The 230,686-nt window shown below is 66.6% G+C and carries 184 protein-coding genes, 3 tRNA genes and 3 pseudogenes (2 of these 190 only partly in view); 104 read left to right on the top strand and 86 right to left on the bottom strand.

What is annotated here, in order from left to right; genetic code table 11:
* Both ACGFZ3_RS03220 and purE read right to left on the bottom strand, forming a co-directional pair.
* Positions 1 to 800: the 5' portion of a 5-(carboxyamino)imidazole ribonucleotide synthase gene (locus ACGFZ3_RS03220; protein WP_392916299.1), read on the bottom strand. 352 nt of this gene lie to the left of the window's left edge; 800 of the gene's 1,152 nt are visible here — the first part of the coding sequence; it begins with the start codon at positions 798 to 800; the stop codon falls past the left edge of the window.
* On the bottom strand, positions 797 to 1,300 hold the full coding sequence (purE, locus tag ACGFZ3_RS03215) for a 5-(carboxyamino)imidazole ribonucleotide mutase (RefSeq protein WP_392916296.1): 504 nt from the start codon (positions 1,298 to 1,300) through the stop codon (positions 797 to 799). Before purE ends, ACGFZ3_RS03220 begins: the two co-directional genes overlap by 4 nt.
* A gap of 60 nt (positions 1,301 to 1,360) precedes the next feature.
* Here purE and ACGFZ3_RS03210 point away from each other — a divergent pair, with 60 nt between their 5' ends.
* From ACGFZ3_RS03210 to ACGFZ3_RS03195, 4 genes are all read left to right on the top strand, one after another.
* Complete coding sequence (locus ACGFZ3_RS03210) at positions 1,361 to 1,630, top strand: Trm112 family protein (protein ID WP_392916294.1); 270 nt, start codon at positions 1,361 to 1,363, stop codon at positions 1,628 to 1,630.
* The gene (gene nadC, locus ACGFZ3_RS03205) at positions 1,627 to 2,487 is read left to right on the top strand and encodes a carboxylating nicotinate-nucleotide diphosphorylase (RefSeq protein WP_392916291.1); all 861 of its coding nucleotides are present in this window, start codon (positions 1,627 to 1,629) and stop codon (positions 2,485 to 2,487) included. The genes ACGFZ3_RS03210 and nadC overlap by 4 nt, the downstream gene beginning before the upstream one ends.
* 68 nt (positions 2,488 to 2,555) lie before the next feature.
* On the top strand, positions 2,556 to 3,638 hold the full coding sequence (locus tag ACGFZ3_RS03200; RefSeq protein WP_392916288.1) for a DUF2272 domain-containing protein: 1,083 nt from the start codon (positions 2,556 to 2,558) through the stop codon (positions 3,636 to 3,638).
* 101 nt (positions 3,639 to 3,739) lie between these two features.
* Positions 3,740 to 4,096, top strand: coding sequence for a DUF3301 domain-containing protein (locus ACGFZ3_RS03195; protein WP_392916285.1), 357 nt, complete (start codon positions 3,740 to 3,742; stop codon positions 4,094 to 4,096).
* 33 nt (positions 4,097 to 4,129) lie between these two features.
* Here the strand turns inward: ACGFZ3_RS03195 and ACGFZ3_RS03190 are convergent, their stop codons facing one another.
* The 6 genes from ACGFZ3_RS03190 to ACGFZ3_RS03165 all read right to left on the bottom strand — a co-directional run bounded on the left by ACGFZ3_RS03190 (position 4,130) and on the right by ACGFZ3_RS03165 (position 9,263).
* Positions 4,130 to 4,570 (bottom strand): ClpXP protease specificity-enhancing factor, encoded by a 441-nt coding sequence (locus tag ACGFZ3_RS03190; protein WP_392916282.1) that lies wholly within the window; start codon positions 4,568 to 4,570, stop codon positions 4,130 to 4,132.
* Between the two features lie 100 nt (positions 4,571 to 4,670).
* The gene (locus tag ACGFZ3_RS03185) at positions 4,671 to 5,306 is read right to left on the bottom strand and encodes a glutathione S-transferase N-terminal domain-containing protein (protein ID WP_068850679.1); all 636 of its coding nucleotides are present in this window, start codon (positions 5,304 to 5,306) and stop codon (positions 4,671 to 4,673) included.
* 157 nt (positions 5,307 to 5,463) lie between these two features.
* Positions 5,464 to 6,210 carry a cytochrome c1 gene (locus ACGFZ3_RS03180; protein ID WP_392916278.1) on the bottom strand — a complete coding sequence of 249 codons (747 nt, stop codon included), beginning with the start codon at positions 6,208 to 6,210 and terminating at the stop codon, positions 5,464 to 5,466.
* Positions 6,203 to 7,462 (bottom strand): cytochrome bc complex cytochrome b subunit, encoded by a 1,260-nt coding sequence (locus tag ACGFZ3_RS03175; protein ID WP_392916275.1) that lies wholly within the window; start codon positions 7,460 to 7,462, stop codon positions 6,203 to 6,205. Before ACGFZ3_RS03175 ends, ACGFZ3_RS03180 begins: the two co-directional genes overlap by 8 nt.
* Before the next feature lie 2 nt (positions 7,463 to 7,464).
* Positions 7,465 to 8,085 (bottom strand): ubiquinol-cytochrome c reductase iron-sulfur subunit, encoded by a 621-nt coding sequence (petA, locus tag ACGFZ3_RS03170; RefSeq protein ID WP_392916272.1) that lies wholly within the window; start codon positions 8,083 to 8,085, stop codon positions 7,465 to 7,467.
* Positions 8,086 to 8,306: 221 nt separating this feature from the next.
* Complete coding sequence (locus ACGFZ3_RS03165; RefSeq protein WP_392916269.1) at positions 8,307 to 9,263, bottom strand: lytic transglycosylase domain-containing protein; 957 nt, start codon at positions 9,261 to 9,263, stop codon at positions 8,307 to 8,309.
* Between the two features lie 244 nt (positions 9,264 to 9,507).
* Here ACGFZ3_RS03165 and miaB point away from each other — a divergent pair, with 244 nt between their 5' ends.
* The 7 genes from miaB to ACGFZ3_RS03130 all read left to right on the top strand — a co-directional run bounded on the left by miaB (position 9,508) and on the right by ACGFZ3_RS03130 (position 16,841).
* Complete coding sequence (miaB, locus tag ACGFZ3_RS03160; protein ID WP_392916266.1) at positions 9,508 to 10,956, top strand: tRNA (N6-isopentenyl adenosine(37)-C2)-methylthiotransferase MiaB; 1,449 nt, start codon at positions 9,508 to 9,510, stop codon at positions 10,954 to 10,956.
* Between the two features lie 476 nt (positions 10,957 to 11,432).
* Positions 11,433 to 12,416, top strand: a complete 984-nt coding sequence (locus ACGFZ3_RS03155) for a PhoH family protein (RefSeq protein WP_392916263.1) — start codon at positions 11,433 to 11,435, stop codon at positions 12,414 to 12,416.
* 74 nt (positions 12,417 to 12,490) lie between these two features.
* Positions 12,491 to 12,976 (top strand): rRNA maturation RNase YbeY, encoded by a 486-nt coding sequence (ybeY, locus tag ACGFZ3_RS03150; RefSeq protein ID WP_068850652.1) that lies wholly within the window; start codon positions 12,491 to 12,493, stop codon positions 12,974 to 12,976.
* Positions 12,977 to 13,004: 28 nt separating this feature from the next.
* Positions 13,005 to 13,616 (top strand): hypothetical protein, encoded by a 612-nt coding sequence (locus ACGFZ3_RS03145; RefSeq protein ID WP_392916259.1) that lies wholly within the window; start codon positions 13,005 to 13,007, stop codon positions 13,614 to 13,616.
* 64 nt (positions 13,617 to 13,680) lie between these two features.
* On the top strand, positions 13,681 to 14,562 hold the full coding sequence (locus tag ACGFZ3_RS03140; RefSeq protein ID WP_392916257.1) for an HlyC/CorC family transporter: 882 nt from the start codon (positions 13,681 to 13,683) through the stop codon (positions 14,560 to 14,562).
* An 8-nt stretch (positions 14,563 to 14,570) separates the two neighbouring features.
* Positions 14,571 to 15,836, top strand: coding sequence for a DUF4105 domain-containing protein (locus tag ACGFZ3_RS03135; protein WP_392916254.1), 1,266 nt, complete (start codon positions 14,571 to 14,573; stop codon positions 15,834 to 15,836).
* Positions 15,837 to 15,851: 15 nt separating this feature from the next.
* Positions 15,852 to 16,841 (top strand): magnesium and cobalt transport protein CorA, encoded by a 990-nt coding sequence (locus ACGFZ3_RS03130; protein ID WP_392916251.1) that lies wholly within the window; start codon positions 15,852 to 15,854, stop codon positions 16,839 to 16,841.
* 149 nt (positions 16,842 to 16,990) lie between these two features.
* Here ACGFZ3_RS03130 and ACGFZ3_RS03125 read toward each other — a convergent pair whose 3' ends face one another.
* From ACGFZ3_RS03125 to ACGFZ3_RS03110, 4 genes are all read right to left on the bottom strand, one after another.
* A complete protein-coding gene (locus ACGFZ3_RS03125; RefSeq protein WP_392916248.1) occupies positions 16,991 to 18,355 on the bottom strand; it encodes an NAD-dependent succinate-semialdehyde dehydrogenase in 1,365 nt (454 codons plus the stop codon).
* An 85-nt stretch (positions 18,356 to 18,440) separates the two neighbouring features.
* Positions 18,441 to 19,283, bottom strand: coding sequence for an ABC transporter permease subunit (locus ACGFZ3_RS03120; RefSeq protein WP_392916246.1), 843 nt, complete (start codon positions 19,281 to 19,283; stop codon positions 18,441 to 18,443).
* On the bottom strand, positions 19,280 to 20,191 hold the full coding sequence (locus ACGFZ3_RS03115) for an ABC transporter permease subunit (protein WP_392916244.1): 912 nt from the start codon (positions 20,189 to 20,191) through the stop codon (positions 19,280 to 19,282). The genes ACGFZ3_RS03120 and ACGFZ3_RS03115 overlap by 4 nt, the downstream gene beginning before the upstream one ends.
* Positions 20,188 to 21,321 (bottom strand): ABC transporter ATP-binding protein, encoded by a 1,134-nt coding sequence (locus ACGFZ3_RS03110; RefSeq protein ID WP_392917568.1) that lies wholly within the window; start codon positions 21,319 to 21,321, stop codon positions 20,188 to 20,190. Before ACGFZ3_RS03110 ends, ACGFZ3_RS03115 begins: the two co-directional genes overlap by 4 nt.
* Positions 21,322 to 21,891: 570 nt before the next feature.
* On the opposite strand from ACGFZ3_RS03110, the gene ACGFZ3_RS03105 reads away from it, so the two are divergent.
* From ACGFZ3_RS03105 to ACGFZ3_RS03095, 3 genes are all read left to right on the top strand, one after another.
* Positions 21,892 to 22,932, top strand: coding sequence for a M35 family metallo-endopeptidase (locus ACGFZ3_RS03105; RefSeq protein ID WP_392916242.1), 1,041 nt, complete (start codon positions 21,892 to 21,894; stop codon positions 22,930 to 22,932).
* Positions 22,933 to 23,312: 380 nt separating this feature from the next.
* The gene (locus ACGFZ3_RS03100) at positions 23,313 to 24,692 is read left to right on the top strand and encodes a flavin-containing monooxygenase (protein WP_392916241.1); all 1,380 of its coding nucleotides are present in this window, start codon (positions 23,313 to 23,315) and stop codon (positions 24,690 to 24,692) included.
* A gap of 17 nt (positions 24,693 to 24,709) precedes the next feature.
* Entirely contained in the window at positions 24,710 to 25,189 is a 480-nt protein-coding gene (locus ACGFZ3_RS03095) for a hypothetical protein (protein WP_392916239.1), read from the top strand.
* A gap of 57 nt (positions 25,190 to 25,246) precedes the next feature.
* Here ACGFZ3_RS03095 and ACGFZ3_RS03090 read toward each other — a convergent pair whose 3' ends face one another.
* Positions 25,247 to 26,350: a polyamine ABC transporter substrate-binding protein gene (locus ACGFZ3_RS03090; protein WP_392916237.1), complete on the bottom strand. Its 1,104-nt coding sequence runs from the start codon at positions 26,348 to 26,350 to the stop codon at positions 25,247 to 25,249.
* Positions 26,351 to 26,444: 94 nt separating this feature from the next.
* Complete coding sequence (locus ACGFZ3_RS03085) at positions 26,445 to 27,896, bottom strand: glutamine synthetase family protein (RefSeq protein ID WP_392916234.1); 1,452 nt, start codon at positions 27,894 to 27,896, stop codon at positions 26,445 to 26,447.
* 145 nt (positions 27,897 to 28,041) lie between these two features.
* On the opposite strand from ACGFZ3_RS03085, the gene ACGFZ3_RS03080 reads away from it, so the two are divergent.
* Together ACGFZ3_RS03080 and ACGFZ3_RS03075 are read left to right on the top strand one after the other, a co-directional pair.
* Complete coding sequence (locus tag ACGFZ3_RS03080) at positions 28,042 to 29,343, top strand: NAD(P)/FAD-dependent oxidoreductase (protein WP_392916231.1); 1,302 nt, start codon at positions 28,042 to 28,044, stop codon at positions 29,341 to 29,343.
* Between the two features lie 349 nt (positions 29,344 to 29,692).
* Positions 29,693 to 31,228, top strand: a complete 1,536-nt coding sequence (locus tag ACGFZ3_RS03075) for an MASE1 domain-containing protein (RefSeq protein ID WP_392916228.1) — start codon at positions 29,693 to 29,695, stop codon at positions 31,226 to 31,228.
* Between the two features lies 1 nt (position 31,229).
* Here the strand turns inward: ACGFZ3_RS03075 and ACGFZ3_RS03070 are convergent, their stop codons facing one another.
* Complete coding sequence (locus ACGFZ3_RS03070; RefSeq protein WP_392916225.1) at positions 31,230 to 31,664, bottom strand: hypothetical protein; 435 nt, start codon at positions 31,662 to 31,664, stop codon at positions 31,230 to 31,232.
* A gap of 523 nt (positions 31,665 to 32,187) precedes the next feature.
* On the opposite strand from ACGFZ3_RS03070, the gene ACGFZ3_RS03065 reads away from it, so the two are divergent.
* From ACGFZ3_RS03065 to ACGFZ3_RS03055, 3 genes are all read left to right on the top strand, one after another.
* Positions 32,188 to 33,060: a hypothetical protein gene (locus ACGFZ3_RS03065; protein WP_392916222.1), complete on the top strand. Its 873-nt coding sequence runs from the start codon at positions 32,188 to 32,190 to the stop codon at positions 33,058 to 33,060.
* Between the two features lie 192 nt (positions 33,061 to 33,252).
* The gene (locus tag ACGFZ3_RS03060) at positions 33,253 to 34,593 is read left to right on the top strand and encodes a diguanylate cyclase (protein ID WP_392916218.1); all 1,341 of its coding nucleotides are present in this window, start codon (positions 33,253 to 33,255) and stop codon (positions 34,591 to 34,593) included.
* Between the two features lie 69 nt (positions 34,594 to 34,662).
* On the top strand, positions 34,663 to 35,124 hold the full coding sequence (locus ACGFZ3_RS03055; protein ID WP_068850625.1) for a bacteriohemerythrin: 462 nt from the start codon (positions 34,663 to 34,665) through the stop codon (positions 35,122 to 35,124).
* On the opposite strand, the gene ACGFZ3_RS03050 is transcribed toward ACGFZ3_RS03055, so the two are convergent.
* On the bottom strand, positions 35,105 to 36,400 hold the full coding sequence (locus tag ACGFZ3_RS03050) for an MFS transporter (protein ID WP_392916214.1): 1,296 nt from the start codon (positions 36,398 to 36,400) through the stop codon (positions 35,105 to 35,107). The two genes, ACGFZ3_RS03055 and ACGFZ3_RS03050, sit on opposite strands and share 20 nt — an antisense overlap.
* A 207-nt stretch (positions 36,401 to 36,607) precedes the next feature.
* Between ACGFZ3_RS03050 and ACGFZ3_RS03045 the strand changes: the two genes are divergently transcribed.
* The 4 genes from ACGFZ3_RS03045 (at position 36,608) to ACGFZ3_RS03030 (ending at position 40,958) form a co-directional block, all read left to right on the top strand.
* Positions 36,608 to 37,960: an aspartate aminotransferase family protein gene (locus tag ACGFZ3_RS03045; RefSeq protein ID WP_392916210.1), complete on the top strand. Its 1,353-nt coding sequence runs from the start codon at positions 36,608 to 36,610 to the stop codon at positions 37,958 to 37,960.
* 52 nt (positions 37,961 to 38,012) lie between these two features.
* A complete protein-coding gene (locus tag ACGFZ3_RS03040; protein ID WP_392916207.1) occupies positions 38,013 to 38,891 on the top strand; it encodes a plasmid replication/partition related protein in 879 nt (292 codons plus the stop codon).
* 131 nt (positions 38,892 to 39,022) lie between these two features.
* Positions 39,023 to 40,315: a DUF445 domain-containing protein gene (locus tag ACGFZ3_RS03035; RefSeq protein WP_392916204.1), complete on the top strand. Its 1,293-nt coding sequence runs from the start codon at positions 39,023 to 39,025 to the stop codon at positions 40,313 to 40,315.
* Between the two features lie 244 nt (positions 40,316 to 40,559).
* Positions 40,560 to 40,958, top strand: a complete 399-nt coding sequence (locus ACGFZ3_RS03030) for a DUF4124 domain-containing protein (RefSeq protein ID WP_392916202.1) — start codon at positions 40,560 to 40,562, stop codon at positions 40,956 to 40,958.
* 24 nt (positions 40,959 to 40,982) lie between these two features.
* On the opposite strand, the gene ACGFZ3_RS03025 is transcribed toward ACGFZ3_RS03030, so the two are convergent.
* Positions 40,983 to 42,212, bottom strand: a complete 1,230-nt coding sequence (locus ACGFZ3_RS03025; protein ID WP_392916199.1) for an aminotransferase class V-fold PLP-dependent enzyme — start codon at positions 42,210 to 42,212, stop codon at positions 40,983 to 40,985.
* Positions 42,213 to 42,456: 244 nt separating this feature from the next.
* Between ACGFZ3_RS03025 and ACGFZ3_RS03020 the strand changes: the two genes are divergently transcribed.
* The 3 genes from ACGFZ3_RS03020 to ACGFZ3_RS03010 are packed head-to-tail and all read left to right on the top strand — an operon-like array spanning position 42,457 to position 44,737.
* A complete protein-coding gene (locus tag ACGFZ3_RS03020) occupies positions 42,457 to 42,780 on the top strand; it encodes a DUF3649 domain-containing protein (protein ID WP_392916196.1) in 324 nt (107 codons plus the stop codon).
* Complete coding sequence (locus ACGFZ3_RS03015; RefSeq protein WP_392916193.1) at positions 42,777 to 44,411, top strand: PepSY-associated TM helix domain-containing protein; 1,635 nt, start codon at positions 42,777 to 42,779, stop codon at positions 44,409 to 44,411. Before ACGFZ3_RS03020 ends, ACGFZ3_RS03015 begins: the two co-directional genes overlap by 4 nt.
* On the top strand, positions 44,408 to 44,737 hold the full coding sequence (locus tag ACGFZ3_RS03010) for a DUF3325 domain-containing protein (protein WP_392916190.1): 330 nt from the start codon (positions 44,408 to 44,410) through the stop codon (positions 44,735 to 44,737). Before ACGFZ3_RS03015 ends, ACGFZ3_RS03010 begins: the two co-directional genes overlap by 4 nt.
* Positions 44,738 to 44,795: 58 nt before the next feature.
* Here ACGFZ3_RS03010 and rlmKL read toward each other — a convergent pair whose 3' ends face one another.
* Together rlmKL and ACGFZ3_RS03000 are read right to left on the bottom strand one after the other, a co-directional pair.
* Positions 44,796 to 46,940 carry a bifunctional 23S rRNA (guanine(2069)-N(7))-methyltransferase RlmK/23S rRNA (guanine(2445)-N(2))-methyltransferase RlmL gene (rlmKL, locus tag ACGFZ3_RS03005; protein ID WP_392916187.1) on the bottom strand — a complete coding sequence of 715 codons (2,145 nt, stop codon included), beginning with the start codon at positions 46,938 to 46,940 and terminating at the stop codon, positions 44,796 to 44,798.
* Positions 46,941 to 47,117: 177 nt separating this feature from the next.
* The gene (locus tag ACGFZ3_RS03000; RefSeq protein WP_392916184.1) at positions 47,118 to 47,645 is read right to left on the bottom strand and encodes a hypothetical protein; all 528 of its coding nucleotides are present in this window, start codon (positions 47,643 to 47,645) and stop codon (positions 47,118 to 47,120) included.
* Positions 47,646 to 47,702: 57 nt separating this feature from the next.
* Between ACGFZ3_RS03000 and ACGFZ3_RS02995 the strand changes: the two genes are divergently transcribed.
* Complete coding sequence (locus tag ACGFZ3_RS02995) at positions 47,703 to 48,272, top strand: N-acetylmuramoyl-L-alanine amidase (protein ID WP_392916181.1); 570 nt, start codon at positions 47,703 to 47,705, stop codon at positions 48,270 to 48,272.
* 40 nt (positions 48,273 to 48,312) lie between these two features.
* Here ACGFZ3_RS02995 and ACGFZ3_RS02990 read toward each other — a convergent pair whose 3' ends face one another.
* From ACGFZ3_RS02990 to ACGFZ3_RS02980, 3 genes are all read right to left on the bottom strand, one after another.
* Complete coding sequence (locus ACGFZ3_RS02990) at positions 48,313 to 49,221, bottom strand: sulfurtransferase (RefSeq protein WP_392916178.1); 909 nt, start codon at positions 49,219 to 49,221, stop codon at positions 48,313 to 48,315.
* Positions 49,218 to 50,000 (bottom strand): CoA pyrophosphatase, encoded by a 783-nt coding sequence (locus ACGFZ3_RS02985; protein ID WP_392916176.1) that lies wholly within the window; start codon positions 49,998 to 50,000, stop codon positions 49,218 to 49,220. The genes ACGFZ3_RS02990 and ACGFZ3_RS02985 overlap by 4 nt, the downstream gene beginning before the upstream one ends.
* A 110-nt stretch (positions 50,001 to 50,110) precedes the next feature.
* Positions 50,111 to 50,812 (bottom strand): FKBP-type peptidyl-prolyl cis-trans isomerase N-terminal domain-containing protein, encoded by a 702-nt coding sequence (locus tag ACGFZ3_RS02980; RefSeq protein ID WP_392916173.1) that lies wholly within the window; start codon positions 50,810 to 50,812, stop codon positions 50,111 to 50,113.
* A 170-nt stretch (positions 50,813 to 50,982) separates the two neighbouring features.
* On the opposite strand from ACGFZ3_RS02980, the gene ACGFZ3_RS02975 reads away from it, so the two are divergent.
* The 17 genes from ACGFZ3_RS02975 (at position 50,983) to rnt (ending at position 65,105) form a co-directional block, all read left to right on the top strand.
* Positions 50,983 to 51,765 (top strand): enoyl-CoA hydratase/isomerase family protein, encoded by a 783-nt coding sequence (locus ACGFZ3_RS02975; protein ID WP_392916170.1) that lies wholly within the window; start codon positions 50,983 to 50,985, stop codon positions 51,763 to 51,765.
* Positions 51,766 to 51,768: 3 nt separating this feature from the next.
* Positions 51,769 to 52,131, top strand: a complete 363-nt coding sequence (locus ACGFZ3_RS02970) for a hypothetical protein (RefSeq protein ID WP_392916167.1) — start codon at positions 51,769 to 51,771, stop codon at positions 52,129 to 52,131.
* On the top strand, positions 52,131 to 52,805 hold the full coding sequence (nth, locus tag ACGFZ3_RS02965) for an endonuclease III (protein WP_392916164.1): 675 nt from the start codon (positions 52,131 to 52,133) through the stop codon (positions 52,803 to 52,805). The genes ACGFZ3_RS02970 and nth overlap by 1 nt, the downstream gene beginning before the upstream one ends.
* Positions 52,806 to 52,986: 181 nt before the next feature.
* A complete protein-coding gene (locus ACGFZ3_RS02960; protein ID WP_392916162.1) occupies positions 52,987 to 54,198 on the top strand; it encodes an OprO/OprP family phosphate-selective porin in 1,212 nt (403 codons plus the stop codon).
* Between the two features lie 236 nt (positions 54,199 to 54,434).
* Positions 54,435 to 55,454: a phosphate ABC transporter substrate-binding protein PstS gene (gene pstS, locus ACGFZ3_RS02955; RefSeq protein ID WP_392916159.1), complete on the top strand. Its 1,020-nt coding sequence runs from the start codon at positions 54,435 to 54,437 to the stop codon at positions 55,452 to 55,454.
* A gap of 312 nt (positions 55,455 to 55,766) precedes the next feature.
* The gene (gene pstS, locus ACGFZ3_RS02950) at positions 55,767 to 56,858 is read left to right on the top strand and encodes a phosphate ABC transporter substrate-binding protein PstS (protein ID WP_392916156.1); all 1,092 of its coding nucleotides are present in this window, start codon (positions 55,767 to 55,769) and stop codon (positions 56,856 to 56,858) included.
* Between the two features lie 61 nt (positions 56,859 to 56,919).
* Entirely contained in the window at positions 56,920 to 57,888 is a 969-nt protein-coding gene (pstC, locus tag ACGFZ3_RS02945) for a phosphate ABC transporter permease subunit PstC (RefSeq protein ID WP_068850586.1), read from the top strand.
* Positions 57,888 to 58,763, top strand: coding sequence for a phosphate ABC transporter permease PstA (gene pstA, locus ACGFZ3_RS02940; protein WP_392916152.1), 876 nt, complete (start codon positions 57,888 to 57,890; stop codon positions 58,761 to 58,763). The genes pstC and pstA overlap by 1 nt, the downstream gene beginning before the upstream one ends.
* 19 nt (positions 58,764 to 58,782) lie before the next feature.
* Positions 58,783 to 59,613: a phosphate ABC transporter ATP-binding protein PstB gene (pstB, locus tag ACGFZ3_RS02935; protein ID WP_068854606.1), complete on the top strand. Its 831-nt coding sequence runs from the start codon at positions 58,783 to 58,785 to the stop codon at positions 59,611 to 59,613.
* A gap of 141 nt (positions 59,614 to 59,754) precedes the next feature.
* The gene (phoU, locus tag ACGFZ3_RS02930; protein ID WP_392917565.1) at positions 59,755 to 60,459 is read left to right on the top strand and encodes a phosphate signaling complex protein PhoU; all 705 of its coding nucleotides are present in this window, start codon (positions 59,755 to 59,757) and stop codon (positions 60,457 to 60,459) included.
* A 129-nt stretch (positions 60,460 to 60,588) separates the two neighbouring features.
* Positions 60,589 to 60,930: an RcnB family protein gene (locus ACGFZ3_RS02925; protein ID WP_392916149.1), complete on the top strand. Its 342-nt coding sequence runs from the start codon at positions 60,589 to 60,591 to the stop codon at positions 60,928 to 60,930.
* A 223-nt stretch (positions 60,931 to 61,153) separates the two neighbouring features.
* Positions 61,154 to 61,663, top strand: coding sequence for an RNA polymerase sigma factor (locus ACGFZ3_RS02920; RefSeq protein ID WP_392916146.1), 510 nt, complete (start codon positions 61,154 to 61,156; stop codon positions 61,661 to 61,663).
* An 81-nt stretch (positions 61,664 to 61,744) separates the two neighbouring features.
* Positions 61,745 to 62,095 carry a hypothetical protein gene (locus ACGFZ3_RS02915; protein WP_392916143.1) on the top strand — a complete coding sequence of 117 codons (351 nt, stop codon included), beginning with the start codon at positions 61,745 to 61,747 and terminating at the stop codon, positions 62,093 to 62,095.
* On the top strand, positions 62,082 to 62,945 hold the full coding sequence (locus ACGFZ3_RS02910) for a DUF692 domain-containing protein (RefSeq protein ID WP_392916141.1): 864 nt from the start codon (positions 62,082 to 62,084) through the stop codon (positions 62,943 to 62,945). Before ACGFZ3_RS02915 ends, ACGFZ3_RS02910 begins: the two co-directional genes overlap by 14 nt.
* The gene (locus tag ACGFZ3_RS02905) at positions 62,942 to 63,697 is read left to right on the top strand and encodes a DUF2063 domain-containing protein (RefSeq protein ID WP_392916138.1); all 756 of its coding nucleotides are present in this window, start codon (positions 62,942 to 62,944) and stop codon (positions 63,695 to 63,697) included. The genes ACGFZ3_RS02910 and ACGFZ3_RS02905 overlap by 4 nt, the downstream gene beginning before the upstream one ends.
* A 76-nt stretch (positions 63,698 to 63,773) precedes the next feature.
* Positions 63,774 to 64,433, top strand: coding sequence for a DoxX family protein (locus tag ACGFZ3_RS02900; protein WP_392916135.1), 660 nt, complete (start codon positions 63,774 to 63,776; stop codon positions 64,431 to 64,433).
* An 84-nt stretch (positions 64,434 to 64,517) separates the two neighbouring features.
* Complete coding sequence (rnt, locus tag ACGFZ3_RS02895) at positions 64,518 to 65,105, top strand: ribonuclease T (RefSeq protein WP_392917562.1); 588 nt, start codon at positions 64,518 to 64,520, stop codon at positions 65,103 to 65,105.
* Here the strand turns inward: rnt and ACGFZ3_RS02890 are convergent, their stop codons facing one another.
* From ACGFZ3_RS02890 to ACGFZ3_RS02880, 3 genes are all read right to left on the bottom strand, one after another.
* Positions 65,106 to 68,132, bottom strand: coding sequence for a two-component regulator propeller domain-containing protein (locus ACGFZ3_RS02890; protein ID WP_392916133.1), 3,027 nt, complete (start codon positions 68,130 to 68,132; stop codon positions 65,106 to 65,108).
* A 151-nt stretch (positions 68,133 to 68,283) separates the two neighbouring features.
* Positions 68,284 to 69,696 (bottom strand): ATP-binding protein, encoded by a 1,413-nt coding sequence (locus ACGFZ3_RS02885; RefSeq protein ID WP_392916131.1) that lies wholly within the window; start codon positions 69,694 to 69,696, stop codon positions 68,284 to 68,286.
* Positions 69,693 to 70,403, bottom strand: a complete 711-nt coding sequence (locus ACGFZ3_RS02880; RefSeq protein ID WP_214901591.1) for a response regulator — start codon at positions 70,401 to 70,403, stop codon at positions 69,693 to 69,695. Before ACGFZ3_RS02880 ends, ACGFZ3_RS02885 begins: the two co-directional genes overlap by 4 nt.
* Positions 70,404 to 70,609: 206 nt before the next feature.
* Between ACGFZ3_RS02880 and ACGFZ3_RS02875 the strand changes: the two genes are divergently transcribed.
* The 3 genes from ACGFZ3_RS02875 to ACGFZ3_RS02865 are packed head-to-tail and all read left to right on the top strand — an operon-like array spanning position 70,610 to position 75,221.
* On the top strand, positions 70,610 to 71,860 hold the full coding sequence (locus tag ACGFZ3_RS02875; protein ID WP_392916128.1) for an efflux RND transporter periplasmic adaptor subunit: 1,251 nt from the start codon (positions 70,610 to 70,612) through the stop codon (positions 71,858 to 71,860).
* Positions 71,857 to 73,827 (top strand): MacB family efflux pump subunit, encoded by a 1,971-nt coding sequence (locus ACGFZ3_RS02870; RefSeq protein WP_392916125.1) that lies wholly within the window; start codon positions 71,857 to 71,859, stop codon positions 73,825 to 73,827. Before ACGFZ3_RS02875 ends, ACGFZ3_RS02870 begins: the two co-directional genes overlap by 4 nt.
* A complete protein-coding gene (locus ACGFZ3_RS02865) occupies positions 73,824 to 75,221 on the top strand; it encodes a TolC family protein (protein ID WP_392916122.1) in 1,398 nt (465 codons plus the stop codon). The genes ACGFZ3_RS02870 and ACGFZ3_RS02865 overlap by 4 nt, the downstream gene beginning before the upstream one ends.
* Before the next feature lie 98 nt (positions 75,222 to 75,319).
* On the opposite strand, the gene rlmB is transcribed toward ACGFZ3_RS02865, so the two are convergent.
* The 3 genes from rlmB to rnr all read right to left on the bottom strand — a co-directional run bounded on the left by rlmB (position 75,320) and on the right by rnr (position 79,180).
* Positions 75,320 to 76,063: a 23S rRNA (guanosine(2251)-2'-O)-methyltransferase RlmB gene (gene rlmB / locus ACGFZ3_RS02860; RefSeq protein ID WP_392916119.1), complete on the bottom strand. Its 744-nt coding sequence runs from the start codon at positions 76,061 to 76,063 to the stop codon at positions 75,320 to 75,322.
* An 85-nt stretch (positions 76,064 to 76,148) separates the two neighbouring features.
* The gene (locus tag ACGFZ3_RS02855) at positions 76,149 to 76,619 is read right to left on the bottom strand and encodes a GFA family protein (RefSeq protein ID WP_392916116.1); all 471 of its coding nucleotides are present in this window, start codon (positions 76,617 to 76,619) and stop codon (positions 76,149 to 76,151) included.
* A 98-nt stretch (positions 76,620 to 76,717) separates the two neighbouring features.
* The gene (gene rnr / locus ACGFZ3_RS02850) at positions 76,718 to 79,180 is read right to left on the bottom strand and encodes a ribonuclease R (RefSeq protein WP_392916113.1); all 2,463 of its coding nucleotides are present in this window, start codon (positions 79,178 to 79,180) and stop codon (positions 76,718 to 76,720) included.
* Positions 79,181 to 79,308: 128 nt separating this feature from the next.
* On the opposite strand from rnr, the gene ACGFZ3_RS02845 reads away from it, so the two are divergent.
* Positions 79,309 to 79,395: transfer RNA gene (locus tag ACGFZ3_RS02845), tRNA-Leu, on the top strand.
* A 44-nt stretch (positions 79,396 to 79,439) separates the two neighbouring features.
* On the opposite strand, the gene ACGFZ3_RS02840 is transcribed toward ACGFZ3_RS02845, so the two are convergent.
* The gene (locus ACGFZ3_RS02840; RefSeq protein ID WP_392916110.1) at positions 79,440 to 80,123 is read right to left on the bottom strand and encodes a glutathione S-transferase family protein; all 684 of its coding nucleotides are present in this window, start codon (positions 80,121 to 80,123) and stop codon (positions 79,440 to 79,442) included.
* 99 nt (positions 80,124 to 80,222) lie between these two features.
* Between ACGFZ3_RS02840 and ACGFZ3_RS02835 the strand changes: the two genes are divergently transcribed.
* Together ACGFZ3_RS02835 and ACGFZ3_RS02830 are read left to right on the top strand one after the other, a co-directional pair.
* Positions 80,223 to 80,309 (top strand) — tRNA-Leu (locus ACGFZ3_RS02835).
* A gap of 131 nt (positions 80,310 to 80,440) precedes the next feature.
* A tRNA-Leu gene (locus ACGFZ3_RS02830) sits at positions 80,441 to 80,527 on the top strand.
* 650 nt (positions 80,528 to 81,177) lie between these two features.
* On the opposite strand, the gene ACGFZ3_RS02825 is transcribed toward ACGFZ3_RS02830, so the two are convergent.
* Genes ACGFZ3_RS02825 through ACGFZ3_RS02810 form a run of 4 tightly spaced genes read right to left on the bottom strand, consistent with a single transcriptional unit; the run spans position 81,178 to position 85,897 of the window.
* Positions 81,178 to 82,764 (bottom strand): DHA2 family efflux MFS transporter permease subunit, encoded by a 1,587-nt coding sequence (locus ACGFZ3_RS02825; protein WP_392916107.1) that lies wholly within the window; start codon positions 82,762 to 82,764, stop codon positions 81,178 to 81,180.
* A 7-nt stretch (positions 82,765 to 82,771) separates the two neighbouring features.
* Positions 82,772 to 83,953 carry a multidrug efflux MFS transporter periplasmic adaptor subunit EmrA gene (gene emrA / locus ACGFZ3_RS02820; RefSeq protein ID WP_392916104.1) on the bottom strand — a complete coding sequence of 394 codons (1,182 nt, stop codon included), beginning with the start codon at positions 83,951 to 83,953 and terminating at the stop codon, positions 82,772 to 82,774.
* Between the two features lie 10 nt (positions 83,954 to 83,963).
* Positions 83,964 to 85,457 (bottom strand): efflux transporter outer membrane subunit, encoded by a 1,494-nt coding sequence (locus ACGFZ3_RS02815; protein ID WP_392916102.1) that lies wholly within the window; start codon positions 85,455 to 85,457, stop codon positions 83,964 to 83,966.
* Positions 85,454 to 85,897, bottom strand: a complete 444-nt coding sequence (locus ACGFZ3_RS02810) for a MarR family winged helix-turn-helix transcriptional regulator (protein ID WP_392917558.1) — start codon at positions 85,895 to 85,897, stop codon at positions 85,454 to 85,456. The genes ACGFZ3_RS02815 and ACGFZ3_RS02810 overlap by 4 nt, the downstream gene beginning before the upstream one ends.
* Before the next feature lie 205 nt (positions 85,898 to 86,102).
* On the opposite strand from ACGFZ3_RS02810, the gene parC reads away from it, so the two are divergent.
* Positions 86,103 to 88,346, top strand: a complete 2,244-nt coding sequence (gene parC, locus ACGFZ3_RS02805; RefSeq protein WP_392916099.1) for a DNA topoisomerase IV subunit A — start codon at positions 86,103 to 86,105, stop codon at positions 88,344 to 88,346.
* A gap of 179 nt (positions 88,347 to 88,525) precedes the next feature.
* Here parC and bfr read toward each other — a convergent pair whose 3' ends face one another.
* A complete protein-coding gene (gene bfr, locus ACGFZ3_RS02800; RefSeq protein ID WP_093533183.1) occupies positions 88,526 to 89,014 on the bottom strand; it encodes a bacterioferritin in 489 nt (162 codons plus the stop codon).
* Positions 89,015 to 89,141: 127 nt separating this feature from the next.
* On the opposite strand from bfr, the gene ACGFZ3_RS02795 reads away from it, so the two are divergent.
* Positions 89,142 to 91,508: a penicillin acylase family protein gene (locus ACGFZ3_RS02795; RefSeq protein WP_392916094.1), complete on the top strand. Its 2,367-nt coding sequence runs from the start codon at positions 89,142 to 89,144 to the stop codon at positions 91,506 to 91,508.
* 44 nt (positions 91,509 to 91,552) lie between these two features.
* Here ACGFZ3_RS02795 and ACGFZ3_RS02790 read toward each other — a convergent pair whose 3' ends face one another.
* Entirely contained in the window at positions 91,553 to 92,947 is a 1,395-nt protein-coding gene (locus ACGFZ3_RS02790) for a cation:proton antiporter (RefSeq protein ID WP_392916091.1), read from the bottom strand.
* Between the two features lie 100 nt (positions 92,948 to 93,047).
* On the bottom strand, positions 93,048 to 94,739 hold the full coding sequence (gene asnB, locus ACGFZ3_RS02785) for an asparagine synthase B (RefSeq protein WP_392916088.1): 1,692 nt from the start codon (positions 94,737 to 94,739) through the stop codon (positions 93,048 to 93,050).
* A 329-nt stretch (positions 94,740 to 95,068) separates the two neighbouring features.
* On the opposite strand from asnB, the gene ACGFZ3_RS02780 reads away from it, so the two are divergent.
* A complete protein-coding gene (locus ACGFZ3_RS02780; RefSeq protein WP_392916085.1) occupies positions 95,069 to 95,941 on the top strand; it encodes a tetratricopeptide repeat protein in 873 nt (290 codons plus the stop codon).
* A 72-nt stretch (positions 95,942 to 96,013) separates the two neighbouring features.
* The gene (locus tag ACGFZ3_RS02775) at positions 96,014 to 96,697 is read left to right on the top strand and encodes a pentapeptide repeat-containing protein (RefSeq protein WP_392916082.1); all 684 of its coding nucleotides are present in this window, start codon (positions 96,014 to 96,016) and stop codon (positions 96,695 to 96,697) included.
* 122 nt (positions 96,698 to 96,819) lie between these two features.
* On the opposite strand, the gene dapE is transcribed toward ACGFZ3_RS02775, so the two are convergent.
* The 7 genes from dapE to map all read right to left on the bottom strand — a co-directional run bounded on the left by dapE (position 96,820) and on the right by map (position 106,548).
* Positions 96,820 to 97,947 carry a succinyl-diaminopimelate desuccinylase gene (dapE, locus tag ACGFZ3_RS02770; protein ID WP_392916078.1) on the bottom strand — a complete coding sequence of 376 codons (1,128 nt, stop codon included), beginning with the start codon at positions 97,945 to 97,947 and terminating at the stop codon, positions 96,820 to 96,822.
* On the bottom strand, positions 97,944 to 98,306 hold the full coding sequence (locus tag ACGFZ3_RS02765) for an arsenate reductase (RefSeq protein ID WP_392916076.1): 363 nt from the start codon (positions 98,304 to 98,306) through the stop codon (positions 97,944 to 97,946). Before ACGFZ3_RS02765 ends, dapE begins: the two co-directional genes overlap by 4 nt.
* Before the next feature lie 83 nt (positions 98,307 to 98,389).
* The gene (locus tag ACGFZ3_RS02760; RefSeq protein ID WP_392916073.1) at positions 98,390 to 100,081 is read right to left on the bottom strand and encodes a hypothetical protein; all 1,692 of its coding nucleotides are present in this window, start codon (positions 100,079 to 100,081) and stop codon (positions 98,390 to 98,392) included.
* Positions 100,082 to 100,236: 155 nt separating this feature from the next.
* Positions 100,237 to 101,877 (bottom strand): hypothetical protein, encoded by a 1,641-nt coding sequence (locus tag ACGFZ3_RS02755; protein WP_392916071.1) that lies wholly within the window; start codon positions 101,875 to 101,877, stop codon positions 100,237 to 100,239.
* Positions 101,878 to 102,080: 203 nt separating this feature from the next.
* Positions 102,081 to 103,133: a 2,3,4,5-tetrahydropyridine-2,6-dicarboxylate N-succinyltransferase gene (dapD, locus tag ACGFZ3_RS02750; RefSeq protein ID WP_392916067.1), complete on the bottom strand. Its 1,053-nt coding sequence runs from the start codon at positions 103,131 to 103,133 to the stop codon at positions 102,081 to 102,083.
* Positions 103,133 to 105,772 carry a [protein-PII] uridylyltransferase gene (locus tag ACGFZ3_RS02745; protein ID WP_392916064.1) on the bottom strand — a complete coding sequence of 880 codons (2,640 nt, stop codon included), beginning with the start codon at positions 105,770 to 105,772 and terminating at the stop codon, positions 103,133 to 103,135. The genes dapD and ACGFZ3_RS02745 overlap by 1 nt, the downstream gene beginning before the upstream one ends.
* A 2-nt stretch (positions 105,773 to 105,774) precedes the next feature.
* On the bottom strand, positions 105,775 to 106,548 hold the full coding sequence (gene map, locus ACGFZ3_RS02740) for a type I methionyl aminopeptidase (RefSeq protein WP_392916061.1): 774 nt from the start codon (positions 106,546 to 106,548) through the stop codon (positions 105,775 to 105,777).
* A 257-nt stretch (positions 106,549 to 106,805) separates the two neighbouring features.
* On the opposite strand from map, the gene ACGFZ3_RS02735 reads away from it, so the two are divergent.
* The 8 genes from ACGFZ3_RS02735 to tsf all read left to right on the top strand — a co-directional run bounded on the left by ACGFZ3_RS02735 (position 106,806) and on the right by tsf (position 114,577).
* Entirely contained in the window at positions 106,806 to 107,339 is a 534-nt protein-coding gene (locus tag ACGFZ3_RS02735) for a spore coat U domain-containing protein (RefSeq protein ID WP_392916058.1), read from the top strand.
* Between the two features lie 7 nt (positions 107,340 to 107,346).
* Positions 107,347 to 108,102: a molecular chaperone gene (locus tag ACGFZ3_RS02730; protein ID WP_392916056.1), complete on the top strand. Its 756-nt coding sequence runs from the start codon at positions 107,347 to 107,349 to the stop codon at positions 108,100 to 108,102.
* 46 nt (positions 108,103 to 108,148) lie between these two features.
* Positions 108,149 to 110,482: a fimbria/pilus outer membrane usher protein gene (locus ACGFZ3_RS02725; RefSeq protein ID WP_392917555.1), complete on the top strand. Its 2,334-nt coding sequence runs from the start codon at positions 108,149 to 108,151 to the stop codon at positions 110,480 to 110,482.
* On the top strand, positions 110,479 to 111,519 hold the full coding sequence (locus ACGFZ3_RS02720; protein WP_392916053.1) for a spore coat protein U domain-containing protein: 1,041 nt from the start codon (positions 110,479 to 110,481) through the stop codon (positions 111,517 to 111,519). Before ACGFZ3_RS02725 ends, ACGFZ3_RS02720 begins: the two co-directional genes overlap by 4 nt.
* Positions 111,520 to 111,584: 65 nt before the next feature.
* Positions 111,585 to 111,854, top strand: a complete 270-nt coding sequence (locus ACGFZ3_RS02715) for a hypothetical protein (RefSeq protein WP_392916050.1) — start codon at positions 111,585 to 111,587, stop codon at positions 111,852 to 111,854.
* Entirely contained in the window at positions 111,833 to 112,549 is a 717-nt protein-coding gene (locus ACGFZ3_RS02710) for a molecular chaperone (RefSeq protein ID WP_392916048.1), read from the top strand. Before ACGFZ3_RS02715 ends, ACGFZ3_RS02710 begins: the two co-directional genes overlap by 22 nt.
* 213 nt (positions 112,550 to 112,762) lie before the next feature.
* Positions 112,763 to 113,569: a 30S ribosomal protein S2 gene (gene rpsB / locus ACGFZ3_RS02705; RefSeq protein ID WP_392916045.1), complete on the top strand. Its 807-nt coding sequence runs from the start codon at positions 112,763 to 112,765 to the stop codon at positions 113,567 to 113,569.
* A 126-nt stretch (positions 113,570 to 113,695) separates the two neighbouring features.
* Positions 113,696 to 114,577 carry a translation elongation factor Ts gene (gene tsf / locus ACGFZ3_RS02700; protein ID WP_392916042.1) on the top strand — a complete coding sequence of 294 codons (882 nt, stop codon included), beginning with the start codon at positions 113,696 to 113,698 and terminating at the stop codon, positions 114,575 to 114,577.
* Positions 114,578 to 115,037: 460 nt separating this feature from the next.
* Here tsf and ACGFZ3_RS02695 read toward each other — a convergent pair whose 3' ends face one another.
* Positions 115,038 to 115,733, bottom strand: coding sequence for an AIM24 family protein (locus ACGFZ3_RS02695; protein ID WP_392916039.1), 696 nt, complete (start codon positions 115,731 to 115,733; stop codon positions 115,038 to 115,040).
* 274 nt (positions 115,734 to 116,007) lie between these two features.
* Between ACGFZ3_RS02695 and ACGFZ3_RS02690 the strand changes: the two genes are divergently transcribed.
* From ACGFZ3_RS02690 to ACGFZ3_RS02620, 15 genes and pseudogenes are all read left to right on the top strand, one after another.
* Complete coding sequence (locus ACGFZ3_RS02690) at positions 116,008 to 117,507, top strand: GGDEF domain-containing protein (protein WP_392916036.1); 1,500 nt, start codon at positions 116,008 to 116,010, stop codon at positions 117,505 to 117,507.
* Between the two features lie 124 nt (positions 117,508 to 117,631).
* On the top strand, positions 117,632 to 118,360 hold the full coding sequence (pyrH, locus tag ACGFZ3_RS02685; RefSeq protein WP_392916033.1) for a UMP kinase: 729 nt from the start codon (positions 117,632 to 117,634) through the stop codon (positions 118,358 to 118,360).
* 47 nt (positions 118,361 to 118,407) lie between these two features.
* Positions 118,408 to 118,962, top strand: a complete 555-nt coding sequence (frr, locus tag ACGFZ3_RS02680; protein WP_392916030.1) for a ribosome recycling factor — start codon at positions 118,408 to 118,410, stop codon at positions 118,960 to 118,962.
* Positions 118,963 to 118,967: 5 nt separating this feature from the next.
* On the top strand, positions 118,968 to 119,738 hold the full coding sequence (gene uppS, locus ACGFZ3_RS02675; RefSeq protein WP_392916027.1) for a polyprenyl diphosphate synthase: 771 nt from the start codon (positions 118,968 to 118,970) through the stop codon (positions 119,736 to 119,738).
* On the top strand, positions 119,735 to 120,559 hold the full coding sequence (locus ACGFZ3_RS02670) for a phosphatidate cytidylyltransferase (RefSeq protein ID WP_392916024.1): 825 nt from the start codon (positions 119,735 to 119,737) through the stop codon (positions 120,557 to 120,559). Before uppS ends, ACGFZ3_RS02670 begins: the two co-directional genes overlap by 4 nt.
* Before the next feature lie 2 nt (positions 120,560 to 120,561).
* Positions 120,562 to 121,752, top strand: a complete 1,191-nt coding sequence (gene dxr, locus ACGFZ3_RS02665) for a 1-deoxy-D-xylulose-5-phosphate reductoisomerase (RefSeq protein ID WP_392916022.1) — start codon at positions 120,562 to 120,564, stop codon at positions 121,750 to 121,752.
* A gap of 34 nt (positions 121,753 to 121,786) precedes the next feature.
* The gene (rseP, locus tag ACGFZ3_RS02660) at positions 121,787 to 123,145 is read left to right on the top strand and encodes an RIP metalloprotease RseP (RefSeq protein ID WP_392916019.1); all 1,359 of its coding nucleotides are present in this window, start codon (positions 121,787 to 121,789) and stop codon (positions 123,143 to 123,145) included.
* 73 nt (positions 123,146 to 123,218) lie between these two features.
* Entirely contained in the window at positions 123,219 to 125,642 is a 2,424-nt protein-coding gene (gene bamA / locus ACGFZ3_RS02655) for an outer membrane protein assembly factor BamA (protein WP_392916016.1), read from the top strand.
* Positions 125,643 to 126,241: 599 nt separating this feature from the next.
* The gene (lpxD, locus tag ACGFZ3_RS02650) at positions 126,242 to 127,264 is read left to right on the top strand and encodes a UDP-3-O-(3-hydroxymyristoyl)glucosamine N-acyltransferase (protein WP_392916013.1); all 1,023 of its coding nucleotides are present in this window, start codon (positions 126,242 to 126,244) and stop codon (positions 127,262 to 127,264) included.
* Positions 127,261 to 127,716 (top strand): 3-hydroxyacyl-ACP dehydratase FabZ, encoded by a 456-nt coding sequence (fabZ, locus tag ACGFZ3_RS02645; RefSeq protein WP_068850460.1) that lies wholly within the window; start codon positions 127,261 to 127,263, stop codon positions 127,714 to 127,716. Before lpxD ends, fabZ begins: the two co-directional genes overlap by 4 nt.
* Positions 127,713 to 128,498, top strand: a complete 786-nt coding sequence (gene lpxA / locus ACGFZ3_RS02640; RefSeq protein WP_392916009.1) for an acyl-ACP--UDP-N-acetylglucosamine O-acyltransferase — start codon at positions 127,713 to 127,715, stop codon at positions 128,496 to 128,498. Before fabZ ends, lpxA begins: the two co-directional genes overlap by 4 nt.
* Positions 128,499 to 128,512: 14 nt before the next feature.
* A pseudogene (lpxB, locus tag ACGFZ3_RS02635) lies at positions 128,513 to 129,688 on the top strand (lipid-A-disaccharide synthase); the annotation flags it as partial.
* Positions 129,685 to 130,335, top strand: a complete 651-nt coding sequence (locus tag ACGFZ3_RS02630; RefSeq protein WP_392916006.1) for a ribonuclease HII — start codon at positions 129,685 to 129,687, stop codon at positions 130,333 to 130,335. The pseudogene lpxB and the gene ACGFZ3_RS02630, both read left to right, overlap by 4 nt.
* Before the next feature lie 420 nt (positions 130,336 to 130,755).
* A complete protein-coding gene (gene dnaE / locus ACGFZ3_RS02625; RefSeq protein WP_392916003.1) occupies positions 130,756 to 134,337 on the top strand; it encodes a DNA polymerase III subunit alpha in 3,582 nt (1,193 codons plus the stop codon).
* Positions 134,338 to 134,416: 79 nt separating this feature from the next.
* On the top strand, positions 134,417 to 135,376 hold the full coding sequence (locus ACGFZ3_RS02620; RefSeq protein WP_392916000.1) for an acetyl-CoA carboxylase carboxyltransferase subunit alpha: 960 nt from the start codon (positions 134,417 to 134,419) through the stop codon (positions 135,374 to 135,376).
* 73 nt (positions 135,377 to 135,449) lie between these two features.
* Here ACGFZ3_RS02620 and ACGFZ3_RS02615 read toward each other — a convergent pair whose 3' ends face one another.
* Entirely contained in the window at positions 135,450 to 135,905 is a 456-nt protein-coding gene (locus ACGFZ3_RS02615) for a CopD family protein (RefSeq protein WP_282246776.1), read from the bottom strand.
* A gap of 128 nt (positions 135,906 to 136,033) precedes the next feature.
* On the opposite strand from ACGFZ3_RS02615, the gene ACGFZ3_RS02610 reads away from it, so the two are divergent.
* On the top strand, positions 136,034 to 136,630 hold the full coding sequence (locus ACGFZ3_RS02610) for a class I SAM-dependent methyltransferase (RefSeq protein ID WP_068850442.1): 597 nt from the start codon (positions 136,034 to 136,036) through the stop codon (positions 136,628 to 136,630).
* A 97-nt stretch (positions 136,631 to 136,727) separates the two neighbouring features.
* Positions 136,728 to 138,041: a polyhydroxyalkanoate depolymerase gene (locus ACGFZ3_RS02605; RefSeq protein ID WP_392915995.1), complete on the top strand. Its 1,314-nt coding sequence runs from the start codon at positions 136,728 to 136,730 to the stop codon at positions 138,039 to 138,041.
* 129 nt (positions 138,042 to 138,170) lie between these two features.
* Here the strand turns inward: ACGFZ3_RS02605 and ACGFZ3_RS02600 are convergent.
* The 3 genes and pseudogenes from ACGFZ3_RS02600 to ACGFZ3_RS02590 all read right to left on the bottom strand — a co-directional run.
* Positions 138,171 to 138,806 (bottom strand): annotated as a pseudogene (locus tag ACGFZ3_RS02600) (sensor domain-containing protein); the annotation flags it as partial.
* Positions 138,807 to 138,977: 171 nt separating this feature from the next.
* Positions 138,978 to 139,178: pseudogene (locus ACGFZ3_RS02595) on the bottom strand (HAAS signaling domain-containing protein); the annotation flags it as partial.
* Between the two features lie 11 nt (positions 139,179 to 139,189).
* Positions 139,190 to 139,555: a PadR family transcriptional regulator gene (locus ACGFZ3_RS02590; protein ID WP_392915993.1), complete on the bottom strand. Its 366-nt coding sequence runs from the start codon at positions 139,553 to 139,555 to the stop codon at positions 139,190 to 139,192.
* 148 nt (positions 139,556 to 139,703) lie between these two features.
* On the opposite strand from ACGFZ3_RS02590, the gene ACGFZ3_RS02585 reads away from it, so the two are divergent.
* Positions 139,704 to 140,603 carry a peptidylprolyl isomerase gene (locus tag ACGFZ3_RS02585; protein WP_392915990.1) on the top strand — a complete coding sequence of 300 codons (900 nt, stop codon included), beginning with the start codon at positions 139,704 to 139,706 and terminating at the stop codon, positions 140,601 to 140,603.
* A 31-nt stretch (positions 140,604 to 140,634) separates the two neighbouring features.
* Here ACGFZ3_RS02585 and ACGFZ3_RS02580 read toward each other — a convergent pair whose 3' ends face one another.
* Positions 140,635 to 141,501, bottom strand: coding sequence for a DMT family transporter (locus tag ACGFZ3_RS02580; protein ID WP_392917552.1), 867 nt, complete (start codon positions 141,499 to 141,501; stop codon positions 140,635 to 140,637).
* Positions 141,502 to 141,673: 172 nt separating this feature from the next.
* On the opposite strand from ACGFZ3_RS02580, the gene ACGFZ3_RS02575 reads away from it, so the two are divergent.
* A complete protein-coding gene (locus ACGFZ3_RS02575; RefSeq protein ID WP_392915988.1) occupies positions 141,674 to 142,663 on the top strand; it encodes a LysR substrate-binding domain-containing protein in 990 nt (329 codons plus the stop codon).
* Between the two features lie 88 nt (positions 142,664 to 142,751).
* Entirely contained in the window at positions 142,752 to 143,045 is a 294-nt protein-coding gene (locus tag ACGFZ3_RS02570; protein ID WP_392915985.1) for a hypothetical protein, read from the top strand.
* Positions 143,046 to 143,085: 40 nt separating this feature from the next.
* Here ACGFZ3_RS02570 and ACGFZ3_RS02565 read toward each other — a convergent pair whose 3' ends face one another.
* Together ACGFZ3_RS02565 and ACGFZ3_RS02560 are read right to left on the bottom strand one after the other, a co-directional pair.
* Positions 143,086 to 143,850 carry a DUF4349 domain-containing protein gene (locus ACGFZ3_RS02565; protein WP_392917549.1) on the bottom strand — a complete coding sequence of 255 codons (765 nt, stop codon included), beginning with the start codon at positions 143,848 to 143,850 and terminating at the stop codon, positions 143,086 to 143,088.
* 38 nt (positions 143,851 to 143,888) lie between these two features.
* Positions 143,889 to 144,245 carry a GFA family protein gene (locus ACGFZ3_RS02560; RefSeq protein ID WP_392915982.1) on the bottom strand — a complete coding sequence of 119 codons (357 nt, stop codon included), beginning with the start codon at positions 144,243 to 144,245 and terminating at the stop codon, positions 143,889 to 143,891.
* Positions 144,246 to 144,348: 103 nt separating this feature from the next.
* Here ACGFZ3_RS02560 and ACGFZ3_RS02555 point away from each other — a divergent pair, with 103 nt between their 5' ends.
* Entirely contained in the window at positions 144,349 to 146,157 is a 1,809-nt protein-coding gene (locus ACGFZ3_RS02555) for a DUF885 domain-containing protein (protein ID WP_392915980.1), read from the top strand.
* A gap of 524 nt (positions 146,158 to 146,681) precedes the next feature.
* Here ACGFZ3_RS02555 and smrA read toward each other — a convergent pair.
* Together smrA and ACGFZ3_RS02545 are read right to left on the bottom strand one after the other, a co-directional pair.
* Entirely contained in the window at positions 146,682 to 148,517 is a 1,836-nt protein-coding gene (gene smrA, locus ACGFZ3_RS02550) for a multidrug efflux ABC transporter SmrA (RefSeq protein WP_392915977.1), read from the bottom strand.
* Between the two features lie 69 nt (positions 148,518 to 148,586).
* Positions 148,587 to 150,164 (bottom strand): serine hydrolase, encoded by a 1,578-nt coding sequence (locus tag ACGFZ3_RS02545; RefSeq protein WP_392915974.1) that lies wholly within the window; start codon positions 150,162 to 150,164, stop codon positions 148,587 to 148,589.
* A gap of 134 nt (positions 150,165 to 150,298) precedes the next feature.
* Between ACGFZ3_RS02545 and ACGFZ3_RS02540 the strand changes: the two genes are divergently transcribed.
* Genes ACGFZ3_RS02540 through ACGFZ3_RS02530 form a run of 3 tightly spaced genes read left to right on the top strand, consistent with a single transcriptional unit; the run spans position 150,299 to position 152,545 of the window.
* Positions 150,299 to 150,733, top strand: coding sequence for a VOC family protein (locus ACGFZ3_RS02540; protein WP_392915971.1), 435 nt, complete (start codon positions 150,299 to 150,301; stop codon positions 150,731 to 150,733).
* A complete protein-coding gene (locus ACGFZ3_RS02535; protein ID WP_392915968.1) occupies positions 150,688 to 151,548 on the top strand; it encodes a DUF72 domain-containing protein in 861 nt (286 codons plus the stop codon). Before ACGFZ3_RS02540 ends, ACGFZ3_RS02535 begins: the two co-directional genes overlap by 46 nt.
* Before the next feature lie 49 nt (positions 151,549 to 151,597).
* Positions 151,598 to 152,545, top strand: coding sequence for a DMT family transporter (locus ACGFZ3_RS02530; protein WP_392915965.1), 948 nt, complete (start codon positions 151,598 to 151,600; stop codon positions 152,543 to 152,545).
* Positions 152,546 to 152,557: 12 nt separating this feature from the next.
* Here the strand turns inward: ACGFZ3_RS02530 and ACGFZ3_RS02525 are convergent, their stop codons facing one another.
* The 6 genes from ACGFZ3_RS02525 to ACGFZ3_RS02500 form a co-directional block, all read right to left on the bottom strand.
* A complete protein-coding gene (locus ACGFZ3_RS02525) occupies positions 152,558 to 153,721 on the bottom strand; it encodes an AAA family ATPase (RefSeq protein ID WP_392915962.1) in 1,164 nt (387 codons plus the stop codon).
* Positions 153,722 to 153,875: 154 nt separating this feature from the next.
* Entirely contained in the window at positions 153,876 to 154,946 is a 1,071-nt protein-coding gene (locus ACGFZ3_RS02520; protein ID WP_392915958.1) for a diguanylate cyclase, read from the bottom strand.
* 67 nt (positions 154,947 to 155,013) lie between these two features.
* Positions 155,014 to 155,736 carry a pseudouridine synthase gene (locus tag ACGFZ3_RS02515; protein ID WP_392915955.1) on the bottom strand — a complete coding sequence of 241 codons (723 nt, stop codon included), beginning with the start codon at positions 155,734 to 155,736 and terminating at the stop codon, positions 155,014 to 155,016.
* A gap of 37 nt (positions 155,737 to 155,773) precedes the next feature.
* Complete coding sequence (locus ACGFZ3_RS02510; protein WP_392915952.1) at positions 155,774 to 157,426, bottom strand: diguanylate cyclase; 1,653 nt, start codon at positions 157,424 to 157,426, stop codon at positions 155,774 to 155,776.
* 121 nt (positions 157,427 to 157,547) lie between these two features.
* Positions 157,548 to 159,965, bottom strand: a complete 2,418-nt coding sequence (locus ACGFZ3_RS02505; protein WP_392915949.1) for a putative bifunctional diguanylate cyclase/phosphodiesterase — start codon at positions 159,963 to 159,965, stop codon at positions 157,548 to 157,550.
* 168 nt (positions 159,966 to 160,133) lie between these two features.
* The gene (locus ACGFZ3_RS02500; RefSeq protein WP_392915946.1) at positions 160,134 to 162,080 is read right to left on the bottom strand and encodes a DEAD/DEAH box helicase; all 1,947 of its coding nucleotides are present in this window, start codon (positions 162,078 to 162,080) and stop codon (positions 160,134 to 160,136) included.
* Positions 162,081 to 162,348: 268 nt separating this feature from the next.
* Between ACGFZ3_RS02500 and ACGFZ3_RS02495 the strand changes: the two genes are divergently transcribed.
* The gene (locus ACGFZ3_RS02495) at positions 162,349 to 162,579 is read left to right on the top strand and encodes an RNA-binding S4 domain-containing protein (protein ID WP_068850383.1); all 231 of its coding nucleotides are present in this window, start codon (positions 162,349 to 162,351) and stop codon (positions 162,577 to 162,579) included.
* Between the two features lie 95 nt (positions 162,580 to 162,674).
* Here the strand turns inward: ACGFZ3_RS02495 and ubiM are convergent, their stop codons facing one another.
* The 4 genes from ubiM to ACGFZ3_RS02475 all read right to left on the bottom strand — a co-directional run bounded on the left by ubiM (position 162,675) and on the right by ACGFZ3_RS02475 (position 166,104).
* The gene (ubiM, locus tag ACGFZ3_RS02490; protein ID WP_392915941.1) at positions 162,675 to 163,865 is read right to left on the bottom strand and encodes a 5-demethoxyubiquinol-8 5-hydroxylase UbiM; all 1,191 of its coding nucleotides are present in this window, start codon (positions 163,863 to 163,865) and stop codon (positions 162,675 to 162,677) included.
* Between the two features lie 87 nt (positions 163,866 to 163,952).
* Positions 163,953 to 164,354 carry an MAPEG family protein gene (locus tag ACGFZ3_RS02485; RefSeq protein ID WP_392915938.1) on the bottom strand — a complete coding sequence of 134 codons (402 nt, stop codon included), beginning with the start codon at positions 164,352 to 164,354 and terminating at the stop codon, positions 163,953 to 163,955.
* 18 nt (positions 164,355 to 164,372) lie between these two features.
* The gene (locus ACGFZ3_RS02480; RefSeq protein WP_392917546.1) at positions 164,373 to 164,903 is read right to left on the bottom strand and encodes a DUF4019 domain-containing protein; all 531 of its coding nucleotides are present in this window, start codon (positions 164,901 to 164,903) and stop codon (positions 164,373 to 164,375) included.
* A 61-nt stretch (positions 164,904 to 164,964) separates the two neighbouring features.
* Positions 164,965 to 166,104, bottom strand: a complete 1,140-nt coding sequence (locus ACGFZ3_RS02475) for a hypothetical protein (RefSeq protein WP_392917543.1) — start codon at positions 166,102 to 166,104, stop codon at positions 164,965 to 164,967.
* A gap of 172 nt (positions 166,105 to 166,276) precedes the next feature.
* Here ACGFZ3_RS02475 and ACGFZ3_RS02470 point away from each other — a divergent pair, with 172 nt between their 5' ends.
* The 3 genes from ACGFZ3_RS02470 to ACGFZ3_RS02460 are packed head-to-tail and all read left to right on the top strand — an operon-like array spanning position 166,277 to position 169,539.
* Complete coding sequence (locus ACGFZ3_RS02470; RefSeq protein WP_392915934.1) at positions 166,277 to 167,734, top strand: AlkA N-terminal domain-containing protein; 1,458 nt, start codon at positions 166,277 to 166,279, stop codon at positions 167,732 to 167,734.
* A 4-nt stretch (positions 167,735 to 167,738) separates the two neighbouring features.
* Positions 167,739 to 168,230 (top strand): methylated-DNA--[protein]-cysteine S-methyltransferase, encoded by a 492-nt coding sequence (locus ACGFZ3_RS02465; RefSeq protein ID WP_392915931.1) that lies wholly within the window; start codon positions 167,739 to 167,741, stop codon positions 168,228 to 168,230.
* A gap of 52 nt (positions 168,231 to 168,282) precedes the next feature.
* The gene (locus tag ACGFZ3_RS02460; RefSeq protein WP_392915928.1) at positions 168,283 to 169,539 is read left to right on the top strand and encodes an ectonucleotide pyrophosphatase/phosphodiesterase; all 1,257 of its coding nucleotides are present in this window, start codon (positions 168,283 to 168,285) and stop codon (positions 169,537 to 169,539) included.
* A gap of 86 nt (positions 169,540 to 169,625) precedes the next feature.
* On the opposite strand, the gene ACGFZ3_RS02455 is transcribed toward ACGFZ3_RS02460, so the two are convergent.
* Positions 169,626 to 169,808: a 30S ribosomal protein THX gene (locus tag ACGFZ3_RS02455; RefSeq protein ID WP_068850363.1), complete on the bottom strand. Its 183-nt coding sequence runs from the start codon at positions 169,806 to 169,808 to the stop codon at positions 169,626 to 169,628.
* A gap of 108 nt (positions 169,809 to 169,916) precedes the next feature.
* Positions 169,917 to 170,330 (bottom strand): MerC domain-containing protein, encoded by a 414-nt coding sequence (locus ACGFZ3_RS02450; protein ID WP_392915925.1) that lies wholly within the window; start codon positions 170,328 to 170,330, stop codon positions 169,917 to 169,919.
* A 163-nt stretch (positions 170,331 to 170,493) separates the two neighbouring features.
* Between ACGFZ3_RS02450 and ACGFZ3_RS02445 the strand changes: the two genes are divergently transcribed.
* From ACGFZ3_RS02445 to ACGFZ3_RS02430, 4 genes are all read left to right on the top strand, one after another.
* On the top strand, positions 170,494 to 172,686 hold the full coding sequence (locus ACGFZ3_RS02445) for a TonB-dependent receptor (RefSeq protein WP_392915922.1): 2,193 nt from the start codon (positions 170,494 to 170,496) through the stop codon (positions 172,684 to 172,686).
* Positions 172,687 to 172,855: 169 nt separating this feature from the next.
* Positions 172,856 to 173,422: a TetR/AcrR family transcriptional regulator gene (locus ACGFZ3_RS02440; RefSeq protein WP_392915919.1), complete on the top strand. Its 567-nt coding sequence runs from the start codon at positions 172,856 to 172,858 to the stop codon at positions 173,420 to 173,422.
* Complete coding sequence (locus ACGFZ3_RS02435) at positions 173,419 to 175,104, top strand: MFS transporter (RefSeq protein ID WP_392917540.1); 1,686 nt, start codon at positions 173,419 to 173,421, stop codon at positions 175,102 to 175,104. Before ACGFZ3_RS02440 ends, ACGFZ3_RS02435 begins: the two co-directional genes overlap by 4 nt.
* A gap of 8 nt (positions 175,105 to 175,112) precedes the next feature.
* Complete coding sequence (locus ACGFZ3_RS02430) at positions 175,113 to 176,282, top strand: HlyD family secretion protein (RefSeq protein ID WP_392915916.1); 1,170 nt, start codon at positions 175,113 to 175,115, stop codon at positions 176,280 to 176,282.
* 178 nt (positions 176,283 to 176,460) lie between these two features.
* Here the strand turns inward: ACGFZ3_RS02430 and ACGFZ3_RS02425 are convergent, their stop codons facing one another.
* The 4 genes from ACGFZ3_RS02425 to ACGFZ3_RS02410 form a co-directional block, all read right to left on the bottom strand.
* A complete protein-coding gene (locus ACGFZ3_RS02425) occupies positions 176,461 to 176,946 on the bottom strand; it encodes a Fur family transcriptional regulator (RefSeq protein WP_145478193.1) in 486 nt (161 codons plus the stop codon).
* Between the two features lie 14 nt (positions 176,947 to 176,960).
* A complete protein-coding gene (gene gltX, locus ACGFZ3_RS02420; protein WP_392915912.1) occupies positions 176,961 to 178,364 on the bottom strand; it encodes a glutamate--tRNA ligase in 1,404 nt (467 codons plus the stop codon).
* 96 nt (positions 178,365 to 178,460) lie between these two features.
* Complete coding sequence (locus tag ACGFZ3_RS02415; protein ID WP_392915910.1) at positions 178,461 to 185,639, bottom strand: RHS repeat-associated core domain-containing protein; 7,179 nt, start codon at positions 185,637 to 185,639, stop codon at positions 178,461 to 178,463.
* Between the two features lie 114 nt (positions 185,640 to 185,753).
* Positions 185,754 to 186,068, bottom strand: a complete 315-nt coding sequence (locus ACGFZ3_RS02410) for a hypothetical protein (protein WP_392915907.1) — start codon at positions 186,066 to 186,068, stop codon at positions 185,754 to 185,756.
* A gap of 95 nt (positions 186,069 to 186,163) precedes the next feature.
* On the opposite strand from ACGFZ3_RS02410, the gene ACGFZ3_RS02405 reads away from it, so the two are divergent.
* The gene (locus tag ACGFZ3_RS02405; RefSeq protein WP_392915904.1) at positions 186,164 to 187,168 is read left to right on the top strand and encodes a hypothetical protein; all 1,005 of its coding nucleotides are present in this window, start codon (positions 186,164 to 186,166) and stop codon (positions 187,166 to 187,168) included.
* Here ACGFZ3_RS02405 and ACGFZ3_RS02400 read toward each other — a convergent pair.
* The 5 genes from ACGFZ3_RS02400 to creB all read right to left on the bottom strand — a co-directional run bounded on the left by ACGFZ3_RS02400 (position 187,165) and on the right by creB (position 202,027).
* Complete coding sequence (locus tag ACGFZ3_RS02400) at positions 187,165 to 192,579, bottom strand: dermonecrotic toxin domain-containing protein (RefSeq protein WP_392915901.1); 5,415 nt, start codon at positions 192,577 to 192,579, stop codon at positions 187,165 to 187,167. The two genes, ACGFZ3_RS02405 and ACGFZ3_RS02400, sit on opposite strands and share 4 nt — an antisense overlap.
* Before the next feature lie 263 nt (positions 192,580 to 192,842).
* Positions 192,843 to 197,603, bottom strand: a complete 4,761-nt coding sequence (locus tag ACGFZ3_RS02395) for a dermonecrotic toxin domain-containing protein (RefSeq protein WP_392915899.1) — start codon at positions 197,601 to 197,603, stop codon at positions 192,843 to 192,845.
* Positions 197,604 to 198,515: 912 nt separating this feature from the next.
* On the bottom strand, positions 198,516 to 199,835 hold the full coding sequence (gene creD / locus ACGFZ3_RS02390) for a cell envelope integrity protein CreD (RefSeq protein ID WP_392915896.1): 1,320 nt from the start codon (positions 199,833 to 199,835) through the stop codon (positions 198,516 to 198,518).
* Positions 199,836 to 199,896: 61 nt separating this feature from the next.
* Positions 199,897 to 201,333, bottom strand: coding sequence for a two-component system sensor histidine kinase CreC (creC, locus tag ACGFZ3_RS02385; RefSeq protein ID WP_392915894.1), 1,437 nt, complete (start codon positions 201,331 to 201,333; stop codon positions 199,897 to 199,899).
* Position 201,334: 1 nt separating this feature from the next.
* The gene (creB, locus tag ACGFZ3_RS02380) at positions 201,335 to 202,027 is read right to left on the bottom strand and encodes a two-component system response regulator CreB (RefSeq protein WP_392915891.1); all 693 of its coding nucleotides are present in this window, start codon (positions 202,025 to 202,027) and stop codon (positions 201,335 to 201,337) included.
* 45 nt (positions 202,028 to 202,072) lie between these two features.
* On the opposite strand from creB, the gene ACGFZ3_RS02375 reads away from it, so the two are divergent.
* Both ACGFZ3_RS02375 and ACGFZ3_RS02370 read left to right on the top strand, forming a co-directional pair.
* The gene (locus ACGFZ3_RS02375) at positions 202,073 to 202,930 is read left to right on the top strand and encodes a 23S rRNA (adenine(2030)-N(6))-methyltransferase RlmJ (protein WP_392915888.1); all 858 of its coding nucleotides are present in this window, start codon (positions 202,073 to 202,075) and stop codon (positions 202,928 to 202,930) included.
* 94 nt (positions 202,931 to 203,024) lie between these two features.
* A complete protein-coding gene (locus ACGFZ3_RS02370) occupies positions 203,025 to 203,570 on the top strand; it encodes a GNAT family N-acetyltransferase (protein ID WP_392915885.1) in 546 nt (181 codons plus the stop codon).
* A 29-nt stretch (positions 203,571 to 203,599) separates the two neighbouring features.
* On the opposite strand, the gene ACGFZ3_RS02365 is transcribed toward ACGFZ3_RS02370, so the two are convergent.
* Together ACGFZ3_RS02365 and ACGFZ3_RS02360 are read right to left on the bottom strand one after the other, a co-directional pair.
* Positions 203,600 to 204,196 carry a YidB family protein gene (locus tag ACGFZ3_RS02365; protein WP_392915882.1) on the bottom strand — a complete coding sequence of 199 codons (597 nt, stop codon included), beginning with the start codon at positions 204,194 to 204,196 and terminating at the stop codon, positions 203,600 to 203,602.
* Positions 204,197 to 204,387: 191 nt separating this feature from the next.
* Positions 204,388 to 204,903, bottom strand: coding sequence for a DJ-1/PfpI family protein (locus ACGFZ3_RS02360; RefSeq protein ID WP_392915879.1), 516 nt, complete (start codon positions 204,901 to 204,903; stop codon positions 204,388 to 204,390).
* Between the two features lie 397 nt (positions 204,904 to 205,300).
* Here ACGFZ3_RS02360 and mfd point away from each other — a divergent pair, with 397 nt between their 5' ends.
* The gene (gene mfd / locus ACGFZ3_RS02355) at positions 205,301 to 208,768 is read left to right on the top strand and encodes a transcription-repair coupling factor (protein WP_392915877.1); all 3,468 of its coding nucleotides are present in this window, start codon (positions 205,301 to 205,303) and stop codon (positions 208,766 to 208,768) included.
* A gap of 48 nt (positions 208,769 to 208,816) precedes the next feature.
* Here the strand turns inward: mfd and ACGFZ3_RS02350 are convergent, their stop codons facing one another.
* The 3 genes from ACGFZ3_RS02350 to ACGFZ3_RS02340 all read right to left on the bottom strand — a co-directional run bounded on the left by ACGFZ3_RS02350 (position 208,817) and on the right by ACGFZ3_RS02340 (position 213,207).
* The gene (locus tag ACGFZ3_RS02350; protein ID WP_392915874.1) at positions 208,817 to 210,913 is read right to left on the bottom strand and encodes a M13 family metallopeptidase; all 2,097 of its coding nucleotides are present in this window, start codon (positions 210,911 to 210,913) and stop codon (positions 208,817 to 208,819) included.
* A 455-nt stretch (positions 210,914 to 211,368) separates the two neighbouring features.
* Positions 211,369 to 212,118, bottom strand: a complete 750-nt coding sequence (gene gpmA, locus ACGFZ3_RS02345; protein ID WP_392915871.1) for a 2,3-diphosphoglycerate-dependent phosphoglycerate mutase — start codon at positions 212,116 to 212,118, stop codon at positions 211,369 to 211,371.
* A gap of 57 nt (positions 212,119 to 212,175) precedes the next feature.
* The gene (locus tag ACGFZ3_RS02340) at positions 212,176 to 213,207 is read right to left on the bottom strand and encodes a cation diffusion facilitator family transporter (RefSeq protein ID WP_392915869.1); all 1,032 of its coding nucleotides are present in this window, start codon (positions 213,205 to 213,207) and stop codon (positions 212,176 to 212,178) included.
* Between the two features lie 179 nt (positions 213,208 to 213,386).
* Between ACGFZ3_RS02340 and ACGFZ3_RS02335 the strand changes: the two genes are divergently transcribed.
* From ACGFZ3_RS02335 to ACGFZ3_RS02315, 5 genes are all read left to right on the top strand, one after another.
* The gene (locus tag ACGFZ3_RS02335; protein ID WP_392915866.1) at positions 213,387 to 213,737 is read left to right on the top strand and encodes a hypothetical protein; all 351 of its coding nucleotides are present in this window, start codon (positions 213,387 to 213,389) and stop codon (positions 213,735 to 213,737) included.
* Positions 213,734 to 215,311, top strand: coding sequence for a PepSY-associated TM helix domain-containing protein (locus ACGFZ3_RS02330; RefSeq protein WP_392915863.1), 1,578 nt, complete (start codon positions 213,734 to 213,736; stop codon positions 215,309 to 215,311). Before ACGFZ3_RS02335 ends, ACGFZ3_RS02330 begins: the two co-directional genes overlap by 4 nt.
* Positions 215,308 to 215,625 (top strand): DUF3325 domain-containing protein, encoded by a 318-nt coding sequence (locus ACGFZ3_RS02325; RefSeq protein WP_392915859.1) that lies wholly within the window; start codon positions 215,308 to 215,310, stop codon positions 215,623 to 215,625. Before ACGFZ3_RS02330 ends, ACGFZ3_RS02325 begins: the two co-directional genes overlap by 4 nt.
* 25 nt (positions 215,626 to 215,650) lie before the next feature.
* Positions 215,651 to 217,888 carry a TonB-dependent siderophore receptor gene (locus ACGFZ3_RS02320; protein ID WP_392915857.1) on the top strand — a complete coding sequence of 746 codons (2,238 nt, stop codon included), beginning with the start codon at positions 215,651 to 215,653 and terminating at the stop codon, positions 217,886 to 217,888.
* A gap of 140 nt (positions 217,889 to 218,028) precedes the next feature.
* Entirely contained in the window at positions 218,029 to 219,156 is a 1,128-nt protein-coding gene (locus ACGFZ3_RS02315; protein WP_392915855.1) for a metallophosphoesterase, read from the top strand.
* A 46-nt stretch (positions 219,157 to 219,202) separates the two neighbouring features.
* On the opposite strand, the gene ACGFZ3_RS02310 is transcribed toward ACGFZ3_RS02315, so the two are convergent.
* Together ACGFZ3_RS02310 and ACGFZ3_RS02305 are read right to left on the bottom strand one after the other, a co-directional pair.
* Positions 219,203 to 220,318, bottom strand: a complete 1,116-nt coding sequence (locus ACGFZ3_RS02310) for a fatty acid desaturase family protein (protein ID WP_392915853.1) — start codon at positions 220,316 to 220,318, stop codon at positions 219,203 to 219,205.
* A gap of 2 nt (positions 220,319 to 220,320) precedes the next feature.
* Positions 220,321 to 221,394 (bottom strand): ferredoxin reductase, encoded by a 1,074-nt coding sequence (locus ACGFZ3_RS02305; protein WP_392915851.1) that lies wholly within the window; start codon positions 221,392 to 221,394, stop codon positions 220,321 to 220,323.
* 93 nt (positions 221,395 to 221,487) lie between these two features.
* Between ACGFZ3_RS02305 and fabR the strand changes: the two genes are divergently transcribed.
* Positions 221,488 to 222,153 (top strand): HTH-type transcriptional repressor FabR, encoded by a 666-nt coding sequence (fabR, locus tag ACGFZ3_RS02300; protein ID WP_392915849.1) that lies wholly within the window; start codon positions 221,488 to 221,490, stop codon positions 222,151 to 222,153.
* A 3-nt stretch (positions 222,154 to 222,156) separates the two neighbouring features.
* On the opposite strand, the gene ACGFZ3_RS02295 is transcribed toward fabR, so the two are convergent.
* From ACGFZ3_RS02295 to ACGFZ3_RS02275, 5 genes are all read right to left on the bottom strand, one after another.
* The gene (locus ACGFZ3_RS02295; protein ID WP_392915847.1) at positions 222,157 to 225,810 is read right to left on the bottom strand and encodes a metallophosphoesterase family protein; all 3,654 of its coding nucleotides are present in this window, start codon (positions 225,808 to 225,810) and stop codon (positions 222,157 to 222,159) included.
* A gap of 173 nt (positions 225,811 to 225,983) precedes the next feature.
* The gene (locus tag ACGFZ3_RS02290; protein ID WP_392915844.1) at positions 225,984 to 226,346 is read right to left on the bottom strand and encodes a glycine zipper 2TM domain-containing protein; all 363 of its coding nucleotides are present in this window, start codon (positions 226,344 to 226,346) and stop codon (positions 225,984 to 225,986) included.
* A 128-nt stretch (positions 226,347 to 226,474) separates the two neighbouring features.
* Positions 226,475 to 227,449: a DUF1684 domain-containing protein gene (locus ACGFZ3_RS02285; RefSeq protein WP_392915841.1), complete on the bottom strand. Its 975-nt coding sequence runs from the start codon at positions 227,447 to 227,449 to the stop codon at positions 226,475 to 226,477.
* A gap of 5 nt (positions 227,450 to 227,454) precedes the next feature.
* Positions 227,455 to 230,442 (bottom strand): TonB-dependent receptor domain-containing protein, encoded by a 2,988-nt coding sequence (locus ACGFZ3_RS02280; protein ID WP_392915839.1) that lies wholly within the window; start codon positions 230,440 to 230,442, stop codon positions 227,455 to 227,457.
* Positions 230,423 to 230,686: the end of an OsmC family protein gene (locus tag ACGFZ3_RS02275; protein ID WP_392915837.1), read on the bottom strand. 927 nt of this gene lie beyond the right edge of the window; only the last 264 of its 1,191 coding nucleotides appear in the window; its start codon lies off the right edge, out of view — the gene reads right to left on this strand; the stop codon is at positions 230,423 to 230,425. The genes ACGFZ3_RS02280 and ACGFZ3_RS02275 overlap by 20 nt, the downstream gene beginning before the upstream one ends.

The following is a 230,686-nucleotide window of genomic DNA, read 5'->3' as shown; positions in this document are numbered from 1 at the left end:
GCCATTTCGTTGGCCAGCAGCCCGTCCCCCTGGCAGAACAGCTCCAACGCGAACACCCCCACGTAATCCAGCCGTTCGGCCAGCGTCTGTGCATAGCCGATGGCCGCCTCGTGCTGTGCAGGCGTCAGCTGCGCCGGGGCCAGGCTGGCCGACAGCACGCCGTCCACGTGCCAGTTGCCGGTGACCGGCCAGGCGCGGAATTCGCCATCCTGGCCGCGCACGGCGACCACGCTGACTTCGCGCTCGAAGGCGACGAAGCCCTCCAGAATCAGGCCGGTGCGCTCCACCTGCCCACCCAGCGCGTCCCATGCGACGTCGATGTCGGCCGCGCTGCGCAGGCGGAACTGGCCCTTGCCGTCGTATCCGAAGCGACGGGTCTTGAGGATGCACGGCAGGCCGAACTCAGCCACCCGGGCGGCCAGGTCGTCGCGGCATCCGATGTCGGCGAACGCCGGCAACGGAATGCCGAGCTCACGGAACAGGGTCTTTTCACTCAGGCGGTCCTGCGCCACGGCCAGTGCATCAGGGTTGGGATACACCGGCACCCGTTCGGCCAGGAACTGCGCACTGCGTGCGGGGACGTTCTCGAAATCGAAGGTCACCACGTCCACCCGTTCGGCGAACGCAGCCAATGCAGCCTCGTCCTCGAACGCGGCCACCTGCAGCGGCGCCAGCTGCCCACCACAGGCATCAGCGGCCGGGTCGAACAGTTCGAAGCGCAGCCCCATCGGCGCGCCGGCGAGGACCATCATGCGGGCCAGCTGGCCGCCCCCCAGAATGCCAACGGTCACGGTAGTCATTGACGCGGATCGTCGTGGGCCATGACGTCTTCGGTCTGGCGGGAGCGGAAGCCTTCCAGCGCCTGGCCAATGGCCGGCTGGTCGGACGCCAGCATGGCGGCGGCGAACAATGCGGCGTTGGAGGCCCCGGCATTGCCGATGGCAAAGGTGGCCACCGGGATGCCGGCCGGCATCTGCACGATCGACAGCAGCGAATCCATGCCGTTCAGCGCCTTGGACTGCACCGGCACGCCCAGCACCGGCACCGCGGTCTTGGCCGCGATCATGCCCGGCAGGTGGGCGGCACCGCCGGCGCCGGCAATGATCGCGCGCAGGCCACGCGGGCCGGCCTGTTCGGCGTAGGTGAACAGCACATCGGGCGTACGGTGCGCCGACACGACTTTCACTTCGTAGGGAACACCGAGCGCATCGAGCTTCTGCGCCGCGTGCTGCATGGTCTCCCAGTCGGAGCGGGAACCCATGACGATGCCGACGAGCGGCGCGGATTGGTTGGGGGTCATTGGCCGTCACCTGCCTTAAAGACGTATTCTAGCCGTCTTCCACGCAAGACGAAGAACCCCATGGATCGCAAAGTCATCGACCTCCTGTGCGCACCCCGCACCGGCCAGCGCCTGTCCCTGCTGGACTCCAAGGGCCTGGACGCGCTCAACCGGGCCATTGGCGCCGGCACGGTGACCAACCTGGACGGCAGTACGTTGAGGCAGCCCCTGCGCGAAGCGCTGCTGACCCACGACCGCAGGCAGATTTTCCAGGTCAACGACGGTATTCCGGTGCTGCTGCCGGAAGAAGCCATCGATACCGCCCAGATCGCCGATTTCCCGGAAAAATGACCCGCGCCGTCGTGACGCCCCCCGACGCCAGCCAGGTGCAGGCCGATGTAGCCCGTGCCTTGGCTGAAGACATCGGCACGGGAGATGTGACTGCCGCCCTGCTCCCGGATGGCCCCGACAGCGCCTACCTGCTGTGCAAGCAGGACGCGGTGATCGCCGGCCGGCCGTGGTTCGATGCCACCCATCGGGCCCTGGACCCGCAGGTGCGGATCGAGTGGCGCGTGGCCGAGGGCGATGCGGTGAGCGCTGGTACCGTGCTGGCGATCCTGCACGGGCGCAACCGCAGCCTGGTCAGCGCCGAACGCACCTCGCTCAATTTCCTGCAGACGCTGTCGGGCACCGCCACCACGACCGCGCGCTACGTGGGTGCCGTGGCCGGTACCGGCGCGCGCATCCTGGACACCCGCAAGACCCTGCCGGGCCTGCGCGCGGCGCAGAAGTACGCGGTGCGCTGCGGCGGCGGCGACAATCATCGCCAGGGCCTGTACGACACGGTGATGCTCAAGGAAAACCACATCCGCGCCGCCGGCTCGCTGACCACAGCGGTGCACGCCGCGCGGGCGCAGTGGCCGCAGCTGCCGCTGGTGGTGGAAGTGGAAGATCTGCAGCAGCTGCGCGAAGCGCTGGCCGTGGGCTGCGACCGCATCCTGATCGACGATTTCGATGCGGCCACGCGGCGCGAGGCCGTCCGCATCGCCGCCGGTCGCATTCCGCTGGAAGTCTCCGGCAGCGTGGACCTAGCCGGTCTGCGCGCGATCGCCGAGGACGGAGTGGACTGCATCTCGATCGGAGGGCTCACCAAGCATGTGCAGGCCATTGACCTGTCGTTGAAACTGGGCGACCCGCCGCAGCGGTAGGGCCGGGCTTCACGAGAACGGCAGGCGTCTTCTGCGACGCTTCTGCTGCCCCCACCCGGAGAGCGCATATGCGCCCGCTGCTGCTGCTTGCCTGCCTGTCGCCACTCACGCTCCTGTTCGCGCCGGGCACCGCCGCCGCCGCAGAAGTCTGCGACATCCCGCCTCGCTACGGCTTGAGTCCGCTGGCGATGGGCATCGTCCGCACCGCCTGCAATGAGCACCGCCTGTGGTACCGCCCCTTCATAGACAGTGAAGGCCGCGCCGCCAATCTTGGTGTCAGCGAGGCCGAGCGCGAGTACCTGGCCGACGACGGCATGCCCGCGTGGCAGCGCGTGGTCGCCTATTGGCGCGACAGCGGCACCCTGGGACCGATGGGCAGCCAGCCTGGCGCAACCAGCTGCATGGAACCGTTCGGCATGCGTTACACCGACAGCGACTGCCGCGCGTTCCTGATCGACAACCCATGGTCGGCCGCCTTCATTTCCTGGGTGATGAGCCGCGCCGGGGTACCCGGCTTCACCCGCTCGCCGCGCCACATCGATTACATCCGCGCCGCCTACCAGAACACCGGGCCGTACCGGATGACCGACCCCGCGCAGGAAAAACCCGCCCCCGGCGATCTCCTGTGCTACCTGCGCGGCCGAACCGAATCACTGAGTTATGCCGGTCTGGTACAGCAGCTCAGGGGCGGCACGGTGGCGAACTGGAAATCCCACTGCGAAGTGGTGATCGCGGCCAACATGGGCGGCGACCATACCCTGTACCTGATCGGCGGCAACGTGATGAACACGGTGGCGATGCGCAAGCTGCCGCTGGATCGAAGCGGACGCATCCAGCTGCCGCCGGCTCCATCCAGCGATCCCTATGACATGGGCTGTACCCCGGGACGCGAAGACGAGTGCAACTTCAACCGCCAGGACTGGGCGGCCCTGCTCAAGCTGGTGGCAAGCGCACCCATGCATGCGCCATTGCCGGCACCGGCACCGGCACCCCCCCTGCCATCGGCACCGGTCCAGCCTGGCGTCCCCGCGCCGGCTCAGAAGCAGACACCTACTTTCCCGCGGGTTGTTCCGCCCAGGCCCCAGCCGCAGTCGCCCCTTCCGACCTCGCAGCCATCGGCACCGCAGCAGGACGCGCCGCCGCGCACGTAGCGGTGTCGCGACGCCCGCCGGTGCAGTGCACGATCGGCTTGATCCGTGGCCGGTTCGTCGCCATCTTGGAGGTTCCTGACCACGATTCCCGCGAGCCGCCGATGCCCAGCCTGATCCTGTTGATGATTGCCGGCGCGTTCGTCTACGCCTTCTGGAATTCATCGCGTGCCGCCGCTGAGCGCGCCATTGAACTGGGCCGCAACGCCTGCCGGGCCGCCGACGTGCAGTGGCTGGACCAGGCCGTGCATGCCAGTGGCATCCGCGTCTGCCGCAAGGACAACGGCTGGCTGGGCTGGGAACGGACCTACCGCTTTGAGTACTCGTATGACGGCATAGACCGCCACACCGGCCGCATGGTGCTGCGCGGTGACGAACTGATCGCCTTCGTTGGCCCCTCGGCGGCGCGCATCAGCGAAATCCGGCGCAGCGTGGATACCACTGGCGCCGAGGACGCGTAAAAGCGAAATCGCCGCCCTGGGGGCGGCGATTTCCTATTTCACCACGCGCAGCTGCGGGCGACCGCTCGGCTTGGGCGGGGTGTCGTCCGGGGTCGGCGTGTCATCGGGCGGCAGGGTATCGTCCGGGTTCGGCTCGTGCCCGGGGATGTCGTCCGGCAGCGCCATGCCCTGCCCGGTTTCGCGGGCGTAGACGGCCAGCACCGCGGAGATCGGCACCTGGACCGGGTAACTGGTGCCCGAGAACCGGGCCGAGAAGCTTACGTTGTCATTGTCGATGTGCAGCCGCACCACCGCGCGTTCGGCGATGTTGAGAACCACACGGCCGTCCTTCACCGCGCTCTGCGGCACCTGCACGCCGGGCATGCCGGCGTCGACCAGAATGTGCGGGGTCAGGTCGTTGTCGTTGATCCATTCCACCAGCGCCCGCAACAGGTAGGGGCGATGGCTGGTCATGCGGAAAGTGTCTTCAGTCATTGTGGGGCGCCGCGGAAATGTGACAAGTGTACGCGCCCACCCGTGCAGCGGTCAGCAGGCACGTCGCCCCACGTAAAGCGCCGATGCAGCCAACCGCCAATCAGACCGGCAGGTCGCGCAGCTTCTTTTCCTGGTCGGTCAGGCTGCGGATGAAGCCCGGGTGGCGGAAAATGCGGTTGCCGTAGTCCTCGATGGACTTGCCATCCTTCGGCAGCGGCACGTCCAGCGACTGCAGGCGCCAGATGATCGGCGCCATGGCGCAATCGGCCAGACTCATTTCCGGATTGAGGAAGAACTTGCTGGCCTTGAACAACGGCACCGCGCTGGTCAGCAGTTCCTTCAACCGCTTGCGCCCCGCCTCGGCCTGTGTCTTGTTGCCCAGCTGGATCGCCTGAACCTGCGGTACCCAGTCATGTTCGATGCGCAGCATCGCCAGCCGGATCCGTGCACGCGAGAGCGGATCCACCGGCATCAGCGGCGGGTGCGGGTAGCGTTCATCGAGATATTCGCTGACCACCGAAGCCGCGTACAGCACCAGTTCGCGCTCCACCAGGGTGGGCACCGAGTGATACGGGTTGAGGTCGATCAGATCCTCGGGCGGGTTCTGCGGGTCGACCGGGACGAAGTCATAGGTAACGCCCTTGGCAGCCAGCACCAGGCGCACCCGATGGCACAGCACGTCGTCATTCGAAGAAAACAGGGTCAGGGTGTTCCGCATGCGTACGCTCGCCGCCATCAAAGGCTCTCCAGCGATCGGTATCCGCCGGTCGCATCGGCGCTGCCAGCCCATTGCCGACAGTCGTCACAGTACCCGAGTGTGCAACTGCCCATCACAAAAGCCAATAGGCCGATCGACTTCAGACATTCGATCGGCGTTGGCTATATGCATAGGCTCAATGCACGTCCTTCCAGTACTCCTTCTTCAGCAGATAGGCCAGGAAGGTCAGCAGCGCCAGGAACAGGATCACCCACACGCCGAGCTTCTGCCGCTTCAACGCCGCCGGTTCGCCCGCGTATTCAAGGAAATTGGTGATGTCCCGCACGGCCTGGTCATACTGCCCAGGATCGAGATTGCCGGGCTGCACCACCTTGAGCCCGGTCACCGGCGCATCGGCACCCGGCGCTTCCGGTTTGCCGTGCACGGCGTGCTGCAGGCCCTGCATCTCCCACAGGGGATTGGGCATGGACGCGTTGGGGAACAGCGCGTTGTTCCAGCCGAGCGGGCGGCTGGGGTCCAGGTAGAACGACTTGAGATAGGTGTAGACCCAGTCACTGCCGCGCACCCGCGAGATAAGGCTCAGGTCCGGCGGCATCTTGCCAAACCACTTTTCGGCATCCGCCTTGGGCAGCGTCACCGGCACCGCTTCGCCGATCGGCACGCCGGCAAAGTTGAGGTTGTTCATGACCTCTTCTTCGCTCAGCCCCAGGTCCTGCGCCATCCGTGAATAGCGCAGGTATTTGAGCGCGTGGCAACCCGAGCAGTAGTTCATGTAGAGCTGGGCACCACGCTGCAGCGACGCACGGTCGCCCAGGTCGTTACCCGCCTGCAGGGTCTTGCCGCCTTCGGCGGCGCCCGCCAGGGTGCTCGCCAGCAGCAGGGCGGCCGCGCAGGCCAGCCGGACAATCCAGTGGTCAGTCATGCGTGGTCACCCGGTCCGGTACCGGCAAGGTCCTGTCCAGCTTGGTCCATAGCGGCATGGTGATGAAGAAGGCGAAGTACAGGAAGGTCAGCACGCGGCCGACGTAGGTTTCATGCGCATCGGTACCCGGCCCGGACCCGATCACGCCCAACCAGATGAAGCACACCGCGAACACACCCAGCAGGGCGCGCGACAGCCAACCGCGATAGCGGTAGGACTTGACCCGCGCCCTGTCCAGCCACGGCACGAGGAACAGGATGGCGATGGCCGAGAACATCACGATCACGCCTCCCAGCTTGTTGGGGACCACGCGCAACATGGCGTAGTACGGCGTGTAGTACCAGACCGGTTTGATGTGCTCGGGCGTGACCAGGCGGTTGGCCTCGGTGAAGTTGTCGTGCTCCAGGAACAGGCCGCCAAAACCCGGTGCGAAGAAGATGATGAAGGCCGCGATGATCAGCAGGAAACCGGCCCCCACCCCATCCTTGAGCGTGTAGTACGGGTGGAACGGAATGCCATCGGTGGGCGCGGTGGCCGACCAGCGGTTGCCCTTGGGCCCCTTCTTGATTTCCACGCCATCAGGGTTGTTCGAACCCACTTCGTGCAGGGCCCCCAGGTGCAGTACCACGAGCAACAGCAGCACCAGCGGCAGCGCAATCACGTGCAGGGCGAAGAACCGGTTGAGGGTGGCATCGCTGGGCAGGTAATCGCCCATGATCCACTCGGTCAGTCCATTGCCGATCACCGGAATGGCGCCGAACAGCGAGATGATCACCTTCGCGCCCCAGAACGACATCTGACCCCACGGCAGCACATAGCCCATGAACGCTTCGGCCATCAGAACCAGGTAGATCAGCATGCCCAGGATCCACACCAGTTCACGCGGCTTCTGGTAACTGCCGTACATCAGGCCGCGGAACATGTGCAGGTACACCACGATGAAGAACAGCGAGGCCCCGGTAGAGTGCATGTAGCGGATCAGCCAGCCCCACTCCACATCACGCATGATGTACTCGACGGAGTTGAAGGCTTCCAGCGCACTGGTCTTGTAGTGCATCGTGAGGAAGATGCCGGTCACGATCTGGTTGACCAGGATCAGCAGTGCCAGCGAACCGAAGTAGTACCAGAGGTTGAAGTTCTTCGGCGCGTAGTACTCGCTGACATGCTTGCGGTACACCGGCATAAGCCCCGGCGCGCGCGCGTTGACCCAGTCGGCGACGCCGGTGGCGGTACGGGAAAGAATGTTGGCCATGATCAGGCTGCCCCCTGCGGATCAACGCCGATGATGATGGTGCTGTCGTCCTGGTAATGGTGCGGCGGCACCAGCAGGTTGATCGGCGCCGGAACGCCATCGAAGACGCGACCGGACATGTCGAAGCGGGATTTGTGGCACGGGCAGAAGTAGCCGCCCTTCCATTCCGGATCGAACGGCTCGGGGCGGATTTCGGCCACCATCTCCGGCGAACAGCCCAGATGGGTGCACAGCCCGACCAGCACCGATACCTCGGCCTTGATCGAACGGAATTCGGGGTTCTGCTTGAGCACGTAGTCCGGCTGCTGGTCCTTGTTCTCGGACGCCGGATCCCTCAGTCGACCATCGAGCCCATGCAGGGCGTCGAGGATGGCCTTGGAACGCTTGACGATCCAGATCGGCTGCCCACGCCACTCCATGACCAGTCGCTGGCCTTCCTGCAGGGCGCTGATGTCGGCAGATACCGGTGCACCGGCCAGTTTGGCGCGGGCGCTGGGATTCCATGACTTGATGAACGGAACTGCGGCGAAACCGACGCCGACTGCTCCCACCACTGCGGTGGTTGCTGAAAGAAATCGTCGACGTCCAGTGTTGACTGGATCGTTTACCCCATCGTTGGCCATCCGGCACTCCGATATTGATTAGGTAGCTTGAGGCTGCCAGCAGACCGGTGGGGGCCAGTCCACAATGAATCGTGATCGACTATAGCGGAACCTGACTCGGCGACACAATGGCACCGACACCACGCGCGCCGGCCAACGGTCGGCGCTGCCACGACATCGTCGACACCGGTAGCGCCGGCCGTTGGCCAGCCTGCGCAATGGGGTCGAACGCGATGCAGGGATTACTGCGTCGACGCGGTGGCGCCGCGGTAGCGATCGGCCAGCAGGGCCACGCGCTTCACGTAGTACTGGGTCTCGCTGTACGGCGGCACGCCACCATGACGATCCACCGCACCCTCGCCTGCGTTGTAGCCGGCAGCGGCCAGGGTGAGGTTGCCGTTGAAACGCTTGAGCAGCCACGACAGATACTGCACGCCGCCGCGGATGTTCTGCGCCGCATCATATGAATCAGTGACGCCGAAGCGGCGCGCGGTAGGCGGCATCAGCTGCATCAGGCCCTGTGCGCCGGCGCGACTGAGCGCGGTCGGGTTGTAGGCCGATTCGGCGTGGATGATGGCGCGGACGACCGCTTCTTCCACCCCGAACTCGCGCGCGGCCGCCGCGATCTCCGTCTGGAACGCGGTGGTGTTGAGGCGGATCGAACCGAAGTTCACGCCCGGATTGGCGCCGCAGGCGTAGCAGCGCTCGATGAAGCTGTAGTGGATGGTGCGGACCGGGCCCAGGCTGGCCACCTGCGCGGGCCGGCGGCTGGTGTAATGGCGCACGCCATCCTTCATATAGGAGTAGACCTGCCCGTTGACCACGCGCTGGGCCTTGCCGGAGCGTGCAGACGGTGCAGGGGCGGCGGTGAGTACAGTGGCGGCCTGGGCCGGCGCTGCGGCCGGGACCAGCGCCGTACCGGACGTTGCCCCGTCCTGGACGGACACAGGCGACGGCGCGGCCGTCGCCACGACCGCAGGGGCTGGTGCGGGGGCCGGAGCCGGCGGAACGTAGCGGCGCGGGGCGCTGCGGTCCGGACGGTAGCTGCTGACCACGCTGCACGGGGTGCCGGCAACGCGCTTGCTGACATAGCTGGGAATGCCGTCTGCGCCAACACACTTGTACAGGGTGCCCGCACTGGCCGGCACAGCGGTCAGCGCAGCCAAGGCCAGCGCAGCGATCCCCAAGATCCCCTTCATGGGGCGGAGTGTCTCCGTTTCGCGCGCCGTTGCCAACCCTTTGACGCGGAGATAACCAGCGCATCAGGGACTGCGTCACGGATTCACGCCGCCGAGGGGGCAGCCGCCCGGGCGCAGGGCTGCGTCCATCCTGGCCCGGACAGCGCCACGTCCGGCGTGGCTGGTGGCCGGCCCGGGGTACAATGGCAGGCTACCCGGCAGCCCTACCGGCTGCCTGCCCGCCCACCCGACTGGAATAAGCGCCATGACCGGGACGCCAGCTTCGACCCTGCCGACCGTGGTCGGCACCGCCGTGCCTGCCCTCGATTCACCCCGCCCCGACCTGCTGCCCCTGCCCGGTTCCCGGCCGCAGGTGAACGGCCCCGTGCGCGGCAAGCTGTACATCAAGACCCACGGTTGCCAGATGAACGAGTACGACTCGACCAAGATGGCCGACGTGCTTGCTGCCGAAGAGGGGCTGGAGCTGACCGACGATCCGGCCGAAGCCGACGTGCTGCTGATGAACACCTGCTCGATCCGCGAGAAGGCGCAGGAAAAAGTATTCAGCCAGCTGGGCTACTGGAAGGCACTGAAAAACAACGGCCGTGGCGTGATCATCGGGGTAGGCGGCTGCGTGGCATCGCAGGAAGGCGAAGCAATCATCAAGCGCGCCCCGCACGTGGACCTGGTGTTCGGCCCGCAGACCCTGCACCGCCTGCCGGAGCTGATCCGCCAGCGACGCGAATCGGGCAAGTCTCAGGTAGACATCAGCTTCCCCGAGATCGAGAAGTTCGACCGCCTGCCGGAGCCGCGAGCCGAAGGCGGTTCGGCGTTCGTGTCGATCATGGAAGGCTGCTCCAAGTACTGCTCGTTCTGCGTGGTGCCCTATACCCGTGGCACCGAGGTCAGCCGCCCGTTCGAAGACGTGGTGGTGGAGGTGGCGCAGCTGGCCGCACAGGGCGTGCGCGAGATCAACCTGCTGGGCCAGAACGTGAACGCATACCGCGGGCCGTATGGCGAAGGCGAAATCGCCGACCTGGGCCTGCTGATCCGCACCATCGCCGAGATCGACGGGGTGGACCGGATCCGCTTCACCACCTCGCATCCGCTGGAGTTCAGCGATTCGCTGGTGGACGCCTACCGCGACGTGCCGCAGTTGGCCAACTTCCTGCACCTGCCGGTGCAGGCCGGCAGCGACCGCGTGCTGTCGGCGATGAAGCGCGGCTACACCGCGCTCGAATTCAAGGCCAAGATCCGCAAGCTGCGTGCGGTTCGCCCGGACATCTCAATCAGCTCGGACTTCATTGTCGGCTTCCCCGGAGAAACCGACGCGGATTTCGAGAAGACCATGAAGTTGATCGAGGACGTCGGTTTCGACCACAGCTTCTCCTTCATCTATTCGCGGCGGCCAGGCACGCCCGCTGCCGACCTGGAAGACACCATCAGCGACGCGGAGAAGCACGCGCGGCTGTCGCGCCTGCAGGCCCGGATCAACGAGCAGGCGGCCGCGATTTCCCATGCCATGGTGGGCACGGTGCAGACGGTGCTGGTGGAAGGTCCGTCGCGCCGCGACCCGAACGAGCTGACCGGCAAGACCGAGAACATGCGGTCGGTGAACTTCCCGGGGCAGGCGCGATTGGTCGGCCAGCTGGTGGATGTGGAGATCACCGAGGCGTACAGCAATTCACTGCGTGGGCGGTTGGTCATCGCGTGAGGCCACGTACCGGCCGACGGTCGGTACCTCCCGGGCAGGTGCCGACCGCTGGTCGGCATCCGCGCTGATCCAGGCGCTTGCGGAACCGATGAAGGCCCGCAGCCAGCACCTTCGTCCACCGCTCCCGCCAGCGCGCGCCAAGCAGCACGATGCCGCGCACACGCACTGGTCATGAAATGATCACCCCTCCGCAGCCATTGCGCCGCAGGGGGTAACGCCGCTTATCCACACCTTTCCCGCGCAACCGCCCACAAGCGGTGTGGAAAACCCCGAGGTAGATGTCGCTTTTTTGACCACGCAGGCGACAGCATTGCGGCAGTAGGGCCGTCAGCAACTATCCACAGGTTGCTGCACTGCTGCTGCACAGCCGCTGTGGAGAACCCCGCTGCTGTGGCGAGGCCCCCGCGCCCGCGCTACCCTGTCCTTCCTATTCCCAACTTGCGGCACGGTCCTGGCGACCGCAGCCGACCGACGCAATGACCGCACTGGCACACCGCGACTTCACCCTGGCCCCGGAAGACAATGAACGCCTGGCCAACCTGGCCGGCCCCTTCGACGAGCACCTGCGCCAGATCGAACTCAAGCTCGGCGTGGAAATCGCCAACCGCGGCCACGTCTTCCGGGTGACCGGCCCGAAGGCCGTGGCCGAGGAAGCACAGGCGCTTATCGAGGCGCTGTACCTGGAGGCGGCCGAGACGCCCTTCGACAGCCACGCCATCCACCTGCGCCTGAACCAGGCCAACGTGGAGCACATGGTAGAGCGCAGCTACGAAGCGCAGGAAGTCACCATCAAGGTCAAGCGCGGCACCGTGCGCGGCCGTGGCGCCAACCAGGCGCGCTACCTGCACCAGATCACCACCCACGACATCAACTTCGGCATCGGCCCCGCCGGTACCGGCAAGACGTTCCTGGCCGTAGCCAGCGCGGTGGATGCCTTGAACGAATCCCGCGTCCAGCGCCTGATCCTGGTGCGCCCGGCGGTGGAAGCCGGCGAGAAGCTCGGCTTCCTGCCGGGTGACCTCAGCCAGAAGGTCGATCCCTACCTGCGCCCCCTGTATGACGCGCTGTATGAAATGCTGGGCGTGGAAAAGGTGATCAAGCTGCTGGAAAAGAACGTCATCGAGATCGCGCCGCTGGCCTACATGCGCGGGCGCACCCTCAACGATGCGTACGTGATCCTGGACGAAGCGCAGAACACCACCGTCGAACAGATGAAGATGTTCCTGACCCGGCTGGGCTTCGGCTCCACCGCCGTGGTCACCGGCGACCTCACCCAGACCGACCTGCCCAAGCACGTGAAGTCCGGCCTGCGCGACGCCATCGAAGTGCTGCGCGACGTGGACGGAGTGAGCTTCACCTTCTTCGAGGCCCGCGATGTGGTGCGCCACCCGCTGGTGGCGCGCATCGTCAGCGCTTACGACCGCCGCGACCTGCAGCAGGTCAAGCCGGGTGCCGAATGAGCGCGGCCGTCGCGGTGCGGCGCTACACGCGCGATACTGTCGTTTCCTGATTGACCAGACGTTCCGGAACTGCCATGACCAAAGGCCCCATTCGACTCGATGTCGCCGTCAGCTACGCGCTGCCCCGTGCCGGGTTGCCCTCGGCGGTGAGTTTCCGCAAATGGGTGGCCGCCGCGCTCAACGGCCGCATCCGCGAGGCCGACCTGGCCATCCGCGTGGTCGATGCGAAGGAAGGCCAGTCGCTGAACCGGCACTACCGCGGCAAGGACTACGCCACCAACGTACTCAGCTTCCCCGCCGAGCTGCCGGAGGGCCTGCCAAAGGGGGTCAAGTTCCCCCTGCTGGGCGACCTGGTGATCTGCGCGCCGGTGGTGGCCGCCGAAGCGATGGAACAGGCCAAGGCGCTCAATGCACACTACGCGCACCTGACCGTGCACGGGGTGCTGCACCTGCTGGGCTGGGACCACGAGGACGACAAGGAAGCCGAGGCCATGGAACAGCTGGAGCGCGAGATCCTGGCCGACCTCGGCATCGCCGACCCCTACGCCGGCGAGCGCTGAGCCGCCGCCCCTGACGGACGTTTCCTGCATGACCTTCGCGCGCCCCGCCTGCCTGTGCCTGCTGGCCCTGTTCTCCACCCCGGCCCTGGCCGCCGCCCCGGCCGCCGCGCCGCTGGACCTGGCCGCGCTGATCGAGTGCCGCCAGCGCGTGGCTGACTATGACGCGGTCGCCCCGGTCGTGGCCGACCCGCTCAAGGCGGTGGCCAACGGCATGCAGCCGCTGCCGCAGAACAACCCGTTCATGAGTGAGTACCGCCTGGCTGCGCCGTTGACGGTGTTCGGCGTGCGCACCGAATACGTGGCGGTGTCCGGGGCCAGCATCATGGCGATCCTCGACGTGGCCGATCCCCGCCCGATGGCCAGAACCCTGGCGCTGGAAGACGGGGTGGACAACCCGGACAAGTTCATGGCCGGCCGTGAAGTGGTCAGCCAGGACGTGACCGATCCGCGCACCGGCGAGCCGATGATCGAATCGATCATCCTGAGCCTGTCCACGGTCAAGACCCACCCGGGCAAGACCTTGGCCGGCTGCACCTACAGCCTGGACCTGCCCGCCGAGGAGGAGGCCCCGGCCGACACCCCGGCGCCGCCGGCCGGCGCCCTGCCCCCGTCCGCGAAAACCCCGGCGGACGGGCACTGACAGCGGCCCGCATCCTGCTAGACTGGCACCAACGCCCGGCTCGCCGGGTGCCTTTTTTGCAGAGATGTCTGAAGACGACAGTAGTGGCTCCGTTCCGGAGCAAAATGAGAAGAAGCGCAGCTGGCTTGAACGCCTGACCTCTGCCTTCTCCGGCGAACCCCACACCCGCGACGAGCTGGTGGCGGTACTGCACTCCGCGCACGAAGACGGCCTGATCGCCGCCGACACGCTGCGCATGATGGAGGGCGCGATCTCGGTGGCCGAGCTCACCGTGGGCGACGTGATGATCTCGCGTTCGCAGATGGTCTCGCTGCCGGTGGAAGCTCCCTTCCTTGAACTGATGAAGCAGGTCGTGGAATCCGGCCATTCGCGCTTCCCGGTGCACGGTGACAACAAGGACGACATCCTGGGCGTGTTGCTGGCCAAGGACCTGCTGCGCGGCGTGGTCGCCGACAACGGGCCGGCCAACGTCCGCGAGCTGCTGCGCCCGGCGGTGCTGATCCCCGAAGCCAAGAAGCTCAACGTGCTGCTCAAGGAGTTCCGGCTGTCACGCAACCACATGGCGATCGTGGTGGACGAGTACGGTGGCGTTGCCGGGCTGGTCACCATCGAAGACGTGCTGGAGCAGATCGTCGGCGAGATCGACGACGAGCACGACGAGGCTGAAGACCATACCGCGCAGATCGCGATCCAGGCCGACGGACAGTACGTGGTCGACGCGCTGACCCCGATCGAGGATTTCAACGAGCGTTTCGGCGCCACGTTCCCCGACGACGACTACGACACCATCGGTGGCCTGGTCACCGAGGCGATCGGGCACCTGCCCGAAACCGGCGACGAGCTGACCCTGGACCGCTTCGTGTTCCGGGTGGCGCGCGCCGATGCCCGCCGCGTGCAGGCGTTCCACGTGACCGTGCTGCCGCCCGACGCCATCATCGAGGATTGACCCACGCCATGCGGCCCCTGCTGACGCGGTGGCCGTTGTGCCGCCTGTTGTTCCTCCTGTTCCTGGCCAGTGTGCCCAGCCTGCCGCAGGCCGCGCTGGCACAGGCAGCGGCTGAACCCGCGACGGCCCGCGCCGTCGCGTCGCCCGCAGAAGCACCCCCGCCCCGCATCGGCATCGTGACCATGCAGCCGGGCAGCATCTTCTTCGAGCGCTTCGGCCACGATGCGATCGTGGTCGCGGACCCGGTGACCGGCGAGGCCACCTCGTACAACTTCGGCTATTTCGACCCCAGCGAACCCGACTTCGTCGGCCGTTTCCTGCGCGGCGAAATGATGTATTACCTGGTGGCGCTGCCACTGGACCAGGACCTCACCTATTACCGTGACAGTGGCCGCGGCGCCAACCTGCAGTGGCTGGACCTGGACCCGGCACAGGCCCGCGCCCTGGCCGCCTCGCTGGCCGAGCGCGCCAAGCCGGAAAACGCGCGCTACCGCTACGATTACTACACCGCCAACTGCGCCACCATGGTCCGCGATGCAATCGATGGTGCCTTGGGCGGCGGGCTGCACTCTCAGCTGTCCGGGCGCTCGCGCGGCAATACCTACCGCAGCGAATCCGTGCGTCTGGCTTCGCCAGCCCCCTGGATGTGGCTGGGCTTCGACATCGGGCTGGGCCCGTATGCCGACAAGCCGTTGTCACGGTGGCAGGAAGCCTTCGTGCCGATGCGCCTGGCCGATGCCCTGCGCGAAGTGCGCAACAGCGACGGTCGCCCACTGGTGAAGGCCGAGCAGGAACTGCTGCCGCACCGGATCGCGCCGGAGCCTGCTGAATTCGCGCGCCGCTGGTGGCCATGGCTGCTGTGCGGGCTGGTGCTGGCGGCCGGCGTGCTGGCCCTGCAGCGCCGCCGGCGCCTGCTGGCTGGGTTGGCACTGCCGCTGTGGGTGTTCTGCGGTATCGCCGGCATCCTGCTGGCTTACCTGTGGGGTTTCAGCGCGCACCACGCCGCCTGGGCCAATCGCAACCTGCTGCAGCTTTCGCCGCTGTGCCTGCTGCTGGTGCCGGGCGCGGTGACCCTTGTGCGCGGGCGCGCACCCGGGGCGTGGTTCCGCTGGATGCTGTGGGCGGTTGCCATGCTGTCGCTGCTGGGCCTGGTGCTGCACTGGCTGACCCTGCAGGCGCAGGTGAACCTGCAGTGGATCGTGCTGCTGCTGCCACTGCACGCGGCGCTGGCGTGGGTGCTGGGCCGTCGTGACCTGCCTGTCACAGGCCGCTGAAGCAGGATGTCGTCCATGGAAACCACCGCCAATCCAACCTGCGTCATCAACTGCGTGCACTATGACGACCAGGGCAAGCGGCACGACATCGCGCTGGATGCGATCAGCGACGTGATCGCCAGCAACAACGGGTTCGTCTGGGTGGGGCTGTACGACCCTGCCGATTCGGTCCTGTTGAAACTGCAGGAAGAGTTCTGCCTGCACGACCTGGCCATCGACGATGCGCGAAACGCACACCAGCGGCCCAAGGTGGAAGCGTACGGCAACAGCCTGTTCGTGGTGGTCACCACGGCACAGCGGGTGCACGACCGGATCGAGTATGGGGAAACCCATGCGTTCCTCGGCCCGCGTTTCCTGGTCACGGTGCGCCACGGTGCCTCGCTTTCCTACGCGCCGGTGCGCGCGAGGGTGGAACGCGAGCCGCAACTGCTGACCATGGGTGCGTCCTACTGCCTGTATGGCGTACTGGACTTCGTGGTCGACAACTACCTGCCGATCACCACCGACTTCCGCGACACCCTGGATTCGCTGGAGAAGGACATCTTCGCCGACAGCTACCAGCGCAGCACCGTGGTGCGCCTGTACGAGCTCAAGCGCGAACTCAACAAGATGCGGATGGCGGTGGCGCCGCTGCAGGACGTGCTGGCGCAGCTGCGCCGGTACCCCGGCGAACTGATTCCCGATGAAGTGAAGCTGTACATCCGTGACGTGCACGACCACGCAGTGCGCATCAGCGATGTGATCGACACCCTGCGCGAGATGCTGGGTACCGCGCTGAGCGTGAACCTGTCGCTGGTCACCCTGGCCCAGGGCGAGACAGTCAAGCGCCTGGGTGCCTGGGCGGCCCTGCTGGCCGCCCCCACGCTGATCACCAGCTGGTACGGCATGAACTTCACCCACATGCCCGAACTGGACAAACCGTGGGCCTACCCCGCGATGATCATCGGGGTCGGCGCAATCTGCGTGGGTCTGTATCGCCTGTTCAAGCGGGTACGGTGGCTGTAAGCGCGTATCGACCAACGGTCGATACCTACCGCGGTACGTGACCACCGTCGTGTCCCCGCCGATAGGTGACCACCGTGGTGTCCCCGCCGGTAGGTGACCACGGTGGGTGTCCCCGCCGGTAGGTGACCACCGTTGGTGGTCACGCTGTATCAGGCGACGTAAACCGTCTTGATGTTCATGAACTCGTGGATGCCGTGGTCGGCCAGTTCGCGACCGAACCCCGAGCGCTTGCTGCCACCGAACGGCAACCGAACATCGCTTTTGACGATCGCGTTGACGAACGCCGCGCCGCATTCAAGCCGCTTGGCGATGCCTTCACCACGCACCGGATCGCCGCTCCACACGCTGCCGCCGAGCCCAAACGTGGTGTCGTTGGCCACGCGCAGCGCCTCGGCATCGTCGCGCACGCGCAGGATCGCCGCCACCGGCCCGAACAGTTCCTCGTCGTAGGCCGGCATGCCGGGCACCACGTTGTCCAGAATGGTAGCCGGATAGCCCGCATGGGTACCGGCCAGCGGCTCGCCGCCCAGCAGGACCTTCGCGCCCTTGCCCACGCTAGCCTGCACCTGCTTGTGCAGCTCATCGCGCAGGTCCGCACGGGCCATCGGCGCCAGCGTGGTCTTCTCGTCCTGCGGATCGCCGTACACGCGCGCTCCGGCCGCCGCCACGAACTTCTCCACGAACGCGTCGGCAATCGCGTCGACCACGATGAAGCGCTTGGCTGCGATGCAGGTCTGCCCGCTGTTGTCGAAACGTGACTTCACCGCTGCGGCCACGGTCTTGTCCAGGTCCGCATCGTCCAGCACCACGAACGCATCGCTGCCACCCAGCTCCATCACGCACTTCTTGAGCTGGTCTCCGGCGTTGGCCGCGATCGAGCGCCCTGCCCGCTCGCTGCCGGTCAGGGTGACCGCCTTGACCCGCTTGTCGCGCAGCACCTCGGCCGCCTGGTCGTTGTCGATGTGCAGCACATCGAACACGCCCTCCGGCAACCCGCCGTCGCGGCACACCGCCAGGATCAGGTCGGCGCACTGCGGCACGTTGCTGGCATGCTTGAGCAGGGCCACGTTGCCGGCCATGAACGCCGGCGCCAGGAAGCGGAACACCTGCCAGATCGGGAAGTTCCACGGCATCACCGCGAACACGCAGCCGATCGGTTCATAGCGCACGTAGCTGCGCTGGGCTTCGGTGTCGATCAGCTGGGGCTTGAGGTAATCGGCGGCATGGTCGGCGTAGTACTCACAGGCCTGCGCGCACTTTTCCACCTCGGCCAGCGCCTCGCCCTTGAGCTTGCCCATCTCGTTGGTCATCGCCTGCTGGATGTCGTCCTTGCGTGCGCGCAGCTGGGCGGCGATGGCGCGCAGGATCGCGCCGCGCTCCTGCAGCGAGCGGGCCGACCACAGCGGGAAGGCCGCGGCGGCAGCGGCCAGCCGCTGCTCGATCCCGGCGGCGTCCAGCAGCTCATGGCGGTAAGTCACAAGGCCCGTGGCGGGGTTGACGATTTCGACGGTCATCGCGGTGCTCCGAAAGACAGGCACCCATTCTGCGCCCGGCCCTGTGAGCCGGGTGTTTTCGGGCGTTGCCGGGCAGAGCCCGGCACTACCGGTCTTGGAGCGCCATCTGCACGTCGCGCTGCCGGCGCTTCTCGCTGCGCGCGGTGATGAACCACCCGGCCACCGCCGCGATCGAGACCGCCAGCACCATCAGCGTGGCCAGCGCGTTGATCTCCGGCTTGATGCCCATCCGCACCGAGGCGAATACCTTCATCGGCAGCGTGGTCGAATTCGGCCCGGCCACGAAACTGGCAATCACCACGTCATCCAGCGACAGGGTGAAGGCCAGCAACCAGCCGGCCACCAGCGCCGGGGCGATGATGGGCAGGGTGATCTGGAAGAACACCTTCAGCCGGCTCGCGCCCAGGTCCATCGCCGCCTCTTCCAGCGAACGGTCCAGCTCCTGCAGGCGCGAGGAGACAATCACCGTCACGAAGGACAGCGTGAAGGTGACATGCGCGATCCAGATGCTGCCCACCCCGCGGCTGGGGAAGCCGGGAATGCCGCCCATCGCCACCAGCAGCGTCATCAGTGAGAAGCCCAGGATCACCTCGGGCATCACCAGCGGCGCGGTGATCAACGCGCCGAACACGGTCTTGCCCGGGAAGCGCTTGAAACGGGTCATCACCATCGCCGCCATCGTGCCGAGCACGGTGGCCGCGCTGGCGGTCCAGAACGCCACCTTCAGGCTGATCCACAGCGCATCCAGGATCTGCCGGTTGTTGAACAGCTCGCCGTACCAGCGCGTGGAGAAGCCCGACCACACCGTGGCCAGCTTGGACGCATTGAACGAATAGATCATCAGCAGCAGGATCGGCAGGTACAGGAAGGCAAAGCCCAGGCCCAGGACCGTCCAGCCCAGCCAGCGGCTGCGGCGCACCATGCTCATGTCAGCTTCCCTTCCAGCTCGCGCTGCTGCACCCGGTTGAACAGCAGGATCGGCACCAGCAGCAGGGCCAGCATCACGATCGCCACCGCCGAGGCAGTCGGCCAGTCGCGGTTGTTGAAGAACTCGCCCCACAGCACCCGCCCGATCATCAGCGTGTCCGGCCCGCCCAGCATTTCCGGGATCACGAATTCGCCCACCGCCGGAATCATCACCAGCATGCAGCCGGCGATGATCCCGGTGCGCGACAACGGCAGCGTGATGCGCAGGAACGCCTGCCACGGCTTGGCACCGAGATCGTAGGCCGCTTCAAGCAGGCGGTTGTCGAGCTTCACCAGGTTTGCATACAGCGGCAGCACCATGAACGGCAGGTAGCAGTACACGATGCCGATGTAGGCAGCGGTCGGGGTGTACAGGATCTGCAGCGGTGCATCGATCACCCCGATTTTCAGCAGCAGCTGGTTGAGCAGGCCGTTGCGGTCGAGGATGCCGATCCAGGCGTACACCCGGATCAGGAACGAGGTCCACGACGGCAGCACCACCAGCATCATCGCCACGTTGCGCGCAGCAGGACGCATCCGCGAAATCACATACGCCATCGGGTACCCGATCAGCAGCGTGAACAGCGTGGCGATCACCGCGATCCTGATCGAGCTCAGATAGGCCAGCACGTACTGGCTGTCCTTGACCATGGCCGCGTAGTTGCCCAGGTTGAGCTTGAGCGAGAACGCACCGTCCACGTACTCCAGCAGCCAGGTATACGGCGGCGAGCCGACCTGGGTGCGCGAGAACGAGATCATGAGGATGATCACGAACGGCACCGCGAAGAACAGCAGCAGCCACAGGTAGGGCGCGGCGATCACGCCGCTGCGCGTGCCGGGGAGCCAGCGCTTCCAGCCGGTGGCGTTCATGCGGTGAGCACCACGCCGTCGTTGTCGCGCCAGTGCACCCAGACGCTGTCGCCCCAGGTCAGGCCATCGCTGGCCCAGCGCTGGGAGTTGGCGAAGTTGGACAGCACCTTGGCCCCGCTGGGCAGGCGCACGTGGTACACCGAATGGCTGCCGAAGTAGGCGATCTCCTCGATCACGCCCTGTGCCTTGTTGGTATCCCCGGCCGGCTCGTCCTTGCCGATCATCACCTTCTCCGGGCGCAGCGCGAACGCCACCGGCTGGCCTTCGTAGCCGGTAATGCCGTGGGCCACGTAGATGGGCGCCGGGAACAGCGGCGTGCGCACGGTGACGTACTCGGGCAGGTCCTCGTCGATCACCCCATCGAACAGGTTGACCGAGCCGATGAAGCCGGCCACGAAGCGGTTGGCCGGCTGCTCGTAGATTTCGTCCGGCTTGCCGACCTGCTGGATCCAGCCGGCATCCATGACCGCGATGCGGGTAGCCATGGTCATCGCCTCTTCCTGGTCGTGGGTGACCATCACGCAGGTCACGCCCGAGGTTTCGATGATGTTGACCAGCTCCAGCTGCATCTGCGAGCGCAGCTTCTTGTCCAGCGCGCCCATCGGCTCGTCCAGCAGCAGCAGCTTGGGCCCCTTGGCCAGCGACCGCGCCAGCGCCACGCGCTGCTGCTGGCCGCCCGACAGCTGGTGCGGCTTGCGCTTGGCCAGCTTCTCCAGCTGCACCAGCTCCAGCATCTCGCCGACCCGGCGGCGGATCGCGTCGCGGGCCAGGCCGTCCTGCTTCAGGCCGAAGGCGATGTTCTGCTCCACGCTCATGTGCGGGAAAAGCGCATAGGACTGGAACATCATGTTGATCGGGCGCTGGTAGGGGGGCAGCGCATTGATGCGCTGGCCGTCCAGGTCGATGGTGCCGGCGGTGGGGGTCTCAAAACCACCCAGGCAGCGCAGCAGGGTCGATTTGCCGCTGCCCGAGCCGCCCAGCAGGGCGAAGATCTCACCCTTGCGCACGTCCAGGCTGACGTCGTCGAGCGCGACGAAGCCGTCGAACTCCTTGCGCAGCGCGCGGATGGACAGATAGCCCGGCTCCAGGACCGGGACGACCTCGCCTTCCGGCTTGGCTTCAAATGGCATGGGCAGCGGCTCCAGGAGCGGCATCAGGACGGGGGGACGGCCCATTTTAGCGACCGTTGGCGACAGCAGCGATACCGGATCGTGGCGGTTGGGGCTGGCCGGGAAGAAGCTGAGTCCCCCAAGACACTAATAATAAAGGTGCAGAGGCAGGGTGAACGGGCTTAAAGGTCCCTTCAGCCCTCAGGCCAGGCGGGTCAAGCCGTCGAGGACCAGCCAGTTGGTCCCCGACATACCGTTAGCGTTGAGCGCACGAGACCGATATACCTTCAGGGCAAGGGAATTTGCTAGGCCCGGAAAATCCTCTGCCACGCAGATATGCGTAACACTTCACAGATCCAAGCCCTGACCAATCCAAAACTCTATCCTTCATCACAAAGCAGGCGCTTGCTTTGTTGATGCACGAATCTGGTGTGAAATGCTTCCACCTCACCCTCAATGGTCCCGACATAGATGTCAACAAAAGCCATTTTCGCAACGTTGTGTGCACTCGGATTTGCATGCCAGCCGTCAATTGCCGGAGCGCAAGTAGTAGCGACCGTAGAGCAAGCCAAGTCGGCGAATCCGTCCACCGTGGCACTGCTCGTCACATACGTAAACAAAGGATCTGAACCTGTCGCACTCCGCCTGATCGATGTGCCGCGCACGGGAAAAGACGAGAAACTCAGAAGCAACGCGCTCAATGTAGTGGGAATCGACGGTTCGCGGCCGAGGTACTTGGGCTACCACATGGGGATGACCAGAGAGGCTTTGAGTCGAACTCAGACACTTGCGCCAGGTGAGTTCATGACCAGGACCATCAACCTCCATGCAAACTACGAACTGAAAGCGGGCATGAGCTATGACGTCTCGCCAACGGAGTACCGCCAAAGTTCAGTCCAGCAATCTGAAGAGTGTGCAGCTTCTCGTGATCGACAACACTGCACCCGGGCAGTATTCACGACACCTCCAACCATCAGGATCACGGTCCCCAGTAGCATCAAGCCGCATTTCCCGCCGGAACGAGTTGCCAGTGCCAACACAGAAAAGGCCTGCACGCCAGATCAACTGAACGCGATTACGGGGGCCATGGGACCATCCTCCGATCTCGCCCGGGCCGCAAAGTCTTACCTGGCTTCGCTCTACAGGACGGAGGTTATCGATGGAAACGTTGTAACTCGCTTCAACCAGACCCCCCGATACAGCAGCTGGTTCGGTAGTCATGGTGATCCAGATGCCCCAAATCCTGTGAATAAGAGAATCAGGGACGTCGTCAATGCTGCAGCTGACCGATATGGAATGCTGTCACCCGCCACTTGCAGCTGTTCGGACGAAGACGAAAAGGACGGCACTACCGCTTGGGTTGACCCCAACTCCGCCCACGTCATCAACTACTGCCCTGCGTTCTTCAAACTCCCGGTCGGACCCAACATCCAGACTGGCTCACAGGCGGTCACGATCTACCATGAAGTCACACATTTCGATGACTTTCTGTCCAAGGGAGTCTCTGATCTCGACGGCAAATTCAGCTCTCCCGAAGATGCGCGTTGGGTAGCAGGGAATGAGCGCGACCTGGCGGCGGACAACGCCTACAACTTCGAGTACTTCGCTGACAATTATTCCAGTGAAGAGTGAGGCTTCATTCAAGGCACCCGTAACGGTGCAAGCGCTGCACGTACCCCGACACATCGTCGGGGTAGAATCTCTGCAGGGTTGCCCAACGCAGAGCCCTCGCTCAGCAAGCAACCTGCGCTTTGCACATTGCTGCACACGCCTTGCTTGACAGCCTAAGGCATGGCTCACGGGCTTTCACGGCCGAAAACGCTCCCTACTCTGACGTTCCCGGCTAGCCCAGGCGGGCGCGTGTGCAGATCCTTGATGGCCCGCACAGGTTTGGAAATGCAGATCAGCTGAGTCAAGCATCGGATCACAATCCGTACGATCCTGCGTTGACGATGCAACTCCTTCAAGGCGTTATCTCCAGAATGGCGAACGCGCACCAAAAGGAGATACGCATGTACACCAGTGACCGGCTCAAGCGGACCTCGGAAAGTGAACAGCGCTCCCTCAAGTCACACCTTGATGTCGCAATCATTGGAGCCGGACACTCCGGCCTGTCTCTCAGCGCCTTGCTCGTAGAGGCAGGCGTGAGTCACCAGGTTCTGGAAGCAGAAACCATCGGCTCCAGCTGGACGCGGCGGTGGGACTCATTCCGTCTCAATACGCCCAACTTCCTGACCGCCCTGCCCGGCTATCAGTACGACGGCATGGATCCAACGGGTTTCGCCACCGCGCCCGACGTCATCGAGATGCTGACCGGCTATGCGCGTCGACGGCAGCTGCCCGTCGTCGAGGGATGCGTCGTGCATCGGGTCTTTGCGGCAGGCGATGGCTACCGCGTCATCACCAGCGAAGGGACGCTGGAAGCACGCTGCGTGGTGGTGGCCAGCGGGGAATACCGTCGCCCGCGCTGGCCACGGGCGTTCTTCTCCCCTGCCCCCGAGCTGGAGGTCGTCCACTCCAGCGACTACCGTCGACCCGAGCAGCTCGGCCCCGGTGCAGTGCTTGTAATCGGCGGTGGCCAGTCCGGCGCGCAGATCGCCCAGGACCTGCGCACTGCCGGGCGCGAGGTGTATTGGTCCATGGCCGACCGCTTCTCGCACATCCGCCGGGTGCGCGGCAGGGACTCGATGCACTGGTGGGACATGCAGGGGCTGCTGCACCGGCATGTGAGCGAACGCCCGGACGTGATCGCGGGGCTGCCGGGCGCCCTGCAGAAGGCGCGAACGGCGGAGTTCCCCTTGGTATCGGGTACCGGCGCGCTGGGCATGGGCAGTTCGATCAGCCTGCTGTCGATGCACCGCGACGGCATCGTGCTGCTCGGCAGGCTGAAGCATCTGGAAGGCCACATCGCGCATTTTCGCGACGCGCGCCCGCAGATCCGCGCAGCGGTGGCCGGCACCCGCGCCGAATACAAGCACCTCAACGACATGGCCGATGCGCACTACACGACAGCCACAGAGATCCCCACTGACGACGCGCGCTACCTGCCCGAGGAGGTCTATCTGGACTGGGAGCCGGACGCCTCACCGCGCTGCATCCGGCTGGACGCAGCCGGCATCGGCGCCATCGTGGCGGCCACCGGTTTCGACGCACAGTGGCCATGGCTCGAAGTACCGGGCGTGCTCGATCCGAACGGCTACCCGCTGGGCGCTTACGGCGTCTCCCCGCAGCCGGGCCTGTTCTTCATCGGCATGTACAACCTGCAGCGACCAAGCTCGAACTTCCTGTGCAATGGTGGGCGGGATGCGGAAGCGCTCTTGCCGAGCATTCTCGCGCAGCTACGGTATCCTTCGGCGATGGTCAATTCGTGCATCGAACGGATGGAATCGTGAGGGTCCAAAGGCCATGGATGGTGGCTGCCCTCCTGCTATGTGTTTCTTCTACCGAAGCGAGAGTCGCCGCATCCATCAAGCAACGCTGCGCGCCACCCAGCGACAGCGTTGTGGTGACGGTGCGGTACGTCAACACAGGCGCACAGACAGCCACGATCCGCGAAGCAGACATTCCCAGCGCGATGCCTGACGGAAAACTGTGGAGCGACTATTTCCAGGTGGTCTCGACCTCTGGCAACGCGGCGAGGTACACGGGAAACGTGGTCAACCTGGTGCCGGAGGTACGGAATGAGGCCGTGGCACTGAAGCCAGGCGAGGAGGTTGCTGTCGACGTCAACATCTCCGCCAACTATGCGCTGGATCAGGAAGCCACGTACGACATCCAACTCCGCGGATTTCAACAGTCGTCCGAACACGGCACCCGGACCTTCACGGACTCCCCGTCGACCAGAATCCTCCCGCCTCGCATCTGGGCACGCCGGCGCTGCTCCCAATGAAAAAGGGCCGCCGATTCTGACCGGCGGCCCTTCCATCCATCCTTCAGACCCGTCGCCTCAGCGACCCGTCTTCACCTCGGTCCAGAACCGGGTGTAGAGCTTGTCCACTTCCGGCGGGTTGATCGAGTAGGTGAACATCTTCGCGGCCACGTCGGCCGGCGGGTAGATGGTCGGGTCGTTGCGGATCGCTTCGTCCACCAGCGGCGTGGCCGCGCTCACCGGATTGGCGTAGTGGATGAAGTTGGTGTTGGCCGCGGCGACCTTCGGGTCCAGCAGGTAGTTGATGAAGGCGTAGGCCGCTTCCGGGTGCTTGGCATCCTTGGGAATGGCCAACATGTCGAACCACTGCGGCGCGCCTTCCTTCGGTATCGAATAGGCCACGGTCACGCCGTTGGCCGCTTCGGCCGCGCGGTCGCGGGCCTGGATGATGTCGCCCGACCAGCCCACCACCAGGCAGGTGCCGCCGTTGGCCAGCGAACCCACGTACTGCGAGGAGTGGAAGTTCTGCACGTACGGGCGGATGGTCTTGAGCAGGTCGGCCGCTTTCTGGATCACCGCCGGGTCATGGCTGTGCGGGTCTTCGCCCAGGTAATGCAGCGCGATCGGAATCATGTCGGCCGGGGTATCCAGGATCGTGATCCCGCAATCCTTCATCTTGGCGATGTTTTCCGGCTTGAAGATCAGGTCCCAGCTGTTGGCGATCTCGGTGCTGCCGCCGAAACGCTCCTTGAGCATCTCCACGTTGTAGCCGATGCCGGTGGTGCCGATCATGTACGGCACACCGTACTTGTTGTCCGGATCCTGCTGCGCGATGCGCTTCATCATCTCCGGATCGAGATTGGCCAGGTTCGGGATCCTGCTCTTGTCCAGCGGCAGGAACACGCCTGCCTGGATCTGGCGGCCGAAGAAGTTCAGGGTCGGCACCACCACGTCGTAGCCGCTGCCACCGGCCAGCAGCTTGGTCTCGACCATCTCGTCGCTGTCGAACACGTCGTAGGTCACCTTGCTGCCGGTGGCCTTTTCGAAGTTCGGGATGGTGTCTTCGGCGATGTAATCGCTGTAGTTGTAGACGTTCAGCACCTTGCTGTCTTCCTGCTTGGCGCCGCCACAGGCGCTGAGCAGGGACACGGCGATGCCGAGGGTGAGGATTCGCAGCTTCATTGGACTCTCCGCAGGTCAGGTGCGAGGTGGGGGAACCGGCCGGACCGGTAGAACGGTGCCAGCGTACCGGGCAACTGCTTGTTTTCCCAGCCGCTCACACATTCAGCAGCAGGAATTCGCGTTCCCAGGAGCTGATGACCCGGAAGAAGGTCTCGTATTCCTTGCGTTTGACCGACACATAGGCCCGGCAGAAGCGCTCGCCCAGCATCTCGCGCAGCTCGGGGCAGCGCTCCAGGCCATCCAGCGCCTCGCCCAGTGAGCGCGGCAGATCGTAGCCCAGCTCCTTGGCGCTGCCGCTGATCGGCGCGGTCGGCGAGCCCTGCTCGCGGATGCCCAGCAGGCCGGCGGCCAGGGTGGCGGCCATGGCCAGGTAGGGATTGGCGTCAGAGCCGGCGAACCGGCTTTCCACCCGCATGTTCTCGGGGGTGTCCATCGGTACCCGCAGCCCGCAGGTACGATTGTCAAAGCCCCAGTGCACGTTGCTCGGCGAGACCTCGCCAAATACCAGCCGGCGGTAGGAATTGACGTTCGGCGCAAAGAAGGCCATCGCTGCCGGCACGTACTTCTGCAGACCGGCCAGGTAGTGCCCGAACAGCGGGCTGAACTCTTCGCCGCCGCTGTCGCCGCTGAACACGTTGTGGCCGTCGCTGATCCGCACCAGGCTCTGGTGGATGTGCATGGCGCTGCCCGGCTCGGTTTCCATCGGCTTGGCCAGGAAGGTAGCGTACACCCCGTGGCGCATGGCCGATTCGCGCATGGTGCGCTTGAACAGAAACACCTGGTCGGCCAGGTCCATCGCGTGGGCGTGGGTGAAGTTGACCTCCAGCTGCGCCGCGCCGGATTCGTGGATCAGCGTGTCCACGTCCAGCTTCATCGCGTCGCAGTAGTCGTACATCAGGTCGAGGATCGGATCGAATTCGTTGACCGCATCAATCGAGTACGACTGGCGTGCCGTTTCCGGGCGGCCGGAGCGGCCGGCGGGCGGCAGCAGCGGGAAATCCGGGTCGGTGTTCTTCTGCACCAGGAAGAACTCCAGCTCCGGCGCCACCACCGGTCGCAGGCCCAGTTCGGCATAGGCATCCAGCACCCTGCGCAGCACGTTGCGCGGGGCCAGTTCGTGCGGCTCGCCGTGCTTGGTGTAACAGTCGTGGATGACCTGCGCAGTGGGATCGGTGGCCCACGGCACCATGCGCACGGTGTCCGGGTCCGGGCGCAGGATCATGTCCGAGTCCGACGGCGAGGTCAGCTCGTAGTAATCGTCCGGGAACTCGCCGGTGACTGTGGTGGCGAAAATGCCCTCGGGCAGGCGGGTGCCGTAATCGTGCGAGAACTTGTCGGCGGGGATGATCTTGCCGCGCGCGTTGCCGGTGATGTCCGGCACCAGGCATTCCACCTCGGTGATGCGACGATCCTTGAGCCAGCGCAGCAGCGCGCTCTCTTCGGCGGCCGGCTTTTCGGCGGCCTTGCGCGAGGGCGGCTTCCGCGGGGAAGCGGCCGTCTTTCGCGATGGAGAAGGAGCTTTGCGCGAACGCGTTCGGGTGGTCATGACCGGTCTGCTGTGCTGGAGTAACGACGACAAGCTTCGCCGAAGGGCTGGAACATCGTGTGATAGTGCCACTCTAACTCCGCCGGCGGCCGCCGTCACAGCGGGCGCACCTGCCCTCGACACGGGTTGCTGGCATGCTGTGCGCATGAGCGAGTCCCCGATGAGCCTGGCCGGCCAGGCACACGCACCCAGCTGGTATGCCGAAAGCGTGCCCGACACGGCACTGCGCGCGCCGCTGCGGGGCGACCATGCCACCGACGTCTGCGTACTGGGCGGCGGCTACACCGGCCTGTCGGCCGCACTCTCGCTGGCCGAGCGCGGCTATCGGGTGACCGTGCTTGAAGCGCAGCGGGTCGGCTGGGGCGCCTCCGGGCGCAACGGCGGCCAGGCCATTGTCGGCTACGGCTGCGAGGTGGATACGCTGGAACGCCTGGTCGGCAATGCCGATGCGCGCCGCCTGTTCGACTTCTCGCGCGAGGGCATGGCCCTGCTCCGCAATCGCCTGAGCCACTACGCCATCGACTGCGGCTGGCGCGACGGTCATGCCAGCGTACCGATCAATGCCCGCCAGGAGCGTGCGCTGCGCTCAGGCATGGACACCTTGGTGGAGCGCTACGACTACCCGCTCCAGTGGTGGGACCGGCAGCAGCTGTGCAGCCAGCTCGACAGCCCACGCTATCGCAGCGCAATGTTCGATGCGGCCAGCGGTCATCTGCATCCGCTCGCCTATGCGCAAGGGCTCGCCCGCGCGGCCGAGGGGCTGGGCGTGGTGATCCACGAGGCCAGCCCTGTCCTGGACCTGGTGCGCGGGGACCGCCCGCAGCTGCGCACCGCCAGCGGCACCGTCACCGCCAATCAGGTGGTCATCGCCGGCAACGCGTGGCTGCAGGGCATCGCGCCGGAGCTGGAAAGCCGGATCATGCCGGTGGGCACCTATATTGGCGCAAGCGCCCCCTTGGGGGAGGAACGGGCCCGGGCGCTGATCCGCAACGACATGGCCGTGGCCGACGTGAGCTGGGCGCTGGATTACTTCAAGCTCAGTACCGACCACCGCCTGCTGTTCGGCGGCCGCGCCAGCTATTCGGCGCTGCCGCCGCCGAACCTGCGCGGGGTAATGACCAGACGCATGCACCAGGTGTTTCCGCAGCTGGCCGACGTGGGCATGGAGCAGGTCTGGGGCGGCTACGTGGACATCACCCGCAACCGCGCCCCGCATTGGGGCCGGCTTACCCCTAACGTGTACTTCGCGCAGGGTTTCTCCGGCCATGGCGTCGCGGCGACGGGATTGGCCGGCAAGGTCATCGCTGATGCCATTGCCGGGCAGAACGAGCGGCTGGACGTGTTTGAGCGCATTCCGCATGGGCGCTTCCCGGGGGGGAAGCTGCTGCGCACGCCATTGCTGGTGGCCGCGATGTCCTGGTACAAGCTGCGGGATGTGCTGGGGTGAAGGCTGATCGGTGATCGGAAGCGCCGTATCCGGGTTCGTTCCGGGTGGGAGGCGTCAGGCCCACGAGATCGATGAAGATAGGAATATGTGCGGACTTGGGCGCGCATCGGCGGCGACAGAACGATGTAGGTCGCACCGGAAGTGAGACGCACCTCCGACTATTTCTCAGGATCTGTCGGATATCCCTCCAAGCGCGTGGAGTCCGCCGCAGACCCGCAGATCAAGCAAGCGCGTAGACGCTTCCAGCCATCGATCCAGCGATTGATTCCGATGTGGCCGGCCGATACCGTCTCCGCCCGAAGCGTGCCTGCATGAGCTGGCACTGATCCTGCAGGGACCGGAGGGGAATGTGAAACTGGATTGGTGGAGAGATGGACTTCGACTGGACTTTCGCATTCGGCCCATGGGGATCGCACTATCGGCCTTGTACGCGATTACTTGTCTGGCCGTGCGCGATGTTTCCCTCGATCAGTTTCACCTTCCTGCCGGGATCCGGATCGCGGCGCTACTGTTGGTGCCTCCGCGCCTCTGGATATACCTGGCACTGGGTGAGTATGCATACCTAGCATGGGTGCGGTACCCCTTGGTCGAGGAGTTTGGACTTGCGTGGGCCACCGTCGGGTCGGCGATTCTTATTCCCTTGGTCGCAGTGGCCGTGCGGCTGCATATGCCAAGCATGAAGTCCCAGCAGGTTTACTGGTTGCTATCACTGGCCGCCTGCTCGGCCGTCCTGATAGCAGTGATCAGGCTTTCGACGATGCATCTACTGTGGCCTGAGCCACCGGAGGAACGCTTTCTCGCCAGCATTGGACGGCACGTGCTGGGCGACTACATCGGAATACTGACCGTTGCTCCGTTGGCACTACTCTGGGTAAAGCGCCATGAACAGCCTATGCTGGACCGCACGTTGCTTTGGCCATCCGTCTCATCTGTTTTGGTGCTGGTCGCCTTGGGCGCCGCGCCGACCTACTTCACAATCGGATCCGTGGCAATAAAGACCGCCATCCAGCTCATGATGCTTGCTCCCGTCATCGCACTGACCTGCATGCATGGGTGGCGCGGCGCGGCAATCGGCGTTCCCCTGATCAATCTGGCCGTCCACCTGACAACCCCCAGCACAGGCCTCCCCGGGTCTTTCGACGCCGCTACGTTCAAGACTCAGCAGATCATTGCCGCGACGGGCACTGCACTACTGGCACTCGGCTCACGAATCACGCAGCTGTACTACCACCATGTCCATGGCAGGCTTGATCGATCTGAGGCCATGAGCCTGACCCGCTCGGCTCAGATGGCCAGTGAGATGGATCTGCGTGCCCGCGCCCTGGATATCCGAGGCCTGAGCGATAACCTTGACAGAGCTCTCAGCGACCATGCTGACTGGCTCAGAAATCACGGGCACGACAAGCTGGCCAACAGCTTGCTGAAGACTACTGTCCTGCATTCGAGGAAGTTTCGCGAGCAGGTCACGATTGTTTATCCCACGTCCCTTGAGCATGTCGGCCTCTATCTTGCTCTCCAGATTGGCGGCATCAGTGAAGCCTGGAGCACCACAAATCGACTTCTCGAGCATCGCCTCACCGGGGACCCCTGCCAGCTCAGCGTTGGTTTGCAGCTGGCGGCGTATCGCACCCTGACCGAAGCAGTCGCGCTGTTGCTTCGGAATGAACCAGGGCAGATCCAGATCCGGGCGCGTAGCGGGACGCTTCAGAAACAGAAGGGAATCATGGTGTCGATATCTGTACAGAATTCCAGCCAGACACTCTCGGCCACCACGCTGACCCAGGCCGTGGAACGGCTTGCCGGACGGACAATTGGTTATGGCGGCTCAGTCGAGTGCCGCCACAACAGGATCCGGATGCTGCTGTTGGAGGAGCGTGCCGGTTAGGTCACGGACCTGCGGATTCGACCGACCAGATCGACCGATCACCGTGTCGGTAGACCAGCAGGGTGAAATCGGGGTGTCGGTAGACCGGCAGGCGTTGCGCGCCGGAAGCGATCTCCAGCCGACTGGGTGGCAAAGAGACCTCATGCGAACCTTGACCCGCGGGCAGGGCCCAGAACTGGTCATCCAGATTCCCAACGATGGCGATGACATTTCCCTCGATGTCGTTGATCTGATAGTACGTTATGCCATCGCGCTGGAAGCCGTAGACACGCCAGCTTGGGTCCAAGCTGAGGTTCCTGGCTGAAGGATGCGATTCCCCCAGTCCTTGGGCGGCGAGCTCCGCTCCGGTACCAGAGCCTGGACAGCATTGCGCAGCGGCAAGCATCGGCGCTGACATCAGAAGCGAGAGGGAGATGGCGAGTTTGGCTGATTTCACGGGCACGGCGGGATCTCCAGTTGGAGGGGTGAGAAGGCTCACTCCCATGCTATCCACGCCCCTCAGTCGCACGCTCTGCAACATCTCTGAGTCTGCGGGCACCTATGACGGTTGATCCGGTTAGCTATACAACGGCAGCAGATCCGCTCAGTCTTTGGGGGGAGGCGGAGGGTTCGCCGGGAGCCTGGGTCGAGGACTGCAAACCAACACACCATTTTCGTCGAGCCGTGGTCGCCGCGATTCCGCCAACGGCGGATTGGAACCATTGCGTAGCTTCGTCATTGCCTGCGTGTCACACCAGAATGCCGGATCATCGCTACCCTCCGATGGAAGATGCATCAGGGCACGATACTGAGGAACTAGATCCTAGCGAAACTTCCAATATTCAATCGCACACGTAACTCCTGAATGCCTGCGTGCCAACCGCCGCCATCAGGGTTGCTTGGAGCGATGGAAATCGGGAAGCGGTTCATTCAACCAGCCGGCAGAGTAATGGGCTGCGACCCCTAGAAGGCAATTCAGCATGGGCATTACGATTGTTGGGCGCTTCCCCAGCGCGGCAACCCCTGCTAGACCGCTGCAAGGCCTGCACCGTGGGCGAATCAAGGTTCGGAATGTACAGAACCGCTGGCTGAAGATCGGGGTAAGTCTTCACCCGCACATCAATCCAGTGCGGAGTGACCGCCCTGCGCAGAATGATGCGCGACAAGCATATCAATTGAATGCCCTTCGACACGGGCACGCGCTGATTGGTCTGCTGCGGATCTTTTCGCTTCCCAAGCTCGATGCCAGAACTCGCACCACACTCGGTGAGGCGATCGAGTCCGTTCGACAGTCGGCCATCAGCGGTCAGTTCGGGGATGCCAAACATCATCTTCAGGACGCGAGCCAGGAATGCCCGCCAGACATCCGCGGAGAACTGCGGGCCGTTGGAATGAGACTATCGTCTTCCGTCGAACCGATCAGTCCCTGCAACCATCCAGTGGAACAGATTGGATCGCAGGCAATGGCCGGAACAATCTGCGCAAGGCTGCTGGGGAACGTGCAGCGCCCTGAATTGCAACCATTCGAGCCGGTCCCTGCCCTTCGCAGCACAGCGATCGTGACCGTAGCAGAGGCGCTCACGCGCGAACTGGCGATATGTGAGAGCAAAGATCAGGTGATTGCCGTTCTCTCCGGTTTCGTGGACAGGTTCAGGCTGGGTGAGGTGCCGCTTCCGCCAGGCAGGTTCACTGTGCTTGATGAGGCGCGAAGTGCACTTGTGTACTGCGAGAAATTCGATGTCAGGCAGGCTGGGCAGTCGCTGTCCGCTCCCATGAGTGGGTTTCCGCTTCTAGAAGCCAAGGCTTTGAATGAGGCGGATCATGATGGTTGGCGGGCGGCCTTGATGGCATAACGCCGGGATGTTGCGAGGTTGCCACGCAGGGCGTGGCACTACGGAGTCGGATGCGGGCATTGCGGCGTTGGATCCTGGCAATGGGGTCGCGGATCCGGACATGGCGATCACAGATCCGGAGATTGACCCTAAAGTCCGGCGTGAAGACGCCGATACACCTTCCGACCCTCTCGGATTTCGAGCGTACGTACCATGCCGGCACTGTTTCAGGGCGCCTTTCCCAGCGACCCCGGTGATGACCTCCCCCAGCGGATCCTGCTGGTGGAGAACTCGCGCACGTTCACCAGCATGCTCAAGGAAGCCATCGAGCAGCGCCTGGAGCTGCCGGTGTCGGTGGCGACCTCGCTGGCCGAGGCTGGGCGGCTGCTGGATGAGGAACAGGGCTGGTTCCTGGTGCTGACCGGGTTGGTGCTGGCCGATGGCGACCGCGACAAGGTGGTGGAGTATTTCCTTTCGCGTGGGCTGCGCACCGTAGTGGTCAGCGGGGTATACGACGAAGACCTGCGCAAGCGCGTGCTGCAGCAGCAGATCATCGACTACGTGCTCAAGAACACCCCCGGCAGCATCGATTACCTGGTGTGGTTGGTGCAGCGGCTGGAGCGCAACCGGCGCATCGCCGCGCTGGTGGTTGACGATTCGATGTCCGCGCGCATGTATGCCGCCTCGCTGCTGCGCATGTACGGCCACGATGTCTACGAGGCCGCTGACGGCACCGAAGGCTTGAAGGCGATTGAAGCCCACCCTTCGATCCGGCTGGCGGTGGTCGACCAGGAAATGCCCGGCATGGAGGGCGTGGAATTCACCCGCCGCCTGCGCACCCTGCGCTCACGCGACAAGGTGGCGGTAATCGGCATTTCCGGTAATACCGATCCGTCACTGATTCCGCGCTTCCTCAAGAACGGCGCCAACGACTTCCTGCGCAAGCCTTTCTCGCGTGAAGAGTTCTTCTGCCGCGTCTCGCAGAACGTTGACCAGCTGGAGCTGATCGGCACCCTGCAGGACCTGGCCACCCGCGACTTCCTCACCGGCCTGCCCAACCGCCGCTGCTTCCTGGAGCAGAGCACGCGCCAGCTGCCCAAGCTGCAGTTGGAGGGCGAGCAGGTGGCGGTGGCGATGATCGACATCGACCACTTCAAGCACATCAATGACACCCACGGCCATGAAGCCGGGGACGACGCGCTGCGGGCGGTGGCCGCTGCGGTGGCCGACCACGCGCGCGACCAGGACCTGATCGCCCGTTTCGGCGGCGAAGAGTTCTGTCTGCTGGTGCCGGGGCTGGAAGAAGACGAGGCGATCGGCTATTTCGAGATCCTGCGCCAGCGCATCGCGGCGCTGGAAGTGGATCTTGGCCACACCACCCTGCGCATGACCGTCAGCATCGGCTTGTGCTGCCTGCGTCCGCAGCAGGATTCGCTGCACCGGCTGATTTCCGAAGCCGACCGCCAGCTGTACCTGGCCAAGGCCGGCGGCCGCAACCGCGTATGCAGCACGCGCGAGGCCACCGCCGCCCGGGAACCCGCGCTGGCGCCTTGATCCAGATCAACGCGGAGCCGCCGTGCCCTGCCTAGAGTCGTTCCCAGCGAACATCACAGGGAACGCAGCATGGCACTTCTGGTCTGGCAGGACGACCTGAACATCGGCATCGACGTCATCGACCACCAGCACATGCGGATCGTGGAGATGCTCAACCACCTGCACGTGGCCCAGACCAGCCTGCACAAGGTGGCCGTGGCCGAGGTGATCGACGAACTGGTGGACTACACCATGTCGCACTTCGCGTTCGAAGAAGAGCTGATGGAAGAAGCCGGCTACCCGTTCTGCGCCGCGCACAAGCGCGTGCACGAGATCTTCGGCAAGCGCGTGTCCGAATACCGGCTGCGTTTCCAGGCCGGCGAAGACATCACCGACGAACTGCGCACGATGCTGTCGCGCTGGCTGTTCAACCACATCCGGGGCGATGACAAGGCCTACGCCGAATCGGTCAAACAGCACCTGAACCAGTTTGCCCGCGACCACCAGCAGGGCAGCTGGCTGGGTCGCACGCTCAAGCGGATTTTCCGCTGAGCCGGGTCGGCCGGCCCATGGCCAGCAGCGCCAGGATGGTGATCACCGCGGTCAGGCACAGGTAGTAGCCCACTGCGACCAGACCAAAACGGCCGGCCAGCCAGGTGGCCACGTACGGCGCCGGCGCCGCGCCGAGGATGCCGGCCAGGTTGAACGACAGCGAAGCGCCGGTGTAGCGCACCTGGACCGGGTAGATTTCGGCCAGGAACGTGCCGCACGGGCCATAGGTCAGGCCCATCAGGAACAGGCCAAGCGCGAGGAACCCCACCACCAGCCACGGACTGCCTGCCTGGAACAACGGCGCGAACAACACGCCGAAGCCGAGGATCAGGCCGCTGGCCACGATCATCGTGCGCCGGGTGCCCCAGCGGTCGCCGTACATCGCCGACAGCGGAATACCGGCGGCGAAGAACAGGATGCCCACCATCTGCAGCAGCAGGAACTGCTCGCGGCTGTAGCGCAGCACAGTCGTGCCGTAGCCCAGGGTAAACACCGTCATCAGGTAGAACAGCACGAAGGTGGCGAATGCGCCGAGCGTGCCCAGCACCAGCGTGCGCGGATGATGGCGCAGCACGCTCCACATCGGCAGGCGCACGCGTTCGTTGCGGTCCAGTGCGGCCTGGAACTGCGGGGTCTCATGGATGTTCAGGCGCACCCACAGGCCTACCGCTACCAGCAACGAACTGGCCAGGAACGGCACGCGCCAGCCCCACTGCAGAAAGTCCGCATCGCTCATCGCGCGGCCCAGCAGCAGGAAGATGCCGGCCGAGAGCAGGAACCCGAGTGGCGCGCCCAACTGCGGGAACATGCCGTACCAGGCGCGCTTGCCCGGCGGCGCGTTTTCGGTGGCCAGCAGTACCGCCCCACCCCACTCACCGCCCAGGCCCAGGCCCTGCCCGAACCGGCACAGCGCCAGCAGCGCCGGCGCCACGATGCCGATGCTGGCGTGGGTGGGCAGCAGGCCGATCGCCACGGTCGACACGCCCATGGTCAGCAGCGCGGCCACCAGCGTGGCCTTGCGACCGATCCGGTCGCCGTAATGGCCGAATACCGCCGAGCCGACCGGGCGGGCGATGAACGCCACCGCGAAAGTCGCCAGCGACTGCAGCAGCGCTGCACCCTCGCTGCTGTCGGGGAAGAACAGGTGCGGGAACACCAGCACCGCCGCCGTAGCGTAGATGTAGAAGTCGAAGAATTCGATGGTGGTGCCGATCAGGCTGGCCAGCAGGATACGGCGGGGCGAATTGGCGGCGGTGGCTGCGGCAGGAGTCGACATCGGTCACGTGCGGGAAGATCAGCTGCCCGATTCTGCCACGTGACCGCCGCCGACCGGCGGGATGGTTGCACCGGCAACATTGACTGGCCCCGTGATGCTTGACGACACCCGCGGCAGCCCCGGCCGTTGGCCGGGCCAGGCGGTCCACAGCGAAGCAACGATCCAGGCAGTAGAGTCGATCCCATCCACATCCGCAGATCCAGCACCATGGCCCGAACGGAAACCCCACCGTCCTCCCTCTCCCAACATGCGCCCACCACCCTCGACGCCTGGTGGATGCCGTTCACCGCCAACCGCCAGTTCAAGGCCGCGCCGCGCCTGCTGGTGCGTGCCGAAGGCATGTATTACCACGACGTGGACGACCGCCCGATCCTCGATGGCGCCGCCGGGCTGTGGTGCTGCAACGCCGGGCACGCGCGGCCGCGGATTGTGCAGGCCATCCAGCAGCAGGCGGCTACGCTGGATTTCGCCCCGCCGTTCCAGATGGGCTCGCCGCTGCCATTCGTGCTGGCGCAGCGCCTGGCCGCGCTCGCCCCCGGACCGCTGAACCATGCCTTCTTCACCAACTCCGGTTCCGAGGCGGTGGATACGGCGATGAAGATCGTGCTCGGCTATCACCGGCTGCGGGGCGAAGGCCAGCGCACCCGTTTCATCGGGCGCGAGAAGGCCTACCACGGGGTCGGTTTCGGTGGGCTGTCGATTGGCGGGCTGCCCAACAACCGCAAGGGTTTCGGGCCGCTGCTGGCGGGCACCGACTTCCTTCGCCACACCCTGGACGTGTCACGCAATGCCTTCACTCCCGGGCTGCCCCGCCACGGCGCCGAACTGGCCGAAGACCTGGAACGGCTGATCGCGCTGCACGACGCCTCGACGATCGCTGCGGTGTTCGTCGAGCCCATTGCCGGTTCGGCCGGGGTGATCCTGCCGGCGCCGGGCTACCTGCAGCGCCTGCGCGAGATCTGCGATCAGCACGGCATCCTGCTGGTGTTCGACGAGGTCATCACCGGTTTCGGCCGGGTCGGCAACGCCTTTGCCGCGCAGCGCTTCGGGGTCACCCCGGACCTGCTGACGATGGCCAAGGGGCTGACCAACGGCGCGGTGCCGATGGGCGCGGTGATGGTGTCCGATGCCATCCATGCCGCCTATATGCAGGGCCCGCCGGGGGCCATCGAACTGTTCCACGGCTATACCTATTCCGGCCACCCGCTGGCCTGCGCTGCTGCGCTGGCGGCACTGGACACCTATGCCGCCGAGGGCCTGTTCGAGCGTGCCATCGAACTGGGCGAATACTGGCAGACCCGCCTGCACAGCCTGCGCGGGCTGCCGAACGTGGTGGACATCCGCAATTTCGGGCTGATCGGTGCGGTGGAGCTGGCGCCGCGCAAGGATGCTCCCGGCACCCGGGGCTATGAGGTGTTCGAGCGCTGCTTCCGCGATGGGGAACTTCTGGTGCGCTGTACCGGCGATGTGATCGCGCTGTCGCCGCCGCTGATCATCGACCGGGCGCAGATCGACCGGATCGTGGACGTGCTGGGCGAGATGATCCGCGCCACGGCGTGATGCTGGCGACCGGTACAATGGGCGGTCAACAGCTGCTCGCCGACCGGATTGCATGGATATTGTCGTCAAAGAAGAACTCAAGGCCTACATCGATCCGCTCACCGCCGACGAATACGAGGCACTGGAGCGCAGCATCCTGGCCGAAGGCTGCCGCGACGCGCTGGTACTGTGGAACGATGTACTGGTGGATGGGCACAACCGCTACGGCATCTGCCAGAAGCATGGCCTGCCGTTCCAGACGGTGCAGAACACCCGCTTCCAGTCGATGGATGACGTGCACCTGTGGATGATCGAACAGCATCTGGGCCGGCGCAGCGTCTCCGACTTCCAGCGCGGTGTGCTGGCCCTGCGCAAGCGCGACATCCTGGCCGAGCGCCACCGCGCCGACCAGGCCCAGCTGCAGCGCGAAAGCGACGGCGAGATTGCCGATGCCACGCCCGAGGGTGACGAAGACAGCCCACCGTGGGCGCCGGCGCCGAAGGTGAGCCGCGCCGACATGGCGCGCGAAGCCCGGCTGAGCAGCAGTCAGGTGACGATGATCGAGCGTATCCACAAGCAGGCCGCGCCGGAACTGGTGGAAGCGGTCAAGAGCGGGGTGATCTCGATCAGCGCCGCGGCGGCGGTGGCTGCGCTGCCGGAAGAGGAGCAGCGTGCGGCCGCAGCCGCCGGCAAGGAAGAGCTGAAGCAGGCCGCCAAGCGCGTGCGCGAGGCCAAGCGCAAACCGCGCAAACCAGTGCAGGAGGTTCTGCACAGCGCCGATGGCGAGCTGGAGATCGATCCCAGTCGTGAAGCCGAGATTGCCGAGGCACTGACCTCGCTGGGCGAAGGTCCGGCCGAGCTGCGCCAGCGGGTGATCGCGCTGACCCTCGAAAACGATGCGCTCCGCGCGCAGCTGAGGTCACTTCGCCAACAGGTCGGCGAAGTGGCGTAACCCGTTTTGCCGGCCAACGACCGGCACTACCGTCGAGCGATGAGGGATTTCCATGATAGCGCTGGCCGTTGGCCGGCCCTCCAGAATGCCTGTCGAGGCGGTGTTCGCACCCGTGTCGATACACTTGCCGCATGAACACCCCTCCCTCGATTGACCCCCGCCGCGCCCAGCTGCGCCGCCTCAAAGCCATTGCCCTGGCGATGCTGCTGGCCATGCTGGCCGGTTTCGTCGTCAGCCACCTCAACGGCGAGCGCGGCATCTGGGCGTGGGTGTCCGCCTTCTGCGAAGCGGCTGCGGTGGGCGCGCTGGCCGACTGGTTCGCGGTGGTGGCGCTGTTCCGTCACCCGCTCGGGCTGCCGATCCCGCACACCGCGATCATCCCGCGCAGCAAGGAACGCATCGCCGACAGCCTGGCGGTGTTCGTGCGCGACCAGTTCCTGGAACCGCAGGCACTGCTGGCCCGGCTGCAGGTATTCGACCCCGCCAGCCGGCTCGGTAGCTGGTTGGCCGATCCGGAACGCTCGCGGCTGTTGGCCGACATGGCCCGCGGCTGGGCCCTGCAGGCGCTGGATTTCCTTGACGAAGCTGCCGTGCGCCGCAGCATCCAGTCGTTCGTGGTCGAGCAGTTGCGGCAGTGGAACGCCGCAGCCACCGCCGGTGAGCTGCTCGGCCTGCTCACTGCCGATAACCGCCATCAGCGGGTGCTGGACGAAGGGCTGACCCGGATCAGCCAGTGGATGGACAACGAAGCGGTGCGGCAGCGGGCGTCCGAGTTGATCGTGCGCTACATCCAGCGCGAATGGCCGAAGCTGGCCAGCACGGTCAACTGGGTCAAGCCGATCGATGAAATCGGCGACAGCCTGGCCGAGCGCATGGCGCACGCAGTACTGGCCGAGCTGCAGCAGATCCTGGCCGAGCCGGAACACCCGCTGCGCAAGGACTACGAGGTGTGGCTGGGCGACTACATCCAGCGCCTGCGTCATGACCCGGCCCTGGCCGAAAAGGTCGACCAGCTCAAGCAGCAGGTGATCGACCACCCGGCCGTGCAGGAGTACGTTCAGGGCCTGTGGGCGCGCATCCATGCCAGCCTGCGCGCCGACCTGTCCAGCGAAGACTCGGCGCTGGCCGGACACCTGCGGCGCAGCCTGGCCAAGGTCGGCCAGGCGCTGCAGGACGATCCCTCCCTGCGCGAGGCGCTGAACCAGCATCTGATGGACGGTGCCGAGCGCCTGACCAGCCGCCTGCGCGAGGGCGTGACCAGCCATATCGCCCAGACCGTGAAGGGGTGGGACGAACGGCACCTGGTGGAGCAGCTGGAGCTGAGTGTGGGTCGCGACCTGCAGTTCATCCGGTTCAACGGCACCCTGGTGGGTGGGTTGATCGGGCTGTTGCTGCATGCGTTGACTGTTTGGATGCACTGGTAATGCACGGTCACGACCAACGGTCGTGACCTACCGGAATCCGGCATCGATCAACACCGGATGGGGCATCTATCAATGCCGGATGGGGCATCGACCAACACCCGCCGGCAAGGATCAGTGCAGGTAGGTCACGACCGTTGGTCGTGACGCGCGTGTTGCCCGGTTGACAGATTGCCCGGGTGTTTTTGAGACGTGGTTCGCGTATTCTGCCGCGCATTCAGGGCTGGAGTGGCCCGCCGGGGGAACCATGCGAAGGACGATCGTGACGTTGGCGCTGTGTGCGCTGGCCTGCAATGCCCACGCCGGGCGCGTGTACAAATGTGCCGCTGGCGGCCAGACCATCTACCAGACCGTGCCCTGCCCCCCCGAGCAGGACACCGGCGTGACCCGCCCGATCGTCAAAGACCCCAACCTCACCTGGGAAGAGCGCACGCGCGCCCAGCGCGACCTGCACCAGGCCCGTCGCCGCATGCAGGCCGACGCCGGCCGCGGCCAGCCGCCGGTCCGCGGCACCGTGATCGAGGGTGCGGCCAATCCGGAACAATGCGAAGAACTGCGTTCCCGCCGTGAGATCAGCGAGATGTTCGGACGCCCCGCACCGGCGCGCATCGACGCCGAAATCGCCAAGGCCTGCAGCTCGCGCTGAAGGTCTACCGGCAGGGAGACCCTGCTAACCAGCAACTGCGCGCACGGCGTCGATCAGCGACTGCATCTGCGGGGGGGAGCTGAAGATGCCGGGTGTCACGCGCACGCAGGCGCCGGATGCCAGTCCGTCGCGGGCCACTACGAAGACACCGCACCGTTGCAGCATGCGCTCGGCGGTGGCGGTGTTGGCCTCCAGGCTGAACTGACCGCGCAGGCGGAAGGCGGCGATGGCGCTGGACAGACGCGGATCCGGTGAGGACAGCAGCTGGATCCGGGCGTCGTCGCGCAGCGCGTCCAGCCACTGGTTGCGCAGGCGCAGCAGACGGGCACGTTTGTTCGCCACGCCGATCCGCTGGTGCAGCGACAACGCGGCCGGCAAGGCCATGACGGCTGCGAAGTTGACCGTACCGGTGTGGACGCGGCTGTCGATTTCGCCGGTGTCCGCCTCGCCCATGCAGGGATCCAGGTCCTGGACGCGTCCGCGACGCACGTAGAGCGCGCCCATGCCGACCGGTGCGCCGATCCATTTGTGCAGGTTGATGCCAACGAAATCCGCGCCCAGCGCGTGCAGCGGCGTGTCGACCTGGCCGATGCCATGGGCCGCATCCAGCACCACGTCCGCGCCGGCCGCGCGGGCCAGCGCGCTGATCTCCGCCACCGGCAGCAGCATGCCGTTGCGATGGCCGACCTGGGTGAGCAGCAGCAGGCGGGTGCGCGGGTAGCGCGCCAGCGCCTGGCGATAGGTGTCGACGATGCCGTCATGGTCGAACGGCTCCGGCAGCATGATGCGCTGTACCTCCACCCCCCTGCGTTCGCGCAGCCACTGCACTGCAGCGATCGCGCTTTCGTGGTCGGTGTCCGCATGGAGCACGGTATCGCCCGGAGACAGGGTCCGGTAGCCGGCAATCAGGACCTGCATCGCTTCCGTCGCGCCCCGGGTCAGCGCGATCTCATCGGCACCCACGCCAAGCGCTTCGGCCAGCGTTGCACGCGCGTGTTCCAACAGCAGCGGGAACTCCCGTCGCCCGAACCAGGCGTTCTCACGGTTCACCCGCGCGGTGGCGCGGTGATACGACTGCAACACTGGCCGCGCCATCGCGCCCCAGTAGCCGTTGTCGAGCATGACCACCTCGTCGGTCAGGTCGTACAGCGCCGCTACCCGGGACCACCAGTCCTCATCGGCTGCCAGCATGTCAGGGTCGCGCCCGGCGGGATCGGGCAAGGCGTCGGGAGCGTGCAGGTCTGCGTCGGTCATGCGGCCAGTATTGCAGCCGCCGCGCGAAGAGCGGGTGGCGCGAAACGCCTATCAATCTTGCCGAAGCGAATGATAATGACTATCATTAGCGCAATGGATGCTTCCTCGATGCCGTCCTGCGCGAGGCAACCGATCTCCAGGGATACCCCGCCCTGTGCGGCGGCTTGGCCAAGGATGGCCACCCTCCCCTGTCACCGGCCACGGCCGGTGACCTTCGTTGTTCGATCCGACATTGCAGGTTCCCGTGGACAGCACGCCTGATGCCAGCTGGTACAACCGCTTCGGCGGTTTCTTCGCCCGCCCCTGGCTGGGAGTGCTGTCGCGTTCGTTGGCCGCGATCATCGGCGGCTACGCGCTGGCCGCCACCTGCGCGATGTTCTTCGCCGTGGCCCTGCCGATCGCCCGCGCCCAGGCAGTGCTGACCGGCATGCTGGTGGCGATCGTGCTGTGCGCCTGTGCCGCGCTGTGGGCATTCGCCACCCGCACCGCACTGCGCGCCTGGATCGGCATCGCCGTGCCCACCGCGTTGTTCTGGCTGGGCACCCTCGCACTGGGAGCACGTGCATGAAGAATGGATTCCGCCAGTCCATGGCCTGGCTGCACACCTGGACCGGCCTGCTGGTCGGCTGGCTGCTGCTGCTCATCTTCATGGCCGGCACCGCCAGCTACTACCGCGAGGAAATCAGCCGCTGGATGCGCCCGGAGCTGCCGCGCAGCAGCGTGCCCACCGAGGTTGCCGCCGAGCGCGCGGTAACCTTCCTGCAGCACAAGGCGCCGCAGGCCGAAAGCTGGAACGTGACCCTGCCCGACCCGCGCAACCCGGCGATGCGCATGTTCTGGCGCAACCCCGAATCGATGATGAAACCGCCGGCCGAAGGCGAAAGGCGCCGCCGCGGCGGTGGCCGCTTCGGCGATGCCACGGTGGACCCGGCCAGCGGCGAGGAAGTGGCCGCTCGCGAAACCCGCGGCGGCGATTTCTTCTACCGGCTGCATTTCGACCTGCATTACATTCCGGTGCTGTGGGCGCGCTACCTGGTGGGCTTCTGCGCGATGTTCATGCTGGTGGCGATCATCACCGGCGTGATCACCCACAAGAAGATCTTCAAGGACTTCTTCACCTTCCGAAAGGACAAGGGCCTGCGTTCGTGGCTGGACTTCCACAACGTCAGCGCGGTGATGGCCCTGCCCTACCACGCGATGATTACCTATACCGGGATTGTCACGCTGATGTTCATGTACCTGCCGCAGGGCGTGAGCGTGGCCTATCCCAAGGACGAGGATGCCTTCTTCAGCGAGGCCTTTGCGCGCCTGGCCGATCCGACCGACCCCGCCGAAGGTCGCGCCGCCGCGCTGCCGATCCAGCAGCTGCTCAACAGCGCACGCGCCGAATGGAAGGGCGCGCAGGTCAGTGGCTTCACCGTGTTCCATCCGGGCGCGGCCAATGCGGTGATCGACATCTACCAGCGTGACGGCAAGCGGCTGTCGGTCGACACGCCTTCGCTGCGCTACCACGCGGTCAGCGGCGCGCTGATCCAGACCAGCCCGGTGCCCGGTGGCGCTACCCACGCCCGTGGCGTGATGTACGGCCTGCACCTGGCCCGGTTCGCGGACTGGGGCCTGCGTGCCCTGTTCTTCCTCTCCGGCCTGGTCGGCTGCCTGATGGTGGCCAGCGGCGTGGTGCTGTGGGCGGTCAAGGAGCGCCCCAAACACGCCAAGGCCGGCCGGATCGGCTTCGGCCTGCGCCTGGTGGATGCGCTCAACATCGGCGCCGTGGCCGGCCTGCCGATCGCGTTTGCCGCCTACTTCTGGGGTAACCGCCTGCTGCCACTGCAAATGGCCGAGCGTTCCGACGCGGAAGCCAGCGTGTTCTTCCATGCCTGGGGTGCCGCCCTGCTGGCGGCCTTCCTCTGGCCCAGGCGGTTGATGTGGGCCTGGCAGCTGTACCTGGGCGCTGCTCTGTTCGCGCTGATTCCGCTGATCAATGCGCTCACCACCCGTGCGCATCTGGGCGTCACCCTGCGCACCGGCGACTGGGCACTGGCCGGGTTCGATCTGGTGATGCTCGCCTTCGGCGCAATGCTGGCGTACTGCGGCCTGCGCATGCAGCGTTGGCAGCCGGCGTTGAGTGCGGCAGAGAAGAAGAAGCGCCAGGCGGCTGCCCTTGCCGCCACGGCGGATACCGCCGAGGCCCGCGCATGATGCTGCTGGCGCTCACGTTGAATTTTTCGGCGTTCGCCGCGCTGTCGCTGGCGATGGAAAAGCACCAGCTCGATCTACACGGCAAGGCGCACCCCGGACCAGCGCGCATGCGGCTGTGCCGCGGGTCGGGCTGGGCATTGCTGGTCACCGCGTTTGCCGCGTGCGTGGTCGACCACGGCTGGGCCGCCGGCCCGGTGCTGTGGCTGGGCGCGATGACGGTCAGCGGCCTGCTGATCGCCTTCGGCCTGTACCCCTGGCGGCCGCGCTGGATCGCGCCCCTGGCCTGGGCATTACCCGTGGTGGGGCTGGCTGCGGCTGTGCTGTAACGCCCGCCACGACCAACGGTCGTGGCCTACCGATGTTGCCGGTAGGTCGCACGTTGGATCAGGCGCCGTAGCGCCGGATCTCCCATGCGCGGTGGATGCGCGGATTCCGCTCGAAATCCTCGCCGATGGTATCGGCGGAAATCTCGCGGCACTCGGCGAACTCCTTGACCGCTTCCTCGTCGAGCTTGAAGCGGCGGAAGTTGTTCGAAAAATACAGCACGCCTTCCGGGCTCAACCGCGCCACGGCCGCGCGCAGCAACCGCACGTGCTCGCGCTGCACGTCGAAATCCTCGGCGCGGGCGGAGTTGGAGAAGGTCGGCGGGTCGCAGAAGATCACATCGAAACGATGCCGCTCGGCTTCCAGCCACGCCAGCGCATCGGCCTGGATCAGCTGGTGCTGGCTGCCGCCCTTGCCGTTCAGGGCCAGGTTGTCGGCGCACCACTGCAGGTAGGTGCCGGACAGGTCCACGCTGGTGGTGGAGGCCGCACCAGCCACCGCCGCCTGCACGCTGGCCACGCCGGTGTAGCAGAACAGGTTGAGGAAGCGCTTGCCCTGCGCTTCCCTGGCCATGTGCCAGCGCAGCGGGCGGTGGTCGAGGAACAGGCCGGTGTCCAGGTAATCGAACAGGTTCACCCGCAGCAGTGCATCGTTCTCGCGCACCAGCACGAACTCGCCACGCTGTTCGAAGCGGCCGTACTTGCTGCCGCCCTTGCCGCGCTCGCGCGATTTCAGCGCGACCTGTTCGGCCGGCACCTGGAATACCTCGCGCGCGGCCGATAGCAGCTCGTTGCGGCGGCGGCGCACGTCCACGTCGGGAATGGTGGCCGGCGCGGCGTATTCCTGCACGTGCAGGAAGGTGCGGCCCGCGCCGCCGTCTTCCTCATACACGTCGATGGCGGCGGCGTACTCGGGCAGGTCGGCGTCATACACGCGGTAGCAGGTGACCTGTTCGCGCGCTCTCCATGTCTTGAATTTGCGGATGTTCTTGCGCAGCCGGTTGGCCACCATCTGCGCGCCTTCGCTGAGCTCGCGCGGCTGCCCTGCATGCTCACGCTGCGGCACGGCGATGGGATCGCACACGATCAACGCACACTCGATGGCGCCGTTGAACAGCTGGTATTTCTTGTTCGCGCGCAGGCCGGTGGCAAATGCCAGTTCGGCGCTGCCGCACAGCAGGCTGGCCCGCCACTGCGGTACCGCACGCTTGAGCGCATCGCCCAGGCGGCGATACAGCACCGCATCGGCGGCCAGACGCTCGTCATACGGCGGGTTGCACACCACGCAGCCGGTTTCCTGCGGCGGCACCTGCACGTCTGCCACGTCACGCACACCAAACCAGATCGCTGCGGCGACACCGGCGGTTTCCGCGTTTTCCTTGGCCGCGCGGATCGCATGCGGGTCGATATCGCTGCCGTGGATGACCTGCTTGAGCGCGGCGCGCCCGGCCTGCTCGCGGGTGCGCGCCTCGGCCATCAGGGCGTTCCAGGCATCACGATCAAAGCCCAGCCAGCGGCTCGGCGGAATGCTGCCATGGCGCTGCAGCCCCGGCGCAACGTCGGCGGCCATCAATGCGCCTTCGATCAGCAGGGTGCCGCTGCCGCACATCGGGTCGAGCAGGCCGCCCCCTTCGGCGTGGATCCTGGGCCAGTTGGCGCGCATCAGCACGGCCGCCGCCAGGTTTTCCTTCAGCGGCGCCTCGTTCTGCGCCATGCGCCAGCCGCGCCGGTGCATCGGGCCGCCGCCAAGGTCGATCGAGATCGAGGCACGGCCCTTGCGCAGGGACAGGTTGATGCGCACATCCGGGAATTCGGTATTCACCGACGGCCGCTCCAGGCCCTGCGCGCGCAGGCTGTCGACCACACCATCCTTGACCCGCTGCGCGGCAAAGCGCGCGTGGGTGATTTCGGTCCCCGACACATGCGCGTCCACCGACAGGGTCAGCTCGGGGCTGATGTGCTGCTCCCACGGCATCGACGACACGCCTTGGTACAGCGACCCCTCGTCCGGGCAGTCGAACTCGGCCAGCGGCCACAGCACCCGGCTGGCCAGGCGCGACCACAGCACCACCTTCAGCGCCTGCGGCAGCTCGCCCTCGGCATTGACGCCGGAAATGGTGGCAGTGGCCCTGGGCAGGCCCAGCGCCAGCAGTTCGTCGGCGAGCAGGTACTCCAGGCCCTTGGCGCAGGAAACAAAGAATTTCACGGGATCGGTATCGCAGGTCAGCAGGAAGAGGGGGCCCACGGGCACCGCAGGCGGCCCGGGCGCAGGCGCCGGACCGTCCATTGTACGTGACCCGGCCGGAATCGCCCCGGGACGCCCTGCGGCAGGTGCCAACCGCCTGTCGGCCTCCGGTGGGTACCCACCGTTGGTGGGTACGCGTCAAAGGCCCAGAAGCAGCGCCTCGAACGCCTGCGCCGACGCATCCACGTGGTTGTTCAGGCGGTGCCCGTCAGCCACCAGCAGCAGCCGCGCCGCGCGCGCCTGGGCCCAGGCGATCACATCGGCGGCCGGAATCAGCTCGTCGTGCCAGGCGTGGACCACGCTGGTGGGCACGCGGGCGGCGTCCAGGGCCGGCATCGGCCCCATCCGGGTCGGTGGCACCATCAGGAACAGGCCCTTGACAGGCACCTGCAGCGAGGCGATGGCGGAAATGTAGGCGCCCAGCGAGGACCCGGCCAGCACCACCGGGCCACCTGCGGCAGCGGCGCCGGCACGTTCGACCAGGCGCTGCAGGCGGGCACGGACATCGCCCACGCTGCTGACCTCGCGCAGGGCATCCAGGTCGGTGTAGTCCGGGCGTTCGTGGGTCCATCCCAGCCGCTGGGCCACCTCGGCCAGGGCGGTCACCTTGGTGGCGTCCGGGCCGCTTTCGAAGCCGTGGGAAAGAATGCAGTGGCCGCGGCTCATGCAGCCACCGCGTGGAAATCGATATCAGCGCTCATGCCCGAATGCTAGCATCGGCGCATGCCCGACCGCGCCCCGCCCGACATCGTTGAACAGCCGCTGCCCTACCTGGCGCAGCTGGGTGAGCGGGCGGTGGACGACATCGATCTGGTGGTGATCCACTGCACCGAACTGCCCGATCTGGCCACGGCGCGCCGCTATGGCGAACGCGTGCTGTATGAAAGCGGCACCGGCAACAGCGGGCATTACTACATCGACCGCGACGGCAGCATCGTCCAATACGTCCCGATCGAGCGCGTGGCCCATCACGTCAGCGGCTACAACCCGCGTTCGATCGGCATCGAACTGGTCAACACCGGCCGCTACCCGCACTGGCTGGACTCGCGCCACCAGGCGATGGACGAGCCCTACCCGGACCCACAGATCGCTGCCCTGATAGATCTGCTCCAGCACCTGTGCGCTGTCCTGCCCGCCCTGCACCACATCGCCGGGCACGAAGCGCTGGACACCCGCGAAGAGGTGGCCAGCGATGACCCCGACCGCCGTGTGCCACGCAAACGCGACCCGGGCCCGTTGTTTCCATGGCCGCGGGTGCTGGCAGCGATCCGGTTGACTCCCCTGGCCCTTTGATCGCCGTCCGCGCGGGCCGGCCATTGGCCGGCGCCACCGCTCAGCTGCCCGTAGCCACCGGCCGGCTTGAATCGCTGACCCACCCGCTCCACGAATCGGCATAGATCCGCGCACCGTGCAGCCCGGCCACTTCCATGGCCAGCAGCAGATGGCAGGCGGTGACGCCCGATCCACACATCAGCACCACCTGCTGCGGATCATGGGTTCCGATCAGTGGGCGCAGCGCGGCCTGCAGCTCGGCCGCCGGTCGCAGGCGCCCTTCGGCCACGTTCAACCCGAATGGGCGGTTCACCGCCCCCGGCACATGCCCCGCCACCGGGTCCAGCGGCTCCACCTCACCGCGGAAACGTTCGCCGGCGCGCGCATCCAGCAGCCAGCCCGTCGCGTGCTTCAAGCGTGCGGCAACCTCGTCGGACGACGCCACCTGGGTGGTATCGAAGCGACCCGGGTAGGCCGGCAACGGCGCCACCTCCGGTACCTCCGTGGTCAGCGGTAGACCGGCGGCCTGCCACGCCGCAAGGCCACCGTCAAGCACCGCTACCTGTGCATGCCCGATCAACCGCAGCAGCCACCATGCGCGTGCCGCCGCCATGCTGCCGTCGCCGCCGTCGTAGACCACGACCTGGGTATCCGGACCGATGCCCCACCGCCCCAGCGTGGCAGCAAACGCATCGCTGTCCGGCAACGGGTGGCGGCCGTGGCCGACCACGCTCATGTCGGCCAGATCGCGGTTCACGTCCGCCCGCAGCGCGCCCGGCAGGTGCCCTGCGGCGTAGTCGCGCGCACCGGCCTGCGGATCGGACAGCGAAAAGCGCGCATCCAGCAAGCGCGGCGCCGCACTCGCGATGGCGCGGGCATCCAGCAGGCGGGCATCCCCCTGCGCCAGTGCGCTGGACAGCGTCGCCACATCGACAAGCGTGGTCCAGGCATTCGGCTTCGCAGTACTCATTCCAGTTGCTCCAGGCGGCGACGCAGGTTGTAAAGGATGGCGGCGGTGGCGCCCCAGATGCGCTGGCCAGGCCAGCCGTATTCCAGAACGTGGCGGATGCGGCCGCGGTGATCGATCTCGACCTGGCGCAGGTTGGCCGGGTCCATCAGGTAATCGAACGGCACCTCGAATACTTCGGCCACTTCATCCGGCTGCGGCACCGCCACGAAGCCGGGATCGATCACCGCCACCACCGGCATCACCCGGTAGCCGGTGATGGTCACGAACGGATCCAGGTAGCCCAGCGCCTGTACCTGATCGTGCGCAAGCGCGATTTCCTCATTGCTTTCGCGCACGGCGGCGGCCACCGCATCGCGGTCATCGGGCTCCTGGCGGCCGCCGGGAAACCCCACCTGCCCGCCGTGCTGGCGCAGGGTATCCGTGCGCCGGGTCAGCAGTACCTGCGCGCCGCCGGGGCGCGGAATGATCCCGGCCAGCACCGCCGCTTCCACCGGCGGGCCGGGCGGCAGCAGGTCAGCCAATTCGCTGCGGTTCCAGCCCTCGCCCCCTGGGGGTGCATCGAGCGGGTGCAGCGCGCGCAGCAGCCGCTCGTGGCTGGCCAGCGAGCCACCCAGCGACTGCCGCAGCTGTTCGCGCAGCGGCAGCACCTGCCGCATCACATGATGTTGTTCGTGTCGGGTCATCGTTGACCAGCGGGTGATTTCATCCACACTGCGCAGGCAGCCGCCGCACAGCCCGGCGCGATCAAGCGCGCAGGTTCCGATGCAGGGGCTGGGCATGGCATGAGCGGGGTTTTCCGGGAAGTGCACCGGGCAACAGTAGCGCGAATACAGGCAACAAAAAACGCGCCGATGTTGCCATCGACGCGTTCTGTGGTCTGCAGCCGTTCTTATTTGACGCTGACCAGCTTGATTTCAAACTGCACGGCGACGTTCGGCGGGAACGGGGTACGCGGGTCGGCACCGTAAGCCTGTTCCGGCGGCAGGGTGACTTCCCACTTCGAACCGGCCGGCATCTGCAGCAGCACTTCGCGCATGGCCTTCATTTCGACTTCGCTGACCTTGATCGACGGAATCTGCTGTGCCGGGCGCGCCTCGGTCGGGCGCTGGCCGAACGGGTACGGCCCGGCCACTTCCAGCTGCACGGTGCTGGCCTGGGTCGGCTTGGCGCCCTTGCCGGCTTCGACGATGCGGTACTGCACGCCGCTCGGCAGCGCCTGCACGCCGGCCTTGGCCTTGTTGGTGGCCAGGAACTGGGTGCTCTTGGTCTTGTTTTCGGCGGCAGCCTTTTCGTACTCGGCCTTGGCGGCGGCGGCACGACCCTGCTCACGCTTCTGGAAGGCTTCGACGGCCGGCTTCAGCTGCTCGGCGGTGATCGCCGGCTGCTTCTTGGCGTAGGCATCCTGCAGGCCCTTCACCACCGAATTGATGTCCAGCTGTTCGCCGCGACCGGTGAGCTCAGCCAGGTTGTTGCCGTAGTCGTAACCGAAGTAATAGCTCAGCTTGCCCTTTTCGGACGAAGTGTCCTGGGCGAAGGCATTGCCCGTCAGGGCCAGGGCCGCGACGGCGACCGCGATAGAACGCAACTTCATCAAACGTTTCTCCAGGGGTGGTAACTCAGGACGCATTGGGCCGCCCTGAGGCGACGGGTTAGGATAGCCGCCGCAACGTTGAACCGCCACTAACGACGAAGGCTATGACCTGCCTTTGTTTCCAGAGTTCAATATCACTTTTTTTTAACGTTTATCCAGGAGCCCCCGCCGTGGCCGACGCCCCCCTTACCGTTGCCGACGATGGTGCCATCCGCTGGATCACTGTCAACCGTCCCGACAAGCTCAATGCGCTCAATCGAGAGACCCTGGAGGCCCTGGATTCCGCGTTTCTGGCCGCAGCACAGCAGGAATCGGTCCGCGTGGTGGTGCTGACCGGGGCCGGCCCCAAGGCCTTCGTCGCCGGGGCCGACATCGCCGAAATGAACGGCCTGACGCCGGTTCAGGGACGTGACTTCTCGCTGCTGGGCCAGGCCGTGATGCGCCGCATTGAACGCCTGCCCAAGCCGGTGATCGCCCGGATCAACGGTTTTGCGCTGGGCGGCGGGCTGGAACTGGCCATGGCCTGCCACCTGCGGGTCGCCGCCGACACGGCCAGGGTCGGCCAACCCGAGATCAACCTGGGGCTGATTCCCGGCTTCGGCGGCAGCCAGCGCCTGCTGCGCCTGTGCGGTCGAGCCGCTACGCTGGAGCTGTTGCTGCTGGGTGCGCCGATTACCGCTGCACGGGCGCTGCAGTTGGGTATCGTCAATGAAGTGGTCGCCGCCGATGCACTGGATGCACGCGTCGGCGAACTGGCCACCCAGCTCGCACGTTCGGCACCGCTCGCCCTGCGCGGCATTCTCGATGCCGTGCATGTCGGTGGCGAATGCACGCTGGCCGACGGGTTGGAGTACGAGAGCGCGCAGTTCGGCCTGATGTTCGCCACCGAGGACATGCGCGAAGGGACATCTGCATTCCTTGCACGGCGTCCGCCGGTGTTCCAGAACCGCTGAGCGATGATGCACGACGCCACGCCCCTGCCCGCCCGCCTGTTGCTGCGGGTACTGGATGACGACCTGGATGCTGCGCTGGCGGCGGGACTGATGGGCTACGTGCCCGCCCCGGGCGATGACGCGCTGCTGGCTGGCCATCCCGACCTGCCGGCACGCCTGCTGCACGCACAGCAGCAGCTGCAGCGTGCATGGGCCGCACGCGAGCGTTATCGCCAGCGCACGCAGCGGCTGGCACGCCGCGCGGCCGAACGCGATGCACGCCGTGCGCCCGCCGCACCCACTCCCGATCTGAAGCCGGCCCTGCCGCCTGCGGCTGCCGCGATTCTTGCGCGCGCCAAAGCCAGGGCTGCTGGAAAACCTTCCTGATGACCACCGTTGCAAAGGCCGCACCGCGCAGCGCGCGCATGCCCAAGGCCGACGTCGTGGAAATGTTCACGCGCTTGCGCGAACTCAATCCGCATCCAAAGACCGAACTGGAATACAGCTCACCGTTCGAGCTGCTGGTCGCCGTTGCGCTCTCCGCGCAGGCCACCGACGTGGGGGTCAACAAGGCTACGCGCAAACTGTTCCCGGTCGCCAACACGCCGCAGGCGATCCTGGCGCTGGGCGAGGACGGACTGAAGAAGTACATCGCCACGATCGGGCTGTTCAATGCCAAGGCGAAGAATGTCATCGCCACCTGCCGCCTTCTGATCGACCAGCATGGCGGCGAGGTACCCCGCGACCGCGCCGCGCTGGAAGCCCTGCCCGGGGTCGGTCGAAAGACCGCCAACGTGGTGCTCAACACCGCGTTCGGCGAGCCGGTGATGGCGGTGGACACCCACATCTTCCGGGTCGCCAACCGCACCGGCCTGGCGCCCGGCAAGGACGTGCGCGCGGTCGAGGACCTGCTGGTCAAGGTGATCCCGGCCGAATTCCTGCTCGATGCCCACCACTGGCTGATCCTGCACGGCCGCTATGTGTGCCGGGCACGCAAGCCGGACTGCCCGCAGTGCGTGATCCGCGACCTGTGCCGGTTCAAGCAGAAGACCGCCGCCTGACGGTCGGCGACGACTGCCATCTCAACGCAACCGGGCAGTCATCTGTTTCAGGCAGTTTTGGCAACCCCAGCAACAGCTTGCCTTGGGACCGGGGCTGCTTTGTCCGAAACTGTCATATTTACGCAATCTTCACTTATTAGCATGCGCAGCATCTTCCCACCTGCCTGCAAGGCTCCTTTCCATGAAACTGCATCGCCAACTCCTCACTGCGGCCGTGGCTGCTGCGCTGTTCGTGCCGGCCGCTCACGCTGAAGTGGCCATCGACGTGATCGGCGGCTCGGAGATCACCTTCGAAGGCCTGGTCCAGGCCGACGGCAACTGGTTCGACAACGATGTGACCGATCTCAACGGTGGCGACGCCGCCAACGGCAAGGACAGCGAATTCGAACTGCGTCGCGCCGAGCTGGTGCTGAAGGGCAAGGGCCCGGGCAACGTGGAATGGGTGGTCGGCTACGACGCCAAGGCCGACAAGTTCCTGGACACCAACGTCAAGTACAAGCTGGCCGGCAACGCCAACCACTTCGTGCAGCTGGGCCAGTTCAAGCAGCCCAACAGCCTGGAAGAGCTGTCCAGCACCAAGAACAACGACTTCATCTCCAAGGCTGCGGTCACCAACACCTACGCCGTGGCCCGCCGCCTCGGTGGCGCCTACAGCTTCGGCGACAACAACTGGTCGGTCACCGCCAGCGCCTTCGGCCGTGAACTCACCCGCAACCTGGCCCACGGCAGCGGCTACGGCGCGCGGGGTACCTGGGCGCCGATCAACGACAAGGGCCAGGTCCTGCACTTCGGGCTGAGCTATGTCGACTACGATACCGACGCGGACACCCTGCGCGTGCGTGCCCGTCCGAACGCCGACCTGGCCACCGCGCGCCTGGTCGACAGCGGAAACATGACCGACACCGACCGCGTCAAGACGATCGGCGCCGAAGCGATGTACATCGGCGGCCCGTTCAAGGCACAGGCCGAGTACTACACCAGCGAAGCCAAGCGCATGACGCGCGACAACTACACCAGCGACGGCTTCTACGTAAGCGGTCTGTGGAACATCACCGGCGAGACCTGGGGCTACAAGGGCGGCACCCCGACCACCGGCCTGCCGGACGAGCCGGGCCGTGGCATGTGGCAGCTGGGCGCGCGCTATGACTCGATGAACCTGGATGACGGCAACCTGCGCGCCAACCCGGTCGCCGGTCGTCCGCCGATCGTGGACGGCGTGCTCGGCGGCAAGATGGATATCTGGACCGTGGGCGTGAATTACTACTGGCGCTCCAACACCAAGTTCGCACTGAACTACGTGATGGTGGACAGCAAGAAGTACAGCTCGGCCACGCGCACCTTCGTGAACGATGACCCGAACATCCTGGAAGCGCGCCTGCAGTTCTTCTGGTAAGTCCTGCTGCAATTGTGTGATGGAGGGGCGCAGCTTGGGCTGCGCCCTTTTTTTTTCCGATTTCCATGCGTCAGCGGGCGTTGAACCGTTCACTGCAGTCGTCTTGCGACCGACCCTACCCCGCACGCCGGTGTCATGGTTGCGTCATATGACAGTCGCTGCGCTGTCACGGAACCGTTATGGAATAGGCACCGGGCGGGAAACCCCGCACCACCATCCATCCCAGGAGCCACCCCGTGATCCACGCCTTCAAGTCGCGCGCCGCTGTTGCCGTCCTCGCCGCGTCCTCCGTGTTCGCCGCCAATGCCGCCGATGTGACCGGCGCGGGCGCATCGTTCATCTACCCGGTCATGTCCAAGTGGTCGGCCGACTACAGCACCGCGACCGGCAAGAAGGTCAACTACCAGTCGATCGGTTCCGGTGGTGGCATCGCCCAGATCAAGGCGGCCACGGTGGACTTCGGTTCGTCCGATGCCCCGCTGAAGCCGGAAGAGCTGGCTGCGGCCGGCCTGGCCCAGTTTCCGTCGGTGATCGGCGGCGTGGTGCCGGTGATCAACGTGGCCGGCGTCGCCCCGGGCGCACTGAAACTGGATGGCCCGACCCTGGGCAACATCTTCCTCGGCAAGATCAAGACCTGGAACGATCCGGCGATTGCCGCGCTCAACCCGGGCGTGAAGCTGCCTGACGGCAAGATCACCGTCGTGCACCGCTCGGACGGTTCGGGCACCACCTTCAACTTCGTCAACTACCTGTCCAAGGTCAACCCGGAGTGGAAGTCCAAGGTTGGCGAAGGCACCTCGGTCCAGTGGCCGGTCGGCATTGGTGGCAAGGGCAATGAAGGCGTGGCTGCGTACGTGAAGCAGATCAAGGGCGGCATCGGCTACGTCGAACTGTCCTACGCGCTGCAGAACAAGATGTCCTACGCCGCGATGAAGAACGCGTCTGGCAAGGTCGTGCTGCCGAGCGACACGTCCTTCGCCGCCGCCGCCGCCAGCGCCGACTGGGCCAGCGCCAAGGACTTCTACCTGGTCATGACCAACGCCCCGGGCGCCGACGCATGGCCGATCACCGCGACCAACTTCATCCTGGTCCGCAAGCAGCCCAAGAACGTCAACAGCGCCAAGGCCACCCAGGAGTTCTTCCGCTGGATCTACAAGAGCGGCGATGCCCAGGCCAAGCAGCTGGACTACGTGCCGCTGCCGGACACGCTGGTCAAGCAGATCGAGACCTACTGGTCGCAGAACCTGAAGTACTGATCGACCGCCCCACAAGGCAACGGTGTCGCCAGGTCCTCTCTCCCCCTGGCGGCACCACCGGCGCGGATCGCAAGATCCGCGCTTTTTTTTTGCCGCAAGCGTTGAGGGCCCCGCCGGGGGACATTCGCCGGAAAGGGTATGGCGCCCCGGCGCTCGATTCACCGGCAGCCGCTGTAGATCCCCCCGCCAACCCTTGCCCCACGGGCCTCCGGCGTGCCCCCGGTCACGACGTCATCAAGCTGTAACAAAAACATCATTTCATAGCAGCGTCAGCCGGCAAGACCGGCCCCCTATCCCGCTACGGAGTGACGCATGAAACTGCATACGGCCGGCTTCGCCGCCCTTTCCCTGGCCATCGCGCTGGGCCCGTCCGCCTGCAAGCCGGCCGCCGAAGGCCAGGCTACCGCCCCGGCAGAAGGTGCGCCCGCCGCTGCCCCGGCCGCCGGCGACAAGCTGACCGCCGAGATTTCCGGCGCCGGCGCCTCCTTCATCTTCCCGCTGGTGTCCAAGTGGTCGGCCGACTACAACGCCGCCACCGGCGCCAAGGTCAACTACCAGTCGATCGGTTCGGGCGGCGGTATCGCCCAGATCAAGGCCGGCACGGTCGACTTCGGGTCCTCCGACAAGCCGCTGTCCAGCGAAGAGCTGGCCCAGGCCGGCCTGGGCCAGTTCCCGTCCGCCATCGGCGGCGTGGTCCCGGTGGTGAACATCGACGGCCTGGACGCCGGCAAGCTGCGCCTGAGCGGCCCGCTGCTGGCCGATATCTTCCTGGGCAAGGTCAAGACCTGGAACGACCCGGCCATCGTGGCCGCCAATCCGGGCGTGAAGCTGCCCGACGGCAAGATCACCCTGGTCCACCGTTCGGACGGTTCGGGCACCACGTTCAACTTCTCCAACTACCTCTCCAAGGTCAGCCCGGACTGGAAGAGCAAGGTCGGCGAAGGCACCTCGGTGCAGTGGCCGGACGGCGTGGGTGGCAAGGGCAATGAAGGCGTGGCCTCGTACGTGAAGCAGATCAAGGGGTCGATCGGCTACGTCGAGCTGGCCTACGCGCTGCAGAACGGCATGCCGTACGCCTCGATGCAGAACGCGGCAGGCAACTGGGTGCAGCCGACCGCTGAAACCTTCGCTGCCGCTGCGGCGAGCGCCGACTGGGCCAGCGCCAAGGATTTCAACCTGGTCATCACCAACGCCCCGGGCGACCAGGCGTGGCCGATCACCGCCACCAACTTCATGCTGATGCACAAGCAGCCCAAGGATGCCAAGCGCAGCAAGGACACCCTGGCGTTCTTCAAGTGGGCCTTCGAGAACGGCCAGGCCCAGGCCAATGAACTGCACTACGTGCCGCTGCCTGCGGAACTGGTGAAGCAGATCGAAGGCTACTGGACCGCTGAATTCAAGTGATGCAACCAGGCCCGCGCCCTGCGCGGGCCTGCCCCCTACCTAACGGGCCCCAGCCTTACCCATGAATGCCATCGCCCAGCCTGTTCCCGCACCGTCCACCCGCGACCTGCGTGACGCCCGCAATGACAAACTGTTCCGGTGGGTGCTGATCGCCACCGTCGTCCTGGTCCTGGTCGCCCTGGCCTGCGCCGCGCTCTCGATGCTGTGGGGCGGCCGGCATGCCCTGCAGGAGCAGGGCCTGAGCTTCTTCTACTCCTCCGACTGGAATCCGGTGGAGAACAAGTTCGGCGCGCTGGCGCCGATCTACGGCACCCTGGTCACCGCTTTGATCGCGATGCTGATCGCGGTGCCGGTGAGCTTCGGCATCGCCTTCTTCCTTACTGAAGTGGCGCCGCGCTGGATGCGCGGCCCGGTCGGTACCGCCATTGAACTGCTGGCCGGCATTCCCTCGATCATCTACGGCATGTGGGGCCTGTTCGTGCTGGTCCCGGTGATGACCGAGTACGTCACCCCGACCCTCAATGAAACCCTGGGCGAATGGCCGATCATCGGCCCGCTGTTCCAGGGTCCGCCGCTGGGCATCGGCGTGCTCACCGCCGGCTTCGTGCTGGCCATCATGGTGATTCCGTTCATCTCCTCGGTGATGCGCGAAGTGTTCCTGACCGTGCCGACCCGCCTGAAGGAATCGGCCTACGCGCTGGGCTCCACCAAGTGGGAAGTGAGCTGGGACATCGTGCTGCCCTACACCCGCTCGGCAGTGATCGGCGGCATCTTCCTCGGCCTGGGCCGTGCGCTGGGTGAAACCATGGCCGTGGCCTTCGTGATCGGCAACAGCGTGCGCCTGTCGCCGTCGCTGCTGGAACCGGGTACCACCATCGCCGCGCTGATCGCCAACGACTTCGGCGAGGCGACTGAAACCTACCGCTCGGCGCTGCTGCTGCTCGGCTTCGTGCTGTTCATCGTGACCTTCGTGGTGCTGGCAATCGCCCGCCTGATGCTGATGCGCCTGTCCCGCAAGGAGGGCAACTGATGTCCACCGCCATCGCCAACAACCCGCAGCCGCTGTACCTGCGCCGCCGCATCGTCAACATCGTCGCGCTGCTGCTGTCCTGCCTGACCGCGCTGTTCGGCCTGTTCTTCCTGGGCTGGATCCTGTTCACCCTGGCCTCCAAGGGTCTGGCCGGGATCAACCTCGATCTGTTCACCAAGATGACGCCACCGCCCATGCAGGAAGGTGGCTTGGCCAATGCCTTCTACGGCAGCGCGGTCATGTGCGCACTGGCGATCGCCATCGGCACGCCGCTGGGCGTTCTGGCCGGCACCTGGCTGGCCGAGTACGGTAACTTCCGCAAGGCCGGCACGGTGGTGCGCTTTGTCAACGACATCCTGCTGTCGGCACCGTCGATTGTGCTGGGCCTGTTCGTCTACACCCTGTACGTGATGCAGACCGGCGGCCAGTTCTCGGCCTTCGCCGGCGCGCTGTCGCTGTCCTTCATCGTGCTGCCGGTGGTGGTCCGCACCACCGATGAAATGCTGCGCCTGGTGCCCTCGCAGATGCGCGAAGCGGCCCTCTCGCTGGGCATCCCGCAGTGGAAGGTCACGGTGCAGGTCCTGTACCGCAGCGCCGCCGCAGGCATCGTCACCGGCATCCTGCTGGCCCTGGCCCGCATCTCGGGCGAAACCGCGCCCCTGCTGTTCACCGCCTTCGGCAACCAGTACTGGAACAGCAACGTGTTCCAGCCGATGGCGAGCGTGCCGGTGGTGATGAACCAGTTCGCTGGCAGCCCCTACGAATCCTGGCAGACGCTGGCCTGGGCAGGCGCCCTGGTGCTGACCCTGTTCGTGCTGCTGGTAAGCCTTTCGGCGCGCGGCATCCTGCTGCGCAACCGTATCTCCCATGACTGACCTTTCCACGGACACCGCCATGAACGACCTCACCAATGCCGTGCCGATGCAGCGCATCGCGGTGCCGGCCTCGCATGAATCGCTGGGCAACCCGGCGCCGATCAAGCTGGCCGCCCGTGGCCTGGACTTCTACTACGACAAGTTCCACGCACTGAAGAACATCAGCCTGGAAGTACCGGAAAAGCGCGTCACCGCGCTGATCGGCCCCTCCGGCTGCGGCAAGTCCACCCTGCTGCGCATCTTCAACCGCATCTACGCGCTGTACCCGAAGCTGGAAGCGCGCGGCGAAGTGCTGCTCGATGGTGAGAACATCCTCTCGCCCAAGTACCCGATGAACCGCCTGCGCAGCAAGGTCGGCATGGTGTTCCAGAAGCCGGTGCCGTTCCCGATGACCATCTTCGAGAACGTCGCCTACGGCATCCGCCACCACGAGAAGCTGTCCAAGGCGGACATGAACGACCGCGTCGAACATGCGCTGCGCCAGGGTGCGCTGTGGGACGAAGTGAAGGACAAGCTCGGCCAGAGCGCGCTGGGCCTGTCCGGTGGCCAGCAGCAGCGCCTGTGCATCGCCCGCGCCGTGGCACTGCGCCCGGACGTGCTGCTGCTCGACGAGCCGACCTCGGCGCTGGACCCGATCTCCACCAGCCGCATCGAACAGCTGGTGGAAGAGCTCAAGCACGACTACACCATCGTGATCGTGACCCACAACATGCAGCAGGCCGCGCGCGTGTCCGACTACACCGCCTTCATGTACCTGGGCGACCTGATCGAACACGACCGCACCGAAGTGATCTTCTCGCAGCCGAACAAGCAGCAGACCGAGGACTACATCACCGGGCGGTTTGGGTAAGGCAGCCCGCTTGCGCGGCACTGCCGCGCGGCCTGCCGCACGCCCGGCCACAGATGGCCGAACCGGACTGTCCGAAGCCGCCTCGGTTCCGCCATGGACGGCAACGACGATGCCACCAACCAGACAATCGAGTACATCACAATGAACATTCCGAACGACCACATCGTCAAGAGCTACGACGAAGAACAGCAGCGGCTGGTGGCCGAAATCGTGCGCATGGGCGAAATGTCCGTGGCGCAGCTGGAAGCGGCGCTGGACGTGATCGAACGCCGCGACGACAACGCCGCGCAGCGCATCATCGCCAATGACGAAGCCATCGACAGCCTCGAACAGCAGATCAGCCATGACGTGATGCGCCTGGCGCTGCGCGGCCCGATGGCGCGCGACCTGCGTGAGATTCTGGCCGGCCTGCGCATCCCGGCCGACATTGAACGCATTGGCGACTATGCCGCGAACGTGGCCAAGCGCTCGATCGCACTTAGCAAGGTGCCGCCGCTGCCGCAGATCCAGGGCCTGCGTGCGCTGGGCCGGCTGGCCGCGCAGCAGGTGCGCCGTGCCATCGAGGCCTACCGTGACAACGACGCGGCGGCCGCGCTGGCGCTGCGCGAGGACGATGCCCGGCTGGACGCGCAGTACACCGCGCTGTTCCGCGAGCTGCTGACCTACATGATGGAAGACCCGCGCAACATCACTCCCTGCACCCACCTGCTGTTCATGGCCAAGAACCTGGAGCGCGTGGGCGACCACGCCACCAACATCGCCGAGAACGTGTGGTTCCTGGTGCACGGCGAGCAGGCGCTGCCGCCGCGCGAGAAGCGCGACGAGACCAGCACCGAACGCCTGTAGGCACGCGCCAGCGCTGTTACACGCCGTTACAGGCCGATACTGCGTATCGGCCTTTTTTAATTGCCTATTCAGCAAAAAAATCCGACTCTGGACCTGCGTTCCACCCCACCGTTCCAGAGGGCTCACACCATGAAACGTTTCCTCGCCGCTACGCTGTCGCTGACCCTGCTTGCCGCGACCGGTTCCGCCTTCGCCGCCCCGCCCCACCATGACGACCGCGACAAGCGCGACCGCCATGACCAGCGCGACGAGCGCAACCATGGCCCGTCGCGGGGACACGACCGCCACGATCCGCCCCGCCGTGGCGGCCACCTGGCCAGGGATCAACGTGGCGCCTACGTCAGCGACTACAAGCGCCACGGCCTGCATGCGCCGAAGCGCGGCCAGCAGTGGCGCAAGGTGGACGACCGCTACGTGTTGATCGCGGTCGCCACTGGCCTGATCGCCGACGTGGTGCTCAACGGCCGTTGACTCGGTGGCGACAGGCCAGGCCAAGCGACGCGCCGGGACCTCCCGGCGCGTCTCCGTCTGCGGTCCGGGTCATCGCCGTCCCCGATCGTCGCGAACATCCGGTGATGTCGCGAACGCACCATGGGTTCTGAATCGCCCCTGTCTCGGACCGGCGCCCCGCGCATCCTTGCGGCCCCGGACGCGCTCTCATCCTGTGCCACGTTGAACAGGATCCGCCGACCGCATGCACCGCCTCTGCCCGCACGAACTTGCCGCCGCCCATCGCGGCGACCGCGCCGCGCTGGATCGCGTCCTGCGCCACTCGCGCCAGCACCTGCGCCGCTATGCCGAGTACCACTGCGTCATCAACGATGTCGAGGATGCGGTGCAGGAAAGCCTGATCACCGTTTCACGACGACTGTGCGACCTGCGCCTGGTGGAGTGCTTCACCTCGTGGGCCTTCCGCATCGTCAAGCGCGAATGCAACCGGCTCAAGCGCGCGCGCTGCCAGTGGCGGCACGAAGAGCTGCGCGAGGAGATCCTGCCGCCGGCCCAGCGCGACAACCTGGACCTGCGCCGCGATTGCGCCGCTGCACTGGAATCACTGCCCGCCCACTACCGCGAAGTGATCCTGCTGCGTGACCTGGAAGGCCTGTCGATCGCCGAACTGGCCGCACAGCTGTCCACCACCCCCGAAACCATCAAGGCCCGGCTGCACCGCGCCCGCGTCATGGCGCGCGAATACCTGGCCTGATGTTCCCCGCATGCCGGCAATCCGGCATGCTTCCCCTGCAACACCCCTGCCCACGAACGGGCATTTCAAGGAGCTTTGCGCATGACCCTCTCCACCAAACACGCTTCCCTGCTGGCCTGTGCCGCGCTTGCCGGCGGGCTCGGCCTGGCTGGCACCGCCTCGGCACTGTCGATGACGGACCTGGCCCAGGGCTACGCGCTGGCTGCCCAGGCCGCACCCAAGGCCGGTGCCAAGGCAGCGGAAGGCAAATGCGGTGAAGGCAAGTGCGGCGCCGACAAGGCCGCCGGGCACGCTGCCGACAAGAAGCCCGCCGAGGGCAAGTGTGGCGAAGGCAAGTGCGGCGCCGACAAGACCAAGCCCAAGCCCGCGCCTGCCGCCGGGAAGGCCGCCGAAGGCAAGTGCGGCGAAGGCAAGTGCGGTGCCGGGCACTGATCCGCGCACCCGGGTGAGTCCTGCACGCCCACTGCCGTTGCCTGCAACGGCAGTGGGACTGGGGCTGCGCCGCGCCCTGCTCGATGACCTGGAACAGGCACCGCCGGGTGATTTCGATTTCCTCGAGTGCGCGCCGGAGAACTGGATCGGCCTGGGCGGCGTGATGGGCGAGCGCCTGCGCGGGCTCAGCGCACGCCATCCCCTGACCTGCCATGGGCTGTCGCTGTCGCTGGGCGGCAGCGCGCCGCTGGACGTGGCGTTCATCGACCAGGTCGGGCGCTTCCTGGACGCACACGATGTGCGCCTCTACAGCGAACACCTGAGCTACTGCAGCGACGATGGCCATCTGTACGACCTGCTGCCGCTGCCGTTCACCGACGAGGCCATACGCCACACTGCGGCCCGCATCGCCCGGGTGCAGGACCGGCTGGGCCGGCGCATCGCGGTGGAGAATGTGTCCACCTACCTCACCCCGCATGCGGCGATGAGCGAACTGGCGTTCACCACGGCGGTGCTGCAGGAAGCAGACTGCGACCTGCTGCTGGACATCAACAATGTCTACGTCAATGCCATCAACCATCGCTTCGACCCGGTCGCATACCTCGACGGGCTGCCTGCCGAACGCATCGTCTGCCTGCATGTGGCCGGGCACTACGATGAGGCCGATGACCTGAAGATCGACACCCATGGCAGCGCCGTGGTGGAGCCGGTGTGGGCGCTTTTGGAACATGCCTGTACCCGGTTCGGGCCGCGCCCTGCCCTGCTCGAACGCGATTTCAACCTGCCGCCGTATGCCGAACTGCAGGCGGAGCTGCGGCAGATGCGCCGTATCCTGGATGCGGCGGCATGAGCGACCCGTTGCGTGACCAGCAGTTCGCCCTGACCCGCCATCTGCGCGACCCGGCACATGAACCGTCGCCTCCCGGCCTGGAGCCGCGGCGGCTGCAGATCTACCGCGACCTGCTGTTCAACAACCTGCAGGCGCTGTTGGGCAGCAGTTTCCCGGTCCTGCTGCAGGTGCTGGACGGCGCGGAATGGCAGGCGCTGTGCCGGCGCTACTTCATCGAGCACCGCTGCCTCTCGCCGTTGTTCACCGAGGTCGCTGCCGAGTTCGTGCAGTGGCTGCAGCGGCAGGACACGCTGCCGCGTCCGTTCCTCGCCGAGCTGGCCCATTACGAATGGGTGGAACTGGCGCTGCAATCGCGGGATGCGCTGCCGCTCGAACCGCCGCGCGTGGAGACCGATGTCTGGCACGGCCTGCTGCAGCGTTCCCCGTTGGCATGGCCCTTGGCGTACCAGTGGCCGGTGCAACAGATCGGGATAGCCTTCCAGCCGGTGGCGCCCCCGCCCGAACCGACCTTCCTGCTGGCACGCCGGCTGGCCGATGGCCGCATCGTGTTTTCGCAGCTCAGCCCGTTGGCGTGGCAGCTGCTGATCCAGATGGAGGCCGCCGGGCACCGCAGCGGCGCCGCGCACCTTGCGCAGCTGGCGGACGCGAATGGACTGGAGCCGTCCGGACTGGAACCGGCCGGGCGTGCGCTGCTGGCGCAGTTGCTAGCGACCGGCGTGATCGGTCCTGCCCAGTCCCCGACCCGCGGCTGAACCGCGCCGCCGGCGCCCGCATCGTTGATCGCGTGCCGGCCCTCTTCAAGGGACCTCCACTGACCGGGCTGTCCCCATGCATTTCCCCCGCTGCCTTGCCTCCAGCCTGCGCCCCCGCCTCGATGGACTCGGCGCCTGGCTTGCGCCACTGGGACTGCGCGTGCTGCTGGCCTGGGAGTATCTGGAATCCGGGCTGGAGAAGTGGCGCGGGGTGAACTGGTTCGACGCCGTCCAGTCGCACTTTCCGCTGCCGCTGCGCTGGTTGCCGGCGGAGTTCAATTGGCAGGCGGCGACCTGGATCGAACTCATCGGCGGCATCTGCCTGTTGCTGGGCGTGGCCACCCGGGCCACCGCCGCGCTGCTGATCGGGCTGACAGTAGTGGCAACCGCCGCCGTCCATTGGCCTTCGCAGTGGGACTCGCTCGCCATGCTGGCGCAGGGCTATGCGATCAGCGACCAGGGCCAGGGCAACTTCAAGCTGCCGCTGTTGTTCATCGCCATGCTGCTCCCGCTGCTGCTGCAGGGCGCCGGGCGGCTGAGCGTGGATGGCTGGGTGTTGCGGGAAACGCGCGGCCGCGCCGACGCGCTGGCCTGGGGCGGATTTGCGCTGGCCGCCGCCTGGCCACTGGGGTGGTTGCTGCCGGGTCCGGCACTGGCGTTGGCCACAGTGGGCACCGCCTTGCTTGGTGTGGCGGCCTGGCACGGCCGCCATGGGACGGTCAGGCCGCTCTGCTAAACTCGCTGCATGACTCAAGACCCCACCCTGACCGCCGGCGCGCCGGTGGCCGCCGAAGACATGCCCTCTGCCGCACAGCGCATGATGGCGACCCGCTTCCGTGGCTTCCTGCCGGTGGTGGTGGACGTGGAAACCGGCGGCTTCGACAGCCAGCGCCACGCGCTGCTGGAGATCGCCGCGGTGCCGATCGAGATGGACGACAACGGTCTGCTCTACCCGGGCCAGACCGCCAGCGCCCACGTGGTCCCGGCCGAAGGGCTGGAGATCGACCCGAAGTCGCTGGAGATTACCGGCATCATCCTCGATCACCCGTTCCGCCTGGCAAAGGCGGAGAAGGATGCACTGGACCACATCTTCGCGCCGGTGCGCGCGGCGGTGAAGAAGTACGGCTGCCAGCGCGCGATCCTGGTCGGGCACAATGCGCACTTCGACCTGGGCTTCATCAATGCGGCGGTGAACCGGGTGGGGCACAAGCGGAATCCGTTCCACCCCTTCAGCGTGTTCGACACGGTGACCATGGCCGGCATCGCCTATGGCCAGACCGTGCTGGCGCGCGCGGCGACGGCTGCCGGCCTGGGGTGGGATGCGGAGGAAGCGCACAGCGCGGTCTACGACACCGAGCAGACGGCCAAGCTGTTCTGCAGGATCGCCAACGCCTGGCCGCGCCCCTGATCAACCTATCGCGGTACGGTCGCGGCCTTCGCTCTTGGCGCGGTACAGGGCGCGGTCGGCGCGCTGGTAAAGCAGCATCGGGGTGCGATCACCTGCCTCCAGCTCCACCAGTCCGGCGCTGAAGGTCACCTGCAGGCCCGGCACGCCGGCCCAGTCCGGATGGTCGTGGAACAGCCCGCGCAGGCGCGCGCAGACCTGTGCCGCTTCGGCCAGGCGGGTGTCGTTGAGCAGCAGCGTGAATTCCTCGCCGCCGGTGCGCGCGGGCATGTCCGAATCGCGGCAGGCCGAGGCGATCACCCGCGCCACTTCCCTGAGCACCACATCGCCCACGCTGTGGCTGTGCTGGTCGTTCACTTCCTTGAAGTGGTCGATGTCCAGCACCACGAGGCACAGCGGGTGGCCGCTGCGCTGCGAACGCGCAAAGTCGCGTGCCAATGCTTCGTCGAACGCGCGCCGGTTGGGCAGGCCGGTCAGCGCATCCTCGCGCGCCTGCCGCTCGAACTGCTCGGCCTGTACGGCCAGGCGCGCGGCCAGCTGGGTCTTCTCTTCATTCAACGCCTGCAGGCTGGCCGTCTGCGCCTTGAGGTCGCGGGTAGCGGCATCGACCTTGCGTGCCAGGCGCACGTTGCTGGCCTTGTAACGCTTGATCAGGTAGCGGTACAGCGCCACCAGGCCGGCCAGCAGCAGCAGGCCGCAGATGAACTGCACGCTGCGCCGCTGCCACAGGAACGGTTCGACCGTGAACGACCACACCGCCTCGCTGTCGCCCCAGCTGCCGCCCGGGTGGGCTGCGGACACGTGCAGGGTGTAATCGCCCGGCGGCAGTCCGATGAATTCCACGTTGCGCTGCTGGCCGCGCTCGATCCACCCGCTGTCCAGGCCTTCGAGCCGGGTGCGATAGCGGATGCGTTCGGACATCAGGTAGCTCAGGCCCACGTAGCTGATGCTCAGCCGGCGCCCACCGGGCAGTGTGTTGTGGTTGGCGCCCTGCCAGTGCAACGGTACGCCATCGACCAACACCGTCTCGATCGCCGCCGGCGGCGCCAGGCGTTCGCGAAAGCGCTGCAGGCGCAGCGGATCCACCGTGCTCAGCCCGCCTGCGGTCACCACCCAGAACGTGCCGTCCTGGCGCAGGATCGCCGAGGGACCGGAACTGCCATTGGCCTGCGAATTGGCCATGCCGTCAATTTCATTGTAGTGCTCCACCTCGATCCGGCGCGTGCGCCCGTCTGCCACGTCGTTGAGCATGGCCATGTCAGTGCGCAGCACGCCGCGGTTGCTGCTGATCCAGACATTGCCAACCCGGTCCGGGACCAGCTGGAACACGGTATCGACGGGCATGCCCTGCTCCAGCCCGACCCGTGACAGCGTGCCGTCCTGGTAACGGTACAGGCCGCGGTCGCTGCTGATCCACATCGCATCGTCGATCTGCTGGAAACCGAACACACTGCGGCCGCCGCCCAACGGAGCCAGGTCGATGCGCTGCACATGGTCGCCGCGCATCACGCTGATGCCTTCGATGGTGCCTATCCACAGGTCGCCCTCGGCGTCGTGGGCGAGCGCGGTGATCAGGCCGGTCGGCATGCCCGGCATGGCCGGCACGGTCACTCCAGTGGCGTCCAACCGCGCCACGCCCTTCTGGGTACCGGCCCATACCGCACCCTCGCGGTCCACGCTCATCGCGCGGATGTTCCCGCCCGGCAGGCCGTCATCGGCACCGTAGCTGCGCAGCATGCGACCCTGCCCGTCCAGGCGCAGGATGCCGTCCCCGAACGTACCCACCCACAACCCACCCTCATGGTCCTGGGCCAGGCTGAGCACCGACGGCGTCTTGCCACCGCGGTTGCGCAGCGGCACCGGGTGGAACACACCCTGTGCATCGCGCCGGTCGAGGCCACTGGCGCTGCCCACCCACAACTGTCGGTCGCGGTCTTCCAGCACGGTGCGCACGTAATCGCCGCTGAGCCCGTCACGCTCGGTGAAACTGCTGAACAGCGTTTCGCGCAGTCGGTACAGGCCACCGTTGGCACCGACCCAGATGCTGCCTTCTGCGTCTTCGCGCAGGCTCACCACCCGGCCCCCGGGCAACGAGAGCCCGGCAGGCAGGCGCTCCAATCCGTGCCGTGACAAACGCAGCAGGCCCTGGTTCTCGGTCCCCAGCCACAGGTCCCCGTGGCGGTCCTGCAGCATCGAGGTGATGTGCATACCCGGGGCCAGTCGGTGCTGCAATTGCGGCATGCCATCCACCATCCGGTAGATGCGCTCGCCCGCCACGATCCACAGCACGCCGTCGGGCGCGCGGTATGGCCAGACCAGGCCATGGCCCAGCCCGTAGCTTTCAGGCGCGCGGCGCAGCACGCCATCGGTGCCGCGCACCACCAGGCCGTCCAGGGTGCCGACCCAGACCCGGTCCTGGGCATCCACCACCAGCTTGGTGAAGCTCATCGCCATCGGCACGTCGATGGGCGGCTTCTGGTATTCGAAACGACCCTCGCGGGTCACGCTGCCAATGCCGTTGCCTTCGTACAGCAGCCAGAGCCGGCCGTGGCTGTCCATCTGCATCGCCTGGATCAACACCTGCGGTGCAGGCGGCTGGTGCGCGAACACCTGCCAGCGGCCGTCGGCGCTGCGCCGGGTCACATTGCCGCGTGAGTCGCTGATCCAAAGCCCACCATCGCGGTCGACGAACAGTGCGCCCACCCCGTTGTCGCGCAGGCCCGGGCGGGTGCTGCGGTCGAAGACGGTGAAGTCCAGCCCGTTGTAGCGCACCAGCCCCTCCCAGGTGGCGAACCACAGATGGCCCTCCGGGGTCTGCGCGATGTCGCGGAGCGAGTTGTGCGGCAGGCCGTTACGCGACGTCCACACATCGATGGCATAGTCGCGCAGCGGCGGCGGGCCGTTATGTGCAGCCAGCGTTACCGGGCTCCCGAACAGCAGGCACAGCAACACGAGCGCCAGATACAGGCGCCGTACATTCACTGCTGCTTGTACCGGCCGCCACCGGTTCCCGCCTCCCCCTTGGCTCATCCGTCAGGATCCGCCGGGGACGCTGGAATGGCGCGGCGCGGACAGCGCGGCACCAGGGTGGAAACCAGCCAGATCGGGCGCACTCATGCGGCGAATACGGGCGGGGGTTGCCCATAGTAGGCAAAACCGCGCCCGTTTGCCTCCTGTGCGGTCAGCCGGCGCGGGGGGTCGGCGGGCGCGGCGGTGACGGCCAGTGCACGATGGCCTCCAGCCCGCCCTGCGGGTGGTTGCGCAGATGCAGGGTGGCCCCGTCCTTCTCGGCCAGCGCGCGGGCGATGGTCAGCCCCAGCCCGGCCCCGCCGGTTGCCCGCGAGCGCGAGGTCTCCAGGCGCACGAACGGGTCGAACACGGTTTCCAGCGCGTCCTCGGCCAGGCCCGGGCCACTGTCGCGTACCCGTACGATCACCCCGTCGGGACCCTGCTCTCCCCGTACCTCGGCAGTGCCGCCGTAGCTCAACGCGTTGTCGACCAGGTTGGAGAACAGACGGTGCATGGCCAGCGGGCGCAACATCAGCACCGCGCCGCTGACCTGCTCGAAACGGGCATCGGCGCCGGCCTCGACCGCGTCCTCGACGATGCTTCCCAGCAGCGAATCCAGGTCCAGCGCGGCGCGTGGCTCGGCGCTTTCAGCGCTGCGGGCCAGCTCCAGGCCCTCGCGGATCAGCGCCTGCATTGCGCCCAGGTCGCCGATCAGGCGTTCACGCAGGGCTTCATCCCCTACGTTTTCCAGACGCAGCCGCAGGCGGGTCACCGGGGTCTGCAGGTCATGGGTGATCGCCGCCAGCATCTGGGTGCGCTCTCCCAGGGTGCGCTGCAGGCGTTTCTGCATGGCGTTGAAGGCTTCGGCGGCACGGCGGACTTCCAGCGGTCCGGTCACCGGCAACGGCGCGCGCTGGAGGTCGTCACCCAGCTCGGCAGCGGCCGAGGCCAGCCGCTGCAGCGGCGCACTGGCCATGCGCGCGACCACGTAGGCCAGCACGCCGATGGCCAGCACCAGCAGGGACAGGAACAGGGGGTCGACCGCGAGGACGCCGTTGTGGGCAATCGCTGGCGATTCGAGCGCCAGCGAAAGCACCGTCCCATCGCTGAGCGGCACCTGCACCGCACGGCATTTGGGCGGGATGAAGGCCGGGTCGCGTTCGTGCGGCGGTCGGCGCCGCTGCTGGGGCGGCGGTGGCGGCGGCAACAGTTCCTGCGCCTTGGGCAGGCACGAACGGAACGAAGTGAAATGCACGGTAGCGTGTGCGACCGGACCCTGGCGGTCGTCGAGGATGCCCATCAACGCCGCATCCTCGCGCCCCAGTCGCGCCCCTTCGGGCAGGCTGCGCACCGCCGGCCCGCCTACCGTCAGCAGCCGATCGCGCAGCTCCGGGTCGCCGTCAAGCATGTTGACGAAGCCCTGCAGGCGATCCGCGATGCGGTTGAGGTTCTGCCGCTCGAACTCCTGCTGGCGTTTGGCGCTGGCCAGCATGGTGGCACCGATGGCGGCCACGCTCATGCCCAGCAGCAGGATCACGAACAGGCGACCGACCATCGAGGCGAAGAAGCGGCGCAGGCGCATCATTCCAGTGTGACCGCCGTGGCCAGCACATACCCTTCGTTGCGCACGGTCTTGATCAGGCCGTCACTGCCGCCGTCGTCGGCCAGCTTGTTGCGCAGCCGGCTGACCTGCAGGTCGATCGCGCGGTCCTGCGACTCGTAGCTGCGGCCACTGCTCAGCGATACCAGCTGCTCGCGCGAGAGCACCTTGTTGGCGTGCCCGACGAACACGCGCAGCAGCCGGAACTCGGCGCCGGACAGCACCACCACGCGCCCATCCGGGTCGACCAGGTGACGGTGCTCCAGGTCGAACACCCAGTGCGAGAAACGAGCGCGGCGGATCGCCAGCGGTTCCAGGTTTGCCGGCAGCGCTTCGGTCCGACGCAGCACGTTGCGGATACGCGCGAGCAGCTCGCGCGGTTCGAACGGCTTGCCCAGGTAATCGTCGGCGCCCATTTCCAGGCCCAGCACGCGGTCGATCGGCTCGCTGCGTGCGGTGAGCATGATCACCGGCGTGCTTGAGCGCGCACGCAGGTCCCGGCACAGGGTCAGGCCATCCTCGCGCGGCAGGTTGAGGTCGAGCACGATCAGGTCCACGTGCTCGCGTTCCAGCACCTGGCGCATGCCCTGGCCATCGCTGGCCGTGCTGACCTGGTAGCCGGCACGACCGAGCTGTTCGGCCAGCAGCTGGCGGATGTCGTTGTCGTCATCGACGATCAGCAGGCGTTGCATCGTAGTGGTGTTCTCCATGCGGCGATGATCCCCTGTCGGGAGCTGAACCGCATCCTCTGGTTTGCGTACGCATGTTTCAAGGCATGCACACGATACAGAAGGACACGTCGGACCGGGGTGTGGTTACGTGCCGTTACATGCCGTGCGTTGAGCCCCCGAAAGGCGCTCTTCACAATGCTGACAACGCCGCGCGCCGGCCTGTCGAGTTGACGATCACCGTGAAGTCCCGCCTGCCCACCACCCGTCGCGGCCGCGTGCTGCTGTTGATCGCCCTCGCCCTCCTGGTGTGCGGCATTGTCGCATGGAGCCTGCGCAAGCCGGGCGCCCCCACCCTGGCCACCAGCCCGGTCACCCGCGGCGATCTGGAACAGACCGTAGAAGCCACCGGCGTGATCGATGCCTACAAGCTGGTCAGCGTGGGCGCACAGGCTTCGGGCCAGATCAAGTCGCTGAAGGTGCAGCTGGGCGATACCGTCAAGCAGGGCGACCTGATCGCCGAGATCGATGCCACCACCCAGCGCAATGCCGTGCTCAACGCGCAGGCGTCACTGGACCAGGTCACCGCCCAGCGCGCCGTGCAGCAGGCCACCCTGCGCCAGGCCGAACTGGAATTCGCGCGCCAGAACGAGATGCTGGCGGCCGAGGCCACCTCGCGTGCGGAGTTCGACACCGCCGAGGCCGCGCTCAAGACCGCCCGGGCCCAGGTCAAGGCCTATGACGCGCAGATCCAGGGCCGCCAGACCGAACTGGGCACGGCCAACGCCAACCTGGCCTACACCCGCATCACCGCGCCGATGGACGGCACCGTGGTCGCAGTGGTGGCCGAAGAAGGCCGCACGGTGAATGCAAACCAGACCGCGCCGACCATCGTGATGCTGGCGCGGCTGGACCTGGTGACGGTGAACGCCGAGGTCTCCGAAGCGGACGTGGTCAAGATCAAGGCTGGCATGCCGGTGTACTTCACCACGTTGGGTGATCCGGACCGCAAGTACCACGCCACCCTGCGCCAGATCAATCCGGCGCCATCATCGATCGCCAGCGACAGCTCCAGCAGCTCCAGTTCGTCCAGCTCCAGCGCCAGTTCGGCGGTGTATTACAACGCGCTGTTCGATGTGGAAAACCCGGACGGCACATTGCGCATCGACATGACCGCGCAGGTCTCGGTACTGCTCAGGCAGGCCAAGGGCGTGCTGATCATTCCGTCGGTTGCGCTGGGGCCGAAATCGCGCGATGGCCAGTACGTCGTGCGCGTGGCCGATGCCGATGGCATGCCGCAGCCGCGCAAGGTCAAGGTCGGCATCAACACCGGTTCCAGCGTGGAGGTGCTGTCAGGGCTCAAGGAAGGCGAGAAAGTAGTGGTCGGCGAAGGCAGCGCCACCCCGGCCGCGTCCGGCAGCGGCAACCGCGGTGGCGCGCAGTTGCGCATGGGCGGCCCGGGCATGGGGCCGCGTCGATGAAGACCGCTCCCACCGCCGCGCCGCTGCTGCGGCTGCGCGACCTGCGCCGCGAGTTCCCGGCCGGCGATGAAACCATCGCCGTGCTGCGCGATGTCAACCTCGACATCGCCGCTGGCGAAATGGTGGCCATCGTCGGCCAGTCCGGCTCGGGCAAATCGACGCTGATGAACATCCTCGGCTGCCTGGACCGCCCCACCCGCGGCAGCTACCAGGTCGCCGGCCGCGAGACCGGCAGCATGCTGCCCGACGAGCTGGCAGAACTGCGCCGCGAACATTTCGGCTTCATCTTCCAGCGCTACCACCTGCTCGGCGACCTTGATGCGCGTGGCAACGTGGAAGTGCCGTCGGTGTATGCCGGCAGCCCGGCCGCGGTGCGCAGCGCGCGCGCCGAACAGCTGCTGCAGCGGCTGGGACTGGGCGACCGCATGCGGCACAAGCCGGGCCAGCTGTCCGGCGGCCAGCAGCAGCGCGTGTCGATCGCGCGGGCGCTGATGAACGGCGGCGAGGTGATCCTGGCCGACGAGCCGACCGGCGCACTGGACACGAAATCAGGCGAGGAAGTGATGGGCATCCTCGGCGAACTGCACGCCGAAGGCCACACCATCATCATCGTCACCCACGACATGTCGGTAGCCGAACACGCCCAGCGCATCATCGAGATCCGCGACGGCGAGATCATCGCCGACCGCGTCAACGCCAGCGCGCCCAGCTACCGTGCGCAGCGCACGGCGACCGTGGCCGCCAGCAAGGGCCACAGCTGGCGTGCCGCGCGCGACCGCTTTACCGAAGCGTTCCGGATGGCGTTGCTGGCGATGAACGCGCACCGCCTGCGCACCTTCCTGACCATGCTCGGCATCATCATCGGCATCGCCTCGGTGGTGTCGGTGGTGGCATTGGGCAACGGCTCGCAGCAGCAGATCCTGCAGAACATCAGCGCGCTGGGCACCAACACCATCGACGTGTACCCCGGGCGCGGCTTCGGCGACATGCGCTCGGCGCGGGTGCAGACGCTCAAGGCCAGCGATGCCGACGCGCTGTCGAGACAGAGCTACATCGACAGCGTCACCCCCAGCGTGTCCTCCTCGGCCACCGCGCGCTACCGCAACCAGTCGGCTACCGCACAGGTCAGCGGCGTGGGCGAGCAGTTCTTCCGGGTCAAGGGCGTGACCCTGAGCGCTGGCAGTTTCTTCGACGCCGATGCGGTGAAGGGGCTGGCGCAGGTGGCGGTGATCGATGAGAACACCCGCAGCCAGTTTTTCCCCAACGGCGCCGACCCGGTCGGCCAGGTGATCCTGCTGGGCAACGTGCCGGTGCGCGTGATCGGCGTGGCCCAGCGCCAGAGCATGGGCTTTGGCAGCAGTACCAGCCTGTCGATCTGGGTGCCCTACACCACGGTGATGTCGCGGATGCTCGGCCAGAGCCATGTGTCCAGCATCACCGTGCGCGTGGACGACGCCACTCCGATGGATGCGGCGCAGGCCGCCATTTCCAAGCTGCTGGTCATGCGCCATGGCACCGAGGACTTCTTCCTCAGCAACAGCGCCGAGATCCGCGACACCATCGAGCAGACCACCCGCACGATGACCCTGCTGATCAGCGCCATCGCCGCCATCGCGCTGCTGGTCGGCGGGATCGGGGTGATGAACATCATGCTGGTGTCGGTCACCGAGCGCACCCGCGAAATCGGCGTGCGCATGGCGGTGGGCGCGCGGCAGAGCGACATCCGCCAGCAGTTCCTGATCGAAGCGGTGCTCGTGTGCCTGCTCGGCGGCCTGCTGGGCGTGGGCCTGTCGCTGGTGGTGGGCTGGGTGTTCGACACCTTCGCCCCTGATTTCAGGATGCTGTTCTCCACTGCCTCGATCGTGGCCGCGTTCGCGTGCTCCAGTCTGATCGGCGTGGCGTTCGGCTTCCTTCCGGCACGCAATGCGGCCCAACTCGATCCCGTGGAGGCGCTGGCGCGCGAATGAAGACGTCCATCCTGTTATCCAGCACCCTGCTGCTGTCGGCCTGTGTCAGTACCGGCCAGTACCAGGTCGACCCGCCCAGCGTGCCGGCCGTGTACGGCCGTGGCGACGCGCAACGCAACGCGCCTGTAGCGACATCCAACGCATCCTCCCTGCTGCGTACCGACGTGCGCGACGACGCCTGGTGGACCGGCTTCGGCGACCCGCGGCTGGACCGCATCATCGCGCGTGCGCTGCAGGCCAACACCGACCTGGCCTCGGCCGGGCTGGCGGTGCAGCGCGCCCGCCTGCAGGCCGGGCTGAGCGACAACGCGCTGTGGCCGCAGCCGTCGGGCAGCGTCGGCAGCAGCGGCAATCGCCCCATCGACCAGGGCGCCGACTGGAGCCGCAGCAGTTCGGCCGGGGTCTCGCTGCAGTGGGAAATCGACCTCTGGGGCCGCCTGCGCACCCAGCGCGACATCGCGCAGTGGGAAGCCCAGGCCAGCGAGGAAGACCTGCAGAACACCGCGCTGCTGGTGATCGGCGACGTGGCCACACAGTACTGGACCCTGGCCTACCTCAACCAGTCGATCGCGGCCGGCGAAGCGAACCTGGCGCGCCTGCAGCGCACCCTGGAACTGGTGCAGGCCCGCTTCACTGCCGGCGCGGTTTCGCGGCTGGAAGTGCGCCAGGCCACGCAGCAGCTGGAAGCGCAGCGTGCCGCGCAGAGCGCGCTGGAACAACAGCGCGTGGCCAGCCGCAATGCACTGACCGTGCTGCTGGATGGCCAGCCCTGGCCGCAGGCCGACGAACCGCAGGCGCTGGACAGTGCCGGCAGCCCGGCCATCGCCGAGGGCCTTCCGGCGGACCTGCTGGGCCGACGCCCGGACCTGCGCGCCGCCGAGCTGCGCCTGCGCAACAGCCTGAAGAACATCAAGGTGACCGCCACCAGCTACTACCCGGCCGTGAGCCTGACCGGTGGCGTGAGCAGCGGCGCGACCACGCTGTCGGACGTGTTGAAGAACCCGGTGGCCTCGCTGGGTGCGGGGCTGTCGCTTCCGTTCCTCAACATCCGCCAGGCCCAGCTGGATACGCAGATCGCCGGTACCGATTACCAGATCGCGGCCAATACCTTCCGGCGCACGCTGTATACGGCGCTGTCGGAGGTGGACAACGCACTGTCGGCGCGCACCCAGTTCGCCACCCAGGTGGCGGCGTCGCAGGCGTCGTATGACGAAGCGGTGGAGATCGAGCGCATGTACGAAGTGCGCTACCGGGTCGGTGCCACCGACCTGCGCACCTGGCTGGAAGCGCAGCAGACCCGGCGCGACGCCGAGCTGTCGCTGGCATCGGTGAGGCAGAAGCAGCTGGTCAACGATGTGACGTTGTTCAAGGCGCTGGGGGGCAGCGCGGGGTGATTCCGCGCCTGGCATTCAAGGCAACGGGCGGTTGCACCGCCCGCTCGAAGGTCATCCGACCAACGGTCGGCTGCTACCCGCCTGTTTGAAGCCGCCCGTCAGCTGCGCTGACGCACGGCTTCAAACAGGCTGACACCTGCAGCCACCGATACGTTCAGGCTCTCGATGTCGCCCGGCATCGGGATCTTGACCAAGCCGTCGCAGTTTTCGCGGGTCAGGCGGCGCATGCCGTCGGCTTCGCCGCCCAGCACCAGCGCCACGTTGCCCTTCAGGTCGATCGAATACAGCGAGGTGGTGGCTTCGCCGGCCAGGCCGTAGATCCACACCCCCTGCTTCTGCAGGTCCTTCAGGCAGCGCGACAGGTTGGTCACCGCCACCACCGGAATGCGGTCGGCGGCGCCGGCCGAGGTCTTGCGCACGGTGGCATTGACCGTGGCCGACTTGTCCTTGGGAATGATCACCGCAGTGGCGCCGGCAGCCGCGGCACTGCGCAGGCAGGCGCCCAGGTTGTGCGGGTCCTGCACCTCGTCCAGGATCAGCAGCAGGGCCTTGCCCTCGGCCGCCTCGACCAGGCCTTCCAGCTCGTTTTCACCCCAGGTGCGGGCTGCCTGGTAACGGGCGGCCACGCCCTGGTGGCGCACCGAACCGCCCACGCCGTCCAGCGCCTGGGTGTTCACCTTGCGCACGTCGATGCCCTTGCGCCGTGCGTTTTCCTCGATTTCGGTCAGCCGAGGATTCTTCGCGCCCGCCTCGATGAGCACTTCGCGGACGTTCTCGGCATCGTTCTCGATCGAGGAGGCGACGGCGTTGACGCCGACAATCCACTGGCTTTGCTTGCTCATTGCGGGGGCGGGACCGGTACAGGGGGTGGTAATGGTAGAGCATTGCCGGTTCGGCTGCCGTAGCGCCGCGGCCCTGCCCGGCCGCTCAACGGGGCCAGCGGGCGGTGTCGTGGTCCGGGTGCTGATGGGAAACCAGCGTGCGCAGGCGCTCGGCGTCCGGGTCGTCTTCCTGCAGGATCACCTCCAGCGCGCCAAGCTGGTCCACGAACGGCAGCTTGGACTCGGTGCCGTACTGCACGGTCGGCGGCAGCCGTTCAGGCTGGTCGAACGCACCGGCCGCCACGGCCATGCCGTCTTCGCCTTCGTAGGTGAGCGGGGTGCCACAGTCGGCGCAGAAGCCGCGACGGAAGTGATTGGAGGACTGGAACCGGCGCGGCTCGCCACGGGTCCACTGGAAATCGGCCCCGCGTACCGAGACCAGCGGGGCGTAGTACGCCCCAAAGGCCTTCTGGCACATCCGGCAGTGGCAGATGGAACGATCCGGCAGGGCGCCGCGGACGTGGAAGCGGACCGCGCCGCATTGGCAACCGCCGGAGAATTCGGGAACCGGGTTCATCGCTCACTCCTCACGTCCGTACCGACCAACGGTCGGCACCTGCCAAGGCATCGTCCCGCGACGGCAGGTACCGACCGTTGGCCGGTACACCGCGGGCCTCAATATTTCTGTTTCTGCCGCTTCGCCGGCTGGCCGCGTGGCGGCAATGCCGGTTCTTCATCGCCCTTCTCTTCCACCAGCCGGAAGTCGATCTTGCGTTCTTCCATGCTGGCCTTGAGCACCAGGATCCGCACGCGATCACCCAGCCGGTAACTGCTGCCACGGCGTTCGCCGCTGAGCGTCTTGCGGGTTGCATCGAACTGGTAGTAGTCGTGCGGCAGCTGGGTGACATGGACCAGGCCGTTGACCTTGGACTCATCCAGCTCCACGAACAGGCCAAAGCTGGTCACGCCGCTGATCACGCCGTCGAACTGGCCGCCCACGTGCTTTTCCATCCACGCCGCGCGGTAGCGCTCATCGACTTCGCGCTCGGCCTCGTCGGCGCGGCGCTCGCGTTCGGAACACTGCAGCGCCAGCGCGGCCATTTCGCGCTGGGTATAGGTGAACTTCTCCAGCGGCTTGCCGCTCAGCGCATGCTTGATCGCGCGGTGCACCAGCAGGTCCGGATAACGGCGGATCGGCGAGGTGAAGTGCGCATACGCATCCAGCGCCAGGCCGAAGTGGCCCTGGTTGTCCGGCGAGTACACCGCCAGGCTCTGGCTGCGCAGCAGCACCGATTCGATCAGCGCTGAATCGGGGCGCTCGCGCACCTTCTTGAGCAGCTTGGTGTAATCGCCGGGCTGCACCTTGGACCACGGCGGCAGGCTCAGCTTGAATTCCTTGAGGAACTCCAGCAGGTCCTCGAACTTGGCTTCCGGCGGCTTGGCGTGGTCGCGGAATGGCGCCGGTACCTGCTTGTGCAGCAAATAACGTGCGGCCTGCACGTTGGCCGCGATCATGCATTCCTCGATCAGCTTGTGCGCATCGTTACGCACCAGCATGCCGGCTTGGGTCACTTCGCCGGTGTTGTCGAGCACGAAACGCACTTCGGAGGATTCGAACTCGATCGCGCCACGGCGGGTGCGGGCCTTGGCCAGCACCTTGTACAGCTGGTGCAGGCGCTCGACCTGCGGCAGCAGCGCGCCGATGGCGTTGCGCGCGGCCGGGTCGTTCTCGCCCACCGCCTGCCAGACCTGGGTGTAGGTCAGGCGCGCATGCGAGTTCATCACCGCTTCGTAGAAGCGCGAGTGGATCACTTCGCCGTCGCGGTTCACCTGCATGTCGCAGACAAAGCACATGCGGTCGACCTTGGGCATCAGCGAACAGATGCCGTTGGACAGCGTCTCGGGCAGCATCGGCACCACGAAGCCGGGGAAGTACACCGAGGTGGCGCGCTTCTGTGCTTCATCGTCCAGCGGTGTGCCGGGACGCACGTAGTTGGAGACGTCGGCGATGGCCACTACCAGGCGGAAGCCTTCGGCGTTGGGTTCGCAGTAGACCGCGTCGTCGAAGTCCTTGGCGTCTTCGCCGTCGATGGTGACCAGCGGCGTGCTGCGCAGGTCGACGCGGTCGCCGATCATCGCCGGCTCCACCTGCATGGGTACCGAGGCGGCCTCGTCCAGCACTTCCTGCGGGAATTCGAACGGCAGCTCATGGCCGTGGATCGCGGTTTCCACGATCAGCGAGGCGGTGAGCTTGTCGCCCAGCACGGCGATGATGCGGCCGATCGGCGGGCGCCGGGTATCCGGGGCCTGGGTCAGCTCACACACCACCAGCTGCCCATCACGGGCATCGCCGGTCTGGTCGGGCGGAATCTGCACGTTGCGCTGGATGCGCTTGTCGTCGGGCACGACGTAATTGATGCCGAACTCGACGCTGAAGCGGCCGATCAGGCGGGTCATGCCGCGCTCGAGCACCCGCGCGATGCTGCCTTCGCGGCGGCCGCGGCGGTCGATGCCGGTCACGTTGGCCAGCACGCGGTCGCCGTGCATGACCTTGCGCATTTCATACGGCGCCAGGAACAGGTCGTCGCCCCCATCGACCGGGCGCAGGAAGCCGAACCCTTCCGGGTTGGCGATCACCACGCCGGTGATCAGGTTGGTGGCCTGCACCGGGGCGAAGCCGCCGCGGCGGTTCTGCACCAGCTGGCCATCGCGCACCATCGCGCCCAGGCGCTTGCCCAGCGCATCGGCGCGGTCGGGTTCGGTCAGGCCAAGCTGGATGCCGATTTCTTCGGCGGTCTGCGGGCCATCGCAGCGGTCCAGCAGCTGCAGGATGGCTTCGCGGCTGGCGATGGGCTGGGCGTAGCGTTCCGCTTCGCGCGCGGCAAAAGGATCATCCACGCTGCCAACCGGCGCGCTCGGGCGCGGGTTGCGACGGGTGGGAACCGGCGGGCCATCCGGTCGCGGACCGGAGCGCTTGCCGCCACGGGGCGGCGCGGGGCTGTTCATGGACTCGGGCATCCAGGGCGGCAGCTTGCCGGACTTGGCAGCAGCGCGGGACTTGCCCGACGGACCGGCAGCCTGCTTGGGCGCCGGGGACGTGGGGGCTTTGGCGCCCCGGGTCGGTTTCTTTGATTTCATCGACCCCCATGGTACCGCGTGGCGGTGTGCAGAATGGGTCATTGCCGCCGCCCATGCAGGATTGTGAAGAAATTTAACAAAACCGTTGACAAGCCCTGCGGACTTGCCCAGAATTCGTCCGCTGAGTCGCCCAGGTGGCGGAATTGGTAGACGCACTAGCTTCAGGTGCTAGCGGGGGCAACTTCGTGGAGGTTCGAGTCCTCTCCTGGGCACCATGACTCGGAAAATGATCAAACCCGCGAAAGCGGGTTTTTTCGTTTCAGGCCTCCGGCGTGTAGAACCGGGCCGACAGCCCTGTCCGCCCCGGGAAGTACCTGAACCAGGGCCGGGCCGCGTCGACCACTGCGGCGACGGCCCGATGCGCCATCAAGCGTTCGAAGTAGGCGAGCAGGTGAACCTCGTTGCCAGGAATCGGCAGATAGGCCACGGCATAGAACAGCGCGGGCGCCGCCGCACAATCGGCCATGCTGAAGCCCTCGCCGGGCAGCCACGTGCGGCCTTCCAGTTGCCGGTCCATGGCGGCGTAGCTTTCGAGCAGCCGTGACCGGGCGCTCTGCGCTGCATCTTCGCTGCGCCCGCTTTCGGGCTTGAGCCGGTCGGCGGTCAGCGCCTGCATCGGGGTCATCACATAAAAGTCGGAGAACCTGTCCCAGAAGCGCACGGCGAGGGCGCCATCGGCATCGGCAGGAATCAGGCGTGCGCCGGTGGCCAGGTGCTGCTGCAGGTATTCGATGATGATGCTGGTTTCGGCAACGGCCCGGCCGCGGTCGACCAGCACCGGCATCTTCCCGGCCGGGGACACGGCGTTGAGCATCTCCCGGTCTGCCGGATCGCCGAGGTTGACCATGCGTTCGTCCAGGGCCACGCCAAGCACGCGGGCAGCGATCAGCACCTTCTGGCAACAGGACGACAATGGGTGAGCGTGCAGGATCGGCGGTGCCATGGAAACTCCAGACAGTCGGTGTCGGCCGAGTATGCCCATCGGCGCCTCGGCATGCATTGACAGCCTCCGGATGCTTCCGCATAATTCGCCCCCTGAGTCGCCCAGATGGCGGAATTGGTAGACGCACTAGCTTCAGGTGCTAGCGGGGGCAACTTCGTGGAGGTTCGAGTCCTCTTCTGGGCACCACGACTCGGTAAATGATCAAACCCGCGCAAGCGGGTTTTTTCGTTTCCGCGGCACGGATCGATCGCGAGAGATTTTCTTCGACATCCTGTTGACACATTCGCGGTTCTCCCGCAAAATTCTCCTCCTGAGTCGCCCAGGTGGCGGAATTGGTAGACGCACTAGCTTCAGGTGCTAGCGGGGGCAACTTCGTGGAGGTTCGAGTCCTCTCCTGGGCACCATGACTCAGTAAATGATCAAACCCGCGAAAGCGGGTTTTTTCGTTTCTACCGCACGCGATTCCATCGTGCCGGGCTGCGCCCGGCTTCATGCATTTTGGCGAACAGCCGCTGGGCCTGCGCATGGTCTGAGCTGGGCCGGCGGGTGCGGGTTTGCGGGACACGCCGTGAACCCATCCATGGGGGCTCGTAGAAAACATCCATGTTTTCTACGGTCCCACAAACCCGCCCCCGCCGACCCTCGCCGGTGTGTTGGTGGCCATGGAAGATCAAAGGCCGGTGTCGATCATTTTCATGCGTTACCGGCTGCGGTGCCGTTCCGTGCCGTCGTTCGGGAACCGACGCTACCGCCCATCCCATTCGCGTACCCGCCGCGTAGAGCCACGCCTTGCGTGGCTGCTCGTTGCATCCGCACACGACCATCTATCGGGGGCGGCCGGCGGGTAGCCCCCGGAGGGACGCTAGAAAACATGGATGTTTTCTAGCAGCCTACAGGGACGTACTTGCGGCGTGTCCCGGAGCGGGGCTGCCCGACGGCCGCCCCAGCACGGAAGAATTGAAACGCTGCTGTTGGCTGTTGGCTGTTGGCTGTTGGCAGCACAACAAAAAACCCCGCCCTTCAGCGGGGTTTCTCGTTTCAGCCACTCAGAACATCAATGCCCGCCGGCGGACGCCGCGCCGGCACCGGCGCCGAACGGCGGCTTGGCCAGCCACAGGAAGGCGATGATGGCCAGGAAGATCCAGCCCAGCAGGAAGAAGATGTCGTTGAAGCCCATCTGCGATGCCTGGTGGTTGATGATGTTGTTCAACGCCGCTGCGCCATGTTGCAGGTCGCCCTGCCCCATTGCCGCCACCTTCTCCTGCATGCCCGGCGTGTAGCCGGAAATGCTCTCGGTCAGGTGCGCATGGTGCTCCTGCGTGCGGCGCGCCCACAGCCACGTCGTCAGCGATGCTGCGAAGCTGCCGCCCAGCGTGCGCAGGAAGGTGGCCAGGCCCGAACCTGCCGCGATCTCGCGACCGTCCAGGTCCGAGAGCAGGATCTGCAGCACCGGCATGAAGAACAATGCCACGCCGATGCCCATGATCAGCTGCACCCCCGCCACGTGCGCGAAGTCCACCTGCAGGTTGAAGCCCGAACGCAGGAAGCTGGTAAAGGACAGGAACACGAACGCGAATGATGCGATCCAGCGCATGTCGAACCGCGACGCGTACTTGCCCACGAACGGCGTCATGATTACCGGCAGGATGCCGATCGGTGCCGTCGCCAGGCCCGCCCAGATCGCCGTGTAGCCCATGTCACGCTGCAGCCACTGCGGGATCAGCAGCGACACGCTGAAGAACGCCGCGTACGCCACCACCATCGCCAGCGTGCCGGCGCGGAAGTTGCGGTGGCGGAACAGCCGCAGGTCCACGATCGGATCCTTGTCGGTCAGCTCCCAGATCAGGAACACCGCCAGCGCCACCACCGAAATGCAGGCCAGCACCACGATCGTCGGCGAACTGAACCAGTCTTCGTCGTTGCCGAGGTCCAGCACCAGCTGCAGCGCGCCCACGCCGATGATCAGCGTGATGAGGCCCACGTAGTCCATCTTCGGCTTTTCGATCTGCTCCGGTCGCCCCTTCAACTGGTTGCCTACCACCAGCGCAGCGAAGATGCCCAATGGCACGTTGATCAGGAAGATCCATTCCCAGCTGTAGTTGTCGGTGATCCAGCCACCCAGGATCGGGCCGCAGATCGGCGCCACCACCGTGATCATCGCCAGCAGCGCCAGCGCCTGCCCGCGTTTCTCGCGGGGGTAGATCGAGACCAGCAACGACTGCGTGATCGGGTACATCGGACCGGCTACGAACCCCTGCAGCGCACGCGACACCACCAGCATGCCCATGCTCTGCGCCAGGCCGCACAGCAGCGAGGCCATCACGAACGACAGCGTGGCCCAGATGAACAGCTTGGTCTCACCGAATCGGCGGCTCAGCCAACCCGTCAGTGGCAGCGCAATCGCGGTGCTGACGGCGAACGAGGTGATGACCCAGGTCGCCTGCTGCGAACTGGCGCCGAGGTTGCCGGCGATGGTCGGCAGCGAAACGTTGGCGATGGTGGTGTCGAGCACCTGCATGAACGAGGCCATGGCCAGGCCTGCAGTACACAGCGCGACATTGGCCGGCCGGAACGCGCCGGTCGCACCTGGCGCCGACGGCGCGCCCGGATGTCCGGGCGCGGCGGGAGCTTGTGCGGACATGGCTACCTCAGCTTGCCTTGGACTGGCGCGGCAGGTTGCCCTGGATGATCTCGTGGATCATATCGTCGGCACTGTGCAGCTGCTTGGCGTACACATCGGTGTCGAACACCTGGCCCTTGGCCGCGGTGGTCGGCAGCACGGTCCCCTTCTGGTCGCGCAGGCTCACTTCCGCCTTCATCGACAGGCCGATGCGCAGCGGATTGTCGGCCAGCTGCTTGGCATCAATGGCGATGCGCACGGGAACGCGCTGCACGATCTTGATCCAGTTGCCACTGGCATTCTGCGCCGGCAGCAGCGAGAAGGCCGAACCGGTGCCCAGGCCCAGGCTGTCGATGCGGCCCTTGTACTTCACATCGCCGCCGTACAGGTCCGAACGCAGTTCCACTTCCTGGCCCAGGCGCATGTGACGCAGCTGGGTTTCCTTGAAGTTGGCCTCCACCCACATCTGTTCGGTCGGCACCACCGCCATCAGTGCGGTGCCTGGCTGCACGCGCTGGCCCACCTGCACCGAGCGACGGGCCACGTACCCGCTGACCGGCGCGACGATGCCGGCGCGCGCATTGTTGAGGTAGGCCTGGCGCAGCTGCGCGGCAGCGGCTTCCACGTCCGGCTGGGTGGCGATCACGGTGTCGTCGACCAGCGCATTGCTGCGCTCGAAGGTTTCGCGTGAGCCGGCTACGGCCGCTTCGGCGGCGGCCAGTTCATTGCGCGCGTGCGCCAGCTCTTCGTCGGAAATCGCACCCGTGGCGGCCAGGCCCTTGCGGCGCGCGAAGTCTTCGCGGACACGGTTGAGGGTGACCTGGCGGGCGCTCAGTTCGGCCTGCGCACCTTCCACGCTGCGGTACAGGCCGCGCGTCTGGCGCACGGTGCGGGCCAGGTTGGCGCGGGCCTGCTGCAGCGCCACTTCGGTGTCGGCCGGGTCCAGCTGCACCAGCAGCTGGCCGCGCTCGACGCGCATGCCGTCATCGGCGTTGATCGCCACCACGGTACCGGTCACCAGCGGCGTGATCTGGACCTGGTTGCCCTGCACGTAGGCGTCGTCGGTTTCCTCGAACCAGCGGCCGAACATGAAGTACCACAGCGCTGCGGCGGCAAGCAGCAGCACCACGATGACCAACAGGCCACGCAGCAGCTTGCCGCGGCGGGAGGGGGCTGCCGGCGCGGCAGCGGGAGCGGAAGTCTGGCTCATGGAAGGTATCTCAGGAATGCGTGGATTCGGGGGAGGTGGCGAGCGTGGCGGTCTCAGCGGACGGGGTGAAGCCACCGCCCAGCGCCTGGCTCAGCCGAACCGAAACAAGGATCTGGCGCGACTGCAGCGAGGCCAGCTGCTGCTGTGACTGCAGCAGCTGCGCCTCCACGCTGAGCACGTCGAGGTAGCTGCCGATGCCGGCCGTGTAGCGCTGCTGCGCCAGGTCATGGGCGGCGCGCGCGGTGCTCACCGCCCGCGCCTGCGCGGCAGCCTGATCGGCCAGCGAGCGCACCGCGTTGACCTGGTCGGCCACCTCGCGCAGTGCGTTGACCACCGACTGGTTGTAGTCGGCCACGGCCAGGTCGTACTGCGCGTCTGTCTTGTCCAGGTTGGCACGCAGGCGGCCACCGTCGAAAATCGGCAGGCTCAGCGCCGGGCCGATGAAGGCGAAGGTCGAGCCGCTCTTGAGCAGCTGGTCCACCTCGCTGGCGACCACGCCGCCGAGCGCGGTGAGGTTGAGGCTGGGATAGAACTTCGCCTTGGCCGCGTCGATCTCGCGGCCGGCCGCTTCCACCCGCCAGCGCGCGGCCACGATGTCCGGGCGACGGCCCAGCAGTTCGCTGGGCAGGACGCCCGGCAGCTGCAGCGCGAGCGGGTTGAGCGGCTGCGGGCGTTCAATCTGCAGGCCACGGTCCGGGCCCTGCCCGACCAGCGCGGCCAACGCGGTACGGGCCTCGTCGATCTGTTGCTGCGCGGCCTGCAGTTGCTGCTGCGCGGCCGGAATGCGGGCTTCGGCCTGGCGGGTCTGCAGGTCGCTGTCGATGCCCGCCGCGCGACGCTGGCGGGTCAGCGTGAGCGTCTTCTGCGAGCGGTCCAGCTCTTCGCTGGCCACATCGTGCAGCTGCCAGGCATAGCCGAGCTGTGCATAGGCTTCGGCGATGGCGGCCGACAGGTTCAGGCGCGCGGCTTGTGCGTCGACGGCAGCGGCATGGCCGCTGTCCACCGCCGCTTCCCACGCAGCCCGCTTGCCGCCCCACAGGTCCACCCCGTAGCTGACGCTGAGGTAGGCCTGGCCGCTACCGGCATAGCTGCCGCCAAGCTCTTCACCGACCATCGATTCAGGCAGGCGCACGCCGGTGTAGCCGCCGGAGGCGGACACGCTGGGCAGGCGGTCGGCGCGTGCGGTGCCGATCTGGGCACGCGCCTGGCGCAGGCGCGCATCGGCCGCCTCCAGGCCCGGGTTGCGCTGCAGGCCTTCGGCGATCAGCGCGTCCAGCTGCGGGTCGTTCAGCGCCCGCCACCAGTCGGTGGCCGGGAATGCCGACGGGCTCAGGGTGGGGCCGGCCAGGGTGCGCTGGGTCTGCAGGCTGTCGGCGTCGAGCAGCTGGCCGTGCGGTTGCAGGCCACCGGTGCTGGCACAGGCAGCCAGCGCCAGCGCCAGCACGGACAGCAGCACCGGCCGCAGCGGGCGCATCGATGTGGTGCGATCAGGTTTGGAAGTCATGGCGAAATGAGAGAGTCACGGACACGGGTCAACAGGGAAAGCAGCAGGGCGCGCTCGTCGGCGGACAGGTCGCGCATGGCGTCGTCCATCACCGCGTCACCGCGTTGCTTGAGGCGGGCCCACAGCTGGCGGCCCTCCTCGGTCAGTACGATCTGCAGCGCGCGACGGTCCTGCGCATGCGGTTCACGGCGTACGCAGCCCAAGGCCTCCAGCTTGTCCAGCAGGCGCGTGACCGCGCTGGGCACCTGGTCCAGGGCCTGGGCCAGTTCGTTGGCGGTACACGGCGCGCGGAACGACAGCACCTTCAGACCCAGGTAGTGGGTGAAGCCGATGTCGAGGTTTTCCTCGGCCATGGACACGTCCAGCTGGCGCATCAGGCCGTCGCGGACCTGGCGCAGCAGCAGGCCCAGGCTGGGCGGCGTCGTTTCGGGGCAGATCATCATGGGGACGCACTTTACTTCCGGGAAATATATTTCTCAATGGAAATATTCAACATGGAAGGAAATGCAGTATTGCCCCATTCAGGACAGCGGCCCGGAGACCGGATTCCTTCACGTCGCTTGGCATCCCACGCCGCATCCGGATAATCGTCCGCCTGCGAGGGCGACAGCCGTCGCCGTCCCTTGCCACAGGTAACAATCCCGCATGACCGATCTAGCCCGCCCCGCTTTCCACGGCTTTGAACAGCTGCCCCTGCGTGAATACGCTGAACGGGCGTACCTGGACTACTCGATGTACGTGGTGCTCGACCGTGCGCTGCCGTTCATCGGCGACGGCCTCAAGCCCGTGCAGCGCCGCATCATCTATGCGATGAGCGAGCTGGGGCTGAACGCCGCCGCCAAGCCGAAGAAGTCCGCGCGTACCGTCGGCGACGTCATCGGTAAATACCACCCGCACGGCGACAGCGCCTGCTACGAAGCGCTGGTGCTGATGGCCCAGCCGTTCTCGTACCGCTACCCGCTGATCGAAGGCCAGGGCAACTTCGGCTCCACCGACGACCCGAAGTCGTTCGCGGCGATGCGCTACACCGAATCCAAGCTGACCCCGATCGCCGAAGTGCTGCTGGGCGAAATCAACCAGGGCACCACCGACTGGACCCCCAACTTCGATGGCACCCTGGAAGAGCCGACCTGGATGCCGGCGCGCCTGCCGCACCTGCTGCTCAACGGCACCACCGGCATCGCCGTGGGCATGGCCACCGATGTGCCGCCGCACAACCTCAACGAGATCGTCAGTGCGCTGCTGCACCTGCTGGATGATCCCGAGGCCAGCATCGGCGACCTGCTCGAGCACGTGAAGGGGCCGGACTACCCGAGCGCGGCGGAAATCATCACCCCGACCGCCGACCTGCGCACCCTGTACGAAACCGGCAACGGCAGCGTCCGCGCGCGCTCGACGTACTTCAAGGACGGCACCAACATCGTCATCAACGCGCTGCCGTTCCAGGTCTCGCCGTCGAAGGTGATCGAGCAGATCGCCGCGCAGATGCGCGCCAAGAAGCTGCCGTGGCTGGAAGACATCCGCGACGAATCCGACCATGCCAACCCGGTGCGGGTGGTACTGGTGCCGCGTTCCAACCGCGTCGATGCCGAACAGCTGATGGGCCACCTGTTCGCCACCACCGACCTGGAGCGCAGCTACCGGGTCAACCTCAACGTGATCGGGCTGGACGGGCGTCCGCAGGTGAAGAACCTGAAGATGCTGCTCAGCGAATGGCTGCAGTTCCGCGGCACCACCGTGACCCGCCGCCTCACGCATCGCCTGGAAAAGGTCGAACGTCGCCTGCACCTGTTGGAAGGCCTGCTGGTGGCGTTCCTCAACCTGGATGAAGTGATCCACATCATCCGCACCGAGGACGAGCCCAGGCAGGCGCTGATCGCGCGCTTCGCATTGAGCGAGGACCAGGCCGAGTACATCCTGGAAACCAAGCTCAAGCAGCTGGCCCGCCTGGAGGAAATGAAGATCCGCGGGGAGCAGGACGAGCTGGCCAAGGAGCGCGACAAGATCCAGTCGATCCTGGACAGCAAGGCCAAGCTGCGCAAGCTGATCCGCGACGAGCTGGTAGCCGATGCGAAGAAGTTCGGCGATGCGCGTCGCTCCCCCCTGGTGCAGCGTGGCGCCGCCCAGGCAATCGACGAAACCGAGCTGGTGCCGAGCGAGCCGATGACCGTGGTGCTGTCCGAAAAGGGCTGGATCCGCGCGGCCAAGGGCCACGACGTGGACCCGTCCACCCTGTCCTACCGCGACGGCGATGCACTGCTGGGTGCGGTACGGGCGCGCAGCACCCAGCAGGTGGCATTCCTGGACAGCGAAGGCCGCGCCTACTCCACCCTGGTGCACACCCTGCCCTCGGCACGCGGCAATGGCGAGCCGCTCACCGGCCGCTTCTCGCCGGCCCCGGGCAGTGCCTTCATGACCCTGGCCAGCGGCGAGAACGCCACCCGTTTCGTGCTGGCGTCCACGCATGGCTACGGCTTCGTGACCCGCTTCGAGAACCTGACCGGCCGCAACAAGGCCGGCAAGGCAATGCTCAACCTGACCTCCGGTTCGAAGGTGCTGACCCCGGCCGTGGTGGCCAACCCGGACACCAACCGCATCGTGGCGGTGACCAGCTCGGGCAACCTGCTGGCCATCCCGGCCAGCGACCTGCCGGAACTGGACAAGGGCAAGGGCAACAAGATCATCGAAATCCCGAAGGCCAAGCTGGCCACCGAGCGCGTGGTCGCGGTGGTGGCGGTGGGCCCGGGCAACACCCTGCTGGTGCGCAGTGGGCAGCGCACGATGAACCTGTCGTACAAGGACCTGGAGGCCTATCTCGGCAGCCGCGCCAGCCGCGGGCACCTGCTGCCGCGTGGGTGGCAGAAGGTGGAAGGGTTGTCGGTGGAGTGATCGACCACAAAAAAACCGGGGATTTCCCCGGTTTTTTTGTATCCGTCGCTGGCTGGCTTCTGGCTGGCTGGCAGTTGATTCCGCCCGACCAACGGTCGGGCGCTACCGGTAGGTGCCGACCGTTGGTCGGCACGAGGCGCATCACGATAGGTGCCGACCGTTGGTCGGCACACGGCGCATCAATGCGCGGCGGTGCCCTTCGCGTCCATCTTGCTGGTCTGGTACAGGGCCAGGCCGATGCGCTTGATCAGGCCCAGCTGCTGTTCCAGCCACCAGGCGTGGTCTTCTTCGGTGTCCTTGAGCTGAACCAGCAGCATGTCGCGGCTCACGTAATCCTGGTGCTGTTCGCACAGCTTCATGCCGGCGGCCAGGTTGTTGCGCACGCTGTATTCGGTATCCAGGTCCTTCTGCAGCATTTCCTCCACGGTCACGCCCGGCTCGAAGCCGTGCGGGCGCATGTCCGGGTTGCCGCCGAGGAACAGGATCCGGCGCAGCAGGGCGTCGGCATGCTGGGTCTCCTCCTCCATCTCGTGGTTGAGGCGCTCGTAAAGCGCGAACAGACCCTGGTCCTCGTAGCGGCGCGAGTGGATGAAGTACTGGTCGCGCGCGGCAAGTTCGCCGCGCAGCAGTTCCTTCAGGCATTCAATGACGTCGGGATGGCCTTTCATGGGGGAGCTCCTGTGAATCGATGGGGCCATGGTGCCCTATCCCGGATCGCCGTGATCTAATCGGAATCAGTTGCATGCGCAGGCGCAGGCGGGGTCGGCCTGCATGACCTTCTTCGGGGAGCGTGGGATGCGTCGTTGGCTGAAACGGGGTGCGTGGGCGTTCGGGGTGCTGGTCGGGGTCGGGGTCGTCGTGATCGGCGTGGCCTGGCTCCTGTTGCGCGGCAGCCTGCCGGCTCTGGAGGGCGAACATCCCGTGACCGGATTGCAGGCCAAGGTCACCGTCAGCCGCGATGCGCTGGGCGTGGTCACCATCGAGGCCGGCAGCGAAGCCGATGCGATGCGGGCACTGGGTCTGGTGCATGCGCAGGAGCGCTACTTCGAGATGGACCTGATGCGCCGCGCAGCGGCCGGCGAGCTGTCCGAGCTGTTCGGGTCCGCCGCCGTGCCCACCGACCAGCGCATGCGGGTGCATCGCCTGCGTGCGCGCACCGATGCGCACCTTGCGCAGGCGCTGGGCGAGCGCCCGCAGGTGGTGCAGGCCTACGTGGAAGGCGTCAACCGTGGCTTGGGCAGCCTGCGCGTGCGCCCCTGGCCGTACCTGCTGCTGCGCCAGCACCCGACCGCTTGGACCGCCACCGATTCGGTGTTGACCGGGCTGGCCATGTACGCGGACCTGCAGGACCCCGCCAACCAGAACGAGCTGGCCATGCGCCGGATCCGCGAGGTAGCGCCGCCGGCGCTGTATGCGCTGCTGAGCCACGACGGCAGCGAATGGGATGCGCCGTTGTTTGGACAGGCGCGTGGGAATGCGGTGCTGCCACCGTCCGATGCATTTCAATTGCGTAACGACCAACGGTCGTTACCTGCCGCAGATGATCGCACTGCCGAAGGCACCGACCAGGACGTGCATGGCAGCAACAACTTCGCGGTGGCGGGCGCATTGACCGCCGATGGCCGCGCGATCCTCGCCGACGACATGCACCTGGGCCTGCGCGCGCCGAACCTGTGGTTCCGGGTACGGCTGCGCTATCCCGATCCGGCCGCACCCGGCGGCCGCGTGGACGTCAGCGGTTTCTCACTTCCCGGGTTGCCGGCGATCGTGGTCGGCAGCAACGGCCATGTGGCCTGGGGTTTCACCAACAGCTACATCGACAATGCCGACTTCGTGCCCGTACCCGCGGGCGCCGGCGGCGTCCAGGTGCACGAAGAGCGCATCCGCGTGGCTGGTGGGGCCACGGTAACCCTGCGCGTGCGCGAAACCGCATGGGGCCCGATCCTGCACGAGCGCGCCGATGGCAGCGGCGAAGCGCTGCGCTGGACCGCACAGCTGCCGGGCGCCGTCAGCATGGCGTTCGCCGACATGGCGCGGGCCGGTGACCTCGACGATGCGCTGAAGATCGCCGACCGCGCCGGCATTCCCACCCAGAACCTGCTGCTGGCCGATGCCCACGGGCGCATTGCCTGGCGGTTGATCGGCGCGCGCCCGGATCGCGCGGCAGACTGCCCGCCCAACGGCTTCGCCACTGCCGCACCGGCCCGTTGCGCACCGTGGGCGATCCGCAGCGACCAGTCGCCGTCCCTGATGGATCCGTCCACCCAACGGTTGTGGACGGCCAACGGCCGGGTGCTGGATGGCGCCGACCTGGCGGTGGCCGGCAATGCCGGCTACGACCTGGGCGCGCGGGGCCGGCAGATCCGCGACGACCTGAACGCCAGGCAGCGTTTCAACGAGCGCGACCTGCTGGCGATCCAGCTGGACGACCGCGCGGTGTTCCTGGAACGCTGGTGGCCGCTGCTTCGGCGGGTTGTTGAGTACAGCGATGACCCGGCCCTCAAGCGCCTGGAGGCGGCGAGCCGGCAGTGGGAAGGCCATGCTTCGGCCGATGCGGTGAGCTACCGGATCACACGCGGTTTCCGCAGCAAGGTGCAGGACATCGTCACTGCGGCGCTGCTTGCGCCGGCGAAAGAATCCTTGGGCGACAACTACCTGGAGCCGAAGCTGACGCAGATCGAGGGCGTGCTGTGGCCGCTGGTGACCGAGCAGCCCGCGCATCTCCTGCCGGCACCGTACCCGGACTGGAACGCGCTGCTGGCCGATGCGGCGCGGCAGACGGAAGCCGAGCTGGCGGAAACGGGACCGGACCTGGCCGGGCGCACCTGGGGTGAGCGCAACACAGCGGCCATCTGCCATCCGATCAACCGCGCCCTGCCCGCCTTCGCACGGCCGTGGCTGTGCATGCCGGCCGATCCGCTGCCCGGTGACAGCAACCTGCCGCGCGTGCAGGGCCCGTCGTTTGGCGCGTCACAACGCATGGTGGTATCGCCCGGACATGAAGCCGACGGCATCATCCACATGCCGGGCGGCCAGAGCGGCCACCCGCTGTCGCCGTTCTGGGGCGCGGGTCACGAGGATTGGGTGCACGGCCGGCCGACGCCGTTCCTGCCGGGCAAGGCCCGTTACACGCTGGTGCTGGAGCCCCAGCGCGGACGGTAGAGCGGACTATCAGTCCGCGGCCGCTCGCGATCATCGAACCGGGATTACGCGCGAACCTTCCAGCGCTCCATCCAGCCCAGCAACGGGCCGGTCATGGCGGTGGTCACCAGCGCCATGATCACCAGCACCGCGAACAGGCGGTCGCCGAGGAAGCCCAGTTCGTACCCCAGGTTGAGCACGATCAGCTCCATCAAACCGCGCGTGTTCATCAACGCGCCCAGCTTCCAGGCCTCGTGATTGCCCATGCCTGCGCTGCGCGCGGCGCTCCAGGTGCCGAACAGCTTGCCCAGCGTGGCCACCGCGATCACCACCGCGCACAGCAGCAGGTCGCTGCCCTGCAGCGCGTCGGCGCGCATGCGCAGGCCGGTCATGGCGAAGAACAACGGCAGCAGCAGGGTCACCGCGAACGGCTCGACCCGGGCGATCAGCAACCCGCGCAGCTGCGCATTCGACGAGACGGCCACGCCGGCGGCGAATGCGCCGAACAGCGCATGGATGCCCAGCACTTCGGTCACCAGTGCACTGCCCAGCGACAGCAGCAGCATGCCCAGCAGCCAGCGGCCTTCACTGCCGGGTTTGACGACCTGCCGCGAGAACCACGGTTTGACCACGCCCAGCATCAGCGCGATGAACACCACCACGCACAGCAGGCTGAGGCTGGCCGGCACCCAGCCGGTCGCCTGGGCGGCCGCCACGATCAAGGCCAGCAGGCACCATGCGGTGGCATCGCCGAGCGCTGCGCAGGCAATCGCGGTCTGTCCCAGCGGGGTCTGGGTGATGCCACGGTCCGCGAGGATCCGCAGCAGCACCGGGAACGCGGTGATGCTCAGCGAAATACCCACGAACAATGCGAAGGCGGTGAAGCCCACCCCCTTGGGACCGTGTTCGGGATACAGCCAGATCGCCAGCAGCACACCCAGCACGAATGGCACGGCAATGCCGGCGTGGCTGACGGTGAAGGCGAAACGGCGGCGGCCGCGCAGCCCACCCAGGTCGAGCTCGGCGCCGGCCACCAGCAGGAACATCAGCACGCCCAGCTGGCTGAGCATGCCCAGCGGGCCGAGCGAGCTGGCCGGGAACAGGGCGCCGTGCAGGCCCGGCAGCAGGCTGCCGAGCACCAGCGGGCCCATCATCAGGCCGGCGGCCATTTCGCCGATCACCGCCGGCTGGCCCAGACGCTTCAACAGCGCGCCCGCGCCCTTGGCGACCACCAGCAGCACCAGCAGTTGCAGCAGGAACAGCCCCAATGGAGAGGCCAGATGGTGGGCCCAGTCGCTGCCCACCACCGGTTCGACCTTGGCGGCCACGGCCGGCAGCTCGGGGCCGGCGTAACGCGCCAGCGCCAGGCCGATGACCAGCGGAATCCCGGCCCAGGCCAGGTAGTGCCAACCCCACTTCATCCGCGGCACGCTGCCTCCGGTCTGTACATCCATGAACATTCCCCAATGTTGGAAAGGGAATGATAGCGGCAGGGATCGGCCCACGTAGCGCCTGCAGCGTTCATGAGGGCCGACCAACGGTCGGCGCTACCCGCCTTGGCTACGCCAAGGCCTGCTCATGCACACCGGCGACGGCGCGGCCGGAGGGGTCGGCCATGCTGGCGAAACTGGCGTCCCAGGCGATCGCGGCAGGCGATGAACAGGCGATCGACTTGCCGCCGGGCACGGTTTCGGCTGCGGCCTGGGAAGGGAAGTACTGCTCGAACACATGACGGTAGTAGTAGGCCTCCTTGGTCTGCGGCGGGTTGTGCACGAAACGCTTGTCGGCCGCGGCCATCACCCGGTCGCTGATCTGGGCTTCGGCGTGCGCCTTGAGCCCATCGATCCAGCCGTAGCCCACGCCATCGCTGAACTGCTCTTTCTGCCGCCACAGGATCGACTCCGGCAGGTAGCCTTCGAACGCCTCGCGCAGCACCGCCTTTTCGATCCGGCGCGCGCCACCGGCACCCTGCCCGACCATCTTGTGTTTCGCATCGATGCGCATTGCCACGTCGAGGAACTCACGGTCCAGGAACGGTACGCGCGGCTCCACGCCCCAGGCCATCATCGACTTGTTGGCGCGCAGGCAATCGTAGTTGTTCAGCGCATCCAGCTTGCGCACCAGTTCTTCATGGAATTCGCGTGCGTTCGGGGCTTTGTGGAAGTACAGGTAGCCGCCGAAGATCTCGTCGCTGCCCTCGCCGGAGAGCACCATCTTCACTCCCATCGCCTTGATCCGCCGCGCCAGCAGGAACATCGGGGTGGAGGCGCGGATGGTGGTGACGTCGTAGGTTTCGACGTGGCGGATCACGTCGGGCAGTGCATCCAGCCCTTCTTCGAATGTGTACTCGAAACCGTGGTGGACGGTGCCCAGTGCTTCGGCGGCGATGGCGGCAGCGGCCAGGTCGGGCGATCCCTTCAGGCCGATCGCGAATGAATGCAGGCGCGGCCACCAGGCCTCGCTCTGGTCGCCGTCCTCGATGCGATGGCGGGCATAGCGTGCGGCAACGGCGGCGACCAGCGACGAGTCGAGCCCACCGGAAAGCAGCACGCCATAGGGAACGTCGGTCATGAGCTGCCGGTGCACGGCGCGTTCGAACGCTTCCCGCAGCGCGACGCGGTCGGCCTCGACCCCTTCCACTGCGTCGTAGTCGCGCCACGGGCGCTCGTAGTAGCGGGTGAGCGTGTCGGTGGCGCTGTCATACCAGTGGCCGGGCGGGAACTGCGCGGCGTCGGCGCAGGTATCCACCAGCGATTTCAGCTCGGAGGCCACCAGCAGGCGGCCGTCCTTGTCATGGCCCCAGTACAGCGGGACCACTCCGATCGGATCGCGCGCGATCAGCACGCGCTTGCGGGTACGGTCCCACAGCGCGAACGCGAAAATGCCGTTGAGGCGGTTCAGGTACGACGCCGGGGTGTCCTGCTGGTACAGCGCGTTGATCACCTCGCAGTCCGAACCGGTCTGGAAGGCGTACGGCTGGGTCAGTTCGGCCTTGAGTTCGCGGTGGTTGTAGATCTCGCCGTTGACCGCCAGGGCCAGGCTGCCGTCCTCGGACAGCAGCGGCTGCGAGCCGCCGGCCGGGTCGACGATGGCCAGCCGCTCATGGACCAGGATGGCGCCGTCATCGACGTACACGCCGCTCCAGTCCGGGCCGCGATGGCGCTGGCGCTGCGACAGGTCCAGCGCGTGGCGGCGCAGCGCGGTGAGGTCATCGCCGGCCTGCAGGCCGAACATTCCGAAAATCGAACACATGGGAACAGCTCCTGATGATGGGGGAATACACGTAATGCCTGCATTCGACCGGCCAGAAAACAAAAAACCCGCATCGGCCGATGCGGGTTTTCTGGGGTCCGGGCGTATGTAGCTTGTTCTAGCCCTGGTCGCAGTCCCGCATTGGCCGCGCACGATTGTTCGCGCGCAGATTATTGCGGTTGTTGGTGGTGACGGCGGTGGCCAGGAGCGTGGACATGAACCGACCGTACCGCCGTTCTGGCTGCGGTGCAACTGTTGCGGGCGCAACCGATTCAGTCCGCGACATGCTCCGTGCCGGATAATCCACACCTGCCCTCTGGAACTCACGGATGAATCCCCTTCGTTTCTGCCTGTCGCTTTCCGCACTGGCGCTGCTGGCGCTGGCCGGCTGCACCACCGCCCCCAACCGCCCCACCAGCGATACCGAGGTGAAGTGGCTCACCGCCGCCGAGCGCGGCGACATCGAGGGCATGCTGGAACTGGCTGAACTGTATGAACGCTGGAACGACCGCCGGGCGCTGGACTGGTATGAGCGGGCTGCGGCCGCCACGCCCTGGACGTTCCGCAATACCATTGCCGAAGAAGCACTCGGGCGGATCTGGGCCAGCGGTGAGATGTACACCGGCCGTCGCCCTGAAGACACGCCGCCCCCGGTGCTGCGCGCGTCGCCGCGCAAGGCCGAGCGCTGGTACCTCGCGGCAGCCAACCACGGCAGTCCGGGCGCAATGCTGTCGCTTGCCAAGTTCGAACGCGAACGTGGCCACGCGGCCGCAGCGCTGCGCTGGGACCTGCGCGCCACGGTGTACCAGCGGTATTCGACGAGCAGTTCAGGTCTGCCCGCCGCGATTGCACCCCAGGCCGGCGCACTGCACCCGCTGGTGGTCGACATCCAGCGGCGCGCGGCGCGCGGCGATGCGGAGGCCGAGGTGGACCTGGGCGCGCTCTACGAGAGGGGCATGGGCCTGGGCATCGAGCGCGATCCTGCAGTGGCGCTGCAGTGGTACCGCAAGGCAGCCCTGCAGGGCAACGTGTTCGGCCAGTACTTCACCGGCCTGATGCTGGGCCGCGCGCCGCCCGGGGTGCCGCGCGATGAGGAAGCAGCCGCAGGATGGTTTGCCAAGGCCGAGGCGCAGAAGTTCTTCCTTGCCGGCGAATCGTATTGGCGCAAGGGCATCCAACCGGCGTTCTGGACGTACGATTGAACGAGGCTGTACACACCCGCCGCGCACCTTCAAGTCTGCCGATGGGCGCGCGCTTCGCCCAGAATGGGCGCCATGAGTACCGCCACGTTCCGCGATGAAACCCTTTCCCGCGCCCGCATGCAGGCCATCGTCGCCGCGCATCCGCGCGCGGCCGTGTTCGAGGACTGCAGCTTCGACAACGCCGACTTCTCTCGACTGGACATGGACGGCTTCCAGTTCATCCGCTGCTCGGTGGCCGGTACGTCATGGCTGGCCGCCTCGCTGGAGGAAAGCCGATGGGACAAATGCCGGGGTGGCCAGTGCGATTTCAGCTCGGCCCTGCTCGGCGATGCGGTGTTCTCGCACTGCGATCTGAACAACAGTCACTGGCGCCGTGCCACGCTGTCGTCGGTCCGCTTCGAGGATTGCAAGTTGACCGGGGCGCACCTGCAGGAGGTGACCGGCTGGGCGCTGGAGTTCCGCGACTGCCTGCTGGTGAGTGCGGACCTGCGCGGGCTGTCGTTCCGCAAGGCTACCCTGCAGGGCATGGATTTTTCCGACGCCGAGCTGTCCGGCTGCGACTTCCGCGATGCCGTATTCGACGGCGGCAGCCTGCGCAATGCGCACACCCGTCTGACCCGGTTCGAGGGCGCGGATCTGCGGGGCACCGACATCAGCGGGTTGAACGTGATGGATGCCAGGCATTTCAAGAAGGCTGTGATTTCGCAGCGGCAGGCGGCCGCGGCGTTGGCTGCGTTCGGGTTGATCGTGGCCTGAAGCAAAGGACCGACCCACGGTCGGCCCCTAGCGTGGGGAAACGCCAACTGGGGTGGGAACCGACCATTGATCGGTTCACAGGCACGGGTACGAACCGACCGTTGGTCGGTTCTGGCAGTCGGTCAGGCCAACAACCGCTCGATCAGCCGTTGGTAAAGCGCCGGCAATGCTTCGAGATCGGCGACCGCCACATTCTCATCCACCTGGTGGATGCTGGCGTTGACCGGCCCCACTTCGATGCACTGCGCGCCCAACGGCGCGATGAAGCGTGCATCCGAGGTACCGCCGCCGGTGCTCTCTTCCGGCGCGGCGCCCGCACATTCACCCAGCACCTCGCGTGCCACCCGGCGCAGGGTACCTTCCGGGGTGTAGAACGGTTCACCGCTGCGGTGCCACTTCAGCCGGTACTCCAGGCCGTGGCGGTCCAGCAGCGCGGTGATCTCCTGTTCCAGTTTCGGCGCGTTCCAGAGCGGGTTGTAGCGCAGGTTGAACAGCACCTGCAGCTCGCCGGGAATCACGTTGTTGGCGCCGGTGCCGGCGTGGAGGTTGGACACCTGCAGGCTGGTCGGCGGGAAGCTCTCGAAGCCATTGTCCCAGTGCCGCGCGGTCAGCTCGGCCAGCGCCGCAGCGGCCAGATGGATCGGGTTGCGCGCCTTGTGCGGGTACGCCACGTGGCCCTGCACGCCCTGCACGGTCAGCGTGCCCGACAGGCTGCCGCGGCGGCCCACGCGCAGCAGGTCGCCCAGCACGGCGGTGGAGGACGGCTCGCCAGTGATGCACCAGTCGATCGTCTGGCCACGCTCGCGGAAGATGTCCGCGACCCGGCGCACGCCGTCGATGGCATCGCCTTCTTCATCGCTGGTCAGCAGCACCGCCAACGTACCGGGATGGTCCGGATGGGCAGCCACGAACTGTTCGGCCGCGACCACGAATGCCGCCACGCTGCCCTTCATGTCCGCCGCACCGCGCCCATACAGCACGCCGTCGCGGATCTGCGGATCGAAGGGATCGTTGTGCCAGGCCTCGACCGGGCCGCTCGGCACCACGTCGGTATGGCCCAGCAGCACCAGCACTGGCGCGCCCTGCCCGTGCGTGGCCCAGAGGTTGTCGACCTCACCCAGACGCAGATGTTCGCAGGTGAAGCCGGCACGCCCCAGGCGTTCGGCCAGCAGCGCCTGGCAGCCAGCATCGTCCGGGGTGACCGAAGGGCGTGCGATCAGGTTGCAGGTCAAGGCAACGACATCGTTCACGCGCCGACTCCGAACCGCTGCTTGAAGCCGTTGTCCGAAAAACCCTGGGTCATCACGCCGTCGGCGGTGACCACCACGGGGCGCTTGACCAGCTGCGGGTATTCGCGCAGCAGCAGCTTCCATTCGGCATCGGAGGCAGCGGCCTTGCGGTTGTCGGGCAGCTGACGCCAGGTGGTCGACGAACGGTTCACCAGCGCGGGGAAACCGCCAGCCTGCGCGGCCCAGTCGACCAGTGTTTCCGGGCTCGGCTTGTGCTCGCGGTAGTCGACGAAGGTGTAGACCAGCTGGAAGCGGTCGAGCCACTTGGTGGCCTTCTTGCAGGTGTCGCAGTTCTTCAAGCCGTAAAGGGTTGTGGTCATTGCCGACAGATACTCGTGCAGGGGTTCAACGGGGTTGCGTCAACCCCGAGTATAGCCTCGCGCCAGGAGCGCACGCCTGCTGCTCACCCCTCGCATTCATGCTCAATGATCACGTCCAGCAACGAGCGCTGCCACGACGACAAGCCGGAGGCGAACGGGACGTCCGTTCCCAGGAGCGGCCTGCCATCGGCGTCGACCACGAGGGCGAGCTGCGACGACAGGAAACCGCGCAGGCGCTGCAGTTGCCCCGCATACTGCGGCGCGTCGAACGAGTCGGCTTCATACAGCCGCATGCACACGCAGTCCATGTCCAGCAGCATCTGCACGCGCAGGAAACCACTCAATGTAGTCCGACCTGCCTCGATCGAGAGGATCAGCGCATTGGCCGCCGCTATGGCCTCCTTGCGATCGAAGCGGTCGGCCGCCTCCCCCAGCCGGGTCAGGTCGCCGGCTGCCTGGCTGAAACGTGCGAGCTCGGCAGGCGGCTTGGCGGGAGCGATGTCAAGCGACAGGGGGCGGCGCGCCGGCACGGGCGTGGGCGGTGGGAGTGCGCAGGCCGCCGACACTTCCGGCGCGGGCGACATGCCCTGCCGCACCACCGCGGCAAAGTTCCGGCCGTCCTGCGGGTTGTCCGCAATGGGGCCGCGTTCGGCTTCCTGCAGCCCGAAGCGGTCCTTCATCCACTCTGGCTTGTGCTGCAGCCACTTGCCGTAATAAAGGGCGCAGTAGGCCAGGTAATCGCGAAGCTCCTTGACGCCCCGGAACGGGGTGAAGCCCCGGAACGTGCTGTCGCGTTGATCCCAGACACCGCGGGAGAAACGCCGTGCTTCCTCGATGACCGGCTTGATCGCACGGGCCGCATTCTGCTGCAGGCGCTCGGCGTGGGGCAGCCGACCACGGCGTTGGCCCACCAGGTCAAGCTGGCGCAGATACTGCACGCCATAGTTGGCCAGCAGGGTCAGGGTCCGGGTTTCCCAGACCTCCAACAGGTCCGGCTCTGCCGCCAGCAGCTCAGGCACCAGCAGGAGCAGCCTGTCGACCGCCGGCGGCGGCAGCGGCCCGCTACCACGCCGGGCAAGCTCGTGCGTGCAGGCACGCAGTGCACTGACCAGGCCGAACGCCAGCGTGGCGCCCGCGATCGCGTGCACGGGGTGCTGGCGCACAAGCGCCTCGAAGATCGGCACCATGTGGTCGATGATTGTCTGGCTGCACACCTGCTGCAGCGGTGCGTGATTCATCAACTCGCCGAGGTGGAACATGATCACGCTTGCATTTTCCAGCGTGAACGCCTGGCGTGCGGCCACCACCTGGACGCAGGTACGCGTCACCGTCGAGAGCAGGCGTTCGTCCAGGGCGAGTGCGCCGCGCTGGTCGGTCAGCTTGCACAGGATGTTGAGCGCTTTGCCCAGGTAGATGTTGGAGATGCGTCGTTGGGGATTGGTATCGGCATGCGTACCGCTGCCGGCCAACACCTGGCCGAGCGTGTCCAGATCGACGTTGACCGTGGACCGGTCACCGTACTTCACCATCTTCTGGTACAGCGCGGCGATGATGCCGTCCGCTTCGGTCAGGCGCGCGGCGTGCCCGCCCATCGGCGCGTGCGGCACGACGTCGTTCCCCGGGGCGTTGAAGATGTCGGTGGGTGTCGCCGCCGACGGTCGCGCGCCGATCAGGGGCAGCGGTATCGGCGGCAGCCGGCGATGTGTCACCGGCACCGGCATCGTATTGTTGACGTAGTCCACGCGGACGTTCTCTGCCTGAAGAAACCGCAGCATAGCCACATGCCGGCACTCCCGGAATGGCGTGCACTTCAAGCTGTGACAAGGTTTGCGAAGCAGGTCCAATGCGCGGGGCGGAAGCGTCACGGAACATCGGATGATCAGGTAACGGCGGCCTCACACACACCGGGCGCCGCACGTGCATACACTGCCTATCGAGCACCTTCACAACTGTTGAGTATGACCAGCAGGGATCTCTGCCAGGCAGAAAGACCGGGGCTATCCGGCAGGTCGGCCGCCATCAATGGCTTTCCATTGGTACCCACCACCTGCGCCAGCTGCGTGGACAGAAAACCGCGCATGCTGTCCAGCTGCCACGCGTAATGGGATGGCTGGGGGGATGCGGTCGCCAGCTGCCGGCAAACCGCGTCCATGTTCAGCAGCATCTGCACGCGCTGCGCCTGGGTCAACACCGTCCGCCCGCTTTCAATGGATGCCACCAGTGTATTTACCGCTGCGATGACATCCTCGCGGTCAAAGCGATCAGCGTTCTCGCCATACCGCACCAGCGCGCCTGCTATTGCATCAAACCGTGCCAGATCCGGTGCCGGCGGTGGCGGTTCCGCTGCCATGCACACCTCATCGGCAATGTCAGCGTCAGGTGGCGCCGGGGCGTTGATCACCCCTGCTTGCGTGGTCGCGACATCAACGCCCAGACGCGCGACCTCGGCAAAAGCGCGTTCGTCCCGGAGGTTGTCGGGAAATGGACCTCGGGGTGGCTCGGCCAGTTCAAAGCTCGCCCGGATACGTTCCGGTTGCCCCGCCAGCCAACGGCAGTAGTAACGCGCGGCATAGGCAAGCTGGTCGCGAAGCTCCTTGCCCTGCGCCAGGCTGCGATATGCGCCGTCGTATTGCCATACCGCGCGATGCGGCAATCTGGCTTCCTCGATCACCGCCTTGAGCAGGTGGGCGACATTGAGATGCTGCGAGACGATCGTCTCCGTGGACCGACAGCGTCTGCTCATTGCGCCGAGCCGGTTGAGGTACTGCGCGCCGTATTTGGCGACCAGCGCCAATGATCGACTCTCCCAGCCTGCCAGCAGACCCGGACATTCCGCCTTCACCGCACGCAGTGTTGTGAGCAGCGCATCCGGTGCGAATCGCGGCACGGTTGCGCCTACGGGCAGACGCATCTCGACCTCCGATGCCCGCAGTACGCTGGCCAACGCCAATGAGAGGATGGGGCAAGCCACCGCCTGCTGCGGCGCGGCCTTCAGCATCTGGTCGAGGTGCGGAGCCAGGCACCCGCTGATCATTTCGCTGCAGGCCTCTGCAACGGACGCGCGGTTCATCAGCCCGCCCAGGTGGAACATGATCACGCAGAGGTTCTCAAGGGTGAACTCCGTGCGCCCTCTCAGCACTTCCATGCACCAGTTGACCGCTCGGACCAGCACCGCGCTTGCGCACGGCAACGGCTCCTGGCCGCCCACCCGGCACAGCAGGTTCAACGCCTTCCCCAGGTAGATGTTGGTGACGCGCTGCTCGGTTTCCAGCTCCCCCATGCTGGCCGACTCCGCCAACGCTCGACACAGCCGTTCCAGGTCAACATTGAGCGTGGAAAGATCATCGCGCTTGACGATCTTCACATACAGCCCGCCAACAATCGCGTCGGCCTGGGTCTGCTGCACGCTGTTCTCGCCGACCGGAACGACCGGCATGCCGGTCGGGAACCCGGCATTGGCGATGTTCTGCAGGAGCGACGCCAGCCGGTCGACCACCGGCCGTGGCAACGCAGTCCGGGTACGCAGCGCACGGGAATCCGTCGGAACCGTGCGCGCACTGATCTTGTCCATGCCACGCTCTCCTGCCGGGAAACCCCGACGCCCGCAAGAGCTTAGCGACCCAACGCGGGATTGCGTCGGTGCAGCTTCCAAGCTGTGACCGCCTTGGCGAATGCGCGGCTTCGAACGTGCCAGTCACGCCAGTGACGGCAGCACGATTTCCCTGACGGTGGTTGGCGCAGCCGACGGGAGCGGCATGCCGCTCCCGTCGCCGCTCAGTCGGCCAGGCCGCGCAGCAGCTCGTTGACGCTGGTCTTGCTGCGGGTCTTGGCATCGACCTGCTTGACGATCACCGCACAGTACAGCGAGTGCGAACCATCCTTGGACGGCAGCTGGCCGGACACCACCACGCTGTACGGCGGCACCGATCCGTAGCTGATCTCGCCGGTGGCGCGGTTGTACACGCGGGTGCTCTGGCCGAGGAACACGCCCATGCCGATCACGCTGTGGTGGCCGACCACGAAGCCTTCCACGACTTCCGAGCGCGCACCGATGAAGCAGTGGTCTTCGATGATGGTCGGGCTGGCCTGCAGCGGCTCCAGCACGCCGCCGATGCCGGCACCGCCGGACAGGTGGCAGTGCTTGCCGATCTGCGCGCACGACCCCACCGTGGCCCAGGTATCGACCATGGTGCCTTCGCCAACGTAGGCGCCGATGTTGGTGAAGCTCGGCATCAGCACCACGTCCTTGCCGAAGTAGCTGCCGCGGCGCGCGATCGCACCCGGCACCACGCGCACGCCGGCCCGGCGGAACCTGGCTTCATCGAACCCGGCGAAGCGCGATTCCACCTTGTCCCAGAACGGCGCCGGGCGGGCGTCCACCACCGCCATGTCGTTGACGCGGAAGTACAGCAGCACCGCCTTCTTCAGCCATTCATTGACCTTCCAGCCGCCGTGGCCATCGGGCTCGGCCACGCGGAATTCGCCGGTTTCCAGCCCGTCGATGACGCGACCGACCAGCGGCTTGGTCGAGCCTTCGATCTCATGCAGGGTCAACGTGGCGCGGCGTTCGAAGGCACTTTCAATGCCGAACCTGAGTTCTTCCACGCCCGGGGTGGCCGGCTTGCGCAGCGACTTGCGCGCGATGTTCTCGGCGCGCTTGGCCGCCGTGTCGGCCGCGCTGCTGGCCGAAGTCTTCTTGACCGGCGCCTTCTTCACGGCCGGCGCGGCTTTCTTCGCAGCGGTCTTCTTCACGGCCGGGGCAGCGGCAACGGTCTTCTTGGCCGCCGCGGTCTTGGCGGCAGTCTTCTTGGCAGGCTTGGTGGCCATCAGTGGGGGTCTCCGGCGTTTCGATCAGGGTCCAGGCAGCGCAGCATGGCGTCATGCAGCTGCTGACGGGCGGTTTCGGTGAGGGGGCGGTCGTGCTCATCGCTGATCACGAACATGTCTTCGGCGCGCTCGCCGAAGGTGGCAATGCGCGCGTCATGCACACGCAGCCCCTGGTTGCGCAGTACAAAGGCGACATCGGCCAGCAAGCCGGGGCGATCGGGCGCCACCAGGCTGAAGCGGGTGCCGCCGGTATCATTATCGTTGGCATCGCGGAATTCGATGCGCGGGGCGAAGCGGAAATGGCGCAGCTGGCGCGGCACCACCCGCCGGGAGGGACGCAGGCGCGACAGATCGCCGGCCAGCGCCTCGCGCAGCGCCGCTTCCAGGCGCGGCGCATCGCCATCGGCGAAGCTGTCGGCCGGGGTCACCTCGAAGGTATCGAAAATGGTGTCGGCCGGGCCATCCAGCACGCGTGCCCGGTGGATGCCGTAGCCCTTGCGGTCCAGGGTCATCACGATCGCCGCGAACAGGCCATCGCGGTCGGGCGAATGCACGAACACTTCCAGCGCATCGTCGTCGGCGGTGATCCGGCGCACCTTGACCAGGGTCTGGCCCTGCTTGACCGGCACCAGCGCGGCCGCCTGCCAGGCCAACTGTTCGGGGCGCAGGCGGATGAAGCTCTCATCCGGCATCACGGTGAACTGGCGGTCGATGGTGGCGTCGTCGTAGCCGCGCTCACGCACCAGCGCGCGCACGTTCTCACGCGCCTCCAGCACGCGCTCGGCGGCCGGCATCTGGTTTTCCAGGCCATCGCGCAGCGCGCGGCGCGCGGCGAAGTACAGGTCGGCCAGCAGGCGATCCTTCCACGCGTTCCAGAGCTTTGGGCTGGTGCCGGCGATGTCGGCGCAGGTCAGCAGGTAGAGGTAGTCGAGGCGGTCGCGGCTGGCCACCAGCGTGGCGAAGCGGTGGATCACATCCGGGTCGGAGATGTCCTGCTTCTGCGCGGTCACCGACATGCGCAGGTGCTGCTCCACCAGCCAGGCCACCAGCTCGGTATCGGAACTGCTCAGCGCATGCGCCTGGCAGAACTCCCGCGCATCGACCGCGCCGAGTTCGGAATGGTCGCCGCCCCGGCCCTTGGCGATGTCATGGAACAGTCCGGCCAACAGCAGCAGTTCCGGCTTGCGCAGGCGTGGCCACACTTCGTGGGCGATCGAGAAACGCTCGTCGGCGCGACTGCTGGCGAACAGGCCGATGTTCCGCAGCACCATCAGAGTGTGCTGGTCGACGGTGTAGACGTGGAACAGGTCGAACTGCATGCGCCCCGACACCTGTGCGAATGCGGGAATCCACTGCCCCAGCACACCCAGCCGGGCCATGCGCGCCAGCGTATCGACCGCGCGCGGGCTGCGCAGCAGGGTCATGAACTGTTCGCGCGCGGTGGCACTTGCCTCGGTGTACGCCGGCAGCTCGGCCAACGCTTCGGCCAACGCCCGCGCGGTGAGCGAATGCAGGCCACGGACATCGGGGTTGTAGGCCCAACTGGAGAACAGCGCAAATACCTGCTCGATATCGCCCTGCGGCCACTGCGGATCATTGGCGGCAAGGTAGCCGCGGCGCAGCGAGAAGCCCACGCTGACCGGTTCGGGCACCGCCTCGCCATCGAACTGTTCCTCGAAGCGCTGCAGCAGCCGATCGCTGATCCGCCGCACCACGGTGGCGCTGCGATAGAAGCCCTGCATCATTTTTTCGACCGCCAGGCTCTCCACGTCGTCGGCGAAGCCCAGCCGCGCCGCCAGGGTCTTCTGGTAGTCGAAGCGCAGGCGCTCTTCCGGGCGGTTGGCCACCAGGTGCAGGCCGAACCGGAGCTGCGCCAGCGCGCAGCGCTCGCGGCGCAGGGCCGCGGCTTCATCCGGCCCCAGGTGCCCCAGCCCGACCAGGGCTTCCAGTTCGCGCACGCCAAAGGCGCGCAGTGCCATCCAGCCCAGCGTATTGAGGTCACGCAGGCCACCCGGTCCATCCTTGATGTCCGGTTCAAGGTTGTCGGCGGTGTCGCCGAAGCGCTGGTGGCGGGCCAGCAGCTCCTCGCGCTTGGCCAGGAAGAAGTCGCGCGGCGGCCACAGGCCTTCGCTGTTGACGGCCTGCTTCAGGGCCTGCCGTGCCGCGTCGTCCGCCACCAGCGGCCGCGACTCGATCAACGCAGTGAGCACGGTCTGATCGGCGCTGGCCTGCACGCATTCGTGGGCCGAGCGCACCGCGTGGCTCACCGGCAGGCCGCAATCCCACAGCAATGCAAACAACCGGGCCAAGGCCGCCTCATGCCGGCGCTGCGCATCGGGGGCGCCGAGCACCAGCAGGTCGATGTCCGAGCGCGGGAACAGCTCGCCGCGCCCATAGCCACCCACGGCAAACAGCGACAACCCGGCATCAGGCGGCACGCAGCGCTGCCAGGCCAGCCGGATCAGGTGATCGGCCGCGCGGGCGCGCAGCGCCAGCAGCCGCTCGATGTTGTCATTCTGGTCGAAGCGCCGGTACAGGCGCGCATCAGCCTGCTGCAGCGATTGGCGAGCCTCCGCCGCCCACTCGGGGTCGGCGACGGCATTGGCCGGCGCGTCCAGGGTCGGGCTCGCCGGCAACATGCTCAGACCTGCGATTCGCCGGGCGACAGGGTCAGCACATCCACCCCGGTCTCGGTGACCGCGACCATGTGCTCCCATTGTGCCGACAGCTTGCGGTCCTTGGTGACCACAGTCCAGCCATCGGGAAGCACCTTGTTGTAGCGGGTGCCCTCGTTGATCATCGGCTCGATCGTGAAGGTCATGCCCGGCTGCAGCACCAGGCCCTGTCCCGGGCGCCCGTAGTGCACCACCTGCGGTTCGTCATGGTAGACCTTGCCGATGCCGTGCCCGCAGTACTCGCGCACCACGCTGAAGCGTTCGCCTTCGGCGAGCGACTGGATGGCGTGACCGATGTCACCCAGCGTGGCGCCCGGCTTCACCGCGCGGATGCCGGCCCACATCGCCGCATAGGTGGTGTCGACCAGACGCTTGGCCATGGTCGAAGGCGTGCCCACGAAGTACATGCGGCTGGTATCGCCGTGCCAGCCATCCTTGATCACGGTGACATCGATGTTGACGATGTCGCCGTCCTTCAGGACCTTGGCTTCGCTCGGGATGCCGTGGCAGATGACGTTGTTGACCGACGTGCAGACCGTCTTGGGGAAGCCACGGTAGCCGACGTTCGCCGGTGTGGCCTTCTGCACATTGATGATGTGGTCGTGGCAGATGCGGTCCAGCTCTTCGGTCGTCACGCCAGGTTTGACGTACGGGGTGACGATGTCGAGCACTTCGCTGGCCAGGCGGCCGGCGACGCGCATCAGTTCGATTTCCTCAGGGGTTTTCAGATTCACGCTCATGGCGCCCATTATTGCCGATCCGGGGCCATTCTGAACGGGAAGTGCCGGAATGCTGACAGCCCACGTTCGGGTCGAATGCCCTTGACGGCGGGGCATTCGCCCTCCGGTAACGGAAAAAATGTGAAAACCGGCCAGTTTTCCTCACATCGCCCCTACAAGTGCGCTTTTATAAGGGAGTCGCGTTACCCCTGACGCCCTCCCCTGCAGTACGCCGGCATCGATTCGTTGATCCAGGACCCCCGTCCAAGGAGAAGACCATGCGATTCCTTCGCGCCCCGCGTCCCCTGCTGTTCAGCCTCGGGCTGGTGGCCCTGGCCTCGCCCGCCATGGCGGCTGACACCACCACCTTCAACGTCCGCATCATCATCACCAAGGCCTGCACGATCACGGCAGCCGCCGCGACGGATGTCGATTTCGGCTCGGCGCTGTCCACGGCCACCACCCCGTCCAACGCCCAGGGCTCGGTCACCGCGCAGTGCTCGGCGCTGACGCCGTACACCATCGCGTTGAATGCCGGCTCCAACGCCGCGACCGCAAATGACGTCACCACCCGGCGCATGCGCAACACCGATGCGGCGGTGACCACCAACAACTTCGTCGGCTACCAGCTGTATTCCGATGCGGGCCGCTCGAACGTCTGGGGCGCCACCACCGGCACCAACACCGTGGCGGGCACTGGCACCGGCCTGGCGCAGGCCTACCCCATCTATGGCCAGGTGGCCAATCCCAGCGTGAACAACGCCGCCACCGGTACTTACCAGGACACGGTCACCGCCACCATCTCGTACTGAGGCCGCCATGTCAGCATTCGAACGGGGGCGCGCACCGCCCTCCACGGCGGCTGTCTGCGCCTGTGCATTGCTGGCGCTTCTGGGGCTGGGACAGGCACGCGCCGCCAGCCTGCAGGTGGCGCCCACCTCGCTGCAGCTCAGCGCCCGTCAGAACGCCGAAGCGCTGTGGGTCAGCAACAGCGGGTCGGCGCCGGTAAGCGTACAGGCGCGCGTTTTCCGCTGGACCCAGCGCGACGGTCGCGACCAGCTCGACCCCACGTCAGACCTGGTGGTCAGCCCGCCCATGCAGTCGCTAGCGGCCGGGCAGCAACAGTTGATCCGCGTCGTGCGCGCCCAGCCGGAAGCGCCCGACGCACAGCTGTCGTACCGGATCATCGTCGACGAAGTACCCACGCTGGACCCCAGGCGCCAGGGCATGCAGTTCGTGCTGCGCTACTCGCTGCCGGTGTTCATCCAGTCCGCTGGCAGCGCCGTGGGCAAGCCCGAACTGCAGAGCAGCGTGCGTGTCCAGCCCGATGGCAAGGTGATGCTGGAGGTGCACAACCGTGGCGATGGCTATGCGCAGCTGGCCGACCTGGCGGTAGGTCCGCTGGATCGCCCGCAGATCTTCCAGCCGGGCCTGATCGGCTACGTGCTCAGCGGCCAGACCATGCGCTGGCCGCTGGATATTCCCGCGACGCGGCTGGCCGGGGCCACGCTATCGGCGAAGATCAATGGCGGCGCGCAAGCCACGCCTCTGTCCCCGACGCCACCGGCTCGCTGAGGCCTGCGTGCGCGTCGCCCTGGCTGCCGGCGCGGTCTCGTCCGGAATGCCGGGCCCGCCGGCATGGGCGGCCGCACTGCCGGCCGCTGGCGCAGCATCCGGCGCCGCCGATGAGGTGATGCTGCCAGCCCCCACGCCCCTGACCGCACCGCAGACCCTGTACCTGGACGTCACCCTCAACGGCAGTCCCCGCGGCCTGCTGCCGTTCACCGAGCTCGCGGGCCAGCTGCGCGCCGACCCGCCCGTGCTGCGTCAGCTCGGCTTCGCCGCGCCCGACGGCGCGCCGGTCGCACTGGGCCAGCTCAGTGGCCTGGTGATGCGCTACGACGCCTCGCTGCAGACCCTGGCGCTGGAAATCCCGCTGGAACAGCTCAACCTGCCGGTCACCGAACTGGGGGCCACTCCCCAGACCACCCCGACGGCCAACGCCTCGCCCGGTGCCCTGCTCAACTACGACGTCTATGCCAGCCACAACCAGGACGCCGGAAACCTGGCGCTTACCAGCGAATGGCGGGTGTTCGGCATGGGCCGCGGCGTGCTCCGCAGCAGCCAGCTGCTGCGCACCTACCAGGCGGGAGGCAGCGACTGGCGGGGCGAGAGCGTGCGCCTGGACAGCGCCTGGCAGCTGGATTTTCCCGAAACCGCGCTGACCCTGACCGTCGGTGACTTCTTCAGCGGCTTCGTCGACTGGAGCCGCCCGGTGCGGATGGGCGGCATCCAGATCGGCCGCAACTATGGCCTGCAGCCCTACCGCGTGCTCACCCCCACCCCGAGCTTCCTGGGCGAGGCCGTGGTGCCGTCCAACGTCGAGCTGTATGTCGACGGCCTGCGCCAATACAACGGCGAGGTACCGGTGGGGCCGTTCCAGTTGGCCGCGCAGCCGGGCATCAGCGGCACCGGCAATGCGCAGGTGGTGATCACCGATGCCTACGGCCGCATGCAGACCCTGGATTTTGCCTTCTATGGCACGCAGCAGCTGCTGGCTGAAGGACTCTCGGACTGGTCGGCCGGCGTTGGCCGGATGCGTCGCGAATACGGCATCCGCTCGTTCGCCTACGACAGTGCCACCGTTGGCAGCGCCACCTGGCGGCGCGGGGTCAGCAACCGCTTCACCGCTGAGCTGCATGCCGAAGGCGGGGGCGGCGTGGCCAGCGCCGGCGCCGGCGGCTGGTGGCAGCTGGGCCAGGCCGGCGTCGTCAACGCCTCCTACGCGTACAGCCGCCGCGACGGTCTGCAGGGAGGCCAGTGGGCGCTGGGGTACAGCTGGAACAACCGGGTGTTCAACCTCAACGCCGCCACCCGCCGCACGCATGGCGACTTCCAGGACCTGGGCAGCCTGCAGGGGGCGCGGCCACCGGACGTGACCGACCAGGTCACCGCCGGTGCCAGCCTGGGCCGGCTGGGCTCGTTGAGCGCCAGTTACCTGCGCCTGTCCTATCCCGACGGCGACGACCGCCGCTATGCCAGCGTGTTCTGGAACCGCACGTTTTCCGAACGCTGGTCGGCCTACGCCTCGTTCAACCAGAGCCTGGACGACGACGCGGACCGCAGCGTCTACCTGTCCGTTTCGGCCAGCCTGGGCAACAACCGCCAGAGCAACCTGGCCGCGCAGCGCAATGGCGACCGCAACCTGTACACGGTGGATGTATCCCAGCCGGTGCCCGGTGATGGCAGCCAGGGCGGTTACGGCTGGCGGCTGCAGGCCCGGCAGGGCGATGACGGCACCGGCGGGCTGGTCGAAGCCGGCTGGTTGAACCGGGTGGGCCGCTACTCGCTGGGCGCGGCGCGCCAGGGCGATGCCAACTTCGCCTATGCCAACGCCAGCGGCAGCGTGGTCTGGATGGGCGGGCACCTGTTCGCCGCACGCGAGGTGCCCGACGCGTTTGCGGTGGTCTCCACCAACGGCGTGGGCGGCGTACCCGTCCGCCTGGAAAACCGGGTGATCGGGGTGACCGACGACGACGGCATGCTGCTGGTCACCCCGCTGCTGTCCTGGCAGCGCAACCGGATTTCGATCGACACCCTGGAACTGCCGGCCGACATGCGTGCCGACCGCGTGGACACCCTGGTGACGCCGCGGCAGAGCGCCGGGCTGGGGGTGAGCTTCGGGCTGCGCCGCACCCGCGCCATCACCCTGGTCCTGCACGACGCGCAGGATCAGCCCCTGAAGGCCGGCAGCCAGGTGCGCCTGCCGGACCAGCGCAGCGCCACGGTGGGCTACGACGGCGAGGTCTACCTGGAAGATCTGCCGGCCCAGGCATTGCTGCAGGTGGACACCGATGACGGGCGCTGCGAAGTGCGCGTGCCGGTCAGCCCGGCGCCGGGCAGCGCAGCGCTGCGGTTGGGGCCGCTGCGCTGCGTGGCCGGAGCCGGGCCATGAGCATGCGCCTGCTGCTGGGATGGTTGCTGGCGCTGGCCGGGGTAGTGGGCGCCGGCGAGGCCCGCGCCGACACCACCTGCACCACCACCACCCCGGTGACGGCGGCCTTCGGCAACGTCGGCAACGCGGCCACTGCGCCCAGCTTCACCACCACCACGTTCACCATCACCTGCAACACCACCGCGCTGAGCCTGCTGGCAACGGCATCGGTACGCGCCTGCATCGGCATCGGCGTGGGCAGCACCGGCGTGGCCATTTCACCGCTGCGGCGGATGACCAACACCACCGCCGATCCGCTCAGCTTCCAGCTGTTCACCAGCGCCGCCTACAGCACCATCTGGGGGCTGACCCCCGGCACCACGCCCGGACCGCAGGTGGTGGACCTGAACTACCCGGTCCCCGTGCTCACCGGCGGCAGCGGCGCGGTCAGCGTGACCATCTACGGTCGCATCCCAGCCAGCCAGACGCTGGCGGCCGGCAGTTACAGCACCTCGTTCAGCGGTGCCGACGTACGCCTGGAATATGCCTACAACGAGGTCCTGCTGGGCACGGCCAGCGCGCCGGCGGCGTGCACCACGGCCTCCGGTGTCAGCGGCCACAAAACCGCCACCGGCGGCTTCCCGTTCACCGTCACCGCCACCGTGCTGCCGCAGTGCAGTGCCTATGTCACGACCGACATGGACTTCGGCAGCAGTGCCGGCACGATCACCGCCAACATCGACCGCACTTCGACCATCGGCCTGACCTGCCTCAACCGCACCGCCTACACCATCGCGCTGGACAACGGCCTGTACGCCAACGGCAGCGTGCGGCGCATGCGGCACACCACCAACCCGGCCTGGTTCATTCCCTATGCGCTGTACCGCGAAAGCACCCGCACCCAGCGCTGGGGCAGCACCGCCAACGTCGACGTTGTCTCGGGCACGGGAACCGGGAGCGCCCAGACCCTGACCGTTTACGGGCGCGCACCGCCTACGGTCGGTGCGGTGGCTGCAGGCAGCTACAGCGACCAGATCAAGGTGACGATCACCTACTGAATCGGCGTCCCTCAAGACCGCCAGCGCCGGGCCGATATCCCGACCACCCCCCGCTGCCGATCCGGATGAACCGACGCCGCCGCGCCCCTGTCACCACCTGCGTGGCGCTGACCACCCTGCTGTCTGCCGTCCACGCGGCCAATGCGCCACTGCAGGTCCGCCTGCGGATCGTGGAGGCGTGCACACTGGACGCAGACGCTGCGCGTGCCAGGTGCCGCAGCGCACACCGACGCAGCGACGACAGGATCCCGGCCCCGCCCCAGGTGCAGCAGCTGACCCCGGCGGGCGAAGACGACGAACACGCCCGCCGGCCATGGCTCACCCTGACCTTCTGATCCGCGCCTGCCTGCTGCTGGCGCTGCTTGCTCCGGCCGCCGCGCATGCGCTGGACATTTCCCCGCTGCGCGTTGTGCTGCGCCCGGACCAGCAGGACGCCGAACTGTGGCTGCACAACGAGACGGCGCAGGCGTGGTCGGGCCAGGCGCGGTTGTACCGGTGGGAGCAGAGCGCCGACGCCGAACGCCTGACCCCGGCGCAGGACCTGGTGGTGAGCCCGATCCGGCTGGCGCTGGCACCGAACGCCCGGCAACGGGTACGGGTAGTCCGGATCGGACCCGCCCCGAGCGCCGAGCAGGGGTACCGACTGGTACTCCGGGCCGCACCCGAAAGCCCGCCGCTGCAGGTGTCGCTGCCGGTGTTCGTAGCCGGGCCGCAGCCGCGCCCGGCGCCCGCCCTGTCCGCCAACCTCCGCGAGGCCGCAGGCCACGCCATGCTGGCGCTCTACAATGGCGGCACCGGCCACGCGCGGCTGGCGGACCTGAGCTTCATCGGCCCCGACGGACGCGCCACGTTGCTGTTTCCGGAGCTGGCCGGCTATGTCCTGGCCGGCAGCACCCGCCTGTGGGCCTTGCCCGGCCCCGCCGCAGGCTATGCGGGGGGCCGTTTCCGGGCCCGGATCGGCGACGCGGAACCCGGCGACCTCCCGGCCGCCGCCCCGCCAATTGCGCGGGGACGCCTGCCCGGGCTATAATCGACCGGATCTCCCCGCGCCCTGTGCGCAGGAGCCCCGTCAACACCGGACGTCACCGGTGAATCCACACCTGCCGCCCATATCCGTGCCGGGGTGCTCCGCGAGGAGTTCGGACACGGAAGCGACAGGGAAGCCAAACCCCGGAACCCTCCGCCTTGCGGCGGACCGCCCTTTATTACCCTTGGCGGTCGGTTCCTCATCAGGAGTATTGCAATGCCCCAGGTCACCATGCGTCAGATGCTGGAAGCCGGCGTCCACTTCGGCCACCAGACCCGTTACTGGAACCCCAAGATGGGCCAGTACATCTTCGGCGCCCGCGGCAAGATCCACATCATCAACCTGGAAAAGACCGTTCCGCTCTTCAATGACGCGATGAACTTCATTTCCAGCATCGCGCAGAAGCGCGGCACCATCCTGTTCCTGGGCACCAAGCGCAGCGCACGCGAGTCGATCCGCGAGGAAGCCGAGCGTTGCGGCATGCCGTTCATGAACCAGCGTTGGCTGGGCGGCACCCTGACCAACTTCCGTACCGTCAAGCAGTCGGTTGCCCGCCTGAAGGAACTGGAAGCCGGCGAAACCGACGGCAGCTTCGACAAGCTGGTCAAGCATGAAGTGCTGGGCCTGCGTCGTGAGCGCGACAAGCTGGAAGCCTCGCTGGGCGGCATCAAGGACATGAACCGCCTGCCGGACGCCATCTTCGTCATCGACATCGGCCACGAAGACATCGCCATCAAGGAAGCCAAGAAGCTTGGCATCCCGGTGATCGCGGTGGTTGATACCAACTACAACCCGGAGCTGGTCGACTACGCGATCCCGGGCAACGACGACGCCATCCGTGCCGTGCAGCTGTATGCCCGCGCCGCTGCCGACGCCGTGCTGGAAGGCAAGGCCGCTGCGCCGCACGCTGCCACCGTCCGTGAAGAAGAGTTCGCCGAAGCTCCGGCTGGCGAAGAAGCCAAGCCGGCCCGCCGCGCTCCGGCCAAGAAGGCTGCTGCCGACAAGGGCGAAGCCCAGGCCTGATCTAGGCCCGCGGTGGGCGCCTGGCGCCCGCCGCTCCTGTCCGCTGCCGCTGGCGCGATGACAGGATGCTGTCACATGGGCCGGCCACGATGCCGGCCCAACCCCTTTCTTTCGTGAGGAATTCCCGTGGAAATCACTGCTTCCCTGGTCAAGGAACTGCGCGAGCGCACTGGCGCCGGCATGATGGAGTGCAAGAAGGCACTTACCGAAGCCAATGGCGACATCAACGCCGCTGCCGAAGCGCTGCGCAAGTCCGGTGCTGCCAAGGCCGACAAGAAGGCTGACCGCGTGGCCGCCGAAGGCCGCCTGGGCCTGGCCCAGGCCGACGGCAAGGCCGTGCTGGTCGAAGTCAACTCGGAAACCGACTTCGTCGCCAACGACGTGAACTTCAAGAACTTCGTCAACGACGTTGCCGCTGCCGCCCTGGCATCGGGCGCCGCTGACGTGGACGCGCTGAAGAGCGCCCCGCTGGCCAACGGCCAGACCGTCGAAGAATCCCGCGCCACCGCGATCCAGACCCTGGGTGAAAACATCCAGATCCGTCGCATGATCAAGCTGGATACCACCGGCAACATCGGCGCCTACGTGCACACCAATGGCAAGGTTGGCGTCCTGGTCGACCTGCACGGCGGTGACGTCGAGCTGGCCCGCGGCCTGGCGATGCACGTTGCCGCGCTGAAGCCGCCGCACAACAAGGCAGGCGACGTGCCGGCCGACTTCGTGGCGAAGGAAAAGGAAATCGAACTGGCCAAGATGTCCGAAAAGGACAAGTCCAAGCCTGCCGAGATCCTGGAAAAGATCATCAGCGGCAAGATCAACAAGATCGTCAGCGAAGTGACCCTGTACGGCCAGCCGTACGTACTGGACAGCGACAAGACTGTCGAGCAGGTCGTCACCGCCGCCAAGGCGGACGTGGCCGGCTTCCAGCTGCTGATCGTCGGCGAAGGCATCGAGAAGGTCGTCGAAGACTACGCGGCCGAAGTGATGAAGCAGGCCGGTCTGGCCTGATCCATCGCCTCAAGCGATGAAACGAAAAAGCCCGGCGCGAGCCGGGCTTTTTTGTGGGTGTATTGCTGTGTTTCAAAGGTGCTGCGAAGAGCAGCGTTTCAGTGGTTGCGAGCTGGGGAGGCCGTCGGGCAGCCCCGACAGATGGTCGCAGGCGGACGCGAAGAGCAGACACGCACGGCGTGCCCCTACGCGGGGTCGGTAGGGTCGCTTCCCAAACGACCGCCGACAATGCACATCGGCCCGGTAACGCATGACCCAAAAACGAAGAGCGCCGTTGATCTCCGCTGGCCACCGGCCAACCGTCAGGGGGTCGGCGGCGGTGGGTTTGCGGGACTGTCAAAAACATGGATGTTTTTGCCAAGCCTCCACGGACGGATTTACGGCGTGTCCCGCAAACCCACCGCCGCCGGCCCCAGCGCGGCACACGCGGAGACCGAGGCTGTTGCTGTTGCCTTTGCTCTCAGCCCTTCGCCTGGAACGTAACTTCCTCATACGGCTGCACCACCACCCAGCCTTCGCCGGCGAAGCGCAGCTGCAGCGTTTCGCCCGAGCCACGCCCGACCAGCGTGCCCAGAGAAATGTCGGTGACGATCTCGGGCGTCAACGAACCGGACCAGGCCACCGTCGCGTTCGGGTCGGTGAACACCGGGCCGCCCTGCGCCGTCACCGGCAGCGTCAGCGGCTCGTAATGCGAGGTGATCGCCACGATCCCGTGCCCGCTCAGGCGCATGTTGAACAACCCGCCCGAGAGCATGCCCGCCACCTTGCGCATCATCGTGATCTTCGAATCGATCCCCGTCTCGAACGCCAGCACATCGTTGCCGTTGACGAAAATCGACTCGCCCGCCAGCCGCAGCAGCGTCACCTGCTTGCCCGCATCGGCCAGGTAGGCCCGGCCCTGGCCCTCGATCTTCATCAGCTGCAGCCCCTCACCGCTCACCATCTTCTTCAGCAGCGTGCCCAGCCCCTGCTCCAGCAGGCCCTGGCGGGTGAACTTCACCGCCCCCTTGCGTGCAACCATCGAGCCGGCCTTGGCCCAGACCATTCCGTTCACCCGCACCTCCAGCATGTGCAGGCTCTCAAGCTCGAACGCGTCCGCACTGACGTCTTTTTCGTGCGTGCTGGCAAGGAATTCCTGAAGCGACTTTACGGCCATGGGGTCCATCCTTTTCTATTGGAGGCCGAATGGTACCCGCGCCACCCGCCATCGCGCATCACCGAACCCCACGCGCGCCACTCCCCCATCCGTCGGCGAATGTGATACCAAAGAGCTTGCCGCCCCACGCAACACGATCTGCCCGTTGGTTTTGCATCGAAAGGCACCTCGGCCCCCACTTGCCGACCGCACAATTTTCCTCAACGCAAGCACCGACACTCAAATCTGTGACGCACTCCATGTATTCTTGCCACATCACCTCAGTATTCCTGCCATGCCTCCCGAGCTGACAGCCGCCCTGGCGCTCTGCCGCAACCTGCCCTCGCCGCCCGGTATTGCCCTGCGCATCATCGAACTGGCGCAGGACCCGGAAACGGATATCACCACCGCCGCCGACGTCATTGCCATCGACATGGCGCTGAGTGCGCGCATGCTGCGCATTGCCAATTCGCCGCTGTATGCCAGCCGCCGCCGGATCGAGAACCTCGGCCAGGCACTGACCATGCTGGGGCTCAACGCCACCGTCAGCCTCGCCCTGGGTTTCACCGTCACCCAGGAGCTGACCGCCCCCGGGCAGGGCCAGGACGTGCGGGAGCGCGCCTGGCGGCGCAGCATCCTCAGCGCGCTGGCGGCCAGCCTGCTGGGCCAGGCCCGCGGCCTGCGCAAGGCCGAGGAACTGATGCTGGCCGGACTGCTTCAGGATATCGGCGTACTGGTGCTGGCCCAGAGCGAGCCTGATCGCTATCTGCCGCTGCTGCGCCAGGCCCGCGACAACGAGGCCCTCATCGCACTCGAACGCGAGCATCTGGACTGCACCCATGCCGAGGTTGGCGCGTGGATGGCCGAGCAGTGGGACCTGCCCCGCTACCTGGTGGACGCGATCGCCCGCAGCGAATCGCCAGCCGCGGCCGAGGACAATTTCCAGGCCTGCGTCGCCCTGTCGGGCGCGGTCGCCGACATCTGGCTCAGCGCCGACGCGGATGCCGCCCGCGAACACGCCCTGCAGCAGGTCAACGACACCCTGAAGCTGGACAGTGCCCAGTTCGACCAGGTGCTGGCCCGGATCGGCGAGGCCCTGCCCGAGATCAGCGCCCTGTTCGAAACCAGCCTGATCTCCCCGTCGCGCGTGCAGCAGCTGATCGACCATGCGCAGGAGCTGGCGACCCTGCGCAACCTGCGCGAAATGCAGGATGCGGCCCTGGCCCGCCAGCGCGCCGACGAATTCGAGGCGCGCGCCAACCGGTTGGCCGAGCAGGCCCACCGCGACGCCCTCACCGGAGTGCTCAACCGCCGGCAGCTGGAAGCGGTGCTGGAACAGGAGTTCCTGCGCGCCACCCGGCACGGCTGGCCGCTGTCGGTGGCCTTCATCGACCTGGACGATTTCAAGAAGATCAATGACGCCCATGGCCACCTGCTCGGTGACCAGGTGCTTCGCGAGTTCGCCACCAAGCTGCAGGAACACCTGCGCAACAGCGATACCGTGGCCCGCTTCGGCGGCGAGGAATTCATCGCCCTGCTGCCCAACACGACCGAAGGGGTGGCGCTGGACGTGGTGCGCCGGGTGCTGGCCAGCATCGTCAACACCCCCATGGCCGAAGTGGACGACGGCCCGCTGTTCGTCACCTTCTCGGCCGGCGTGGCCACCCAGGGGGGCTATGAGCGGTTCGCCGATGTCCAGGACCTGCTGAAAGCCGCCGACGACGTGCTGTACCGTTCAAAGAACCTGGGGCGCAACCGCGTGATTGCGCGTTCACCCGGGACCGCCACCGCCTGAATGGAGTCAGGGACCGGCAATCCACCGCCGTGGCAGGGCCGCGCCGCACTGCAGCAGATTTTCCACGCCGAGTGCCGCGGCTTCCAGTAGAATTCCCGCGTTTTCCACGCATCCAGAGGCCACCATGTCCAATCTTTCCTATCGCCGCATCCTGCTGAAAGTTTCCGGGGAGGCATTGATGGGGGATGAGGACTACGGCATCGACCCCAAGGTCATCAACCGCCTGGCACGTGAAGTGATCGAAGCGCAGCAGGCCGGGGCCGAAGTGGCGCTGGTCATCGGCGGTGGCAACATCTTCCGCGGCGCCGGCCTGGCAGCCGGGGGCATGGACCGCGTGACCGGCGACCAGATGGGCATGCTGGCCACCGTGATCAACGCGCTGGCAATGCAGGACGCCCTGGAGAAGCTGGGCGCCAAGGCCCGCGTGATGAGCGCGATCAAGATCAACGACGTGTGCGAGGACTACATCCGCCGCCGCGCCATCCGCCACCTTGAAAAGGGCCGCCTGGTGATCTTCGCCGCCGGTGTCGGCAGCCCGTTCTTCACCACCGATTCCGGTGCCGCGCTGCGCGCCATCGAGATCGGCGCGGACCTGCTGCTCAAGGCCACCAAGGTCGACGGCGTGTACGACAAGGACCCCAACAAGCACGGCGATGCGGTCCGTTTCGACTCCCTGACCTACGACGAAGTGATCCGCCGCGGGCTGGAAGTGATGGACACCGCCGCCTTCGCCCTGGCCCGCGACAGCGACCTGCCGCTGCGCGTGTTCGACATGGGCCAGCCGGGTGAACTGCTGAAGATCCTGCACGGCGAGAACATCGGCACCCTGGTCCGGGGCCGCGACAACGCCTGAGAGGGGATATAATCGCCCGATTCCCAGTGACATCCAGGATTCGGGCGATGCTCAACGATATCAAGCAGGACGCGCAGACGCGCATGGCAAAGAGCATTGATGCTCTGAAGCACACCCTTACCACCATCCGTACGGGGCGCGCCTCCACGTCCCTGCTGGACCGGGTCACGGTCAATGCCTATGGCAACGCCAGCACCCCGCTGAACCAGGTGGCCAACGTCACCAACGCCGACGCGCATTCGCTGCTGGTCACGCCCTTCGACAAGAGCATGATCAAAGAGATCGAAAAGGCGCTCTACAACATCGAACTGACGCCCAACACCATCGGCACCGCGATCCGGGTCAACCTGCCGCCGCCCACCGAAGAGCGCCGCAAGGAGCTGGCCAAGCAGGTCCAGAAGGAAGGCGAAGGCGCCAAGATCGCGATCCGCAACGTCCGCCAGGACGCCAACAAGGCCGTCGCCGCCCTGCTCAAGGACAAGGCGATCAGCGAAGACGACAAGAAGCGCGGCGAAGACGACATCCAGAAGCTGACCGACAAGGCCATCAAGGACGTCGACACTGTCGTGGCCGAGAAGGAAAAGGAACTGATGTCGGTCTGAGCGCCATGACCCAGGCCCCGACCAGCAGCTCCACCGCCGCCGTGCCCCGCCACGTTGCCATCATCATGGATGGCAACGGCCGCTGGGCGCAGAAGCGTCGTCGCCCGCGCGTGATCGGCCACCGGGCCGGTGCGCGCGCGGTCAACCGCACCATTGATTTCTGCCTGGAGCGCGGCGTTGCCGCGCTCACGCTGTTTGCCTTCTCCAGTGAAAACTGGGGCCGGCCGAGCGATGAAGTCGACGCGCTGATGAAGCTGTTCCTCAATGCCCTCGATCGCGAGGTGGATGAACTCCACCGTCGTGGCGTACGCGTGCGCTTCATCGGCGAGCGCGAGCGCTTCGGTGCCGGGCTGGTCAGCCGCATGCAGCTGGCCGAGCAGCGCACCGCCGGCAACACCGCCATGACCCTGAGCATCGCCGCCAGCTACGGTGGCCGCCAGGACATCGCGCGCGCCGCACGTGAACTGGCCGCCGAGGTGGCCGCCGGGCGCCTGCTGCCCGAACAGATCGACGAAGCGCTGCTCGGCAGCCGCGTCGCCCTGGCCGACCTGCCGCCCCCGGATCTGTTCATCCGCACGGGCGGCGACACCCGCATCAGCAATTTCCTGCTGTGGCAGCTGGCCTATACCGAACTGTGGTTCACCGAGGTGCTGTGGCCCGAGTTCGACGCCGCCATCCTGCAGCAGGCGCTGGACGCCTACGCTTCCCGTGAACGCCGCTTCGGGCTGACCAGCGCCCAGATCGCCGCCCTGGCCACCGAGACGTCCACCCCATGACCAAAACCCGAGTCATCGCCGCGCTGATCATGGCGCCGGTCGCCATTGCCGCGATTCTGCTGCTGCCCACCCAATGGCTGGCCGCCGCCGCCGCCGGTGTGTTCCTGATCGGGCTGTGGGAATGGCTGAAGCTGGCCGATGTCGACGACACCCTGGCCCGCACCGTGCTGCTGGTGCTCAACCTGCTGCTGATGGTGCTCATCGTGTGGGCCGATGCCGGCACCCTGGTGCTGTACCAGATCGCCGCACTGGTCGGCATCGGCTGGTGGCTGCTCGCTCTGCTGTGGTTGCGCTTCTTCAGCTTCGGCGCCGAGCCGGGCAGCCGCGCCCGTGCGCTCAAGCTGCTGGCCGGCAGCCTGGCCATCGTGCCGGCCTGGGCCTCGCTGGTGCTGATCCATGCCAGCGGCGACAAAGGCCACCTCTGGCTGCTGACCGCGCTGGCCCTGGTCTGGGCCGCCGATTCGGGCGCCTACTTCGCCGGGCGCACCCTCGGCCGTACCAAGCTGGCCCCGCGCATCAGCCCCAACAAGACCTGGGAAGGGCTGGGTGGCGGCATGCTGGCCGGCCTGCTGGTGGCCCTGGTGTTCGGCTGGATCGCCGGGATCGCGCCCGAGCACGTGGTCGGCCTGGTCATCACCACGGTGGTTGCCGTGTTCGCCTCGGTACTGGGCGATCTGTACGAAAGCCTGATCAAGCGCCACGCCGGCGCCAAGGACTCGGGCCACATCATTCCGGGCCACGGCGGCGTGCTGGACCGCATCGACGGCGTGCTGGCCGCGCTGCCGGTATTTGCACTGGGCAAGGAAATCTTCGGATTCTGAGCATGCAGAGCACTCTCGCCCCCCGCCGGGTTGCCGTGTTCGGCGCCACCGGCTCGATCGGCGCATCCGCGCTGGACGTGATCGCGCGCCACCCGGACCGTTACCGCGCCACCGTGCTGGCTGCCGGCACCCAGGTGCAGGCGTTGGTCGCACTGTGCGTGATCCACCGGCCCGCGCATGCGGTGATCGCCAGCGAGGCCCTGTATGCCACGCTGCGCGAAGGCCTGCTCGCCGCCGGCCTGGACACCCAGCCGCATGCAGGTGCCGCCGCGTTGGACCAGCTGGCCGCCAGCGATGCGTGCGACACCCTGGTCGCGGCCATCGTCGGCGCCGCCGGGCTTTCCTCTACCCTGGCCGCCGCCGGAGCCGGCAAGCGGATCCTGCTGGCCAACAAGGAATCGCTGGTTCTGGCCGGCGAGCTGCTGATGCAGCGCGCCAGCGCCGCAGGCGCCGAGATCATCCCGATCGACAGCGAACACAGCGCCATCTTCCAGTGTCTGCGCTCGCGCGATGCCAGCCTGGACCAGGCCGGCGTGCGCCGGATCCTGCTCACCGCGTCCGGCGGCCCGTTCCGCGGACGCACCCGGGCCGAACTGGCCGGGGTCACCCCGGCCCAGGCGGTTGCCCACCCGAAGTGGTCGATGGGCCCGAAGATCTCGGTGGATTCGGCGACGTTGATGAACAAGGGCCTGGAGGTCATCGAGGCCCATCACCTGTTCAACATCCCCGGCGAGCGCATTGAAGTGCTGGTCCACCCGCAGAGCCTGGTGCATTCGCTGGTCGAGTTCGTCGACGGCTCCACCCTCGCCCAGATGGGCCTGCCGGACATGCGCACCACCCTGGCCGTAGGCCTGGGCTGGCCGCATCGCATCGAATCCGGGGTGGGCGGTCTGGACCTGCTGAGCCAGGGTCGGCTGGATTTCGAGGCCCCCGACGTCGATGCCTTCCCCTGCCTGGGCCTGGCCTGGCAGGCGATGGCCGCCGGTGGCACCGCCCCGGCGGTACTCAATGCGGCCAATGAAGTGGCGGTTTCAGCGTTTCTTCAGGGGCGGATCGCTTTCCTAGCCATTCCAGGCCTGGTGGCTAACGCTCTTTCAACACTGCCTTCAGCGTCCGCCGATACACTGGAGGGCCTGCTGGCTGCCGACCAGCACGCCCGCCACATCACCCAAGCCGCCATCGACCACGCCTGAATGCCCCTCCCGCCCCCTTCCCGCGACGTCCACCATGGGTGAATTCATCGGCTCCGTCTGGTGGATGATCGTCAGCCTTGGCCTGCTGGTGACCTTCCATGAGTTCGGTCACTACTGGGTCGCGCGGCGCTGTGGCGTGAAAGTGCTGCGCTTTTCGGTCGGCTTCGGCAAGCCACTGTGGATGCGCCGAAACCGCAACGGCACCGAATTCGCCATCGCCGCCATTCCGCTGGGCGGGTACGTGAAGATGCTGGATGAGCGCGAGGTCGAGGTGCATCCGGCCGAGCGTGGCCTGGCGTTCAACCACAAGAGCGTCTGGCAGCGCATCGCGATCGTGGCCGCCGGCCCGATCGCCAATCTGGTGCTGTGCGTGGCCATGCTGTGGGCCATGTTCGTGCTGGGCAAGCAGGATTACTCGGCCACCATCGGCCGCACCACCGGCATGGCCCAGGTTGCCGGGTTGCAGGCCGGCGACCGCGTGGTAAGCGTGGACGACCGAAGCGTGCTGACTGCTGGCCAGGCGGCAATGGCGCTGACCACGGCCGCGATGGACCGCCACGATGCGACCGTGGAAGTGGTGGATGCGCAGGACCAGCTGCATACCCGCACCCTGCCGCTGTCGCAGCTGCCAGCCGGCTTCGATGAGCGCTGGGTGGCCTCACTGGCCGGCCTCACCTGGCAGTTCCACCTGCAGCCGGCACTGGTCGAGCAGGTGCTGCCCGACTCCGCTGCCCAGGGCGTGCTGCTGCCGGGCGACCTGGTGGTGGCCGTGGACGGCCAGCGCATCGATGCCGCCGACCAGGTTTCTCCGGCCATCCTGGCGCTGGGCCGGCGCGGTGGACCGGGCATGATCGAGGTGCTGCGCAACGGCGACCGGCTGGCGCTGGAAGTCACCCCGCGCCAGGGCAAGGATGGCCGCGGCCAGCCGACCTGGCAGATCGGCGTCGGCTTCCCGCAGGCCAGCGCGCCGGCCTATGACACCACCCTGCAGTACGGCCCGCTGGCAGCCGTTCCGGCTGCGCTGCGTGAAACCGCGCGTGCGGCAGGCGATTCGCTGGGCATGATGCGCCGCATCGTGACCGGCAATGCCTCGCTGCAGAACGTTTCCGGGCCGGTCACGATCGCCCGCGTGGCCAACCAGACCGCCCAGCGCGGGCTGGACTGGTTCCTCTGGTTCCTGGCCGTGCTCTCGCTCAGCCTGTGCATCATCAACCTGCTGCCCATCCCCATCTTGGACGGCGGGCACCTGCTGTATTACCTTATCGAGTTGGTCAAGGGCAGCCCGCTTAGCGAGCGTGCCATGGCGGCGGGCCAATACATCGGCCTGGCCATGCTGGCCGGACTGATGGGACTGGCGTTCTACAACGACATCCTCGGTCTGTTCCCGCGATGAACTTTTACCCTTTTGTCGTCGTCTTATGCGCCGGCATCCCGCAACATCGTATTCGACTCCAACCGGACGTGACATGACGCGACTCCCCAATCGCCGCCTGCTTGCCCTCGCACTCGCCGCCGGTTTCGGCGCGCCCGCCCTGGCCCAGGCAGCCGAGCCCTTCACCGTCAGCGACATCCGTGTCGATGGTCTGCAGCGCATCACCTCCGGTACCGTGTTCACCTATCTGCCGGTGGAACGTGGCGAGACCCTGACCGACAGCAAGGTCGGCGAATCCATCCGCGCCCTGTACAAGACCGGATTCTTCGAGGACGTCCAGCTTGAGCGGCAGGGCGACATCCTGGTGGTCACGGTCAAGGAACGCCCGGCGATCAACAAGCTGACCGTCACCGGCAACAAGGACATCAAGAGCGACCAGCTGCTCAAGGGCCTGAGCGACATCGGCCTGAGCGAAGGTGGCACGTTCGATCGCCTGAGCCTGGACCGCGTGACCCAGGAACTGCGCCGCCAGTACAACGACCGCGGCAAATACAACGTCGAGATCACCCCGACCGTCAGCCCGCTTGACCGCAACCGCGTGGACATCACCATTGCGATCAAGGAAGGCAAGGCCGCCAAGATCCAGCATGTGAACCTGGTCGGCACCGAGAAGTTCGAGTCCAAGGACATCCTGGAAACCTGGGAATCCAAGGAGCACAACTGGGCGTCGTGGTACCGCCGTGATGACCAGTACTCCAAGGAAAAGCTGTCCGGCGACCTGGAAAAGCTCAATGCCTGGTACCTGGACCGCGGCTACGTGGACTTCAGCATCGACTCCACCCAGGTCTCGATCAGCCCCGACAAGCGCGACATGTTCATCACCGCCGGCGTGACCGAAGGTGAGCAGTACAAGATTTCCGAGATCAAGGTCACCGGCGACACCATCCTTCCGCAGGAAGACGTGGAGCGCATGCTGATCCAGAAATCCGGCGATACCTTCTCGCGCGCCCTGCTGGAATTCAGCTCGGATGCCATCACCAATTCGCTGTCCAACATCGGTTACGCGTTCGCCAAGGTGAACCCGATCCCGACCAGCAACCGCGCCGAACGTACCGTGGCGATCAACATGCAGGTCGTGCCGGGTCCGCGCGTGGGCGTTCGCCGCATCGTGTTCAAGGGCAACACCCGCACTTCCGACGAAGTGCTGCGTCGTGAAATGCGCCAGTTCGAAAACAGCTGGTACTCGCAGGCCGCGATCGACCGCTCCAAGATCCGCCTGCAGCGCCTGGGTTACTTCGAATCGGTGGACGTGGAAACGCCGCCGGTCACCGGCAGCAACGACCAGGTCGACGTGGTGTACAACGTCAAGGAAACCACGTCGGGCAGCTTCGTGTTCGGCCTGGGCTATTCGCAGTCCTACGGCATGACCACTTCGGTGCAGCTGTCGCAGAACAACTTCCTGGGCGGCGGCAACCGCGTATCGGTCGAAGCCTCGCGCAGCAGCTACCTGCAGCGTTACGGCTTCTCCTATACCAACCCGTACTTCACCGACGACGGCGTGTCGCTGGGCTACAACCTTTCCTGGCGAGAGCTGGATTACTCCGACTTCAACACCGCGCAGTACAACAGCACCAACGGCGCAGCGCAGGTGGTATTCGGCGTGCCGATCACCGAGAACGACACCGTCTCGCTGATGGTGGGCATCGACAGCAACCAGATCACGACCTACCAGGGCTCGACGCCGCAGTCGATCATCGATTACATCGATGCCATCGGCAGCAAGACGTTCCACTCCTGGCGCACCGAACTGGGCTGGGCCCGCGACACGCGCAACGACTACTTCATGCCCACCCGCGGCATGTACCAGCGCGTGGGCCTGGAAACGACCCTGCCCGGCTCGACGGTCGAGTACTACAAGCTGAACTACCAGGTCTCCAAGTACTGGCCGATCATCCCGTCGCTGGTCATCAACACCCGCGCCGAAATCGGCTACGGCGACAGCTACGGCAACGACGTCACCCGCGACCTGTGCTACACCGCACCGACCACCGCGAACCCGAACCCGACCCAGACGGTGAACTGCAACACGTCCTCGCCCGATTACGTAAAGACCGTCACCGCCTCCGGCCTGCCGTTCTTCGAAAACTTCTACGCCGGTGGTACCAACTCGGTGCGTGGTTTCGAAGACAACACCCTGGGCCCGCGCTCGGAGCCCACGCTGTCGTACAACCGTGGCCAGCCGCTGGGTGGTTCGCTGAAGACCGTCGGCTCGATCGAAGCCTACTTCCCGCGCCTGTTCGACAGCCCGTCGGCCCGCGTCTCGGCGTTCTTCGACGTCGGCAACGTGTACACCGGCGTGGACAACTTCAAGGCCAACGAGCTGCGTGCCTCGGCCGGTGTCGCCCTGCTGTGGCGCGCCCCGGTCGGCCCGATCTCGATCAGCTACGCCTTCCCGCTCAAGAAGGAAGACGGCGACGAAATCGAAAGGCTCCAGTTCACGTTCGGTGGCCAGTTCTAAATCCACCGATCGCACACGAAGACGCCGGGCATGCCCGGCGTTTTTGTTTGTGGCGCATAGGGCAACGGCCAACGGCGAACGGCGAACGGCGAACGGCGAACGGCAGCGTTTCAGCTTTTACGTGCTGGGGAGGCCGACGGGCAGCCCCGCTCCGGGACACGCCGTAAACCCATCCATGGGGGCTTGGCAAAAACATCCATGTTTTTGACAGTCCCTCCGGGGGCTGCCCGCCGGCCTCCCCTGCAAGGTGGGTCGCAGGCGGAAACGAAGAGCAGCCACGCAGGGCGTGGCTCTACGCGGCCACGTGGAAATGATCGACACTGCTCTTGATCACCCTTGGCCACCGACAAAGCTGTCGAAGGCGGGTCGGGGCGGGTTTGCGGGGGTGTCAAAAACATGGATGTTTTTGCCAAGCCTCCAAGGACGGATTCACGGCGTCCCCCGCAAACCCGCACCGTCCCGCCAAACCAGGAGACAACGGGCCACAGGCTGTTCGCCCAAGTGCGTGAAGCCGCCGGGCAGAGCCCGGCGCTACGGGATCGCCTGCCACCCCAACCCCCGAACATGACCGAAGTCACGCCACACGGTAAACTCCCGGCGTGAACACTCCTACCTATACCGCCCAGCAACTCGCCGAGCAGTTTGGCCTGCAGGTCCATGGTGATGGCAGCACCGCCATCCGTGGCGTGGCCACGCTTGCCCATGCCGGCCCCGGCCAGCTGACCTTCCTGGCCAACCCGCGCTACCGTGCCCAGCTGGCCGACAGCCAGGCCGGCATCGTGGTGCTGCGCGCCGAGGATGCCGAAGCCGCACCCGGTACCGCACTGATCGCCAAGGATCCGTACACCACCTTCGCCAAGATTGGCGCGCTGTTCGACATCGCCCCGACCCGTCCCCCCGGCATCCACCCCAGCGCTGTCATCGATCCCCAAGCCCAGGTCGCGGCCAGTGCCCACATCGGCCCGTTCGTCACCATCGGCGCGCGCAGCGTGATCGGCGAAAACTGCATCATCGGCGCCGGCAGCATCATCGGCGAAGACTGCAGCCTGGACAGCGGCTGCGAACTGATCGCCCGCGTCACCCTGGTCACCCGTGTCCGGATCGGCAAGCGCGTGCGCATCCACCCCGGCGCCGTGCTCGGCGCCGATGGCTTCGGCCTGGCGATGGATGCCGGCAGCTGGATCAAGGTGCCGCAACTGGGTGGCGTGCGCATTGGTGACGACTGCGAGATCGGCGCCAATACCTGCGTGGACCGCGGCGCCCTCGAAGATACCGTGCTCGACAACGATGTGCGCCTGGACAACCTGGTCCAGATTGCCCACAACGTCCAGATCGGCGCGCACTCGGCCATCGCCGGCTGCACCGGCATCGCCGGCAGCGCGAAGATCGGACGTTACTGCCTGCTCGGCGGCGCCGTCGGCGTCGTCGGCCACCTCGAGATCTGCGACAAGGTGGTGATCACCGGCAAGTCCGTGGTGCGCAACTCCATTACTGAACCGGGCGAATACTCGTCCGGGACCCCGTTGACCGACAATCGCACGTGGCGCAAGAACGCCGCGCGCTTCAAGCAGCTCGATGCCCTGGCCCGTCGCATCCTGTCTGTGAGCAAGGAGAAGGAATGAGCCACGAACAGAAGCTGCCGGACATCACCCAGATCCAGGCGTTGATCCCGCACCGTTACCCCTTCCTGCTGGTCGACAAGGTTGTCGCCATCGATTACGAAAAGCGCACCATCGTTGCCACCAAGAACGTCAGCATCAACGAACCGTTCTTCCAGGGCCACTTCCCCAGCCAACCGATCATGCCCGGGGTGCTGATCATCGAAGCCATGGCCCAGGCCGGCGGCGTGCTGACCCAGCTCACTCTGGGCCGCGATGCGCAGTCCAAGCTGTTCTACATGGTGAAGGTGGACAAGGCGCGCTTCAGCAAGCAGGTGGTGCCCGGTGACGTGCTGGAAATGCACGTGGAGATCAAGCGCGTGATCCGCAACATGGCGGTGTACGACTGCGTGGCCAAGGTCGACGGCGAGATCGTCGCCTGCGCCGAAGTGCTCTGCGCCGGCACGCGCGAATGAACGGGCCGCTCATCCACCCCACCGCGGTCATCGACCCGTCGGCGAAACTGGCGGCGGATGTACGTGTCGGTGCGTTCTGTCTGATCGGTGCCGAGGTCGAGATCGGCGAAGGTACCGAAGTCGGCCCGCACTGCTCGATCCACGGCCCGACCCGGATCGGCCGCAACAACCGTTTCATCGGCCACGTCGCGGTGGGCGGCGAACCGCAGGACAAGAAGTACGCTGGTGAGCGCACCGAGCTGGTGATCGGCGACGACAACGTGTTCCGCGAATTCGTCACCCTCAACCGGGGCACCGGCGGTGGCGGAGGCGTCACCACCATCGGCAACGGCAACTGGATGCTCGCTTACACCCACGTCGCCCATGATTGCCACGTGGGCAACCACTGCGTGTTCTCCAACAACACCACACTGGCCGGCCACGTGACCGTCGGCGACTACGTGATCATCAGCGGCTTCGCCGGCGCCCATCAGTTCTGCCGGATCGGTGCGCACGCCTTCCTGGGCATGGGCGCACTGACCAACGGCGACGTGCCGCCGTTCACCATGGTCGGCAGCGACTCGCTGGGCCGCCCGCGCGGCATCAACAGCGAAGGCCTCAAGCGCCGCGGCTTCGATGCCGAGCGCATCGCCAGCATCAAGCGTGCCTACCGCACGCTGTACGTGGCCGGCCTGCCGCTGGCCGAGGCCAAGGTGCAGCTGGCCGAACAGGCCGCGCACAGCGCAGACGTCAAGGACATGCTGGACTTCATCGAGCACGCTGAGAGGCCCCTGCTGCGATGACGGCGCCGGGCTCTTCGCGACCGCTGCGGATTGCGCTGGTTGCCGGCGAAGCCTCCGGCGACCTGTTGGGCGCCGGCCTGGTGCGCGAACTGCAGCAGCGGTTCCCGGATGCGGAGTTCGCCGGGATTGGCGGCGACGCGATGCGCAGCGCCGGCTGCCTGACCTGGTTTGATGCCAGCGAGCTGGCAGTAATGGGCCTGACCGAGATCCTGCGCCACCTGCCGCGCCTGCTGAAGCTGCGCAATGAATTCCGCACGCGGGTGCTGGAGTGGCAGCCGGACGTGTTCATCGGCATCGATGCACCCGACTTCAACCTGGGGGTGGAGCGCTGGCTGAAGCTGCGTGGCATTACCACGGTGCACTACGTCAGCCCGTCGGTATGGGCGTGGCGCGAGAAGCGTGCCGAAAAGATCGGCGCCAGCGCCGACCTGGTGCTGTGCCTGTTCCCGATGGAACCCCCCATCTACGCCCGCCATGGTATCGACGCTCGTTTCGTCGGCCACCCGATGGCCGATGACATTCCGCTGCACAGCGACCGCGAAGAGGCCCGCGTGGCCCTGGGCCTGCCGGCCAATGCCAAGGTGCTGGCGGTCCTCCCGGGCAGCCGGCTGGGCGAGATCAGCAGGCTGGGTGGCGCGTTCTTCGAAGCGGCCTGGCAGGTATCCGAACGTATTCCGGGCCTGCACGTGGTGGTGCCGGCGGCCAACCCAGCGTGCCGCGCATTGATCCAGGAACAGCTGTCGCGCTCGGCGCTGCCGGTGGCTTACTCGCACCTGCTGGACGGCCAGGCGCGCCTGGCGATGATCGCGGCCGATGTGGTGGTGCTCGCATCGGGCACGGCCACGCTGGAAACGATGCTGGTGAAGCGGCCGATGGTGGTGGGTTACCGGGTGGCGGAGCTGACCTACCGCATCGTGAAGGCGCTGGGCCTGATCAAGGTGGACCGCTTCGCACTGCCGAACATCCTGGCGGGCAAGGACCTCGCGCCGGAACTGATCCAGCACGACTGCGTGCCGGACAAGCTGGCCGACGCGATCCTGCAGTGGTTCGATCATCCGCAACGCGCCATCGAGATCCAGGACACGTACGAAAAGCTTCACCTGCAGTTGCGCCAGGACGCGTCGGCGCGCGCGGCCGACGCGGTGGCGGAACTGCTGGCACGCAAGCCGCGCGGGAACGCGCCGGCATGAGTCGCCGCCACGCTCCGGCGGCCTCGCTGGCGCTGTTCGACGGGGCGGCGCTGGCCACCGTGGCGCCGCGCTATGTGGCGGGCGTGGACGAAGCCGGTCGCGGGCCGCTGGCCGGCCCAGTGGCGGTAGCGGCGGTGGTGTTCTGCCCGGAGCGCCCGCGCCTGAACGGGCTGGACGATTCCAAGCAGCTCACGGCGATCCGGCGCGACCAGCTGTTCGACAGGATCCAGCAGCGTGCGCTGGCCTTCCATGTGGTGATGGTGGACGTGGCGGAGATCGATTCGCTCAACATCTACCAGGCCACGATGCTGGGCATGCGCCGGGCGGTCGAGGCGGTTGCGCACGTGGCGCAGTTCGCGCGCATCGACGGCAACGTGGTGCCCAAGGGCCTGCCCTGCCCCGCGCAGGCGCTGGTCGGCGGCGACGCGCTCGACCGCGCGATCATGGCGGCCTCGATTCTGGCCAAGGTCAGCCGCGACCGCTACATGCACCAGCTGCACGAGCAGCACCCCGAATACGGTTTCGACCAGCACAAGGGCTATGGCACCCCGGCCCACCTGGCCGCCCTGCGCACCCACGGCCCCTGCCCCCACCACCGCCGCAGCTTCGCGCCCGTGCGCGATTCCTTGGTCGCTGGCGTCGCTTAGCGCCGGGCCCTGCCCGGCCTCATGCATTCAGGCGAACAGCCGGTTAGCGCCTGGTTCTCTGGTTTGGCGGGACGGTGCGGGTTTGCGGGACACGCCGTGAACCCATCCTTGGGGGCTCGTAGAAAACATCCATGTTTTCTACGGTCCCGCAAACCCGCCCCGCCCCACCTTCGACAGGTGGTCGGTAGCCATAGCCAAGGCAAAAGCGCCACCGGCTCGGTTCAGGGCTCGACCCGCTGCTCTCCGATCCGGGCCACGTCAAGCTTGATGGAATAGAGCCCCTTCTTGTTGAAGGGGGCGCGCCAACGGCGCGGGGTTAAGGTGGAATGCTCGGACATCACGGGCCGCAGGCCCTTGATGTCAAGCCTTGTTCCGCTTGCCCCGCGCGGCTACCCTGACCGGGCATTACATTGGCCCGGCATGTCCACTTCCCGTTTCGTACATCTGCACGTCCACACCGAGTTTTCGCTGGCGGATTCGACCATCCGTGTCCCGGCGAAACCGGATCAGGCTGACCCGAAAAAGGCCAAGCAGGCCAACCTGCTCAGCCGTGCCGTCGAACTGAACCTGCCCGCGTTGGCAGTGACCGACCTGAACAATCTGTTCGCGCTGGTCAAGTTCTACAAGGCCGCCGAAACGGTCGGCATCAAGCCGATCGCCGGTGCCGACATCATGATCGCCGAAGAGGGCATGACCCCGTGGCGCATGACCCTGTTGTGCCGCGACCGCGAAGGCTACCTCAGCCTGTCGCGCCTGCTTACCCGCGCCTGGATGGAAGGCCACCGCCCGGAAGGCGGCGTGGCCGTGCACCCCGATTGGCTCAAGGCCGGTTGCCATAACCTGTTTGCCCTGGCTGGCCGCGACAGCCTGGCCGGGCGCCTGGCCGGCGAAGGCCGGCATGACCTGGCCGAGCAGCAGCTCGCCGACTGGCAGCGCGTGTTCGGCGATGGCCTGCACCTGGAACTGACCCGTACCGGTCGCGAGGGCGAAGAAGCGTTCAACCAGTTTGCGCTGGTGGCCGCCGGCCAACGCGGCCTGCCCGTGGTGGCCAGCAATGACGTGCGCTTCCTGCGCCCGGACGATTTCAGCGCCCACGAAGCGCGCGTGTGCATTTCCTCCGGCCGCGTGCTGGACGATCCCAAGCGCCCGCGCGATTACAGCGACCAGCAGTACCTGAAGTCGCCCGAAGAGATGTGCGCGCTGTTTGCCGACATCCCCGATGCGATCGACAACACGCTGGCGCTGGCCGAACGCTGCAATATCGAAATGCGGCTGGGCACCTACTTCCTGCCCAACTACCCGGTGCCGGAAAACGAAACGCTGGACAGCTGGATCTGCAGCGAATCGCGCAAGGGCCTGGACGCGCGCCTGGAAAAGAATCCGCTGGCCGAAGGCAAGACCCGCGAGGATTACTTCGAGCGGCTGGAATTCGAGCTGGCCACCATCATCAAGATGGGCTTCCCCGGCTACTTCCTGATCGTGGCCGACTTCATCCAGTGGGGCAAGAACCAGGGTATTCCGATCGGCCCGGGGCGTGGTTCCGGTGCCGGCTCGCTGGTGGCCTGGGCGCTGCAGATCACCGATCTGGATCCGATTCCGTACAACCTGCTGTTCGAGCGGTTCCTCAACCCCGAACGCGTGTCGATGCCCGACTTCGACATCGATTTCTGCATGGACCGCCGCGACGAAGTCATCGACTACGTCGCGCGCAAGTATGGCCGCGAACGCGTCAGCCAGATCATCACCTACGGCACCATGGCCGCCAAGGCCGTGGTGCGCGACTCCGGGCGCGTGCTCGGTTTCCCGTATGGCCTGGTCGATGGCGTGTCCAAGCTGATTCCCAACATCCTGGGCATTTCGCTCAAGGATGCGATGGGCGAAGGCAAGGATTCGGAAATGGCATCGCCGGAGCTGATCCAGCGGTACCAGAACGAAGACGACGTGCGCGACCTGATCGATCTGGCCCGCCAGCTCGAAGACCTTACCCGCAACGCGGGCAAGCATGCCGGTGGCGTGGTGATCGCGCCCGAGCCGCTGGCCGAATTCTGCCCGCTGTTCGCCGAACATGATGAAGGCGGCCGTGGCCGCAACCCGGTCACCCAGTTCGACAAGAACGACGTCGAAGAAATCGGCCTGGTGAAGTTCGACTTCCTGGGCCTGCGCACGCTGACGATCATCGACTGGGCGGTCAAGGCGATCAACAAGCGCCATGCCCGCGCCGGCATTCCGCCGATCGACATCACCGCGCTGCCGCTTGATGACGCCCCGACCTACAAGGACATCTTCGCCAACGGCAACACCGGCGCGGTGTTCCAGTTCGAATCTTCGGGCATGCGCCGCCTGCTTAAAGACGCACGCCCCGACCGCTTCGAAGACCTGATCGCGCTGGTGTCGCTGTACCGCCCCGGCCCGATGGACCTGATTCCTTCCTTCAACGCGCGCAAGCACGGGCAGGAAGAGATCATTTACCCCGATCCGCGCACCGAAGCGATCCTGAAAGACACCTACGGCATCATGGTGTACCAGGAGCAGGTGATGCAGATGGCGCAGATCGTCGGCGGATACTCGCTTGGCGGCGCCGACCTGCTGCGCCGTGCGATGGGCAAGAAGGTGCCTGCCGAAATGGCCAAGCACCGCGAGATCTTCCGCGAGGGCGCGGCCAAGGGCGGCGTTGATGGCCCCAAGGCCGACGAGATCTTCGATCTGATGGAGAAGTTCGCCGGCTACGGTTTCAACAAATCGCACGCCGCCGCCTACGCGCTGGTCAGCTACCAGACCGCCTGGCTCAAGCGCCATTATCCGGCCGAGTTCATGGCCGCCACGCTGTCCTCGGACATGGACAACACCGACAAGGTGGTGGGCTTCCTTGCCGAAGTCCGCAACCTCGGCCTGACCGTGCTGCCGCCGCGCGTGAACGAATCGGCGTACATGTTCGAAGCCTCCAGCGCCGACACCATCCAGTACGGCCTGGGGGCCATCAAGGGCGTGGGCCAGGGGGCGTGCGAGGCGGTGGTCGAAGAGCGCCTCGCCAACGGCCGCTACGCCTCGCTGCTGGATTTCTGCATGCGCATCGAATCGGGCAAGCTCAACCGGCGCACGCTCGAAGCGATGATCAACTGCGGCGCGCTCGATGGCCTTGGTAAGAATCGCGCCTCGCTGATGCTGCAGCTGCCTGAAGTGCTCAAGGCCACCGACCAGATGTCGCGCGAGAAGGCCTCTGGCCAGAACTCGCTGTTCGGCGCGCCCGACCCCGTCAGCACCGCGCTGCAGCTGGACCTTCCCGAAGCCAAGGAATGGGGGCTGGGCCAGCTGCTGGACGGCGAACGCGAAACGCTGGGGTTCTACCTCAGTGGCCATCCGTTCGACCCGTACGCCGAGGACGTCAAGGAACTGGTCGGCACCGACCTCGGGATGCTGGAGAAACTCATTCCCCCGGCCCGCCCCGGCAAGGACGGCGAGAAGCGCGCCTGGCGCCAGGAAACCCCGGTCATCCTGGCCGGACTGGTGGTCGGCGTGCGCCGCAAGGGCGAGAGCCAGGTGTTCATGCAGCTCGAAGACGGTAAGGGCCGGGTTGAATGCAGCGCATTCAGCGATGGCCTGGCGGAGTTTGGCCACCTGATGACCAAAGACCGCATTCTGGTGGTCAAAGGCGGCCTGCGCGAGGATGAGTTCAATGGCGGCTACGCGCTGCGCATCCGCCAGTGCTGGGACTTCGAGGAAATCTGTGCCAATTACGCCACCCGGCTGTCGTTGCGCCTGGACCTGCGTCAGGGCGACCCGGTGTGGGCGCGGGTAAACGGCCTGCTCGACCGCCACCGTCCCGGCCGCACCCCCTTGCGCCTGGACCTGCTGCTGGGCACCGACCAGGGCCCGGTGGCCGGCATGCTGGACGTGGCCGGCGACACCGCAGTGCGCGTGGACAGCCAGCTGGTGGACGCCCTCCGGGCGGATCCGGCGGTACGCACGCTGAAGGTGCGCTACAGTCCGCCGTGGGCCAATTAGCCCCGGACCAGACGACGGCGTACGGGGCATTTCGACGCATTCGGCTACACTTTCCCTCTTTTCTTCACGACGGCTTCCGATGAATCCGAACTACCTCGACTTCGAGCAACCCATCGCTGATCTGGAGGCAAAGATCCAGGAGCTGCGCAGCGCAAGCGCCGGCCCGGCGGTCAATGTCGAAGCCGAAGTGCGCACCCTGCAGGACAAGCTGCGGCTGCGTACCGCGCAGATCTTCCGCAACCTGACCTCGTGGCAGGTGCTGCAGCTGGCCCGCCATCCTTCGCGCCCGTACACCGCCGACTACATCCGCATCTTCTGCGATGAATTCCAGGAACTGGCCGGCGACCGCGCCTTTGCCGATGACAAGGCCATCATGGGGGGCCTGGCCCGAATCGGCGGCCGTCCGGTGATGCTGATCGGCCACCAGAAGGGCCGCGACACCAAAGAGAAGATCAAGCGCAACTTCGGCATGCCCAAGCCGGAGGGCTACCGCAAGGCGCTGCGCCTGATGAAGATGGCGGAGCGCTTCGGCCTTCCGGTGTTGACCCTGATCGACACCGCTGGCGCCTGGCCGGGCATTGATGCCGAATCGCGCGGCCAGTCCGAAGCGATCGCGCGCAACCTGATGGAGATGGCCGAGCTGAAGGTGCCGGTGATCTGCACGGTGATCGGCGAAGGCGGCTCCGGCGGCGCGCTGGCACTGGGCGTGGGCGACCGCACCGTGATGCTGGAATACAGCGTGTACTCCACCATCAGCCCGGAAGGTTGCGCCTCGATCCTGTGGAAGGACGCCGGCAAGGCCAAGGAAGCGGCAGAGCAGCTCGGTCTCACCGCGCCACGCCTGAAGAGCCTGGGACTGGTCGACAAGGTCGTGCGCGAGCCGACCGGCGGTGCCCACCGCAACCCGAATCAGATGGCCAGGCGTTTGAAGGCCGTGCTGCTCAATGAACTGGACGCGCTTGAGAAGCTGTCCACCGAAGACCTGTTGCAGAAGCGTTACGAGCGCCTGCGCGGGTATGGCGCGTACGAAGTGGCCTGACCGGCGCACCCGTGGGTCACGGCCACCGTGACGCCACACAGGTGGCTCACGACCGTTGGTCGTGAGCCATCCCTCAAAAGGGCTTGGCCAGCACCAGCCACACCACGCCGATGAACAGCACCAGCGGCAACTCATTGAACCAGCGCAGCGCGCGCGATGACGGCAGCACCTTTCCCTTCACCGCGCCCTTCAGCAGCCGCCCGGTCCACGAGTAATACACCAGCAGCAGCACCACCAGACCCAGCTTGGCGTGCAACCAGCCCGCCGCACCCGGTGCGACCATCGTCGGGAAGTCCGGAATCACCCGGTAGCCCAGCCACAGCACCAGCCCCAGGATCAGCGCGAAGCCGAACATCATGTGGCCGAACCTGTACAGGCGCAGGCCCATCAGCTGCAGGCGCTCCACCACCGGCAACTGCCCGGCCGTCTCACTCAGGTTTACCAGTATCCGCGGCAGGTAGAACACCGCCGCCATCCACGCCACCACGAACAGCAGGTGGAAGGTCTTGACCCAGTAGTAGGACTGCATGCGCTTGCTCCGGCGGCTGGCGTGGGGTGTCGTTCATTCTGGCCGATTCAGGGCGGCAGCGCATGCGCGGCGGATTGACGCAGCGGGCTCGGCTACCATGTGCACCCCGTCACCGAGCCCTGTCCCGCATGCAGAAGACCTACGACCAGGCCTACTTCCAGCGCTGGTACCAGCCCGACCAGACCGGCGGCGCGGCGCGCCTGGCGCGCAAGGTCGCGCTGGCGGTGGCCAGTGCGGAGTATTACCTGGAGCGGCCGATCCGCAGCGTGCTGGACATCGGCGCCGGTGAAGGTGCCTGGCGCGCGCCGCTGCTCAAGCTGCGCCCGCGCGTACAGTACATGGGCTTCGACAGCAGCGACTATGCGGTGCAGCGCTACGGCCGCAGCCGCAACCTGCACCCGGCCCGCGTCGGCGATTTCGCCTGGCTGCGCCCGTGCGCGCCGGTGGACCTGCTGGTCTGTTCGGACGTGATGCACTACGTGCCGACCCGCGAGCTGCGCCCGGCCCTGGCTGGCTTTGCCGAGCTGACCGGCGGCGTAGCCTTCCTGGAGGCGTTCACCGCCGAGGATGAGTTCGAGGGTGACCATGAAGGATTCCAGGCCCGCCCGGCGGCCTGGTACCGCCGCCAGCTGACGGCCGAGGGCTTCACCGCGCTCGGGTCCCACTGCTGGCTGTCGCCGGCGCTGGCGGGCCACGCCGCCGCCCTGGAACGCAGCGGCCGCTGATCTCAGGGTCGGTTGCGACGAAATCGCCTATTAAGGCGTTTCTGACCCGGGTGCGGTATGCTGCGCGGCAACATAAGACCATACATATTCGGACGTCATGCTCTATCAGCTGCATGAATTGACCCGCAACCTGCTCGCCCCGTGGGTGCACCAGGCCCAGGCCAACGCCAGGTTCTTCGCCAACCAGGGCCACTGGTGGTCGCAGATGCCCGGTGCCGATCGCCTGTCCGCGGTGAACGAGCTGTTCCATCGCATCGGCAAGGATTACGAGAAGCCCGAATGGGGCATCAACGAAATCGAGGTCGACGGCGAGCGCGTGCCGATCGTGGTGCACGAAGAAGTCAGCAAGCCGTTCTGCAAGCTGCTGCGCTTCAAGCGCCACAGCAACGAGGCCGACCAGCTCAACACCATGCTCAACCAGCCGTTCGTGCTGGTGGTGGCGCCGCTGTCGGGCCACCACGCCACGCTGCTGCGCGACACCGTGCGCACCCTGCTGCGCGACCACCGCGTGTATGTCACCGACTGGGTCGACGCGCGCATGGTGCCCGGCAGCGAAGGCGAGTTCAGCCTGGACGATTACATCGCCTACGTGCAGGAATTCATCCGCCACCTCGGTGCGGAAAAACTGCACGTGGTCAGCGTGTGCCAGCCGACCGTGCCGGTGCTGGCTGCCGTTTCGCTGATGGCCAGCCGGGGTGAAACCACGCCGCGTTCGCTGGTGATGATGGGCGGCCCGATCGATGCGCGCTGCAGCCCGACCGCGGTGAACAACCTGGCTACCCAGAACCCGCTGTCGTGGTTCGAGAACAACGTGATCCACACCGTGCCGCCGGGGTACCCGGGCGCGGGCCGTCGCGTGTACCCGGGCTTCCTGCAGCACGCCGGATTCCTGTCGATGAACCCGAGCCGGCACTTCAGTTCGCACTGGGATTTCTATGCCGACCTGGTCAAGGGCGACATGGAAGATGCCGATGCGCACCGCCGCTTCTACGACGAGTACAACGCGGTGCTGGACATGCCGGCGCGCTACTACCTGGACACCATCCGCGTGGTGTTCCAGGAATTCCTGCTGCCGCGCGGCGAGTGGTACGTGCAGGGTGAACTCGTGGATCCCGGTGCGATCACCGGCACCGCGCTGCTGAGCATCGAAGGCGAGCTGGACGATATCGCCGGCCTGGGCCAGACGGAAGCGGCGCAGGAACTGTGCACCGGCATTCCGGCCGCGCGCCGCGAGCACTTCATCGTCGAGGGCGCCGGCCACTACGGCATCTTCAGCGGCCGCCGCTGGCGCGAAACCGTGTACCCGAAGGTACGCGAGTTCTTCGCCGCCAACGCGCAGGCGGCGGCGAAGCCGAAGAAAGCAGCCAAGGCCGCCAGCAACGTCACCCCCATCCGCAAGAAAGCGGGGTAACCCCGTATCGACCAACGGTCGATACCTGCCGTCGTGACTGAGGCTGCGCACAGCCGGCAGGTGACAACCGTTGTGGCTGACGCCGCGCACAACCGGTAGGTGACGACCGTTGGTCGTCACCTCCGTAACTTACAGGCGCACCAGCAGGTGCTTGGCCATCTGCCCGTGCAGGTGCCCGATGACGCGCGCCAGGTGCATCGTGCAGAACAGGAGCACCACGCCCAGTACGGCCAGCGCAGGGGTCGCCCACAGCGGCAGCACCACCAGCTCGCTTTCGAAGTACAGGCTTGGGGCGCCCAAGGCGAACATCGAAGCAACCGGCGCCCAGATGAAGACCAGCGACACCGTCAGCAGCGTGACCGCGATGGTGAAGTAGATGATGCCCAGCGGCAGCATCAATACGAAGTACAGCATCGTCAGCCAGGTCCGGCCATCAGTGAACATGTCGCCGATCCGTTGCAGCCAGCTGCGGCTGCGGTCGGCGTAACGCGGCCGGCGCGGCATGCGCTCGCCCAACAGCACTTCCACCAGCCGCCCTTCGAGCAACGCCAGGCCACGCACCGAGCCGAAGAACAGCACCGTCAGCGGAATGCCGATGATCAGGATCAGCAGCCCGAGCGAGAGCGACAGGCCAGTGATCACCCACATGAAGAAGAACGTGCCGGTCGCCAGCGACAGCAGCATGTAGAACAGCGCGCCATAGGTGCGCGGTTCCAGTGCCACACCGAAGAAGCGCGCCAGCGCCGAGCGGTGCGGCGGCGGAACACGCTCACCTGGCGTCGCTTCGCTCCCCCCCGCTGCCGCAGTCGTTGCCCCTGCCCCACCCGGTGCCACCTGCGCCAGCACCACCCGGGCGATCGGCCGTACGCTGGCACTCGGGGTGCGCAGCGCGCGGTTCACGGTGATTTCGGTTTCGCGGTAAATCTCGGCCACTTCCTCCGGCGCACCATAACTGCCGGCGACGTCGGCAATCACCTCGGCTTCGCTGCGGCCGGGCTGGGCAGCCAGCTCCGAGCGCAGGTATTCCTCGGCGTCGTACAGCGCGTCCTGCACCATCGCCGGATCGGCGTCGTGCAGCGCCGCGCGCAGCTGCGCCAGGTACTGCCCGATGGTGGTGGGCAGGCCCCCACCCCTCATGCTTTCTTCGTTCATTGCAGTACCCCTTCCAGCACGGAATCAACGGAATCTCGGGTGGCACGCCAGGCCTGGGTCCACTGCTCCAGTACCTCGCGGCCGCGCTCATTGATGCGGTAGTAACGTCGCGGTGGCCCGGCCACCGATGGTTCGATCTGGCTTTCCAGCAGCCCCGCGCCTTCCAGGTTGCGCAGCACCGGGTACAACGCACTCTGCTTGCCGCTCAGCACGCCCTGCCCGACCCGCTCCAGCTCCTTGGCGATCAGGTAGCCGTACAGCGGCTCGCCGGTCCGGGCCAGCACCGCCAGCAGCGCCAGTGAAACCGTGCCGGCGCTGAGCTCCTTCTGGAACTTCTTCAGGTGGGCCTCGTGGTCGCTCATGACGATCTCCAGCTAGCGTGGAGTCAACACTAGTGTGAAGTCAGCTATAGCGAACGTGCCGTTAGTCACGCTGCCCGCAGACAGGGCGGACTGGCGGCTGCGGCCGGGCTTCGCGCAGAATCGGGGCTCGTCCATCCCGGTAACCACCATGTCGCCACGCCGTCCTGCCCTGCTCGCGCTTGCCCTTTCCTGCCTGCTTCCGGGCCTGGCCATGGCGGCCACGCCCTACCGCAGCGCGCAGCAGATCCTGGAGGCATCGCCGGCCAGTGACTGGCGCACGCCGGATCCGGCCAACCTGCTGGTGATGAAGCTCGATGCCGGTGAGGTCCTGATCGAGCTGGCGCCCGCCTTCGCGCCGCAGCACGTGGCCAACATCCAGACCCTGGCCCATGAGCATTTCTGGGATGGCGAAAGCATCTACCGCGCGCAGGACAACTTCGTGGTGCAGTTCGGCGATGCCGATGCCGATGACGCGGCCAAGGCCAAGCCGCTGGGCAGCGCCAAGCGCAGGCTGCCGGCCGAGTTCCAGCGCGACAGCAGGGGTCTGCAGGTGAGCGTGCTGCCCGATCGCGATGGCTGGGCCGACCGCACCGGCTTTGTCGACGGCTTTGCCGTGGGCCAGGATGCGAAGGAGGGCAAGACCTGGCTGGCCCACTGCTACGGCGCGCTGGGCGCGGGCCGCAACAACGAAGAAGACAGCAGCATCGGCGCCGAACTGTATGTGGTCACCGGCCAGTCGCCGCGCCAGCTGGACCGCAACATCACCGTGGTCGGCCGGGTGCTCAAGGGCATGGAGCTGCTCAGCGCGCTGCCGCGCGGACCAGCGCCGATGGGGTTCTATGCGGACCCGGCGCAGCGCACCGCGATCCAGTCGATCCAGCGGGTGAGCGACCTGCCGGAAGCGGAGCGGCCCAAACTGCAGGTGCTGCGTACCGATTCGAAGACGTTCACCGATACGGTCGAAGCGCGGCGCAACCGGGTGGATGGCTTCTACAAGCGCGCCGCAGGACATATCGACCTGTGCAACATTCCCGTGCCGGTCCGGTAAGGGGCGCCGCCTTCTGCCAGGGCCGCGTTACTTACCGTTTCTGGCTGGCGGCGACGCTGCCGAGGATCAGCGCGCCGGCGACTACCATCGCCCAGGTCACCGGCTCGCCCAGGAACAGCCAGGCGAACAGCGCGCCGAACATCGGCACCAGGTAGGTCACGGTAGAGGCGCGCGCCGGGCCGATACGCGCGATGAGGCGGTAGAACATCAGGAACGCAAAGCCGGTGCAGACCACGCCCAGCGCGATCGCGCAGGCCCACGCCACGACGGGAATCGGGGCATCCGGCCAGTGGGTCAGCGCCAGCGGCAGCATCAGCAATGCCGCGCTGCCCAGCGTGGCGCCGGCCGACGCCGCAGGCGGCAGCCCGGTCATGTGGCGCTTGACCAGGTTCACGCCCAGGCCGTACAGCAGCGCGGCCAGCGAACCGGCAATCACCGCCGCGCCAATGCTCAATCCGGACACCTTGGCCGTAGCCAGCACCACCACGCCAGCGAAGCCGACCAGCAGCGCGATCGCGCGGCGCATGCCGATCTTCTCGCCGAAGAACAGGAACGCGATCAGCGCGGCAAACAGCACGGTCATCGCATTGCAGATCGCGCCGATCGCGGCCGGTGCGCGCTGCGCCGCCCAGGCGAACAGCACGAACGGAATGGCGGAGTTGATCAGGCCGATCGGCACCAGCCACAACCAGCGCCGGGGCGGGAACTGCGCGCGTGCCTGCCAGAGGAACGGCAGCAGCACCAGCGCGCCCAGCAGCAACCTTACTTCCACCAGCGCATAGGGGCCGAACGACGGCACCGCCACGCGCATGAACAGGAACGAACAGCCCCAGATCGCGCCCAGCACGGTCAGCTCCAGTGGGGTGCGCCAGTCGCGTTCAATCGCCCCCGCACTCATCGGCGCGCCGCTCACCGGCGGCCCCCGGCACGGCAGGAACAGGCGGCAGCAACGGGGACGGGCAGCAACATGGCGCGGGCTCCAGGGATCAGACACGCAGCATCTACCGGCCGCGCGGCCTCGACAAGCGCGTAGTATCCCTGCAAGCCACAAATATGATTTGGGTCTTGTCATGATTCTGCGCCCTGCCCTCCTGCCCGCGCTCGGCGTGTTCGCGGTTGCCGCGCGCCATCAGAATTTCGCCCATGCCGCCGACGAGCTGCACCTGACCGCCAGCGCGGTCAGCCACCACGTGCGGCGGCTGGAATCGCTGCTGGGGACGGTGCTGTTCCAGCGCCACGCCCGTGGCGTGCGCCTGACCGCCGAGGGCCGCCAGCTGGCCGACGCCGCCGCCGCCGCCCTGAGCGACATCAACGCGGTGGCCGGCAACCTGCACCCGCAGGCCGATGTGGTGCCACTGCGGATCACTACGCTGCGCTCGCTGTCGTACTGCTGGTTGGTGCCGCGGCTGACGCGTTTCACCCGCCTGCATCCGCGCATGCGCATCGAGCTGCAGACCAGCAGCGAACTGGCGCGCTTCGACGAGAACGGTCCGGAACTGGGCATCCGCTACGGACTGGGCCAGTGGCCAGGTCTGGCTGCCCAGCACCTGATGGACGACGAGCTGTGCCCGGTGGCATCCCCGGCCCTGCCGGGGGTGTCGGCGCTGCGCGAGCCGGCGCAGATCGCCACGCTGCCGCTGGTCAGCGACATGTCGCCGCAGGGCTGGCGCGACTGGTTCCGGGCTGCCGGCGTGCGCGGGCTGGACCTGACCGCGCAGCACATCTTCAGCGACAGCACCGATGCCATGCGCGCGGCGGTGTATGGCATCGGGGCGGTGCTGGCGCGCAAGCACATCGCCCAGCCGTACCTGCAGCGCTATGAACTGGTGCGTCTGCCCGGGCCGGCGCTGAAGGCGCGCTATGCGTACTACATCGTGCACGCCGGGCACCGGCCGCTCAGCCCGACGGCGGTCGCGTTCATGGATTGGCTGAAGCGCGAAGCGCAGGACGAACGCACGCCGGTACCGGCGTTGCCGGATGAATTGTTGAACCGGCCTCACGACCGGACGCCTCACGACCGGACGTCTCACGACCGGACGTCTCACGACCAACGGTCGTGAGCTACCGGGGTGGGAGCTGCCGGGACATTCACCCGGTTTTGCCCGGTGGATCGCTACGGTGGAATCCCCTCACCTGCGAGACCTCCCCATGGCCATGTTGCGACTCAGGATCACCGGCAGTGAAGATGCCGCACGCGCCATCAGCGATCTGCTGCTGGGCGTTGAAGGCATCGAGCACGTCGAGGAAACCGACGACCTGATGCCGCATATGGACGACGACGATTCCAGTTCCGCCGGCCTGTCCGACGATATCGGCCCCGGCATCCACGAGCTGGAAGTCGAGGTCGGCAACGAAAGCACCGCGCAGAAAGTGCGCGATGCCGTGCAGGAGCTGGCGCTGGAACTGGATGTGTTCGTCGAATACGAAACCGACGAGGGTTGACGTGACAACCCAGCGGTAGGCATGCGTTGGTGCATGCGCGTTACGGCATGGACGACGCCCGGCGGCGGCGGCGCCACAGCTTCAGCGCAACCCAGCCGACCAGCCACAGCACCAGCGTCACCGGCAGCAGCGCGGCCACGGCGCGGATCACGAAGGCCACGCTGCTGGTGAGCGTGGCACCGAATTCGCTGAACGCCTGGCCGATCTCACTGCGGCTGCGCTGGCCTGCGGGCGTCTGGAAGCGCAGCGTGAGCAGCTGGGTGTCGATCCGGCGCCGCTGGTTGGCGGCGTCCTTGCTGGTCTGCTCCAGCCCTGCTTCGATCTCGGACAGGCGCTGGGTGATGACCAGCAGGTCGGCCACCTTGATGCCCTTGTCATCCTGGTAGGCGAGCAGGCGTTCGTGTTCCTTCTGCAGCCGCGCCCTGGTCAGCGCGGTGTCCGCGACCTGCTGGGCGAGATCTTCGGCCTGGGTGTTGCGCGAAGCGACGTCGCCGCCCTGCCCCGCCAACCCGATCAGCGGTTCCACGCCCTTGGGTGCGATCCGCACCCGGATCGAACCGGACGGATACTCGCCGCCCTGCTGGCCCACCTGCAGCACGGCGCAGTCGCCGAACCGGCTGGACTGGCAGGCCTCGCTGATCTGCTTCACCCGCGGCCCGATCTGCGCGGCATCGAGCTGGATGTCCACCTCATGCTCATACGCCAGCGCCGCGCCTTCCGGCGACGCCACCGCGCCGGCCGCACCGGCGCCGGCCATTTCCGCGTGCTGCTGGCCACTGCATCCGGCAAGCGCCAGCGCCAGCATCCCTGCCATGGCGCCGCTGCGCCACCTCGTCCCTGTCGTCACACGCTGGCTCCATCGTAGAAATTGATCGTCAATCCGCCGAGGTCCAGCCCGGGCAGGCAGCGCACGTTTACCGCCACCATCGCCTGGCCGCTGCGCGGGTCCACGCCCTCGCTGAACGGCGCGATGCCGCACGCACGGCAGTAATGATGCTGCAGATGGTGCTTGTTGAACTGGTAGGTGGCCAGCTGCGCAGGGTCCGTGTTCAGGGTCAGCGCCGCGCGCGGCCCGAACCACAGCAGGCCACCGCGCCGCCGGCACAGCGAACAGTTGCAGTCCACAACCCCTGTGATGGGCGCATCGGCCTGGACCACGAATGCGATCTGCCCGCAATGGCAGCTTCCTTCGTACTGCATGGCACACCTCCCCGCAGGAAAGGGCCATGGTAATCCAATGGCACGGGCGCACGCCCGGCGGCAGCGCCTATGCTCGGCGATTGTCCACAGCACAGGATCGCCGATGCGCCAGCATCTTCTTGCCCTCGCCCTGATCGCCGCCCTTGGCGGCTGCCAGCAGGCCGACGCCCCCACCGCCCCGGCCGGTACCGCGGCAACCGCCCCCGCCGCCGATGCGGCCGTGGACGCGGCCTTCGCCGACCTGTCCAAGCGCGCCCTGGACACCTGGATGCAGTTGTCGCCGATCAGCGCCACCCAGATCGGCGATCACCGCTACGATAGCGAGATCGACGACCTGAGCGCAGCCGGTCAGCAGAAGATGCTGACCGCCTACAAGGGGCTGCTCGGCGAGCTGGACAAGGTTGAAGTGAGCAAGCTCTCGCGCGAAAACCAGGTCGACGCGGCCATCCTGCGCAACCAGCTGCAGTCCGAGATCTGGAACGCCGAAGTGCTGCAGGCGGCCAAGTGGGACCCGCAGATCTACAACAGCACCGCCGGCAGTGCGCTGTACGGGCTGATGGCGCGTGAATTCGCGCCGCTGCCCGAGCGCCTGAAGTCGGCCACCGCACGGATGGAGAAGCTGCCGCAGATCTTCGCCCAGGCCCGCGAAAACCTGGACCCGGCCCGCGTGCCGAAGATCCACGCCGAAACGGTGTCCAAGCAGAACAAGGGCATCCTCAGCATCGTCGATACCTTCATCACTCCGCACATCGGCGAACTGCCGGCCGAGGACGGCAAGCGCCTGCAGGCCGCGATCGACGGCCTGAAGAAGGCGGTGGACGAACAGCAGGCGTGGCTGGACAAGACGCTGGTGCCGAACGCCAAGGGCGATTTCCGCATCGGTGCCGAGCTGTACGACCAGAAGCTGAAGTTCGCCCTGAACTCGTCGTTGTCGCGCGCCGAGATCGGCGAACGTGCCCGCGCCGAACTCAAGCGCGTGCGCCAGGACATGTACGGCATCGCGCAGACGGTGCTGAACGGCAAGCCGGGTGCCCCGGCGCTGCCGGCCAACCCGAGCGACGAGCAGCAGCAGGCCGCGATCGAAGCGGCGCTGGAGCTGGCCTACGCCGACAAGCCGGCGCGCGACAAGGTGGTCGACGATGCCAAGGCGGCGCTGGCGCAGTCCACCGAGTTCGTGCGCACGCATGACCTGATGACCCTGCCCGACGCGCCGGTGGACATCATCCTGATGCCCGAATTCCAGCGCGGCGTGGCCGTGGCCTACTGCGATTCGCCGGGCCCGCTGGACAAGAACCTGAAGACCTTCTACGCGGTGTCGCCGATTCCGGACGACTGGACCGACAAGCAGGTCGATTCGTTCCTGCGCGAATACAACAGCCGCATGATCCACCTGCTGAGCATCCACGAAGGCACGCCGGGCCACTACCTGGAAGGCTGGCATTCGGGCAAGTTCCCGTCCACGCTGCGCGCGGTGCTGCGTTCGGGCCTGTTCGCCGAAGGCTGGGCGGTGTACACCGAGCGCATGATGCAGGAGCAGGGTTACCTGGACAACGATCCGCTGTTCCACCTGGTGCAGCTGAAGTTCTACCTGCGCACGATCTCCAACGCGATCCTGGACCAGGGCGTGCACGTGGACAACTGGACGCGCGAGCAGGCGATGCAGCTGATGACCCACGATGCGTTCCAGCAGGAAAGCGAGGCATCGGGCAAGTGGGTGCGCGCGCAGCTGACCTCGGCGCAGCTGCCGACCTACTTCGTCGGCGCGCAGGAACACTTCGACACGCGCAAGGCGGTCCAGGAAAAGCAGGGCGACAAGTTCAACCTGAAGGCCTACCACGACCAGATGCTGTCCTACGGCGCCCCGCCGGTGCGCTTCGCCCGGCAGCTGATGCTGGACCAGCCGATCGAGTGATGTTGCGTTACTGTTGAAAAGCGGACGGCCCGGTGATTTCCGGGCCGTTTGCGCTTCTGGTGTTACGTGTTGGGGAGGCCGGCGGGTGACCCCTTACGGGACACGCCGTAAATACGTCCTTGTAGGCTTGGCAAGAACATCCATGTTTTTGACAGTCCCTACAGGGGTCACCCGCCGGCCTCCCCTCATGCATCGCGTGGGCGGATCGGAAGGCAGCGACGCAGGGCGTCGCTCTACGCGGTGTTGATTGTTTTCATGCGTTACCGGGCGTTGATATGTTCACGGCAGTCGTTTGGGAACCGACTCTACCTTCGTAGAGCGACGCCATGCGTCGCTGCTCTGTCTCTCCGCGCGCGGCCCTCTTTCGGGGACGGTCGGCGGGCAGCCCCCGTAGGGACTGTCAAAAACATGGATGTTTTTGACAAGCCTCCATGGATGGATTCACGGCGTGTCCCGTAGGGGGCTGCCCGTCGACCGTCCCACACGGAAGAACTGAAACGCTGCCGTTGCCGTTGCCGTTGCCGTTACCCAGCATCCGCCGCCACGAACCCACCCGTCTGGCGCGCCCACAAACGCGCGTACAGGCCGCCTGCTGCGACCAGCTCGGCATGCGTGCCGGTCTCCACGATGCGGCCCTGGTCCATCACCACCAGCCGGTCCATGCGCGCGATGGTGGACAGGCGGTGCGCGATGGCGATCACCGTCTTGCCCGCCATCAGCTCGTCCAGGTTGTCCTGGATCGCCGCTTCCACTTCCGAATCCAGCGCCGACGTGGCCTCGTCCAGCACCAGGATCGGCGCGTCCTTCAGCAGCACCCGCGCGATCGCGATGCGCTGACGCTGACCGCCGGACAGCTTCACCCCGCGCTCGCCCACGTGCGCATCATAACCCTGCCGCCCTTCGCCATCGCGCAGGGTGTCGATGAAGGCCGCCGCGCGCGCCTTGGCCACTGCCGCACGCAGTTGTTCCTCGGTGGCGTCCGGCCGCCCGTACAGCAGGTTGTCGCGGATCGAGCGGTGCAGCAGCGAGGTGTCCTGGGTGACCACGCCGATCTGCCGGCGCAGGCTTTCCTGGGTAACCTCGGCGATGTCCTGGCCGTCAATGCGGATGTGGCCGCTTTCCAGGTCGTACAACCGCAGCAGCACGTTCACCAGCGTGGATTTGCCTGCGCCCGATGGCCCGACCAGGCCGATCTTTTCGCCCGGCTTCACCATCAGGTCCAGCCCGGCAATCACCCCGCCCTGCTTGCCGTAATGGAAGTGGATGTCATCGAACTGGACCCCGCCCTCGCGCACCACCAGCGGCACCGCATCGGCGCGGTCCTGCACGCTCAGCGGCTGCGAAATGGTGGTGATGCCGTCCTGTACCGTGCCGATGTCCTCGAAGATGCCGTTGATCGTCCACATGATCCAGCCGGACATGTTGTGGATGCGGATCACCAGCCCCGTTGCCAGCGTGATCGCACCCACCGTGATGTTGCCGTGGCTCCACAGCCACAGCGCCAACCCGCAGGTACCCGCGATCAGGAAGCCGTTGACGATCGCGATGGTCAGGTCCATGCCAGTGGTGATCCGGGTCTGCCGGCGGTGCTTGACCGCCAGTTCCTCGATCGCCTCGGCGACATAGGCCTGCTCCCGTCCGCCGTGGGCGAACAGCTTGAGCGTGGGAATGTTGGTGTAACCGTCGACGATCCGGCCCATGGCCTTGGAACGCGCCTCGGACGCGATCCACGCACGCTCCTTCGCGCGCGGCACGAAGTACACCATGATCACAACATAGGCTGCCAACCACAGCACCAGCGGGATCATCAGCCGCCAGTCCGCCTGCGCGAACAGGTACAGCGCCGTGCCGGTGTACACCACGATGTACCACAGCGAATCCACCATCTGCACCGCCGACTCGCGCAGCGACGTACCGGTCTGCATGACCCGGTTGGCCATGCTGCCGGCGAAATCGTTCTGGAAGAACGACAGGCTCTGGCGCACCACGTAGTTGTGCATCAGCCAGCGCGAGCGGTTGCTCAGCCCCGGTACGATGGCCTGGTTGACCAGCAGGTTGTGCAGGCCCACCAGCACCGGCCGCGCGACCAGCGTGATGGCCGCCATCCACAACAGCGTATCGGCATGCCGGGCGAAGAAGCCGGCGTCGGGCTGTTCGCTGACCATGTCGACAATGCGGCCGAGGAAATCGAACATGGCCACTTCCACCAGCGCCAGCAGCAGCCCGGCGATCAGCGTGGCCAGCAGCACCGGCCACACCGGACGCAGGTAGTGGATGTAGAACGGCAGCACGCGGCGCGGCGGCATGCGCGCGTCGATCGGCGGAAAGACGGGAATCAGCGACTCGAACCAGCGGAACATTCCATTTCCCGGAAAACAGGCAGGCAGCGATTATCCCACCGCGGCCTGCCGTTTGTTTTCACGCAGTGCTTATTTCGCCTTGTCGGCATCCACCGGGGTCAGCACCAGGTCCTGGAAGTCGAAACTGAAGTCGGTCAGCGACGATACCGCCTGCATGCGTACCTCGCGCACCTTGCCGTCCGGATCCAGGCTGAAGTTCACGAACGCATCGGCGTTGAGCGAACGGTCGTCCCAGCGCACGATGAACGTATCGTGCTGCCAGTGCTCCATGCTGCCCACCAGCTGCGCGGTCCTGCCGAAACGCAGGCGCAGCGTGCTGCCACGCTGCTCGACGAACACCTCGCCATACCACGGGTCGCGATAGGTGCCGGCGTAGCGGGCCAGCGGCAGCGACGGGGTGGATTTCGGATCGCGTGCCGCCTGGTGCGCGGCCCAGCCCTCATCGGCCTTGTCCTGTGCCTTGGCCACCGCAGCGGCATACGCCGCCACCCAGTCGGTGTCCGGCGCCTTGAGGTAAGCGTCCAGCACCTCCATGGTGACCGCGTTGAAGGCCGCGCCCACTTCCTGGTTGGTCAGCACCACGATGCCCAGCTTCTGCTCCGGTACCAAGGTCACCCGCGACACCATGCCCGGCCAGCCGCCGGTGTGCCACACCAGCTTCTGCCCCCGGTAGTCGCTCAGGCTCCAACCCTCGCCGTAGCCGGCGAAATTCGGGCGCGCGGCAGCCAGGGCCGGTACGCTCGGCTCGGGCACCACCTGCGGGGTGATCATCTGCCACATCGCCTGCTGGCTCTTGGCGCTGAACAGCGCAGTGCCATTTTCAAGCCTGCCCTGGGACAGCTGCACGTTCATCCAGCGCGCCATGTCGTGCACGCTGGAATACACTCCGCCGGCACCGGCGTTGTTGGACCAGGTCAGCGGGGCCACCGTGCGCAGGTCGGTGAAATCGAACTTGGCATGCCCGGTGGCGGCCTTGTCGCCCGGCTTCAGGTGGTCGGCATTGAAGCGGGTGCCGGCCATCCCCACCGGGGTGAAGATGTGCTGCTGCAGGAAGTCCGCGTACGACTGCCCGGAAACCTGTTCGATCACCTGCTGCGCCACCGCATAGAGGATGTTGTCGTAGGCGTAACGGTCGCGGAAGCCGGCCTTCAGCGGCACCTTGCCCAGCCGCTGCACCACCTCGGCGTTGCTGTAGGTGGTGGTCGGCCAGAACAGCAGGTCGCCCGCGCCCAGGCTTAGCCCACTGCGGTGCGAGAGCAGGTCGCGGATGCGCATTTCGCCGGTCACGTACGGATCGGACATACGGAACGATGGCAGGTGGTCGATTACCCGGTCGTCCATCTTCAGCCTGCCCTGCTCGGCCAGCAGATTCAGCGAGGTCGCCGTGAACGCCTTGGTGTTGGAAGCGATGGCAAACAGGGTGTCGGCCTCGACCGGTGCCGGCTTGCCCAGCTCGCGTACGCCGTAACCGCGCTCGAAGACGATCTGCCCATCCTTGACCACCGCCACCGCGATGCCGGGAATGTCGAACTGGCTGCGCACGCGTTCCACCGTGGCATCGAGCCGCTGCAGTTCGGCCGGCACCGCTGCCGACGCCAAGGGTGCGCATGCCAGCAGCACAAGGCCTCCGATCCAGGATGTGTTCAATCAGTGTCTCCGGTTGCGTGTTGCAGGGGCGTGGAAGCCACCAACGGGCCGGTTACGCCAGGTTTCGCGCGATGGTAACGCGGCCGGTTGCAGGCTCGCCTGTGCCAGAAGCCGCCCACCCCCGGAGTACCCGCATGACCGCGCCCGCCCAGACCGGTTCCACCGTCATTCCCTGCCTGCGCTACCGCGATGCCCGCGCGGCGATCGCCTGGCTGGAGCGTGCGTTCGGCTTCCACGCGCAGGCGGTCTACGCGGAAGGCGACATCGTGTACCACGCCCAGCTGGTGTACGGGACCGGGATGATCATGATCGGATCGGTCGGCACCGGCGGTGATTGGGAAGCAATGACCGCGCAGCCGGCCGACATCGGCGACCGCGAAACCCAGAGTGCCTGCGTGATCGTCACCGACCCCGACGCCCATTACGCGCAGGCGCTTGCCAATGGCGCGCTGCTGGCCATCGACATCGCCGACCAGGAGTACGGCGGCCGCGGTTATGCGTGCCGCGATCCCGAAGGCCATATATGGTGGTTCGGCAGCTACGATCCCTGGCGCGAGACCGCCCTTTGAAGCCCTCGCCCCCCGGCCCGATCTTCACCGGCATCGGTGGCTGGGTGTTTCCTGCCTGGCGTGGTGGCACCTTTTACCCGGCCGGGCTGCCGCAGCGCGAGGAGCTGGCCCATGCCAGCCGGCAGCTGGGCTGCATCGAGATCAACAGCACGTTCTACCGGGCGCAGAAGCCGGCGGTGTACGCGCAATGGCGCGAACAGACCCCACCCGGGTTCCGCTTTTCGGCCAAGGCGCCGCGCACCGTGACCCAGAGCCACGATCTGGCCGCCGCGGGAGCGCGCGCCGATGGCTTCATCCAGGGCATCAGCGCGCTGGAGGACCGGCTGGGCCCGCTGGTATGGCAGTTCGGCGAAAAACATCCGGCCGGTGCGCAGGAATTTGATCGGTTCCTGGAAGCGTTGCCGCGCAGGGTTGGCGGGCGCGCGTTGCAGCACGCACTGGAGGTGCGCAATGCCGCCGCGTGGACGCCCGAGCTGATCGCGGTAGCGCGCGCACACGGTGCCGCCCTGGTGTTCAGCGGCTCGCCGGACTACCCCAGCTTTGCCGACCCCACCGCCAGCTTCATCTACGCCCGGTTGATGCAGTCGCGCGCCAACCTGCGCGCCGGCTACCCCGAGCGCACGCTGGAACAATGGTGCCTGCGCGCCATGCGTTGGGCACGCGGCGAGGACAACCCCGACCTGCCGCACGTCGCCGCCGAACCTGAGCCAAGCGGCCCCCGTGAGGTGTATGTGCTGTTCATCGGCGCCGCCAAGCACCGAAACCCCGGCGCCGCAGTAGCGCTGCGCAGACAGCTCAAGCAGGTGGGCGCGTAGCGCCACCTGGGCGTGGCCGTGCGCATGCCTGTTGCCCCACAATATGCGGATGCCGATGACCGATACCCGCAGAGCCCTGCTGCAAATCCACTTCTGCGTGCTGCTGTGGGGCGTTACCGCCATCCTCGGCAAGCTCATCAGCCTCCCCGCGCTGCCGCTGGTGTGGTGGCGCATGCTGCTGGTGGTGGCCATGCTGGCCCTGCTGCCGCGCGTCTGGCGCGGGCTGCGCCAGCTCTCGCCCGCCCTGTTCGCCGGCTACTGCGGGGTGGGCGCGCTGGTGGCCCTGCACTGGCTCACCTTCTACGGCGCAGTGAAGCTCGCCAACGCTTCGGTGGCCGCCACCTGCATCGCGCTGGCCCCGGTGTTCACCGCCGTCATTGAACCGTGGGTGGCCAAGCGCCCGTTCCAGCTGCGCGAACTGGCCTTTGGCATCGCCGTGCTGCCCGGCGTCGGCATGGTGGTCGGCGGCGTACCGGATGGCATGCGCCTGGGGGTGCTGGTCGGCGCCATGTCCGCCTTGCTGGTCGCCATCTTCGGCTCGCTCAACAAGCGCCTGGTCAGCCACGCCGACCCGCTCACCGTAACGGCGGTGGAACTGGGCGCCGGCACCGTCACCCTCACCCTGCTCGCGCCCCTGCTGCCGTTCCTGCTGCCCGCACTGGCCAGCCCGCTCTGGGTGGTTCCCAGCCTGCGCGACGGCATGCTGCTGCTGGCCCTTGCCGGGGTGTGCACCCTGCTGCCGTTCGCCTTGGCGCTGGTCGCGCTGCGCCACCTCAGCGCCTATACCGTGCAGCTGGTCACCAACCTCGAACCGGTCTACGCGATCCTGCTGGCCGTGGTGCTGCTCAGTGAACAGCGTGAACTTACCCCGCTGTTCTATGCCGGCGTGGCGATCATCGTCGGCGCGGTGTTCCTGCACCCGCTGTTGAACCGCTGGAAGAAGGTGCAGCATCCGGAAATCCTGGGCACGTCCGAGGCCCGCAACATCGCCGATTGAACCGGGTGCAGGTCAGCGGGTGGGCCAGTACCAGGCAGGCACGTCCAGCACCCCCTGGCCGACCAGCGTGGTACGGCTCATCTGCTTTTCCAACGCGATCGGATTGCACTGCGGGGCTTCGCGCAACGCGGCGATCAACCGGCTGGCATGCGACACCACCCACACCTGGCTGCGTGCGGCCGCGCCGATGATCAACCGCCCCAGGGCCGGCAACAGGTCCGGATGCAGGCTGGTTTCCGGTTCGTTGAGCACCATCAACGGTGGCGGACGCGGCGTATGCAGCGCCGCGATCAACAGCAGATAGCGCAACGTGCCATCGGACAGCTCCGCTGCGCCCAGCGGCCGCAGCAGTCCCGGCTGCTGGAACTTCAGGCTCAGCTGATCCTCGTTAGGCTCGATGAAGACCCGCGCGCCCGGGAACGCATCGTCCAGCGCAGCCGCCAGGGCGTCCGGATCGCCGATTTCCACGATCGTGCGCCACGCCGCCGCCAGGTCATGCCCATCGTGGCTCAAGACCGGCGTCCGCGTGGCCAGGCTCGCCTGCCGCGCCGGCGCATCCCGATCACTGCGGAAATGATCATAGAAGCGCCAGCTGCGCAGCGTCTCGCGCAGGCGCAGCACCTCGGGCATCCGCTGCGGATCGGCCACCTGCGTGAACAGGCTCTCGTGCACCGACAGGTTCGATTCCAGCAGCTCCCAACTGCGCCCACTGCGCCGCCGCACCATCGCCCCGCGCCGCTCCACCAGCACATTGCTGCTGCGCAGGAACGGCCCGGCCCAGATGCTCTCGCACTTGATCTGTGGATCCAGGTTGAACATCGAATGCGGATCGGCCACCGGGTAGCCCAGATCGATCGCATACCCGAAATCGTCCGCCGCAAACCCCAGTCGCAGCGCCACTGACTTCTGGCGCGGCCCGCCCTGCACCGGCACTTCCCCAGACAGCATCCGCCGGTCCAGCGTCTCCGGCCCGGCCCACAGCGCCGACTGGAACCCGCCCTCCCGCGCCAGCGACGGCGTCACCCCACCCCGCGCCGTATCGGCCAGCAACCGCAGCGCGCGGTACAAGCTGGATTTGCCACTGCCGTTGTCACCGGTGACCAGGTTCAGCGATCCCATCGGCACGACCAGATCGTGCAGTGAACGGTAGTTGGAAATGGCGAGGGTCTGCAGCATGGACGGAATCCGCGGAAAAACGGCCGTGCAGGATGGCAGCGATAGGTCGCAGATATTGCGATTGATGACGCAATTGACCCATTCAATCGTCATGCTTTTTGCTGGCACACCCGCCAGCCAAACCGAGGAAGCCCGCAGCCAAAGGCTCTAAAACTCAGGGCGCCAACTCAACCCGATTCCGCCCATTACCCTTTGCCCGGTACAAGGCCGCATCCGCCCGCTCCAAGGTCTGATCAACAGTGTCACCTGAACGATGCGCCGCGACCCCGATACTGACCGTCACCGGAAACCCCAGCGGCAGGTCGGAAACGGCCATCCGCAGGAAATCGCACTGCAACTCCGCCGTGCGCAGGTCCGTATCCGGCATCAGCACCACGAACTCCTCCCCGCCGTAGCGCGCCGCCAGCCCTCGGCCCGCGAACTGCGCCCTGAGCAGCACGCCCAATTCCGCCAGCACCCGGTCGCCTGTCGCGTGCCCGTTGAAATCGTTGATGTGTTTGAAATGGTCGATATCCACCAGCGCCACCGCCGTCTGCCGTGGCTGCCCGTCCGCGTCCAGCACCGACGCATCCAATGCCACCGCCATCGCCCGCCGGTTCGGCAGCCCCGTCAGCACATCGGTCCGACTCTGCTCGGCCAGGTCCGCGTTCTGCGCCAGCAGCACATCGTGGTACTCGCCCAGCAACCGTTCGTAATCGGCGCGCTCCACCATGTGGGACTGGATGTCCAGAGCGAAACGGCGCAGCTCCATCACCACCATCACCTGCCGCGACAACGCCGCCAGCGCCTCGGTCTGCAGCGCATCCAGCCGGTGCGGCTGCGGATCAAAGACGCACAGCGTGCCCAGCGGCAATCCCTCCGTACTCACAAGGGGCGCCCCGGCATAGAAGCGTACCTTGGGGTCGCCGGTCACGATCGGGTTGTCGTGGAAGCGTTCGTCGCGTTGCGCGTCCTCGATCACCATCACCTGTTCCGGCTGCAGGATCGCGTGGCCACACATCGACTCCGAACGCGGCAGCTCCTGCGCCTGCGTTCCCTGGATCGATTTGAACCATTGGCGTTCAGCATCTATCAGCGTAACCGCCGCCATGGAGGCGCCACACACCGCCTTGGCGATCGTCACCAGATCCTCGAAGGACTGTTCCTTCTCCGAATCCAGGATGCGGTATCGATACAGTGCCGCCAGGCGAACGGCTTCGTTGGCGGGCTTCTCGGGTTTGATCATCGAGCGGGTCGAAATCCGGGAGCTGGGTCCAGTGTAGCGAACAAAGGGTTACCCACGGGTGCAGGACCTACCAGTCCTGCTGTTGCGGCAACAGCCCCTTCAACTCCGCATCGGTCAGGTTGCGCCACTGGCCGGGCTTGAGCGCCCCGAGTTTGACGTTGTCGATGCGCACCCGGCGAAGCTGGGTCACGCGATAATCAAACGCCGCCGCCATCAGGCGGATCTGCCGGTTGAGGCCCTGCTGCAGCACGATCCGGAAGCCGAACTTTGCGATCCGTGAGGCCCGGCACGGAAGCGTGGTCTCATTGTGGATGCGCACGCCGCGTGCCATGCCGCGCAGGAACTCGTCGGTCACCGGCTTGTTCACCGCCACCAGGTATTCCTTCTGGTGGTTGTTCTCCGCGCGCAGGATCTGGTTGACGATGTTGCCGTTGCTGGTCATCAGGATCAGGCCTTCCGAATCCTTGTCCAGGCGGCCGACCGGGAAGATGCGCTGCTCGTGGCCCACGAAATCGACGATGTTGCCCTTCACCGCGCTTTCAGTGGTGCAGGTGATGCCCACCGGCTTGTTCAGCGCGATGTACACATGGCGGCGGCCACCGGCCTTCCTGGCCTCGCGCGCGCGCAGCGGCTGGCCGTCGACCAGCACCGCATCGCCCTCGCCGACCACCGCACCGGTGCCGGCCGGGTGGCCGTTGACGGTGACGCGGCGCTCGCCGATCAGGCGGTCGGCTTCACGCCGGGAACAGAAGCCGGTTTCGGCAATGAACTTGTTGAGTCGGGTTGTCATCGCGCCATTATCCGGCAAAACCCCGTGCCGCGCGGGATCAGGCGATCAGCGGATCATCAGCCGGCAACGGCCGCTCCCCGTCGCAGACCTGGTCCCGCCCCGCGCGCTTGGCCCGGTACATCGCGTGGTCGGCGCGGCGCAGCAGCCCGGCCAGGTCATCGCGGCCCGGGCGCAGCACCGCCAGCCCGATGCTGACGGTCACCGCCAGCCCGCCGATGCCCAGCGGCACGGTCACTGCCGGAATCTGCCGGCGCACGCTTTCGAGCCTGGCCAACGCCGCGCCGTGGCCCGCCCCGGGCAACAGCAGCAGGAATTCCTCGCCCCCCATGCGGATCACGTCGTCCTGTGCCCGCACCGCCCCGCGCAGCCCACGCGCCACCGCCACCAGCACCTGGTCGCCAACCTCGTGACCAAACCGGTCGTTGATGTCCTTGAACAGATCGATGTCCAGAAAGCCGATGGCCAACGGCTGCTGTTCCGCGCCGGCTCGTTCCAGGTGGCGGGCCAGAAGGTGCAGGCCATGGCGGCGGTTGGGCAGCCCGGTCAACGCATCGGTGTCGGCCAGCTGGCGCATCTCGTCGCGCTGCTGCCGCAGCCGGCCCAGGCGCAGGTTGAGCGCATAGGCGGCCATCATCAGGAACCAGGTCGCCGACAGCTGCAGCGCCTCGATCCGGTACGCGATCAGCCAATGCGCGTGCAGCGCATCGGCGATGATCAGGATCCACCACGGCACCAGCGCGAACAGGCCTGCCGCGGCATAGCCATCGCGCCGCACCAGCGACCACACGCCTACGCCCAGGCAGACCACGCAGCCGAACACGAATACCGCCTCCAGCAGCGCCGCCATCCACGCCAACCCGGCCATGCCCATCCACGGCACGCACAGACCAGCCAGCACCAGGCCCCACAATACCGCCCGCTGCCCGGTGCCCGAATCCGGCCACAACCGGGCGCCGCCGTTGAGCCGCCACAGGATCGGCAGCAGCAGCGCCAGCGCAAATGCGCTCAGCGCCACCAGCCACCATGAGGCCCGGTCATGCACCGGCAACCAGGGCTCCGGGTAACCGCTCAGCCCTCCCAGCACCGCCTGCCACAGCACGAACACCGCGCAGATCGCCACGTAGTACAGAAAGGTGCGGTCGCGGGCGGTCACGAACCCCATCAGCGCCGACAGCGCCAACGCGATCGCCACCGCGATGCAGGCCGCCCGCACCAGCAGCCGCGCGGTGTCGTTCTGCTGTACCGGGCTGGGCGCGCCCAGACGCACGGTGGGAATCCAGCGCGGCTTGAGCGGCGCGGCCCACGACACCACGATCGGTTCGCGCTCGCCGGCTTTGGGCACCACCACCATGCCGACCCCGGCGCGGAAGCGCGAATCGCGGGTCCGGGCATCGTGCATGCTGCCGCAGATCTGGCGGTCGCCCTGGCTGATGCGCACTTCGCCGGTCAACACCCCGAACACATCCACCGCCTGCGGGGCGCCCGACCAGCCGTCAGCAGGCGCCGGAATCGAAAGGATGTCCTGGTGGTGCGCCAGCACCTCGGGCGAGCAGGGACGTTGCGGAGCCTGCTGGTCGGTAGCGGCGCCCAGCAGCAGCACGTCCCGCCCTACCTGGGCCGCGCCGGCCAGCGCCGTGGCCGACAGCAGCAGGCAAACCAGCCCGGCCAGCCAGGCCCTGGCCCTGCTCATCCTCCGCCTCGCGCTGTCACTGCGTCTCACGCCATCACCCTGTCGCCCTGCACCGCCACGCACACCGCATGGCGTCCCCGTGCCGATTATCGCAAGAAGGGGCGCCGGTGCACGTGAGAGTTCAGGAAAGACGGCCTGACTGCATCTGCGTCTCCCGCCACAACGAGGGCTGGGTGAGCTTTTCCAGCGGCATCGGGCGTTCGATGGCATAACCCTGCAGGCCCTCGACCCCCAGAGCCCGCAGCTGCGCGGCGATCTCTTCGGACTCCACCCATTCGGCGGTCACACTCATGTGCAGCTCGCGGCCGATTTCAGTGATGGCGCGGACCGTCGCCCGGCTGACCGGGTCGATATCCATGTCACGCACGAACACCCCATCGATCTTCAGCATGTCCGCCGGCAGCTGGCGGAGGTAGCCGAACGAAGAGAGCCCCGCTCCGAAGTCGTCCAGCGCCACCCGGCAGCCGCGCGCCTTGACCCCTTCGACAAAGCTGCGCGCCTGCTCCAGGTTGCTGATCGCCGCGGTCTCGGTGATCTCGAAACACAGCTTGCGCGCCAGCCCGCGGTTGCGCTCCAGCAGGTCGCAGACGAAGGCCAGGAAGCTCGGCTCGGCGATCGATTGAGCCGACACGTTCACGTTGCACAGGCCCAGCCGCTGCACATGCGCCGGGCACAGCTGCAGGTGGCGGAACAGCAGCCCCAGCACGTGCCGGTCCAGTGCCATGCCCATGCCATAGCGCTCCAGCGCGGGCATGAAATCGCCCGGCCCCCGCAGCTGGCCATCGGTGCCGCGCATGCGTACCAGCACTTCGTAATGCAGGAACCCCGGATCACCGACCTGTTCAATGCGCTGGGCGTACAGCAGCATGCGGTTCTCGGCGATCGCGCTGGACACATGCGCCAACCGCTCTGCTTCCAGCAGGCGCTCCTGCAGCGCCATCCGGTTCTCATTGAAGCAATGCACGCGGTTGCGCCCGGCCTGCTTGGCCGCGTAGCACGCGCTGTCTGCCGCGCTCATCAACCAGTTCACATCGGCCACATCGGCGGTGATTTCGACCACGCCGATACTGCAGCTGACCCGCGGCAGCCCATCGTCGCGCTGGAACCCGGCCTGGCCCAGGTTGCGTGCGATCCGCTGCAGCACCTGCTTGGCCTCGTCCTGGCGGGCGTCGGACAGCAACATCGCGAACTCGTCGCCGCCCATGCGGCCCACCCAGTCGCCCTCGCGTACCGCGCCCTCCAGGTAATCTGCAAAGCCGCGCAGCAGCTGGTCGCCGGCCGCGTGGCCGAGGCCATCGTTGACCAGCTTGAAATAGTCCAGGTCCAGGTAACACAGGCTGTGGGTACCGCCGCGGGTGCGCACGTCGAGCAGCGCCAGCTCCAGCAGGCGCTCGATCTCGCGCCGGTTGATCAGGCCGGTGAGCGGGTCGTGGCTGGTGTGGTGCTCGACTTCCCGCGCCAGTGCGTGGTTCTGCGATACGTCTTCGATGATCGCGAACACGGACAGGTCACGGCCAGGGCTGCGCACCAGCGTACCGCTCCAGCGTCCCCACAGCAGACCGCCGTCGGCATGCCGGAAGCGCAGTTCGCCCGGGCGCAGCTGGCGCGGCCAGTCGATGTCGCCGGCCTCGTCCAGCACCAGCTCGCCATCGACCAGCAGTTCCGGCAGTTCCATGCCAAGCAGCGCGTCGCGGCGATACCCGAGTATGTCGGCCATGGCCTGGTTGGCCTCGACGATGCCCCCGGCGTGGTCCAGCTTGAGCATGCCCACCGTAGCCTGGTAGAACGCGGCGCGGAAGCGGCTTTCGGTGTCGATCAGGTCATTGCGCACGCGCCGGGACAGCAGCACCGCGACCAGGGTGATGAGCAGCACCGACAGGCCGCCGACAATCAGCGTGGCCATGCGCACGATGGAAGCCGTATTGAGCAGCGCCAGCGAGAACGCGCGGGCCTGCGCCTGCAGGCTGCGGTCCAGCGCCTGCACCTGCACCAGCAATGCCTCGCGGATGGCCGGTTCCACGGTGCCGTTGGCATGCATCGCTTCGGCGGTGTCCATCATCGCCTGCAGCTGGGCCAATCCGTGGTCGGTCTGTTGCCACAGGTGCACCGCATCGCGGAAGTATCCCAGGCGCCCCAGGTAGCGGAATGACAGGATCAGCCGGTTGATGTCGCCCGGCTGGTTGCCGCCCTGCAGGAAGCCGCGCCGTGCCCGCGCGATATCCACATCGTCCTGCTCCAGCGCGCGGCGCGCATCCAGGTCGCCCAGCGGTACCTGCAGCGCCGCACGCGCCTCGACCAGCGCGGCCGGATTGCCCGACGAGATGTAACGCGCCAGGGCGAAAGAGGCCTGCTGCTGGCTGCGCGACCAATGGCTCTGGCCCACGATCCACGCAGTGGACGCGCCCTGCAGCTCCTGGATCAGCGCCGAAAGCGCCACCAGGCCAACGGCCATGCCCGTAAGCAGCACGAACCGCAGGGTCAACCCCCGCGTGACATGCGGTACGGCGGTACTGCCCACCTCCCTGCTGCCTCCCAGCATCGCAGATCCCTCCGGCGCCCATGGGTGCTTGGCATAGTCCCCTGTGATGGCAGGCTAGGTCCAGCGCTGTTGAAACGGCGCGAAGTTTGCCCTCACATCGGCTCGGACGGCTGGAACAACAACGCCAGCCCGAGGGCTGGCGTTGTTGGAGACGGCAATGTGGATCGATCAACCGTTGCGCGGGCCGCGCGGCTTGAAGCCGTCGCGACGCGGCGGGCGATCGTTGCCGCCCGGACCGCGGTGCCCCGCCGGACCGCCCGGCTTTCCGCCGCGGCCAAACTTCGGCTTGAACGGCGGACGGGCCGAACCCGAACCGGCGGTGTCTTCACCCGGCTCGACCTTGCGCATCTGCAGCTGCTGGCCCGACACCCACACCTTCTTCAGGTGACTGAGCAGTTCAGCAGGCATTTCCGCCGGGAGGTCCAGGATCGAGAAGTCGTCACGGATGTCGATGCGGCCGATGAAACGGCTCTCCAGCCCGGCTTCGTTGGCGATCGCGCCGACGATGTTGCCCGGCTTGACCCCGTGCACGTGGCCCACCTCAATGCGGAAGGTTTCCATGCCGGGCTCCGGCTCGCCACGCGGGGCGATCTCACGGCGCGGGGCACGTTCGAACCCCCCGTCGTTGCCGACGAAATCGCCTTCCGGGCGCGGCGGACGCGGGCCGCGGTCGTCTTCGCGGCGCGGGCCACGCTCGAAGCGCGGCTCGAAGCGCGCCGGGCGCTCACCCCGATCGTTGCGGTCATTGCGCGGGTGCGGCGCACGCTCTTCACGGGCACCGCGCACCGGCGGGGTGAGCAGGAACGGCGAGTCGCCCTGCAGCAGCTTGGCCAATGCAGCGGCAATGTCGATCGCCGGCACGTTCTTCTCGCCTTCCAGCTTCTGCAGCAGGTCGCGGTAGAACTCGGTGCCGCCGGCATCGAGCGCGTCGCTGATGCGGCTCATGAACTTGTTGATCCGGGTGTCGTTGACCGCGTCCACGCTCGGCAGCTGCATTTCTTCGATCGGCTGGCGGGTGGCACGCTCGATCGCACGCAGCATGCCCTTTTCGCGCGGGGTGGCGAACAGGATCGCATCACCGGTGCGGCCGGCACGCCCGGTACGGCCGATGCGGTGCACGTAGCTTTCGGTGTCGTACGGGATGTCGTAGTTCAGCACGTGGCTGATGCGCTCCACGTCGAGGCCGCGGGCCGCCACGTCGGTGGCGACCAGGATATCCAGCTTGCCTTCCTTGAGCATGCCGATGGTGCGCTCACGCTGCGCCTGCTGCATGTCACCATTGATGGCCGCGGCGGCCAGGCCACGGGCCTGGAGCTTTTCCGCCAGCTCTTCGGTGGCTGCCTTGGTACGCGAGAAGATGATCATCGCGTCGAACGGTTCCACTTCCAGGATGCGGGTCAGCGCGTCCAGCTTGTGCATGCCGCTCACCCACCAGTACCGCTGGCGGATGTTGGCCGACGTGGTGGTCTTGCTGACGATGGTGACTTCGGCCGGGTTCTTCAGGTAGGTCTGCGCGATGCGGCGGATCTGCGACGGCATGGTGGCCGAGAACAGTGCCACCTGGCGGGTTTCCGGCAGCTTCTTCAGGACCGCTTCGACGTCGTCGATGAAGCCCATGCGCAGCATTTCATCAGCTTCGTCCAGCACCAGGGTCTTCAGCTCGGACAGGTCCAGGGTGCCGCGGTCGAGGTGGTCGATCACGCGGCCCGGGGTGCCGACGATGACGTGCACGCCGCGGCGCAGGGCCTGCAGCTGCTGCCCGTACGGCTGGCCGCCGTAGACCGGCAGCACGCGGAAACCGGGAATGCCCGAGGAGTAGGTCTGGAACGCCTCGGCGACCTGGATGGCCAGTTCGCGGGTCGGCGCCAGCACCAGCACCTGCGGCTTGGTCTGGTTGAAATCCAGGTTGGACAGGACCGGCAGCGCGAAGGCGGCGGTCTTGCCGGTGCCGGTCTGGGCCTGGCCCAGCACGTCGCGGCCTTCCAGCATCGCCGGGATGGTGGCAGCCTGGATCGGCGACGGGGTTTCATAGCCGACGGCGGCAACGGCCTTCATCACAGCGTCGGACAGGCCGAGGTCTGCGAACAGCAGCGGCGTGGGGGATTCTTGGGACATGGGGAACTCCGAAGCCACTACCGTTTTACGTGGCAGTGGCATAAAAAAGGGGATGGTCCGCGCTTTGGGCGCCCTTTCTTATCGCGTGCCCTGGCGCTGCTCGGTCGGAGGAGAATTCACTCGCTCAGGGCGCGATGATACCGCATGGATCCTGAACCACGTGTACAGATTTCAGCCCGGATGCTGCAAGCGCCGCGTGCTGGCGCACAATACGCGCCCACTTTCGGCCGGCCCCGTGCCCGCGCCCCTTCACAGGATACCCCACCCCATGCAGACCCTCGAATTTGAACTGGACAGCGAATACGTGGAACTGAAGCAGCTGCTCAAGCTCGCCGACCTGGTGACCAGCGGCGGCGAGGCCAAGACCGTGATCGGCGACGGCCAGGTCCTCGTTGACGGCGAAGTGGAGCTGCGCAAGGCCTGCAAGATCCGCGGTGGCCAGCAGGTCCAGTTCGGCGACACCGTGATCAACGTCATCGCTGATAGCGACGCCCCCTGATCCCATGTGACGACCAACGGTCGTCACCTACCATGGTGGCTCACGACCAACGGTCGTCACCTACCCGGTGGCTCACGACCAACGGTCGTGATGCCTCACCGTTGGGTGAGGTGCGCGGCGATCACCTGCCGGAACGGCGCCACCCCGTGCGCCAGCCGCAGCCCCGCCCGACGCAGCACGCGCGCCGGCAGGCGGTCATCGGTATAGAGCGTGGCGATCGCATTGGTCGCCTCGTACAGCGGCCGTGAGGCCAGCCGGTGCCCCCGCTCGTAGGCGGCCAGACCGGCCGGAGCGGCGATATCGGTACCCCGCCCGGCCGCCCGGCGCAGGATCGCGGCCAACCGGTCCTGGCTCTGCAGGCCCAGGTTGAAACCGTGCGCGGTGACCGGATGCATGCCCACCGCGGCATCGCCGATCAGCGCGCAGCGCGCGCCCACGAACGCAGTGGCGTACACCCCCACCAGCGGGTACGCGATGGGGCGCGCCACCGGGGTCATCGCGCCCAGCCGGTGTTCGAAACACGCGCCGATGCTGCGCCCGAAGCTTGCTTCGTCCTGTACCCGCAGCGCCTCGATCCCGGGCGGCGGCAGGGTGATCACCGCCGACGCCTGGTCGCCATTGAGCGGCAGCAGCGCCATGGTGCCGCCATAGCCGAACCACTCCCACGCAGTGTGCTGGTGCGGCACCTCGACCTGCATCCGGCAGACCAGCATCGATCTGCCGAAATCGCGCATGCGCGCGCCGATGCCCAGCATGCGCCGGGTGGACGAGAACCGGCTGTCGGCCGCCACCACCAGCCGCGCCTGCAGCCGGCGCCCATCGGCAAGGGTCACTTCGCTGTGGCGCGCACCGGGCACGATGCCGCGCACGCTGCACTGGTCGAGGATCTCCAGGTCGGCCTGGCCCTGCACGCTGTCCCATGCCGCGCGGCGGATCAGGTGATTGGGCACCAGCCAGCCCAGGTCGCCACCGCGCGCGTCGCGCGCAGCGAAGGTCAACGCGAATGGAGAACGCCCATCCATGACCTTGGCGTCGCGCAGCGGCGAAACTTCAGCGGGGTCAAGCCGCTGCCACAGGCCCAGCTGCTCGAGGATGTGGCGCGACGCATGGGTGAGCGCGATTTCGCGCCCGTCGAAGGCGGCCTCGGCCAGCGCCGCGCGCGGCTGCTGCTCCACCATCGCCACGCGCAGGCCACTGCCGGCCAGCGCGCGAGCGAAACACAGCCCCGCCGGCCCGGCGCCCACTACCACCACATCCACTGCCTGCCCGCTGCGATCGTTCGTCATGATCCGTTTCCGTTGCTTGACCACGACCGAGCTTAGCCCTCACCGCCGGCGGCGCTCTTGATCTGGATCAGCCGCGTCGGCGCCGGTTCACGCCAGCCCGTGCAGCAGGCGCCACAGCAACAGCACGATGCCCACCAGCGACACCACCCAGACCAGGCTGCGCAGGTAGGGAATGCCTGCGGCATACAGCGGCACGTAAACCAGCCGCGCCCAGAAATAAAGCTGCACGGCGAGCGCGGTGGTGCTGTCCTGGCGTTGGGTAAGCACCACTGCCAGCACGGCGGCGGCAAAGAACGGGAAGGTTTCCAGGAAATTGGCCTGCGCCCGCTGCAGGCGCGCGGCCAGCGGGCCCGGCGCAGGTGGTACCCCATCGCGGGCCGACGCATTCCAGGCCAGCCCGCGTTCGCGGGTGACCGCGCCAGCGGCGATCATCACCTGCACCAGGCCCAGTACGATGGACCAGCCCAGCATCTGGATTTCGATACCCATGCGATGTTCCTCCTGCGGTCAGGGAGCTGCGGCGCGGACGCTGTAACCGGCCAGGCGCCAGATCCTGTCGTCGTCAAAGCGGAACGACACCAGCTCGCGCACCGGCTGCGCGCTGTTGGCGAACCGGGTGGGGAAGCTGACGTTGATGTACAGGCCCTCGGGCACGGCCGCGCCCGCCTTGTACTTGACCCGCGTGACCACCGGCTGGCCGCGCGAGACCAGCGCGCCCAGGCGCTTGCGGTCGCCGTCGAGCTGCGCCACGAACGCCTGCTCGGTGACCGCCCTGCGGGCCACTTCGGACGCGCCCTTCCAGGCCTCGGCGGCGCGTCCGGCATCAACCAGGGTCGCCACCTTCAGGCCGGCAGCGGCCATTTCCTGATCCTGCTTCTGGACCTGCGCCTGCTGTTGCGGGGTCAAGGCAGGCCGTGCCGGGGCAGCCGGGGAGGCAGGTGCCGGGCGCGCGGGCGCCGGTGCCGGGGTGGCCGGCGGCGGGGTCTGGGCCAAGGCAACGGCGGGGAGCAGAAGCAACAGCAGCAGCGGAACGCGCATCGGGGCACCGTGGGCGGCAGTGGATTTCACGCCAGTCTACGGGAACCCCGTGAGCAGGCCGTCAGTTGCGTTCGGCCGCCTCCGCGGGCGGCTGGTCGGCATCGCTGGCGGTGCGTTCGACCACCGCATCGCGCGGCGTTTCGTTGGTCGGCAACAACGTGGACACATCGATTTCCGACAGCGGACTTTCGTCCGGGCAGGTCGCATCCGGGAAACCGAAGCGCTGCTTGAGCGTCTGCCCGCAGCGGGTAATCACGTCCAGCTCGCTGCCTTCGCGCTTGCACTCCTGGTCGAAGGCAACCAGAAATGCATCCTTGCGCCGCACGAAATCATCGCCGCACTTGCGCATCTGCTTGATCCGCTCCAGATCGTCCTGCACCGCATTGGTGCCATCCAGGCCGAACTGGCGCAGTTCCTCGCTGCTGAGCAGGCGCAGGCTGCGGTTGGGCACGGTCATCATCAGGTCGGCCACGCCGACCGCCACGCCGTTCCGCTGCAGGTAATCCTTGACGTTGTCGTAGACCTCGTGAAGTTCCAGATTGAGCTCGGCACGCGAAGTAGCCTTGGAGCTGATCCGCATCATGCGGTGGATGCCGACCTTGCCCGACACCAGCCGGTTGTCGCCGGCGGCCAGTACAAACACGCAGGCGCTGTGGCAGACCGAGCCTTCACGCACCCAGATGGTCCAGTTGGATTCGCCGATACGATCACCGGCCGCGATCGCCGCTTCCACCTGCCCGCCGCTGGAATCCAGGTCGAGAATGCGCCGCGAGACGTGCTGGGCATCGGCCACCAGCGCGATACGTGTCACCAGTTCGGTGAATCCAGGATTGATCTTGCCGGCGTAGCGCACACGCAGCAGGCCGCGCTCGACGCACGGGGCGATGGCCGCTTCCAGGCTGGCGCGGTCCAGCGCCTGCAGCGGGGCGCCGTCGCCTGCTTCGTCTGCGTACTCGGTGTCGCAGCTCAGCCAGGCCTTGCCGTTGTCCAGCGCCACCGTCGGCCAGTCCTGCTCGCCCTTGCGAGGCGGCGGTGGCGGCGCGGGGGGGGCATCGGCGGCATTGAACGACACCATGTGGTCGCCGTCGGCGGTCTGCGCCCGTACCGCCTTGTCGGCGGCGGTGACGTTGCCGGGGTTCTCCAGCTGGCTGCAGGCCGCCAGCCCCAGGCACAACAGCAACAACCCGCACGACTTGAGCAGCATGGACACCCGGCTTCCAGACAAAGGGCGTGCCGAAAACGGCACATGAAGGCACAGTCTAGTGCGCCCGGCCGGCATCACGGCAACCTGCCCTGAACCGCACCGGGCGTGCCCGGCATTGCTGTCCGAAAACGGCGAGCCGGCCCCCGGCCGGGCGCATAGACTGGGCCCCATGCACACCGCCCTGCCCCTGGATTACGCCGCCTGCGAAAGCGCCCGCCTGGCCCGCGATGCGCGCTTCGACGGCGTGTTCTTCACTGCCGTGCGCAGCACCGGTATCTACTGCCGCCCGGTCTGCCCGGCGCCGGCGCCGAAGCCGGTCAACGTCGATTACTACCCTACGGCGGCCGCTGCCGCCGCGGCAGGCTTCCGACCCTGCCTGCGCTGTCGGCCGGAGCTGGCTCCGGAAGCGCAGGACGCGCTCAGCAATGAAACCCTGCAGCGCGCGCTGGCGCTGATCCACGATGGCTTCCTGCAGGATGCCGCGGTGGGCGATCTGGCTGCCCGGCTCGGCCTGAGCGCGCGCCAGCTGCAGCGGCTGTTCGTGGCACGGCTGGGCGCGGCCCCGGCGCAGATCCACGCCACCCGCCGGCTGCTGCTGGCCAAGCAGCTGCTGACCGAAACCGCGCTGCCGGTCACCGACGTGGCCATGGCCGCCGGCTACAACAGCCTGCGCCGCTTCAACGCCGCGTTCGTGGAGGGCTGCGGCATGCCGCCCTCCGCGATCCGCCGCCAGCGTGGCGTGCTGGCTGACGGTGCACTGACCCTGCGCCTGGGCTACCGGCCACCGCTGGATTTCGCCGCGATGCTGGGCTTCCTGCGCCGCCGCTGCATCCCGGGCATCGAGCAGATCGACGACAGCAGCTACCAGCGCGTGATCGGCCCGGTCGAGCGCCCGTCGGTGATCCGGGTCACCGCTGATCCACGCCGCCCCGAGCTGCTGCTGCAGCTGGGCCAGATTGATCCACGCGCGATCCCCGGCATCGTGCGCCGGGTGCGGCGCATCTTCGACCTGGACGCGGACCTGCGCATCGTGCACGCCACGCTGGCACAGGACCCGCTGCTCGCGCGCGGCATCGCGCAGCGGCCCGGGCTGCGCGTACCCGGCGGTTGGGATGGCTTTGAAGTGGCGGTACGTGCCGTGCTCGGCCAGCAGGTCAGCGTGGCGGCGGCCATCACCCTGGCGCGGCGCGTGGTGGAGCGCTTTGGCACACCACTGGAGGCCATGCCGGAAGGGCTGGACCGTCAGTTCCCCAGCCCGGAACAGTTGGCCGACGCGCCACTGGAAGGGATCGGCCTGCCGCGAACGCGTGCGGCAACCGTGCGTGCAGTGGCCACCGCCGTGGCCGATGGTCGGCTGGACTTCCACGCCGGACAACGCCTGGACACTTTCATCGATCGTTGCGTGGCCCTGCCCGGGATAGGGCCGTGGACCGCGCACTACATCGCGCTGCGCGCCCTGGCGCTGCCCGATGCATTCCCCGCCGGCGACCTGGTGCTGCAGCAGGTACTGGGCGGTGACACCCGCCTGACCGAGCGCGCCACCGAGGCCCGCTCGCAGGCCTGGCGGCCCTGGCGTGCCTACGCCGTGCTGCACCTGTGGCATCTGGCCACGTCCGCTCCGGAGTAACCGCATGAACCTCCTCTACGACACTTTTGACAGCCCCATCGGCGCGCTGACCGTGGCCGGCGACAGCCAGGGCATCCACCACATCCTGTTCGAGAACAACCGTTACGACGCCAAGGGCCGCGCGCAGTGGCAACGTGATCCGCATGCGCTGCGCGACGCGCGCACCCAGCTGCTGCAGTACCTGCGCGGAGAACGCAGCAGGTTCGAGCTGCCCCTGGCACCGCACGGCACGGGGTTCCAGCTGCGGGTGTGGAAGGCGCTGGCCGACATTCCGTTCGGCGAGACCTGGAGCTACGTGCAGCTTGCGCGCCACATTGGTCACCCCACCGCCAGCCGTGCCGTCGGCGCGGCCAATGGGCGCAACCCGTTGCCGATCGTGCTGCCCTGCCACCGCGTGATCGGAAGCAGCGGCGCACTGACCGGCTTCGGTGGCGGCATCGAAACCAAGGCCGCGCTGCTCGAACTCGAATCGCGCACGCAGCCATTGTTCGCCTGACCGTGCCATCGGTTGTCTTCGCCGCGTCACTGCAGCGAACTATCATGGCGGGATGATTTCCGTCCGCCTTTCGCTGGCGCTTGCCGCCGCCCTCGCGCTGAGCAGCTGTGCCAGCGTCCCTTCAACGCCGTCGATCACCGCTGCCGACGCCGCTACCGTGGCAGCCAGTGCACCGAAGCTGCTGCTGGTCTCGATAGATGGCCTGCGCGCGGACATGCTGGACCGTGGCATCACCCCGAACCTGCAGCGCATCGCGCATGACGGCGTGCGCGCACAGTGGATGACGCCGTCCTACCCGTCGCTGACCTTCCCCAATCACTACACGATCGTGACCGGGCTGCGCCCGGACCACCACGGCATCATCCACAACAGCATGCAGGAGGACGCACTGGGTCGTTTTCAGCTCAACCTGCGCGATGCGGTGACCGATGGACGCTGGTGGGGCGGCGAACCGATCTGGGTCGGCGCCGAAAAGGCCGGCATGCGTACGGCCACCTGGTCGTGGCCCGGCAGCGAAGCAGCGATCCAGGGCATCCGCCCCAGCCAGTGGCGGGTGTACGACGACACCGTGTCGCTCGCCGACCGGGTCGACCAGGTACTGGGCTGGCTCGGCCAGACCGATGCCGATGCCCCGCGCCTGGTCACCCTGTACATGGAGCAGGTCGACAAGGCTGGCCACCACAACGGCCCCGATTCGCCCGCGTACGCGGCGGCCATCATCGACGTCGACACCGCCATCGGACGCCTGCTGGACGGCCTGCAGGCACGCGGGCTGGACGCCCGCACCAACCTCATCGTGCTGTCCGACCACGGCATGGCCAGCGTCCCGGATGGCCAGACCATCGCGGTGGAGGACATGATCGATCCGTCCCTCGCCAGGAACGTATCGGAGGGCCAGTCGATCGGTTTCGCACCGCTGCCGGGCAAGCAGCACCAGGCAGAGAAGATCCTGCTCGGCGCCCACGCAACCTACGACTGCTGGACCCGCCAGAACCTGCCCCCGCGCTGGGAATACGGGAGCAACCCGCGCATCCCGCCGATCGTGTGCCAGATGCACGAAGGCTGGAACGCACTGAGCCGCGAGCGGCTGGCCCAGCGCGAGTCCGGCGACCGTGGCTCGCACGGTTACGACAACGCCCTGCCCTCGATGCGCGCGATCTTCATTGCCCGTGGTCCGTCGTTCAAGCAGGGTGCCACCCTGCGCGGCTTCGACAACGTCGATGTCTATCCGTTGATGGCGCGTCTGCTGGGCATTCCGGCCGCCCCGAACGATGGCAATCCCGAGACGCTGGTTCCTGCATTGAAGTGATCGCGCCTGGTGGTGGAGAGCATGAAACTCGAAACCAAAAAAAACGCGGCGCAAGCGCCGCGTTTTTTCGTCAGACCTGGCGAAACTCAGCCGGCCTTGGCAACAGCCTTCTTGGCCACGGCCTTCTTTGCCGGGGCCTTGGCCACGGTCTTCTTGGCGACCGGCGCAGCTGCGCCCACGGCCACCTTGCTCACCGCGTGCGAACGCGAATTGCCGTAGCTGGCGTTGTAGCGCTTGCCCTTGGCGGTCTTGCGGTCACCCTTACCCATGTCGTCAACTCCTTAGTCTGAACTCTGATTACCCCGTGCTGACACGGGTTCGGCGGGCCCGCCCTTGCAGACGCCCCCGCGCACGATCGGAAAGCCTACCACAGCGCCTCAGTGCGCACAGCTCGCATCATGGACGTGCCCGTGGTTCAGGCGCAGGTTGACCAGGTGCGCGACCCCCACCAGCACCCCGCCCAGTGTCATCACCACCGCGTGCGGCACCGCCGAATGATGCAGCGGCCCGTACAGCAGCCCCGCCCACAAGGCGGTCAGGCCCGGCACCAGAAATCCGAGCGCGCGCAGCGCACCGTGGCGGCGGTAGCCCCACACCAGGCTGAACAGACCCAGCAGGGTCACGAAGCTGACCAGCGCCAGTTCCACCTCGTCGCCCAGCCACACCGACAACCCCAATGACGGCGCCGCCGCCAGCAGGACAGGCAGCACGGCGCAGTGCACCGCGCACAACAACGAGCCGGTGGCACCGAAGCGATCCAACAGATGACGCAGGCGGGGGAACAGAGGCATGACTTCCAGCAGGGTCGGCGAAGCGTTATGGAATAATATAACATCAATCCCGACGCGCACCTGCCTCCCCCTCGCTCCACCCGGTTCCACCTGCCCGTTACGACGGGATTCGCGCGCCCCACCATTGATACATTGTAACAATTAGCCGACGGACCCTCTGCCCATGCGCTCTTCCCGCTCCTTCAAACCGCACGCCCTGTCCCTGGCGCTTGCTGCCGCCCTGCTGCCTTCCCTGGCCATCGCCGCCGACGATGCGGCCGAACGTGACCAACACCTGACCGAACTGTCTGCGGTGAAGGTCACCGCCAGCCCGTTGCAGGGTGATGCCGAATCGCTGGCGCGCCCGGTGGACGTGCTCGCCGGCGAGCGCCTGGACGAACAGAAGGCCGGCACCCTCGGCGACACCGTGGCCAAATTGCCCGGCGTGCAGAGCACCTTCTTCGGCCCCGGCGTCGGCCGCCCGATCATCCGCGGCCAGGAAGGCCCGCGCGTGGCGGTACTGTCCAACGGCATGGGCAACATGGATGCCTCCACTGTCAGCGCCGACCACGCCACCAGCATCGAACCGTTCCTGGCCGATCAGATCGAAGTACTCAAGGGCCCGGCCACCCTGCTGTTCGGCAGCGGCGCCATCGGCGGCGCGGTCAACGTGGTGGATGGCCGCATCGCCCGCGACCTGCCCGAGCGCCCGCTCAGTGGGCGCGCCGAAGTGCGCGGCAACTCGGTCAACGACGAGCGCAGCGGCATGTTCCGGCTCGATGGCGTGAACGGCAACTGGGTGCTGCATGTCGATGGCCTGGTCCGCAATGGCGATGACTACCGCATTCCCGGCTACGCGGTGATCGACGGCCTGGAAGACCACAGCGGCCACGACCACGAAGACGGCGACGCCGACGAACCGCGGCGCGGCACCCTGGACAACAGCTCGATCCGCACCCGCGCCGGTGGCGTCGGCGCGACCTGGCTCGGCGAAGGCGGCTACTTCGGCGCCTCGGCCAGCACCTACCGCACCAACTATGGCATTCCGAACGGCGCCCACGTGCATGCCGACGACGACCATGATCATGATCATGACCACGATCATGGCGACGAGGAAGAAGAAGGCGGCGAACACGACGTGCGCATCGACATGGTGCAGAACCGGTTCGAAGCCAAGGGTGGCATCTACAACCCGGTGTCGTTCCTGAAGAACATCAACCTGCGCACCGCCTACACCGACTACGAGCATGTCGAGCTGGAAGCCGGCACGCCGTCCACGCGCTTCACCAACCGCGGCGTCGAAGCCCGCCTGGAAGCCGTGCAGCAGCAGATCGGCGGCTGGGACGGCGCGTTCGGCCTGCAGTTCGGCAACAGCGATTTCGGCGCCAAGGGCGAAGAAGCGTTCGTGCCCGATACCGGCACCCGCAACGTGGGGCTGTTCGTGCTCCAGGAAAAGCAGTTCGGCCCCTTCAAGCTGGAACTGGGTGGCCGCCACGACCAGATCAAGCTGGACCCGACCGGCGACTACCGCGCGCGCACCTTCGATGCCACCAACCTGTCGGCGGCCGGTATCTGGAAGCTCAATGATGCGGTCGACCTGCGCTTTGGCGTGGACGGCTCCGAGCGCGCGCCGACCAATGAAGAGCTGTACGCCGCCGGCGCACACATCGCTACCCGTTCGCTGGAGATCGGCGATGCCAACCTGAAGACCGAGCGCGGCCAGCGCGTCGAGCTGGGCATCCACACCCACAGCGACCGTCTCGATTTCTCCGCGTCGATCTACCAGACGAAGTTCAAGGACTTCATCTACCTGGCCGACACCGGCGTGGTCGAAAGCCTGCCGGTCCGCCTGTGGACCCAGCAGGACGCCACCTTCAAGGGTGCCGAAGCCGAAGCCCTGGTGCACCTGTTCGAAGGCAGCACCGGCGACTGGGACCTGCGCGTGTTCGGCGACTACGTGAAGGCAGAGCTGGATGGCAGCGGCAGCCGCAGCGTCGACATCGCCGTGCCGCACGGCGACCATGACCACAACTACACCGTGGACCTGGCCAACACCGGCTACCTGCCGCGCATTTCTCCGGCCCGGGTCGGCGCCGACCTGCGCTGGTCGCGTGACGGCTGGCGTGCCTCGATCGGCGCGGTGCGTTACAGCAGCCAGAAGGACACCGCGCAGAACGAAGCGCCGAGCGACGGTTACACCCTGGTCGATGCGCACGTCGCCTACCGCTGGGACCGTTCGGACAGCAACAGTTACGAAGTGTTCCTGGACGGCAACAACCTGACCAACCGCGAGGCGCGTGCGCACACCTCGCTGCTGCGGGACTACTCGCCGCTGCCGGGCCGTGGCGTGGCGTTCGGCATCCGCGCGTACTTCTGATCACTGCCGGGGTACATGTTCGACCTTCGGGGGCCGCAAGGCCCCCGTTTTTTTCGCCCTGCCGGACCGGGAAGCGGCGACTTCACGCCTTGTTGACCAACCAGAGCGGCCTCATACCGGCATCGCCCGCCCGGCTTCCACTGCGGACATTCCTGTCCGAAAATAGCGCATGCAAAGTCAACGTGCCGATGCGGCTGCGCGCCGCGCCCTGATCCTGGATGCCGCCGACAGCGTGTTCGGCCAGCACGGCGTCACCGCGCCGCTGGACCTGGTCGTGGAAAAAGCACAGGTCGGACGCGCCACCCTGTACCGCAATTTCCCCGACCGCACTGCGCTGATCGAGGCGTTGCTGGACCGGACCGTGGCGCGCATCGCGCGCCAGGTGGAAACGCTGGGCGACCGCGACGACGCCCTGTTCGAAGTGCTGCAGGGCATGGCCACGCGGATCGTACAGTCGCCGGCGCTGGCCGATTACTGGCGCGCGGTCGACCCGGACGAACCAACGATCAAGGCGGCGCGGCAGACCGTGCACACCCTGCTCAAGGCGCCCATCCAGCGCGCAATCGATGCCGGTTTGTGCCGCCCGGACCTGCAGGCGGCCGATATTTCGCTCATTTCCAGCATGCTGGGCGCGGCGCTGCGCGGCAAGACCCGCGAGGAGCGCGCACGGCTTGCCGGACGCGCGCTCCAACTGCTGCGTGGAGGACTGGGCGGAAAGGTCGACGGAGGCCGCTGATGCCCGAGTACCTCAAGCCCATTCCCGACTGGGAGGAACACGAAAAACCGACCCTGCCCGGCTCCGCGTCGATGCCGTGGCACCCGCCCCACCGGCGCGTGGCCTACGCGCTGGTTGCACTGCTGGTGGGCATCACCGGCGGGCTGGGCAATGCACTGGTGACCGCCAATCTGCCGTTCCTGCAGGGCCAGCTCGGGCTCACCCCGACCCAGGGCAGCTGGCTGGTCGCCGCCTATGCGATGGTCAACGTCACCGCCAACCTGCTGGCCTTCAAATTCCGCCAGCAGTACGGCATCCGCCTGTTCGCCGAGATCGGGTTGGGGTTGTACGCCGTATTGGCGGTGCTGCATCTGTTCGTAGGTAGCTTCGAGACCACGTTGATGATGCGTGCGGCCAGCGGCTTCGCCGGTGCGGCCTGCACCACGCTGGGTACGCTGTACATGCTGCAGTCGCTGCCGCGACGCTACACCGGCAACCTGCTGGTGATCGGCGTGGGCATTTCACAGATGGCCGTGCCGATTGCCTGGCTGGTTTCGCCGGGCCTGATCGACACCGGCCAGTGGCATAACCTGTACCTGTTCGAGGCCGGGCTGGCGCTGTGCGCGTTCGCTGCGGTGGTAATGCTGAAGCTGCCGCCCGGCGCACAGATCAAAGTGTTCGAGCCGATGGATTTCGTCAGCTTCGCCCTGCTTGCCCCCGCCGTGGCCCTGCTGGTGGTGGTGCTGGCCCAGGGCACCCTGCGTTGGTGGCTGGACACGCCCTGGCTGGGCTGGGCGCTGGTCGCGTCGATCACCCTGGGCACGGCGGGGCTGGTGGTCGAGCGCTGCCGGCGCAATCCACTGCTGCAGATCCGCTGGCTGTCCAGCCTGCCAATGCTGCACTTCATCGTCGGCGCGTTCCTGCTGCGCTTCCTTACCACCGAACAGTCCTACGGCGTGGTTGGGCTGATGCGCCAGCTGGGCATGGGCCCGGACCAGATGCGAGCGCTGTTCGCGGTGATCCTGGCCGGGGTGATCACCGGCATCGCGACCAGTTCCCTGACCTTCGGGCCGAAGCGCATCATCGCGCAGCTGTTGATGGCCATCCTGCTGCTGGGCAGCGCCGCGCTGCTCGACCAGAGCCGCACCAGCCAGGACCGGCCGCATGACTTCTTCCTCAGCCAGTTCCTGGCGGCAATGGGGTCGGGCATGTTCATGGGCCCACTGATCATGCTTGGGATCACCCAGGCGCTCAAACAGGGTACCGACCACATGATCACCTTCCTGGTCACGGTGTCCATCACCCAGACCTTGGGCGGGCTGGCCGGTTCGGCGCTCCTGGGCACCTACCAGGTGCACCGCGAGCAGGTATATTCCAGCGCGCTGGTCAGCCAGCTCGATCCGTCCGATGGCGTGGTCGCGCAGCGCCTGAAGCTGCAGCAGCAGCTGTATGCGCCGCTGCTCACCGATGGTGTGCAGCGCAGCGCCCAGGGCACAGGGCAGCTGGCCCAGATCACGCGCCGTGAAGCCAACGTGCGCAGCTTCAATGACGTGTTCTCGTTGAGTGGCCGGGTCGCCTTGGGATTCCTGGGCTGGCTGCTGCTGCTATCGGTGCGTACCGCCGTGCTCAAGCAGTGGCGCAAGCGCCATCCCGGTTCCCCCTCCCCTTCAGCCGCTGCGCCGTCCGCCGCGGCCCAGCGATGAGTGACGCCATGTCCACCCCCCCTCACGATGCGCCCCCTGACGACGTCAATCCCCCGGCCCCGACCGATGCCGCGCCGGTGACGGCACCCGCTGCCCCGGCCGCCGCTGCAACGCCGGGCGGCGCGCCCAAGTACCTCAAGCCCAGTCGGCGCAGCGTGGTCGTGATGATCGTGGTAGCGTTGATCGGCATCGCACTGATCCTGCGCGCGTGGTCGTTGTGGCCGTTCAACAGCAGCTGGGTCAGCACCGACAACGCCTATGTGCGTGGACAGATCACGGTGCTTGCGCCGCAGGTGAGCGGCTATGTCACCGATGTGCTGGTGAAGGATTTCCAGCACGTCAGACAGGGCGAACCGCTGCTGCGCATCGACGACCGCATCTACAGGGAAAAAGTAGCGCAGGCGCAGGCGAACCTGGACAGCGCGGTGGCCGCGCTGGCCAATTCCGATCAGGCGCAGGCGCAGAACCGGGCGCAGATCGGCGCTGCCAAAGCCGCGCTGTCGGCCGGCCAAGCGGAACTGGCGCGTTCACGCAACGAGCTCAAACGCTATGAGGAGCTGGCCGACCAGCAACTGGTGGCGCTGAACGACCGTGACAAGTTCCGCACCAGCGCGCAGGCCGCACAATCATCGGTGCAGCAGTCGCAGGCGCAGATCCGCATCGCAGAAGAGACCCTCACGTCCACCCAGGTGGCACGCAAGGGCCTGGAAGCCGGCGTGGAAACCGCCAAGGCGCAGCTGGAGCTGGCACGCATCGATCTGGCCAACACGGTCATCCATGCCCCGCGCGACGGACAGGTCAGCGAAGCATCGGTGCGGCTGGGGCAATACGTCACCGCCGGTTCGCAGCTGATGTTCCTGGTGCCTGACACGCTGTGGGTGGTAGCCAATTTCAAGGAAGGCCAGACCTGGCGCATGCGCATCGGCCAACCGGCCACGTTCTCGGTGGATGCCTTCGATGGCGAACGCTTGAACGGCCACATCGAACAGATCGCCCCGGCCACGGGCTCGGAGTTCAGCGTGCTGCGCCCGGACAACGCCAGCGGCAATTTCACCAAGGTGGTACAGCGGCTGCCGGTGCGGATCGCGATCGACCCGGATCAGCAGCTGGCGCCGCGGCTGCGCCCCGGCATGTCGGTCGTCGTACGGGTCGATACCGCAGCGGAGCCCAGAAGGTAGGGACGGTTCCCAAACGCCTGCCGGTGACAGTGCAACGTCCGGTAACGCATGACCTGAAACGAAGGCGCTTCTCCCGCAGAGGTCATGCGCCCCACTGCTGATAAGCGGCATCGGCAGTCATTTGGGAGCCGACCCTACCAGCCGCCATGGTCCAACGCCCCGTCGAAAGGCTGCGGCTTTACCCCGCGCAGCGGGCGCACAGACCGTGCACTTCCAGGGTCTGTGCCTGGGGCTGGAAGCCCAGTTCCTTGGCGCGCTTTTCCAGCTGGCTGACGATGTCGCGGTCTTCCAGCTCCACCGCGCTGTGGCAGCTGTTGCAGATCAGGAACGGCACCGAATGCTGCGCGCTGCTGGGGTGATGGCAGGCGACAAAGGCGTTGACCGACTCGAGCTTGTGCACGAAGCCGTTGGCCATCAGGAAATCCAGCGCACGGTACACGGTGGGCGGGGCGTCGGCGCCCACGCCCTTGCCGTTGCGCACCCATTCCAGCAACTCGTATGCCTTGACCGGCTTGCCGGCTTCGGCGATCAGGCGCAGCACGTTGGCGCGGATCGGCGTCAGCCGCAGTCCGCGCTCCGTGCACACGCGCTCCACCACCTTCACGAAGTCAGAGGCATCGTGAACATGATGGTGTGGGGCGGTACAAGCGGTCTTGGCGGACATGCGGTCTCCTGGGCTCAGGCCGTCGGTACTTTAGTGAGTGCGACGTCGATGCGTTTCAAGGCCTCTTCACGCCCGGCCAGGAACACGGTCTGCGAAATGTCCGGGCTCACCTGGGTGCCGGTGATGGCCACGCGCAGCGGCTGCGCCACCTTGCCCATGCCGATCTCCAGCACTGCAGAGACGTCGTGCAGGGCCGCCGCGACGCCGTCCAGCGTCCAGTCACCCAGTGCGGCCAGCAGCTCGCGGGTCTTGCCCAGCGCCAGTTCCGCGCCCGGCTTGAAGTGCTTGGCCACTGCTGCCTCGTCGTAGTCGAGCAGCGGCTGGTACCAGACCACGGCCTTTTCCGCCATTTCCTTCAGGGTCTGCACGCGGTCCCGCAGGGCCACCACCACGTCGGCCGGCGCCGGGCCGGCGTTCAGGTCCAGGCCCAGCTTGTTCAGCTGATAGACCAGGTGGGGGGCAATAACCGCCGGATCCCCGGTCTTGAGGAAGTGCTGGTTGACCCAGCCCAGCTTGGCCATGTCCAGCCGCGAGGCCTTGGAATTGCAGTGGGTCACGTCAAACAGCTCGATCAGCTCCTGGCGGCTGAACAGCTCCTGGTCGCCATGCGACCAGCCCAGCCGGGCCAGGTAGCTCAGCAGCGCGTCGGGCAGGTAGCCGGCGTCCTTGTACTGCATCACGTCGGCCGCACCGGTGCGCTTGGACAGCTTGGCGCCCTGCTCGTCCAGGATCATCGGCATGTGGCCAAACCTCGGCACCGGCGCGCCGATGCCTTCGTACAGGTTGATCTGCCGCGGGGTGTTGTTGATGTGGTCGTCGCCGCGGATCACTTCGGAAATGCGCATGTCCCAGTCATCCACCACCACCGCGAAGTTGTAGGTGGGGAAGCCGTCCGGGCGGAAGATCACCATGTCATCCAGTTCGCTGTTGGCGATCTCAATGCGGCCCTTGATCAGGTCGTCGAACACCACGGTGCCTTCCAGCGGGTTCTTGAAGCGGATCACCCGGTTGGGATCGTCGCGGTACGGCAGGTTCTGCTCGCGCGCGGCGCCGTTGTAGCGCGGCTTTTCCTGGCGCGCCATGGCGGCCTCGCGCATTGCGTCGAGTTCTTCGCGGGTTTCGTAGGCGTAGTAGGCCTTGCCGTCGGCGATCAGCTGCTCGGCCACTTCCTTGTAGCGGGCCACGCGCTGGGTCTGGTAGATCGGGCCTTCGTCATAGTTCAGGCCCAGCCACTCCATTGCCTCCAGGATCGCGTCGATCGCGCCCTGGGTGCTGCGTTCACGGTCGGTATCTTCGATGCGCAGCACGAACTCGCCGCCGCGGTGGCGCGCCTCCAGCCAGCAGTACAGCGCCGTGCGGGCACCGCCGATGTGCAGGTAGCCGGTGGGACTGGGGGCGAAGCGGGTGCGGCAGGTCATGGAAGGCTCGGGGAAACGGGAATCCCGGCAATTTTACCTGTACCGGGGAGCAAATGGGGCTGCCGCCCGCGCCCTGCCACACGGGCTTGCGGACATTCATGTCCACCATGCGTACCAAGCGTTGGGGGCCATATCCTCAAGCCCAAAGCGCAGTGCAATCTTGCGGAGGGGCTCGGATATGTTCGGTTTGATGGTGCCCCGACAGAAGTGTCCCGCAACGCTCCCGTAGTCGTACTTGTTCTGCGTCTGAAGCCAGTCGAAGACCATGCTCAGGGTGACATCATTGGTCACCTCCAGAATATCCACCCCTTTTGCAATGGCGAGATCCCGGTAGAAGGCCGGCATGTCTGCCAGGTTCGCCGCCGGCATGTTTGCTTTCTGCCAGAAATCGGCATCGAGATTGCTGAGATAATAGTCCGGCGAATCGACCTTACCGACCCGCGGCCTCATGGGTCCTGCATCGATCCGATGACCCAGATCATCCCACCATGACCTGATGTACGCTCCTTTCGGCGAATAGAACTCCATCGCTGTATTTTTTGGAAGAGGGAATCGAGTACCGGTTGGGAATCCATGCCCGTTGATGACCAGCCTTCGTGTATGCGCACCGCCGACGTAGAGGTTTCCAATATCACTTCCACTCCCGTGGGCAACGGGGACTATATCGCCCGGGATGCCGTTCGCCTGACGTACGCCCGCCACACGTGCCGCCCCTACTGCTGCACGTGCGCCTCTCAGACCTGCCGCCCCTGCCGCTATGCCGCGCCCAATTCCGCTGAGGTTGTGTGGCTTTATCGAACCAAAGGTGCCATCGAAGCCCACCGCAAACGAAAAGAGCCGTAGCGTAGTTGAAAGGTCTGGATTGCTCGACTCGGTCGCAAGCGCTGCGAACCCCAATCCCGCCGACGCCGATGCGGTTACTCCGCCAAAGAAGGCGCCAGTCAACCCCAGGCTGGCCCCGCCAGTGGCAATACCCAGGCCGATCCCGATCACTGCGAAAAAGATCTCGTTGCCCAGCGGATCGCTGAGGTAGCTGCCGGTGCGGACGGGATCCCGCCCGACCACCACGCGTCCGCTCGGATCCATGTTGTTGACCGGGTCCTGGTAGCAATAGGCATACGAGTTGGCCCCGCCCAGCCCGAACGGGCTTTCGCCATCGGGCGCATGGTAGCGCTGGAGGGTCGGGTCGTAGACGCGGTAGCCGTCACCGGGGTGGTAGATTCCCCCGAGATGTGAATCCAGATACAGCCCATTGAACCCCTTCCAGCTGGTATCGTCCGCATCCACCTTTCGATACCCGTACGGCGTGTACGCAAACGTCCTGACCGTCTTTTTCGCCAGATCGTAGCTCGCCACCAGGCTTCCATGCGCGTCCTTGATCTCAAGCGTATGGCGGGTGGTCTTCGATCCCTTGCCCGGCAGCGTGGTCACCCGCTGCACATGGCAGGCGGCACTTCCGTTCAGCAGCGCAATATGGCGGGACCCGAGATCCGCGTTGCTCCACTTGCGGACCAGTCCATAAGGTTCGCCTCCGCGATAAAGCAGGTCGTCGGTGAATTCCGTGCTGATGCATGACACCAGCTTCTCGTGATAATCGTACGCGTAACTCACCACCGGCTGCGTCGCGTCCTGCTCGACCGCGTGGAGCCTGCCCTTCTTGTTGTAGGACAACGACACGCGCTTGCCGCGGGTACTGACGCTGCCCATGGCAGACAGTCTGCCGTGGTCATCGTGCGTTATCCTCAAAACGCTGATTGCGCCGATCATGTCGTCAATCTCGCCCGTACTGATCTTTCCCGTCTGAGTAGCCGCCCTGAAGGTGTAATCGGTTGCGACAGAGGTATATGCATCTTTCCCATCTCGTACCTTGGTCAGGAACTTGTTCATACCTCCGGAATCATGCTGGAATGTCTGCTCCATCAGCTCATGACCGCCCGGAATCACCGGCCCCACCCCCTTGTTGCAGACGTACTTCTCCAGCCGCCCATGCGAGTCATAACTGAAGCGCTCATCGCGCACCAGGGTTTCGGCGTCCTTCGTCGTGATCGTATCGGCCCTGATCAGCCTCCCCGCGCCGTCCAGGGTTCGCCTCAGGATGAAATCATCGAATCCTGGCACGGCGATGCACCGCTCCGTCTCCCGCCCAAGCGCATCATGACGATAGGCAATCGTGGCGGTCACCGCGGAGAACTTGTCGTAGACAGTCTCCTCCCGCACGCGACCCTGGCCATCCAGCACCGTCGTGGCGTAGACCAGCGGATTGGTGGAACCGACGTAACGACCGAACCGGTCGTACCGGTAGTACGTTCTACCCGCGAATGGATCGGCTACCTCGACCGAACGACCCCGAAGCGAGTAGCGATAGGAACTCTCAACCAGAAGGCCGGCCTTGCCCTGGAACTTCTCGGAAAGATGGAACCGTTCCGCGTCGTAGGCCTGCTCGTGCTTTGCCGGGCGAAGCGGCTCCACCGATGAGGGGGTGCTCTCCACCCCTACATAGGATGTGCGCTGGCCTTCATCATTATACGTGTAGTTGATCGCCCGGCCATTTCGCTCAAACCGGGTCACGCGGGCGTGCTCATCCACCACCTGTGCCCCGACACTGTAATCGTAGCCGTCCCAGATCGTTGCCTTGGTAGCTATCGCCTTCTTGATGTGCGCCGGGTACTGGTTCTTTATGACAATTCCACCGACATCCTGCTTTACCCGGCGCCCATAGTGGTCATACTCATACGTACACGCCGGCAGGTGCTTGCCCTTTGCCTGGCTGAGCTCGTACTTTGCCGTGTAGGAATGCTCGACCTCGTCCAGCAACGTTCCCTTCGCATCCAGGAGGGACATCTTCAGCGGCGCACCGTTGCTGTGATACGTCGTCACTGACCTGGGGCCGGCCACGCCTTCCACCTCGGTCCACTCTGTGCGTGTCCGGGCGATCGGGTCATGCGAAACATGGGTCACCCATCCGCCGCCCTCGCCGCGCACGCTGCATAGCTGGCCCCAGTCGTCGTACGAGGAACGCTGGGCATCCCTGCTGAGCAATCGGCCATTCAGGTGATAATCGCACTCGACAGCGCGGGATATCCGCCCCAGTCCGTCGTATTCCGTGCTCGACAGCGTCCGCCAGCCCAGTGCCGGACTGATCCAGATCTGGGTTCTGGTCGGCCGCCCCAGCAGATCGTAATGAACACGCTGGGCGCCGCCGTTCGTTGCATGCGTTTCGATGCGGGTTCCACCGGGAAGGATTTCATAACGATTCTCAACCTCGCCCAACGCTGCGTTGGCTGCATCACGTTCAACCACCTTCTTCAGGCGTCCGTGCGCGTCGTGCTCGCGCTTGATCACATTCGAGAACCGATCCACCGCCTTGACGGTCTGGCCTGTCGACGTATCCACGGTGTTGGTGGTCGAACCGAGGCCCGAGTGGACGGTTGTCTCCAGCAGCCCGCCGTCCAGGATCTTGTAGGCGTAGCTTGTTTCGTCGCTGGAGTTGTCGACTTTGCTCCCTTTTTCATCCAGGAGCCACGACGTGCTCTTCTTGACCCGTCCGTGACTGGCTGGCACCGCCGGGTCGCCGTAATACTGCAGCTCCTCCACTTCCCCGGCCTTGTAGCTGTCCGCCTTCCTGCCGTCGGCAGACACCGGGTCGATCAGGGTCAGCTTCTTGGTCGGGAGGATCGCGGGGTGGTCTTTGTCGCCCGCTTTGACTGCGATGGTACCGTACCCGAAGAAGCTCCAATGCAGGTCCACCCGCTTGCCGTCTACCTGGGTGTATACCCGCTCGGAGGCGACAAGCCAGGTGAAGAAGTTGGGATCGCCCGGGCAGACCAGGTCCATGGGCAGGTTGTAGGTGGCCTTCGCAGTGGTGGTCCTGGAGGGCAACAGATGAATCTCGTACTCGTAGTCCGTTCCCCAGGTAAAACCGCGATTGGAGAATATGTTCATACCCCAGCCAATCGGGTTGGCGAAGTCAACCGCCCATCCAAAGATCAGCCCCATTACAGATGCCTGGGCATCCACTCGCTGTCTGCTGGATTCAATCCGCTTTTTGGTGGGCTCACCTGAGAAATAGGTCCACTCCTTGGTGATTCCGTTTTCTGTACGCTTGATGATATTCCCGAATGTGTCGAACGTCGATTGCGACGTTTCCGTGCGCGATCTCGATCCCTGCTTGAAGATCGTGTCCGTCTTTACAGTGGAAATCTCCGTCTTCGCATCGGTCTGGTGCGTCACCTTGGTGGTGATTGAACAATCGCCCTGCACCATCGTCCGCTGGACCAGCCTGCCCTGCTTGTCAAAGACGAAGGTATCGGTCGACCTGAATGCCCCCATCTGGCGCTCAATGGTGATCTTGGACCGGGTCTCTTTTGATTGCGGATCGGTTTCAACCGAATATCCGTAGGTGGAGGTTGTGCCTGGCAATTCGCCGGCGGCCCTTCCGTGCGTACGGACTCTTCCACTGCTGTCGTAGGTGAGCGTGTCCTGCGCTCCAGCTGTTGACTCCACTTTCGACAGCCGCTTGTCCTTGTACTCAAACTTCAGCGACGAGGGGCCCAACACATTGCCTCTTGACGCAATGGACTTGAGCCTGCTTGATTCGGCGCGAGTCACTGGCAAATAGAATGTTGACGCGTCGCGCTCTTCGAAATCAAAGTCATAGATAACGCGCCTGGAAAGATTCCCAGGATACAGCGTGATGGTGGCGCTATTGGACGTTAAGTCAGCCTCCAGCAGCGTCTCGTCGTCATCCTTAATGGAGCGAAGCAGCGTCATGATCGGATACATCCGGACAGAGCCTTCCGGGGTGTAGCGTGAAATTGCGTCCAACGCCTCATGCTTGATCCACGAAAGGTTCAGCCCATGCCCCGTCGGCGTCTTGATAGATGTCGGCAGGAACAGTCTTTCCGAACCCAGTTCCTCCGATACACTGCGAACGCCGAGCATCACCTCGACTGTCCCGTCCCTGTGGATGACTTTACAATTGTACTGATCCTGGAAAACGACCTTGAATGTTGAGAAAACTATCGTGTCGAAATGATGCTCCCACTCCCGATTGAAAGTGTGCATCTCCCCGGTAGAGAGAGATATGGTCAGCTCAGCCCCTCCCTTGTTATCGCCCCCCCACCTCATGGACAGGAAAGAAAATTGAAACTCCGCCCGCTGCTTTGATACGTTGAATACAAGATCCAGAGATGGCCCCTGGCCCTTGTTCCCGACCAACGTTCCCAGTTTCACGTTGGCCTGGTAGTTTCCCGTCAGCGGATCAACCTCCACCGCATAGGGAATCGGCTCAGGCGCTGTCGATTCCTTCAGCCAATCATCCAGTTCCACGCTCAGCCCCGAGCCCCTTGGCACCCAGATGATGTTCTTGCCGGTGGACGCATAGAACAGCTCGTGCCCCTGCCTGGCCAGCGTCTCCTTGCTCACCTCTTTGTCGGTATAGGGCCGCCCGGCTTTGAGGTAGACGCTCTTGTCATTGATGTGCCGCGCCAGGTCCTGACGCCACTCAATCGCCTTCAGGCGGTCCTTCCCTACCGTGAAGGAAAGCGTCTCCAGTATCCTCCCCGTCGGGCCACTCACCCGCACCGTCAACACATCGCCCTGCTTGAGATCCTTCGGCGCGGGAATACTTCCCGCTTCAACCCAGTTGTCCTGGTGCAGCCCGGTGGTAAACGCCCGCACGTCCGGATTGAGGGTGTAAATGCGATTGAGATAGCTGCTGGCTTCCAGCTTGAAGCTGCCGTCGGCCTTCAGCACCCCCGCCTTGATGAACTTTGATCTGGAATTGATGCTGGCGGCAAAATCCTTCGTCCACAGGCAATCGCTCTCGCGGCCCTTCGCTGGCGTAAAGGGCAGGCTCTCCAGCACCTCGTCGGTGGCGTCGTCCAGCACGAATGCGGTGATCTTCCTGCCCGGCGCAGCCCGGTCCGAGCGGATCTGGTTGAGGTCGATCCAGGCCACCACCTCGCAGGTCACCTTCAGGTACGAGCCGGCCGGTACCCAGAACCGGTTGGCCTCCGTCGCAGAGGGATAGACAAGCTCGGCCCCCGCCGTTTTCATCTTCTCCCTGTCAACTTCCTGGTCGGTATACAACCGTCCCGCCCTGGCGTACGCACTCCTGGCGTTGATGTGCCTGGCCAGATCCTGCCGCCATTCCGCCACTTTGGTGCGGTCCTTGGCAGCAGTGAACAACAGCGTCTCGTACACCTTGCCGGTGGCGTTGTTGCATACCCGCACGATCACCGCCTCATTGGCTGCCAGATCCTTGCGCGCCGGTATGCTTCCCGCATCGACCCAGTTTTCCTGGTGCAGGCTTGTGGTGAACACGCGGATATCGCTGCGAGCGGCATGCAGCCGATTGGTGTAGCTGCTGGCCTGCGTGTTGAATCCGGCCGTGCTGCTCAGTACCCCGGCCTTGATCAATGCGGACTTGGCGTTGATGACCGAAGCAAAGTCCTTGGTCCACACGCAGTAGCCGGCCCGCTTGCGGTCCGGGGTGAAGGTGATGCGCTCAAGCTCTTCATCGGTTGCTTCGTCAATCACGAAGGCCGTGATCTTCTGGCTGGGCAACGCGCCGCGGTCGGAGCGGATCTGTCCAATATTCCGCCACGACACAATCTCGCACGTCACCTTCAGCTCCGAGCCCTTCGGGATCCACAGCTTGTTGTCCTGCCGGGTGGGATAGAACAGCGCCTGGCCCGCTGTCTTCATCTTTTCCTTGTCGACTTCGCTGTCGGTATACAGGCGACCAGCCTGGATATAGAGGCTCTTGTCGTTGATATGCCTGGCCAGATCCTGACGCCATTCAATGGCCTTGGCGCGGTCCTTGCTGGCGGTGAAGGTCAGCGTTTCATAGACCTTTCCGGTGGCTTCATTGCGCACCTGCACCACCACCGCTTCGCCCTGGCTCAGCTCCCTGGCCAAGGAAATGCTGCCTGCCGCCACCCAGTTGTCCTGGTGCAAGGCCGTGGTGAACACCCGAAGCCCGCCGATGGCAGCATGAATCCTGTTGAGGTAGCTACTGGCTTCTGTCCTGAAGGTGCCGTCATCTGCCAGCACCCCGGCCCGGACCAGCGAAGAACGCGCATTGATGGAGGTGGCGCAGTCCTTCGTCCACAGGCAGTAACCGCACCGCGTTTTCGCCGGCAGGAACGTGATGCGCTCGAGCTCCTCACCAGAGAGCTCATCAACAACGAAGATCCGAATGCGTTGACCGGCCAGTGCCGCGCGGTCCGAGGGGATGCCCGCAACTTCCTTCCATTTGAGGACGCTTGACATAGATTTCTCCACATCCAAAGACGCACGTTCCGCACAGGTTTCGCCTGCGCGTGGCAGTCGGAACCCTGCTGTCCGTATGGCCTTTTTCTGGTTTCCCCGTAATGGGATCAGACCTCACACGGTATAAATTGGACGTGAAGAATGATCCTTGTCCGCCAGCTTTGGAGTGCGCCCAGTGGCGTGGACGGTTCGCGCCGGGCAGACGACCTGCCGCCGCCATTGCTGTCGCAAACGGCACAACATTGCCGCATCCATCGCCGGGCAGAATGGCTCTGCGTCGCATATCTGGATCACATCCAGTGATTGTATGAATCGAAAAACTGCTTGGAACATCACCCCATCAATCAAGGCAGGCATGTGCGTCACGCTTTCCCGGCTTGCCATGCGCCGCAGGCACGGGGAGATGCTTGGCAGGAAAGGCGTGCGCATGCCCGGCCAGCGCCCTGCCGACATGGCAGCTGCACACGTTGCACAGGCGCGGCGGCTTCGGTAGCAATGGCGGTTCACCCCTGCCGGAGTCACCGATGGATGCCCCGCTGCCCCCCATCACCCGCAACTCGCCGACCGGGCGCACCCCATCGGCGGCGCCGGGCACGGAACGGCCGGTAGCGGCCAACACACCCGCCATCCCCGGCCCGGGCGCTGGCGCATGCGCGACCGGCCTGCTGAGCGTGGCCAACCGCCCCTCGCCGTTACCGGTGCCGAACAAGATTCACATGTACTGGCAGGGATCGGCCAGCGCGTTCGCCCGGCATCTGCAGACCGTCACCGCCATTGCAGAATCCAATCCGGCCTGGCAATCGCGGTTGCACATGATGGCCGACACGCCGGCGGATGCCGCAGGCATCCATGCGCTGCTGCGCAACTCCGGCGTGAAAGTGAAAGCGCTGACCGCCGAGGGCTGGTTCCAGGCGTTCCAGCAGACGCCGCGCTACCGGCAGTTCCAGGCCGCATGCACGGGCAGCCGCGCGCATGCAGCCGCCGCTGCGGACGTGATCAAGACCGAACTGCTGGCACGCAAGGGTGGGGTGTGGTCCGACGTGGACAACCTGCCGCTGCTGCCAATGCCCGCCACGCTGGAGGTCGCGCCCGGCGGCGTGTTGACCGCAGGCCCTGCCCGTTTCACCCGCTGGGGCGGGCAGCGCGGGGTGCACTGCTCCACGCTGGCAACGCACGCGCAGAATGCCACCCTGGATGCGATCAACACCGCCAGCTTCGACAAGTTCCGCAAGCTCGAGGGCGTGCTTTTTGCGTCCAACGCCGTCACTGACGACCCGGACCGCCATTTTCAGTTGATCTCCGAAACGGGCGGGTCGGTCCACCTCTCCCAGGAACTCATGCAGCGCGACGCCGGATTCCGCGACGAAGTCGAGCGCCTGCATGCCGACGGCGCGCGCGTGGGCGAACGCCATGCCATTTTCGATGCCTGCTTCAAGCCCCAGGCCACCACTGGCTGCGGTACATTGGATGAAGCCCAGATACTGACCCTGCTCGAACGCCTGAGCCCGCCCGGCCATGTCGTCATCTAGCCATCGCCGCCCGCGGCCGGCAGCGGCTCGAGCAGCCGCTGCCAGCCGCGGGCCTGGGCCTGCGCCTGCAGCCGCGGGGCGTTGACCTGCCGCAGGTGGAACTGGAACCCGGTGCTGCCTGGCGTGGAAAACGCCCCATACAGTTCAGCCAACGTCTGCGGCAACGCCCCGTCGTCGGCCCCAAGCACATGGGCAAATACCCGCGAACTGAAATGCGCGTTCACCAACCGGGCAAAGCAGTCTTCGCTTGCGCAGACTTTCAAGCCGCTGTTGGGGTCAAAGATCATCAACAGCCGTTGGCCGTTTGCGGATGTTCGTGCGGCGCACACCATGCTGTGTTGGCTGCCACTGAGAATGAACTCGGCGTTGTCGGCCACGCCCATCAGAAACCGCGGCAACTGCGAGGTGGCGATCAGCGAGGTCGAGGACATGGTGCCGCGTTCCAGGGCGGCCCCCTGCGCATCGCGCACGGCAGCGAAGATGGCCGCTGACCGGGCGTCCAGCGGTGCAGCGATGGCATGGCGGAGATTGTCGAGTACCACGGCCTCCTCACCACGTGCCAGGGCCACGGCCATGATCCGCGACAAGCCCGTGCACATCCCCGCCGCCGAGCCGCTGGCTTCGCCCAGCAGGCCCTGCGAGGCCGGATAGAATCGTCCTCCGGCCGCGCTGACCTCGCGGGCCACCAGGACTTCCATCATGGCGTACTGCTCGGCGCGCAAGGTGCTTTCCAGCCGTTCGATGATGGCCGACAGGGCGCCCAGCTGGACCGGATCGAGAACGCCCGAAACGAACAGCTCCTTCATCCGCGCCACGCTGCTTCCGTCGTGGATCGACGAAGGCGCCACGACCCGCTGCCAGTGCTCGCGCCCCCATTCAAAGTCCGCTGCGGCGGCATCCCGGGAGGGCGACCGCAGCCGCTCCAGATGCAGGTTCAGGGCGTTGCGGTAGGCCAGGTTCAGCGAGGACCTGCGCACGGGCACCTGGCCCACAACCGCCTCGGGTGCGCCCCCACGCAGCCCCAACGGCGCGTGTGGTTCCCACAGGCCGTCGGCGTTCAACCGCACCGGCAGATGCGCGGCGCTGTCAGGCCGGGGGTCGCGCAGCCGCCAGGTACGCTGCGCGCGATCCACGCTGACCTCGTAGGTGTGCCCTCCCTGCTCGATGTAGTCGCGGCCCGCGTTGTGGACCACTCCATTATCGGCCGCACGGATTCCGCTCAGGCTCACCGGCTGCGAGTAGCGTTCGGCCAGCTGCCGCAGCGGATCGGGGCCCTGCGGCAACACCGGGACCTGCAGTGCCGGGACCAGGCGGGCGCCTTCATGGTCCGCAAGCGCGGCCATCCGCGCAGTGCCCAGCGGCGCGGACAGCGCCAGGCCCAGCACCCCGACGGCCGCTGTGCGGGCGCCCGCCTCACGTGCCTCCTGCGTCTGGCCCGTGACTGCCTCGTGCACGCCCACACCGAGCTGGACGAGCCCGCCGACCGCCACCACGGGCAGCAGCGCCGGAATGAACACGCTGGCCAGGCCCACCGCGTCTTCGAACTGCTCCAGGCGCGGCATCCAGCGTTGCCGGAATGCTTCCCATGGCGAGGTCATCAGCGTCTGCGCGTCGCGCCGCGAACGCTCGCGGAATCGGCGCACCAGCGCGACCGACGCCTCACCCTCGATGGGGCTGGTCAGGCGTCCATCATGGAACATGGCGCGTGCGCCACCGCCCAGCGCCGAATGCACACCATTGGAGACCCAACCGTCCTGGAGATCGGCCAGATCGAATGCCGATTCCAGCCACGCCTGCCCCGTGTTGCTGGCGGCCAGCCGTTGCACCCATCCCATCAGATCCGCATCACTTGAGAATTCATGGAACCGGCCGCCCCGGTGCGGCACGAACAGCAGCACTTCGGGCCCCTGCGCGTCACTGATGTGCAACAGGGTCGAGGCCGTGCCGTGGATGTTCAACCACCCCGCCTGCGTACCATTGCGGGGCGTCGGGGTGTAGGCCGGATCCTGCGACTGCCGGGCATCCATGTCGCCGAACAGGCCCAGTGCCAGCTGCGTGCCGCGCAGCGACAACGAGCCCGCCGCATACAGTTGCCAGCACGAATGCAGGTAGTTCCCGCGCAGGATCGTCCGTACCCGGTCTTCATGCCGCCCCCAGAACGCCTCGAGTCTTGCCAGGTAGGCACTCTGTACATCCAGCCCGCGCACGACCGCCAGCAGCTGCGCCGGCAGCAGGTCGGCCACTTCGTTGCCTTCATCGAAGAAGTCTGCGTTGTCGCTGCGATACAGCCCCAGCCGTTCCATCGGGACATCGTCCAGGCCCTGCCCGCGGGACATGGCACATTCGGCAAATGTGATGGCGGACTGGCGCTGGGCGTGCGTATGGCGCCAGCCGCTGGCCGTCTGGTTGCTGGCGGTGCCCGCGCTGAAGAGCACGACGTAGGCCCCTTCGCTGTCAACGGCGGTGCCGTAGCGCTGCAGGATTTCACCCTCCAGGCACTGCCGCACGAAATGGCCCAGGCTCGGGAAGCTGCCTGCAAGCAGACTGCGCCCGGCAGTAAGCGCATGCAACCAACGCGCACCGTCCATGCCCAGGTTACGCAGCGCTCCCGGGGTGTCGGCCGGAAACCGGGCCAGCCAGTGCGCAGCGCCCCGAGCTGCGATATCTGCCGGCGTCAGGGTAGCCAGCTCTGCCGCAGCGGCCAGTAGCGGGAGCGGCACCGGTGTCCGGGCCGACGTCAGCAGCCGCTCCAGCCCGTTGAAGTGGCGACGCACACGGTCCGGGCTGCGTGGTGCGGGCGGGCGCAGCTGCGCATGGCGCAGATCGAGAGAATGCCTGAACAACGTCCAGCGAAAATCGCCGTCGAGCATGTGCGCGGGCACCACCGGCAGGTGCCCGCGCTGCCATAGCGCATGCTCGTTGACTGCCACCCGCAGCGGGAGTTGCTGGCGCACTTCCGTGGCCAGCCGCTGCAGTGCGACGCGGCGGGACGCGAATGCCTCCACTGCGGGAAAGCGGTTGTCGCTGATGAGCAGCACCTGCGACGTCACCGGCGCCGCCACGTCCGCCGCTGAAACCAGCAGTATCCCGTGCAGCGGCACCATGCGGCCGCTGGCATTGGCCGCCAATGCGTGCACGTCGATCTGCCGCCCCGGCATCGCCAGCGCACGGCCATTGGCGGGCTCGACCATGTCAAACCGCGCCGGGAAATCGACCAGGACCTGTACCAGCGCAAGGGCGTCATCGCTCAGCCGGCCGGCGGCATTCAACAGCGTTGCGGCACCGGAAAGGCGGCGACTCACCGCAGCCAGATAGTGCTGCGAGGCTGTACTGGGTTGACCGTGCCAAGCCGCTTCCACCACGGCGTCGAACCGGCGACGGAACCCGGCCATGTAGTCCCGTCCCGCGACGGTATCGGTGAACTGCGCCAAGGTCAGTTCCCGGCACTCCTGGGCCGGAAAATAGGTATCCGGCGTGCCCCGGTAATACAGCCCCGCGAACTCCGGATCGGGCGGGACGCTCGACAACGCGGCGCTTGCCAGCGTGCGCGAGCTGAGCAGGCCGCTGCGGACACGCTGGCGCAGCGCCTCCTGGCCCACACGGGGATACAGCACGGTGCGGGGAGGCCGCAGCTGGCGCGCTTCCCACGCTTTCCAGGTTTCGCTGACCTGGAAGGTATTCAGCCGGATCTTAGACGGATCGATGGAGTGCCCGGTAACCGACTGCAGATCGGTGGCGACCTGTTCGGCCAGGTAGGCATCGAGATGCGGTAGCGCAGCCCACGCCTGCATCAGGTGCCGCTCGGAGACGGCAATATCCCGCGTAGCCGCACGCAGGCGCGCATGTTGCGCGCTGGCGTTGTCACCCATCGCCTGGACCCAGGTCAGCAGTCGCGAGCGCAGCAGGCCACCCTCCGCGTTTCCGCCACCCGAGAACGGCAGCGCGGCGGGCTCCGGGGCGCGGAGCGCGGCCTCGATCAACACTGCACTGGCATGCTGCAGCTGTTCGTGCCGCCGCTGCCCTGCATGGTCGGCCGGCGGCACCAGCATGGTCTCCGCAGCGCGGCGCATCCGGGGTGGGGCTGGGGTTTCGTCGCTGCCAGCACCCACACCGAGCGTTGCCACCACCGCACCGCCGATCTGGTTCGCCTGAAGCTGGTCGCCGATGGCAGACACCAGCGCCTCCGGGCGCTCCCGTCGTGGACCCTGCACACACTGCCAGATCGCATGCCACAGGGACTCCCCGCCGTCGCGTGCGATGACCCTGTCGAGCAGCCGGGTTGCGTCCTGCACTTCCAGAGGCAGCGGATCGCGGGGGAGCTGGCCCGCCGCCCAGCGCCAGCCCAGGGCCACCAGGCCTGCGCCACCGCCTACCAACCCCGCCGCCAGCGCCAGCAGGCCACGACCGCCGTGCGACGCTGCGCCCGATGTCGCGGCCGCGGTGGCGCCGGGTGGCCGCAGCAGCGGCACCGCGGCGGCGCCGCAAGGGCCGGGAGCGGCCACGCCACGCGCCGCCCGCGGCCCGGTGCCCAGCGTCCGCAGGCCGGGTATCACAGACAATGCGTACAGGAGCGCTTCACCCAGCGCCTGGGCACACCCCGGCAGTCGACCGGGACCAGGTGCGGCACGGTGGGCAACCGCCAACAGCCGTTGAGCCAAGGCATCACCGGGGCCGCCAGAGGTCGCCAACAGCGGTGCGGCCGAAGCGCCTGCCAGCGTCTCCAGTGACGACAGCACCGCCGCCCGCCCGGCGTCCGATATCACTGCGCGGTGTTCGGCATCCACGGCATCGAAGAGCGCGGGCAAGGCCATGCGCGGATCAATGCACGCCGCGTCCCGATCGGCCACGGCGGCCATTTCTGAAACAGCACGCTCCAGCCGATCGACCGCGAGGCCGGGGACCCAGCACGCCACCTGCTCCCGGGCCATCGCGCATCGCGCCGCACCCGACTCGACCTGCAGGCTCCGCGCCACCTCGCGGCAATCGTGCACGCCGCGGCTGCGCTGCTCGTCCAACAGTGCATTCCACTCGCTGACGGACAGGTCATGCGGTCGATACAGTGCATCGCGCATCGCGCGCAACAAGGTATTGGTCATCGCAGCGGCATGGGTCAGGTGTGCGCGCATCGGCATGCAGGCAACTTCCCAGGCCGCGCGCGGCAGAACCAGCAGTCCAGCCAGGCATTGGCGCCACGCAGCGACCTGCGCACGTGGCAAGCCTCGTGGCAACAGGCGCGCCAGGGCATCGTCCACCAGCGGCTGTGCCATGGGCCCGGCCAACGCCGTGCGGTGGAAGGTTGGCGCAAGCGACAGGAAAAAATGCGCATCCAGCGGCCCGCGCCGCAATGCGGCCGCCAGTGCATCCAGTTCCCGCTGCGGCACATCCGACAGCCACAGAGCACATTCCTGCACCGCCGGACACCTGTTCTGGATCCGCTGCAGCGATGGCGCCGCTGCGCTGCGCAGATCGGCGCCGGGTATCGATTGTCGAGGCGCGCGCACGACCGGGTCGGAGGCAGGAAGAATCGGGTTCACCGTGGTCCTGTGGGCAGACGACAGGCGGTACCCTAGACTGATCGCACGTCAATGCAACCCCGCCCCCGTGGTGACTGGCGGACAGGACAGTGCGCGATGCCGATTGCGACCGTGCGGCAATCGTAGGGTGGCGCGCAACCTCACGGAACATGCTCGAAAAGGGATGTCCAGCCTCGGATTGCGGCCTGTGCGTGGAGGCGTCCTGTGTTCACTTGACGGAGGTGGAACTTGACCGTTTCATCAGTGCCCTCGAAACCACCATACAGTTCCGCCAGTGTCTCCTGGACGCGCTGCGTCGCCACCGGGCTGTCGAGCCTGCTGAGATGGCGCGATGTGAGCAGGTGGGTGAGCGTCTGGTCGAAGCGCACTGCGTTGGAATGTGAAAAGAACCCCTTGTTCGGGTCGAAGAAAAAAAGCAGCCGTTCCCCGTTGTCGGCAACACGCACGGCGCAGGCCATGCTGTGGCGTGAACCACTGAGGATGAACTCGGCGCTCCCGGAGGTGGTGGCCAGCAGCCTGGCCAACTCTGTAATGCCGATCAGCGACGGGGCCGACAGCGAGCCGGGCAGCAGGCCCGCCCCCTGTGCATCGCGCAGTACCTCACGCACATTTGCTGCCAACGCACTTGCGGGACGGTGGATGGCACGGCGCAGCTGGTCCAGCAGCTGCGTCTCCTCCCCCTGGGCCAGCGCCACCGCCATGATGCGCGACAGCGCCGTGCACATGCCTGCGCCGCCGTCGGCGAGCAGTACCTGGGAAGCCGGAACGAAGTGGCCGCCGGCCTCCTCGATCGTCTTCTGCAGCGCGGCAGCGGAGCGTATGTGGCGCTCCGAGCGCAGCAGGTTGTCCAGCCTCGCGATCACCACCGACAACGCCCCCTGCTGTACCGGGTCCAGGTCGCCGGACACGAACAGCGCCTTCATCCGCTCCACCGACGCCGCATCGCCCACCGTCTCGGGCAGCACCACCCGCTGCCAGTGGTCCTTTCCCCATTTGAAGTCCAATGCGCCACTGCTCAGCGGGGCTCCCCGCAGCTGGTCTTCGCGGGCGGCCAGGGCGCCCCGGTAGCGTCCTTCGGCCGACCCCGCAGGCCCGGCCCGGTTCGGCGCACCACCGCGCAGCCCGACGTCGCTGTGCGGCTCCCACCATCCCGCTGCGTTCAACCGCACCGGCTGATGATGGAAGCCGCCCGCCGGGTGCCGCAGCCGCCAGGTGCCGCGGGGATGATCGAAGAACACCTCGTAGGTTCTGCCGGCCTGTTCGATGTACTGCTTGCCCAGGTGATGGTGCACGCCGTTATCGGCCGCGCGTGGGCCGGCCACTTCCACCGGCTGTGCAAAACGTTCTGCAACGTGCTCCAGCGGGTCGCTCGCACCATCCAGCAGCGGCGCCTGCACTGCGGGCTGCAGGCGCGCCCCGTCGCTTGCGGCAAGCGAGGCGACGCGTGCGGTACCCAACGGCGCGGAGAGGACCACCCCGAGCAGGCCGCTGGCCGCTGCCACGGCACCCGCCCGCCGCGCCTGCTCGGTGTGCGCGTCGAGCGCCTCATCCAGGCCCAGCGCGAATTCCGCCGCCGAGCCCATGAACACCACGGGCAGCAGTGTCGGCATGACCAGACTGGCGATCCCCGCAGCCTCGTTGAAGCGCGCCAGGCGTTCAATCCAGCGGTGCCGGAACGACTCCCAGGGCGAGGTCAACAGAGTGATTGCATCGCGGCGCGACCGGTCACGCAGCCTGTGGACCAATGCCAGCGACGGATCCCCGGTGATCGGCGAACTCAGTGGCCCACTGCCGAACATGGCCACGGCACCGCCGCCGAGCGAACGGTGCACGCCGTCCGAGAACCAGCCCTGCTGGAGGTCGGCAAGGTCGAAGGCCGCTTCGATCCCCGCGCGGCCGTCCTCCTGTGCCGCGGTCTGCTCGAGCCAGCGCATCATCGCAGCGTCATGGGCAAATTCGTGGAAGCGGTGCGCATCACTGGCCCAGTAAAGGACCACCTCCGGCCCCCGGGCATCGGACAGATGCAGCACCGTGGAACTCACGCCATGAATCTGCAGCCAGCCTGCGCGTGCGGCGCCGACGGGCTGCAATGCATGCGCAGAATCCTGCGCCCTGGCGGCGTCGAGTTGACCGAAGCCTGCCAACGCCAGCTGCAGGCCCCGGCTCGACAGGGAACCTTCTGCATACTGCTGCCAACAGGAGAACAGGTACGAGCCGCGGACCACCGACAGCAGTTCGCTCTGCTGGGTCGTCCAGAACGCGTCCAGCGCCTGCAGATACTCGCCCTGAAGATCCAGCTCCCGGACAATCGCCAGCAGCTGGCTCGCCTCCAGGTCGGCCACCTCGTTGTTCTCATCGAACACCACGCTTTCGGGCGTGGTGTAAAGGCCCATGAAGGTGGCATTGCGGTCGATGAAAGCATCGCCGCGCGTCATCGCAAGGTAAGCGAAGCTCGCCGAACGCACCCGTTGCAGCGTACTGTGCACCCACCCGCTCCGGGTCTGAGGGCTGGGCACACCGCCATTGAATTCGACGATGTAGCAGCTCCGGCTGCTCAGCACCACCTGGTGTCGGCGCAGGATTTCCTGGTCAAGGCGCTGCTCGATGAACGCTGCCAGGCGGGGATAGCGTGCGTCCAGGAGCCCGCGCCCGGCCGCGAGGGCATGCAGCCAGCGTGCATCGTCGTCCCCGGCATTGCGCAGGGTTCCTGGTCCGCCGGGCGGCAACCGCGCTGACCAGTGCACCCGATCACTGCCGGCCAGCTCTACGGGATCGCGTGCCGCCAACTCGGCGGCAGCGGCCATCACCGGCATCGACACCGGCAGGTGCAGCTGCGCCAGCTCGCGCTCCAGCGCGTTGAAGGCGTGTCGCCGGGCCGGCGCCGGACGGTCCCTGCGCTCATCCAGCTGGGCCAGACGCAGCTGCAACGCCTGCCGGAACAGCACGGCGCGGAAATCGCCCTCGATGACGTCCCCCTGTTTGATCGGCACCGCGCCCTGTCGCCACTGCGCGTGCTCTCCAGCCGGTACCCATTCGGACAGGCGCCGCGCCACCTCCGTGGTCAGCTGGCACAACGCGGCCTCCGCCGAAACGAACGGTTGCAGCGCAGGTGTCCGCGATGGGCTCAATACCAGCACCGGCGACCGGCCATCGTCAGGAGATCGCGCGGCATGGACCAGCAGGACGCCGTGGAGTGTCACCGGAACACCCCCATCGACCGTGCCCGTCAGCAGCCGTACGTGGACGCGCCCGCGGGACGCCCCTGCAGGGCGGCCTGGATCCGTTCCAGCCTGCTGCCCGGGCCCTTGCATCAGCAGGTCCGCCACGAGGGCGCCTTCCTGGACGCCCAGCTGGCCGACGGCCTCGAGCAGCACCGCCGTCGCCGACAGCCGACGCGCGATCGCGTCGATGTACCGGTTGCGCACGGCCGTGGCCTGCCCGGCTGCGTCCCCGGCGGCGAAAGCACGATAGTGCGCTGCGAAAGCCGTCAGGTAATCGCGCCCGGCCACCGCCTGGTTGAACTGGGGCAACGTGAGCGTCGCGCATTCCTGCTCCGGAAAATAGATCTCCTGCGCCGCGTTGTAGTACAGCCCGGAACGCTCGACCTCGGCCTCCTGCGGCAACAGTGCGGCGCCAACCAGCGTATGCGCGCTCACCAGTTCGCTTCGCACGCGCATGTCAGGCGACACACGATGCCCCGGGCGACGGAACGCCGCGCCTGGCGCGCGGAATTGCCTGGCCTCCCACGTTGCACGCGTTTCGCTCTGCGCGAAGGTGTTGAGATAGATCTGGCCTGGATCCAACCATTGTCCAGTGACGTTGCGGATGTCCGACGCCACGGACCGGGCCAGATGGCGGTCGAGCTGGGGCAACTCATCGCGTACCTGTTGCAGCGCCTGGTCGGAAAGCACCAGGTCGCGCCAGGCCGCCCGCAGTGCTGCATGCTGGACGGTAGCGTTCTCCCCGCTGGACCGCAGCCAGGCGAGCATCCGGGTCCGGACCGCCGCCAGCAGTGCGGGGTCGCCCTGGCCGAGCACTATTGCATCGAACGCGGCGGCAGGCGGCGGCGCCTGCCGTGCAGCCCTTGCCAACCGCAGGCTCGCCGCATGCAGGTCGAGGACCTCATGTGGTTGCAGCGTCGGCGGCACGGCCACCGCACGGCGCTGCCGTGTCGCGAAGGACGACGTATTTGATGGCCCCGCCCCGCTATGCGGATCGAACAGCAGGGCCACCTCGCGGGCGACGTCGTTGGCAAGCAATGTGGCGCTGACCGCTGCTGCCAGGGTTTCTGGATCGTCGCCTGGCGCTGCCTGGACCTGCTCCCACATCGAACGCCACACGGTGGCCGTGCCGTCGACCGTCACCAGCGTGTCGAGCAGCGCGATGGCTGCCCGGGTGCAGTCGCCCGGCGTTGCGGTGCCGGTGTCGGCTGGCGCGGATATCCAATGCCAGCCGGAGGCGGCCAGCGCCAGACCGCTCCCCACCAATCCACCCGCCAACGCCAGCAGGCCGCGCCCGCCGCGCGGCGGCGCAGCCGAGGCGACCGAAGGCAACATTCCCCCGCTGCCGGATCGCACGGCTGGGCCGACCACGGCGGGAACATGTCCGGGTGTGATCGGACTCCACACACTACCCTGCGCAGCGCACGCGACTGACACTCCCCGGGCGCAAAGCGCCTGCATGCCAGTGCTCACCGATGCCGCGAACAGCAATGCCTCGGCCACGACCTGGCGCAGGCCCGGTGCTGATGGATCCCAGCGACCGGCGCGGTCTGCCACCGACAACAACCACCGCCCCAGATCGTCGCCGTCCCCGCCGCCGGTGCGCAGCAACGGTTCGAGAGCGCCGCCAGCGAGCCCTTCCAGGTGGCCGAGAATTTCGGCCCGCTGGGCGTCGGACACCCGCGCGCAGCGGTCTTCATCCAGCGCGTTGAACAGTGCCGGCAGTGCTGTACGTACATCAATGGCGGTGCCATCGCGGGCTGCCAGTGCCGCCGCACGTGCCAACGCGCTTTCGACTTCAGCCTGCGGCAGCCCCGGCAGCCAACCTCGCAGCTGCTGCAGCGCGCGCGCACGCTGTGTTGCCGTCGGGGTGCGCTGCAGCGCGCAGGCTACCGTCCGACAGTCCATGCTCGCGGTCGGCCGCGCCGCCAGCGCGGCGTCCCAAGCGCGGCGCGGCATGTCCACGGGCCGATACAGGGCCTCGCGCACCGCCCCGAGCAGCGCATTGCGCCGGGCCACCGCGGCCGACAACTGCCCACGCAGACCGACGCACTCGACCTCCCAGGCGACCCGCGGCAGGGTCAGCAGCCCGGTCAGGCAAGTGCGCCACGCGGCGCGTTGTGCCCGCGTCAGTCCTGCTGGAAGCAGATGTCCCAAGGCGTCATCCACCAATGGCTGCGCCATGTGGGAGGCCAAGACGGTACGGTGGAAACCGGGCTCCAGGGTCAGAAAGAAGTGCGCATCCAACGGCCCCTTCCGCAATGCCGCCGACAGCGCGTCCAGTTCCTGCTGCGGCACGCCTGACAGCCACTGGGTGCGGGCGGGAGCAACCCGCGCGCCGTTGTCTACCGACACCGGCGCCGGGGTGGCCACCCTCCATGGACCCTGCCGGTCCGGCAGGCGCCGGAATGGACGATCAACATCGCCGGCAACACGTGGTGGGGTCAGGTTGGTCATGGTCCTGTAAGCCGGCGACTACCGACCGGACCCTACCCTGATCACCCACAAAAACCACCCATGCCATTGCACAGCCTGTGCCATGCCGGCCCGGGCAACGCCGAACACGACACTGCGTGCGATGCAGCCGGCGTGTTACCGCAGGCCTGCGCCCAGCTCGTACCAATCAATCCGGCGGGTGATCCACATCGCCGTGGCCAGCACCGCGAACAGCAGCAGCGAGCCCATCAGCAACGCGTTGTTCTCCGACACCAGCAGTCCATACAGCGCGCCATACAACACGGTGAGCATGCCGGCGAAGCCCAGGCCACGCACCCAGCTGCGCAGCACACCGGACAGATACACCGCCTGCAGTCCGATACAGGCAACCGCCGACACCACGTATGCGACCCAGAACGGGATGTGCTCGGACAGGCTCAGCAGCAGCAGGAAGAAGATCGCCAGCGCCAGGCCGACCATCAGGTACTGCAGCGGGTGGATGCGCAGGCGCTTGATCAGTTCGAACAGGATGAAGCCCACGAAGGTGAGTACGATGAACAGGATGCCGTATTTGCTGGCGCGGTCGGCCTGGGTGTAGATGTCGACCGGATTGACCAGCTCCACGCTTACCGTTTCCGGCTCCACGTCGCGGTTGTCGCGCAGCTGGCGCTGCGCTTCGGACGCCAGCGAGGACACTGCCCATTCCGCATCGAACCCCTTCTCGCCCACCTTGCGTTCGTTGGGCAGGAAGCTGCCACCGAACAGCGGGTGCGGCCAGGGCGAGCGGATCGCGATGCGGCTGTCATCGCCTACCGGCACCACCGCCAGCGAGCGCGTTCCATCCAGCACCAGTGACAGCTCGACCTTGCTGGACGCGAGCATGCCGCCGCTGCTCTCGGCAAAGCCCTGCAGCGGCACGTGCAGGCCCTTGCCGATGCCGGTGACATCTCCGATGCCGGGTTGCAGGGTAAGCGCCTCGCCGTCCACCTTCAGGTCGGGCGAGCCGACCAGGCCGCGCACATCCGCAATACCCACGGCCAGGTACGGTGTCCCGTACACCCGCCCCGCCTTCACTGGATAGTCGTCGTCGCTGAACTCGGCGCTGACCGTTGCCTTCCAGGTATAGACCGGGACGCGGAACAGCCCGACCCGGCGTTCGTCCGGCTGCATGCCGCCATCGACCACCAGCTTCGACGGCATCTGCAGCCAGTAGCTCTGCTCGACCTGCGTTTCGATCTTCTTGGTACCTGCCGCGTCGATCACTTCGACCTGGCGGGTGTCGGTCCACGGCACCACCCGGATCGGCCCGGTCAGGGTCTGCGCGCCGGCCCGGCTCTGCGCCACGCGCAGGTAAGCCTGGTCGCGGTACGCCTCGCGTTCGCTGATCACGCCCTTGATCATCATCAGCGGAATCAGCAGCAACAGGATCAGTCCGCCCACGATGGCGAACCGCAACAGCATCTTCAGGGATTTCATCACCCGTCCTCGGTTGGGAAGGGTGCCAGCTTCAGCACGGCCGGTGTGCGGGGTTTGTGCTCTATTTGAAGCGGATGTGAAGTGACGCCATGGCCCCACCGCCTTCGCGGTTGCACAACTCTGCCCGGCCGCCGTGCAGGCGCGCCACCTCCTGCACGAACGACAGCCCCAACCCGGAGCTTCGCTGGCCGGTGGCCGGCCGCGCCAGCGAATAAAAACGTTCAAACACCCGTCCCAGCGCGTATTCCGGCACCCCGCTGCCACGGTCGGCCACGCGCAGCACCACGCCGTCGCCCTCGCGCGATGCGCCGAGCTGGATCCGGCTGCCCGGGCTGGAGAATGCCACTGCGTTCTCCAGCAGATTGTTCAGGGCCTGCCGCAGCAGATAAGCGTCGCCCTGGATCTCCAGGCCGTCGGCCACTTCGATGTCCACCGCGACCGCAGCGGCCTGCGCGCGCACAGCAACCGCATCGGCGGCGGCCCGCAGCAGCGGTGCCAGCGCGATGCGTTCGCGTTTCTGCAGCCAGCCGTGCTGTTCCACTTCAGCCAGCGCCAGCAGCTTGTCGATGGTTTCAGTCAGGCGCTGTTCCTGGCCCTGGATGCTTCGCGCGAAATGGACCCGGTCGGCATCGGGCAGCGGCTCCTGAAGCAGCTCGGCCGCGCCGCGGATCGCCGCCAGGGGGCTCTTCATTTCATGGGTCAGCGATTGTACGTACTGCTCTACATAGGCCTTGCCTTCCAGCTTGCGGCGCATGGTCTCCAGCGCCTGGCCCAGGTCCCCGATCTCGTCGCGGCGCGGCTTGGGCGGTGGTACCGGCTCACCGGCACTGACCGCCCTGGCGTAGCGGTTGAGCCGGTTCACGCCGTGCATGAGCCAGGCGGTCATCAGCAGCCCGACCAGCGCCGACAGCCCGATCAACCAGGCCCCACGCTGCAGGATGGCGCGCTGGCTGGCGGCGATGAACGGATCGATGCTGCGGTTTGGCTGGGCCAGGCTGAGCACGCCGATCAACCTGGTCGGATCGGCCGGGTCATGGATCGGCGCGGCCACGTGCATCACCGAATGCACCTCATCGCCGGGACTTTCCGGGCTGGAGCGCGCGCCGTACTCGCCGCGCAGTGTGCGGTAGACATCATTCCAGCGCGAGTTGTCGCGGCCGATGTCCTGACCGGTGGAGTCATACACGACGATGCCGCGCGCATCGGTGATGGTCACGCGGTAGTCGAGACTGCGCTTCGGAAAGCGCCACACCATCGCCTTGGGATCGCGCCGCTGCGCCCGGGCCAGGTTGGCCACGAACGGGCCCGTGCGGATCTGGCCGGCCTTGAGGTCGGCGGCCGCCATTTCCGCCAGCACATTGGCCGCATCCACCAGCGTGGACTCCATCGCCTGGCGCACCCCGGGCTTCACTTCATTCACGAAGACCCGCATCACGAAGAATGCGGCGATGCCCACGATCAGGAAAAAGCCTAGGAACAGTTTGAGGCCCAGCCGCACGCTACACCTCCAGCGCGTAACCCACGCCGCGATGGGTGCGGATCGGGTCGGGATCTGCCCTGGCGGCACGCAGCTTGGCGCGCAGGGTCTTGACGTGGGTATCCACGGTGCGATCGGCGCTGTCGGCGTCGGTGTCCCAGCCGCGATCCATCAGCTGGGCCCGGCTGAGGATCGCACCGGGGCGCTGCAGCAGCGCGGCCATCAGCGCGTATTCGTAGCGGGTCAGATCAAGCAGCCGCTCGCCAAAACGGATGCGGCGACCCTCGCGATCGATCGCGAAACTGCCGTGCTGCTGCCAGCCCGGCTCGGTGGCGCCCGGTGCCGACGCGCGGCGCAACCGCGCCCGCACCCGCGCCACCAGCTCGCGTGGCGAGAACGGCTTGGCCACGTAGTCGTCAGCACCGAGTTCCAGGCCCAGCACCCGGTCGAACTCGTCGTTGCGGGCGGTCAGGAAGATCACCGGCACGTCGCTGAAGGTGCGCAGCGTGCGGCACACCTCGAAACCGCTCATGTCAGGCAGGCCCACGTCCAGCACTACCACGTCCACCGGTTCCTGGCGCAGCAGCTGCAGCGCGTGCCCGCCCAGCAGGCAATGGCGCGCCCCGTAGCCCTCGCTGCGCAGCGCGTAGAGCACGGTATCGGCGATGGCGGCTTCGTCTTCGACGACCAGTACGTTGTGCAGGGGGCGGTTCATGCACGCAGCATAGCCGCTGGGGCCGCCGCCCCGTACACTGCGCCGATGAATTACCGCCACGCCTTCCATGCCGGCAACCACGCCGATGTGCTCAAGCATATCGTCCAGCTTGCCCTGCTCGACACCTTCAAGCGCAAGGACAGCCCGTTCTTCGTGCTGGACACCCATGGCGGCGCCGGCCGCTACCTGCTGGCCAGCGAGGAGAGCCGCAAGACCCTGGAGGCCGAGGACGGGGTGATGCGGCTGATGGCCCAGCCCAGCCTGCCGGCGGTGGTCGAGCGCTACCTCAAGGCGGTGCAGGCCGACAATCCGGTGGGCGCGATGATCAGCTACCCCGGTTCGCCACTGCTCAGCGCACAGACCCTGCGCGCGCAGGACCGCATGGCGGTGTGCGAACTGCAGGATGCCGAAGCCGCCTCGCTCAAGACCCTGTTCGCCCACGACAGCCGGGTGGCCGTGCTTCATGCCGACGGCTACGCCCAGAACAGGGCACTGCTGCCACCGAAGGCCAATGGGGTGAAAATCGGCCGGGGCCTGGTCCTGATCGACCCCCCCTACGAGGGGCAGGATGCCGAGTACCAACGCATCCTCGCCTCGGTCAGCGAGATCCTGGCGCGCTGGCCGCAGGCCAGCTTCGCCATCTGGTTCCCGATCAAGCAGCGCCGCACCATCCTGCACTTCCTGCGCAAGGCCTGTGCGCTGCCGGTGAAGTCGGTGCTTACAGTAGAACTACTGGTTCGGCCCGATGACTCTCCCCTTCGGCTCAATGGCAGTGGCATGCTGTTGCTCAACCCGCCCTGGCAGTTCGACCAGGTGCTGGCCCCGGCCATGCCTGCGCTGAAGCAGTACCTGGGCGAAGCGGGTGCCAGTACCCGCCTGCAGTGGCTCAAGCAGGCCGAGTAACGCCACGACCGCCCGCTGAACGGCGTGAGTGTTTCGTTCACGGAACGCGCCCCCCGGGATGCGAGAATCCGAAGACCACCAAGGAACCACCGGTATGGCTACCCGTAACCGCATGCCGCCCTGGCACGAAATTTTCAAGGCTCCCAGCGGCCATGAGCTGCTGATCCGCCCCATCCGTCCCGAAGACGGTCCGCCCCTGAAAGAGGCGTTCAGTCTGTTCGGGCCGGAAGAAGTCCGCGATCGCCTGACGCAGTCCGTCGATGCGCTTTCAGACGAGGCGGCCTATCGGCTGACCCATCCCAACGTCAAGACCGAGATCACGCTGGTAGCGGCCGAGAATCTGGCGGCCGGTGATGCGGTGGTGGGGGCGATTGCCCGCGCATCCATCAATCCCGGTACCCGCGAAGCGGAGTACGCCATCCTGATCAGCCGCTTCCTGGTGGGTCAGGGCCTGGGACGGCAGTTGATGCGCAAGCTGGTGAAGTGGGGCCGTGGCAAGTACCTGGATCGTCTGTATGGCGACGTGCTGGAAGTCAACGAGCCCATGAAGCAATTGGCCGCGTCGCTGGGCTTCAAGGCAGTACCGCATCCGCAGGGGACGCCCGGGCTGGTCCGCATGGTGTTGGAACTCGGGTCCTGAGCACCAGGACCTGTCCCTACCGACGGGTCCTATCCAGGCGAGGCGTGGCGGGTGTCCTTCAATGCCGCATCGGCTGAATCGGCCGTACTCCCCTGCCACCCGCAATAGGCCAGCAGCGACAGCAGCAACAGCGGCAACAGCGGCAACAGCCAGCGCCATCGGCGGATGTTCCTGGCCGGCGCCGCATCACGATCCTGCACCGCCGCAGGCTCCGCCTGCGCGCACGTGCGGGCCAAGGGCTCCAGGTCGGCGGGCATGGCCGTCGGCAGCCTGCCGCCGGGGGTTACCGCCCGAACCAGCTGCGGAACGGCTGCAGCCATGACCCCGGCAAGCACGGGTTCCGGCAGCCCGGTTCTTTCCGCGATGACTCGCATATCGGCTACGCCCAAGGCGTGCCTCATTTCGTTGCCGTTGGTGTAACGCATGTTCGGATGGCCCCCCATCCAGGAATCGAACACGTCGCCAAGGCCAATGGCGCAGAACCTGTCCCGAAACGCCATGAAGCCTCCCGGCTCGGCGAACATGAAGCCGGCAAGCACGCCAATGAGCGTTCCGGCCTTGTCGCCCAGCCCCGATACCCGCGTTACATTCTCGATCAAGGTCCCGACAGGTGACATCAGGATCATCTCCGTTGGTAGGTAGCTGCGGCGCAGGTGGCCCGCCCCATCGCCCCCTGCAATGACGGGGGAGACATTGCGCAGATAACGATGTGACGGGCCGCAGGTCTGCTCTGGATGCGCGGCTTTCGATCACCGCGCAGAAATACGCGATACCGGGCACCGCTCCCGGTACCGCGTACCCTTACTGCAACCGCTCGTCAGTCCAGCAGCGCTTTCGCCAGCGCCTGGCTGAACGCCGGTAGATCCTTGGTGTGTCGCGTGGTGATGACCAGATCGTCGACGACCACCTCGCAATCCCTCCATGTCCCGCCCGCTGCATCCACCAATGCCTGGTGCCTGGGGTCGGACGTGGCCTGGCGATCCTTCACCAGTTCGGCAGCGATCAGGACCGGAACCCCCTGGCTGGTCGCGCCGACCGGCTTGCCGGACTTCTCGAACGTGCGCAGGAACTCGAGCACCGGCTTCAGCGATGCGATCTCCGCGCCGCCACTGACCACCACCGCGTGGTAATCCTCGGGATCGGCAACGGCCACTGCCTTGTCCACCTTGTAGGTTTCCTTCGTGTCGGTGACCAGGACATCGGGACTGGATGCGATGACGCTGATCTGCGCGCCCATCCGTCGCAACTCCTGCATGGGCTTGGCCAGGTGCGAATGCTCCACGCCCTGGCCTGCGATGAAGGCAACGTGTTTGCCGCTGAGGCGGTTCTGCATTGAGGACCTCCGCTTGTGGTGGAGGCGTCATGTTGGTGACGCATACATGATGCTTTTGTCACTGCGATGTCGCGTTTCTGTAATGACGTCATCACCTCGATTTCCACATCACACTCACGCAGCATGTCGCTATCGGCGGCTTTTCCCGAGTTTCAGCACCCCGCCTCTCAATTGGCTGACGTTTTTGACGAGTTCGCACCGTTGGGATAGCGTGATATTCATTCCACTTACCCACATTCGTAGCTTCTGATTTCAATCGCTGCTCCAAATCCGATCGACAAATTCGATGATTGACGGGCGGACCCGGCCCCAGCGCGCAGGGCGGCGCCGCGCTGAACAGTCCGTCCGCGACGGCAAAGGCGCCCATCGCGACAGGCTCTGGTAAAATCAGCGGTTCATGTCACCCACTCCCTATCCCGCACCGCCGCTGCCCCGTTCCGGCCAGCTCCGCGCCTGGTGGCGCGCTCCCGCATCGCCCACGGCGCTGGCGTGGTACATCGCCCGCGCTGCGGAAACGCATGACGGGCCATTGCTGGTCATCGCGCGCGACAACCATGGCGCCAACCAGATCGAGTCGGATCTGCGCACCCTGCTGGGCAGCGCATCGGCGCTGCCGGTGGTGGCGTTCCCGGATTGGGAAACCCTGCCCTACGATGCGTTCAGCCCGCATCCGGACATCATTTCGCAGCGCCTGGCTGCCCTGCACCAGCTGCCGACGCTTCACCAGGGCATCGTGGTGGTACCCGTACAGACCCTGCTGCAACAGCTGGCGCCGCTCAAGTACATCATCGGCGGCAGCTTTGACCTGAAGGTCGGCCAGCGCCTGGACCTGGATGCGGAAAAGCGCCGCCTCGAAGCCGCCGCCTACCGGAACGTGCCGCAGGTGATGGATCCGGGCGATTTCGCCGTACGTGGCGGCCTGCTCGATGTGTTCCCGATGGGTGCCGATGCCCCGTTGCGGATCGAGCTGCTCGATGAGGACATCGATTCGATCCGCGCCTTCGACCCGGAGAGCCAGCGCTCGCTGGACAAGGTGGACGCGGTGCGCATGCTGCCCGGCCGCGAGGTGCCGCTGGACGAACTGAGCGTGTCGCGGGTGCTGGCCACCCTGCGCGAGCGCTTCGACGTGGATACCCGGCGCAGCGCGCTGTACCAGGATCTCAAGTCCGGGCTGGCGCCGGCTGGGGTGGAGTACTACCTGCCCTTGTTCTTCGACGGCACCGCCACCCTGTTCGACTACCTGCAGCCCAACGCGTTGCCGGTGATCGCGCCGGGCGTGGGTGAGGCGGCCGCCTCGTTCTGGGCGCAGACCGGGAACCGATTCGAACAGCGCCGCCACGACCTGGAGCGGCCGCTGCTGGCGCCCACCGAGCTGTACCTCAGCCCGGAAGCCTTGAGCGCGCGCCTGAACTCACTACCGCGTATCGAGGTGTGGAGCGCCGACCACCCGCGCATCGACGAAGCAAAGCCGCTCGGCGACCAGCCGCTGCCGCCGCTGCCGGTGGCCGCGCGTGACGCGCCGACCGGGGAAGCGCTGAAGTCGTTCCTGGGCCACTACCCGGGCCGGGTGCTTATCGCGGCCGATTCGCCGGGCCGCCGTGAAGCGTTGCTGGAAGTACTGCTGTCGGCGGAGCTGAAACCGCCGGTGGTGGCCGACCTGCCCACCTTCCTGGCCGATGCGGGCCAGCGGTTTGCCATCACCGTGGCGCCGTTGGAAGACGGCTTCGCACTGGATCTGCCGCAATTGGCGGTCCTGACCGAACGGCAGCTGTTCCCCGAGCGCGCCGGCACCACCCGGCGCAGTCGCCGTGTCGGGCGCGAGCCCGAAGCGATCATCCGCGACCTGGGTGAGCTGACCGAAGGCGCACCCATCGTCCATGAAGACCACGGCGTGGGCCGCTACCGGGGATTGATCGTGCTCGATGCCGGCGGCATGCCCGGCGAGTTCCTGGAAATCGAATATGCCAAGGGCGACCGGTTGTACGTGCCGGTGGCCCAGCTGCACCTGATCAGCCGCTACTCCGGTGCCTCGCCGGAAACCGCACCGCTGCATTCGCTGGGTGGCGAACAGTGGAGCAAGGCCAAGCGCCGCGCAGCCGAGAAGGTCCGCGACGTGGCGGCCGAACTGCTCGAGATCCAGGCGCGGCGCCGAGCACGCGCCGGCCTGGCGCTGCACGTGGACCGGGCAATGTACGAGCCGTTCGCGGCCGGCTTCCCGTTCGAAGAGACCGGCGACCAGCTCGCCGCCATCGACGCCACCCTGCGCGACCTGGCCAGCAGCCAGCCGATGGACCGTGTGGTCTGCGGCGACGTTGGCTTCGGCAAGACCGAGGTGGCGGTGCGTGCCGCGTTCGCCGCCGCCAGCGCCGGCAAGCAGGTTGCGGTACTGGTGCCCACTACCCTGCTGGCCGAACAGCACTACCGCAATTTCCGCGACCGTTTCGCCGATTGGCCGCTCAAGGTGGAAGTGCTGTCGCGCTTCAAGAGCACCAAGGAAATCAAGGCCGAACTGGAGAAGGTGGCGGCCGGTACCATCGACGTCATCATCGGTACCCACCGCCTGCTGCAGCCGGACGTGAAGTTCAAGGACCTGGGCCTGGTGGTGGTGGATGAGGAGCAACGCTTCGGCGTGCGCCAGAAGGAAGCGCTTAAGGCGATGCGTGCCAACGTGCACCTGCTGACCCTGACCGCAACCCCGATTCCGCGCACGCTCAACATGGCCATGGCCGGCCTGCGCGACCTGTCAATCATCGCCACCCCGCCGCCGAACCGGCTGGCGGTGCAGACCTTCATCACCGCCTGGGACAACGCACTGCTGCGCGAAGCGTTCCAGCGCGAACTGGCGCGTGGCGGCCAGCTTTACTTCCTGCACAACGACGTGGAGAGCATCGGCCGCATGCAGCGCGACCTGGCCGAACTGGTGCCCGAAGCGCGCATCGGCATTGCCCACGGGCAGATGCCCGAACGCGAGCTGGAACGGGTGATGCTGGATTTCCAGAAGCAGCGCTACAACGTGCTGCTGTCGACCACGATCATCGAATCGGGCATCGACATCCCCAACGCCAACACCATCATCATCAATCGTGCCGACCGTTTCGGCCTGGCCCAGCTGCATCAGCTGCGCGGTCGCGTCGGCCGGTCGCATCACCGCGCCTATGCGTACCTGGTGGTCCCGGACAAGCGCTCGATGACCCCCGATGCCGAAAAGCGCCTGGAAGCCATCGCTTCGATGGACGAACTCGGCGCCGGCTTCACCCTGGCCACCCACGACCTTGAGATCCGTGGTGCCGGCGAACTGCTGGGCGAGGACCAGAGCGGGCAGATGGCCGAAGTGGGCTTCAGCCTGTACACCGAACTGCTCGAACGCGCGGTGCGCAGCATCCGCCTGGGCAAGCTGCCCGACCTGGATGCGGGTGAGGAAGCGCGCGGTGCCGAGGTCGAACTGCATGTGCCGGCACTGATCCCGGACGACTACCTGCCCGACGTGCACACCCGCCTGACGTTGTACAAACGCATCAGCAGCGCACGCGACAACACGGCGTTGCGCGAACTGCAGGTGGAGATGATCGACCGCTTCGGGCTGCTGCCCGATGCCGCCAAGCACCTGTTCGCAGTGGCAGAGCTGAAACTGCAGTGCAATGCGCTGGGCATCCGCAAGCTGGAACTGGGCGAGAACGGCGGCCGCATCGTGTTCGAGGCCAAGCCCTCCATCGACCCGATGGCGGTGATCCAGATGATCCAGAAGCAGCCCAAGCTCTACACCATGGACGGCCCGGACAAGCTGCGGATCAAACACCCGCTGCCGTTGCCCGAAGACCGTTTCAACGCGGCCAAGGCACTTCTGGCAACCCTGGCGCCGAACTGACGGCCGGCGCTACGGAGACGGCCCGGCATCGCTGCCGGGCCGTTTTCGTTACCAGATCACCACACGCTTGTCGTCCGGGCGCACCATCGCGTCGCCCGGCTTGCAGTCGAACGCCTGCGCGAACGCCGGCATGTTCGACGGCGCACCATTGGCACGGAAGTTCGCCGGCGCATGCGGGTCGGTGTTCAGGCGCACGCGCAGTTCGCCATCGGTGAAGTTGCGGCGCCACACCGTGGCCCAATTCATGAAGAAGCGCTGGTCCTGGCTGTAGCCATCCACGGCGACATTGGCCTTCGGGTTCTCCTTCAAGGCCATCTGCAATGCATCGTAGGCGACGGTCAGGCCGCCCAGGTCGCCGATATTCTCACCCAGGGTGAGTTTGCCCTTGACGTTCACGCCCGGCAGCGATTCGTAGCCATCGAACTGTGCCACCAGCTGGTCGGTGCGGCCAGTGAAGGCCTTGCGGTCGCTGTCGGTCCACCAGTTGTCGAAGTTGCCGTTGGCGGCAAACTGGCTGCCCGAATCATCGTAACCGTGCATCATTTCGTGGCCGATCACCGCACCGATGCCACCGTAGTTCAGTGCCGGGTCGGCCTTGGCGTCGAAGAACGGCGCCTGCAGGATCGCGGCCGGGAACACGATCTCGTTCTTGGTCGCGTTGTAATAGGCATTCACCGTCTGCGGGGTCATGCCCCACTCGGTCTTGTCGACCGGCTTGCCGATCTTGTTGAGCATGTAGCGGTAATTGAACGCGCGCGCGGCCTGCATGTTGCCCAGGTAGCTGTCACCGTTGGTCTCCAAGCCCGACCAGTCGCGCCACTTGTCCGGGTAGCCGATCTTCGGGGTGAAGCTGGCCCACTTCTCCAGCGCCTTTTTGCGGGTGTCTTCGCCCATCCACTCCAGCTTCTCCAGGCGTGCCTTGAGTGCCACCGAGAGGTTCTCCACCAAGTGCTGCATCTGTTCCTTGGATTCGGCCGGGAACACCGCGTCAACATAAAGCTGGCCCAGGCCTTCGCCGATGGAGGTGTTGACCGACTCGAGCACGCGCTTCCAGCGCGGCTGCATTTCCTTCTGGCCACGCAGGGTGGTGCCGTAGAAGTCGAAGTTGGCCTTCTCGAACGCGCTGCTCAGGTACGGCGCGGCGTCATCGACGGTGTGGAAGCGCAGGTAGGCCTGCCAGGTCGAGGCCGGCACTTCGGTAAGCATTTTGTCCACTTCGCTGAAGAAGCCCGGCTGGGCCAGCGAGAATTTCTGTGCGGCCGGCACCTTCAGGGTGTCGAACAGCGCGGTCCAGCTGAAGTTCGGGGTGAGCTTGTCCGCTTCCGCGGCGCTGACCGGGTTGTAGCGCTTGGCCGGGTCACGCAGTTCGATGCGCGACAGCGAGGCCTTGGCCAGGCGGGTTTCGAAGTCCATCACCGCCTGCGCCTGGGTCTTGGCCTGCGCGGCGTCCACGCCGGACAGGGTCAGCGCCTGCGCGATGTAGGCCACATAGGCCTCGCGGATCTTGGCCTGCGATTCGTCGAAGTAGTAACCCTTCTCCGGAAGACCAAGCCCGCCCTGGCCGACATAGGCGATGACGTTGGCCGAGTCCTTGTAATCGGCGTTGGCGAACAGCGAGAACAGCACGCCCTGACCCTGCGCCTGGCTGTCGCGCAGGTACTGGGTGATGGCGGCGGTGTCGTTCAGCGCCGCGATCTTGTCCAGCTGCGGCTGCAGCGGCGCGATGCCCGCCGCTTCGATCCTGGCTTCATCCGAACCGGTCTTCCAGATATCGCCGATCTTGGCTTCCACCGAGCCAGCCTTGGCCTGGCTGGCGGCCGCCTGCTGGACCAGCGCGTGCTGCACTTCCAGCGAGCGCTCGCGCAGGATCTCGAAGCTGCCCCAGGTGGTCTGGTCGTTCGGCACCGGGTTGGCCTTGAGCCAGCTGCTGTTGACGAACCCGTTGAGGTCGGTACACGCGGCGATGGCCGGGTCCAGGTCAGCGCTGTTGAGCGAGATCAGCGGCGTCTTGATCTGCGACAGATCGAACGCCGGCTTGGCATCGGCCACGGCGGCGGCCGGCGCGGTATCGGTCTTGCCACAGGCCGCCAGCGACGCGGCGATGGCAACGGTCAGGCCCAGCGGGACCAGCTTGCAAAACTTCATTCGACTCTCCGGCTACAGGGAAGCATCACCCGCAATGCAGGCAATCGGGCAGCGTAGCGCGGGTGGGCTGTACTTGGACCGGCCAAAGGTCACAGGCGCGCTTTGGTTTCGCGTGTAAAGCGTTGGCGTATCAGTTGTTACGGGCTGGGAGGCCGACGGGCATTCCGTGTGCGGATGCGAAGAGCTGACACGCATGGCGTGTCACTACGCCGCACGCATGATCTGGTTTTGATCTTCCGTGGCCTCCGACAATTCGTCGAAGGTGGGACGGGGCGGGTTTGCGGGACTGTAGAAAACATGGATGTTTTCTACAAGCCTCCATGGACGGATTCACGGCGTGTCCCGCAAACCCGCACCGTCCCGCCAAACCGCAGATGCACTGAGCCCGCGGCTGTTCGCGGAATCCAACAGCAGCCGGGCAGAGCCCGGCTCTACAACGTCGTGCAACCAGGCAATTATTTTGCTTTGCCTTGGTTCGCCACGGCCTCAGCGGCCTTGCGCGCGGCTTCCGGGTCGCCCAGGTAGCGGAACGACTGCACGGTCAGGTCTTCGTTGAGCTCGAACAGCAACGGAATGCCGGTCGGAATGTTGAGTTCCAGGATGGCTTCCTGCGAGACGTTGTTGAGGTACTTGTACAGCGCGCGCAGCGAATTGCCGTGCGCGGTGACCAGCACCGTCTTGCCGTCCTTCAGCTGCGGCGCGATTGCATCGAACCAGTACGGCAGCACGCGGTCCAGCGTGGTCGCCAGCGACTCCGTGCCCGGCAGCGCGTTGCGGTCCAGCGTCGAATAGCGACGGTCGTGGATCGGGTGGCCCGGGTCTTCGCGGTCCATCGCCGGCGGCGGGACGTCGTACGAACGGCGCCAGATCTTGACCTGGTCCTCGCCGTGCCTGGCCGCCGTCTCGGCCTTGTCCAGGCCCTGCAGCCCACCGTAGTGACGCTCGTTCAGGCGCCAGCTCTTGCTCACCGGCAACCAGTCCTGATCCAGCTCGGCCAGCGCGCCCTGCAGCGTGTGGATCGCCCGCTTCAGCACCGACGTGTGCGCCACATCGAACTGAAGCCCCTCCTCGCGCATCAGGCGGCCGGCGGCGGCAGCCTCACGGCGGCCCTGCTCGGTCAGTTCCACATCCACCCAACCGGTGAAGCGGTTGTCCAGGTTCCACTGGCTCTGGCCGTGGCGCAACAGTACGAGTTTCCGGGTCACTGCGGTTTCTCCGAGGGGATGGCAAGGCAGGCCGCCATTGTAGCGGCAGCAGCAAGTTCAGGGATGTGGATGCCCATGATGGCCCTGCGCGTCCGGGATGCTGCGGCGCGGCTCGTGCGTCCGCCCGTGCGCGTGTCCCGGGTGATCATGTCCATGCGCATGGTCATGGGCGCCATGTGGCGCGCCACCCGCCGGCGTGCCGTCGCCGCAATCATCCCCGCAATGGTCCGACTCGATCTGCAGCGTCACATGATCGATGCCGAAATCCTCATGCAGCGCCGTGCCCAGCCGGCGGCGCAGACCATCCGCATCCACCCCTTCGGCGACCACCACATGCGCGGTCAGCGCCGGCGTGCTCGATGCAAGCGCCCACACATGCAGATCGTGCACATCCTGCACGCCCGCATGCGCGCACAACCGCGCGCGCACCGCCTCCACCTGGATGCCCTTGGGCACGCCTTCCAGCAGCACGTTGATCGCCTCGCGCATCAGCACCCACGTGCGCGGCAGCACCCACAGCCCGATCAGCAACGCCAGGATCGGATCAATCGGCTTCCAGCCCGTCCAGCGGATCAGCAGCGCGCCGATGATCACCGCCACCGAGCCCAGCATGTCCGCCCACACCTCCAGGTACGCGCCTTTGACGTTGAGGCTTTCGCCACTGCCCGCACGCAGCAGCCGCATCGAAATCAGGTTGATGAGCAACCCGAACGCTGCAATCACCAGCATCCCGGTCGACGCGATCTCCTGCGGCTGGCGGAACCGGGCCACCGCCTCCCACAGGATGTAGCCGGCCACCACGAACAGCATGCCGCCGTTGATCATCGCGCCCAGCGCTTCCAGCCGCGCATACCCATACGTACGCCGCGCATCCGGCGGACGCCGGCTCAGCCGCACCGCCACCAGCGCGATCATCAGCGCCAGCGTGTCGGTGGCCATGTGCGCCGCGTCGGACAACAGCGCCAGGCTGTTGGTCCAGAACGCCCCCACCACCTCGACGATGAGGAAGGTGGTCGTCAGCCCCAGCGCCCACCACAACGGCTTCTCGTGGCGGATCTCGCTCGGCAGGTGATCGTGGTCGTGACCCATGGCAACAGCTCCTGTGCAATGGGCAAAGCCTACTGCGGCGATCGCTGGGGAGACTATTACGTTGTTTATAACGTTGCATCACAAACCGCCGGGCGGCGCATCCCTCGATGGAGGGATTCGACAGGGTGGTCCGCGTCAAATAATATTGATTCTCAATTGCTTTCCAGCCCGTCGCCACCGTGCCCCGTCCGCAATCGCCCTCCCCGTCCCCGACCGTACCGGCCGGTGCCACCCCACGCCGCGCATCGCCGCGCAAGGCCGGCAACGGCGTGCTCTGGGCGCGTGGTGGGCTGGCCCTGATCGGCGGCTACACGGTTGCGGCCACCTGGGCTGCCGCACTGGCGCGCCTGCTGCCCGGCAGCCTCGCCGATGCCGCATTGGCCGCCACCATGACCTCGTTCGTGATCTACACCCTGGCCGCGATCTGGGCCTATGCCGCGCGCAGCATCGCGCGCGCGGCAGTGGGGCTGGCACTCGCCGCCGCCGTCGGCGTGGCACTGTCCACCCTGCTGGCCGGGAGCGTGGCGTGAGCCAGGGCTTCCGCCAGTCGCAGGCGGTGCTGCACACCTGGTCCGGCCTGGTGGTCGGCTGGGTGCTGTACCTGATCTTCATCGCCGGCACCGCCAGCTACTGGCGGGTGGAACTGACCCGCTGGATGCAGCCGGAACTGACCCTTCCGGCCAGCTCAAGCGTCGCCTTGGAACAGGCGCAGGCCTTCCTGGCGCGCACCGCGCCGGATGCTACGCGCTGGTCCATCGAACTCCCCGGCAGCCGCAGCAATGCCACCACCGTGCGCTGGCAGCCCGAGGATGCGCCGGAACCGAAACGCGGCCAGCCCAACCCGTGGCAGGCCACGCTGGATGCCAACGGCGCCCCGGTGCAGGCGCGCGACACGCGCGGCGGCGATTTCTTCTACCGCCTGCACTTCGACCTGCACTACGTGCCGGTGATCTGGGCGCGCTGGTTCGTCTGCTTCTGCACGATGTTCATGCTGGTGGCCATCGTCAGCGGCGTGATCACCCACAAGAAGATCTTCGCCGACTTCTTCACCCTGCGCCGCGGCAAGGGCCAGCGCAGCTGGCTGGACGGGCACAACGCACTGGCGGTGCTGTCGCTGCCGTTCCACCTGATGATCACCTACACCGGCTTGATCACGCTGATGACGGTGTACATGCCGTGGGCGGTGGACGCCAACTTCGGCGGGCGCGATGCGTTCTTCGCCGAGCTGTTCCCGCGCGAGGCCAAGGTCGAGCCGCTGGGCCAGGCCGCCACGCCACCGGCGCTGGCGGCGCTGCTACCGGTGGCCGCACGCCAGTGGGGCGAAGGCCATGCCGCATCCGTGGTGGTCGACCAGCCCGGCGATGCGGCGATGCGCATCACCCTGCGCCGCGACAGTGGCGACCGCATTGCCGACAGCGGCGAACCGCTGCGCTTCGATGCCCGCGGCGCGCTGCTGGGTGAGGCCCCACGACGCTCGGCCACCGTGTACACCCGCGACGGCATGATCGGCATGCACGCCGCGCGTTTCGCCCCCACCGCGATGCGCTGGCTGTTCTTCCTGTCCGGTGTGGCCGGCACGCTGATGGTCGCCACCGGGCTGGTGCTGTGGACGGTGAAACGGCGCGAACAGCTGCCCGATCCCGCCCGCCCGCACCTGGGTTTCCGCATCGTGGAGCGCCTGAACATCGGCTTCGTGGCCGGCCTGCCGGTGGCGATGCTCGCGTTCCTGTGGGGCAACCGGTTGCTGCCTACCGCACTGGAGCAACGTTCCAAGGCTGAAGTCAGCGTGTTTTTCGCCGCCTGGGCGCTGTGCCTGGTGCATGCCACGCTGCGCCTGCCGCGCCGCGCGTGGGTGGAACAGCTCGCCTGTGCAGGCGTGCTCGCCATACTGCTGCCGGTGTTCAATGTGGCGGTCTGGCACGGCGGCATGTTCACCGCCTTTGCGACAGGCGACCTGGCCAAGGGCGGCATGGATGCCGGCCTGCTGCTGATCGGTGCGGGCCTGCTGTGGGCCGCCCGCAGGGTCAACCGGCATGTGCCGGTGCCGCGCCGCGTGCGTGCGCCACGCGCCAGCGCGGCCACCGTGACCGTGCCCAGCACATGACCGTGCTTGCGCTGCTGCTGTCGCTGCTCGGCTTCCTGTGCCTGTCGCTGGCCATGGAACGCCACCACCGGGATGTCTTCGGTGCCGCCCCTGCGCTGGCGCGCCGCCGCCGGCTGCGGCTGCTCGGCTGGGTCGCATTGACCGCCGCCGTGGCCTGCAGCATCGGCGCCTGGGGTATCGCCTACGGCGTCATTGCCGGCTGCGGCATCCTCGCCGCCGGGGCCGCCCTGCCTCTGCTCTGGCTCAGCTACCGGATCGCGCCCACGGCGCGACCCTCGCCCCGCCCCGCCGCATCGCGCGCGCCCGATTCCTGATCTTCGCTGCTACCGAGGTTTTCCCATGTCCCGCTTCCGCACCGCTGGCGCCCCGCGCCGGAACACCCTTGCCCTGTGCCTGGCGCTGGCCGCCACGGCACCCTTTCTGGCGCAGGCCCAATCGGTCGCCACGCCGGACGGGGACATCCCGAAGACCACCGAGCTGGACAAGGTGATGGTCACCCAGCGCACCGAGGGCTACCAGGTTTACGGCACCAACACCGCCACCAAGCTGCCGTTGACCCTGCGCGAAACGCCGCAGTCGCTCACGGTGTTCACCCGCCAGCGCATCGAGGATTTCAATCTCATCACCATCGCCGAAGTGCTGCAGCAGACCCCGGGCGTGACCGTGCAGTCGTATGACAGCAACCGCACCCTGTTCAATGCGCGCGGCTTCGCGATCAACAACTTCATGTTCGATGGCGTGCCGACCAACTACACCACCGGTGCCGGCGGCAACTCGATCCTCAGCGACACCTCGATCTACGAGCGCATCGAAATCGTGCGCGGCGCCAGCGGCCTGGTGACCGGCTCGGGGAATCCCTCGGCCACGGTCAACATGGTGCGCAAGCGCCCGACCGACACCTTCCAGGCCAGTACCAGCCTCAGCGCCGGCTCGTGGGACTACAAGCGCGGCGAAGTGGGTGTCTCCGGCCCGCTGACCGGGAGTGGCCGGGTGCGCGGCCGCTTCGTCGGCGCCTACACCGACAAGGAAAGCTGGGTACGTTTCCAGCATGACACGTCGCCCAGCCTGTACGGCGTGATCGAAGCCGATCCGACCGACAGCACCCGGCTGCGCGCCGGCATCGATTACCTCAAGACCGAATCCGACGGCGGCGCCTGGAGCGCCTCGCCGCTGTTCTTCCGCGATGGCAGCACCGCGAAGATGCCGCGTTCCTACAGCGCCGCAGCGCGCTGGAACGAATGGAACCGCGAAAGCACCAACTACTTCCTCACCTTGGAGCAGCAGTTCGGGGCCGGGTGGAGCGGTCGCCTGGCCTACAACCGCCGCAACACCGACACCGACAGCCTGCTGCTGGCCGGCTCCAACACCGGCAACTGGGCCGACCCGGTCACCGGCCTGGGCCTGCGCATCGCCGATACCTATTCGGTGTCCGAAACCCGCGAAGATGCCTTCGACCTGTACGCATCGGGCCCGTTCCAGCTGCTCGGGCGCCAGCACGAACTGGTGGTGGGCGTGAACCACTACGACCGCGACCTGGACACGATCCGCGCCGGCATCACCTCGCGCCCGTACAACGTGGCCGTCTTCCCCAGCATCTACAGTTGGAACGGCGACATCGGCAAGCCGACCACGTTCAACTACGGCATTCCGTCCAGCACGACCACCACCACCGAAACCGGCTACTACGCTGCGGTGCGGTTGAACCCGATCGACCCGCTCAAGGTCATCGCCGGCGTGCGCTATTCGGACTACAGGAGCACCACCGACAATTTCGACGTCAACGGTGTGTTCACCCGACGCAGCGCGCGCACCACCGCGCATGAGCCGACCCCGTACCTGGGTGCCATCTACGATCTCAGCGCGAACATCTCCGCGTTCGCCAGCTATTCCGATGTGTTCCAGGCCACCGCGCTGCGCGACATCAACAACCAGCTGCTGGATCCGGTGACCGGCAGCAACTACGAGTATGGCTTCAAGGGCGAGTTCTTCGGCGGCCGCCTGTACGGCTCGCTCAACGGCTTCTACATGAAGCAGGACAACGTGGCCACGCGCGATCCGGCCGGGGCCGACATCGTGCTGCCCGACGGCAGCGTGCCCTACATCGCCAGCAAGGGCATTGAAACCAACGGCGCCGAGTTCGAACTCTCAGGTTCGATCACCGACACCTGGAGCATGACCGGCGGCTACACCTACGCCTACAGCACCAACCCGGACGGCAGCCGCTTCGCCAGCACCAGCCCCATGCAGCTGGCACGCTTCAACACCACCTGGCGCCACGGCAGGTGGATGGTCGGCGGCGGGTTCAGCGTGCAGAGCGGGATCTACCAGATGCAGCCGATCCCGACCGGACGCTACACCGCGACCGGGGCCCCGATCACCGCCACAGGCAAGATGCGCCAGGGCGGCTATGTGCTGTTCGACCTGATGGGGCGGTACCGGATCACCGACAACGTGAGCGTGGGGGTGACCGTGACCAACCTGTTCGACAAGGTGTATTACCGCAATGTCGGGTTCTTCAATTCGGGGTACTGGGGCGAGCCGCGGCGCGTGTTGTTCAACCTGCGGGCCAATTTCTGAGCGGTAGGCGACGACCGTGGGTCGTCGCAGTCACGTTCCGCATGACGGTCTGACCAATGGCGCATGCCGGCGCCTGTTGACGGCGGTTAGCATCAGGGGGCGGCTTACGGCCGCCTGCCCCCTTCCGCTGGAAGTCTCCGATGCCGCTTCGTGCCTGCTCCGCTGCCGCCCGCCTGGTCCTGGCCGGGCTTGTCCTGGTTCCCCTGCTTGCCGCCGCCCGCGAGGTTCCCGCGCCGGCCGAGCATGTGGACGCCGATGGCCCCTACGTGTTCATGACCCCCAAGGGCCACCAAGCGCAGTGGGTCTGCAATGACCACGTGGTCGAGCGTGACCTGCCGGCGCGCGGTGCCGGTACCGTGGTGCTGCCCGAATGCGGCTACCCGCATCCGTTGGCGGTGGCGGCGCCACAACAGGCCACCCCCGCGAAGTACCCGGCCACGCCGCGCATCGTGGCGCTGTCGGACATCCACGGTCAGTACGGCCTGCTGGTGAAGCTGCTGCGCGCTCATCATGTCATCGACAACGACGACCACTGGTCACTGGGCCCTGCCACGCTGGTGGTGGCCGGCGATGTGTTCGACCGTGGCCCGCAGGTGACCGAAGCGTTCTGGCTGCTCTACAGCCTGCAGCAGCAGGCCGCTGCGGCCGGCGGCGCGGTGCACTTCGTGCTGGGCAACCATGAAACCATGGTGCTGTACGACGACCTGCGCTACGTCAACCAGAAGTACCTCAAGAGCGCCCAGCTGCTGGGCCGCAGCTACCCGGCGCTGTACGGCGCAGACTCGGTGATCGGCCAGTGGCTACGCACTCGCCCGGTGATGCTGCAGATCGGCGATACGCTGTTCCTGCACGGCGGCATCGCGCCGCAGAACCTGGACCTGGTGCGCGGGCTGGACGCCACCAACACCCTGTACCAAGCCTCAGTCGGGCTGCCCAAAGACCAGGTCAAGGCGGCACCCGACACGGCGCGCCTGTTCGACGGTAAGACCAGCCCGATCTGGTTCCGTGGCTATTTCGACGGGCAGATGGATACCGACCAGGTCGATACGCTGCTCAAGGACCTCGACCTCAAGCGCATCGTGGTCGGGCATACCTCGATGCCACACGTGAGCAGCTTCCACGGCGGGCGCATCATCGCCATCGACAGCAGCATCAAGAACGGCGAGAACGGCGAACTGCTGTTCATCGAGGACGGCGCGGTCAGTCGCGGCCTGCTGGATGGCTCACGGGTGCCGCTGGCCGAAGGCACCATCGGCCAAAGCGACTGACAGGCGTTCATGACGCCTGATCGGCGCGGACACGCGTGGCGTGCCCCTACGCTTCTGCAACCACCAGCGGCTTCACCCGCGCCGGGCGGCTGGGGAAGGCGTGGCGCACGATCCGCCACATCACCTGGCCGAACTGCTTCGGCATGGAGCCGGTGTTGTAGTGCTGCCCATAGCGGCTGCAGATGTCACGTACTTCCACGGCAATCGCCGCGTAACGGTTGGCCGGCACGTCCGGGAAGAAGTGGTGCTCGATCTGATGGCTCAGGTTGCCGGTCATCAGGTTCATGACCTTGCCGCCGGCGATGTTGGACGAGCCGCGCAGCTGGCGCAGGTACCAGTGGCCACGGGTTTCATCGCGCACGCATTCCTTCGGGAAGGTTTCCGCATCGGCGGTGAAGTGGCCGCAGAAGATCACCACGTAGGTCCACACATTGCGGATCAGGTTGGCCACCACGTTGCCCAGCAGCACCGGCAGGAAGAACGGGCCGGCCAGCGCCGGGAACAGCAGGTAGTCCTTGAACATCTGCCTGCCCATCTTGCGCCCGACCGGGCGCGCCTGCGCCAGCAGCTGGCGGAACGTGATCTTGCCGGCGAACCAGCGGCCCACGCGCAGGTCCTGGATGGCGATGCCCCATTCGAACAGCAGCGCGAACACCACCGCCACCACCGGCTGGGTCAGGTAGAACGGGCGCCAGCGCTGTTCGGGGAAGATCCGCAGCAGGCCGTAGCCGATGTCGTCATCCAGCCCGCGCACGTTGGTGTAGGTGTGGTGGCGGAAGTTGTGGGTCTTGCGCCAGTTGTCGGCAGTACCCACGATGTCCCACTCATAGGTGCTGCCCTGCAGCTGCGGGTCCCCCATCCAGTCGTACTGGCCGTGGATGACGTTGTGCGCCAGTTCCATGTTCTCCAGGATCTTGGACAGTGCCAGCAGCACCACGCCTGCAATCCAGGCCGGGATCAGCACGCTGTGCACGAATGCGCCCAGGAACAGCAGCGCGCGGCCGGCCACACCGGTCCAGCGCACGCCGGCCACCACCCGGCGGATGTAGCGTGCATCGGCCGTACCCAACGTTTCCAGGTGACGCGCACGCAACGCGTCGAGTTCATTGCCGAACGCTTCCAGTTCGGTGGCGGACAACACGCGGTTCTGTACGGCAGCCATGCTCAAAGCTCCAGGATCAGGTCGGTGCTGGCGCTGTTCACGCACAGCTTCACTTGCGTAGCCGGTTCGGCCGCGTACTCGCCGGTCAGGGTATGGCGGGTCACGCCAGTGGCCTTGCCGCACACGCAGGTATTGCAGATGCCCATGCGGCAGCCGCTGGCCGGGCGCAGCCCTTCGGCTTCCAGCGCCTGCAGCAGCGAGGTGCCGCGCGGCAGTTCCAGGGTGCGGCCGCTGCGGCGCAGTTCGACCCGCACCGTTCCGGTCTCCGCATCGGGCAGTACCGGCGGGGTGAAGGCTTCGGACTGCAGCCTCGCCACCTGCCCCTGCAGGCGCGCCTGTGCGGCCTCGACGAAGCCGCCCGGGCCGCAGACCATCACCTGCGCGCTGGACAGGTCGCCCAGCCCGCTGAAATCGTAGTCGCCCACGCGCGCGGCCGGGGCAGCCGGATCGCGGGTCAGCGCCAGGTGCAGGCGGAATCCGGGATGACGGGCGGCGACGTCGGCCAGCTCATCGCCAAAGCACACCGCCCCGCGCTGCTGCGCCCAGTACACCAGGTCCACCTGCACCGGCATGCCGACGGTCGCCATCTGGCGCACCAGCGCACGCATCGGGGTGATCCCGCTGCCAGCAGCCAGCAGCACGACGCGCGCGACGGGCACCGTGGGCAGGGTCATCTCACCGAAGGCCTGGCCCAGTTCGAATACCTCGCCCACCTCTGCGTGCTGCGCCAGGTGCTGGCTGACCTTGCCGCCCGTGATCGCCTTGACGGTGATCGCCAGGCAGCCGTCATCCAGGAGTGTCGGGCTGTAGCTGCGCGACAGGCGGCGGCCGTCCACTTCCACGCCCAGGTTCACGTGCTGGCCCGGGGCCACTCCGCGGAAGTGCCGGTTCGGACGCAGGACGAGGGTTACCGAGTCGGCGCTGGCGGTATGACGGGACACCAGCCGTGCGCGTGCCCGGCGCAGGGTCCACAGCGGGTGCACGCGCGCGGCCCAGAAGTCAAAAAGCGCCTCGGACACCCATGGGCGGGGCGGGAGGGGCGAACGGCGGGCAGCAGGACGAGGAAGTGCGCTCATGACGCCACTATACGACCGAGCATACAGGTGTGTATACAGTTGTATATTGTCGAGACCGGCTATGATTCAGGGACTTGACCGTCTGGCCCCTGGATGACCCCGCCCGATTCGCACCTGTCCGTTCATGACGACGCCCTGCCGGCCCGCAAAGCCTCGATCTCACGCGAGGATCTGTTGGCCGCCGCGCTGACCTTGATCGGCCCGCACCGCAGCGTGTCGACCCTGAGTCTGCGCGAGGTCGCCCGCGAAGCCGGCATCGCCCCGAACTCGTTCTACCGCCAGTTCCGCGACATGGACGAATTGACCGTGGCCCTGATCGACCTGGCCGGCCGCTCGCTGCGAACCATCATCGGCGAGTCGCGGCAGCGCGCGGCATCGTCGGACCGCAGTGTCATCCGGCTGTCGGTGGAAACGTTTTTTGAACAGCTGCGCGCTGATGACCGCCTGCTGCACGTCCTGCTCCGCGAAGGCAGCGCCGGCTCGGATGCATTCAAGCAGGCCGTCGAGCGGGAACTGAACTACTTCGAAGAAGAGCTGTGCGTGGACCTGGTCCGGCTGGCCCATGCAGACAACGGTGCGGTGTTGCATGAGCCGCACCTGGTGGCCAAGGCCATCACCCGCCTGGTCTTTGCCATGGGTGGCACCGCCCTGGACCAGCCGCCCGAGCGCGACCCGGAGATGATCGAGCAGACCGCGCAGATGCTGCGGATGATCATCACCGGGGCGCGGACGATTGCCGGGTACCCGCCCCAGCGATGAGAATCATGGCTGCTCCCGAGGCGGCGCCATCGCAGGCGCGGCCTCAACCGGCATGTCCATCATGGTCGCCATGCTGGATATCTTGCCATCCAGCTGCTGCGAGCCAAAGCTCTCCACCTTGACATCACTGTCGGTGTAGCTTCTTTCGAAACTTCCGATGAGCACCGGCGCGAGGATGTCGCGGATCGCAGTGACGAGTGCATAGCCCTGGTCCTTCATGTGGTCCCAGTTGCCGAAGACCCGGACCATCGTGCCCTTCTTCGCCTTCAGAATGCGCATGGAACGGATGTCATCGTTCTCGCAACCGATCGTTCCGGGAAGATTGAACGCTGCAAAAGGAAGCGGCGACTCGCACACGATATCGCCACCGGCATCATTTCCCTTGTAGAACACCACCCAGGGCTCGGACGGGGTGCCGTCCACGTCACCCATCGTGATGCTCGACACCTTGCCGTCGAGGATCGAGCTGCCGTGCTTTTCCACGGTGAAAGCCGAGTGCGTTGCCGTGCGATCAAAGCTCCCTACCGTCACTGGCAGGGTAATGTCCCTGGTCACCGTGACTGCTGCGTATCCCTGGTCCGGTTTGTGGTCCCAATTGCCATACAGACGAATGACCGTTCCCTCGGGGGCTTTCAGGATGCGCATGGACCTGGCTTCGTCGTTGCTGCATCCATGCGCTCCGGGCAGATTGAACTGGGTGAACGGAACGGGGATCCGGCAGACAACGTCCTGCGTGCCATCGTTTCCCTCGTCAAGCGCGATCAACGCGTCGGAGAAGTCGACCTCCGGCATCGGGGGAGCGCTTCTCAGGGTGTACTTTCCCACGAGCTGCCGGTTGGCATGCCCGGCCCCGGGCATGACCTTGTACACCGCGAACTGCCCTGCATTCCTGAGCATCTCCACGATCAGGTAGCTTTGATTTGCCAACGCACCGCTCTGGAACACCGGTATGTTCCCGAACGACGGTGCCGACCCGCCGGCCAACCCCAGCTCGCCGTGTCGATGGCCGGCAAACACCGCCTGCACCCCGAAGTCCTGGAGCAGGCGCTTGAACCGTTCGGTGTCTCCGGGCGGCCACCCTTCGCGCCGGTGCATGTTGATGAAGATCGATTTGTTGCCGGACCTCGCCAGGCGCAGCGCCCCCTCCAGCCATCGCAGCGAACTGCGCACCTGGAACTGGGTGCTCTCCATGTATTCTCCGGGAATGTACACATGGCGCTCGTACAGCGGCGACAGGTTCAACTGGATCAATGCGATGTCGCCGACGTTCACCATGTAGGAATAGCTGCCTTCGTGCAGCTGGGTTCCCGAGTACATGCCCTCTTCTTTCTCCTGTACTCCATGGTGGTAGTCGCGCGTAACCGGCGACACCTCGTTGGTCCACTGCAGCACGTCGCAGATGCTGTCCCGGACACAGTCGTGATCACCGTCGGCAAAGCACGTGTCAACGTTGTCGTCGTAATCACGCTCGCCCAGGCCGGGCAGGAACAAGGGCTCTCCCCTCGACCCCGCAAGCAGGGGATACAGCGCCTGCATCGAGTACCGCTCATAGTCCAGGCCAGCGTCGGTGTTGTCACCGTTGATCATCAGCGGGACCGGACCGTCGACGCCCCGGGCCTTCCGGAAGCTTCCAATGTCAGCGAATACCGCCTTCAACGCGTCGTAGGCCGGATCGTCGAACTTCGCGCGCGGCAGGCCTTGCCGCGTCCCCGCATACTCTGTGTCCGAGCCCACCACGAGCCAGGTCGGCGCATTGGCATTCCATCCCGAACCGATGAAGCTCTTGTACGACCTCGTCAACGTGCGACTGCAGCCCCGCGTGGTATTGCGCGGCGGATACGGGAACAGGTTCTCCGCCCACATGCTGGAAATATCGCCATCGATGTCGCCGTGGCTTCCGATGGTGTACGAGCCGTCGGGCGCCGTGTAGTCGCTGTTGAACGAGTTTATGACCATCAGCGGCATGTCGCGGTGGGCATTGATGCAGGTGTGTCCCTGCCGGTGGCTCTGATCCGGGGCCGCGTAGTAGCACACCTCCATGCCCGCCTTGACCTTGAACCAGGCGCCCGACCGCGCTTCGTCGTCGTCACAGCCCTCGCCGCCGCCTGAGCCCATGTTGAAGCGGACGTCGTGGGCAATGGGCTTGGTGCACAGAACATCTCCGCCCAGGTTGTTGTCCTCGAACAGCGTCATCTCGCTGTTGCCGGCATTGTGATCCTTGAACATCGACATGCTGGAGACCTTTCCATCCAGCTGGCCGCCCCCAAACCTGACCAGCCGCCAGCTTTCGGTGTCCCTGCTGGTATCGAAAGTGCTGACAGTCTGCGGCAGGAGGATGTCGCGTTTTACGTAGATGAACGCATACCCTTCGCTCTTGGTGTGGTTGTAGGCTCCAAACAGCCGGATCATGGTGCCTTTCTTCGCCTTGAGAATCCTCAGAGAGCGCGTGTCATCATTGGCGCAGCCGGAGCTGCCGCCCATGTTGAAGGCGCCGAGCGGCAGTGACCTGCGGCATATCACCGCCTGGGAGGCGCCGTTGCCTTTGTAGAGCACAATTTCCGCGTCTGAAAAGTCGATCGCGGGCAGCTCGGGGGGTGCCACGAACGGGTATTCCCCGATTTTCTCCTTCCTTGCATGCCCTTCCCCGGGGTTGACCCGGAAGACGATGAACCGCGACGGAGCATCGGCGAACTCGACGATCAGGTAGCTCTCCTTCAGCAGTGCACCGCTCTGGAACACCGGCACCGACCCGAAATTACCCGAAGTGCCCTCCGCCAGGCCAAGTTCTTCATGCAGGTGCCCGGCGAATGCAGCCTGGACACCATAGGATTCGATGAGTTGCCTGAAGCGTGCCGCATCGCCCGACGGCCATCCATTGCGCTTGTGGAGGTTGATGAAAATGCGCTTGTTGTCCTGGCGCGCCATGCGCAACGCGCCCTCGAGCCATTGCAGCGAACGGTTGACCCTGAATTCGCGCTTCGGGTCCGTGGGGTAGCCACCGGTCTCGAAGCTTCGGATGTACAGCGGAGAGTCGTTGAGCTGTATCAGCGCAATGCCGCCGCTGTAGACCATGTACGAGAAGCTCCCCTCGTGCAGCGGCTCGGCATAGTAGTAGTCCTGGGTTCGTGGACGTATTTCCCCCACCCAGTACAGGTGGTCACAGACGGCGTCGCGCGCACAGCCATTATTGGCGCAATCTCCCACGTTGTTGCCATAGTCGTGATTTCCCAGACCCGGCAGGAACAGTGGCGCACCTGCACCTGTCTGCAGGAGCGGAAACAGGGCCTGGACGGCACCGCGCTCATCGCCATGAGCGAACTCCGTCAAATCGCCGTTGAGGCTCGTGGGTACCGCTCCCCCGACACTCTGCCGGTAGGCAGCGATATCGGTGAACACCCGCCTCAAGGCTGCCGATGAGCCGGCGGGATCATCGCCGCTGTTCAGGGTTCTGGGGTATTGACTGTCGGAGGCGATGACCATCGCCTTCGGCGCCGCCGCATCCCAGCCGGGCAGGATGTAGCCGCCGTAGGGCCGGGTCGAGGTCTGTCCGCAGCCCGGGGCCTGCGCCAACAGTGCCCCGTCGGCGGGCTGCCCCAGCCCCGGCAACGGCAGGGCACACAGTGCGGAAACGCAGACAAGCCATCGCACGATACGCATCGAGGGTTCCCCAGCGCAGCCGCAACGACCATCCCTGTGGACGCCTTCGCGCCTGCACGATCAAATCCCCCGATTTGCCGGCAAACGATCATCCTGCAGGCGTTTATCTGGCGTGAAAAAAAAAGAGGCCGGCAGCAGCCGGCCCCTTCCTGATCCTCATGCCGCAGCAGGTATCAGCGGTAAACGCGTTCGCAGCGGCGTTCAACCACGCGGTCACCCTTCTTCTGCTGCTGGTTGCCCTGGATGTGACGACCCGCCGCGCCACCCGCGACCGCGCCCGCCACCGTAGCGACCTTCTTGCCGTTGCCGCCGCCCACCTGGTTGCCGAGCAGACCACCAACGATGGCGCCTGTCGCAGTGCCGGCAATGCGGTTCGGGTCGCGGCTGTTGCGCTGCACTTCGACGTTCTTGCATACCACCTTGCTGCCGTCGTTGAAGCGCCGGCCTTCATCCCGGGGGCCGTAGCTCTGGGCGGATGCGACCGACGCGGCGGCCATCAGCGTGCCAAGGCACAAAACGCGAATCGAGGTCTGCATGGTCGGCTCCTGTAGGAATTGCTGGATGCCAGTGTTGCCCTGCCGCTGAAAACGCACGGTGAATTGGCGTCCACGTTGCGTCAAGAGCATCCATCCTGTTCAGCCGGCAGCCATCGGCGGAGAGTGGATCAATGCGTGCTGCTTCGGTAGGTTTTCTCACCGGCAAGCACCGCCAGTCGCGTGCGTGCACCGTCAGCGCCCTGCAGGACCAATCGGTTTTCCGGCGGCGGCAGGGGGCAGGTAGCGAACTCGGTGTATGCACAGGGCGGGTTGTGGGCGCGGTTGAAATCGATGTTCACCGTTCCATCCGCCGCGACGGGATCCGTGCGCAGGTAGCGCCCCACCCCGTAGGTAAGCCGGCCGGTGCTCTGGTCCTGGAACATCAGGTTCAGGCCTTTGGCCGGGTCGCCCAGTGCCTCCAGTCGCCACTCGTGCCCCTCCTTCTCGAACACCACATAGCCCGGGTTGGGATTGTCGGCGACCTCGCCGAGCACGTTCACGATGGGCAGGGTCTTGCCGGCCGGGTGCGCAACGAACCGGGCCTTTACGCGCCAGCCTTCATCTGCCGGAAAGAAGTCCACGCCCGCGAAGTCCCGGCGTGCCGGCGCGTCGGCGTGGCGCACCCGCAGGGCAAGGCGCTGACCGCGCTTGATCGCGGTGATCTGGCCCCGGCCCTCGTCATAGACCAGCTTTGTTCCACCGCCCGCTCCCTCCGGATCCAGGCGCACATCGCCCTGCACCGGCTTGCCATCAACGGTGACCGGCACGCCTGCGGCGACCTGGAAGTACAGGCCATCGGCGCGCTGCTCCACCTCGCCCAGTCGAGCCGGCGCGATGGACAGGCGGATGGCGTTGTCGGGGCCGCCTCCCACGCTGCGCTTGCCTGATTCGATCCAGTGCAGCCCGATCAGGCTGGTCCAGCCGTCAGGTTTACCCAGGTCCGCGCTGCGTTGGCGCACCCACTGGGTGTGTTCGTCCTGGAAATGCAGCGCAGCGGCCGCGGCTGCGGACGCGGACGGCACCCCGGTCGACTCGCCCTGCGCAGTGCATGCGGTAGCGAGCAGGGTGACCACGAACAGCGAAACGATTGCGTGCGTCTTCATGATGTTCACCAGGTCTTCGAAATACCGAGGTGGAGGTAGCGTCCGTAGGATTCGTGCAGCGCGCTCAGGTAGTTGCCGGTGGCGCTCAGCGGTGGCTCCTTGTCGAACAGGTTTCGCGCGCCCACTTCCACTGCGGTGCCACTGAGCCGACCCCGTGTGAACGCCTTCCTCACCGACAACGCCCAGCGTTGCGTGGAACCGACCACGAACGGTGTGCGATCGGCATAAGCGCCAGCGGTCACGCTGTCGATGTAGTCATCGCGCAGGCGCACCGTCCAGTCCTGGAGGTTCCAGATCAAGGTCGCGCTGGCCCGCCATTCCGGCTTCGCGCCGTTGATGCCCACCTCGTTGGCCGCCCCCAGGTCGGGCACGAGGATGTTCAGCTGCCCGCTGGCGATGGCCGCGGCCACCTGCTGTATCTCGGCCGGTTTCTGTTGGGTGTATTCCTTGAGCTGGCTGGCACTGATCTGCAGCGAGAAGTTGCCCCACGACGTTTCCGGCAGCCGCCAGCCGAGGTTGTAGTCCACGCCCGATGCGGTGAGCGGCCGGCGATTCTGGTAGCGGTTGTAGATGTGCGTCACTACGCCCGCCGGCGCCAGGCCGGAGCCTTCGAACTGCGCGACATCCTCCGCCGTCACCTCCGCCCGCACCACGTTCGGGTTGCTGCTGCCTTCCACCACGCGCAGGTAGGCGTCATACAGCAGTTCCTCGCCCATGGTGCTGATGGGGTTCTCCACCTTCACCCGCCACGCATCCACGCTCAGGCTGATCGCCCCCAGCCCTGCGGGCAGGAACTGCGGCTCGAACACCACGCCCCACGACGATTGCCGGGTGGTTTCCGGCTTGACGTCGTCGCCGTAAGAGGTCACGGAACTCACCGAGGGCTTCACCGACGAGCCGCTGCTGAAGGCATTCAAGCAGGCGCTGTAATCCGGCTGCGCGCCCTTGGTGACCAACGCATGGCAGCGGACCGCGTCGTTGTTGAAGCCAAAGCCATAGGTCGGGGGTGAGTTGACCAGCTCCAGCCCGGGGGCACGGAAACCGCCACTCACCGAGCCGCGCAGCAGCAGGCTGTCCACCACCTTCCAGGCCGCCGCCAGTTTCGGCTTGCCGACCTTGCCGGCATCGCTGTAATCCTCCCAGCGGCCGGCGATCTGCAGGTCCAGCGACTGCACCAGCGGAATACCCTGCGCCGGGGACACCAGTGGCACCGCGAACTCGATCAGCGCCGATTTGACGTTGCGGCTGCCGCGCACGTCCGGCCGTGGGCTGTGGGTAAAGAAGTTGCTGGCCGCCACCGTGCCGGTGTACCAGTCGGCATAAGGATTGCTGCCGTCGATGTTCTCGTCGCGGTCGTCCCGGCGGCTTTCATAGCGGTACTCCACCCCTGCCGCCATGCCGATGTCGCCGGCGTACCAGGTCAGCAGGTCGGGACGGTTCACCTTGAAGTCCCACAGCGCCAGTTCCGTGGTGCCTTCGCGGGTCGCCTCGCCAATGAATGACGAGGTATCGTAAGGCGTGGCATCCCCTACCCGGATGCTGGCGGGGTCGCCGCCGCTGAACGGGTTGTAGGCGCTGGCGTCGGTGCGGTTCACCGCTTCAATGAAGGCATCGGTCAGCCCGCCCTGCTGCGTATCGGTGCTGCGCGCGCGTGAGTACAGCAACGCGGTTTCCCAGTTCCAGCCGCCCTCGGTCCAGCCGCGCACCCCCAGCAGCACCCGCGACTGGTCGTTGTCGACCTTGACCCGGCGGATGCCGGAATCGGCGAACTGGTAGTTGAGCAGCCGGATCGCATCGGCACCGCGCAGTGCTTGCGGAACCCAGTACGCATCCGGGCGGATGTGCAGCAGGAAGCCATCACCGCCAAAGCCCGATTCGCTGCTTACCCACGACTCGGAGGAGGCGCGGTAATAGCCCAGCTCACCGAACAGCTGCAGACTGTCGTTGACATCGAAACGGCCGGTGGCAAACACGTTGCCCTTGCGGATGGCCGGCGACGTGGTGATCCCCGGCTCGGCCGCCGAATCGTAGTGATAGCGCGTGGGCACCGTGCCCGAGGTCAACGCACCGGTGGTGGGACTGACGTACCAGCTGCCGGTGCGGCGGCTGCCGGTATAGGTATCGAAATGGCCCCACGGCGTTCGGGTGCTGAACCCGGTGGTGCCGTTCGGATCCGGCACGCTGGTGCCATCGCCCACTGGGCGGCGGCCGTCGGTGGCGGTGAACCAGGCATCGGAATTGAGCTGCGAGGTCCGCCTGGAGAAGCCATAAAGCACCGACAGGTTGCCGCGCCCTTCGCTGAAATCGCTGCCGAAGTACCCGTCCAGCGATACCTCTTCGCGGTGGCCATCGGCTACCTTGCCGTAGTTGAGCCGCACGCCGCCGCCATCTGCCAGATTGCTCGGCATCACCAGGTCGACCACGCCGGCCACCGCATCGGAACCGTAGATGGACGCCGCGCCATCCAGCAGCAGGTTGACCCGCTCCAGGCCGAAGACCGGAATGGCGTTGGCGTTGTAGGTGGTGTCATCGCCGCTGTTGCTGATCGGGTGCTGCACGGTGCGGCGGCCGTTGACCAGCAGCAGCGTGTACTTCGACCCCAGATTGCGCAGGTTGATGGAGCCCACGTCACCGCGTGCGACGTTGGAGTTCCGGCCTGCGTTGGTGGTGCCCTTTTCCGTAATGGCCACATCACCGAACTGCGGCAGGCTGCGGAACAGCTCGTTGCCGTTGGTGGCAAGGGTGGCATCCATCTGCTCGCGGTCCACAGCCACCACCGGCAGTGCCGCCTGCGCGCCGCCGCCGGCGATCTGCGAGCCGAGCACGGAGACCTTGTCCAGCGTGCGCGCGTTGGAACCCGGCGTCTGTGATCCCGTCGCAGCCGCTTCTTCAGCCGCTTCTGCCGGATCGGCGGCCTCCGCCGCCCCGGTCGGCGCAAGCAGCGTGCACAGGGCGAGCGCCAGATGACTGCGCTTAGCGCGTGGCTTCCGCATATGCGCCTCGCACGATGCTGCCTTCCAGCTTCTGCTCGTCCTTGACCAGGTTGTACAGCGGGCAGGTCGCCTCCACCGACTGGCGCAGCGCATCGATCTCCTGCTCCGAGGCCGGCGATTCAATCCGCACCTTGTAACGGATGTCGCTGTACCGTGCCGGCGAGCGCACGTTGCTGCCGAAGCGCGGGCTCACCTGACCCTCCACGGTCAGCTCCAGCGAATCCAGCAGCACATTGCGCGACGC

The sequence above is a fragment of the Stenotrophomonas sp. NPDC047960 genome (assembly GCF_043204395.1).
Lineage (GTDB): Bacteria > Pseudomonadota > Gammaproteobacteria > Xanthomonadales > Xanthomonadaceae > Stenotrophomonas.
This window is presented reverse-complemented; position numbering and strand designations above follow the sequence as displayed.

Coding starts and splice junctions, on each gene's coding strand:
- purE (WP_392916296.1), bottom strand. CDS start 1,300: ATGACCCCCAACCAATCCGCGCCGCTCGTCGGCATCGTCATGGGTTCC.
- ACGFZ3_RS03210 (WP_392916294.1), top strand. CDS start 1,361: ATGGATCGCAAAGTCATCGACCTCCTGTGCGCACCCCGCACCGGCCAG.
- nadC (WP_392916291.1), top strand. CDS start 1,627: ATGACCCGCGCCGTCGTGACGCCCCCCGACGCCAGCCAGGTGCAGGCC.
- ACGFZ3_RS03200 (WP_392916288.1), top strand. CDS start 2,556: ATGCGCCCGCTGCTGCTGCTTGCCTGCCTGTCGCCACTCACGCTCCTG.
- ACGFZ3_RS03195 (WP_392916285.1), top strand. CDS start 3,740: ATGCCCAGCCTGATCCTGTTGATGATTGCCGGCGCGTTCGTCTACGCC.
- ACGFZ3_RS03190 (WP_392916282.1), bottom strand. CDS start 4,570: ATGACTGAAGACACTTTCCGCATGACCAGCCATCGCCCCTACCTGTTG.
- ACGFZ3_RS03185 (WP_068850679.1), bottom strand. CDS start 5,306: ATGGCGGCGAGCGTACGCATGCGGAACACCCTGACCCTGTTTTCTTCG.
- ACGFZ3_RS03180 (WP_392916278.1), bottom strand. CDS start 6,210: ATGACTGACCACTGGATTGTCCGGCTGGCCTGCGCGGCCGCCCTGCTG.
- ACGFZ3_RS03175 (WP_392916275.1), bottom strand. CDS start 7,462: ATGGCCAACATTCTTTCCCGTACCGCCACCGGCGTCGCCGACTGGGTC.
- petA (WP_392916272.1), bottom strand. CDS start 8,085: ATGGCCAACGATGGGGTAAACGATCCAGTCAACACTGGACGTCGACGA.
- ACGFZ3_RS03165 (WP_392916269.1), bottom strand. CDS start 9,263: ATGAAGGGGATCTTGGGGATCGCTGCGCTGGCCTTGGCTGCGCTGACC.
- miaB (WP_392916266.1), top strand. CDS start 9,508: ATGACCGGGACGCCAGCTTCGACCCTGCCGACCGTGGTCGGCACCGCC.
- ACGFZ3_RS03155 (WP_392916263.1), top strand. CDS start 11,433: ATGACCGCACTGGCACACCGCGACTTCACCCTGGCCCCGGAAGACAAT.
- ybeY (WP_068850652.1), top strand. CDS start 12,491: ATGACCAAAGGCCCCATTCGACTCGATGTCGCCGTCAGCTACGCGCTG.
- ACGFZ3_RS03145 (WP_392916259.1), top strand. CDS start 13,005: ATGACCTTCGCGCGCCCCGCCTGCCTGTGCCTGCTGGCCCTGTTCTCC.
- ACGFZ3_RS03140 (WP_392916257.1), top strand. CDS start 13,681: ATGTCTGAAGACGACAGTAGTGGCTCCGTTCCGGAGCAAAATGAGAAG.
- ACGFZ3_RS03135 (WP_392916254.1), top strand. CDS start 14,571: ATGCGGCCCCTGCTGACGCGGTGGCCGTTGTGCCGCCTGTTGTTCCTC.
- ACGFZ3_RS03130 (WP_392916251.1), top strand. CDS start 15,852: ATGGAAACCACCGCCAATCCAACCTGCGTCATCAACTGCGTGCACTAT.
- ACGFZ3_RS03125 (WP_392916248.1), bottom strand. CDS start 18,355: ATGACCGTCGAAATCGTCAACCCCGCCACGGGCCTTGTGACTTACCGC.
- ACGFZ3_RS03120 (WP_392916246.1), bottom strand. CDS start 19,283: ATGAGCATGGTGCGCCGCAGCCGCTGGCTGGGCTGGACGGTCCTGGGC.
- ACGFZ3_RS03115 (WP_392916244.1), bottom strand. CDS start 20,191: ATGAACGCCACCGGCTGGAAGCGCTGGCTCCCCGGCACGCGCAGCGGC.
- ACGFZ3_RS03110 (WP_392917568.1), bottom strand. CDS start 21,321: ATGCCATTTGAAGCCAAGCCGGAAGGCGAGGTCGTCCCGGTCCTGGAG.
- ACGFZ3_RS03100 (WP_392916241.1), top strand. CDS start 23,313: ATGTACACCAGTGACCGGCTCAAGCGGACCTCGGAAAGTGAACAGCGC.
- ACGFZ3_RS03095 (WP_392916239.1), top strand. CDS start 24,710: ATGGTGGCTGCCCTCCTGCTATGTGTTTCTTCTACCGAAGCGAGAGTC.
- ACGFZ3_RS03090 (WP_392916237.1), bottom strand. CDS start 26,350: ATGAAGCTGCGAATCCTCACCCTCGGCATCGCCGTGTCCCTGCTCAGC.
- ACGFZ3_RS03085 (WP_392916234.1), bottom strand. CDS start 27,896: ATGACCACCCGAACGCGTTCGCGCAAAGCTCCTTCTCCATCGCGAAAG.
- ACGFZ3_RS03080 (WP_392916231.1), top strand. CDS start 28,042: ATGAGCGAGTCCCCGATGAGCCTGGCCGGCCAGGCACACGCACCCAGC.
- ACGFZ3_RS03065 (WP_392916222.1), top strand. CDS start 32,188: ATGGGCATTACGATTGTTGGGCGCTTCCCCAGCGCGGCAACCCCTGCT.
- ACGFZ3_RS03060 (WP_392916218.1), top strand. CDS start 33,253: ATGCCGGCACTGTTTCAGGGCGCCTTTCCCAGCGACCCCGGTGATGAC.
- ACGFZ3_RS03055 (WP_068850625.1), top strand. CDS start 34,663: ATGGCACTTCTGGTCTGGCAGGACGACCTGAACATCGGCATCGACGTC.
- ACGFZ3_RS03050 (WP_392916214.1), bottom strand. CDS start 36,400: ATGTCGACTCCTGCCGCAGCCACCGCCGCCAATTCGCCCCGCCGTATC.
- ACGFZ3_RS03045 (WP_392916210.1), top strand. CDS start 36,608: ATGGCCCGAACGGAAACCCCACCGTCCTCCCTCTCCCAACATGCGCCC.
- ACGFZ3_RS03040 (WP_392916207.1), top strand. CDS start 38,013: ATGGATATTGTCGTCAAAGAAGAACTCAAGGCCTACATCGATCCGCTC.
- ACGFZ3_RS03035 (WP_392916204.1), top strand. CDS start 39,023: ATGAACACCCCTCCCTCGATTGACCCCCGCCGCGCCCAGCTGCGCCGC.
- ACGFZ3_RS03030 (WP_392916202.1), top strand. CDS start 40,560: ATGCGAAGGACGATCGTGACGTTGGCGCTGTGTGCGCTGGCCTGCAAT.
- ACGFZ3_RS03025 (WP_392916199.1), bottom strand. CDS start 42,212: ATGACCGACGCAGACCTGCACGCTCCCGACGCCTTGCCCGATCCCGCC.
- ACGFZ3_RS03015 (WP_392916193.1), top strand. CDS start 42,777: ATGAAGAATGGATTCCGCCAGTCCATGGCCTGGCTGCACACCTGGACC.
- ACGFZ3_RS03010 (WP_392916190.1), top strand. CDS start 44,408: ATGATGCTGCTGGCGCTCACGTTGAATTTTTCGGCGTTCGCCGCGCTG.
- ACGFZ3_RS03000 (WP_392916184.1), bottom strand. CDS start 47,645: ATGAGCCGCGGCCACTGCATTCTTTCCCACGGCTTCGAAAGCGGCCCG.
- ACGFZ3_RS02995 (WP_392916181.1), top strand. CDS start 47,703: ATGCCCGACCGCGCCCCGCCCGACATCGTTGAACAGCCGCTGCCCTAC.
- ACGFZ3_RS02990 (WP_392916178.1), bottom strand. CDS start 49,221: ATGAGTACTGCGAAGCCGAATGCCTGGACCACGCTTGTCGATGTGGCG.
- ACGFZ3_RS02985 (WP_392916176.1), bottom strand. CDS start 50,000: ATGCCCAGCCCCTGCATCGGAACCTGCGCGCTTGATCGCGCCGGGCTG.
- ACGFZ3_RS02980 (WP_392916173.1), bottom strand. CDS start 50,812: ATGAAGTTGCGTTCTATCGCGGTCGCCGTCGCGGCCCTGGCCCTGACG.
- ACGFZ3_RS02970 (WP_392916167.1), top strand. CDS start 51,769: ATGATGCACGACGCCACGCCCCTGCCCGCCCGCCTGTTGCTGCGGGTA.
- nth (WP_392916164.1), top strand. CDS start 52,131: ATGACCACCGTTGCAAAGGCCGCACCGCGCAGCGCGCGCATGCCCAAG.
- ACGFZ3_RS02960 (WP_392916162.1), top strand. CDS start 52,987: ATGAAACTGCATCGCCAACTCCTCACTGCGGCCGTGGCTGCTGCGCTG.
- pstS (WP_392916156.1), top strand. CDS start 55,767: ATGAAACTGCATACGGCCGGCTTCGCCGCCCTTTCCCTGGCCATCGCG.
- pstC (WP_068850586.1), top strand. CDS start 56,920: ATGAATGCCATCGCCCAGCCTGTTCCCGCACCGTCCACCCGCGACCTG.
- pstA (WP_392916152.1), top strand. CDS start 57,888: ATGTCCACCGCCATCGCCAACAACCCGCAGCCGCTGTACCTGCGCCGC.
- pstB (WP_068854606.1), top strand. CDS start 58,783: ATGAACGACCTCACCAATGCCGTGCCGATGCAGCGCATCGCGGTGCCG.
- phoU (WP_392917565.1), top strand. CDS start 59,755: ATGAACATTCCGAACGACCACATCGTCAAGAGCTACGACGAAGAACAG.
- ACGFZ3_RS02925 (WP_392916149.1), top strand. CDS start 60,589: ATGAAACGTTTCCTCGCCGCTACGCTGTCGCTGACCCTGCTTGCCGCG.
- ACGFZ3_RS02920 (WP_392916146.1), top strand. CDS start 61,154: ATGCACCGCCTCTGCCCGCACGAACTTGCCGCCGCCCATCGCGGCGAC.
- ACGFZ3_RS02915 (WP_392916143.1), top strand. CDS start 61,745: ATGACCCTCTCCACCAAACACGCTTCCCTGCTGGCCTGTGCCGCGCTT.
- ACGFZ3_RS02905 (WP_392916138.1), top strand. CDS start 62,942: ATGAGCGACCCGTTGCGTGACCAGCAGTTCGCCCTGACCCGCCATCTG.
- ACGFZ3_RS02900 (WP_392916135.1), top strand. CDS start 63,774: ATGCATTTCCCCCGCTGCCTTGCCTCCAGCCTGCGCCCCCGCCTCGAT.
- rnt (WP_392917562.1), top strand. CDS start 64,518: ATGGCGACCCGCTTCCGTGGCTTCCTGCCGGTGGTGGTGGACGTGGAA.
- ACGFZ3_RS02890 (WP_392916133.1), bottom strand. CDS start 68,132: ATGAGCCAAGGGGGAGGCGGGAACCGGTGGCGGCCGGTACAAGCAGCA.
- ACGFZ3_RS02885 (WP_392916131.1), bottom strand. CDS start 69,696: ATGATGCGCCTGCGCCGCTTCTTCGCCTCGATGGTCGGTCGCCTGTTC.
- ACGFZ3_RS02880 (WP_214901591.1), bottom strand. CDS start 70,403: ATGCAACGCCTGCTGATCGTCGATGACGACAACGACATCCGCCAGCTG.
- ACGFZ3_RS02870 (WP_392916125.1), top strand. CDS start 71,857: ATGAAGACCGCTCCCACCGCCGCGCCGCTGCTGCGGCTGCGCGACCTG.
- ACGFZ3_RS02865 (WP_392916122.1), top strand. CDS start 73,824: ATGAAGACGTCCATCCTGTTATCCAGCACCCTGCTGCTGTCGGCCTGT.
- rlmB (WP_392916119.1), bottom strand. CDS start 76,063: ATGAGCAAGCAAAGCCAGTGGATTGTCGGCGTCAACGCCGTCGCCTCC.
- ACGFZ3_RS02855 (WP_392916116.1), bottom strand. CDS start 76,619: ATGAACCCGGTTCCCGAATTCTCCGGCGGTTGCCAATGCGGCGCGGTC.
- rnr (WP_392916113.1), bottom strand. CDS start 79,180: ATGAAATCAAAGAAACCGACCCGGGGCGCCAAAGCCCCCACGTCCCCG.
- ACGFZ3_RS02840 (WP_392916110.1), bottom strand. CDS start 80,123: ATGGCACCGCCGATCCTGCACGCTCACCCATTGTCGTCCTGTTGCCAG.
- ACGFZ3_RS02825 (WP_392916107.1), bottom strand. CDS start 82,764: ATGTCCGCACAAGCTCCCGCCGCGCCCGGACATCCGGGCGCGCCGTCG.
- emrA (WP_392916104.1), bottom strand. CDS start 83,953: ATGAGCCAGACTTCCGCTCCCGCTGCCGCGCCGGCAGCCCCCTCCCGC.
- ACGFZ3_RS02815 (WP_392916102.1), bottom strand. CDS start 85,457: ATGACTTCCAAACCTGATCGCACCACATCGATGCGCCCGCTGCGGCCG.
- ACGFZ3_RS02810 (WP_392917558.1), bottom strand. CDS start 85,897: ATGATCTGCCCCGAAACGACGCCGCCCAGCCTGGGCCTGCTGCTGCGC.
- parC (WP_392916099.1), top strand. CDS start 86,103: ATGACCGATCTAGCCCGCCCCGCTTTCCACGGCTTTGAACAGCTGCCC.
- bfr (WP_093533183.1), bottom strand. CDS start 89,014: ATGAAAGGCCATCCCGACGTCATTGAATGCCTGAAGGAACTGCTGCGC.
- ACGFZ3_RS02795 (WP_392916094.1), top strand. CDS start 89,142: ATGCGTCGTTGGCTGAAACGGGGTGCGTGGGCGTTCGGGGTGCTGGTC.
- ACGFZ3_RS02790 (WP_392916091.1), bottom strand. CDS start 92,947: ATGTTCATGGATGTACAGACCGGAGGCAGCGTGCCGCGGATGAAGTGG.
- asnB (WP_392916088.1), bottom strand. CDS start 94,739: ATGTGTTCGATTTTCGGAATGTTCGGCCTGCAGGCCGGCGATGACCTC.
- ACGFZ3_RS02780 (WP_392916085.1), top strand. CDS start 95,069: ATGAATCCCCTTCGTTTCTGCCTGTCGCTTTCCGCACTGGCGCTGCTG.
- ACGFZ3_RS02775 (WP_392916082.1), top strand. CDS start 96,014: ATGAGTACCGCCACGTTCCGCGATGAAACCCTTTCCCGCGCCCGCATG.
- ACGFZ3_RS02765 (WP_392916076.1), bottom strand. CDS start 98,306: ATGACCACAACCCTTTACGGCTTGAAGAACTGCGACACCTGCAAGAAG.
- ACGFZ3_RS02760 (WP_392916073.1), bottom strand. CDS start 100,081: ATGCTGCGGTTTCTTCAGGCAGAGAACGTCCGCGTGGACTACGTCAAC.
- ACGFZ3_RS02755 (WP_392916071.1), bottom strand. CDS start 101,877: ATGGACAAGATCAGTGCGCGCACGGTTCCGACGGATTCCCGTGCGCTG.
- dapD (WP_392916067.1), bottom strand. CDS start 103,133: ATGGCCACCAAGCCTGCCAAGAAGACTGCCGCCAAGACCGCGGCGGCC.
- ACGFZ3_RS02745 (WP_392916064.1), bottom strand. CDS start 105,772: ATGTTGCCGGCGAGCCCGACCCTGGACGCGCCGGCCAATGCCGTCGCC.
- map (WP_392916061.1), bottom strand. CDS start 106,548: ATGAGCGTGAATCTGAAAACCCCTGAGGAAATCGAACTGATGCGCGTC.
- ACGFZ3_RS02735 (WP_392916058.1), top strand. CDS start 106,806: ATGCGATTCCTTCGCGCCCCGCGTCCCCTGCTGTTCAGCCTCGGGCTG.
- ACGFZ3_RS02730 (WP_392916056.1), top strand. CDS start 107,347: ATGTCAGCATTCGAACGGGGGCGCGCACCGCCCTCCACGGCGGCTGTC.
- ACGFZ3_RS02725 (WP_392917555.1), top strand. CDS start 108,149: ATGCCGGGCCCGCCGGCATGGGCGGCCGCACTGCCGGCCGCTGGCGCA.
- ACGFZ3_RS02720 (WP_392916053.1), top strand. CDS start 110,479: ATGAGCATGCGCCTGCTGCTGGGATGGTTGCTGGCGCTGGCCGGGGTA.
- ACGFZ3_RS02715 (WP_392916050.1), top strand. CDS start 111,585: ATGAACCGACGCCGCCGCGCCCCTGTCACCACCTGCGTGGCGCTGACC.
- ACGFZ3_RS02710 (WP_392916048.1), top strand. CDS start 111,833: ATGGCTCACCCTGACCTTCTGATCCGCGCCTGCCTGCTGCTGGCGCTG.
- rpsB (WP_392916045.1), top strand. CDS start 112,763: ATGCCCCAGGTCACCATGCGTCAGATGCTGGAAGCCGGCGTCCACTTC.
- ACGFZ3_RS02695 (WP_392916039.1), bottom strand. CDS start 115,733: ATGGCCGTAAAGTCGCTTCAGGAATTCCTTGCCAGCACGCACGAAAAA.
- ACGFZ3_RS02690 (WP_392916036.1), top strand. CDS start 116,008: ATGCCTCCCGAGCTGACAGCCGCCCTGGCGCTCTGCCGCAACCTGCCC.
- pyrH (WP_392916033.1), top strand. CDS start 117,632: ATGTCCAATCTTTCCTATCGCCGCATCCTGCTGAAAGTTTCCGGGGAG.
- frr (WP_392916030.1), top strand. CDS start 118,408: ATGCTCAACGATATCAAGCAGGACGCGCAGACGCGCATGGCAAAGAGC.
- uppS (WP_392916027.1), top strand. CDS start 118,968: ATGACCCAGGCCCCGACCAGCAGCTCCACCGCCGCCGTGCCCCGCCAC.
- ACGFZ3_RS02670 (WP_392916024.1), top strand. CDS start 119,735: ATGACCAAAACCCGAGTCATCGCCGCGCTGATCATGGCGCCGGTCGCC.
- dxr (WP_392916022.1), top strand. CDS start 120,562: ATGCAGAGCACTCTCGCCCCCCGCCGGGTTGCCGTGTTCGGCGCCACC.
- rseP (WP_392916019.1), top strand. CDS start 121,787: ATGGGTGAATTCATCGGCTCCGTCTGGTGGATGATCGTCAGCCTTGGC.
- bamA (WP_392916016.1), top strand. CDS start 123,219: ATGACGCGACTCCCCAATCGCCGCCTGCTTGCCCTCGCACTCGCCGCC.
- fabZ (WP_068850460.1), top strand. CDS start 127,261: ATGAGCCACGAACAGAAGCTGCCGGACATCACCCAGATCCAGGCGTTG.
- lpxA (WP_392916009.1), top strand. CDS start 127,713: ATGAACGGGCCGCTCATCCACCCCACCGCGGTCATCGACCCGTCGGCG.
- ACGFZ3_RS02630 (WP_392916006.1), top strand. CDS start 129,685: ATGAGTCGCCGCCACGCTCCGGCGGCCTCGCTGGCGCTGTTCGACGGG.
- dnaE (WP_392916003.1), top strand. CDS start 130,756: ATGTCCACTTCCCGTTTCGTACATCTGCACGTCCACACCGAGTTTTCG.
- ACGFZ3_RS02620 (WP_392916000.1), top strand. CDS start 134,417: ATGAATCCGAACTACCTCGACTTCGAGCAACCCATCGCTGATCTGGAG.
- ACGFZ3_RS02615 (WP_282246776.1), bottom strand. CDS start 135,905: ATGCAGTCCTACTACTGGGTCAAGACCTTCCACCTGCTGTTCGTGGTG.
- ACGFZ3_RS02610 (WP_068850442.1), top strand. CDS start 136,034: ATGCAGAAGACCTACGACCAGGCCTACTTCCAGCGCTGGTACCAGCCC.
- ACGFZ3_RS02605 (WP_392915995.1), top strand. CDS start 136,728: ATGCTCTATCAGCTGCATGAATTGACCCGCAACCTGCTCGCCCCGTGG.
- ACGFZ3_RS02590 (WP_392915993.1), bottom strand. CDS start 139,555: ATGAGCGACCACGAGGCCCACCTGAAGAAGTTCCAGAAGGAGCTCAGC.
- ACGFZ3_RS02585 (WP_392915990.1), top strand. CDS start 139,704: ATGTCGCCACGCCGTCCTGCCCTGCTCGCGCTTGCCCTTTCCTGCCTG.
- ACGFZ3_RS02580 (WP_392917552.1), bottom strand. CDS start 141,501: ATGAGTGCGGGGGCGATTGAACGCGACTGGCGCACCCCACTGGAGCTG.
- ACGFZ3_RS02575 (WP_392915988.1), top strand. CDS start 141,674: ATGATTCTGCGCCCTGCCCTCCTGCCCGCGCTCGGCGTGTTCGCGGTT.
- ACGFZ3_RS02570 (WP_392915985.1), top strand. CDS start 142,752: ATGGCCATGTTGCGACTCAGGATCACCGGCAGTGAAGATGCCGCACGC.
- ACGFZ3_RS02565 (WP_392917549.1), bottom strand. CDS start 143,850: ATGCTGGCGCTGGCGCTTGCCGGATGCAGTGGCCAGCAGCACGCGGAA.
- ACGFZ3_RS02560 (WP_392915982.1), bottom strand. CDS start 144,245: ATGCAGTACGAAGGAAGCTGCCATTGCGGGCAGATCGCATTCGTGGTC.
- ACGFZ3_RS02555 (WP_392915980.1), top strand. CDS start 144,349: ATGCGCCAGCATCTTCTTGCCCTCGCCCTGATCGCCGCCCTTGGCGGC.
- smrA (WP_392915977.1), bottom strand. CDS start 148,517: ATGTTCCGCTGGTTCGAGTCGCTGATTCCCGTCTTTCCGCCGATCGAC.
- ACGFZ3_RS02540 (WP_392915971.1), top strand. CDS start 150,299: ATGACCGCGCCCGCCCAGACCGGTTCCACCGTCATTCCCTGCCTGCGC.
- ACGFZ3_RS02535 (WP_392915968.1), top strand. CDS start 150,688: ATGGTGGTTCGGCAGCTACGATCCCTGGCGCGAGACCGCCCTTTGAAG.
- ACGFZ3_RS02530 (WP_392915965.1), top strand. CDS start 151,598: ATGCCGATGACCGATACCCGCAGAGCCCTGCTGCAAATCCACTTCTGC.
- ACGFZ3_RS02525 (WP_392915962.1), bottom strand. CDS start 153,721: ATGCTGCAGACCCTCGCCATTTCCAACTACCGTTCACTGCACGATCTG.
- ACGFZ3_RS02520 (WP_392915958.1), bottom strand. CDS start 154,946: ATGATCAAACCCGAGAAGCCCGCCAACGAAGCCGTTCGCCTGGCGGCA.
- ACGFZ3_RS02515 (WP_392915955.1), bottom strand. CDS start 155,736: ATGACAACCCGACTCAACAAGTTCATTGCCGAAACCGGCTTCTGTTCC.
- ACGFZ3_RS02510 (WP_392915952.1), bottom strand. CDS start 157,426: ATGAGCAGGGCCAGGGCCTGGCTGGCCGGGCTGGTTTGCCTGCTGCTG.
- ACGFZ3_RS02505 (WP_392915949.1), bottom strand. CDS start 159,965: ATGCTGGGAGGCAGCAGGGAGGTGGGCAGTACCGCCGTACCGCATGTC.
- ACGFZ3_RS02500 (WP_392915946.1), bottom strand. CDS start 162,080: ATGTCCCAAGAATCCCCCACGCCGCTGCTGTTCGCAGACCTCGGCCTG.
- ACGFZ3_RS02495 (WP_068850383.1), top strand. CDS start 162,349: ATGCAGACCCTCGAATTTGAACTGGACAGCGAATACGTGGAACTGAAG.
- ubiM (WP_392915941.1), bottom strand. CDS start 163,865: ATGACGAACGATCGCAGCGGGCAGGCAGTGGATGTGGTGGTAGTGGGC.
- ACGFZ3_RS02485 (WP_392915938.1), bottom strand. CDS start 164,354: ATGGGTATCGAAATCCAGATGCTGGGCTGGTCCATCGTACTGGGCCTG.
- ACGFZ3_RS02480 (WP_392917546.1), bottom strand. CDS start 164,903: ATGCGCGTTCCGCTGCTGCTGTTGCTTCTGCTCCCCGCCGTTGCCTTG.
- ACGFZ3_RS02470 (WP_392915934.1), top strand. CDS start 166,277: ATGCACACCGCCCTGCCCCTGGATTACGCCGCCTGCGAAAGCGCCCGC.
- ACGFZ3_RS02465 (WP_392915931.1), top strand. CDS start 167,739: ATGAACCTCCTCTACGACACTTTTGACAGCCCCATCGGCGCGCTGACC.
- ACGFZ3_RS02460 (WP_392915928.1), top strand. CDS start 168,283: ATGATTTCCGTCCGCCTTTCGCTGGCGCTTGCCGCCGCCCTCGCGCTG.
- ACGFZ3_RS02455 (WP_068850363.1), bottom strand. CDS start 169,808: ATGGGTAAGGGTGACCGCAAGACCGCCAAGGGCAAGCGCTACAACGCC.
- ACGFZ3_RS02450 (WP_392915925.1), bottom strand. CDS start 170,330: ATGCCTCTGTTCCCCCGCCTGCGTCATCTGTTGGATCGCTTCGGTGCC.
- ACGFZ3_RS02445 (WP_392915922.1), top strand. CDS start 170,494: ATGCGCTCTTCCCGCTCCTTCAAACCGCACGCCCTGTCCCTGGCGCTT.
- ACGFZ3_RS02440 (WP_392915919.1), top strand. CDS start 172,856: ATGCAAAGTCAACGTGCCGATGCGGCTGCGCGCCGCGCCCTGATCCTG.
- ACGFZ3_RS02430 (WP_392915916.1), top strand. CDS start 175,113: ATGTCCACCCCCCCTCACGATGCGCCCCCTGACGACGTCAATCCCCCG.
- ACGFZ3_RS02425 (WP_145478193.1), bottom strand. CDS start 176,946: ATGTCCGCCAAGACCGCTTGTACCGCCCCACACCATCATGTTCACGAT.
- gltX (WP_392915912.1), bottom strand. CDS start 178,364: ATGACCTGCCGCACCCGCTTCGCCCCCAGTCCCACCGGCTACCTGCAC.
- ACGFZ3_RS02415 (WP_392915910.1), bottom strand. CDS start 185,639: ATGTCAAGCGTCCTCAAATGGAAGGAAGTTGCGGGCATCCCCTCGGAC.
- ACGFZ3_RS02410 (WP_392915907.1), bottom strand. CDS start 186,068: ATGCGCACGCCTTTCCTGCCAAGCATCTCCCCGTGCCTGCGGCGCATG.
- ACGFZ3_RS02405 (WP_392915904.1), top strand. CDS start 186,164: ATGGATGCCCCGCTGCCCCCCATCACCCGCAACTCGCCGACCGGGCGC.
- creD (WP_392915896.1), bottom strand. CDS start 199,835: ATGAAATCCCTGAAGATGCTGTTGCGGTTCGCCATCGTGGGCGGACTG.
- creB (WP_392915891.1), bottom strand. CDS start 202,027: ATGAACCGCCCCCTGCACAACGTACTGGTCGTCGAAGACGAAGCCGCC.
- ACGFZ3_RS02375 (WP_392915888.1), top strand. CDS start 202,073: ATGAATTACCGCCACGCCTTCCATGCCGGCAACCACGCCGATGTGCTC.
- ACGFZ3_RS02370 (WP_392915885.1), top strand. CDS start 203,025: ATGGCTACCCGTAACCGCATGCCGCCCTGGCACGAAATTTTCAAGGCT.
- ACGFZ3_RS02365 (WP_392915882.1), bottom strand. CDS start 204,196: ATGATCCTGATGTCACCTGTCGGGACCTTGATCGAGAATGTAACGCGG.
- ACGFZ3_RS02360 (WP_392915879.1), bottom strand. CDS start 204,903: ATGCAGAACCGCCTCAGCGGCAAACACGTTGCCTTCATCGCAGGCCAG.
- mfd (WP_392915877.1), top strand. CDS start 205,301: ATGTCACCCACTCCCTATCCCGCACCGCCGCTGCCCCGTTCCGGCCAG.
- ACGFZ3_RS02350 (WP_392915874.1), bottom strand. CDS start 210,913: ATGAAGTTTTGCAAGCTGGTCCCGCTGGGCCTGACCGTTGCCATCGCC.
- ACGFZ3_RS02340 (WP_392915869.1), bottom strand. CDS start 213,207: ATGGGTCACGACCACGATCACCTGCCGAGCGAGATCCGCCACGAGAAG.
- ACGFZ3_RS02325 (WP_392915859.1), top strand. CDS start 215,308: ATGACCGTGCTTGCGCTGCTGCTGTCGCTGCTCGGCTTCCTGTGCCTG.
- ACGFZ3_RS02320 (WP_392915857.1), top strand. CDS start 215,651: ATGTCCCGCTTCCGCACCGCTGGCGCCCCGCGCCGGAACACCCTTGCC.
- ACGFZ3_RS02315 (WP_392915855.1), top strand. CDS start 218,029: ATGCCGCTTCGTGCCTGCTCCGCTGCCGCCCGCCTGGTCCTGGCCGGG.
- ACGFZ3_RS02310 (WP_392915853.1), bottom strand. CDS start 220,318: ATGGCTGCCGTACAGAACCGCGTGTTGTCCGCCACCGAACTGGAAGCG.
- ACGFZ3_RS02305 (WP_392915851.1), bottom strand. CDS start 221,394: ATGAGCGCACTTCCTCGTCCTGCTGCCCGCCGTTCGCCCCTCCCGCCC.
- fabR (WP_392915849.1), top strand. CDS start 221,488: ATGACCCCGCCCGATTCGCACCTGTCCGTTCATGACGACGCCCTGCCG.
- ACGFZ3_RS02295 (WP_392915847.1), bottom strand. CDS start 225,810: ATGCGTATCGTGCGATGGCTTGTCTGCGTTTCCGCACTGTGTGCCCTG.
- ACGFZ3_RS02290 (WP_392915844.1), bottom strand. CDS start 226,346: ATGCAGACCTCGATTCGCGTTTTGTGCCTTGGCACGCTGATGGCCGCC.
- ACGFZ3_RS02285 (WP_392915841.1), bottom strand. CDS start 227,449: ATGAAGACGCACGCAATCGTTTCGCTGTTCGTGGTCACCCTGCTCGCT.
- ACGFZ3_RS02280 (WP_392915839.1), bottom strand. CDS start 230,442: ATGCGGAAGCCACGCGCTAAGCGCAGTCATCTGGCGCTCGCCCTGTGC.